The following is a 228,327-nucleotide window of genomic DNA, read 5'->3' as shown; positions in this document are numbered from 1 at the left end:
CTTGATCACCACCCGCTCAAAGAACCAGCCGGCCAGCGCGCCAAATATGGTCGCCGCCGCGATGGCCAGAAGCAGCCCGGCCAGATTGAGCGCGGGATTACCGCCCGTGACCCAGAATCCGAGCCAGGCCAGCACGGTGGCACCGATAAAGGCCCCCGCCGTCACGAAGGCGGAATGGCCGAAATTGAGCACGTCCATCAGCCCGAAGATCAGCGACAGGCCCGAGGCCATCAGAAAAATCATCATGCCCATGGCAAGGCCTGCAATGGTCAGCGTGGCCCAGGTCGAGGGCTGACCGATCAGCACGAATGCAACGAAGGCCAGCACGACGGGCAGCAGCATGACGCCACCAAAACGGTCAATACCGGCGCTCATTCGGGTCCGAAAGGGAATGGAAGTATCGCTCATATCGTCCTCAATGGGCTTCCAGCGAGAGGCTGAGGAAACGGCTTTGCAGGGCCGCGTCCTCCGCCAACTCCATCATGCTGCCGCGGTGCACGATGCGTCCGTCATCGATCACCGCCACGGTTTGGCCGAGCGCCTTGGCAAAATGGAAATTCTGCTCGACCAGCAGGATCGTCGTCTCCGCGGCGATCTCGCGAAAGGCGGTAATCATGTTGCGAATGATCGAGGGCGCCAGCCCCTTGGTGGGCTCATCGATCAGGATCAGGTCACGCTTTTCGACAATGGCGCGGGAAACCGCCAGCATCTGCTTTTGCCCGCCCGAAAGCGCGTGCGCCGGTTTGGTCCAGAACTGCTTGATGGCGGGAAAGATGGCATGGATTTGCTGAAGGCGCTCCGCATCGAAGCTGCCGTCATGGGTGGCAAGGCGCATATTCTCCTCCACCGTCAGTCCGCCGAAGATGCCCATGTTTTCGGGCACAAAAGCAATGCCGAGCCGGGCGATGTCAGGTGTACCGAGCTGCGCGATATCCTGCCCGCGGAACTGGATCGTCCCGAGCCTTGCCTTCCACAGCCCCATGATAGTGCGCAGCGTCGTGGTCTTGCCCGCACCATTGCGGCCCAGAATGACATGCACTCCACCTTCGGGCACATCCAGGCTCACCCCGTGCAGCACCTGATACTGGGCGATGTTGGTGTGAACACCCTCGAGACGAAGAATGGCAGTCATCACGCTACCTCGTCTGTGCCGGTGCCGAGATAGATGTCGCGGACCAGCTCCATATCCATCACCTCGGTCGGGTCACCATCGGCGACCAGTTCGCCATTGTGCAGCACCACGATGCGGTCCGCCAAAGCGCGCACCACATCCATCTTGTGCTCGACCAGCAATATGGTCCGCGAACTGTCCCGCTTGATGCGTGCGATCAGCTCCAGAATGATCGGCGCCTCATCCACCGACATGCCGGCGGTCGGCTCATCGAACATGAAGATGTCCGGCTCCATGGCCAGCAGCATCGCCACCTCAAGCTTGCGCTGATCGCCATGCGGCAAGGCTGCCGCAGGCAGTTCGGCGACCGCAGCAAGATTGGTCTGTTCGAGAAAATCCATCGCCTTCTCAGTCAGGGTCGTGAGCGCCGCCGTCCTGGCCAACAGGCGATGCCCCTGCCGCGCCTTGCCCTGTACGGCCAGGCGCACATTTTCAAAAACCGAGAGCTTGGGAAACAGATTGGTCAACTGGAAGGCCCGCCCGATCCCGGCCCGCGCCCGCTGCGACGGCGAGAGCGTCGTGATGTCGCGCTCTCCGAGAAGAATGCGGCCCTGGGTGGGGCGCAGCTGTCCAGACACCAGATTGAACCAAGTGGTCTTCCCGGCGCCATTGGGCCCCACGATCACCGTCAGCTCGCCGGGATGAAAGGCGCAGGTGACATTGTTGACCGCGGCATGACCGCCGAAATGGATCGACAGATTCTCGGTTCGGATCGAAGGCGATGTGGACACGTCTGTTCCCCGCGCAATTGAAACGTCCGGCGAGGAGGAGGACCCTCGCCGGGCGCATCGTCAAGGTGCGAATGCGCAGCCTATTCCTAGTTGTTGCGGCCGATGGGGATATCCATCTCGTCCGGCTCGATCACCCGCACCAACTCGGGAATGGCCCAGTCGACGCCATCCTCGACCTTGATCTTGAAGTGATACATGGCCTGGAGCGCCTGATGGTCCTCGGGACGGAAGGTCATCGTGCCCTTTGGCGTCTCGAAGCTCATCCCTTCCATGGTTTCTATCAGGGTTTCGGTTTCCCAGTCCGGAGCGGTTTCGAGCGCTTTGACGATCGCCATTGCCGAAGCCATGCCGCCGGCGGTGAAGAAGTCCGGCGGCGTACCGTAACGCGCCATATGCTCCTCAACCAGCCAGTCGTTCACCTCATTGTCCGGCGCTTCGTAGTAATAGTAGATTGCCCCTTCCATGCCCGGCACCTGCTTGTAGGCGGCGAGCGCGGGCAGGATATTGCCACCGGTGGACAGCTCGATCTCGAACCGCCCCGGATCGGCCGACGCCAACGGCGTCATGGCGTCGATCCCGGCGACATAGATCATGATCACCTTGCGGCCTGGCTGGTCCTTGAGTGCATTGAACAGGCGCTCGATGGTGGCGGTAAAATCGGTGGTCTGCTGGGGCACATATTCTTCGGCCACCAGGTTCGCGCCGGTGCCTTCGAGCGCACTCTTGAACGCTGCAACGCCGTCGCGGCCGAAGGCATAATCCTGCGCCAGGGTCGCCACATAAAGGTTTTCGTCCGGCGCCAGCGCCAGCGCCTGGGCCTGCATGTCCATGGACGAATTGCGTGAGGTCTTGAACACATAACGGTTGGAATCAGGCCCGGTGAGACCATCGGCCACTGCCGGCTCGACCAGCAGGATACGCTCATATTCCTCGGCCACCGGCAGCATGGACAGCGCCACGCCAGAGGAAGTATCGCCCACCGCGATCAGCGCATCATCGTCGCCATAGGCTTCTGCCAGCAGCGCCCGGGCAATATCCGGCTTGAACTGGGTGTCCTTGATGATCAGCTCGATGGGCTTGCCCTTGACCTCCATCGTGCCATTGGTGGCGTATTCCAGCCCCATCTCGAAGCCGGTATGGGTCTGCTTGGAATAGGCTTCCAGCGGCGAACCCGAAAGCCCGTGCAGCAGCGCAATGCGCGCCGCATCCTGGGCAAGGGCGGCGCCGCTCAGCGCCGTCGAAATGGCCAATGCGGCCAATAATGTCTTCATCATTCTTCCTCCCTCAACAGGTCCCGCCGGGCACTGCGCGCCCGAGCCAAGCCTATGCGATCTTTATGAGAATCGTGCATCGGGTGTGCCCGGTCACAATTCCCTCCTCCGGTTCCCCCCGGCATGCCGATTTCGGCTTGGACTGGCGCGGAGCGAATTGGTGTCTATTATCCCTGTGCTCTTGAAGCTCGGACAATACCGTAGAAACACACCACATGATCGATCCCCACGACCTCAGCGCCATCGCCTTCCAGAACGCGCCAATCGGTCTGGTTGTGACCGAAAGCCGCGTTATCAAGGGATGCAACCCGGCCTTTGCCGAGATGTTCGGCTATCAGGTGAGCGATCTGCTCGAGCAGTCCTTTGCTATCCTCTATCCTTCGATGGAAGAATTCGAGCGCATTCGCGATGTCGGGGTGGAGCCACTCAAGCGCACCAATCGCTACTCGGACGAGCGCATCATGGCCCGCAAAAATGGCACCCTGTTCTGGTGCCGTGTGCGCGGCCATTCCCTGACCCGGGACGATGATCCGCTGCGCCGAGCGGTTTGGAGCTTTGCCGACCTGTCCGAAACGCGCAATGTGCTCAAATTATCGGGTCGTGAGCGGCAGATCGTCATGCATTTGGGTGAAGGGCGCACCTCCAAGGAAATCGCCCGCACCCTCGATATCTCGCCCCGTACGGTCGAGAGCTACCGGGCCCGGCTGCTCAAGAAATACAATGCGCACAACGTGGCCGAGCTGCTTTCCCATCTCAGTTCGATGCCCGGTTGAGTGGCATGTCACAACACCGCTCACTGCCCAAATCGGTCGCAACTGTCCTCAATGCCTTCGATTCCCTTGGTGACAGCTTCAAAGGCGCCATCACCGTGGATGCCGAAGCCCGGATCACCTGGATCGACGAGCGCTATCGCGAGTTGCTGGGCATTCCCGGCGACGCGGACCTGGTGGGACAGCGGGTGGAAGAAGTCATCCCCCACTCCCTGCTGCGCCGGGTCGTTGAAACCGGCCGGCCTATCCTGATCGACATCATGGCCTTTGACGACAAGCAGTTCGTTGTCTGCCGCCTGCCACTGCGCAATGAGGAGGGCGAAATCCTGGGTGCCGTGGGCTTCGTGTTCTACGAGGAGATCGATTATCTGGCGCCTATTCTCGACAAGTTCGAGACCATGCAGCGCCAGCTCTCCCGCGCCCAGGCCGCGCTCAACCGCGAGCGCCAAACCAAATATTCGCTGTCCAGTTTCGTTGGCGCTTCCGAGGCCGTACGCGACCTCAAAACCGTAGTCCGCCGCTATGCCCTGCGCGATGGCGCAGCGCTCATCCTTGGCGAGACCGGCACTGGCAAGGAACTGCTCGCCCACGCCATTCATCAGCAATCCGACCGGGCCGATGGTCCCTTCGTGGCGGTCAACGTCGCCGCCATCCCCGAGGCGCTCCTGGAGGCAGAGTTCTTCGGCGTCGCCCCCGGCGCATTTACGGGCGCGGATCGCAAGCCGCGCAAGGGTAAGTTCGAACTGGCGCATGGCGGTACGCTGTTTCTCGACGAGATCGGCGACATGCCGGCGGCCCTTCAGGCCAAGCTCCTGCGTGCTTTGCAGGAAGGAGAGTTCGAACCGCTTGGCTCCAACACCGTCAAGAAGGTCGATGTCCGCATCATCGCCGCCACCTCGCAGCCGCTCGAACAGAAGATCGAAGACAAGAGCTTCCGTGCCGACCTCTATTATCGCATCGCCGTATTGGCGATCCACGTGCCGCCCTTGCGCGAGCGGCTCGACGATATCGGCCTCATCGCCGAAGCCCTGCTCGAAACCATACCGCGACCGCGCGACCAGCGCGGCTGGCTGATCACACCCGAAGCCATCGACCAACTCACTCGCTATCGTTGGCCGGGCAATGTGCGCGAACTGCGCAATGTGCTCGAGCGCGCCGCGGCGATGGCCCCCTCCGAGATGATAGATCTAGCTCTGATCGCCAAGGCTTTGCCGCGCGAGGCAGCCCCAACGGGCGCGCCTCCCATTGCCGCGGACTTGTCAGCCAGGCTGGCAGACGCGGAACGCTCGGCCATGCTCGAAGCCCTTGCCGCCGAGGACGGCTCCAAATCCGCCGCCGCCCGGCGCCTGGGCGTGTCGCGCTCGCAATTCTACGAAAAGCTCAGGCGGCACGGCCTGGACTAAGGGGCCATGTGCGGATTTCCGGACAGATCTGTCCGGCGCGTCCGGGAAACCGGACACACCCCCTGCCACACTGAGCCGAACACCCCGGAAAACCGGCACTGGCACGCTTCGTGCAATGTCTTGCCCAACAATCAAGGCCACAAGGCCGTCGACAGGGTGGAGGCAAGGAATCGTGTCAAAGCGCGTAGCGCTGGTGACGGGATCGACGAGCGGTATTGGGCTCGCGATCGCGCATAAGTTTGCCGAGATGAATTATTGTGTGGCGCTCAACAGCTTTGAGCCCGCCGAGGACCATGCGGCTTTGATCGGTGAACTAGACGCCCTGGGCTCCGGCGAGGTTGCCTATTTTCCGGCTGACCTGTCCGACGCGTCCGCCAGCCGGGCGCTGGCCGACGCGGTCATTGCCCGCTTCGGTCACATCGACGTGCTGGTCAACAATGCCGGCATCCAGAAGGTCGCGCCCATCGAGGATTTTCCTGATGAGGACTGGCGGCGCATCGTTTCGGTGAGCCTTGATTCAGCGTTTCACGCCATCCGGGCCAGCCTGCCCGGCATGACCGAGCGGGGTTGGGGCCGCATCATCAATATCGCCTCGGCCCATGGCCTGCGTGCCTCCCCCTTCAAGTCGGCCTATGTCGCCACCAAGCACGCCGTTGTGGGCCTCACCAAGACCGTGGCGCTCGAAGCTGCCGAAAAGGGCGTCACCGTCAACGCCATCTGCCCCGGCTATGTCTGGACCCCTCTGGTGGCCAAGCAGGTTGCCGACCAGGCTCGTGTGCATGGCCTGTCCGAAGAAGACGTCGTGCGGCAGGTCATTCTGGCGCCCCAGCCGACCAAGCAATTCGTGCAGCCCGAGGAGATTGCCGAAATGGCCGCCTATCTCTGCTCGGACTGGGCGCGTTCGATCACCGGCTCGACCATTTCCATTGACGGAGGCTGGACCGCCAAATGAGCGCCCCCGACATCATTCTGTCCGCCCGGCAACTGACCAAGCGGTTCTCCGGCTTTACAGCGGTCAACGGCGTCGATCTCGACGTGGAGCGCGGCACCATCCATGCGCTGATCGGGCCCAATGGGGCAGGCAAGACCACCTGCTTCAACCTGCTGACAAAGTTCCTGCAGCCCAGCGCGGGGACCATCAAATTCAATGGCCGTGACATCACCAGCATGGCCCCGGCCGCCATTGCCCGGCTCGGCGTGGTCCGCTCTTTCCAGATTTCGGCGGTGTTTCCACGCATGAGCGTGCTCGAAAACGTCCGCATCGCCCTGCAGCGCCGCCGTGGCGACAGCTTCGACTTCTGGCGCAACCAGAAGGTGCTCAACGATTATGACGCTGAAGCCCGCGAGCGCATTGAGGAAGTGGGCCTGACCGAATTTATCAGCGAGACCGCCGGCGAGCTGAGCTATGGCCGCAAGCGCGCACTGGAAATCGCCACGACCCTCGCCCTCGAACCGGAAATGCTGCTGCTCGATGAGCCGATGGCCGGCATGGCGCAGGAAGACGTGTCCCGCATCTCCGCCCTCATTCGTCGTATCGCGGCCAAACGCACCATCCTGATGGTCGAACACAACCTTTCCGTCGTCGCCGATCTCTCGGACAGGATCACCGTGCTGGCCCGCGGCGAAGTGCTGGCCGAAGGCCCCTATGAAACCGTCTCCAAGGACCCGCGTGTCGTTGAGGCCTATATCGGAGCTGGTCATGGCTGACGCTGCCCGCAAGATCGATCCCGCACCGGCCGCTCACGCCCTCGCCGTCCGCGACCTCCAGGCCTGGTATGACGAGAGCCACATTCTGCATGGCATCAATTTTGACGTCGCGCCAGGCGAAGTGGTCACCCTGCTCGGCCGCAACGGCGCGGGCAAGACCACGACGCTGCGCGCCATCATGGGGTTGATCGGCAAGCGCACTGGATCGGTGCAGTTTGAAAACCGTGAGCTCATTGCCTTGCCGGCACGCGCCATCGCCAAACTCGGTATCGCGTTCTGTCCCGAAGAGCGCGGCATCTTCTCGGCACTTTCTGTGGACGAGAATCTGATGTTACCCCCGGTGATCAAGCCGGGTGGGCTCAGCCGCGAGGACGTGCTCACCATGTTCCCGAACCTGCGCGAGCGCCTTTCGAGCCAGGGCACCAAGCTTTCGGGCGGCGAACAGCAGATGCTGGCCATCGCCCGCATCCTGCGCACCGGCGCCAAATTCCTGCTTCTGGACGAGCCGACCGAGGGCCTTGCCCCGGTCATCGTGCAGCAGATCGGCCGCACGCTGGCCACGCTCAAGAATCAGGGCTTCACCATCGTCCTGGTCGAGCAGAACTTTCATTTCGCCGCCTCGGTCGCCGACCGCCACTACGTGGTCGAGCAGGGCCGAGTCATCGACATGATCCCCAACACAGAGATCCAGACCAATCTGGGCAAGCTTCACGCCTATCTCGGCGTGTGAGGAAACCGGTCCGGGAGAGGACCCTAGGAGGAGAGAACCAATGAACTTCAAGACAACAACCCTGGCGGGTCTCGCCGCCATGCTGATGACGGGCTCCGCCATGGCGGTGGACGTCAAGCTCGGCGTGCTCAACGACCGATCCGGCATTTATGCCGACCTTTCGGGTGAAGGCTCGGTAGTGGCGGCCCGCATGGCTATCGAAGATTTCGATGCCGCTTCCAAGGGCATCAATGTCGAGGTGATTTCAGCCGACCACCAGAACAAGCCCGACGTGGCCTCCACCATTGCGCGCCAGTGGTATGACGAGGAAGGCGTAGACGCCATCGTCGACGTGCCGACGTCTTCGGCCGCCCTCGCGGTCAGCGAGATCACCCGTGAGAAAGGCAAGATCTTCCTCAACTCTGGTGCCGCTTCAACCGACCTGACCGGCGCACAGTGCGCACCGGGCACCGCACACTGGACCTATGACACCTATGCCCTGGCCAATGGTACCGGCCGCGCCATGGTCGAATCCGGTTACAAGAACTGGTATTTCCTGACCGCCGACTATGCCTTCGGTCATTCGCTCGAAGCCAACACTTCCAAGGTGGTTGAGGAAACCGGTGGCTCGGTCGTCGGCTCCGTCCGTCACCCCTTCCCCGGCACCGATTTCTCCTCGTTCCTGCTGCAGGCCCAGGCCTCGGGCGCAGACGTGATCGGCCTGGCCAACGCCGGTGGCGACACCGTCAACTCGATCAAGCAGGCCGCCGAATTCGGTATCACCCAGGCAGGCCAGGCACTTGCCGGGCTGCTGATCTTCATCACCGACGTGCATGCGCTGGGCCTTGAAACGGCGCAGGGCCTGGTGCTGACCGAAGCCTTCTACTGGGATCTCAACGACGATACCCGCGAGTGGTCGGCACGCTTCTCCGAGGAAATGGGTGGCTCCAAGCCGACCATGGTGCACGCCGGCGTCTATTCGGCCGTGACGCACTACCTCAAGGGCGTGGAAGCCACCGACAGCAAGGAAACCGAGGCGGTGATGGATTGGATGAAGTCCAACCCGTCGCAGGATCAGGTGTTTGGCGAAGGCTCGCTGCGTGAAGACGGCCGCCACCTGCACGACATGTACCTGTTCCAGGTGAAGTCGCCCGCGGAATCCGAGGGCGATTGGGACTATTACAAGCTGCTCTCCACCATTCCGGCTGACGTCGCCTTCATGCCGCTTGAAGACGGCGGCTGCGCACTCGTCGAATAGAACTTCATCCTCCAGGCGTCCCGGCTCCGACCGGGGCGCCGCCCACGTCGCCGGTGCGGTTCGGCAACGACGGATCCGCGAAATTAGGTAAGAGAACATGTTCGAGCTCTTGGGAATTCCCCCGCAGGCCCTGTTCGGCCAGCTCCTTTTGGGGCTGATCAACGGCTCATTTTACGCCCTGCTCAGCCTGGGGCTGGCGGTCATTTTCGGGCTGCTCAACATCATCAATTTCAGCCACGGGGCCCAGTACATGATGGGCGCCTTCGTCGCCTGGATGGGCCTGACCTATCTAGGCATTCCCTATTGGGGGGCGCTGGTCGTGGTCCCTCTGGTCGTGGGGGCGAGCGGCGTCGTGATTGAGCGATTGATGATCTCGCGCCTTTATCATCTCGACCATCTCTATGGCCTGCTGCTGACCTTCGGCCTCGCCCTGATCATCCAGGGACTGTTCCGCAATGGTTTCGGCGTTTCGGGCCTGCCCTACTCCATTCCCTCGCAATTGAGCGGCGGACAAAATCTGGGCTTCATGTTCCTGCCCAATTATCGCGCCTGGGTCGTTGTCGCCTCGCTCCTTGTCTGCTTCGGCACCTGGTTCGCCATCGAGCGCACCCGGCTTGGCGCCTATCTGCGCGCCGCCACGGAAAACCCCACTCTGGTCGGCGCCTTTGGCATCAACGTGCCGCGCATGATCACCCTCACCTACGGCTTCGGCGTGGCGCTGGCCGCCTTTGCCGGCGTGCTGGCCGCGCCGATCTATTCGGTCAATCCCAATATGGGCGCCGACCTTATCATCGTGGTCTTCGCGGTAGTCGTCATCGGCGGCATGGGGTCGATCCTGGGTGCCATTCTCACCGGCTTCGGGCTTGGCATCGTGGAAGGACTGACCAAGGTCTTCTACCCCGAAGCCTCCTCGGTCGCGATCTTTGTCATCATGGCCATCGTCCTGCTGGTCAAACCCGCCGGCCTGTTCGGAAGGACCGCCTGAGATGAGCGTTACGACACAAACCACCTATACCAGTGCGTCCCAGGCCATGCCCATCGGCACGCCGCGCCACCACATCATCATCTTCGCCGTGCTCCTGGGGCTGCTGCTGATCGCGCCCTTCCTGCTCTACCCGGTCTTCATCATGAAGATCTTGTGCTTTGCTCTGTTCGCCTCGGCCCTCAACCTGCTGCTCGGCTTTGGCGGACTGCTTTCATTCGGTCATGCCGCCTTTTTCGGTTCGGCCAGCTACGTCACCGCCCACGCCGCCAAGGTCTGGGGCCTGACGCCCGAGGTTTCGATCCTGCTCGGCACCGGTTCGGCAGCGATCCTGGGCCTGTTGATCGGCGCGCTGGCCATTCGTCGCCAGGGCATCTATTTCGCCATGGTGACGCTTGCCTTTGCACAAATGGTCTTCTTCTTTGCCCTGCAGGCCCCCTTCACCGGCGGCGAAGATGGCATTCAGGCGGTTCCGCGCGGCAACCTGTTCGGCGTGCTCTCGCTGGCCGATGACCGCACCCTTTACTTTGTTGTGCTGGCGATCGTGTTCGGCGGGCTGCTGGCGATCTACCGCATCATCCACTCGCCCTTCGGCCAGGTGCTCAAGGCCATTCGTGACAACGAGCCACGCTCAATTTCGCTGGGCTACAAGGTCAACCGCTACAAGCTGGCCGTATTCGTGATGTCCGCGGCCCTCGCCGGGCTGGCGGGTTCAACCAAGTCCCTGGTGTTCCAGCTTGCCTCGCTGACCGACGTCTACTGGACCATGTCCGGCGAGGTCGTTCTGATGACGCTGTTGGGCGGCATGGGCACCATATTCGGACCGTTTGTCGGAGCTGCCGTCATCGTCACCATGCAGAACTATTTCGCCAGCTTTGGCGCCTGGGTGACCGTCCTCCAGGGGACGATCTTCGTAATCAGCGTGCTGCTGTTCCGCGAGGGTATCGTTGGCGTGCTGTCCAAATGGATCAAGAAACCGCTCTAACCGGCCGCATCCTGGCTGCCGCCAGTGACGTGAACAGCGTCTCGTCAAGACGTTCATCGCGCCAGTGAGCCTGGTGCCATTGTCACTGACCACCGTCGACGATCTGCCGCTTTAGGTATCGAACTCGCACACCACCCGTCGCTCGGAGAGCGAGGTGTCTACGACCAGGGGAGGCATTCCCTGTTCGTAGACTACCGTCAGACCTCGGAACCGCCGACCATCGCGGCCTCGCACCGCCCAACGCATCAAAAAAGCTAACTCATTGAAATGATACGTCTCTGGGCTGGGTATGTGTAGCCAACGCCCGAAGCTACGGGTTTCAAACCACCGCCCATCATCCAGAATCCAATTGACGCCGTATGGCCCGAGGCGTATTGGCGGCCTCAGGACATCTCGCCCTAACGCGAGACAATAGGCCTGGGAGGGCCGCTTGATATGGCTGATACGCCCCAAACCGCACCGGCGGTCAAACCGGCTAATCCAAATTTCTCGTCGGGTCCCTGCTCCAAGCGTCCAGGTTGGACGATTGATGCGCTTGCTGGCGCGCTCACCGGCCGCTCGCACCGGGCCAAGCCCGCCAAGGCGCGCATTCAGCAGGCCATCGACCTGACCCGCGAACTGCTCGAAGTGCCCGCCGACTATCGCATCGGCATTGTTCCCGCCTCCGATACCGGCGCCGTCGAAATGTTCCTCTGGAGCGCCTTGGGCGCCCGCGGCGTCGACATGCTCGCCTGGGAAAGCTTCGGAGCCGGCTGGGTCACCGATGTGCAAAAGCAGCTCAAGCTCGACGATGTCCGTGTGCTCGACGCGCCCTATGGCGAATTGCCCGATCTGACCCAGGTCGATTTCAACCGCGATGTGGTCTTTACCTGGAACGGCACCACCTCGGGCGTCCGCGTCCCCAATGCCGACTGGATCCCCGCCGATCGCGAAGGCCTGACCATTTGCGACGCGACTTCGGCCGCCTTCGCGCAGAACCTCGATTTTGCCAAGCTCGATGTCGTCACCTTCTCCTGGCAGAAAGCGCTGGGCGGCGAGGCGGCCCATGGTGTGCTGATCCTCTCGCCCCGCGCCGTCGAACGGCTCGAAACCTTTAAGCCAGACCGGCCGTTGCCGAAAATCTTCCGCATGACCAAGGGCGGCAAGCTGATCGAAGGCATCTTCAAGGCCGAAACCATCAACACCGTCTCGATGCTCTGCATCGAGGATGCGGTGGATGCCATGCAATGGGGTGTCGAGATCGGCGGTCTCAAGGCCATGCAGGCCCGCGCCGACGCCAATGCCAAGGTGCTTGCCGACTGGGTTGCCAGGACCGATTGGGTCGACTTCCTGGCCAAGAAGGAAAACGAACGCTCCAACACCTCGGTGTGTCTGGTTATCTCCGATCCGGACATCAACGCGCTTGCAGCCGATGCTCAGGCGGCCTTTGCCAAGGCCATCGTCGCCCGCCTCGACAAGGAAGGCGTGGCCTATGACATTGGCGGCTATCGCGATGCGCCTACAGGCCTTCGTATCTGGACCGGCTCCACTGTCGAAACGTCCGATCTCGAAAAGCTGACCCCGTGGCTGGACTGGGCGTTCGCCCAGGAGAAGGCCGCGCTCGAGGCTGCCGCCTAGTTCTGACCACCCTCTCCAACCTCCCCCTTAAAACAGGGGAGGGGCTGATCGAGTTGGACTCGCTATCGTGTCTCACTCGGAGCCATCCCTCCCTCTTCTTCAGGGGAGGTTAGGTGGGGGTCCTTCCAAAACACTCGATATTTCAGGAACGCTCCAATGCCCAAAGTTCTCGTTTCCGACAAGCTGAGCCCCACCGCCGTCCAGATCTTCAAGGACAATGGCGTCGAGGTCGACTACCTGCCCGATCTGGGCAAGGACAAGGACAAGCTGTTCGAAGTCATTGGCCAGTATGATGGTCTGGCCATCCGCTCGGCCACCAAGGTGACCGATAAGATCCTCTCGGCAGCCACCAATCTCAAGGTCATCGGCCGCGCCGGTATCGGTGTCGACAATGTCGATATCCCGGCGGCGACCAAGAAGGGTATCATCGTGATGAACACGCCCTTCGGCAATTCCATCACCACGGCCGAGCATGCCATCGCCATGATGATGGCGCTGGCCCGCCAACTGCCCGAGGCCGACGCATCGACCCGCGCCTCCAAGTGGGAAAAGAACCGCTTCATGGGTGTGGAAGTCACCCACAAGACGCTGGGTCTGATCGGGGCGGGCAATATCGGCTCGATCGTCGCCGACCGCGCCCAGGGCCTGAAGATGAAGGTCATTGCCTATGACCCGTTCCTGACCCCGGAACGCGCTGTGGAACTGGGCGTGGAAAAGGTCGAGCTCAACGATCTGCTCGCCCGCGCCGACTTCATCACCCTCCACACGCCGCTGATCGACGCCACCCGCAATATTCTCAACGCCGAAACCCTCAGCAAGACCAAGAAGGGCGTGCGGATCATCAATTGCGCCCGCGGCGGTCTGATCGATGAAGCAGCGCTCTTTGAAGCGCTCAAGTCCGGCCAGGTCGCCGGTGCGGCCCTCGACGTGTTCCTTGAGGAGCCGGCTCAGAACAATCCGCTGTTCGAACTGCCCAACGTCATCTGCACCCCCCATCTTGGCGCGGCAACGACTGAAGCGCAGGAAAACGTGGCACTGCAGGTTGCCGAACAGATTTCGGCCTACCTGATGACCGGCGAGATCACCAATGCGCTCAACTTCCCGTCCATCTCGGCTGAGGAAGCCCCTATCATCACACCCTGGGTCAAGCTTGCCGAGGCCCTTGGCTCCTTTGCCGGCCAGCTTACCGAGACCGCCATTTCGGGCATCAAGCTCGAATTCGAAGGCACTCCGGCTGAATTGAACACCCGTCCCATGGTCGCCGCCGCCATCAATGGCGTGCTCAAGCCGTCGCTGGGCGACATCAACATGGTTTCGGCCCCCCAGATCGCCAAGGACCGTGGCATTGTGGTGGAAACCACCAATCGCGACCAGCAGGGCGCCTATGAGGGCTATATCCGCCTGACGGTGACCACCGAACGTCAGACCCGCGGTGTTGCCGGCACCCTGTTTGCCAACGGCAAGCCGCGCATCATCCAGGTCAAGGACATCAACATGGAAGCGGAAGTGACCCCGCACATGCTGTACGTCACCAATGAAGACAAGCCGGGCCATATCGGACGCCTCGGCACCATCCTGGGCACGCTGGGCATCAATATCGCCAACTTCAACCTCGGCCGCGCCGAAGTGGGTGGCGATGCCATTGCCCTGGTCTCGATCGACGGCACGCTGGACGACACCCAGCTCGACCAGATCGTAAAGCTCGAAGGCGTCAAGCAGGCCAAAGCACTCAAGTTCTGAGCTTGCTGAAGGATTTGTTTTGAAGGCGGCCCCCGGGCCGCCTTTTATTTTACCCGCCGCGCCGCCCATTCAGCCAGCAGAATGCCGCTGACGATGATGGCTGCAGCGACAAAGTGGTAGGGCTGCAGCGTCTCGCCCAGAATGATCACCGAACCCAATGTTCCGAACACCGGGATGAGGTTATGGCTCGGCGCCGCACGATTGGCGCCGACCATTTCGACGCCGCGGGCATAAGCCACCTGACTGAACATGGACGGGAAGATCGCCACATAGGCGATGACGGCCCAGACGACCGGGGGCGCCGATGTGAGCGTGGCAACTTGGCTCACGCCTCCCTCGGTAAAGGCCAGCATGATCACGGACGTAATCGCGGCGCCCGAAAAGCTGACGGCCATAAAGCTCAATATGTGCATTTTCGGCCGAAAGCGAAGGGCCAGCGTGTAGCTGGTATAGGCCAGGCACGCGAGCATGACGAAGCCGTCGCCGGCATTGATGTCGAGCGTCAGAATGCGCATGAGATCGCCATGAGTCGCCGTCAGAACGACCCCGGTAATGGCCAGCAGCACCCCCAGGATCTGGATGAACTGCGCCCGCACCCGAAAGATGATGAAATTGGCCCCCAGGATCAGCATGGGCAAGGAACCCTGCTCAATCGCCGAATTGACCGCCGTTGTGGTTTGCAGTCCGAGATAGAGAAAACCGTTGAACAGCGCATAGCCCACCGCCCCATAGGCCATCAGCACCGGCCAGCGTCGGCGCACGACATCCCAGTCGCCTTTGAGGTGCGGCCAGGCAAAGGGCAGAATGAAACTGGTGGCCAGAACGCAGCGGCTGGCCAGCAGCAGAAAGGGGTCGATTTGGCCCACCGTCAGCTTGGCAGCCACCACATTGCCGCCCCAGAAAAGCGGCGCCAGTATCAGCAGCAGATAGGGTTGATCCAGGATGCGGGCGAAAAAGCCGCTACTTTGCTGTGGTTGCGGCTTTGTCATCGTCGCCCGGGTGATGTAAGGACAATCGGACTTATCAGTTATTCGGCCGTAATCAAACTGACAACGGCGGCCGGGGGGACGTCACGTCCATTCATCGTGGGGACCGACGCATAAGCTGCGGTCCCGTTTGTGTGCCTTGCTTTGGGGAAGACTGAAATATGGCGAATGTGGTTGTCGTCGGCTCGCAATGGGGCGACGAGGGCAAGGGCAAAATCGTGGACTGGCTTTCGGAGCGCGCCGACGTCGTGGTGCGTTTCCACGGTGGCCACAATGCCGGCCATACGCTGGTCATTGACGGGGTCAGCTACAAGCTGGCGCTGTTGCCCTCGGGCCTGGTGCAGGGCAAGCTCTCAGTCATTGGCAATGGCGTCGTCGTGGATCCGCACCACTTCGTTGAGGAAATGGCCAAGCTGCGCGCCCAGGGGGTGAACATTACCCCAGAAGTGCTGCGCGTCGCCGACAACGCGCCGCTGATTCTCTCGCTGCACCGCGAACTCGACGGCATTCGCGAAGACGCCAATTCGGGCCTGAAGATCGGCACCACCCGTCGCGGTATCGGCCCGGCCTATGAGGACAAGGTGGGCCGCCGCGCCATTCGTCTGATCGACCTGTCCGAGCCCGAAACGCTCATGCCCAAGATTGAGCGTTTGCTGACCCACCACAATGCGCTGCGCCGGGGCATGGGACTGACCGAAATCTCGGCCGAGACCATCCACCACGAGCTGACCAGCATCGCTGCCGACATCCTGCCCTTTATGGACCAGGTCTGGCGCGTGCTCGACCAGAAGCGCCGCGAGGGGGCACGCATCCTGTTCGAAGGCGCGCAGGGAGCCCTGCTCGACAACGACCACGGCACTTACCCCTTCGTCACCTCATCCAATACCGTCGCCGGGCAGGCCGCAGCCGGTTCGGGTCTCGGCCCGACGGCCATCGATTATGTGCTGGGGATCACCAAGGCCTACACCACCCGCGTCGGGGAAGGCCCCTTTCCCTGCGAGCTTGACGACGAAGTTGGCAAGCATCTGGCCGTTGTCGGTCGTGAAGTCGGCGTCAACACCGGGCGGTCGCGCCGCTGTGGCTGGTTCGACGCGGTTCTGGTGCGCCAGACCGTCAAGACCTCGGGAATCACCGGCATTGCCCTGACCAAGCTCGACGTGCTCGACGGCCTGAAAGAGATCAAGGTCTGCGTCGGCTATGAGCTGGATGGATCACGCATTGATTATTTGCCCGCCTCAATGGGGGCACAGGCGCGGGTTAAGCCGATCTACGAGACGCTCGAAGGGTGGTCCGAGACCACTGCGGGTGCGCGGAGCTGGGCCGAATTGCCGGCCCAGGCGGTCAAATATGTCCGCTATATCGAGGAACTGATCGGTGCTCCTGTCGCCCTTTTATCCACCAGTCCGGAACGCGCAGACACCATCTTGGTCGTTGACCCATTCCAAGACTGACATATTTTGCTAAAAGACTGCGCTGTCAGAGTGAGTACCAAGTAGCCAATGGCGGATTACAAGGAGCTGTTGCGTCGGGCCATTTCGGCGCTGCCGGAGAATAACGGAGCTGCGCGTCGCGCGGTCTATGAAAAGGCGCGCTCGGCCCTTGTCGGGCAATTGCGCGCCATTCAGCCCCCTCTTCCGGCGCGCGATATCACCCAGCATCGCCTGCAGCTCGAGGATTGCATCCGCCAGGTCGAACAGGAAGCCAGCGAAGCCGTAATCAGCCTCGGGCGCGATGGCCCTCTGGCCGCGCGCCCGGCTGCCCCCCAGCCGCGCCCCGAACCTGTCGCGCCGCCTGAACCGGTCGAGACAGAGGCAGAGGACGAGCCCGAAGCAGTCTCTGAGCCTGAGCCGGACCCTCTGGCCGCGGTCGAACGCGAGGCCGAACCAGAAGAGACTGACGCACCATCGCCTGAGGACGTCGCCGCCGCTCTGGACGCCGTTGCGCCAGTTGCCGAACCGGCTCCCGAGCCCATCGCTGGTGCTGCTGAGGAACCGCCGGTCGCGACCGAGCCCGCAGAAGAATCTGAGCCTAATCCGGCTTCGGGCAAGTTCCCATCGATCGAAGACATTATCGCCCAGGCCGCTGAAACCGGTGGCGCGACAGTTTCGCGCAACCCGGACACCGTGCGAGACGACACGGGGCCAGCGACTGAAGAGACGGGCCCCCCCGTCGAGCCGGAACGGCCCGGCAAGACCTTTTCCTTCGCGCGCCGCGACGCTGTGACCAGCGAGACTGCCGGCAAGGGCAACACGATCACGCCAGCCTCGCTCGCGCCGCGCATCGAGCCGGTCATGGGCAGCACCGCACTCGCCAGCCAGCCGGCCAACGCCGAACCGGTGCTGATCGACCCGCCTCTGCCCGTCGACCCCGCACTATCCAGCGTGCGCGAAGTCGAGGTGGAACAGGACGATGCCCGCGCCGCCGAAGGCGCTATCGAGCGGGCCATCGAAACTCTGGATCGCGAAGCGCGCGGCGAAGCAACGCCGTCCCAGGCGCACCAGACGGAAACCGGTTCACCCCCCAGTGAGGCTGTCCCGGAAAGTGACACCAGCTTTGCCCCCGTCGATGCGGAGCGGCGCACCGGGACTGGCCTGACCATTTTCCTGATCGTCTTCGCCTTGCTTCTGGCCGGTGTCGGCGGGGCCGGATTTTGGGCCTGGCGCGAGGGCTATGTCGATCTCGACCAGATGTTCGGTCGCAGCCAGACGTCCGTCGTACAGCCAGAGACCATCGAGCAGCCCACTGGCCTGACCATGGACAACACGACCACCGAACCGGTCAGTGCTGAAGAAAGCGCCTCAGGTCCGGGCAATACGGCAACCACCTCCGCCACTGAGCCGACCAGCGCACTTGAAGCCGGGGACGAAGAGCGGCTCGAACCGACACTCGAACCGGTCACCCCGACCGGCACTGAAACCGTCCTGCCATCGCTTGGCAGTGACGAGGTCAAGACCGAGGAACGCCTGTCGGGCGAAGACACCACCATAGCCGCTACGGAAGATCCGGCTGCCAGCGTTGATCCCGTCGACCTGGCGGGCAATCAATCGCTCCTGCTAGAGGCTTCTACCGGCGGTCAGGCCAGCACCGTACCGTTCTCGGGGACAGTAGAATGGAGCCAGGGTACCGACGAGATCGGCCAGCCCACGCTGGTGGCTGAGGCCAGCATCCCGGCACGCAACATGAGCGTCTCTATTCTCATTCGCCGGAATATTGATCCCAGCCTGCCCGCCAGCCATCTGATGGAAATCAGCTTCGACATTCCCGACACCTTTATCGGTGGGTCGATCGCGACATTGGCCGGCGTGTTGCTCAAGAATGAGGAACTGGTGCCCGGCACAGCACTGGCCGGGGCTGCCGCGCGTATTGTGGGCAACACCTTCCTGTTCGCCCTCAGCGCCGCACCGGACGATCTGACTGCCAATACCGACTTGCTAGATACACAGCGCTGGATTGATCTCGCGATTGTCTATGGCACTGGGCGCAACGCCATCCTCACCTTGGAAAAGGATGAAGAGGCACAGGCCCTGTTCGACACCGTACTCGCTGCCTGGGAAGAGTAGAACGCGCTAGACGCGTTCCAGTTTGCCCGCGGTGATCCGGTAATGCGTGGTGGCGAGCGCCGCAATGTCGTCGGCATGATGGCTGACCAGAACGGTGTGCCATTTGTGCCGGCGCGTCAGCTCACCAACCAGCTCCCTGGTGGTCTGGCGCGTTTCATCGTCCAGCGCCGAAAACGGTTCGTCGAGCAGCAGCACAGGTCGATTGCGCAGCAGCGTCCGTGCCAATGCCACGCGCTGCTTTTGCCCGCCAGAAAGATTTGCGGCCTGTTTGGCTTCGAACCGGGTCAGACCGACTTCGGCCAGGGCTTCGGCGACCTGCTGATGGCCGGCTGATCTGGGCGTACCACGCGGGAGGCCCAGAACCACATTTTCCTCGGCGCTAAGATGTTCAAACAGATTGTCTGCCTGCAGCAGCAGGGATACCGGACGCGCTTCGGGTGGGAACGGCAATAGCTCTTGTCCGTCCAGCGTCAGCGAACCGCTCACCGGCGCAATGAAACCCGCCATTAAATCGAGCAAGGTCGACTTGCCAGAGCCGCTCGCGCCGGAAATTGCCGTGACTTCACCCGGCTTGGCCTCCAGGCTGAAACCATAGGGTTTCCCCTGCCCCGGATGGGCAAAGACCAGATCATCGGCGCGGAGCATGGGAAATCCTTTCAATCAGGCGCGGCAGGCCGACAAAGGCGACGATAGTGAAGATCAACAATAAGGCCGCGATCGCCGCCGCATCATTGGATTTGTACGATCCGAGCGCCCGGTACATCATCAGCGGCAAGGTCTGGAAATCCTGGGTGCCGAATAGGGCAATCACCCCCAGATCGCCCAGCGAGAAACAGAAAGCCAGCGCCAGCATCAGCCCGATATCCCGCCCGAGCAACGGATATTCGATGCGCACAAACTGCGTCCAGCCCGACAGGCCCAGAGATCGGATCAGCTTGCCCCGTGTCCGCATGATTGCATCAAGCGGCGGGCCGAGCGTGGCAATTGCAAAGGGCAGGGAAAGCAGGCTGTTGGCGATAACCACGACAATCGGGGCGGCAGTTCCCACCGGAACGCCAATCGTGCGGACCAGCAGGAAAAAACCCAGCGACAGCACTACTGCGGGCACCGCCAGATAGGCAAAGGCCGGAATGCCGAGCAGCGCGCGCGCGCCCTGCCGATGCGCCGCACTGCGGCCAAGTGCCAGCATGAGGGCCAAGGCGAGCGTCAACATTGCCGAACTGGCACCGATGATTATGCTGGTCCCAGTCGCACGCCAGAAACCGGCCTGACCCAACACCCGCAGCAAGCCACCCGCCAGCCCGTCATAGAGCACCGTCAGCAATGGCAGAGCAAAACCGATGGCTCCCAACCCCAGCACAGCCCATTGCAGCACCCGCACCGGTGCACTGTCGCGCCAACTCGGCTGGGCCGAGCGGCTCAAGGCCGAAGGCACCGGAGTAAAAGCCGATGCCAGAAGGATGACGAGTGAACAAACGCCAATCTGCGTCAGCGCCAGACGCACCGCCCCGACCAGATCGAAATCGAGCCGTACGGCGGTAAAGATTGCCACCTCCAGCGTCTGGTTCGCTGGCCCGCCGCCCAGCAGCAAGACAATGGGAAAGCTGGTAAAGGCCAGAAGGAAGATGATAGCGCCTAGCCCTGGCAGGCTGCCCCGCAGCGCCGGCCAGTCGATCAGCGCGAAGCGCTGCCAGGCCGACAGCCCCAGCGATTGCCCCATCTTGAGTCGGCTCTGCGGGATGGCGTCGAGCCGGGCCAGCAGAATGCGCCCGGCAAAGGCCCCATCGAGAATGACATGGGCCAGTAGGATGCCAGAAAGGCCATAGGCCGGGCTTTCGAACCCGACGCCGAACAGGGCCCCGCTCGCTTGGTTGATCCAGCCATTGCGCCCCCAGACCGAGAGCAGGCCAAAGGCCACCACCATGCCCGGTGTGACGATGGCGGCGGCAAACAGCCCCACCACCAGATCGCGCCCGGAAAAGCGCAACCGGTTGAGCGCCCAGGCCAGCGCAGTCCCCACGAGCAGCGAGAGAACCATGGTGAGCCCCGCCTGCAGCGCCGTCATGCGCAGCAGATGCGGGATATCCACGCGTGATCCACCCGAGGCATCCGTGGCGGCGTCCAGAATGGCCCACAGCACGGCCGCGATGAGCGCCGCAATGACGAGGGTTAGTGTTGCCGCAGCGGCAACGCGGAACGGGCGGCGAGGAAGGGTCAGCATAGCCGCTGACCCATCCAAGCGCACAATGCAGCACCTCCCCCTTGACGGGGGAGGTTGGGAGGGGGTTCACAAGCATCCGGATTGTGCCCCCCCCCTCCCCAACCCTTCCCGCGAGGGGGAGGGTGTGCCTCCGTGTCCGTTGCCAGCATGGCGCCTACTGCACCGCCGCCAGCATCTCGTCGATCCAGGCCGCCAAATTGGCGGTGATCTCGGCTTCGTCCAGACTCAGGGTTTTGTCCGGCTGCGGCAGGCCCTGGAACGCGGGATCGATCTCGCCGCCCAGATCCACCACCGGGAACATCCAGTTGGTAGTCGGGATATTAGCCTGCCCCTCGGCCGAAGTCAGGAAGGCCAGGAAGTCACGCGCCAGATCCTGCTGATCGGAGGATTTCAGAATCCCCGCCACTTCGATCTGCGGGAAATGGCCTTCGGAGAACATTGCCGCCTTGATGGTGTGATCGTCCGCATCGAAGATGTGATAGGCTGGCGAGGTGGTGTAAGAGAGCACCATGTCCGCTTCCCCATCCAGGAACAGCGAATAGCTCTCGCTCCAGTCGCGGGTGATGGTCAGGATATGCGGCGCAAGCCCTTCCCAGATTTCCGGCGCCCGATCGCCATAGGCGGCCTTGACCCAGAGCAGCAGACCCAGGCCCGGCGTGGCCGAACGCGGATCCTGAATAGCGATCTTGATATCGTCATCAAGCGCGATCAGCTCTTCGAACGAGGCCGGCGGCGCCTGCATGGTATCGGTGTCCCACATAAAGGCGAAATGCGAATAATCGAAGGGCACGAATTGCGCATCGGTCCACTCGCCCGGCAGGGAGAGATGGCTCATGTCCAGGCCGTGATCGGCGAACAGCCCGGTTGCCCGCGCTTCCCCGGCGATGGCGGTGTCGAGCCCGAGGATCATATCGGCCTCGGTGCTGTCACCCTCAAGCTGCACCTTGCGCAGCGTGCCAATCGAGGAGTCGGCGGCCACCCAGTTGACCGTGCATTCGCAGGTGGCTTCAAAGCCTTCCTTCAAGGGAACGCCGGGCCCCCATTCGGAGGCAAAGCCGTCATAGGTATAGATGGTCAGGACAGGCTTGTCCTGTGCGTGCGTAGCGCCGGACAATCCGGCAAGAAGGACCGCAAGCGCCAGTGAGGAGGATTTGACCATATCGGTCTCCCTTCAGGTGGTGTGCGGCCATGGGTGAAGGGGGTGTCAATGGTAAAGGACGCGCGCAGGCACCCCTTGCCATCTCGAACTTCCTCCGCCAGCATGACCTGGTTCAGGTTCTATGGGTAACTCTCAGCTCCGGCAGCAACCGGAACACCCCAGCGAGACGGTGCGGACCTTATTGAGAGTGAACCCAGAGTGCAATCCCCCATTCAATCTACCGAAAAACCCCTACTGCAGTTTGATCGCCCGCTCGCCATTGTGGGCGGCGGCACCGTGGATGCAGGGCTGTTGCACGACCTTGTGGCGCGCGATATCGCCCTGATCGGCGCCGATGGCGGCGGCAATGCCATTGGTGCGGCCGGCCTGGTCCCCGAGGCCATTCTGGGCGATCTTGATTCGCTCGAGAATCGCGCGACGTGGGAAAAATGCACGCGCGTCATCCACATCCCCGAGCAGATCACCACCGATTTCCAGAAGGCGCTCTATTCTACTGCGGCGCCGGTCACCCTGGCCCTGGGCATGACCGGCAAGCGCCTCGATCACACCCTGGCGGCTCTCGGCGCCCTGCTCGAGGTCGCCCCCCATCGCCATGTGCTGCTGGTTGACGAAACCGATGTGGCCCTGGCCGTTTCAGGGCCGTTTGCGTTCGACGCGGCGGCGAAGGAGCGCGTTTCGGTGCACCCGCTGGTGCCAATTGTCTTCGAGCGAACCCGCGGCCTCTTCTACCCGATGAACGACCTGCTGCTCGATCCCGCCGGCCGGCTCGGCACCTCCAATGAAGGCACCGGCGGGCGCGTCGAGATTGTGCCCAGGGACAACACGCCTTGGCTGTTGATCCTGGGCCGTGAACGCTTGTGGGATCTGGTAGAAGCCTGCGCGAAGGCAGGCTAAACCACCTCACCCAGACGGAACTGCAACTTGGCGAGTTCTGCATAGCGGCCACCCTTGGCCACAAGCTCGTCATGCGTGCCGGAATCGATGATCTTGCCGCCATCAAGCACCAGGATCGTATCCGCATCCCGGATGGTGGCCAGACGATGGGCGATGACCAGCGTCGTGCGCCCTTCCATCAGATGCTCCAGCGCCAATTGCACCAATTGCTCCGAGCGCGCATCCAACGCCGAAGTTGCTTCGTCCAGCAGCAGGATGGGCGCATTCTTGAGAATGGCACGGGCAATGGCGAGGCGCTGCTTCTGTCCGCCAGAGAGCATGACGCCGCGCTCGCCCACCACCGTGTCATAGCCCCCCGGCAGGTCGGACACGAAATCGTCGACCAGAGCCGCCTTGGCCGCCGCCGCCACCTCATCCATGCCGGCATCGGGTTTGCCGAACAGGATGTTCTCGGCAATGGTCCCGGCAAAAATGATCGGCTCCTGCTCGACATAGGCGAAGCGTTGCCGCAGATCGACCAGCCGCACATCGCGAATATCGACCCCATCGACGCTGATCACCCCGCCGGTTACGTCATAAAAGCGCTGCAACAGGGAAAGCATTGTCGACTTGCCCGATCCCGACGCACCGACCAGGGCCACCGTCTGGCCCTTGCCCACGGCAAAGCTGACATCGTCCAGGACCTTGTCGTCTGTCGCGCTATCATAGGAAAAACTCACCCTGTCAAATGCGACCGTGCCAAGAGCCGGATCGGGCAGCGCGACGGGGTGCACCGGATCGGTAATTTCCGCGTTGGTATCGAGGATTTCCACCAGCCGCTCGGTCGAGCCGGCAACCGTCTGCAGCGATCCCAGCACTTCCGAGACATTGGTCAGCGCGCCCGAAGCCATCAGGGCATAGACCAGGAACTGGGCCAATTGCCCCGCCGAAACCGAACCCTCGAACACGGAGCGGGCGCCCCACCACACCAGTCCCACCAACGCTGCCGTGCCCAGAAAGATCACCATGCCCACAAGGAAGGCCCGGGCACTGAGGCGTCGGACTTCGGCTCGATAGCTCGCTTCGCTCCGCTCATCGTAATGCGCGGCCTGCCCGGCCTCCTGGGTAAAGGATTTGACGGTGCGATTGGCGCCCAGCATCTCGGTTGCCATGGCCGAAAGATCAGCCAGCGCATCCTGGGTTATGCGCGACATGCCACGCAGCCGGCGTGAATAGATCATCACCGGGGTGAGGATCAGGGGAAGCGCGACGACCACAGCCAGCGTCAGCACCGGACTGGTCAGGATCATCATGATCAGCGCACCGGTAATGGTCACCAGAGAACGCAGGGCCAGAGACAGGTTCGACCCGACAGCGCTGCGGATCACGCTGACATCGCCATTGAGGCGGCTGGTCAACTCGCCCACCCGATGGGTGTCGAAATAGCGGGATTCGAGTGTGAGCAATCGCGCAAAAACCGCCTGACGCAAATCGGCCACCACGCGTTCGCCAATCAGCGAAATGAAGTAATAGCGTGCGCCGCTGGCCGCAGCCATGATCGCGGCAATCCCGATAATCAGCCAGCCATAGCGCCCCACCATATCCAGGTTCTGGGTGATGAAGCCCTCATCGATCGCGCCGCCCAGCAGAGCCGGGATGGCGAGCGAAGAAATGGCCGAAACCAGAAGGAAAAGTACGGTCAGACCCAGGCGCACCGGGTAACGCAGCAAAAACGGCAGCAGCCGACGCAACGGCTTGAGCTGACGGGGCGATGCTCTCACCTCGGAGACAATCTTTTCGCGGCCTGTCTCGGAGGAAATCGCCTGATCTGTCATGGTTGCAACGCGCCGTTCTTGCAATTGGATCGGCCAGCGCCGAAGACCGCCCCCATATAGGGGCTGGCCCGACGGCCCGCAACTGCGCCAGCCAAAGCCATATTGCCGCGCGGCTTGTATAGAACAACCGATTCTGCGGTCTTGCAGAACCCGCGCTTCTGCGCTAGGAAGCCGCCCAACACCAGTTTGATGCTCTCCGGGCGCTGCGGCGCCCGTTTGATTTGAGGCAAGGCCATGAAGACCGACATCCACCCCGACTACCACACCATCAACGTGGTCATGACCGACGGCACCACCTACCAGACCCGCTCGACCTGGGGCAAGGAAGGCGACACGCTGCAGCTCGACATCGACTCCAAGACCCACCCCGCCTGGACCGGCGGTTCGGGTCAGCTCATGGACCGTGGCGGCCGCGTTTCGCGCTTCAAGGAGCGCTTCAAGGGTCTTGGCATCTAAGCCAAAACTGTCCGATATTCCGCAAAGCCCGGCCATCGCGCCGGGCTTTGTCTTGTCTGGAGCCACGCCATGTTCATCCTGTCGCTGACCTATACAGCCCCCTTGAGCGAAGTGAACGCCCATATCGAGCCGCATTTGGCCTGGGTGGCCGGTGGCTATGACAGCGGCACCTTTCTTGCGTCAGGCCGCAAGGAGCCGCGCACCGGCGGGTCATTCTGGCGGTGGGAGAGCGCAGCCAGCTCAAGACTCTGGTCACGACCGACCCCTTCGTTCTCGCCGGGGTAGCCGAATATGAAATAACCCAGGTGCAGTTGAGCCGGACGGCTCCGGGCCTGGAAGGGTTGAAGCGCTAAGTACTGCGGTTCTTCTTTGAAGTCGGGCGGCTGCTACCTGATCTGGTTGGCCGTGCGTAGGTTCCATGGCGGGATTTGTAGACGTTCGCCCGGATCGCTGAGATCTGCTCGGCGTAAGTCTGGCCCTGGCAGGGGCTTCGGATATCCACTTTGCGTCGCGCGCCTGGACCGGTCAGTCGGCCCGGCCAAAGGCGGCCTTGAGACGGGAAATCTGATCGGCCACCCCGTTGATCAGCCCTGGCGTCTGCTCGGGCAGATCGCCCTTTTCGAGCGCATCGAGCTGCATCACCCGATCGAACAGCCGGTCGCCCTTGTCAATGAAATCGCGCAAGGTCTGGGGTAATTCGTCGTAGCCCGGTCCGCCGCGATCCGACGGCGTTGCGGAAAACTTGACCTTTTCCTTCTCGGAGCGGGCATTCTCGCGGGAAATCTCACCTTCATTAACGGCGCGCTGCAACAACAGCCAGGAGGCGAGCTGCATCAATCGGGTCGTCAGGCGCATGGATTCAGTGGCGTAGAGAAATCCGGCCTCGCGCGGCAGTACACGGCTTTCGATCCGCCCCTCGGCATCGAGATAAGCGGCCACTTCCTCGATCAGCCCCATGCCCTCACGATAAAGCGCGTCGAACCCGCCCGACGCTGCGATGCGCGGACCTATCGCTACTGCCTGCCTGGTTTCACCGCTATCGGCCACGCAAAATCCTCCGTTGGGTCATGCTACCCCCAAGCCTGTTGGGGGTCACCCATGCGGTCGCAGTATTGTTAATTTTGTGGTTGAAGCGTGACGCGTCAAACCAAAGCCTGAAAAAGAAAAAAGAGCCGCAAGTGTGCAGCTCTCGAAGTTAACAGGGAGGCGTCAAACAGAGGGAGAAACCACTCTGAAAAATTCAGAACAATCTGAATAATGAGACGTTACCGCCCAAACCTTAATTTGCGCTTAACAGCGAGCAATTTCTTAACCCTGAGCTTTGACTTCATCGCAACCCTGTTGGCGGGTGGTCAAGCAAGGTCCGCCCGGTCAGCGTGATGATAGGCTGGTTTCCGGCCAACTCGACCCAACCCTTGGCACAGAGTGGCGCCATGTCGCTGCCCCTGGCCACCGGCTCACCGCGGGCCAGCGCACTTAGCGAGGCCAGTTCCCCTGCCTTGACGCCTTCCAAGATCATGTCGTCCTGTCGCACCATTCTTCCAGCTCCTCCGTGGATGACAGCGAAATGTGGCCTAGAGCCTGCCCTTGTCCATTGGCCAAAGGTTGGATCGACGTTGCCGCGCCAACTGCAATTGACTCATGAACACCTGCAGCGGCTCGGCAAGCCAGGCTCGCTCCAAGGCATTTCGTGCCGGCTCCAGAGCCCGCACGGTAATTTTCTGCTCTCTGGCCCGTGCACGTTCGGTCTCCAGAAAATAGAGCCCGCTCAGGGTCAACAGCAGGGCAACGCCCACAATATTCCAGTCCATTTCCGCAAGTCCTTTCGTGGTCCGGATAAACTGCCCGACCCCGAAATATGTTGAAACCATAACCCTTCGTTAAGACTAACAAGGGCTCGGACCAAAACGGCCTTGGACCAAAATGGTGCCATCACAAATTATGCCCGGTTCAGATTTTGAACGCCGCCTCTGCCGCCCGCCGCGAATCGCCCTTGGCCGCAATCGCGGCCTTGATGCGTGCGATTTCCCCCTCCAGCAGAGCGATCCGGTCCTGCAATTCCTCGACGGACAACACGTCAAGGGCCATGCCCACCTCATGGCTGCTGGGCCGCTTCCGATCTTCTTCTTCCATTGCACGGCACTCCCATTACTAAGCCGGAACAAGTTTAGCCCAGACATCTTGCCGGGCAAGCCGGCTTGCGCCAGCATTGGGCCATGACTTTGCCAGAGCACATGACCGCCGTCTGCATTGCCGAACCCGGTGGGCCTGAGGTGCTGACCCCCTGCACCAGTCCTGTCCCCCAGCTAGGCCCGACCGAGGTGCTGATCCAGGTCGCTGCCGCCGGGATCAACGGCCCCGACCTGGCCCAGAGGCGCGGCCTGTACGCCCCGCCCCCCGGCGCGTCCCGCCTGCCGGGACTGGAAGTGGCCGGAGAAATCGTGGCGATGGGCGGCGAGGTGACAGATCTTGCCCTGGGCGACCGCGTGATGGCGCTGACCAATGGCGGCGGCTATGCCGAATATGTTGCCGTGCCTTTCGGTCAGGTTCTGCCCGTGCCGCATGGCTGGCGCTTGGCTGAAGCGGCGGCGTTACCGGAAACCTGGTTTACCGTCACGCAGACCCTGGTGATGCGGGCGGGCCTCCGGCCGGGCATGCATGTGCTCGTCCATGGGGGCGCAGGCGGCATCGGCGGCGCCGCGATCCAGATCTGTTCCATTGTCGGCGCCCACGCCATCGCCGTGGTCTCGGACGGCGACAAGGCCAGCTATTGCAACCGCCTTGGCGCCATCGCCACGATCGACCGTGCGCGGGAAAATATCGTCGACCGGGTCATGGCCCTGACCGATGGACGCGGCGCCGACCGGGTGGTCGACCTCATTGGTGGGGCGCTGACCGCGGTCAACATCGCCGCATCGGCCCGCGGAGGGCATATCGTTCAGGTCTCCACCTTGGAAGGCGCAACGGCCAATGTCCCCTTGCGCACCATAATGGCCAAGGACTTGACACTTTCCGGTTCAACCTTGCGGCCACAGACCGCAGCGACCAAGGCCGCCATTGCCGCTCATATCCGCGACAATTTTCTTTCATCCCTGTCGGCGGCCAACTGGATCAAACCTGCAATCTCCACCTTTCCGCTCGCCGAAGCTGCTCGGGCCCACGCGGAAATGGAGAGTCGACGCCATCGCGGTAAACTGATCCTGCTGACCGCATTCGGCGCCGCAAATCCGGCTAGTTAGCCGTTGCGATCCGGCGGCATTTTCCCTATATTGGCGCGCAGTTCCCCTCAGCATTTGGCCAAGAGGCGGAGCGGCCCGGAGGAAGACCGGCCGCGCCAGCAGGAGAAGTTTAACCATGTCCCAGTCCCTTCTGATGCCCAAGGCGACCGCCGTCTGGCTCGTGGACAACACCGCCCTCTCATTCGAACAGATCGCCGCCTTCTGCACGCTGCATCCGCTTGAGGTCCAGGGCATTGCCGATGGCGACGTGGCCAGCGGCATCATGGGCGTGAACCCGGTGCAGAACGGCCAGTTGACCCGCGAAGAGATCGAAAAGGCCGAGGCCGATCCGAACTATCGCATGAAGGTTTCCGAGCCCAAGGTTCGCGTCGCCGCCGTCAAACGTAAGGGCCCGCGCTATACCCCGATTTCGCGCCGCAACGAGCGTCCCAATGCCATCAAATGGCTGGTGCGCAATCACCCCGAGCTCAAGGACGCACAGATCATGCGCCTGGTCGGCACCACCAAATCGACCATCGAATCGGTGCGTGAAAACACGCACTGGAATGCGGCCAATCTGACCGCCATGGATCCGGTGACGCTGGGCCTGTGCAGCCAGATCGATCTCGACCTCGAGGTCAAGCGCGCCTCCAAGGATGCTCCGGTCCAGTCGGAGCTCAATGAAGGCACCACCCTGATGACCGCCGAGGAAGCCCTGGCCCGCGCCACCGCCCGCCAGCCGAGCGATGGTGAAGGCGCCTTTGAGGGCGACCATTCCGGGCATTCCGCGCCGCAGCACGAGGAAGAACTGGACGCCGATTCAGTTTTCGCCAAACTCAAGTCGATCAAGTCCGATAGCGACGAATAGTTAGAGAAAGGCCAGCAGGGTGGAAGACAATATTCTGCTGGCCATCTTCGCCCTGCTCGCCGCCAGCGCAGCCCTTGTGCCGCTGGCCAAGGCATCCGGGCTGGGAACTGTGCTGGGCTATCTGGCCGCCGGCATTCTCATCGGTCCCTATGGCCTGGGCCTGCTGACCGACATCGACACCATCCGCCACATTTCCGAATTCGGCATCGTGTTGATGCTGTTTCTCATCGGGCTCGACCTGCAGCCGCGTGAGGTCTGGCGCATGCGCAACAAGGTGCTCGGCCTTGGCCTGCCGCAGATGGTCCTGACCGCCATTGTCATCACGCTGATTGTCCAGCTCTTTGGCTTTGCACTCAGTACCGCGATCATCGTGGGCATGGCCTTTGCCATGAGTTCCACCGCCATTGCCATGCAGACCGCCGAACAGCGCGACATCACCCGCACCGATGCCGGACGGGCCAGTCTGGCCGTGCTGCTGGTGCAGGATGTGGCAGTCATTCCCATTCTCGCCATCGTGCCGATCCTGGCCTTCACTGGCTCTGGTCTCAGCCTGGAGGCGGAAATTACCGAAGCGGTTTCCGAGGTCGAAAACCCCATCTTCTGGCAGACTTCTGCCCTGTTGCTGGCGACCTTTGCCGCGGCCATCATTGGTGGCCGCTATGTCGTGCGGCCACTACTCTCCTTTGTCGCCCGCACTGCCGTACGCGAGGCCTTCACTGCGCTGGCCCTGGCCCTGGTCGTTGGCGCCGCGCTTGCCACCCAGGCCCTGGGTCTGTCACCAGCGCTGGGCGCCTTTATCGGGGGTGTGCTGCTGGCCGACAGCGAATATCGCCATGAGCTGGAGAGCGATTTGCAGCCCTTCAAGGGCCTGCTGCTCGGCCTGTTCTTCGTCTCGGTCGGCATGTCGATCGCCTTCGCCGAATTCCTCGAAACCCCTTGGCTGATCGCGGCCCTGGTGCTGATCGTAATCGCGGTCAAATTCGCTATTCTCTATGGGCTCTGCACCCTGTTCCGGATGACGCGGCCCGACCGGCTGCTGGTGGCAATTCTACTGAGCCAGGCCGGCGAATTCGCCTTCGTCGTGCTGCAATTTGCCAGCAATCGCGGTGCGCTGCCCGCAGATGCCTACGGGCTTTTCACCGTCGTGGTTGCTCTGTCCATGGCCACCACGCCGCTCCTGCTGCTCGGCTTTGACAAGCTGATCGCGCCCCGCCTCGATGCGCGCAACAAGCGTGCCGACCGCGACCCCGATACGGTGGAAAAGCATCGCCGCATCGTCGTGCTCGGCTATGGGCGCTTCGGCCAGATCATCACCCGCATGCTGCGCCGCCATGGCTATGATATGACACTGATCGACGACGATGCAGCTCAGATCGAGCTGGTGCGCCGCTTCGGGATCAAAGTCTATTATGGCGATGCCTCACGCTCTGATCTGCTCCATGCGGCCGGTGTCGGCCACGCCGAACTGGTCATAATCGCGGTGGGGGGTGCGGACCGCATCCTGCAGGTGGCCCGCAATGTCCGCCGTCATTTCCCCGATGTCGCTATTGCCGCACGCGCTACCGACCGCGAGCATGCCCACGCCCTGATGGACCTGGACATAACCCTGTTCGAGCGCGAGACTTTCCATTCGGCGCTGCATTTGGGCCGACGCGTTCTGGTCCATCTCGGCCATGACGATGCCAAGGCCGAGCAACTGGCCCGCGAATTCTACGAGCGCGACAAGGAACTGCTTGATCAGGCCTTTGCCCTGCGCGGCGATCGCGAGGCCTATTGGGGAATGGCGCGCCAGTCCATGACTCTTCTCGACCAGGCGATGCAGGCGGACGCCCCCGAGCCGCTCAAGCAAGTCAAGCGGCCGGGCAAGCTTGACAAATCACGCCTGCCAAGGTCGGGTTAGGCCGACTTCCCGCCGGACTAAAATAAATCCATGATCGATCCAGTTTTTGTCACGATCGCCGTGATCGCGGTGCTTGTCGTCGGCCTGTCCAAGGCTGGCCTGCTCGGCGGCCTCGGTGTCGTCGGTGTTCCCCTGCTCACTCTGGTCATGGCCCCGCGCGAGGCCGCGGGCATGATGCTGCCCGTCCTGCTTTGCATGGATGCGGTGGCCATCTGGATGTATCGCAAGGAATGCGACTGGAGCCTGATCAGAATCATGCTGCCCGGCGCCGCTGCCGGCACGCTTGTGGGCTGGGGCCTCTGGGCCGTTGTCAGCGATGCCTTCGTGCTGCTGATGGTGGGCGTGGTCACCCTGCTCTTCGTGATCGACGCCATATTGCCGCTGCGCAAGAAGCTCGAAGGTCTGCCGCCCTCAAAGCCCTGGGGCGTCTTCTGGGGTTCCATCGCCGGTTTCACCAGCTTCATTTCCCATACCGGTGGCCCACCGTTTCAAATCTACACCCTGCCGCGCCGGCTGCCCCCGGCAGTTTATGCCGGCACCACGGCATTCTTCTTTGCCATCGTCAACACCGCCAAGCTGGTGCCTTACTACTACCTTGGCCAGCTCAATGTGCAGAACCTGACCCTGTCGGCCGTTTTGGCCCCGGTCGGTCTGGTGGGGGTGTTTATCGGCGTCTATCTGGTGCGCCGCATCGACGCGAAACTCTTCTACCGCATCGCCTACTGGCTGGTGTTCCTGCTGGCCCTCAAACTGGTCTGGGACGGCGCCACCGGGCTGATGGCAGGGTGAGGCTGAGCGCCCTGACGACAGCACAGCCTTCACAGCCGGACTCCCGCTCGCTAAGGTCCGGCCCGAAACAGTTTTCCGGAGTTTTCCATGTCCGCAGCCGCTCAAAAGGGCCACAACCAGTTCGGCGACCTGCCCGTCTGGGATCTCAACGATCTTTATCCCGGCAAGGACAGTCCGGAATTCAAGACGGCGATGGACCAGGCCAAGTCGCTGGCGGCCGAATTTGAGGCCAAATACAAGGGCAAGCTGGCCGAGCTTACCCAATCCGATCGGTTGATCGAGGCGATCAAGGACAGCGAGACGCTGGGCGATCTGACGGGCCGCATCGGCTCGTTCGCCTTCCTGCAATATGCCCAGAAATCGACCGACCCGGATCGCGCCAAATTCATGGGCGACACCAATGAAGCGCTGACCACTCTCTCGACGCGCGTGCTGTTTTTCGAACTCGAGCTGAACCGCATTGCCGATGCCGATCTGGACGAAGCTCTCGACAAGGACGCCGAACTGGCGCGCTACAAGACATGGTTCGCTGAACTCAGGAAGGCCAAGCCCTACCAACTCGACGACAAGCTCGAAGAGCTGTTCCACGACAAGTCGGTCACCGCCTATTCGGCCTGGAACCGGCTGTTTGACGAAACCTTGTCGAGCCTTGAATTCGAAGTCGACGGTGAAACGCTCAACCTTGAATCCACCCTGCATTTGCTCTCCGAAAAGGACGAGACCAAGCGCGAGGCCGCTTTCAAAGCCCTTGCCTCTACGCTCAAGGCCAATGGCCGGCTGTTTACCCACATCACCAATGTCCTGGCCAAGGACAAGGAAATCTCCGACCGCTGGCGCGGCTACAAGGACATTGCCGACAGCCGCCACATGGCCAATTCGGTGGAGCGCGAAGTGGTCGATGCGCTCCAGGCCGCCGTCGAGGACGCCTATCCGCGTCTCAGCCATCGCTACTACAAGATGAAGGCCAAGTGGTTCGGCAAGGACAAGCTCAATGCCTGGGACCGCAATGCGCCCCTGCCCACCAGCGACGAGCGCATCTGGGACTGGGATACGGCGGTCACCACCGTGCTCGACGCCTATGGCCGCTTCTCTCCTGAGCTGGCCGACGTCGCTAAACCTTTCTTCAATTCAGGCTGGATCGATGCGCCGACCGGCAATGGCAAGCTCTCGGGCGCCTTTGCGCATCCCACCGTGCCCAGCGCCCACCCCTATCTGATGCTGAACTATCTCGGGCGCACCCGCGATATCATGACGCTCGCCCACGAATTGGGCCATGGCGTGCACCAGCGGCTCGCCGCGGCACAGGGACCGATCCTGGCCAATACACCCCTGACCCTGGCCGAAACGGCCTCGGTCTTTGGCGAAATGTTGACCTTCCGCGCCCTGCTCGACAAGACCACCGATCCCCAGCAACGCTTTGCCCTGCTTTCGGGCAAGGTCGAGGACATGCTCAACACTGTTGTTCGGCAGATCGCTTTTTATGCCTTTGAACGCAAAGTGCACACCGCCCGCCGCAATGGCGAATTGCGCACTGAGGAGATCAACGCGCTCTGGCTCGAAGTGCAAGCCGAGTCACTGGGAGACGGCATTATCGCCAATGAAGGCTATGAAACCTTCTGGGCTTACATCCCCCATTTCATTCACTCGCCTTTCTACGTCTATGCCTATGCCTTTGGCGACTGCCTTGTGAACTCGCTTTACGCACAGTATGAGAAGGCCAGTGAAGGCTTTGCGGAGCGCTATTTCGAGCTTCTCAAGGCCGGGGGCAGCAAGCATCATTCCGAACTTCTCGCGCCTTTCGGGCTCGATGCCAAAGATCCCCAATTCTGGTCGCTCGGCCTGTCCATGATCGAGCGGTTGATCGACGAACTGGAAGCCACCGCGCCCTGAGTGGGACTTTCGGCGTAACACGAATAGACGACTATACTTTCGAGGACCCAATGGCCAAAACCCGCCCCGAACACCACCCCGATCCGGTACTGGAATCAGGCATGGATTACGCCGAGCACGAAAAGACCTATAACGGCTTCATTACAGCAGTGAAGTGGTCCGTGTATGGCACGGCGGTTTTGATGATCATCCTCTATTTCGTGATCAATCCCTGATCGCAGAATAACCCGCAGGCACACGAAACGCGCCTGCCCCCGGGCAGGTGGGCAGGAGAGTTTCCCATGAAGATTGCCGTTTTGCGCGAACGGTTCGAAGGTGAAAGCCGCGTCGCGGCAACACCCGAAACCGTCGCCAAATTCATCGCGCTGGGCGCCGAGGTCGCCGTCGAGGAGGGAGCTGGCACCGGCTCGCGCATTTCCGACGATCAGTTCAAGGATGCAGGCGCTGCCATCGGCGCCACAGCCGCCGCCACCCTTAAGGGTGCCGATATCGTGCTCTGCGTGCGCCGTCCGTCCGCCGCCGAACTCAAGGGCGTCAACACCGACGCCCTGTTGATCGGCGCGCTCGACCCCTATGGCAATGAAAAAGACGTCGCCGCACTCGCCAAGGCGGGCGTCGTGGCCATGTCGATGGAATTCATGCCGCGCATCACCCGCGCGCAGGTCATGGATATCCTCTCGTCCCAGGCCAACCTGGCCGGCTATCAGGCAGTCATCGAGGCGGCAGCCGTCTTTGACCGGGCCATGCCCATGATGATGACCGCAGCCGGCACCGTCCGTCCAGCCAAGGCCTTCGTGATGGGTGCGGGCGTGGCGGGTCTGCAGGCCATCGCCACCGCCAAGCGCCTCGGCGCCGTAGTGTCGGCCACCGACGTGCGCGCCGCAGCCGGCGAGCAGGTGGAATCCCTGGGCGGCAAATTCATCATGACCGAGGCTCTCAAGGACGCCTCGGGCACCGGCGGCTATGCCCGCGAGCTGACCAAGGACGAACAGGCGGCACAGGCCGAACTGGTCGCCGGGCATATCTCCAAGCAGGACATCGTCGTCACTACCGCACTGATCCCTGGGCGCCCGGCGCCCAAGCTGGTGACCAAAGCCATGGTTGAATCCATGGCTCCAGGTTCGGTGATTGTCGATCTTGCGGCCGAACGCGGCGGCAATGTCGAGCTGACACAGCCGGGCAAGGTCATCACCCATAATGGCGTGACCATCATCGGCTATACCAATCTGCCCGGGCACATTCCCACCACCGCCAGCCAGCTCTACGCGCGCAATCTCCTGGCCTTCATCACCACGCTGATCGATGCCAAGGAAAAGAAACTCGCCATCAACTGGGAAGACGAACTGGTCAAGGCCACTGTGCTCACCCGGGAGGGCGCCGTCGTGCACCCGAATTTCGCCGCGTCCAAGACTGACCCGGCAAGCGCCGCGGAGGCCAGGCCCGCGCCAGCCAGGAAGCCCGCTGCGAAAAAGCCAGCGACACGCAAGACCTCAGCCAGCAAGGCCGCCGCAAGCAAGGCCGCCGCAGCGCCCAAGGCCGAAGCCGGCCAGCCCCCGGCTGACAAGCCGGCCCCGCGCAAGTCAACGGCCCGCAAGCCAGCAGCCAAAGTCGCTGTTGCAGAAGCCGGCACGCAAACCGATCCAGCGGCCAAAGCGCCCACAGCTAAGAAACCAGCCGCCAGAAAGCCGGCAACCAGAAAGCCGGCAACCAAGCAGCCAGCGGTCGACAAACCTGCCGCCACTGAGGGAGGAGACAAGTAAATGGACGCTACAGCAGAAACTGTCGCCAACGCCGCCGCCGTGGCCCATGGGGCCATTGGTGGCCCCATTGACCCTTTCACCTTCCGCCTCGCCATTTTCGTGCTGGCGATCTTTGTGGGCTATTTCGTGGTCTGGAGCGTCACCCCGGCCCTGCACACCCCACTGATGAGCGTCACCAACGCGATTTCCTCGGTGATCGTGGTGGGCGCCCTGCTCGCGGTGGGCGTGCAACTGGCCACGGACGCCAGTTGGGTCAGCAAGTTTTTCGGTTTCATCGCCCTGGTGTTTGCAAGCGTAAACATCTTTGGCGGGTTTCTGGTGACCCAGCGCATGCTGGCCATGTACAAGAAGAAGGGCTGATCAAATGATCGACGCAAATATCGCCGCCCTTCTCTATCTGGTCTCGGGCGTGCTGTTCATCCTGGCCCTCCGGGGCTTGTCACACCCCTCCTCATCGCGCCAGGGCAATCTCTTTGGCATGATCGGTATGGCCATTGCCGTGGTCACCACGCTCATGGTGGCTGCCCCGAGCGACTTCATGAGCTGGCTACTGATTATCGGGGGTCTCGCGCTTGGCGGTGGCATCGGCGCCTTTATCGCCCGCTCGGTCAAGATGACCGACATGCCCCAGCTCGTGGCAGCCTTCCACTCACTGGTGGGTCTGGCCGCAGTCTTCGTCGCTGCCGCCGCGCTCTATGCCCCCGAGGCCTTCGGCATCGGCACACTGGAACACATCCACGCTCAAGCCTTGGTTGAAATGAGCATCGGCACAGCGATCGGCGCCTTCACCTTCACCGGCTCGGTCATCGCGTTCGCCAAGCTCAATGGCAATATGAGCGGCAAGCCGATCATTCTGCCCATGCGCCATCTCATCCATATCGCGATTGGGCTGGCCATCGTGCTGCTGGTATGGGCCTTCACCGTGACCGGCAATCCTTGGCTGTTCTGGCTGATCACCATTCTCGCCCTGATATTGGGCGGGCTGATGATCATCCCCATCGGCGGCGCCGACATGCCGGTCGTGGTCTCCATGCTCAACTCCTATTCGGGCTGGGCGGCAGCCGGCATCGGTTTCACCCTGGGCAATACGGCGCTCATCATCACCGGTGCCCTGGTCGGCTCCTCGGGTGCGATCCTGAGCTACATCATGTGCAAGGCGATGAATCGCTCGTTCATCTCGGTGATCCTGGGAGGCTTTGGCGGCGATACCTCCGGCGGCGCTGCCGCTGGCGAGGATGACCGCCCGGTCAAGCAGGGCGCCGCTGACGACGCGGCATTCCTGATGAAGAACGCCGGCAAGGTGATCATCGTGCCCGGCTACGGCATGGCCGTCGCCCAGGCCCAGCACGCCTTGCGCGAGATGGCCGACCTGCTCAAGGCCGAAGGCGTCGAGGTCAAATACGCCATCCATCCGGTGGCTGGCCGCATGCCCGGGCACATGAACGTGCTGCTCGCCGAGGCCAACGTGCCCTATGACGAGGTGTTCGAACTCGAAGACATCAACTCCGAGTTCGCCCAGTCCGACGTCGCCTTTGTCATCGGCGCCAACGACGTGACCAACCCTTCGGCCAAGACCGACAAGACCTCGCCCATCTATGGCATGCCGGTCCTCAACGTCGAGGATGCGGGCACAGTGCTGTTCATCAAGCGCGGCATGTCGGCAGGCTACGCCGGGGTGCAGAACGAATTGTTCTTCCGCGACAACACCATGATGCTGTTCGGCGATGCCAAGAAAGTCACCGAGGACATCGTCAAGGCGTTCGGCCACTAGGGCCTTGGTGGTAACAGACAACAATTGGGAAGCGCGGCCATGAGTGCCGCGCTTCTTGCATTTGCGCTGGCAAGCTTGTTGATCGAGCTCACTCCCGGCCCCAACATGGCTTATCTGGCCATCCTGGCTGCCGACCGGGGCCGCGTTGCTGGCTTAGCGGCCGTCGCAGGGGTCGCGCTGGGCCTGGCCGGGCTAGGTTTATTGGCCGTTCTCGGCCTCGGCACGCTGGTGCTCGAGCAACCCTGGCTCTATCAGATTCTGCGGTGGACCGGCGTGGCCTACCTGCTTTACCTCGCCTGGGAAGCCTGGCGCGATTCCCGCAAGCCCATAGATGCCGTCGACCCGAACGAGGGCACGCGACGCTTTTTCCTGCGCGGGCTGATCACCAATCTGCTCAACCCCAAGGCCGCCTTGTTCTACGTCACGGTCATGCCCGGGTTTCTCTCGACGACGACAATCCGGGAGGCTCTGCTGTTCGGCGCAGTTTATGTGGTCGTGGCAACGCTCGTGCACGCCGTCGTGGTGCTTCTGGCCGGCACGGTCCAGCCCCTATTGACCGTGCCCGCGCGGCGCCGGGTCATGGGGGCGGTCTTTGCCATCCTGCTGGTCGGCGTGGCCGGTTGGGTCGGCTATTCGACAGCAATGTAGGGCAGCCGGTTTTCTCCTGGCCCCGCTTGCCTTAGTCTCCTTACTCTGCGGGGGAGGACCATGGCCAGAACAACGCGCCGACGCACTGTTGCGCCCAGGTCGGAGCCGATCAAGCGGCAGGCCATCGTGATCGTTCATGGCCAGGGCGAGCAACGGCCCATGGGCACGATTCGCGACTTCGTCCACGCCCTTTGGCAGGACAACCCGCAACTCGATACGCCAGAGGAGGCTTATCCGCGGCCGCGCCCGATCTGGATCGTGCCCGACGACAAGAGCGGCCTTTACGAGTTACAGCGCATCACCACTCCCGAGCACAATGGGCGGCGCACCGACTTTTTCGAGCTCTACTATGCCGACCTGCTCAATGCCACGCCCATGCGCAATCTATGGCGCTGGATTCGAAGGCTGCTATGGATCGACCCCGCTCAAGTGCCAAAACACATGCGCTGGCCCTGGGTGGTGTTCTGGTTGCTGACGGTTCTGGCTGTCATGAGCACCCTCGCCGCCGTTCTGGCGTTGCCGCAGGTGCTGGACACCCATTGGTATGATCGATTTGTCTCGCCTGACGCGTGGCGTGGCCATGCTATCAGCATCACGGCGTTGGCCCTGATCCTGCTACCCAAATTCTTCAGTCCGCTTTCCTTCATCAAGCGAATACCCCGATTCCTGCTGATGCTCGTCATTACCATCGGCATTCTCGACAGCTTTAGCTGGAATGGTCATGTCGCCAATCTGATGCTTTTGGGCACCTTGGCCTATCTCGCCGCAACCCTGCTATTGCCCTATTTCGGCGATGCCGCGAGCTATCTTTCAGCCCAGACTGAAACCGTGCAGAGTCGGCAGGGTGTCCGCAATCGTGGGCTTGCCTTGCTCAAGGCGCTGCATGAAGACCCTGAATATGACCGCATCGTCGTGGTCGCGCACTCGCTGGGGTCGGTACTGGCCTACGATCTGCTCCATATCCTCTGGCGCGAGGTGGGTCCGACCAAGGACAACCCGCCGGGCCCGGACGCCCTGGCCGCCTTTTCAGCACTGGATGACTTCGTGTCCAACGCCCCCTCACAGGCCTGGAACAGCGGGCGGATAGCCCAATACCAAGCCTTGCAATGGAAGGTTTACGAAGCCCTGCGTCTGCAGAAGGGACCGGCTGGCTCCGAGACGCAATCGGGATGGAAGATTTCCGACCTCGTGACCCTTGGCTCGCCCCTCTCCAGTGCGGAATTCCTGGTAACAGATGGTAGTGCGGACTTTGCCCGCATGAAAACCGAGCGCGTGCTGCCCACGGCGCCCCCACAGGCCTATGACGAAACGCGCGGCACCATCTATCCAGACCCGCAAAAGGGCCCTGTCGCCCACCATGCCGCCGTGTTCTCGGTGGTGCGCTGGACCAATCTTTTCGACCGGATCGATAGCCCGCTGTTTCTGCTGGGCGACGCCATTTCGGGGCCTCTGTCCGGCGCGGATCGGTTCGGGCCCGGCATCAGCGACCGAAAAGTCGAAATCACCTGGGGGCGGCTGGGCTGGCGCCTGTTCACGCACAATTTCTACTGGACGGACACCTCACCGGCCGACGAACCGCCGGCCGATCACATCACCGCGTTTCGCGACGCAGTGGGACTGGAACGGTCCGCGCCCTGATTTTCGGCCCGTACCGCGAATACATGCGAGCGGAAACCATCAATAATGTGGCGGCGGTCGATCCGTCGCCGGGTCGGCGATATAGCTGCCAGAGCGCATTTGCTCTTCGAGCATGGCCAGTTTCTTGGTCAAGAGATCGATGCTTTGCCATTGTGCCGTCAGCGCCGCATTAAGCTCCTCGATAGTCTGGTCCTGATAGGCGACGCGTGTTTCCAACGCGTCGATCCGCTCATTGTGTTCGACGCTGCTCATGGGCCTTCTCCATACCTGGAACGCCCGGAATACGGGGGTTTCCCTCCATCTTCAAGGGGCGTGACCTTCACCGGCGGATTGACGCAAGCGGAACCCTTCATCAGCGCCAGCCATTGATGGAGCACGATCCGCCAACGGGGAGCCACAAAATGGCCACCACAGCAATGCTCGATCAGGCCGCTCACGGCCACCTCGATACCTTGACCCCGTCGCAATCTGCGGCGCGGCTGGTTGTCTGCGTGAGCCTGCCCCTTGGTGCCTTTGGCTTGATCCATCTTGCCGCTGGTGCCTTCGGCATCTTCCCGATCTTTTTTTCTCCCTTTGGCCTGCCTCATTGGGGCGGCGCGGCCCTGCATCTGGCCCAGCTTGCCCTGTTGGGGGCCGCCTTCTGGGCGCTTACAGAGCAGGTGGTCCGCGGAACCGCGCGTCATTGGCTGATCGGCCTGACCATTCTCTACAGTCTGCTGCCTTTCTTCACACCGCTGCTCGATTCCCTGCAACTGGGCCTGGTCTGCACGGCTATGTTTCTGAGTACCCTGGCAGCTATTCAGCGCGTTGGCTCTGCCGCGCCGCTGGCTGGTTGGCTGATGGCGCCGATGCTTGCCGTTACCGGCACCGGCGCGGCTCTGGGTTTGACCATCGCTGCTGCCTATAGCCCGCCCTTTGCTCTCATGCAGTCGGGCCACACCCAGCCTGCTGCCTAGCAGTTACCTCAAAGTTCCCTCTTGCCAGCCGCCGCCCGGACCGCCATCTGGGCGGCAGTTTTTTTGTGCGGAGGCTGCCCATGACCAAGTTGCTTAAGATCGACGTGTTCACCGATGTGGTCTGTCCTTGGTGCCTGGTGGGCTCGGCACGGCTGGATCAGGCGATTTCCCGGCTTCCCGACGATGTCGACTTCGAACTTGAGCACCATCCCTACTTTCTCGGTCCCAACACCCCGCCCGAGGGCGTCAATGTCCACGAAATGCTCCGCGAAAAATACGGCCGCGAACCAGAGGAAATGTACGCCCGTGTTGAAGGCGAAGCGGCCAAGCTTGGCATTTCGCTGGATCTGAGCAAGCAGGATCGCCGCTACAGCACAACCAAGGCGCACACGCTCATCCGCCTTTCCAAACCCAATGGCAATCAGCACGAGCTCGCCAAGGCCATCACAGACGCCCATTTTCTGGCGTACAAGTCCATCAATGACGACAATGTCCTTTCCGACATTGCGGTCGAGCATGGCTGGGACCGTGGCGACGCGCTCGACGCCTTCAACGATGAACACGAACTTGAGGTGACCGCTCAGCTGGCCGCCAGTGCCGCCGAACAGGGCATCCGTGGTGTGCCCTTTTTCGTCTTCGGCCAAAAATACGCCCTCTCGGGCGCGCAACCGGACGAGGTTTTCGCTCAGGCGCTCAACAAGATCATTGCAGAACTCTGACAAGCCTTTACCGCCTGCTATAGTGGGTGCAAATCGCCTTATTCGGGACTGGACACTTGAAACTTTTCCGCCGCCTGCTGCTCGCCCTGCTCGTCCTCATCGTGGCGGGTTATGCCGGTGTGGTCGGCTACATGTATTTCAATCAGCGCGCCCTGCAATACAGCGCCCAGGGCGAGGTCTTCGCTCTCAGCGACACAACGCTGACCGCTGCAAGCGAGGTGCTCATCGCCACTGACGGCGGAGCGGTCAATGGCTGGTATGCGCCGCCGCGCCCCGGCATGCCGGTCATTGTCTACTACAAGGGAAATTCCAAGAGCTTTACCGAAGAAAGCGAGCGCTATGAGCGCTTTGTCGCCGATGGCTACGGCTTTCTCGCCTTCGACTACCGCGGCTTTCCCGCCTCACCTGGCGAAATCTCCGAAGCCAATATCCTGTCCGACGCGCTGGCCGCCTATGACTGGCTGGACGCTGAGACCGACGCCCCTATCCTGATCTGGGGTCGCTCGCTGGGTTCAGGACCCGCCAGCTATGTCGCCAGCCAACGCGAGGCAACCGCGCTGTTGCTGGAGACGCCCTTCCTCTCAGCCGTCAATGTCGCGGCCGAGCGCTACCCCATCTTGCCGGTCGCGCTGGTCATGCAGGACCAGTTCCGCAACGATCTCTGGATCGAGGACGTCAGCGAACCGGTTCTGGTGGCTCATGGCACCGCAGACCGCACCATCGACGTCACCAATGGGGAACGCCTCTATGCCCGCGCACCCAACCCGGATGAACTCTGGATTGTCGATGGCGCCGATCATTCCGACCTCTGGGATGCCGGCATCTGGGATCGCGCCAAACCCTTCTTTGACCGCTCGTTGAACCGGTGAAACCGCCGCGCCCACTGGGCATGTCTCCCAATCGGACCGCCATTATCGGCGGCCTGATGGTGACAACCGGCCCGCTCAGCCTGACCCTCTATGGTCCTGCTCTGCCCTCGATCGTGGCGGATCTGGGCGCCACCGACGCCGGCGGCAAGTTGACCATGACGGTCTATTTCGCAGCCTTCGCCATCTCACAATTGCTATGCGGTCCGCTTTCCGACCGGTTCGGCCGCCTGTGGGTCGGGGCGGCATTTTTCGCCATTTATGTGCTCGGCTCGCTGGTCTGCGTCCTGGCACCGACCCTGGAAATGCTGCTGCTGGGCAGGGTTATGCAGGGCTTTGGCGTGTCCGCGGGCGGCGCCATCTCGCGCGCTATGGTGCGCGACCAGTTCACGGGTATGGAGGCGGTACGCATCCTCACCCTGGTCAATCTCATTCTCACGGTAACGCCTGCCCTCGCCCCCACCCTGGGAAGCCTCATCATGCTGGCAGGGAGCTGGCACTTGATGTTTGCCATCATGGCCGCGTTTGGCGTCGCAATCATCACGCTTTTGGCTTTTGGCGCCCGCGAGACCTTGCCAGAAGCGGCGCGCGCGCCGCTCGCCCCTCGTCAGATCCTCCGCAATTATGCAGACCTGTTGCGGGCGCCCGATTTTCTGTTGCCTGCCCTGATGCTGGCCTTGGCCTTTGGCGGCTTTTATGGATTTGCCGCGCTGCTGCCCTTCGTCCTCATAGGGGATATCGGTCTCACGCCTTTCCAGTTCGCCATGGCCTTGCTGATCCAGACCGGCTCCTTCATTGTCGGCAATCTGGTCGCCGGCCGTCTGTCACATCGGCTGGACGGACCGCAATTGATCATTGTCGGGCTCGTTCTGCTCGGCCTTGGCGGGCTCGGCTTTGCGGTGGCCCCGCGGCTCTTTCCCGAGTCGGTCCTGGCCGTCATGGCGCCAGTGAGCTTTTGGATGCTGGCTCTGCCGGCCATCGGTCCAAGCGCCACGGTCGCAGCCATGGCACGCTATGGCCACATAGCCGGTGCGGCCAGCGCCATGGCCGGCTTCTTCCAGATGGGCGGGGGCTTTGTCGCTTCGCTATTGGCCATCACGCTGTTTGCCGATGCCCGGGCGGCGCTGACAGTCGTTCTGCCATTGCTGGCGGTGCTGACCATAGCCACCGCCACGCTGCACCGCCGCCTCTATCCCGGGCAATAAAAAACGCCGCCCCGAACCGGGACGACGTTTAAATTCGATAATGCTCTGGAACGCTTAGTTGCGGCCAGCGGCGCGGCCGGGGGCCACGATGCCGCCTTCACGCTGCGCACGCTTGCGGGCCAGCTTGCGCGCACGGCGCACAGCCTCGGCCTTCTGGCGAGCCTTCTTCTCGGAAGGCTTCTCATAATAGTTGCGCAGCTTCATCTCGCGGAAGACACCTTCACGCTGCAGCTTCTTCTTCAGTGCGCGCAGCGCCTGGTCAACATTGTTATCGCGAACGACTACTTGCAAAGGTCAACCGCCCTTTCAAAGCTATGCAAACTGTTATGATAATAACGGCATGGCCATACAAACCACCCCGCCGACCAGCCCAGCCGGTCACCGTGGCGGGCTCTATAGCTCAACATTGACAAGCTGTCCACACTCGACACACGGAAAAATGCGGGCACCTTGTAGGTTCTCTTGCCACAGACTAACCCTGAGCCATCAATGTGCTGGAGGCCAAACATGTTTTATCCCCTCGTCATGGTCCCCGGATTGAGATGCGACGGCTTTCTCTACCAGCCGATCATCCCGCGCCTTGGTGGCAGCATCGCGCCTGTCATTGCCGATGTGTCACTCGATGACTCCATTGCCGGCATGGCGGGCCGCATCCTCGCCGCCGCGCCGCCACGTTTCGCTCTGGCTGGCCTGTCGATGGGGGGCTATGTCGTGCTCGAAATCATGCGCCAGGCGCCGGAACGCGTGACCCACCTGGCACTGCTCGACACCAATGCCCGCCCTGACAGCGAGGAACGCAAACAGGCACGCCTGGCGGAGATGGAACTGGTGCGACAGGGCAAGTCGACCCTGGTGTCCCGCATGGCCCTGCCCGGCCTGCTGGCGCCGGCACATCTTGATGGTCCCGTGGCCGATCAGGTCCACGACATGGCCATGCGCGTTGGAACCGACACCTATATGCGCCAGCAGACGGCCATCATGGGGCGCATCGACTCACGGCCTTTTCTCCCGGGCATTGCCGTCCCCACGCTGGTTGGCGTGGGCGCTGAGGATAAACTCATCCCCCTGCGGCTCTCCGAGGAAATGGCTGAGCTCATCCCCGAGGCGGAACTGGTCATCTTTCCCGATGCCGGCCATGTCCCGACACTGGAGAATCCCGCAGCGGTGGCGGAAGCCATGAACAACTGGCTGAAGCGATAAGACCCTAGCCGCGCACGATCTTGTTGATATGCCCCATCTTGCGGCCGGGCCGGGATTCGGCCTTGCCGTAGAGATGCGGCTGGGTATCGCCATCGATCCCGTTGGGCACCTGATCGACTTCATCGCCGATCAGGTTCTGCATCACCACGTCGGCCATGCGCTGTGGATCACCCAGCGGCCAGCCGGCAATGGCGCGGATATGCTGCTCGAACTGGTCAGTGAGGCACACCGCCTCGGTCCAGTGGCCAGAATTGTGCACCCGCGGCGCGATTTCGTTAACGAGCAGGGACGGACGTTCGCCACCCACGACAAAAAACTCAACGCCCAGTACGCCCACATAGTCGAGCGCCACGACAATGACTTTGGCCAGCATCGCCGCATGTTTGGCAACGCCCGGCGCAATGTCGCCCGGCACGGTCGATGTGAAAAGAATGTGATCCCGATGCACGTTCTCGGCGGCATCGAAGGCCCTCACTGTGCCATCCAGCCCGCGCGCCACCACCACGGAGATTTCTTTCTCGAAAGGAACAAAGCCTTCCAGCACCAAAGGATGGGGCTTGAGTTCTGCAAAGGCTGCCTCGGCATCCTCGGGGGCGCGCAAAACGCGCTGGCCCTTGCCGTCATAGCCCAACCGCGTGGACTTGAGCACAGCCGGCAGACCCAACTCGCCAATGGCCGCTTTCAGGTCATCAAGGCCATGCACTGCGCGATAGGGCGCAACCGGAATATTCTTGGACGAAAGAAAGCTCTTTTCGGCCAGCCGGTCCTGCGAAATGGCCAGCGCATTTGCGCCGGGCCGCAGCGGCTTCAGCCCTGCCAGAACTTCGGCAGTGGCCGCCGGCACATTCTCGAACTCATAGGTCACGACGTCGACCTGGGCCGCGAAGGCCTTGAGCGCTTCGACATCGTCATAACCGGCCACGGTCTTGAACGGCGTGACGTCAAAGGCCGGGCTCTGCGTATCGGGGCAGTAGATATGGCTCTTGAGTCCGAGCCGGGCTGCGGACAGGGCCAACATGCGTCCGAGTTGCCCGCCGCCCAGAATGCCAATGGTGGAGCCAGGAGCCAGAATGGTCGGATTGTCAGTCAAGGTACTACTCGAGATCGGACGGAAACTGCGGCACGGCCTGAGTCTGGCGCGCCCGATGGGCATCGAGCCGGTCAGCCAGGTCCTCATCGCTCAGGGCCAGAACGGCTGCTGCCAATAGCGCCGCATTGATGGCACCCGGCTCACCGATGGCCAGCGTGCCCACCGGCACCCCACCAGGCATCTGCACGATGGAATAAAGACTATCCATGCCCGACAAGGCCTTGGACCGAACCGGGACGCCGAACACCGGCAAACTGGTCATCGCCGCGATCATGCCCGGCAGATGGGCTGCGCCCCCGGCGCCTGCGATGATGACCTTGACCCCCTCATCCCGAGCATTGGTGGCAAAATCCACCATGCGTTCGGGCGTGCGATGCGCCGAGACGATCCGCGCCTCATATTCCACTTCGAGATTTTCGAGGGTTTCGGCGGCCAACCGCATGGTGGGCCAGTCCGATTGGCTGCCCATGACGATGGCAACCGGTGGCTTGAGCATGGCGATTCCCCCGTGCCGCTCCGCAAAGCGCGCAATTAGCCCAATTTCTGCCACAACTCAAGGCGTCCGGCTATTCAGGCGATGATATCGGGCAACAGGATATTTTCGAGTTGAACGATCCGATCCTTGAGCGAAAGCTTACGCTTCTTAAGCCGCTGCAACAGCATCCGATCCGCCATTTTCGACTGTACCAAAGTGTGGATCGCTGCATCGAGATCGGCGTGTTCCTGGCGTTTTGTGGCCAGTTCGATCCCCAATTGGGTTTCCTGTTCCTGGGTCAGCGACAGCATGGTGTACCAAACATTTCAGACGCTTTTCTCAGCCTTGGTTAACCGATCACGACAAGTTTTGCATCCCAATTTCGAGACCGTCCCGAACGGCGTCGACAAAGCATGAATTATTTGTGACGATACCCCTGTCCAACACGCTGAAAGGAGTTGTTTATGACGACTGAAGGCCACATCGCAGCGCTTGAACGCCGCCACCAGGAACTGGATCGCAAGATCCAGACCGAAACCCAGAACCGGCTTGCCGACGACCTCACGGTCGCTACACTCAAGCGAAAAAAACTCGAAGTGAAGGACGAACTCCACAAGCTCCAGAGCGCCACGCGGCAATAGGACAGCACAAAAAACTTTCATAAGCTCTGGAGGGTCACGGCTTTACGCCGCGGCCCCTTTTCATTGCCCGTTGCTCAGGCACAAATCGTTAGGATTAACATCCTCTTAAGAAGCAGCGGGCATCGTCATTCCCAAAACGGCACAACTCGATTCGTGCCGTCAGGACTTCTGATCTGGGGTAAATATGACGCGTGTTCTGGTGGTGGACGATGATCCGGTGCAATTGCGATTGACCTCGGAAGTTGCCAACCGCGCCGGCTTCAAGCCGATCACCGCAACCGGCGGCGAACAGGCGCTCTCCATTCTGCGCGAGGATCCCCAGCTTGGAGCCATGATCCTTGATCTCGTCATGCCCGATCTCGATGGCATGGGCGTGATGGAGGCCATGCGCAAGGAGGGGCTCACGACGCCGGTCATCATTCAGACCGCCAATGCCTCCCTTGAAACCGTGATTTCGGCCATGCGTCAGGGGGCGGCGGACTACTTCGTCAAACCGGTGGCGCCCGAGCGGCTGGTCATCTCGCTGCGCAACGCTATGAAGCTCGATGCGCTCGAAGCCGCTATTCGCGCCGAACATGCGCGCAAGACCGGTACGTTCAGCCAGAAGGACATGATTGCCGCTGCGCCCACCATGGCCCGCGTTATCACGCTGTGCGCCAAGGCCGCCAAGAGCAATATCCCGGTGCTGATCGAAGGCGAGAGCGGGGTCGGCAAGGAGTTGGTGGCCCGCATCATCCAGGGCACGGGGGACCGGGTCGGAAAACCTTTCGTCACCGTCAATTGCGGGGCCATTCCGCCCAATCTGGTTGAATCGACCCTGTTCGGCCACAAAAAGGGAGCCTTCACCGGCGCCCATGCCGACCAGCCCGGCAAATTCACCGAGGCCCATGGCGGTACGCTGTTCCTTGATGAGGTAGGTGAGCTGCCGCTCGATACCCAGGTCAAACTGCTCCGGGCGCTGCAGGAAGGCGAAATCGAGCCGGTCGGCGCCAGCAAGCCCGAAAAAGTCAATGTTAGGTTGATTTCAGCCACCAACAGACGCCTGCTCAACCTGGCCAAATCCGGCGAATTCCGCGAGGACCTCTACTACAGGCTCAATGTCTTCCCCATCTATGTGCCGCCCCTGCGCGAGCGGCTTGAAGACATGCCGGCGCTGATCAATCACTTTATCGCCCGCTTCTCGGCCGAGGCTGGCAAGCGTGTGCTCGGGGTCTCCCCTGCAGTCACCGAATTGCTGAGCAAATATGACTGGCCGGGCAATGTGCGCCAGCTCGAGAACGCCATCTATCGCGCCATTGTGCTAAGCGACAGCGCCTTTCTCGAAACCCAGGATTTTCCTCAGGTGTTGGCCCAGGCGGCTGGGCGTGAGGAAGCCATGCGCGCCGTGGAGAAAGTTATCGAGCTCACCGAACCGGTTCATATCGACGCCGCGATTGCCCGTCCGCCCATGGAACAAGTTTCCCCGGCCGTACGCGATCGGTTTCTCTCGGACAGCGGTGACCTGCAACCGCTTTCGGACATCGAGCGCGAGGCCATCGCCTTTGCCGTCCAGCATCACGGTGGGCGGATGTCGCGTGTGGCCCGGGCGCTCGGCATCGGTCGCTCGACCCTTTATCGCAAGCTGCACGAATACGGCATGGCTGAAGGGCTGATCAACGACGCGGCCTGACATCCTACGCAAATTGGTGGGAAAGCCGCCGCGTTAACCCTATCGCTTACCTGGCCGTTAAGAAATTGGCGCGAAATGTCGCCAATCTCCTAACCAGTGAGGCCCTCATGCGACATTCAGCCATTGCCCTTCTTACTCTCATGGTGGCCTCGACTGCGGTGCAGGCGGCCGACCTCAACTGGAACAGCAATGCCACCTCGCCCATCTACGGATCAGCCAGCGCCACCCAATGGACCGGCTTTTACGCTGGCGTAAGTGGCGGCCACGCGTGGGGCACGACCACCAACAGCCCAGCGTTGGCTGGCGGCCAGGCCAACAACAATAGCGCCGGCTGGAGCCTGGGTGGCCAGGCCGGCTACAATATGGACCTGGGCGGCTTCGTGGTCGGTGGCGAAGCCGACCTGCAATGGGCCAGCATCGGCTACAATGAACCCATCGCCGGCGGCTCTTTCGAGGCCAAGACCGATGTCTTCGGCACCGTGCGCGGCCGCGCAGGCGTCCCCGTGGGTCAGGTCATGCCCTATGCAACGGGCGGTCTCGCCTTCGGACGCGGCGTCGCCCAGGAAAGCACTGGCGTCGTGACCTCGCAAACAGCCAACCATTTCGGCTGGACCGCAGGTCTCGGCCTTGAAGCTCAGGCCACCGCCAATATTTCGCTCAAGGCGGAATATCTTTATGTCGACCTTGGTGAGCAGTCCTATGCGGGCCTCCCCACCGGCAATCGGGACATCACCCAGCGCTTTTCGCTGGTGCGCGCCGGCATCAACTACAAGTTTTAGTTCAAAGGCCGACCAGACCCACCGTTGCAGTCCTGCCACAGCGCTGTTTCACGAATCTGCGAGCGATTGCCCCTGTTAAGAATTGCGGGCTAAAGATTTTCCTTGGCAGGCCGGGTGCGTTGAGATTCGCGTCTGTCCTGGGTGAATGATGTCGGGAGCAAGCATGAACAAGGTTCTGGTCAGTCTGGTCGCTTTGGTTGCCGCCATAACCGTGGTTCCGTCGGTCTCGGCCCAGCAGGTCGCCAGCCTTGATACCAGCCGCATTGTCATTGCCCCGCCGCAAAGTGACCTTGCGCGCACCATCAAGACCGGACTTTCCGCCGCCTATTACGGGGCCCGGCCCGACACGCGCGCCCATGAAGAGGCCCAAAGGCTCTATTTTCTGTATGGCGAACGCCATTTCGAGCCGATCTGGCTGACCGAACAGGCAAATGGAGCGGTCGCCTTTTCATCTGCAGCCAACAAGATCATCACCCTGTTCGAGAACGCGGCCAGCGAGGGGCTGAATCCCTCGGACTATCTGACCCCGGAAATCGACGCAGCGCGGCTATCGGGTGACGGCGTCGAACTGGCAACCCTGGAAACCGCCTTTTCGGCGGCCACCATGCGCTATGCCGATCACCTGCATAATGGCCGCATCAATCCCCAGTCGATCAGCACCCTGCTCGATCTCAAGCGCAAGCCGATCAACGAGGCCGCGCTGCTTGAGAAACTGGCTCAGAGCAAGGATCCGGCCAAGATCCTGATGCAGCTTGAACCCCAGCATCGCGAGTTCCAGGCGCTCAAGGCGGCTCTTGCACGTTTTGAACAGTCCAACGCGGCCCGCCCCACCCCGATCGGCGATGGTCCGGTCCTCCGCCCGGGCAATTCCGATGCCCGCCTGCCGGCCATTCGCGCCCGGCTCAAATTAGACGCTTCAACCTCCCAGCTCTATGACGCGCTGACTGTGGATGCCATCAGGTCCTTTCAGGAAGGTCAGGGGCTCGAAGTCGACGGCATTATCGGCCCCGCCACGGTCGCCGCTCTCAATGGGGGCGTGGCCACACGGCGCGAAGACATCATCGCCAATATGGAGCGTTGGCGCTGGATGCCGGCCGATTTGGGCGACTTCACTGTCTTTGTGAACATCCCTGAATTCCGCCTCTCGATCCTGCGTCATGGCAAGGAAGAATACACGACGCGCGTGGTGGTCGGCACGACGAAGAACCAGACGCCGGTGTTTTCGGACAGCATCCGGCATCTGGTGGTGAACCCATACTGGAACGTGCCCTCGTCCATTATTCGTGGCGAAATCGCCCCGGCGGTGCTGCGTAATCCGGGCTATACCGACAGCCACAATATGGATCTGCTGTATAACGGCGCCCCGGTCAGCCCCTGGCAGGTCGACTGGACGCAGGTATCCGCCTCCAATTTCCCCTTCCGCGTGCGCCAGCGCCCTGGCGCTGGCAACGCCCTAGGGCAGATCAAATTCCTCTTCCCCAACAAGCATGACGTCTATCTGCACGACACCCCGTCCAAATCGCTGTTTTCGCGTTCCTACCGCGCCTTCAGCCATGGTTGCGTGCGAGTGCAGAATCCGCTCGAATTTGCCGACGCGCTGATGGCCAATGAGCCAAATATTTCACGCAGCTCGCTCGAATCCATGTTCGGGCCCTCCGAGCGCTGGGTGAACCCGCAAAAGCAGATCCCGGTGCACATAGCCTACTTCACCTTGCGCGTGGACGAAGAGGGTTCCATCCGTTCCTATGGCGATCTTTACGGCCACAACGAAAAGCTGATCGCCGCCATGGGGCTCGATGCGGTTGATCCGCCAGCCATTATCGCCGAGGCGGAAACGGTGCCCCAGGAACTCTCCCCCTGAGGGCAAATGCCCAAGTCGCACCAGGATCGGTTAACGCCTTGGTAACAATTTCGCCTTGGTTGTGCCCGTTTTTGCCCGTAATAACGAAAGCGTGAGGGGATCTAAGGTCAGTTCACAACTGGTTAGCGTTAATCAATTCGAGCGAATTGAGCGCTAACGTCTCACCATTATCTGACGAGAGAGCCGGGCAGAGTTTGGCGTGACGGTCTTGGGGTTGATCAATTGGCGGGGTGCTGCACGGCTTGTTGCCGCTGCGGCGTTGTGCGTGTCCGCCTTACTGCCGGTGGCGCCGGTTCAGGCAGCATCCGAGCGCGCCCTTTACCTCCATTATACCCACACCAAGGAAACCGCCCGCATCGTCTTCAAGCGCAACGGGCAATATGTCCAGTCGGGCCTGAACGAGCTCAATCAGTTTTTGCGGGACTGGCGGCGCGACGAAGCCACCAAGATGGACCCGCGACTGTTCGACCTAATCTGGGAAGTCTACCAGGAGGTGGGCGGCACCCAGCCGGTTAACATCGTGTCGGCCTATCGCTCTCCGGCCACCAACGCGATGCTGGCGTCCAAATCGTCCGGCGTCGCCGACAATTCCCAGCATATGCGCGGCACCGCGATGGATTTCTTCATTCCCGGTGTGCCGCTGGCCAAGCTGCGCGCCGCCGCCATGAAGAAACAGGTTGGTGGCGTGGGCTACTATCCCACTTCGGGCAGCCCTTTTGTCCATCTGGACACCGGTTCTGTGCGCGCCTGGCCCCGCATGACCCGCGCCCAGCTCAAGGAACTGTTTCCTGACGGCAAGACCATGCACCTGCCCACCGATGGCAAGGTGCTGTCCCAACAGGGCTACAATGTTGCCCTGGCCGAATGGAAACGCTGCCACGCCTTCCCCTGCAACGGCTCCAGTTCGGGCACGCGGGTGGCCAGCGCCTCGGAGGGCAGCGGCCGCACCCTGGTGGACCTGCTGTTTGGCGGAAACGAACAGACATCCGCCAGCGCACCGCAGGTGCAGACAGCCTCGCTGGCTCCGCAGCGCTCCACCCCGGTAGCCCCGGCAATGCCCGAACGTCGTCCCGCCGACCTGGGCGGAACAGACCTCGCAGTAGCCTCGGTGTCGGACACCAACCTGCCCTTTTCGACCAGCGGCAGCGCGCCGCTGACCGGCGGCGAGATGACGCTGGCCTCGCAGGTCGCGGTGACCATGCCCGTGGCCATGCCCAGTGACTTGCGGAACAACGACGCTGTCACCGCCCTCGCCGCTCTGACCGAACCCACCATGCCGACGCCACGCGTCATCATGACGGACCCGCCGGCCGATATCCTGACGGCTTATGCTGCCGCCAGCCCGAAAGCAGAACCCGAGGCACAACGCGCGCTGGAAATGATCATCGAAGGCACCACCACTGCCAGCGCCACGGCAACGCCCCCCGCACCAACCGATCGACTGCCGGCTCTGCCGCCCCTGCGGCCGGCGGCAAACATCCAGACCGCCTCACTCAGCGGCAATCTGTCCGACCTGTTCGGCGGCACATTCAGCGCGACCGATGCTGAAGCACCGACGCCCCTGGCCGAGGCACTGGTGAAACATGTCGCCGCCCGTCCCGATCCCGACGCTATGCGCCGCCCCGCTCTGGTAGCCCCCGACCTTGAACATGTCGCGGACATCTTCACCGACCCGGCGGCGATGTCCTCGGGCCGCTATGCCGTGATCTTCAATCACGATGAGGCTGATTTCGACCCGACCCCGGAAATGGGCCGCCATGTGCTGATCAAGGGCGTCGGTGATAGGGCGCCAGCGCCGGTCCATAACCGTTTCACGCGCACCGCGCCTCTGGTCCTCGCCAGCAACTGACCGCGCCGCCCCGCGTCTTCTGCCCCGCAATTGCCTGAATGCTCGCCCACTAGTGGGAGCCATCGCCGCATTGCCCTGGCTGGCATTGCAAAGGCATCACCCTGCGCCTAAACAGGGACAAACCAGATATTTGACGGGGATACGCTTGGCCAACAAGCCCGATACGCCGCTGCTCGACACCGTTCAGACCCCAGCCGATCTGCGTGACATGCCGCGTGAGGATCTGCGTCAGCTTGCTGATGAATTGCGGGCCGAAATGATCGACGCTGTTTCGGTCACCGGCGGCCATCTCGGGGCGGGCCTGGGGGTAGTCGAACTGACCGTTGCGCTGCACGCCGTATTCGACACCCCGCACGACCGCATTATCTGGGATGTTGGCCATCAAGCCTATCCGCACAAAATCCTGACCGGCCGTCGCGACCGCATGCGCACCCTTCGGCAGAAGGGCGGGCTCTCCGGCTTCACCCGCCGCGCCGAAAGCGAATATGATCCCTTCGGCGCCGGGCATTCATCGACATCGATCTCGGCTGGCCTGGGCATGGCTGAGGCCAGCAAGCACATGGAAAAGCCGCGTAATGTCATTGCCGTCATCGGCGACGGTGCCATGTCGGCCGGCATGGCCTATGAGGCGATGAACAACGCCGGCGCCATGGATGCACGCCTCATTGTCATCCTCAACGACAATGACATGTCCATCGCTCCCCCCACCGGCGCCCTGCGAACCTACCTGGCCCGTCTGGTCTCCGGCCCGGTCTATCGCGGCACCCGCGAGGCGGCCAAGGCCATGGTCTCCAAACTCCCCCCCTTCCTGCACGAGCCGGCTCGCCGCACCGAGGAATTTGCGCGCTCCTTCTTCACCGGCGGCACGCTGTTCGAGGAACTGGGCTTCTACTATGTCGGCCCGATCGACGGGCACAATCTGGAAGACCTGCTGGCCATCCTCGACAACGTCAAGGAATTTGGCCAGGGCCCGATCCTGATTCACGCCGTGACCAAAAAGGGCAAGGGCTACGCCCCGGCCGAGAATTCGGCTGACAAATATCATGGCGTTTCCAAGTTCAACGTCATCACCGGCGCCCAGGCCAAGGCGCCCTCCAACGCGCCCTCCTACACCTCGGTGTTTGCCTCTTCACTGATCCAGGAGGCCCAGGCTGATCCGCGCGTGGTGGCCGTCACCGCCGCCATGCCCTCGGGCACGGGCCTCGATAAGTTCGCAGAGGTCTTTCCCAGCCGCATCTACGATGTGGGTATCGCCGAACAGCATGCCGTGACCTTTGCGGCGGGCATGGCCAGCGAGGGTATGAAGCCCTTCTGTGCCATCTATTCGACCTTCCTGCAGCGCGCCTATGACCAGGTGATCCACGACGTCGCCATTCAGGGCCTGCCGGTGCGCTTCGCCATCGACCGGGCCGGCTATGTCGGCGCCGATGGACCGACCCATGCCGGCAATTATGACAATGCCTATCTCGGCGCCATTCCCGGCATGGTGCATATGGCCGCCGCGGATGAGGCCGAATTGCGCCACATGGTAGCAACCGCGACCGCTTTTGACAGTGGCCCGATTAGCTTCCGGTATCCGCGCGGCGAAGGCATGGGCGTGGACATGCCGGAACGCGGTGAGATTCTCTCGATTGGCAAGGGCCGCATTGTGCGCCAGGGCAGCACGATCGCGCTGCTCTCTTATGGCACGCGGCTGGGCGAAGTGCTCGCCGCCGCAGACAAGCTGGCCGCTCTCGGGCTCAACCCCACCGTGGCCGACGCGCGCTTCCTCAAGCCTTTGGATGAAGAGCTCATCGCCTCGCTGGCACAGAGCCACGATGTGTTGATCACGACCGAAGAAGGCGGCCTGGGTGGCTTTGGCAGCCATGTCGCCACATTCCTTGCCAGCAACGGCTTGCTCGATGGCAAACTGCGTTTCCGTCCGCTGATGATCCCCGACACCTTTGTCGAACACGCGTCCCAGGCCGACATGTATGCTGCCGCTGGCCTGGATCGCGCCGGTGTTGTCGCTGCTGCGCTCACCGCGCTCGGATATGACGAGGCGGCTATGAAAGCAGCGATGGCAAGGATCTAGTACGGCCTCAGCGCTGCCGCCGCCTCTCCTCAAGGAGGGACTGCAGAACTGAGATTACGCGTAGTTCGTCGGCAGGCCGGGCGAGGACTTGACCGTTTCCATCGAAATATAGGCTGACATGTCGAACAGCTCGATACGCGAAACGAGCTGCTTGTAGACCACGTCATAGTGTTCAACATCGGGCAGCACGATCTTGAGAATGTAGTCGAAATTGCCGGTCAGGCGGTGCACTTCGACGATCTCGGGGACTGCTGAAACGGCCGCATGGAACTTCTCCAGCCAGTCGGCGGCATGTGAGCCGGTGCGCACGATGACAAATACGGTCGTCGGGAGGCCCATTTTGCGCCGGTCCAATTCCGCCGCGGTGCGCGCTATGAACCCCTCCTCCTTGAGCCGGGCGATCCGGCGGGAACAAGCCGAAGGCGAGAGCGCCACTACCGCCGCAATATCGTTGACGGGCTGCTCGGCATCCGCCTGCAATAAGCTCAAAATCTTTCGGTCGCGCTCGTCCAGCATGAGTTCTGCTCCATTCGCGCACAATATTAGCGCATCTTCTCACTCCCCTGCAAATTTGCCGCGCGCTATCTGCCATAGCAGCCAAACTCTGCGCGCCCTTTGCTCTTCAAACGCCGCATCATTTCAGCGACCTGGAGGACGCAAAAATGAAGACGATTGGTTTGATCGGCGGCATGAGCTGGGAATCGACTGCCGTCTATTATCGCCATATCAATCAGGAAGTTCGGCGCCTGCGCGGCGGCCTGGCATCCGCCGAAATCGCCATGCGCTCTCTCGACTTCACCGAAGTCGTGGCCTTGCAACAGGCCGGGCGCTGGGATCAGGCCGGCGACCTGCTGGGGCGGGCCGGGGCTGGTCTGGCCCGAGCCGGCGCGGACTGCGTCCTGATCTGCACCAATACCATGCATCTGGTCGCCGAACCGGTGGCAGCAATGTCAGGCATTCCGCTGATCGACATCATCACCGAAACGGCGTCTACCTTGCTGGCCCACGGCCACAAGCGCCCGCTGCTGCTTGCCACCCGCTACACGATGGAACACGGCTTTTATACCGAGCGGATGAAAGCCCAGGGCATCGAGGTGATGGTACCCACAGCAGACGATCGCACCATCGTTCACGACATCATTTTCAACGAACTCTGCCAGGGTCAGGTGCGCGCGGCGGCCCGCGCGGCCTATCTCGACATCATTGGGCGCGCCAAGGCCGAGGGGGCCGACTCCGTCATCCTCGGCTGCACCGAAATTGGACTGCTGATCGATCCAAAGACCCTGCCCCTGCCCGGCTTCGACTCGACAACCATCCACGCAGATGCCGCGATCCGCTTTGCTCTTGGCGATGAAGCCGCCAAAGCCGCGTAATCTGGAGGCCGGATGAACCAGTCAGGCTAACTGATTATTGAGAGTCTTGCTGGCCTTTGGATTCTGCAGAAAAAGGACGGCCCATGACCATTTCCAGCATTTCCATTGGTGCCTACGGCATGCAGCGTGCCAGTGGCCAGCTGGAGCAAAGCGCCGCGCGCATCGCTCGCTCGAGCACCGAAGGCACCCGTCGAGCTCTCGAGCGAAATGGTCAACGTGATCGGCGCCGAGGCCAACTTCAAGGCCTCCGCGAAGGTCGTCAGTGTGGCCAGCGACATGTCCAAAGCCCTGCTCGACATACTGGCTTGATCGACAATTACCGCTCGGGCGGTGCTTCAACCATGCCCAGGGCGGACATATAGAGCTCAAGCAGGGCTTCCTGCTCCATGCGCTCATTGGCATCCTGCTTGCGGATGGTCACGATCTTGCGCAGGATCTTGGTATCGAAGCCATTGCCCTTGGCTTCGGCATAGATTTCCTTGATGTCGGCGGCGATGGCCGCCTTTTCTTCTTCCATACGCTCGATGCGCTCGATGAAAGCGCGCAACTGATCCTGCGCGACGCTATCTTCAACGGCCATGCTTCGTCTCTCCTGGCGACCAGTTCCGGCCGGTCAAATGCCGGACGGCTGGCGCGAAATTGCTGCGGAATTGTCCGCGCCCCATCAACCCCAAGCCCGCCCCCCATTCAACCCCCTTTACCCGCAATCCACACCCTGCCCGGGCTTGCCGTTGTTGCTCGGGGTCACTCACGCCGCTTTTATGATCAGCGTGGCATTCATGCCCGCATTTCCGTCAAATCCCCCCTTTAGCCATTGACCTCGTCTCTACCATACGATCAAAGAAGGGCACGTTTTCCGGTGATTTCCAGCGCAATGGTGAACCCTATCCGTCTTGGCTCGACCCTGTTGCTTGCCACCCTTGGTGGCCTGATGGCCATGGCCACGCCCGCACAGGCCGAGCTGCGTATCTGCAATGAAACCGCCAATCTGGTTTCGGTCTCCCTGGGCTATCGCGCCGAGCGGGGCTGGATGAGCGAAGGCTGGTGGCAGACCCCTCCGGGCGACTGCCGCACGATCTTCCAGGGCGACCTCGCCCGTCGCTTCTACTACCTCTACGCAGTGGACGATATCGGCGGCGGGTCCTGGGACGGTCAGGTCTTCATGTGCACCCGTGACGAAACCTTCACAATATTCGGGGTTGAGGATTGCCTCGCCCGGGGCTATGAGCGCACCGGGTTCTTTGAAATCGATACACAGAACCGTACCGACTGGACGCTGCAGCTCACCGAGAGCGCCGGCGCGCCAAGCATTGTCGGCCCGGACCTGGGCGAAGATCTCGAAGATCCGGCTTTCCTGGTCGACCCCGACGAGCCCTTAACGCCAGACAATACGGACACGCAATGAGACGGATCAGACGCGCAAAGATCCTTGCCACCCTCGGGCCCGCGAGCCACGAGGAGACCATGATCGAGGAACTGGCCAAGGCCGGGGCCGACGTCTTCCGCATCAATATGAGCCATGCCAGCCACGAGGTGCTGCACCAGACCGTCAAGCGCATCCGCGCGGTCGAAGCGCGTCTCAAGCACCCCATTGGCATCCTGGCCGATCTGCAGGGCCCCAAGCTGCGCGTTTGGAAATTCGCCGAAGGCTCGGTCAATCTGGTCGCAGGGCAGAGCTTTACCCTCGATAGCGAGCAGAACGATCAGGGCAACGCCCAGCGCGTTTTCCTGCCGCACCCGGAGATCATTGAGAGCGTCTCTGTGGGTGACCGCCTGCTGCTCGATGACGGCAAGCTGCAATTGAAGGCGACCAAGGTCGGCAATGGCGCCATCGAGACCGAGGTCATCTATGGCGGCAAGCTCTCCGACAAGAAGGGCGTCTCCCTGCCCGATACGCTGCTGCCCACCGGCGCGCTGACCGAAAAGGACCATGCGGACCTGCTCGAAGCGCTCAAGGCCGAGGTCGACTGGGTTGCGCTCAGCTTCGTGCAGCGCCCAGAAGACATCATCGATGTGCGCAAGATCGTCCAGGGTCGCGCCGGCGTCATGGCCAAGATCGAAAAGCCGCAGGCCATCGAGCGGCTCGAGGAGATCGTTAAGCTCTCCGACGCCATCATGGTCGCCCGTGGCGATCTGGGTGTCGAACTGCCGCTTGAGCAGGTCCCCGGGCTGCAAAAGCGCATGATCCGCATGTGCCGCCGCTTCGGCAAGCCGGTTATCGTCGCCACCCAGATGCTCGAATCCATGATCACCGCGCCGGTGCCGACCCGCGCCGAGGTCTCGGACGTGTCGATCGCCGTGTTTGAAGGCGCCGACGCGGTCATGCTCTCGGCGGAAAGCGCCTCGGGCGACTATCCGGTCGAAGCCGTCTCCACCATGGCCAAGGTTGCCGTGGCGGTGGAAAGCGACGCCAACTACAACAATATCATTCGCGCAGCGCAGACCGAACCGGAGGCGACCGCCGCCGACGCCATCTCGGCCGCGACGCGCCAGGTTGCCGAAACCCTCGATCTGGCTGCCATCGTCACCTACACCGCCTCGGGTTCGACCGGCATCCGCGCCGCGCGCGAGCGGCCTAACAAGCCCATCATTGCGCTCTCACCCAATCTGCGCACCATTCGTCGCCTGTCGGTGGTCTGGGGCATTCACTGCGTCCAGACCGAGGATGCGGTGAGCCTGGAAGACATGGTCGATCGTGCCTGCGTCATCGCCTATGAGGAAGGCTTTGCCCGCCCCGGCGACCGCATCGCAATTACCGCCGGCGTGCCCCTGGGCACCCCCGGCGCGACCAATATGCTGCGTATCGCCTTTGTCCGTCAGGACGGCGCCGGCTCGAGCTAGGGTGTTACCCAGCTGCATCAATGACCAAGGCCCCGACGCTGTCGGGGCCTTGTTTGTTTGTGCTTTGCTTGCAGCCATGCCCGGCAAGGATCAAGATCGCACCAGTCGAGCAAGGGAGCAGGGTGATGCGTACAGGTGATGGACAAACATCGAGCGGAACGCCGATGGGCCGCAGGGGCTTTCTGCTCGGCTCCGCCGCGGCGCTGGGCACGCTGGCGCTTTCCGGCTGCACCACGATCAAGGCACTGAGCATGGCCGAGGCCGAACAGGCCTATGGCCCACTGCCCGATGAGCGCTTCCCCATCGAGGCGGTCAATCTCAACAAGGTCGCTCCAAAATATTGGCGCCGCACCGTGCGCTATGACAGTGCCGAGGCGCCCGGCACCATCATCGTTGATCCGCGCAATTACTATGTCTATCGCATCGAGGGTGACAATGTCGCCACGCGCTATGGCGTCAATGTCGGGCGGGCCGGCTTTCTCTGGAGCGGGGACGCCTATATTGGCCGCAAGGCCGAGTGGCCGGTCTGGACCCCGCCCCGGGAAATGATTGAACGGCAGCCCGAAGTGGCTAAATATGCCGGCGGCATGCCCCCTGGCCTCGACAACCCGCTGGGCGCCCGCACGCTCTACCTCTACCAGGATGGGCGCTATACGCTGTACACGCTCTACAGCACCCGTCAGCCAGAAACGATCGGCAAGGGCATTTCGAGCGGCTGTATCGGTCTGCTCACCCAGGACATGATGCACCTCTACGAGCGCACCCCGGTCAACACCAAGGTCATCGTGCTCAAGGCCTGATCCGGCTGGGTCATCGAACCGCATAACGTCTCCTCCTGGCGCGCTTGACTTGGCCGTCCGGCAGTCTTGCCTCGCGGTTACGAGAATGGAGCGATATCACGAAGTTCAGGATGAGCCCCGGCCTGCGCCAGGGTGACAGCCTGTGGGTTGCTCTGGCCCGTGCAGCAAGTCCGTCGTCATGGCAGAAATCGCCCCCGTTGTGGTCGACAAGACTGTCCAGCCAATTGCCTGAAATTTTCCGCAGCGACATCCCTGATCCACCGACTGTCACCCCGAGGGAAGCCGGGGCCGCCCCTCCCAATATCTACCCACCGGCTCCGACAGGGGTCTGCACGCGCGGCGCCGTCTCAGGATGGGCCCCGGGTGAGGTGGACAGAACAAGGCAAAACCGATGGTCAGCTTGACCCATCTTGGTCATTTCGCTTCTCGCTGTCGCTGTCCAAAACCTGCAGTACGTTCGGCGACGTAATTAACAAATCGGAGCAGCACCGGGTTTGTCTCCTTACTCCGCCAACAGATTCCAATAGGCCATTTCGCTCCCTCACCGGACAGGGGCCGTTGCAGTGTGCGGTTCCCTAGGGCTTCAACGCCCTGCAGCGGTAGAAACGCGCAGCCAAGTCCAGCCGCGACCACTGCGTGGATAGTCAAGATGTCATCGGCGTGCTGGACAACCCTTGGAGCAAATTGGGCTCCGATACACCATTTCCGGATCTGCTCGTTAAGCCCGGGCCCGCGCGACGGCGTTAGCGCGACAAACCCAAGGCTGTTCAACGATGCCGATTGGTCTACGTCAGGGAGTGCCATGTCACGAGGCATTACGAGAGCCAACTGCTCCTCTGCAATCTCTAGGAATGACAGCTCACCCAGTTCTACTGGCGCACGACAAAATCCGATATCGAGACGCCCATCCAGCAATCTTTGATGCTGGTCCCTGGAGGGCATGTCATTGAGTGTAATCTGGCAATCGGTGACCATAGCTCGGAATTCGGCAATGAATTGGGGTGCCGTAATGAGCGTGGAAATACCAAATCCAATGTCGAGATTGCCCGTAAGACCTGCAGTTGCTCGTTGCATTTTGACGTCGATGTCATCGCTCAAGCGCAAAAGGATCAAGGCCTCTTGGTGAAGCAATTTACCCAATTGCGATAGCCTGGCGCCATGTCGCCCACGCTCAAACAGGGGGCCGCCAACTGTCATCTCCAACGCCTGCATCTGCTTGGATAACGTCGACTGTGTGACAAAAAGCTTTTCGGCTGCCTTGCCATAATGCCCGGTGTCGCTGAGCTGAACGAAGGAGCGCAGCAGCTTAAGATCCATTCTCTTACCGACTTTTTTGTGTCAAATATCTCATTTTACGAAACGATAGCAGCATGATTTTCTCGCTCCAAGTCTCAGGAGTAAGAGTCATGACATTGAAAGTTTCTTCAGTTCAATTCCAGCACCGTGCCAACGATAAGGAATACAATCTGGGGCGAATCGCGGCCTTCACGGCTCAGGCGGCCTCGGAGGGCAGTCAGCTCGCAGCCTTTCCGGAAATGTGTATTGGCGGCTACTGGCACGTTCCAAAACTGGATGCAGCAGCGTTGCGGGCGCTGGCTGAGCCGTTGACCGGGCCTTCGATCTCCTATGTTTCTCGTCTGGCGCGGGAGCATGGCATAGCTATCGGCGCTGGCTTTTTGGAACTCTCGGACAATGGAGAGCTCTACAATTCCTACGCCGTGTCCATGCCGAATGGTCATGTTCATTGTCACCGCAAGCTCCATGCCTGGGAACATCCCCTTATCCAGAGCGGCAATAGCTTCACCGTGTTCGATACGCCGTGGGGCGTCCGAGCAGGTATCCTGATCTGCTGGGACAATAACTTGATCGAAAATGCGAGAGCCAACGCGTTGCTAGGAGCAGAAATGCTGATTGCACCGCATCAGGCTGGCGGGGGGCAATCTGTCAGTCCACACGGTATGAAGCGGATACCGGTCGAGAAGTGGCAGCGCAGACAAGAAAATCCCGCAGCAATTGAAGCTGAAATCAGGGGCCCCAATGGTCGCGAATGGCTCCTGCGGTGGTTGCCGTCGCGGGCTCACGACAATGGTATGTTCTTGATTTTCAGCAACGGCATTGGCCAGGACGAGGATGAAGTTCGTACCGGAAACGCGATGGTTCTCGATCCTTACGGCCGAATTCTGGTCGAAACCTGGCAAGCGGCGGACGCAATAGTCACCACAGAAGTCGACCTCGCTTTACTGGACAAGTGCACGGGCCAACGTTGGATTCGCGGACGTCGTCCGGAGCTTTACGGCATACTCACCCGGCCAAATCCAAAAGGCCTTTCGCCGATGGAGGCGCGCTACTCCCAAACCTCGACACGTTCGGTCTAGGAGCGCGCGTTTTAGGCTGTTCGGCGCGCTACGCTACTGGCCCCACGTGAGGGATCTAGCGTCAGCTTATCTTGCTTGATTAATAAAGCCGCCAGTCCGCTTCCCACCCCATACCCGCCGAAAATGCACAGAGCCCTCGGCTCAAGGCCGAGGGTGAGGCAATGTCAGTGCTTCGGCATTGAACGTCTTCGTGGCGAGAGTTCCGCCCTTCAGACCATCCGCCCCACCCATCAACGCAACAAGGCCCGCACTTTCGTGCAGGCCTTGTCGAAGTCAAATCGGTGAGCGCGAAGCGCTTAGCCCTGGCGGGCCTTGAAGCGCTTGTCCACCTTGTTGATGATGTAAACGCGGCCGCGGCGGCGGACGAGCTTGTTCGCGCGGTGGCGAGTCATCAACGCCTTCAGCGAGTTGCGGATCTTCATCTTAGTAATCCTCGGTCAAACAAAAGGGGCGCCAAGGCGCCCGAAAACTGGCCTCTACATAAGGAAACGGAGCCCACCTGTCAACGCGCAATCGCGTCGCTTTCCCCCGTTGCAAAGCCGTTAACGCGCCAGTTATCGACGTGGCTTATTCTAGTCCTGAACACAGTTCAGAATCGACCCCGATGCCCAGCGAACAGATTACCAAATCCGGCATTTTGATCATTGACCCGCAGGCCAACATGGCCGCCCTGGTGGCCGGCATGCTGCGTGGCCTCGGCCGCCGGGATATCCGCGAAGTCAATGATGCATCACAGGCGCAACAGGAGCTGCGCCGCAGGCCTTTTGAACTGGTCATCATCGATGATGGTCTGGTCAAACCCGATGCCGTGGAGATTGTTCGGCGGTTGCGCGTCGATGCGGAGAGCATGAATCGACTGGCCCCGGTGATCATGATGTCGGCTGCGCCCGACGCCGCCCGTATTGCGGCGGCGCGCGACGCAGGTGTGACCGAATTTCTGCGCAAGCCCTTTGCCGCCAACCACCTCAAGTCCCGGCTGGACAGCATCGCCGCCAACCCGCGCCCTTTTGTCGAGGGGGGCGGCTATTCCGGCCCCGACCGACGGCGACAGGAAAGGGACGTTGGCACCGCTGACCGGCGCAGCCCCAACGACCCGGACAAGGCTTGATCCAAACGCACCAGTCTGACCCCAAACGCAATCCCCGGGTCCAGGCCAAGGTACCAATCGGTCCCGCTCTATAGGGCCTCAGGCGGCAGCCGCCGCCTCCCTGCGTAGGCGACGACGCACTTCACGGCGTTTCATTTCTTCCTTGGGATCGGGGACCGGCACCGAAGCAATCAACTTCTTAGTGTAGTCATGGCTGGGCGCCATCACCACCTGCTCGCTCTCGCCGATTTCCACCACCTCGCCGAAATAAAGTACCATGATGCGCTGCGCGATGTGGCGCACCACGGCGATGTCATGCGCGATGAACAGCAGGGAAACGCCGAATTCCTTTTGCAGATCCATGAGCAGATTGATGACCTGGGCCTGCACGGAAACATCGAGCGCCGAAACCGCTTCGTCGCACACGATCAGCTTGGGCCGGGTGATCAACGCCCGTGCGATGCCGATACGCTGGCACTGGCCGCCGGAAAATTCGTGCGGATATTTGTTGATCATGTTCGGCGTCAAACCGACCTTTTCCATCATCTCGGCCACGCGCTTGGTCCGCTCGGCCTTGGTGACTTCGGGATTATGGATCTGCAGCGGCTCAGCGATGATTGATCCAGCGGTCATGCGCGGATTGAGCGAGGCCAGCGGATCCTGAAAGATCATCTGGATATCCTTGCGCAGCCCCACCAACTCGCTGGAGTTCATCTTGAGGATGTCCTTGCCCATCCACACCGATTCTCCGCCTGAAGCCTCGATCAGGCGGATAATGGCGCGCGACAGTGTCGACTTGCCACAGCCGCTCTCCCCTACAATGCCCAGCGTCTCCCCGGCATGCAGGTCAAAGGAGACATTCTTGACCGCCTTGAGCACCTTGTGCCCGCCAAACAGCCCGCCCGCCGGCACGTTGAAATGGACCGACAGATTACGGACCTGGAGAATGACGTCCTGCTCGCTCATGCTTTGCGTGCTCCGGCCATGAATTCATAGGAAACGGTGGAAAGGCGCTCGACCTTTTGGTCGAGCCGCGGCACCGCTGAAAGCAGTCCCTTGGTGTAGGCGTGCTCGGGATTGGCAAACAGCTCTTCGGTCTTGCGATATTCCATCACCTCGCCGTTGAACATCACCAGTGTGTCCTCGCAGGTGCCCGCCACAATCCCCAGATCATGGGTGATCAGGATGATCGAGGCGTGGAAATCTTCCTGCAGGTCCACCAGCAGATCGATTATCTCGGCCTGCACCGTCACGTCGAGCGCCGTGGTTGGCTCGTCGGCGATCAGCAATTCGGGCCCGCACAACAGCGCCATGGCGATCATCACGCGCTGCCGCATGCCGCCCGAGAACTCGTGCGGATACATATGCACCCGATTCTTGGCGTCGGGGATGCGCACTGCATCGAGGAAACGCACGCTTTCGGCCAGCGCTTCGCTGCGGCTCATGCCCTTGTGGTGCTCGAGCACCTCGGTCATCTGCCGCGAGATACGCATATAGGGGTTGAGCGAGGTCATCGGGTCCTGGAAGATGATCCCGATCCTTTCGGCGCGATAGCGGTTGAGCTCACGCAGCGGCAGGTTGAGGATCTCCTTGCCATCGAAGCGGATCGAGCCCGTCGCCCGCCCGTTTTTCGGTAACAGACCCATCAGGGCGAAGGCGCCCTGAGTCTTGCCCGAGCCGCTCTCCCCCACAATCGCCAGGGTCTTGCCCTTTTCCAGCGTGTAGCTGAGGTCCCGCACGGCGTGGACCACGCCGTCCTGGGTGTCGAAATCGACCTTGAGGTTCTTAACTTCTAGCAGAGCCATGTCGTCCTACCGGTCCTTGGGGTCGAGAGCGTCACGCAGGCCGTCGCCGACGAAATAGAAGCTGAACAGCGTGACGATGAAAAAGCCCAGCGGGAACAGCAACTGCCAGAGCGTGCCATACATCACATTGCTCGCACCCTGGGCGATCAGCGCCCCCCATGAGGTCAGGGGTTCCTGCACGCCCAGGCCCAGGAATGAGATAAAGCTCTCGGTCAGGATCATCTGCGGCACCAGCAGCGTGGCATAGACCGCCACAATGCCCAGCAGGTTCGGCACGATATGCCGGAAGATAATGGTGAAATGCCCGGCGCCCGATGCGCGCGCAGCCTCGATGAATTCCTTCTGCTTGAGCGACAGCGTCTGGCCCCGCACGATACGGGACATGTCCAGCCACGAGATCAGTCCGATACCGATGAACAGCATGGAGATCGAACGGCCAAACACCACCAGCAGCAGGATCAGCACGAACATGTAGGGGATCGAAAGCAGGATATCGACGAGGCGCATCATCACCGAGTCCAGGCGCCCGCCAAAATATCCCGCGACAGCGCCATACACGGTACCGACTATGACCGCGATGCCCGCTCCGACAATGCCGACCATCAGCGAAATCTGGCTACCCTGGACGACCCGCGCAAAAAGGTCGCGGCCCAGATCGTCGGTTCCGAAGTAATGGCCGCTTTCCAGCGACGGGGCGCCCAGTTCGGGCACCCGTCCCAGCACCGACCAGTCCACTTCCGAATTGGTCCAGACGGCAAAGAAATTGCCGGTAAAGGCGAATAGCGCCACCAGCACCAGCAGAACCAGGCTCACCACCGAAGGGATGTGCCGGAAGAAACGACGGGCCGCGTCGGCCCAGAGCGAGCGGCTCTTGGTGGCGGTCAGGTAGGACTGGTCGTCCACATTGGTCGGGTCAGCCTGGGCTTCCACACGAATTGGTCTGAGAACCATTGGCCCGCTCCTAGTAGCGAATGCGGGGGTCGACCCACGCGTAAAGAATGTCGACAACCAGATTGAAGGTGATCGTCAGGGCACCAAGGAGAATGGTGATCCCCATGATCACCGAGTAATCGCGGTTGAAGGCGGAATTGGTGAACAATTGCCCGATGCCGCCGGTCGAGAAGAATACGTCGATCACCACCGAACCGGTCACCATGCCCACAAAGGCCGGACCCAGATAGCTCAGCAGCGGCATGAGCGCCGGCTTGAGCGCATGCCGGATAATGATCTGGCTCGAGGGCAGCCCCTTGGCCCGGGCGGTCCGGATGAAATTCGAGCTGAGCACTTCGAGCATCGAGGAGCGGGTAATGCGGGCAATGGACGCCATATAGCTGGTACCCAGCGCGATCACCGGCATGATGACATAGGGCAGTTGCCCGCCGCGCCAGCCCCCACCGGGCAGCCAGTGCAGCCAGAGCGTGAAAACAATCACCAGCAGCGGCGCCATGACGAAGTTCGGCAGTACCTGGGCACCGATCGAGGTTCCCACGGCGAAATAGTCGATCCAGCTATTGTGACGCACGGCCGCGGCAATGCCGAGCAGGCAGCCCACGGTCACGGCCAGCACGAAGGACCAGGTCCCGTAGGTAAGGGTGACCGGAAAACCCTGCGCGATGATGTCGTTCACAGTGCGATCGGTATAGGCAAAGGAGGGCCCGAAATCGAAGCGCGTCACGATGCCGACCACATATTCCCAGAGCTGGATATGCCAGGGTTGGTCGAGCCCGTATTTGGCTTCGATATTGGCCAGCACCTGGGCCGGCAAGGGACGTTCGGAATTGAACGGACCGCCAGGGGCAACCCGCATCAGGATGAACGAAAAGATAATGAGAATCAAAAGCGTGGGTATGGCTACCGCCAGGCGCTTGAGAATGTACTTCAGCATTTTGTTGATCCGTGCGTCGGCGACGCGAAGCTAGGCCCGGCTTACTGGCAGACCGGCGCTTCGCAGAGGACTAAATCCTCCAGTCCAGGGTCGCTGCGCCAGATGCTGGATTGCCCAGATGGGCGTATCCCGCACCCCCGAGAAGGGGCGCGGGATAGCGGTTATCGTCGCGATGTTACTCGGCGACGCGATACAGGTCCTTCGAGTACCAGTTCTGCTCGACATTGTTGACCGGCCATTCCTGGATCTGCGGGTTCAACATGTAGACGCCGGCATAGTGATAGATCGGCAGCACGGGCATTTCCTCGGCCACGATCTCTTCGACGCGCGTGTAGTTGGCGCTTGGATCGGTGAGGGTCTTGGCTTCAGAAAGCAGGCTGTCGACCTCCTCATTCGAGTAGGCCGAGTCGTTATAGCCGGACTCGGTCTGCATCAGGTCAAGGAAGGTCGAGGCTTCATTGTAGTCGCCGCACCAGCCGGCACGGGCGACTTCATAATCGCCATTACCACGCGCTTCCAGGAAGGTGTTCCATTCCATGTTGTTGAGCGTGGTGGTGACGCCGAGCTTCTGCTCCCACATCTGCGCGATCACGGTCGCAACTTCGCGGTGTGCTTCACTGGTGTTGTACAGGATCGACAGCTCCAGCGGATTGTCGCTGCCATAGCCTGCTTCTTCCATCAGCGACTTGGCCGCTTCGTCACGCTCTGCTTGGGTCATTTCGGCAAACGGCACCGAGGGAACCTCGAAATTGGCAGTTGCGCCAGGCGTAAACGTGTAGGCCGGGGTCTGCCCGCCCTGCAGGATCTGGTCGGTGATCACGTTGCGATCGATCGCATAGGCCAGAGCCTGACGGACCTTGACGTCCTTAAGGGCTTCCGGGCCGTTCTCGCGCAGGTTGACGTTGTAGTAGTAGGTGCAGAGGCGCGGGAACGAGATCGCCGCATCCGGATGCTCTTCCTTGAGACGCGGATACTGGCCGGTCGGCACTTCAGTGCGGTCCAGTTCACCGGCGAGGAAGCGGGTCAGGGCCTGGTTTTCATCGTTGATGACCAGAGCGGTGACAGTTTCGAGGACAGTGTTCTCCGCATCCCAGTAGGTGTCGGACTTTACACGCACCGAACGCTCCTGCGGAACGTGTTCGGTCAGCACATAAGCACCATTGGTGACAATGTTCTCCGGACGGGTCCAGGCATCGCCATGCTCTTCAATCACCCACTGCGGCGAGGGGAAGGTCGAGGCGTGCGTGGTCATGGCCGGGAAGTAGGGGAGCGGGGCCGACAGGTTGACCACAAGCGTGTGCTCGTCTGGTGCTTCCACGCCCAACTCGGACGGTTCCATGTCGCCGGCGATGATTTCAGCGGCATTTTCGATCGACATCAGTTCGCCGAACCAGGCGTAAGGCGAAGCCAGTTCCGGGTTCACCAGACGCTTCCAGGCGTAGACGAAGTCACCCGCGGTCACCGCGGTGCCATCGGACCACTTGGCGTCTTCGCGCAGCTTGAAGGTCCACTGGGTGTTGTCTTCGTTGGCGCTCCATTCAGTGGCGACGCCCGGCACCAGCTCACCATCTGCGTTCTGGTTCAGCAGGCCCTCGAACAGGTCGCGCACCAGTTCCGAACCGGTCACATCTTCCACGATCTGCGGGTCGACAGAGCTGTGCTCATCCAGCACGCGATAGGTGAAGGTCTGCTCGTCAGCAAGCGTCACGCCTTCGGGCACATTGGCCGCGAAAGTCGGCACGGCCAGTGCGGTAGTCCCCAGCAGGGCAGCGGTGGCTACAGCCACGAATTTCTGAGTTGCGGATTTCATTCTCGTCCCATCTCCTTGTGGAATTCTTGCGTTTCTCTGACTGGCCGCCTTTTCCGTGGGCAGCTCATTCTTCTTTGTCACCAGACAGGAGCCTGGCGATCAAGATGGTGGACGGTATTACGCAAATCCGTCCACTGACAAGCAAAAGATTGACCTAAACGTCACCAGCGGGTCAATTGTGAATATCTCATATCCATATTGTTGGGAGGCATGAATTTTTGCCCAGCACGACAATAATGGATTCAGATACTACGGCACGGAGGTCGGCACTCGGCTCGCGCAAGCGGGTGCTAATATACCCCCGCCGCACCAGTCAGGTCGGCTGGCTCCCGCCCTGCACAAAAAACACCACCATTGCGACGACAAGCAGCGCAGCGAAGGGCACCCACCCCGGCAAAGGGCCACGCGGCTTCTTCACAGGCGGCTCGGATTTCTTCTCGGGCCGCCGGAATTTGATGACATTGTCGCTCATTGAGCGCTTTCTACCAGAGCCGCTACGCCCATGCCACCTGCCGTGCACACGGAAATCAGCGCTTTCTTGTTGACCTCAGTCGAGAGCAATTTGGCTGTCACCCCCAGAATGCGCGCGCCGGTCGCCGCGAAAGGATGCCCATAGGCCAGGCTGGACCCCTTGATATTGATCTTGGCCGGATCAATCTCGCCCAGCACCTCGTCGCGCCCCAGCACGTCCTTGCAATAGGCTGGGTCCTTCCAGGCTTTGAGCGTGCACAGCACCTGCGCGGCGAAGGCTTCATGCAACTCGAAATAATCGATGTCGCCAAAGCCAAGACCGGCCCTTTCGAGCATTTCCGAGACCGCGATGGTCGGGGCCATCAGCAGACCCTCGCCATGGGCAAAGTCATTGCCGGCCACCCGCCCGGTGGTCAGGTAAGCCAGGATTGGCAACCCCCGGGCCTTGGCCCACTCTTCGCTGGCTAGCAGAACGCCAGCCGCGCCATCAGTCAAAGGCGTAGAATTGCCAGCGGTGAGCGTGCCATGGCCGCTCGACTTGTCAAAGGCCGGCTTGAGCGTGCTCATCTTGTCCAGGTTGGCGTCCGGACGGACATTGTTATCCTTGACCAGCCCGGCACATGACACCAGGAGATCGTCGTGGAAGCCCTCGTCATAGGCCGCCGCCGCATTGCGATGGCTGGCCACGGCCAAGGCATCCTGATCCTTGCGACTGATGCCCCATTCACGCGCCATCAATTCGCAATGCTGCCCCATAGACATGCCCGTGCGCGGCTCGTTGACCGAAGGGGCCACCGGGGTCAGTTCGCCAAAGGAAAAGCCCTTGAAGGCACCCAACTTTTGGCCGGTCGACTTGGCGGAATTGGCGTTGAGCAGACGGTGCTGGAATTTTGGCCCAAAGACGATGGGGCTGTCGCTCACCGTGTCCGAGCCGGCGGCAATGCCACTCTCGATCTGACCCGAAGCAATCTTGCCGGCCAGCACCAGCGCCGCCTGCAGGCTTGTGCCACACGCAATCTGCATGGTGGTGCCGGGGGTACGGGGGCTCAGGCCCGCATCGAGCAGCGCTTCGCGCGCAAGATTGAAGTCGCGCGAATGATTGATGACCGCGCCCGCGATTACCTCATCCACTTTTTCGCCCTTGAGGCCGAACTTGTCGGCCACCGCCCCAAGCACCGTACCAAGCATGGACAGATTGGTTTCATCTGCATAGGCGGTGCCACCGCGGGCAAAGGGAATGCGGGCCGAGCCGATGATGGCAACGCGCTTGAGTTCAGTCATTTGTGTTCTCCTCTTACGCGCGGCCATCGGCTCTGGCCTTCATCGGTCCGCCCAGGAAAGGGGCAAATCCGGTTCCCATGATGACGCCGATATCGGCCTGCTCGGGCGAGGCGACGACACCTTCCGACACGACCACCTCGGTCATGTCGACCAGCGGCTTGACCAATTCCTTGCCCAGACCCGCCAGATCGGGATGCGAAGGTGTTTCGGCTTTTTGGGCCTTGCCCTTTTCCCATTTGTAGAAACCCTCGCCGGTCTTGCGGCCGAGCTTGCCTTCGGCGATCAACCTGGCGAATTTGCTGTCGGCCGGGACATCATGACCAAGTTCGGTCGCGACCGACTTGCCAACGTCCAGACCCACCGTATCCATCAACTCGATCGGCCCCATGGGCATGCCGAAAGCAACGGCGGCAGCGTCGAGCAACTCCTTGCTCTCGCCCTTTTCCACCCGCTCAACGGCGCCCAGCATGTAAGGCATGAGCACACGGTTGACCAGGAAGCCGGGCGCGGACTTGACCACGACTGGCGACTTGCCAATGGCTAGGGCAAAGCTGGCACCCTTACCGATTTCCTCATCGGAATTGAAGCTTGAGCGGATCACCTCGACCAGCGGCAATTGCGCCACCGGATTGAAGAAATGCAGCCCGATCAGCCGCGCTGGGTCTTGCAAGGCCTCGGCAATACGTTCCAGTTCAATCGAAGAGGTATTGGTGGCCAGGATGGCGCCGGGCTTGAGCTGTTCTTCGATGCCGGAGAATATCTTCTGCTTGACCTCAAGCTTTTCCACCACCGCCTCGATAATGACATCGGCGCGGGCCACGCCGGTGCCCTTGGGGTCGGCAGTCAGGCGCAGCATGGCGGCGTCAACTTCGCGCTTCTTCTTGTAGCGTTTCTGGAACAGCTTTTTGGCCCGGTCGAGCGCCGGCTTGATCCGCTCCATATCAAGATCCTGCAGCGTCACTTCCATGCCGCGATAGGCGCACCAGGCGGCGATGTCGCCACCCATCACCCCGGCGCCGATGACATGCACGCGGGAGAATTTTGCACCTTTCAGGCCCTGTTTCTTGAGGCCCTCGGAGAGAAAGAACACACGCCGCAAATTCGTGGCGGTGGACGAACCCATCAGCGGCACGAAGGCGTCGACCTCGCCGCGGATCATCGCGCGCCAGTCATTGCCATGCTTTTCGAACAGGTCGATCAGCGCATAAGGGGCGGGATAGTGCTCCTTGCGGGCCTTTTTGCCGGCCTGCTTGCGCATCTGGTTAGCGATAGCCTCGCGCACCAGCGGCAGGGCGGCCGCCTTCTTGACCGCCGGCGCCTCGCTCGATTTCTTCCGCGTCAGCACGGCCTTGCGGCCCTCCCAGCGCAACTGGTCGCGATGCCGCACCAGCTTGTCTACCAGGTTGAGCCCGCGTGCCGCGCCTGCCCGCAGCATCTTGCCGGTGAGCATGATGCCCATGGCATCGACCGGCCCCGCCTGACGGATCGAACGGCCGGTGCCGCCGAAACCGGGGAAGATGCCCAGATTCACCTCGGGAAAGCCGATGCGGGTCTTCTCGTCATTGACCGCAATACGATAATGGCAGGCCAGCGCCAGTTCGAGCCCACCGCCCAGGCAGAAGCCGTGAATGCCCGCTACCACTGGCACGGGCAGCGATTCGATGCGGGCGAACAGCGCATGGGTGCGCCGCAGCGCTTCGGGCAGCACCGAAAAATCGCTCATCGCGTCGAACTCGCTGACATCGGCGCCGGCGATAAACCCGCTGTCTTTCCCCGACAGGATCACCACGCCCGCCAACTCATCGGAACTGGCCAGGTCCTCAAACCGCGCCACCAGCGTTTCCAGCTCCATGATGGCTTCGCGGCTCAGCGTATTTACCGAGGCCCCGGGGGTATCAATGGTCAGCCAGCCTATCTTTTCGAGATCGGTGTGAAAGCGCCAATGTCTGGTCTCGGTTGCCTGTGGGGCGATCATGGTTTTCCCTCGATGTCTCGGTCGCATCTCCCCTCCCCTTAAAGGGAGGTAGGCGCAGGCTCTGGCCTGCAAATGTTACTCCGCCGCCTGCCGAGGCGCGGTTTCCTTGAGTACGTCCATCTCGAAATCGTCAACATGCACGGCTCGATTGGTCGCTTCGTCTGCGGCCCGCATGATACCGGCCTCATTGTCGCTCAGCACACCCGCCTCAATGGCATCGGCAATCGCATCACGATCCAGCCGCCGTTCGATAACGCCGCGCCGAGCCGCCTTGATGAATCTGGCCTCGATCTCCTCAGCCTCGGTGACCTTGATGAATGCATCTTCCAGAACGCCCGTCACGTCATTTGGGTCCATGGAGATATAAACGCCGGTGGTCAGCCGGTCGCGAAACGCGCCGGGACGCAGTACCGAACGAACAAAGCGGTAATTGACGGTGTCGGCTGCCGGCTTGGCATGGCGGCCGAGCGGGAAACACAGAATGCGCATGGCCCAGGCAAAGACCGGGTTGGGGAAGTTGTTGAAGACTTCGGCGAACCGCGCTTCGAGCATGGCGATACGATCCTGCATGATCGCCTCGACCAGTTCCTTGTCTTCTTCCCGGGCGCCCTCTTCCTCGTAGCGCTTGAGCGTTGCCGACATCAGGTAGAGTTCGCCCAGAATATCGGCCATGCGTCCCGAAATCTTCTGCTTGCTCTTGAGCGCACCGCCCAGCACCACAGTGGTCCAGTCGGCCACCAGGGCAAAATCCTGCGCATAGCGGTGCAGCCGGCGATACCAGATGGCCATCGGCCCACTATGGGGTGAGGAGGCGAAATTGCCATTTGTCACCCCGTGCAGGAAGCTGGCAACGATGTTGCGCAGCATGAACGAGGTGTGGCCGCCAAAGGCGCCGTCAAATGCGTCCAGTCCCGCCCGGCGATCCTTGTTCTGCGCCGCCTGAACTTCCTTGAGTAGATAGGGATGAGCGCGCAGCACACCCTGGGCAAAAGTCATCAGCGTGCGAGTGAGAATATTCGCACCCTCCACCGTGATGGCCACCGGCAAGGCCTGATAGGCGCCGAACAGGTAATTGCCCGGCCCGTCCTGAATGGCACGTCCGCCATGAATGTCGAACGCATCATCCATGTTATCGCGCATGGCTTCGGTGGTGGTGTATTTGAGCAGGCCCGCAATCACCGCCGGGCGCTGGCCTTCATCCACCATCGAGGCGGTCAGGCGGCGCGTTGACTCATACATATAGGCGCGCTTGACCATTTCGCCGAGCGGCTCGGCCACACCTTCCATGACGCCCACGGGAATGCCGAACTGTCGGCGCACCCGCGCATAGGCCGAGGTGGCGCGCAGGGTCTGCTTGATCGAAGTGGTGCCGATCGCCGGCAACGAAATGGCGCGGCCGGTGGACAGGCACTCCATCAGCATGCGCCAGCCCTGCCCGGCATAATCTGTGCCGCCGATCAGGAAATCCATGGGTACGAACATGTCGGTACCGCGCACCGGTCCGTTCATGAACGCCTGGCGCGCCGGATAATGGCGACGACCGATATCAAGCCCCGGATGATCATGCGGGATCAGGGCCAGGGTAATGCCGATATCGGGACCCCTCTCAAGCAGATTATCTGGATCCTTGAGGATGAAGGCCAGGCCCACCAGAGTGGCGATTGGCGCCAGGGTGATGTAGCGCTTGTCAAAGCTGAGGCGCACGCCCAGAACTTCTTCGCCATTGTGCATGCCCTTGGTGACGACGCCGATATCGCGCATGCCACCGGCGTCGGAACCCGAGTGCACGCCGGTCAGTGCAAAACAGGGCACTTCGCGGCCATCGGCGAGGCGATGAAGGTACTTATCCTTCTGCACCGGCGTGCCGTATTTTTCCAGCAGTTCGCCGGGCCCAAGCGAATTGGGCACCATGACGGTGATGCCGGCGGCGACCGAACGGCTTGCGATTTTCGAGACGATCATCGACTGGGCCTGGGCCGAAAAACCCAACCCACCGTGCTCCTTGGCAATCAGCATGCCCAGAAACCCCTTGGACTTGAGAAAGTCCCAGAGCTCGGGGCTGAGGTCGGCGCGATTGTGACGAATATCCCAGTCGTCGATCATCTTGCAGGCGGTTTCGGTAGGCCCATCGAGAAAAGCCTGCTCCTCATCGGTCAGGGTCAGTGGCCGAATGCCGGTCAGCTTTTTCCAGTCCGGACGGCCGGAAAACAGTTCGGCATCCCAGCCCACCGTGCCTGCATCAAGCGCTTCCTGCTCGGTGCGGCTGACCTTGGGGAGAATGGATTTGACCGCCCCGTAGATTGGCTTGGTGAGAACGACCATACGAATGGGCTTGACCGACAGCACCAGCAGCAGCGCGCCGAAAACGATCAGCACCCAGGAAAACCAGCCCAAGCCATAGACGGCGCCGGACTGGGTAAAGTCGAGCCCCGATACCACGCCGATCACGGCGAAAGCGGCACCCCACTGCCAGAGCGGGCTTTCCCGCATCGCCAGAGCACCAAAGGCCGCCAGACTGATCGCAACCAACAACAGGGTCATCGCCCACATCCTCCTCATGCAGCGATCGCCCATGTCAGGGCGAAGCACCGTCGTCAATCAAATGCCGGACCGCCCCGAGGGTTCGACCCGTTCCCTCTCCGCCCGCAACTTTGCGCCACGACGAAGACTTGTTGAAGGCAGTTTACTCAGATTGACGCATACGTCAACTAGATGCCGATAAGAGACCTTCCTGGCAGGCGCCTATGAAAGTCTTGGGCAGATAATTGACGCTAACGTAAACAAGTGGAATAGTTTGCGTGAGATGACAGGACAGGTGCCAACAGAGCATCGGAGGCTAGACGCCCACTGCATCCAATATTTGGGAACGCCCATTTGTCTGTTTCAGGCACTGGGAGGAGATATCGATGGACACGCCAGCTACCAGCAATGACAGCCTTCGCCCCTGGATCGAAAGCTATCCCGAGGGCATCGTCTGGGACGATCAAATCGACACATCCCCTGTGCATGAACAGGTTCTGGCGGCCTGCGCCAAAAATCCAGGCGCCATGGCCCTGGATTTTCTCGGGGGCACAACCAGCTTTGGCGAGCTGGCCGAAAAGATCGTCGCCTTTGCCGGAGCGCTGCAAAGCCAGTTCGGCGTCACCAAGGGCACACGCGTCGCCCTGATGCTGCCCAATACGCCCTTTTACCCCATTGCCTATTACGGCGTGCTGCGTGCTGGCGGCACGGTGGTCAATTGCAATCCGCTCTATACGGTATCCGAGCTGGGGCACATCACAGCCAATGCCGGCGCCGACATCATGGTGACGCTGGACCTGCAGCAGATCTTTGAAAAAGCCGAGGCCCTGCTGGCCGCTGGTCATGTCAAGAAACTGGTCGTTGCCCATTTCCCCAACGCCTTGCCGCTGGTCAAGAAGATCCTGTTTTCAGTCGCCAAACGCAAGGATCTGGCACACCCCAACCGCTCCGCCCATGCCAGCGTCATCTCCAGCTTTGAGGACCTGCTGGCCCGCCGGGATTCGCCGTCGCCGGTCACCATCGATGCGCAGACCGATATTGCGGTGCAGCAATATACCGGGGGGACCACCGGTATTCCCAAGGGAGCGCTGCTGACCCACGCCAATATCGCGGCCAATATGAGCCAGATCGACAAATGGGGCTGTGGCCTGTTTTATCCGCCTTCCAAGGTGATCGCGGTACTGCCCTTCTTTCACATCTTCGCCATGACCGTCTGCATGAACGTGCCGCTCGGCAATGGAACGCCGGTAATCATGCTGCCACGCTTCGAATTGAAAGCCCTGTTGGGTATCTTCAATCGGACTGGCGCCAATGTGCTGCCCGCCGTGCCCACCCTGCTCAGTGCATTGGCGAGGACCGACGCCGTCACTCGGGCGCAGATTGAGACCCTGGAGGTTGCCATATCCGGTGGTGCCGCCCTGCCCGACGAAGTGCGCCACGCCTTCTCCAAAAAGTCCAAGGCCCTGCTGGCCGAAGGCTATGGCCTGACCGAAGCCTCGCCCGTTGTCTGCTGCGCCGCGCTCCGGGTGCCCTCCAAGCCCATGTCCATCGGCCTGCCTCTCCCCGGCACCGATATCCGCTTTGTCGATGTGGACAGCGGCAAGGTAGTCGGCATCGGCGAAGATGGCGAATTGCAGGTAAAAGGCCCGCAGGTCATGGCCGGCTATTATGAGAATCCGGAAGCCAGCAAGGACGCCTTCATGGACGGCTGGCTGCGCACCGGCGATGTCGGCCATATGGATGAAGATGGCTACGTGTTCCTGGTGGATCGCATCAAGGACCTTATCATCTGCTCGGGGTTCAATGTTTACCCGCGCACCATCGAAGAGGCCGCCATGACCCATGAGGCCGTCGATGAGGTCAACGTAATCGGCGTGCCGGACCAGTATCGCGGCGAGGCGCCGGTGGCCTTCGTCAAGCTCAAGGATGGCCACACGATCAGCGAGGCGGATCTGAAATCCTTCCTCGCCGAAAAGCTCAACAAGATTGAAATGCCCCGCCAGATCATTTTCAAGGAGGCCCTGCCCAAGACCCTGATCGGCAAACTGTCCAAGAAAGAGCTGCGGGAGGAATACGCCCAGATGAAAGCCGGAAAATCGTGACTAGCACGCCACCCGAAAGCCAGGACCTCTTCGCCATTGCCGAACTCGCCCGCGAGTTCGGCATTTCGACCCGGGCCATCCGGTTTTACGAATCCAAGGGCCTGCTCTCGCCCGAACGCGTCGGCGCGACTCGCATCTTTCGCAAACGCGACCGGGCCCGGCTGATCCTGATCCTGCGCGGCAAGCGCCTTGGCTTTACGCTGCGCGACATTTCCGACTATCTCAGCCTGTACGACGCGGACCGCGCCCAGCAGGTAAACCTGTTGGCCGACAAGGTCGATGAGCGCCTTGCGCTGCTCGAACGCCAGCGCGACGACCTCGAAACCACCATCCGCGAACTGCGCGAGATCAAGCAACTCGCCCAGGAACGACTGCAAAAAGCCGGCTAGCGCTCCCCGCGCCCCTTGTGATTGCTGGTCATCGGGCCGGGCTTTTTCGGCCTCGTCCAGCCCTTGGGCGGCTGTCGCACTGGGGCATTCGATCCCAAGCCGATCTGTCCGGGCGGCGCCTGCCCGACAATGTCGTCGCTTTCGCCCTTGAGCCGCGCAATCTCGTCGCGCAGCGCCGCCGCCTTCTCGAAATCAAAGGCAGCGGCAGCCGCCTCCATCTGCTTTTCCAGCGCCACCAGTCGGGCGTGGTTGCTGCGCGATGACATGCCAGGTTTCCTCTTCAGTAATTCCCCATGGATTGGGGGCTCCTCGACAATAAGGAAGGAGCCAACGTTCCTACCCCACAAACGCATCCATGTCCTCGATCCGCGCCGCTTCGCTCGCCGGCTTGTCCCAGCGTATCCGATTGATTCGCGGAAAGCGCAGCGCCACGCCCGACTTGTGCCGGGCACTGCGCTGGGCGCTGTCGAACGCCACCTCGAACACCAGTTCCTTGTTCACTTCACGCACTGGCCCGAACGAACCGATCGTATTGGCCCGGATCCAGCGGTCGAGCTGTTTGAGTTCCTCATCGGTGAAGCCGAAATAGGCCTTCCCGATGGGCACGATCTCATTGCCCTTCCAGACCCCGAACGTATAATCCGAATAGAACGAGCTGCGCTTGCCATGCCCACGCTGGGCATACATCAGCACCGCATCGACCACATTGGGGTCCCGCTTCCATTTGAACCAGAACCCCTTGGGCCGTCCCGGCACGTAGGGGGCGGTCCTGAGCTTGATCATCACCCCTTCATGGCCGTGCTCGTCGGCGCCTTGTCGGCGCAGCGCCGCCAGGTCCGCCCATTGGTCGAAGCGCAAGATTTCTGAAACATCCATCCGGGTCTGCGGATTGGCCGCGAACCAGGCCTCGAGCCGCTGCCGCCGCGCTTCCCAGGCCAGCGCCCGGATATCCTCGTCCTCATCGAACAGCATGTCATAAACCCGCACGAAGCCAGGCAGTTCGGCCATCTGCTTTGGTGCGGCAACCTTGCGGTTCAGCCGCTGCTGCAGATCGTTGAAACTGCCCGGCTCGAAGTCATGCCCGACCAGCAATTCTCCATCCAGCACGGCCCGCCCCATGGCGGCCTCGACCACGTCGGGGAAACTCGCCGCAATATCGTCGCCGGTGCGCGAGAACAGCGATGCGCCGCTCCGCCCAAGCACCAGTTGCACCCGGATACCATCCCACTTCCATTCCGCCGAGAAGTCGCGCGGATCAAGCTTGGCAAAATCGCTCTCCTCGATCGGTGTGGACAGCATCAGCGGATGGAAGCGCGACCCATGGTCGATCTCGGGACGTCCGCTCCGTCCCTCCAGCCAGTCGAATAGTTCGCCATAGGGCGGCTTGACCCCATGCCAGACTTCCTCGATCGCCTGCAGGTCTACCCCACTCATTTGACTGAGCGCGGTCTTGGCCAGCCGCGCCGACACCCCAATCCGCAGCGCGCCCGTGGCCATCTTGATCAACGCCCAGCGTTCATGGATCGCTGCCTGCGTCAGCAACCCGCCGATGACCTTGGGCAGTTCGGCCTTGCTGGTCGTATTGAGCAATTCCACCAGGGTGCTGAGCCGCGGCAAGTCCTTGGCCCCGTGATGGGGCCAGATCAGCGCAATGGTCTCCCCCAGATCCCCCACATAGTCATAGCTGAGTGCAAACAGCGTCTCGTCCACTTCGGCCAGCACCGTCTGCTTGAGCAGCGCCGGCTTGACGTTGCGCATCTTGAGCTCCCCGGTCAGAACCGCCAGCGCCAGCCCGCGGTCCGGGTCCGGCACCTCGGCGAAATACTGCGCCAGCGCCGCAATCTTGCGGCTGCGCGAAGGGGTCAACGCCAACAGCTCAAGCAGGTCCGCAAACCGCTTCATGCGCCCCCCTCCCCGCCATCGTCATCGAGCCCCGGCAACGCCAGCGGGTCAGCCTCCAGCCCCTGCTGCCGACACCAATAGACCAGCGCATCCTCTCGACCATGAGTCACCCACACGGTCCCTGCGCCGCTTTCGAGGATGGATTGATTGAGCTCGCCCCAATCGCAATGATCCGAAATCACCAGCGGCAGCTCGACCAATGCCTGCCGGGCCCGCTGCTTGATGCTCATCCACCCCGAGGCCTGGCAGACCACCGGATCGGGGAAGCGCCGGCTCCAGCGATCGCGAATGGCCGAAGGCGGCGCGATCACGATCTGTCCGGCCATGGCGGCTTTGGGCATGCCGGTGGCCGGGAACAGCTCTCCCAAGCCCACCCCCAGTTCCTCATAGAGGGCACACAGCGCAATCATGGCGCCATGCAGGTAGATCGGCCGCTCCCAGCCGGCGTCGCGCAGCAGCGCGATCACCCGCTGCGCCTTGCCCAAGGCGTAACATCCCACCAGATGACAGCGCTCGGGCTGGTCAGCCACCGACTTGAGAAGCCGCCCGATTTCATCTTGCGGCAATGGGTGCTGAAACACCGGCAACCCGAAGGTCGCCTCGGTCACCATCAGGTCGCAGGCCACCGCTTCATACGGCTCCGCCGTGCGATCCGGCAGCCGCTTGTAGTCCCCGGTCACCAGCGCCCGCTGCCCCTCGGCCTCCACCAGCACCTGCGCCGACCCCAGAATGTGACCGGCCGGGTGCAGGCTCACCTTGGCTCCATCCACGCTCAGCACCTCGCCGAAGCGCAGCGGATCGAACCGCCCCGCACAGTCCACGCCATAGCGCACCTTCATGATGGCGATGGTTTCCGGCGTTGCCAGCACTGCCCCATGCCCCGAGCGGGCGTGATCGGCATGGCCATGGGTAATGATGGCGCGCGGCTTCGGCCCGTCCGGATCAATCCAGGCATCGAGGGCTGGCACATAGAGATTACGGTCGAGAATAAAGCTCATGGTCCTGTCAGAACGCGGCGAAACGGGAGCCGGTTCACGCTTTCACCACCGCTTGTGCAGCATGCCAGCGCCAGTCCGTGGCAGCAGGGTGCTCGATAGTGATCCACGCTTGCCTTCTTGTCCGCATTGTTCCAGACCGAAGGAAAACGAGGAGCCAGAGATGCGCAAGACAACCCACGCCCCCGGCACCATCCAACGCCTGAGCATTGAGAGCAAGGCGCTGGCCAACAACCGGCTCGGCGATGACACCACGCGCATTGTCGATGTTTATGTGCCTGCTGGACATGACGGCAAGGACCTGCCGCTGCTAGTCGATCTTGTCGGCTATACGTCCGGCGGCCCTGCGCATACCGCCTGGAGGGCCTTCACCGAGAATGTGCCCGAGCGCCTCGACCGCCTGATCGGCGAGGGAAAGATGGCGCCGGTGGTGGTCGCTTTTCCCGACTGTTTCTCACGCCTAGGCGGCAATCAATATGTGAACAGCCCGGTCATGGGGAACTATGAGGACTTCCTGATCGAGGAAATGTTGCCAGCCGTCGAGAAAAAATTCTCCTGCGGTGGCACGGGGCGCCGCGGCGTGTTCGGAAAATCATCGGGGGGCTTTGGGAGCCTGGTGCACGCCATGCGCCATCCGGACGTCTGGGCCGCAGCCGCCAGCCACTCCGGCGATGCCGGCTTTGAGCATCTCTACCTGGCCGGTTTTCCCAATGTGTTGATGGCGCTCGCCAAGCAGGACAATTCCATTGAGACATGGATGAAGGCGTTCGAGGCCAAGCCCAAGCTCGATGGCAAGGACACCCTGACCTTGATGTTCCTTTGCCAAGCCGCAAGTTTTGACCCCGATCCAGACGCTTATCTGGGCCTGAGGTTGCCAGTGACCCTGGACACCTGCGAGGTCATTCCCGAACGGTGGGAGAATTGGCTCGCCTGGGACCCGGCGCTGATGGTCAAGTCTCACGCCGATGCCATCGGCAAGCTGAAAGGCTTCTTCCTCGATTGTGGCACCGAGGACCAATACGCCATCCTTTACGGCACAAGGCGTATCCACAAGGCGCTCGAACAGCGCGGCATCGCCCATCGCTACGAGGAATTCCCCGACAACCATTCCGGCATCGACTACCGCTTGGATGTCAGCCTGCCATATCTGGCCGAAGTGCTGTCAAACTAAGCCCGCCTGTCCCAGCCGTCCCCTCTCCTTGCACTGGAGAGGGCGCGGCCTGATTTGTCCAGACTCCCCACGAGCGCCGTGGGAGTAGATGCCCATGGCCCGATGAGGCCCTCACACCACTTTGCTAACCTCGAGCAATCCGGGCTTCTTTTCATTGGCCAGGTTGATGGCGGCCTCGCCGCCCAGAACCACGACATGGCCCTTTTCGGCGACCAGATCGACAGCATCGGCCAGCGCCAGGAAGTCGGCCCGACTGGTGCCGAGAATCTCGTCGCGCCGCTGCTGGCGCAATTTATCGGTAGTGCCATTGAGCAGGCGCCACATGGCTGAATAACCCTTGGCATCTGGGAATTCGGGCCGATCGAGATCACCGATCACGCCGATCACCGAGCGCACCAGATTGGTCTCCCCGATTTCGGCCCGCAAGGCCTTGGCCGCCCCGTCATAGACCTCGAGCGTCTTGAGCAGATTGGGGTCCCGATAGGAGAGGAAGGCGAAATTGCCCGAGGAGAGATCGAACCGGCTCGACCCGCCATAGGCGCCACCCTGCACGCGCACCTTGTCCCAGAGATAGGTGGTGTTGAGAAAGCGCAACGCCACTGAGGCGGCCGCCGACAGCTCGATCCCCAGCGCTTTCAGGTTTGCGCCCTTGCCGACATAATTGACCTGGGCCGGGATCACCAGACCCTCGTTCTTCGGCGCGAAGGCATGACCCCAATCCGCATCGGCCAATTCTGCGTTGGGTAGGCCGCCGACAAAACCTTCCAGCACGCTCTTGGCGCCGTCCCAGAGTTCGCCATCGGCTGTCAGATTGACGATCATGCGACCGCGATTGAACAGCTTGTCACGAATGGAGAAGAGCTTGGCCGCGACGCTGTCCCAATCGCTGTCTATGCGCTTGACCAGGCCCTTGAGAAACTCGAGATAGCTGACCCCGCTCATTTGCTCGGCAATCCATCCTGCCTCGGTCAGCCCGGCTTTGATGCGGGCGTCGACAATGGCATTGCCGCTGGGCACCAGCCGGGCCTCAAAGCCGGCTTTTTCCTCCAACGCCATCTGCTTGAAGCGTGCCTTGTTGCCAAGATCGGCATCGAGCAGCACATCGCCCATAATACCGAGCATGCCCTCGAACTTGTCCGCCACCGCCTTGCCCGAAAGGAAGAACCAGGCCGACGTACCCGAGCCATCCTGCATGCTGGCAAGGCCGCGATGTTGCGCGATGCCGCCCGTGGTCCGGCCGATCCGCTGGGTTAGCGAGACAAAATCTTCCTTGCTGGTGCCGGTTTGCAGCAGCGCGCGGCCAAACAGCGGCAGATAAGGAAGTTCGGCCTTGTCGAGCACATGCAGGTCAAAGCCGAGATCGAGATACAAGATCCCCAGCGTCGGCAGGTCGTGGTAAAGTGTGCGTACGCCGGATATAGCGCTTTCCGCAGTCGGGACTGTGCGGGTTTCGCGGTCCAGATCATCCAGCGTCAGCGTCGGAATCCTGGCGAGATCCTCAGGCTTGTCGACGCTTTCCTGCAGCGCCCGCAGGCGCTCGGTGCGCTCCATGACCGCAGCCAACTCGCTTTCGCTCAGCCCTGCGCGGACAGCCGCTAGCCGATCTGCTTCGGCCTTGGCTTCGCGCGCACCCTGCTCAGGATCGGCCTCGATCCGCGAGGTAACGCGATGCGGATTGTCGAGGAACAGCCGCCGGATTTCCTTTTCGAAATGGCCGCTCGCCGCCTTGTCCTTGAGCGCTGTCAGCGCGTCCTCATAGACCAGTGGCGAGAGCGGATCGCCACCATGCAGCCAGCCGCCCAATGCAGTGAACATATAGGTCATGCCGCGCGGATAAGAGCCGGTATTCTGCTCGCGCAGATTGAACTCGAAAGTGTTGATCGCCGCTTCCCGCTGCTCCTCGGAAAAGCCGGTCTTGGCCAATTCTTCCAGCGTCTCTAGCACCAGCTTTTCGACCTTTTCCGCGTCGGCCGGATCGATGCCCTTAAGACCGAACCCGCCCATGGGCTGGCGCAGATAGGAGGAAATACCACCCCCGATCATCCCCTCGCCCAATCCGCTTTCATTGAGTTTCTTGCGCAGTGGAGCCGCCGAATTGCCCGCCAGCAGATAGCTCAGCATGCCGTGGCTCAGCGTTTCTTCCCGGCTTTCGGGCGGATCCAGCATCCAGTTGACCGAAACCATGCCATCGCGGCGCTTGTCCGGATCGATGGAGCCGGCATAGGTGCCCGACACCTGTCTCGGGGCATTCCAGCGCGGTTGCAGCTTGACCTCGGCATCCACGTCGAGCTTGTCGAACTGGCTGAAATAGTCATCGAGAATCTCGAGCCGCTTCTCGGGGGCATCGTCGCCCGAGAACACCACCCGCGCATTGGACGGGTGGTAATAGGTTTGGTGGAAGCGCTTGAATTGTTCATAGCTCAATTCGGGGATAGCCCGGGGATCGCCGCCCGAGCTCTTGCCATACGTGGTGTCAGGGTAAAGCGCGGTCTGGGTCTGGGTGTGCATCACCGAGTCCGGTGAGGAATAGACGCCCTTCATCTCGTTGAAGACCACCCCCTTATAGACCAGCGGCGCATCGAGATCGTCGAGCTCGTAGTGCCAGCCCTCCTGCTCGAACGTGTCCTGGGAAATCAGCGGAAACAGCACGGCGTCGAGATAGACATCGACGAGGTTGTAGAAATCCTTGAGGTTCTGGCTGGCCACCGGATAGGCAGTCTTGTCCGGGAACGTCATGGCATTGAGGAAGGTGTGCATCGACCCCTTGAGCAGCTCCACGAACGGCTTTTTGACCGGATATTTGCGCGACCCGCACAGCACCGAGTGCTCCAGGATATGCGCAATGCCGGTTGAATCCTCCGGTGGCGTCTTGAAGGTGATGCCGAACACCTTGTTCTCGTCTTCGTTGAGAAGACTGAGCACTTCCGCCCCGGTTTTCTTGTGCCGGTAGAGTTTTGCCTGGGATTTGATCTCGGCAATGGTCTCGTCGCGGACAAGCTCGAAGGCGGGGTGGGACATGGATACTCTCGGCAAATGCTTCTGGTTGATGGGGTCAACCTAGGCACGCCAGAGGGCCAACGCTAGGGGTGCTTGAAACAATCACCCCGGCTCACGCTTCAACGATTGGCAATTTTCAGTGAAACCGCTTGCGCTCTCTCTCACGCGCCAGAATGCCCGGGGCGTTCAACGTCGCGATCGGCTGACCCGCATCCGCCGGTATATCACCAGAAAGCTGCAGATCGAGATAGCGAGCGCAGCACACTCTGAGAAACGAGGTGAAATTGCCCAGATCGTGCCCGGCATCGATTGATTCATGGTGCAGCCGGGTAATCAGCTGCACCACATTCATCGCATCGCGCCGCGCGATCTCCTCGAGCTTGGCCCAGAAGAAGTTCTCCAGCCTGATGCTGGTCACCATGCCGTCGATGCGCAAAGAGCGCGTCGTGGACTCCCAGAGCCGGGCATCTGCCTTGATGAAGAGTTCACACATCGCTGCCTCCTGCGTCTGACGCCGATCAGGCCGCCTGATTCACGCCTTCGGACTGCGCGGCCAGCACAGCCATGAACTGTTTGAGCCAGGCCGGATGAGCTGGCCAGGCGGGCGCCGTTACCAGATTGCCATCGGTGACCGCGCCGTCAATCGCTATGTCGGCATAATGTCCGCCTGCCAGCTCGACTTCGGGGCGGCAGGCCGGATAGGCCGAGCATTGACGGTCCTTGAGGACGCCGGCCGCTGCCAGCAATTGCGCCCCATGACAGATCGCGGCAACCGGCTTGTTGGCGTCAAAGAAATGCCGCACCAAGTCCAGCACTTTGCCGTCAAGCCGGAGATATTCCGGCGCGCGCCCGCCAGGAATGACTAGCGCGTCATAGGCAGCAGGCTCGATATCCTCAAAGCTGGCGTTCAGCGTGAAATTGTGACCGCGCTTTTCCGAATAGGTCTGGGCGCCTTCAAAGTCGTGGATCGAGGTAGCAACCTGCTCGCCGGCTTTCTTGCCAGGGCAGACCGCATGCACCTCATGCCCGCAGGCGAGCAGCGTCTGGAACGGCACCATGGTCTCGTAATCCTCGGTGTAGTCACCGGTGACCATCAGGATCTTTGCGCTCATCTTGTTCTCCTCCCAAGTTCGCGGAAGCAGGATAGATCAGCTCTGCCAGCCAGTGGTATTAAGCCGCTACTACGCCGCCCAATTACACCTCGCCCCGAATTTCCGGCTTCACATCGCTTTCATACCACTCCCGGAGCTGCTTGAGCAGCGCGGGGAACAGGCTCTTGCGTTCCGAAGCGGCCACATTGTCCGCAATCTGCTCGGGCTTGGACACACCGGCGATCACCGTCGAAACCTCGGGATGATCAAGGATCCAGCGAAGAGCGAACTGGCTCATTGGCAGACCATCCGGTGCATAACCCTTGAGCGCCTGCACGAGTTCGACGCCCCGCTCGAACGGAATGCCGGCAAAAGTTTCGCCCACCGAGAACGCCGCGCCATCGCGATTGTAGTGACGATGATCGCTGGCATCGAACTGGGTGTTCTTGTCGAACTTGCCGCTCAGCAATCCGCTGGCCAAAGGCAGGCGCACAATGATGCCGACATCTTTCTCCGCCGCGCGCGGGAGCAATTCCTTGGCGGCATCCTGGCGGAACAGGTTGAAAATGATCTGCAGCGTGGCACAGCCAGGCTGATCCAGACAGATCATTCCCTCTTCGATGGTCTCGACGCTCGCGCCCCAGTGGCGCACCAGCCCCTCAGCCTGCAGCTCGTCCATCCAGCCAAAGATCGCGCCATCGCGCAGCACCTCGGTCGGCACGCAATGGAGTTGTGCCAGATCGAGCGTGTCCGCGCCCAGCCTCTTGGCCGAGCCCACCAGGCTGTCGCGAATGGCCTGCTTGGAATAGCCATCGGGATAAAGACCGGCGCCGCGGCCCAGCTTGGTGGCGACGGTCACATTGGGGCCCTTGGCATGAGCACCGATGCGGCTTTCGCTCAGTCCCCCGCCATAAACATCGGCGGTGTCCCAGAAGCTGATCCCGGCATTAAGCGCATGGCCAAGAATAGCGTCTGCGGTCTCGTCGCCGACCGGCCCGAAATCGCCGCCAAGCTGCCAGCACCCAAGGCCAATCTCGCTGACCTCATAACCCGTCCTGCCCAACCGCCGCGTTTTCATGCGCTTGTCTCCCGATTCAACCTGCTGGGCAACCTATTGACCCACCCGGCCAAGAACAAGGGCGCCGCAGCGCCCCGGTTCCAACAATCCTGCACGCGGGCCTATTCGAAATAGTCCGGAAAGTCCTCGATGGTCTGGCTGAGCAGCACCTCTGCCCGTGCCAGGTGCGCCCGCATTGCCGCCTCTGCGGCCACCACGTCGCCCTGGCTGACCGCCTTTACGATCTGCTTGTGTTCGGCAATGGCGCGCTGGCTCGATGACACCCCCAGGGTCAGATAACGCACCCGGTCAAGCTGCATCTTGTGATCGTCGATCAACTGCCACGCATATTCCACGCCCGCCAGCCGGGCCAGGGTGCGGTGAAATAATTCATCGAGCTTGTGGAAGCGGCGGCTGTCATTGGCCGATGACGCCGCCTCCTGATCGGCGATCAAATCGTCCAGGATCTGGCCGATCTCGGGGCCGGGCTCGGTTGCCACCCGGCGGATGATTTCCACCTCGATGCTCTCACGAATGAACCGGCTCTGCCGCACCCCATCGGGCGAAATTTTCTTGACCACGGTGGCGCGCTTGGGGCGGATCAGCAGCAGCCCCTGCTGGGCCAGGCGAATGAAGGCTTCGCGCACCGGCTGCCGCGACACGCCATAGCGGGCAGCGATATCGCTCTCCGAGATCACGTCGCCGGGCTTGAGCACCATGCTGACGATATCGTCGCGCAGGGCGCCGACGACGCGAAATGCGATGGTTCCTTCGAGCGCTTCGCCCACCTTGCCTCCAGCCCGGGCTGATTCCATTTCTGGACCATGGGACGGATAGGCCGCTAGCGGCTTGCCTCGTTTGCTGTCTTCCACAGAATTCTGGTCCTTTTTCGTCACATGCGGCCCCAACACGACGCCGTGTCGCACAAGTGTAGAAAGAAACAGTACATTTCCGCAATCTTGTATGGTAGATGCTTTTTCGCCCGGCTCCGAGGTGGAGTCGCGCACGGGTTTTATCGAGACTGGAGAGAGACGAATGGCCAAGACCTACGCGCTGGTGGGGACCGGAGGTCGCGCACGGATGTTCTACGAGGCCATTCTGGGGCCGCATCGCGAACAGTCCCGGCTGTTGGCCCTGTGCGACACCAATCAGGTCCGCATGGATTTTACCAACAGGGTGATGGTCGAGGAGCTTTCCGGCCAGGCCGTCCCGACCTACAAGGCCACCGATTTTGACAAGATGATCGCCGAGCAAAAGCCCGACACCATCATCGTCACCTCGATCGACCGCACCCATCACAACTATATCATCGCTGCGCTGGAAGCTGGTTGTGACGTCATCACCGAAAAGCCGATGACCACCGACCCGGAAAAGTGTCAGGCCATCCTCGACGCTGTCGAGCGCACCGGCAAAAATGTCCGTGTCACCTTCAACTACCGCTATGCCCCGCACAATTCGGCTCTGCGCGAACTGATCGCCGAAGGCGCCATCGGCAAGGTCACCTCGGTGCATTTCGAGTGGCTGCTCGACACCCGCCACGGCGCCGACTATTTCCGCCGCTGGCACCGCGACAAAGCCAATTCGGGCGGGCTGATGGTGCACAAATCAACCCACCATTTCGACCTGGTCAATTTCTGGCTCGGCACCGAGCCGGACACCGTCTTCGGCATGGGTGATCTCAAGTTCTACGGTCGTGCCAATGCCGAGGAACGCGGCGTCTTCACACCCTATACCCGCACCACCGGGGTGGAAGCGGCAAAGGATGATCCCTTTGCCATCGACCTGACCAGCAACCCGGTCCAGAAGGGACTCTACTGGGACGGCGAGAAGGAAGACGGCTACCAGCGCGACCAGAACGTGTTCGGCGACGGCATTTCCATCGAGGACACCATGAATGTCCTGGTGCGGTATCGCAACAAGGCGGTGATGACCTATTCGCTCTACGCCTACGCCCCCTGGGAAGGCTTCAACGTGGCCATCAATGGCACCGGCGGACGCCTCGAGCTTACCGTGCACGAAAACTCCTACATCAATGCCGGCGCTGGCTCTGAAACGGAGGGTGCCGCCAAGGGCGTCAAGCTCTACCATTTCCCCTTGCATGGTGAACCGCGCGTCGTTCCGGTCAAGCATGGCGAGGGCGGTCATGGCGGCGGTGACAAGATCATGCTCGAGGAAATCTTCGGCAATGCCACCCCGCGCCCCGGCTATGGCGCCAACCACCGCGACGGCGCGCTCTCGATCCTCACCGGCATCGCCGCCAACAAGAGCTTCGACACCGGCCTGCCGGTTGACGTGAAGACACTCGTGAAACTCTGAAGCCTATGGCGCGCCGGGCACCGTCCGGTGCTGCGGCGCGCCATCGCAAATTTCGTAGTAGTCGCCTTTGTCTTCGACGAATATGTGCTCGGACACTTTGACCCCGGTCGGTCCATCAAAAGCGCCAAGCATCAGGCCGATCAAGTCAGCCTTCAGGAACTCGAAAAACATCGGAGACCCGCAGGTCGAACAGAAGCCCCGACGGGCATGTTCGGACGAGTGGAACCATGCAATATCAGCGTCTCCACTAATCTTCACAGCGGACTTTTTCACGTCCACACCAGCCTCGTAATTGCCGGTGCTCTTTCGGCACATGCTGCAGTGACATGCCGTTGCCTTGGGCAAACTCCCGCTTACCTCGAAGGAGACCGCGCCACAAAGACAGGATCCTTTGTGCATGGCGCCCTCCCAAATGCCCTACCGGTCGAATGGCACTGATGCAGTCAGCACGTCGCCGGAATTGTTGAACTCGACCTCGAAATCCACGGTGATGCGGTCATCGACCAACAGGATGCGCGCGCCGATCCGCACATCGCCCCCGGCCCGGTCCTTTTGCTGCTCGCGCAGATCGAAACTGATCCGGCCGCCCGACTGCCGCCCGATAGCAAGCCCGGTATAGCCGGCATTGGAGCTCATGGCCGCTTCGTAGCGCCCCGCATCGTCGTTGTAGGCGATGGTACCGCTGATCGATAGCGTTGCATTTACCAGGCTGCAGCGGCCCGTATAATTGATCTTGAGCAGGTTGCCCTGCGCCACACTCAGCCGGCAGCGGAAAGGTTCGGGCTGGTCGCCCCCCACCAGGGCCCCTTCGCCGCGCCAGTCGCCGATATAAGAGGAGAGCAGGTCCAGTTCCCGTACACCGGCCTGCGCCAGGCCTGCGCTCAGCGTTGTTGCCGCCAGCACAAAAGCCAGAAAAACTATTCGCAGCCAATAAGTCACATCCTACCCCCTCAGGTCCGTCTGCGGTTCATGTCTGCCAGCACTTTAGGGCAAGAACCAGTAAAAAAAGTCCCGCGATTGACCGCATTGTTACGAATCACCCAACCACTATTGGATAATGAGGCCAACAGAATGAAAATATGCCAGCTTGGCCATTGAGGGGAATATTGCGGGTATGAACGCTGGATCGATCATCAACGCGCGCGACGTCGACTACACGCTGGACGTCGCCGGACGCCCGCTGCATATCCTGCGCAGAGTATCACTTTCCGTTGCTCCAGCAGAAGTGGTGGCCATTGTCGGCCCCTCGGGCAGCGGCAAAACCTCCCTGCTTATGCTGCTGGCAGGCCTAGAAAAGGCCACCGCAGGTCAGGTGGTGGTCAATGGCCGCGACCTCTCGGACATGAGCGAGGACGACCTGGCGCGCTTTCGCCGCCATACCCTGGGCATCGTGTTCCAGAGCTTTCACCTCATCCCTTCGCTCAGCGCGCTGGACAATGTGGGCCTGGCGTTGGAAATCGCCGAGCCCCAGCTATCCATGGTCCAGGTCCGCGAAAAGGCGGCCGCGGCGCTGGCCGCCGTCGGTCTTGAAGGCCGGCTGGATCACCGCCCTTCCGCCCTTTCGGGCGGGGAGCAGCAGCGCGTTGGCCTGGCCCGTGCCAGCGTCGCCAACCCGCCATTGCTGCTGGCCGACGAGCCGACCGGCAATCTCGACCAGAAGACCGGCGCCATCGTCGTCGACCTGATGTTCGACCTGGCCCGCAAGAACAATACCGCCGTGGTGCTGATCACCCATGACCCGGCGCTGGCAGACAAGGCCGATCGGGTGTTCACCATGACCCAGGGCCAACTGACCGAAACGACGGCCCCCAAACCGGCCGTTGGCAGTGGGCACGCCGCGCGAAAGGCCCCCGCCCGCAAACCACCAACCAGCAAGGCGGTCGTTAAGTGATGCGCGGCTTCTGGGCGGCCACCCGCATCGGCCTACTCGACATGCGCGGTGACCTCAGGCGCTTCCTGCTACTGGTGATCTGCCTGGCTGTCGGCACTGCGCTGATTGCCGGCGTCAACTCGGTAGGCGCCAGCATCACCCGCGCCATCGAAACCGGCGCCGCCGAGATCATGGGCGGGGATATCGAACTGTCCCGCGCGGACCGCCTGGCCACCCCCGAAGAACACACCGCCATGCGGGACTTGGGCCAGGTGGCCCAGGTGATCGACACCAATCTGCGCGCAGAGACCTTTTATGAAGAGGCCTTTGCCGATGTCAGCGCCGTGGGCGAAACCTATCCCCTGCTCGGCCAGGTGCGCAGTCCGCAGTTGGGCGCGGGCGAAGATCTTGCCGCCTTGCTGGTGGAAGTCGATGGAGCCCATGGCGCACTGATCGATGGCATCATGCTCGACCAACTCGGCCTCACTATCGGTGACAGCTTCGGATTGGGCGGCACCGAATTTCAGGTCCGCGGTACGCTGATCGGCCTACCCGACGGCCCGGTGCGCGGTTTCCGCCTGGGCATGCCGACACTGATTTCGAGCGACGGGTTTGCCGGCGTCAGCGACCGCACCTCCCCCTTGCCGGGCCTGGGCACCTGGTACCGCTACAAGATCCACCTTGCCGACCGTGACATCGATGCCGGGCTCGCCAGCGCCATCGAGCAATTCGGCAATGCCGGCTGGACGGTGCGCTCAGCCCGCGACGGCCTGGGGCAGATGGTGCGCTATTATGATCTGTTCATGCGCTTCCTGCTTATTGTTGGGCTGGGCTCGCTGTTGATTGGCGGCGTCAGCGTCTGGACCGGTATGCGTGCCTATATCGCCGAGCGCTCCGGCGTCATCGCCGTGCTGCGTTCCATCGGCGCCGACCGGGCGCGCGTGTTTGTGCATTTCCTGGCCCAGGTGGCAGCCCTGGCCCTGGTCGGGGTCGGCATCGGGCTGATCATCGGCGCCAGCACGGCCTGGTTCATCCTGCCCACGATTGGCGCCGCTGTGGGCATCGCCCTGACGCCGGCGGTACACCTCCAGCCCCTGGCCATTGCGGCCGGCACGGGTATGGTCACCGCCTTTGCCTTTGCCTATCTGCCGCTGGTGCAATCCCAGGCCATCCGGCCAGTGCTGCTGTTCCGTTCCAAGGGTCTCGACGCCCCGCCCGTCGACTGGCGCGCGCTGTTGCTATCCTGGCAAGTGCTGCCCCTCGCTTTCGCCATTCTGGCCTTCTTCGTCCTCGCCTGGCTGATGACCGGTGACATCGCCCTGGTGCTCGGCTTCTGTCTTGCCAGCGCACTCGGCGCCATTCTGTTCCAGGGCTTCATCCGTCTGGCGCAGCTTGGCCTGAAGCGCCTGCCTGAAACCGGTCCGCGCGTCCTGCGTCACACCTTCCGCAATATCTCCGCTGCCGGACAGAACGCCGCGGCCGTGGCGGTTTCTGCCGGTATGGCGCTGACCATGCTGATCATCGTTCTGGTGATGCAGACCAATCTGCAGCAGGAATTCCTCGGCGCCTCTGCCTTCGACGCCCCCACGCTGGTTGGCTCGGACCTGTTCCCCGACGAAGTGGAGGACCTCGAGACCCTGACGCTGCAAGGCAATGGCATTACCCGCTTTGTCTCGACCCCCATGTTGCGGGGCGCCCTGGTCGATGTGGCCGGTACCCAAGCGGATCAACTGGTGACACGCGGTCCGGAGGCCACCTTCCTGCTCGCCGGTGAAGTACCGCTGACCTATCGCACCCATCTGCCCGCGTCATCTCGGGTGACGGCCGGTGAATGGTGGTCCGCCGAATATACTGGCCCTGCCCTGGTCAGCCTGCACCAGAGCCTGCGGCACGGCCTCGGCGTCGATCTGGGCGACACGCTGACCTTCTCGATCTTTGGCGAAGAGGTAAGCGTCACCATTGCCAGCTTCCGCGATTATTCCTGGCAGGGCGGCATCGACTTCCTCGCCACCTTCTCCCCCGGTGTGATCGAGAACTACCCCACCACACTGTTTGCCGCTGTCACCGCCGCGCCCGGGGTTGAGGAAGACGTCACACGCCTGCTTGCTGCCGAATTGCCCGATATCCGCTTTATTTCCGTGGGCGATACGCTCAAACAGGTCACCGATGCGCTGGGCCAGCTCTCCTTTGCAGCCAGCCTCATCGGGGGCCTGGCCGTCGGCAATGGCCTGCTCGTTCTGATCGGCTCGCTCTCGACCGGGCGCCGCCAGCGCGAGGCCGATACCATCATCACCAAGGTGCTGGGCGCCACCCGGTCCGAACTGATCGGCTCGGCCTTCCTGCAATATCTGGTGCTGGCAGTGCTGGCCGCAATTCCCGCCCTGGTGCTGGGCATCGGCATGGGCCGTTTTGTCAGCGGCCTGCTGCTGGCGGTCGAATTCACGCTCAAGCTCGACATCATCGTCGTGGTCTTGGCCGTCGCCATCGCCATCACCGCCATTCTGGGCGCCATGACGATCCTGCGCGCAGCTTCGGCGCGCCCGGCGCGATTGTTGCGCGACCTCTAGCCGATCACGAAAAATGCTCAACCAGCATGTCGAACACCAGCCGGATCCGCCGGCTGGTATGCAACTCCCGGTGAGTCACCAGCCAGACCGGCACCGCGATAGGGTCGATTGCGGGCACGGCGATCTCGACCTCCGGAGTTTGCCGGGCGACCGCTTCGACCATCGGCCCGAGGCATATGCCCCGGCACACCCATTCCCAGCCGGTCATCCCGCTCTGCGTCAATAGCGGGAAATTGGCCCTGCTCAGGGGCACCCCGCGCTGCCGCATCTCGGCGATGAAGGGCTCGATTCCGTCTATCGCACCACTCATTTCGCAACGAGCCAGTTCAACGCCATTGCTCGGTCGCCCCAGCCGGTCGAGCAAGTCCGGCGTTCCATAGACATAAGCCGCCGTGTCCCGGCACCGCCTCGCGATCAGGCCATCCTGGTCGGGCCGGACATGGCGGATGGCAATGTCGGCTTCACGCCGCAGCAGGTCACTGATCGACCCCGTCGCCAGCACCTCCAGGGTGATGCCCGGCGCGGCCTTGCGCACCTCGGCCAGAAGGGGCGGCAGAACATGCCCTGCATAGATGTCAGCGGCGGTGATCCTTACGACGCCCTCCACCGATTGCGACTGTGCCGCAGCCGACATCGCCACGCGGTCTGCTGCCGCGCCCATCTCGCGCAGATCGGCCACCAGCCGCTGCCCCGCCTCTGTCAAAATCAGGCGCCGCCCCACCCGCTCGAATACGGCAATGCCCAGGCCTTCCTCGAGCGCCGCCACCTGTCGCCCGAGCGTCGGCTGCGTCAGGCCGAGCCGTCGCGCCGCCGCCGATAGCGAGCCGGCCTCCACCGTCGCCAACAGCGCGCGCATCTGGTTCCAGTCAATGGGCCCGGGCATTTCCTTCATGCATCTACGTATAGTTCTTGTGCCAAATTCTGCAATTTTGTTTTCTTGAGCCCCCGGTTATCCTGCTGCCAGTATTCTTGGGGACGAGGAGTTAGACCATGGCCGAGCCAAGCGCCTTCTGGGACCGGATGGCGGATCGCTATGCCGCCCAGCCCATCAGCGACGAGCAGGCCTACCGCACCAAGCTGGCCAGAACCCAGTCCCACTTCACCCCGGACATGGACGTCTTCGAGTTCGGCTGTGGCACCGGCGGCACCGCCATCATCCATGCCCCACACGTCCGCAGCGTCCGGGCGGTGGATTTTTCCGAGCGTATGCTGGAAAAGGCCCGCATCCGCGCCGCCCAGGCCGGGGTCGATAATGTCACCTTCGAAAAGGGCGACATCACCACCATGCCGATCGCCCCGGCCAGCTACGACGTCGTGCTGGCCATGTCCGTCCTGCACCTGCTCCAGAACCGGCAGGCCGTCATTCAGCGCGTCTTCGACATTCTCAAGCCAGGGGGCATTTTTGTCTCCAGCACCGTCTGCATTGCCGAGACCGCCAGGTGGTTGGGCTATATCGCCCCGCTTGGCCGTGCTCTTGGCCTGCTTCCGGTACTCACCGTCATGGACCGGGACCAGTTGCGCCAGGACATCACCCGCCCAGGCTTTACCATCGAGCATGACTGGCGCCCCAAGCCCCGGGCAGCCGTCTTTATCATCGCGCGCAAGCCGAACTGATTGCCCTGTGGAACCGGGCTTTTCCCGATTGGGCGAATCGGTGAGGCTATGTGCTATCACTCGCAAATAGTTAGTTAGCCGTGCGTCTGCCTTCCCGCTGGAGATGAGGCGCATCCAGCCGGAGAGATGATGCAGGTCGCCATCGACATGGGAGAGAGCCGGGGATCCGGCCCAGCCCACATGGATCTTGAAGAATTGCTCGCCACGCGCCTTCTGGTGCAGGGCAATTCGGGGTCCGGCAAGTCACATCTGCTACGCCGCCTGCTCGAGCAGTCCGCGCAGTGGGTGCAGCAGTGCATCATCGACCCCGAGGGCGATTTCGTCACCCTGTCCGATAAATACGGGCATCTCGTAGTCGATGCCACGCGCACCGAAAACGAACTGACCCGCATTGCCAATCGGGTACGCCAGCACCGTGTCTCAGTGGTGCTCAATCTCGAGGGGCTCGACGCCGAACAGCAGATGCGCGCGGCGGCCGCTTTTCTCGGCGGCATGTTCGATGCAGACCGCGATTTCTGGTATCCGGTTCTGGTCGTGGTCGACGAGGCCCAGTTATTTGCCCCGGCAGCGGGCGGTGAGGTCTCGGACGAAGCGCGCAAGTTGTCGCTCGGCGCCATGACCAATCTGATGTGTCGTGGCCGCAAGCGCGGTCTGGCCGGTGTCATCGCCACCCAGCGCCTTGCCAAGCTGGCCAAGAATGTGGCGGCCGAGGCCTCCAACTTCCTCATGGGCCGCACCTTCCTCGATATCGACATGGCACGCGCCGCCGACCTTCTGGGCATGGACCGTCGCCAGGCCGAACAATTCCGCGATCTGGCGCGGGGCCATTTCGTTGCCCTGGGGCCCGCCATCTCCCGCCGTCCCTTGCCCATCATCATCGGTAGCGTGGAAACCGCGGCGCGCTCGACCAGCCCCAAGCTGACCCCGTTGCCCGAAGCGCCAGCCGATGCGGCCGATCTGATTTTCACGCAGGACCCCGAGGAACTGGCCCGGCCAGTGGTGCGCCGTCCGGCGCCGCCCCCGCCGCCATCGACCAATGAATTGTTGGCACAGGTCGCCGAAGCCCGTGCCAAGGCCCGCGCCGAAGCACCGGAAGAACCCGCTTCACTATTTCCGGAGATCGATGAAGCCGAGCGCGAAGCCATGATCCAGGCGGTGATGGTCGAGCTGATGAGCGACCCCGACGCGGGTTTTCGCAACACAGCGCAGCTTTATCAGGATTTTTTGGTCCGCTGCCGCATCCGCCGCATTCCGGGTGATCCACCGGCCCTGCCCGCCTTCAAGCGCCTGCTCGCCGTGGCTCGGGTGGCGCCCGATGAACAGACCGCCGCCTCTGACGGCTGGCAGCAGGCCCTAAGCCTCTCCGAAACGCTGACCGATGATGTGCAGGGCGTGTTCCTGGTTATTGCCCAGGCCGCGTTGACCGGTGCCCCCTGCCCCTCCGACGCCACGCTGGCCCGGCTTTATGGCACCCATTCATCGAGCCGTGCCCGGCGCCTGCTGACCTGGTTCGAAGAACGCGGACTGATTGTTCTGCGCACCGATTTCCGTGGAGCACGCATCGCCGCCTTCCCCGATCTCGGCGCCGAGACCGCGCCGGGCGATCCCAATGGTCCGGACGAATTGGTCGAGGAACGCGGCGCGGCCGAATAGCGCTTAACCGCGGAGTTCCGCCCGAAAGCCATACCGTTCCGTTGCGCCCGCACCCAGCAATTCCGTAAAGGGCCGCTCGCTCAATTCTTCCGATCCGCCCACCGCGGCCGCGGTCCCGTGCCAGGGCTCAAGGCAGATGAAACCGGCGCCCGGCTTGGTCCAGAGCGCAAAATTGGGCAGGTTCTCCCAGGTGAAATGCACATTAGGCCCCTCGGCAGGGCCATAGACCAACCCGGCGCCCGCCCCTTCGGGGAACAGCATGGCGTCATTTGCAAACAGGCTGTGCTCGAGCGTCAGCCGCCCTGCCTCAAAGGGCGAGGGCAGCGCTTTCGGCTCCACCAGCCCGCCCGACAAACGACGCAATGCCGGGGCGCCGCCGTCATCCAGCTCAATACTATGCGGCTTGTCTTCGGCGCCCGGTAGCGGCCAGGCAAATGCAGGATGAAAGCCGATGCCGAAGGGCATGATCTTGTGGTCACAATTGGTGACTGTGGCGCTGACCACCACGGCGTGCCCCTCCACCCGATGCTCGACATCGAGCTGAAAATCGAAGGGATACATCGCCCGGCTCGCCTCAGACGCAGTCAGCCGATAAACGCAGCGATCGGTTTCCTCGACCAACAGCGAAAAATTGCTGCGCCGGGCAAAGCCATGCTGGCTCATCTGGAACGGAACACCGTCCACTGTCACCGTGTCATTGGGCGCCTTGCCGACAATGGGAAACAGGAGGGGCGAGCGGCCGGTCCAATAGGCAGCGTCGCCATGCCAGAGCCACTGCCGGCCATCGCGTGTCTGGATCAACTGCATCTCAGCGCCAAGCGCCGCGACATCGACGGTGATCTGGTCATTGGCGATACGTGTCAGTTGCATGCGCCACTCCGGGCAATCGCTGGAACAGCATGCACCCTAACCTGCTCGGGCGCAGAGGAGAACCGGCAAGTACGCTTGCGATGAATTAGCCGCTGGTTTGGCGCCGGTCGTGACGACCCTTGCGTGCAGGCCGCTGCAAAGGCTATCGGCTCTTTATGCCCATAGCAATGCCGCCACTACCCATCGACGCCGCCCTGCCCGCCCTGGCCGAGGCCCTGACGGACGGCGTTTCCGCCGTGCTGGTCGCCCAGCCGGGCGCTGGCAAGACAACGCGCGTGCCGCTGGCCCTGCTCGATGCCCCTTGGCGTGGCGAGGGCCGCATCATCATGCTCGAACCACGCCGGCTGGCCGCCCGGGCCGCAGCACGGCAAATGGTCCGGCTACTAGGCGAGGAGATCGGACAGACTGTGGGCTATCGCGTGCGCATGGAAACCAAGGTGTCCGCCCGCACGCGCATCGAGGTGGTCACCGAGGGTGTCTTCACCCGTATGCTGCTGGGCGACCCGGAGCTGAGTGGCGTCGCGGCCGTCATCTTCGACGAATTTCACGAACGTAGCCTCGATGGCGATCTGGGACTCGCCTTGGCGCTCGATGCCCGCGCGCTACGGCCGGACCTCCGGTTGCTGGTCATGTCTGCCACCATTGATGGCGCGAGCGTCGCCAAGCTGCTTGATGACGCTCCGGTCATTGACAGCCCCGGCCGTACTTTTCCCGTCGAAACCTTTCATCTTGAACCCGACCCGCTGCAGCGCCTCGAGGACCAGGTGGCCAGTGCCACGCTCGCCGCCCTGCGCGAGCACGAAGGATCAGTGCTGGTGTTCCTGCCCGGGCAGGGCGAGATTACCCGCACCGCCGAACGGCTCGCCACGCGCCTGCCCGCCAACACAGATCTGGCGCCGCTCTATGGTCAGCTTTCGCCCGGCGAGCAGGATCGGGCCATCCAGCCGGCACCCGAGGGGCGTCGCAAGATTGTGCTGGCGACCTCAATTGCCGAAACCTCGCTGACCATCGAAGGGGTGCGCATCGTCATCGATTCAGGTTTTCGCCGGGTGCCGGTCTATGAACCGGCCACCGGCATGACCAGTCTCGCCACCCGCCGCGTATCCCGCGCCGGTGCCGACCAGCGCCGCGGCCGCGCGGGCCGTACCAGCCCCGGCGTCTGCATCCGGCTCTGGCACCAGGGCCAAAGTGCTGCGCTCGAACCGTTCGAGACCCCGGAAATCCTCGCCGCCGATCTCTCGGGGCTGCTGCTCGACCTCGCCAGTTGGGGCGTTAGCGATCCGCAGGCCCTGGCCTTCCTCGATCCGCCGCCAGCTCCGGCCTGGGCCGAGGCCAAGGCGCTCCTCCAGCGTCTCGACGCCATAGATGAAACAGGGCGCCTGACCGCCGCCGGCAAAGCCCTGGCCAAATTGCCATTGCATCCGCGCCTCGCTCACATGGTCGTCGCCGGAGCCGAAGACGGCGATGCACAGACCGCCGCCGAACTGGCCGTGCTGATTGGCGAGCGCGGGCTGGGGGGAGACGATACTGATCTCGGTCGCCGCCTCGAGCGCTTCCGCACGGATCGATCCCGCCGCGCCGAAGAAGCCCGCAGCCTGGCCCGCCGCTGGGCAAAGCAGGCTGGAGGGTCATCCGGCGAGGACCAGTCCCCCGGCCATCACCTGGCCCGGGCGTTTCCAGATCGGGTCGCCCAATCAGCCGGTGCCCGTGGCCGTTTCCGCCTCGCCAATGGACGGCAGGCCCAGCTCGACGAAACCCATGCCCTGGCCGGCGCGCCCTTCATTGTTGTCGCCGATGTAACCGGCAGCGCCACACAGGGGCGTATCCGTTCGTCCGCGGCGCTGGATACGGGCGAACTCGAGGCCCTGTTCGCCAGCCATATCCGCACCGAAACCACCCTGACCTTCGATCCTGCCAGCGGCGCCGTGCGCGCCCGCCGTCAGCGGCGGCTCGACGCTTTGCGGCTGGCCGACGAAACCGCCCCGGTGACCGATTTCGACACCGCCGCCAAGCTCCTTGCCGAAGCCGCCATCAAGCGGGTGGAGGCGCTGCCCTGGAGCAAGGAGCAGAAAGCTCAGCGCGCCCGCGCCAGTTTTCTTCATCAGAGCCTGGGGGTGGATTGGCCCGACCTGACCGACGCCGCCCTTGCCGCCGACCCCGCCTGGCTGATCCCGCACATCCTGGGTGAAACGCGGCTTTCCGCGATCACCGCCGAGCATCTCGGATCAGCGCTGGAAACCCTGCTGCCCTGGGCGAAAAAACAGGAAATGGAAAAGCTGCTCCCCAGCCATTTTCGCGCGCCTTCGGGAAGCCACCTACCCATTGACTATGGTGCCGAAAATGGCCCGGCGCTGGAAATCCGGGTGCAGGAACTGTTCGGACTCGACCGGCATCCCAGCATTGCCGATGGCCGGATACCGCTTTTGCTGGTGCTGCTTTCACCGGCTCATAGGCCGATCCAGACCACGCGGGATCTGCCCGGCTTCTGGCGCGGGAGCTGGAAGGACGTGGCCCGCGACCTCAAAGGCCGCTATCCGCGCCACCCCTGGCCCGACGATCCAATCGCCGCCCCGGCCACCAGCCGGGCCAAGCCGCGCGGCACCTGAGTTTCAGGCGCGCTCGCGCCAGCCGAGCCCCATGCTGGTCATGGCGGCCGGCAGATATTCCGCCCCCACCCAACCCTGGTAGCCGCTCGACCGAATGGCCGCGAAAACGGCTGGGAAATCGATTCCGCCGCTGCCCGGCTCATGCCGACCCGGCCTGTCGGCAATCTGGATATGGTCGATGAGCGGCAGCAGGCGCATGAACTGGGTCACCACATCCTCGCCCATCATCGCCATGTGATAGACGTCATATTGCAGGCGCAGATTGTCGTGCCTCACCGCCGCCAGCACACGCTCGGCCTGGTCGAGACGGGATAGCCCATAGCCGGGCATGTCGATTGGATTGATCGGCTCGATCAGCCCGACCACGCCCGCGCCTGCCAGCCGTTCGGCGGCCCAGCCCAAATTGTCGATGAACACGGCCTCTGCCTCGGCAGGGGTGACGCCCTCGGGCACGAGGCCGGCCATGATGTGAAGGCGCGGACAGCCCAGCGCCCTGGCATAGTCGATTGCCCGGTCGATCTCGGCGCGAAACCGGGCCTGCTGCCCCGGCTGGCAGGCGCAGCCCCGTTCGCCCGCCGTCCAGTCACCAGCCGGCGAATTGAACAGCACCACCACAAGCCCCGAGGCCCGGGCCGCCTCGGCGACAACCTGCGGCGGGTCATCATAGGGGGACACAAATTCAACGCCGCCAAAGCCATCAGCGGCTGCGGCGGCGAAGCGATCAAGAAAGTCATGCTCGGTATAGAGCATGCTCAGATTGGCCGAAAACTTCATGCCTCGGGCGTAAAATTGAGCGCCACGCCATTGATGCAATAGCGCAGGCCGGTCGGCGGCGGCCCATCAGGGAAAACATGCCCCAGATGACTTCCGCAGGTGGCACAATGCACTTCGGTGCGCACCATGCCATGGCTGCGGTCGGTGGTAGTTTCAACTGACCCGGGGATCGGGTCGTTGAAGCTGGGCCAACCTGTCCCACTTTCAAATTTCAGCGTCGCAGCGAAGAGCGGTGTGTCGCAACCGGCGCAGGAAAAGGTGCCGGGGCGCTTTTCATGTAGCAATGCGCAGGAGCCAGGCCGCTCGGTGCCGTGCTGGCGCATGATATAATATTGCTCTTCGCTCAGCCGCTCGCGCCATTCGGCATCGGTGCGGGTCACGGGGAAATTTTGCGCATCCATGGCCACTCTCCTGATCTCGACCTGTCTTTCGATTGTCATATAGGCTGGGTTACACGCCAATCCCAGCCCGCGATCGTTCACGACGCGGTTCACAGGCACTGTTTCATGACCAAAATCACCAGCCTCGACCAGCTGGAGGCGCTCTATCAACCTGCCCCTGCGCCCGCTTCCACCGTCAAGGTGACATCCACCATGACGCCCCACTACCGGCGCCTGATCGCGGTCAGTCCCTTTGCCGCGCTGGCCACGATCGGTCCCGAAGGCATTGATTGCTCACCGCGCGGCGACAAGCCGGGCTTTGTGCGCGTCCATGATGACACGACATTGATGCTGCCGGATCGACGCGGCAATAACCGCATCGATAGCCTGCGCAACATCATACGCGACCCGCGCTGCGCCTTGCTCTTCCTCATACCCGGCTCGGGCACCACCCTGCGTGTCAACGGCCGGGCGCATCTGTCCATCGATCCGGCTCTGCTCGAAAGCTTTGCGATTGAGGGCAAGGCACCGCGCTCGGTGATCGTTCTCGAAATCGACGAAGTCTATTTCCAATGCGCTCGCGCAATCATCCGGTCCGAACTCTGGAACCCTGAACGCCATGTCGATCCGGCCAGCCTGCCCACCCCCGGCCAGATCCTGGCAGCGATGACGGCCGAAGAAGTGGGCGGCGACAGCTATGACAAGGCTTGGCCGGAACGGGCGAAACAGACCATGTGGTAGTCGAAGGGGGTGGCAGGCGACCGGAGAAGCCGCCCCTGACAGCAGGATTGGCCCGCGTTATCCAGGCAAAAAAAGTGCACCGGAAGGGTTCTTCCGGCGCACCTGTGCTCTGCATCAGACGTCAAGCGACCTCAATCGTCATCGTCATCATCGTCATCGTCCTTATCATCCTTGTCATCCTTGTCATCCTTGTCATCCTTGTCAGCCTTGTCAGCCTTGTCAGCCTTGTCAGCCTCCTTGGCAGCTTTCTCCGCGTCCTTCGCCGCATCGCTTGAGGAAGTGCCGCTGCCGCTGCTACCGCTGGCGCCTGTCGTCGTCCTGTTGGCGTCGCTTGCACCCGTCGCCCCTGACGTAGTCGTCGAGGGCCGGGGAGGCGGAGTGACGGCACCGGAGACCGGCGTCACTTTCGCAGCGCTCACGACCTGTGTCGGCGTTGCGGACACCTCCTGGCCGGCACCGAGACTGACGGGCTGTGATGACCGGCTGTCGCTGACTTCAACAGTGCCTCTGAAGACTGCAACGGTGGACGCGGCTCCATCGGACCTTACCGAAAACGCCGTGCCCTTGACGACCGCGGCCAGAATACTGGTCTGAACCGCCAGGTGCTTGACGTTACGCGCCTCCGCGTCCACCCCCACCGTGCCGGCGTGGTTGTAAATCGTCGTGAAGCCGTCGATGTCGGCGATCTGTGCAGTCGTGTTGGGACTGAGTTCAATTGTTTCCTGGCTGCGAACGAAAGTCGCCCGCCCGTCTGGAGCGCTTTTTATGACGCGGTCATCCGAAACCACACTGCCGCGGAAAAGTTGTACCCACTGCCCATTGTCGAGTGCGAACACCCCGCCGCGGATACGAGTCACTTCCCAATCGTCAGCCCAGGCAGAAACTGCGCTCGTCACCACGACGAGGGCAGCGATCATCACGCGTGCTAGCATCTATGCCTCCCACAAATTCTGGCAGACAGCTTGCTCAGACAATCGCTACCGACTTCTAAACTCCCAGATCACAATTTCTGCGTCAGAAGCGAAAGACCATGCCCGACATGACCGACGTGCGGCCTGGATCGCCGCTCAGATCGATGTCATGCTGCACCTGAAAGCGGGCAGAGGCGCCGTTGGATACCTCGAACTGAACGCCGGGCGCCACCCGCACATATGTCCCCTCGGTGCTGTGCAGCCCCAAGGCGACGAGGCCACCGACCTCTACCGCCTGGTCCAGCAGCAGGCCGGCTCGAACACCGAAATCAATACTGCCTGTCTCGTCGAAATTGCCCTGCACTGTCCCTTCAACCGCAAGGAAAGTGTCGTCTCCGGCCCAACTATATCCAGCCAGCGCAGACACGCCGCCTCGTAACGGCCCCATGGTCGCACCGCCGAGCAGACCGAGATAGGGGCCGCCGACCGACCCGGTCGAGACATAGTCCGTCGGCAGCGGCGGCAAGTCTGGGAGCGCAGGCATCTCGCCCGCATAAGCCACCGACGGCACGAGAAAGAGTGCTGTGACAATGATACTGCGATACATGGCGGACCTCGACTGAATGTGCAGCCGCCAGAACATCATTTCTTGGTTAGCAAAGTGCTAATGCGCCGCCGCAGACCGGGCGCGAGTCGATCACTTCTTGCAGCAAAGAGCTGTGGAGGGGACATTGTGAAAAATGGTGGGAGTAACAAGGATTGAACTTGTGACCCTTCGCGTGTGAAGCGAATGCTCTCCCGCTGAGCTATACTCCCACATCGCCTTCTCCCCTAAGGGAAACAAAGCGAACCGGAAAGAGATGGTGGGCGTAACAAGGATTGAACTTGTGACCCCCTCGATGTCAACGAGGTGCTCTCCCGCTGAGCTATACGCCCATCTCTCCGGGACCGGATTGGCTGCGCCGTTCCGGTGGCGCGGATAGACCATAAAATCCCCGTTGGGGTCAAGAGCCAATCAGCAAGCTGTGAATTCTTGCGCGATAAACCCCGCACATCCGGACGTTTCCGCAATTTTTGCTAGTGCCCATCAAGCCGCCAGCAGGCGCTCGACCTCGTTGACCAGATCCTTGAGATGGAAGGGTTTGGAGAGCACCGAAGCATCCTTTGGCGCATCGCTGTCGGGATTGAGTGCCACCGCGGCAAAGCCGGTGATGAACATCACCTTGAGATCGGGGTCGAGTTCGGTGGCGCGGCGCGCCAGTTCGATCCCGTCCATCTCCGGCATCACGATATCGCTCAGCAACAGCGAGAACGGTTCTTCGCGCAACCGCTCATAGGCCGACAGCCCGTTGTCGAAGGACACAACCTCATAGCCGGCATTCTTGAGCGCCCGCATCAGGAACTGGCGCATATCGTTGTCGTCTTCGGCGAGCAGGATTCGCTTCATCAAGGGTCCTCTTGGGGCAGAGCCAGCGGCTGAGTCGGTATTTGCGTCGATGTTTATGCCACCGTGCCGCTTTCGCAACCTCTCACTGCATCCGGTGTGCCCTTTTCCGCGTTGTTCGCACAAATGCAACAATTCTGGACAATCGCGCCGCCGCGCGCGAAACTTACATCCAGCAAATCACTTTCGGGCGGACGATGCCGCCACATGGGGGAGACGGCGTGCGGTCCGACTATTGGGATCAACCGGCATTTGAGACGATCCGTCCACGACGGCTGGTCGCGCCTGTCGTGTTCAACTCGCCGCATTCCGGCAGGGTCTATCCCGAGCGGTTCCTCGCCATGGCGCGGCTCGACCATCTCTCGATCCGCCAATCCGAGGACGCCTATGTCGACGAGTTGTTCGGCCGGGCACCCCATCTTGGCGCGCCACTTTTGCGGGCGCACTTCCCCAGGGCCTATCTCGACGTCAATCGCGAGCCCTGGGAACTGGACCCCACAATGTTCGTCGAACCATTGTCGGACCGGTTCAACACCAGTTCGCCCCGTGTCGCGGCAGGGCTGGGCACGCTGGCTCGTGTGGTCGCCGAGAACAAGCCGATCTATCGCGAGCGCCTGACGTTGGAAGACGCACGCATGCGTATCGAGGGCATCTACCACCCCTATCACGCGGCGCTGCAAAAACTGCTGTCCGAAAGCGTGGCCAAATTCGGCCTCGGCGTCTTGATCGATTGCCATTCCATGCCACGGCTGGGCCGCCATGGAGAGCGGGCTACGCCCGATATCGTGCTAGGCGATCGCTATGGCACCACCTGCGCTGGCCCGCTGGTCGACCTGGTCGAAACCATATTTGCCTCGGCGGGCCTGCGGGTGGCCCGCAACCGCCCCTATGCCGGGGGCTTCTGCACCCGCGCCTATGGCCGCCCGCAACATGGGGTGCATGCCCTGCAGATCGAGATCAGCCGTCACCTCTATATGAACGAGGTGACCCTCGAGAAGAATGCCGATTTTGATGCCATCAAGTCGCTGGTCGAGCGGCTGATTATCACTCTGGCAGGGATCGACCTGGTGGCCCTGGCCGGCATCTCCACCTTGCCCGAACAGGCCGCGGCAGAATAAACCGGACAAACAAAAGGGGCCGCCCCCAAAGACGGCCCCAGTCAAGGGAGGAACGATGTTCACCGAACGTGGCACCCAGATGCCGGGCCGTTCGGCAACGCACCATGCCCCTTGTCGATGAACCCATTTATGCCGTGGGACAAGTCTTCCCGCCTCTGTCCACAGCCGTTCCTGCCAGCCTTGTTGCAAAAATGAATCAGAAACGTCACAGAAGAACAGGATGAAAACCCCGCACAAATCCCGCTCAACCAGAAGTGTTCTCAAGTAAATCCTTGTAACACTAGCCCTTTTGCCCGACGCTAAGTCCGAAAGCTCCACTATGCTCGCCAGTTCGATCGATTTTGCCCGGATTGAAGCCGTCCTGCACGAGGCCAGCACGGCGGCCGCACAGCACACCCTGCCCCTGTTTCGCACCCCGCTCGCCATCGACAACAAACTCGCCGCCGGCTTCGACCCTGTCACCGAGGCAGACAAGGGCGCCGAAACCGTCATCCGCGACATCATCGCCCAGGCCTTTCCCGATCATCAGATCATCGGCGAGGAATGGGGCACCACCGGCGAGGGTCCTCATAGCTGGATCATCGACCCCGTCGATGGCACGAGGGCCTTCATTTCAGGCGCACCGGTCTGGGGCACGCTGATCGGCTTTGCCATTGATGGGGTGGCGGTGGCCGGGCTGATGAGCCAGCCTTTCATCGGCGAGGAGTTTATCGCCGTGCCGGGCCGGTCGACCTATCGGCGCGGTGACCTGATGCGCACCAACCAGACCAGCGGCCAGACCGATCTGGCCGCCGCCCGGGTGTTCACCACCACGCCGAACCTGTTTTCTGGTGAACACTGGAGCAAATGGCAGGCGGTGGAACAGGCCACGCGCCTGCAGCGCTTCGGCATGGATTGCTATGGCTATGCGCTGTTGGCCGCCGGGCAGGCGGACCTCGTGATCGAGCCCTATCTCAACACCTATGACATCGCCGCTTTGGTGCCGATCATCCGCGAAGCGGGCGGCGCCATCACCTGTTGGGATGGCACCGAGCCCAGCGGCGGCGGCAATGTGGTGGCGGCCGCGACCCCCAAACTGCTCGACAAGGCGCTGGAGCTGATCAACCGGGCCTAGCGGCTCTGCTCGGTAATGAAGGCATCGAAAGCGGCAAGCACCTGGCCGCGTACCGGGTCGGCTTCCATGAACATCTCGTGGCGCGAACTGGCGATCACCATATGCCGCCCGGTGCGCAGGCGCAGGCCCAGTTGCTCTATGGCCGGGGTCGAAACGATCCGCTCCCGGGCGGCTGCCAGGATCAATAAGGGAATGCGGATTTCGCCGGGGAACCGGTCCTGCCTGGTCTCCAGCATGGCCCGAATGGCAGCGCCCAGCCAGCGGAAGCTGGGCGAGCCGACATAAAGCCCGTCATCGGCCCGAATGGTTTCCACCATGCGCTTGTAGCGCAGCATATCCGAGGTCAGGGGATTGTCCGGATACATGCTCTCGTCCGGTCGCCGGTCGCCCTTGCGCTTGAGCGGCAGATGCCCGAGCCCCATAAAGCTGATCGTTTCGGCCACGGCCGCCCAGCGGTGCAGGCTGTGATCCAGGCCGTGCAACCCCACCATGGGGGCGCTGAGAAATACCCGGTCGAACATCATCCGGTCGCGCGTTGTCGCGATCAGGCTGGCCAGACCGCCCATGGAATGGCCCACCAGATAGAATGGCGGCGGGCAGTCTGGCAGCAGGATCTCGGCATGAAAACAGCGCAGATCGGTCCAGTAATCCTCGAAGCGATCGACATAACCCACATGCGGATTGCCGATCAGCCGGTCCGAACCGCCCTGGCCGCGCCAATCGAAAGTCGCTACCGCAAAGCCACGCTTGCGGAAGTCGGCGATAGTCTCGAAATACTTTTCGATATATTCGGTCCGCCCCTGCACCAGGCACACGGTGCCGCGCTGGGGCCCCTCGGTCTTTGGCCAAAGCGCATAGCGCAACCGCACCTTGTCCGAGGTGGTAAAATAGCCCACCCGCGCGCCCTCTGGGACCGGGTTGGTCGGGATGGACACCAGCCTGGGTCCGTTCGGTTCGACTTGCGCTGACAATTCCTGCCCTCGTTTCCGCTTCGGCGGCGACCTTAATCGGGCATTGCTAAAAAAGAAAAGCCAACAACCGGTTTTGGCTGCTGGCTTCTCTTGTCTGCGCGGTCCCATGCGGGGGGCGGGTTGACGGGACCGTCAGGGGTGCGAACGTTTCAGCCGGAGCTGTCCGGTCACATTCGCATGCCCTCTTCTAGGCCGTTGCGCCTGAACCGGAGCGGAGCGGCTCATTCATCTTCGGTTCATCTCGCCGGGCTCTTGAACCGGCTTTGACCACACCTACATCAATGCTGTCCGCCGGGCATACCGGGGACACCGGCCCTGTCCAAACGGTCTCGCCTATTGAGGGAGCACCGCCGCAGGCACCGGTCGACACTCAACCACGTTGCTCAATCAGGAGAATGTGACAAATGCAGACCATCGATTTTTCCCCCTTCTACCGCTCCACTGTCGGCTTTGACCGGCTGTTCAACCGTCTCGATACCCTGGGCGCCCAGGAAGCCAAGACCTACCCGCCCTATAATATCGAGCGCACCGGCAGCGACACCTACCGCATCTCCATCGCTGTCGCCGGATTCTCCAATGGCGACATCGCCGTGGAGACCAAGGAAAACAGCCTCGTGGTCAAGGGCGCCAAGCCCTCCGAGAGCGGAGAAGACAAGCGCGAATTCCTCCATCGCGGCATCGCCGAGCGGGCCTTCGAGCTCCGCTTCCAGCTTGCCGATTATGTCGAGGTGCAGGGCGCAACCCTCGAAAACGGCTTGCTGCATCTGGAGCTGAAGCGCGAACTGCCTGAAGGCAAGAAGGCACGCACCATCCAGATCAATGGCGGCACGGCCTCCATCGAGGATAAGTCCGTAAACTAATCCTTCCGAGTCCATCGGAATGACGAAGGCGCGGTCCGCAAGGGCCGCGCCTTTCTTCATGCGCCGGGATCTGGGGCACAGCACGCCGCGGCTGCATTGTTGACGCCGGCCACCATGGCCGGGTGCCCCTGACAGCAATCGCGCATCAGGAAGTCCACCAGCCCCGAAAGGCCGGCGAAATTGGCCGAATAAAGGATGGAGCGCGCTTCGCGGCGCGATGATATCAGCCCGGAACGCTCCAGGTGTGCCAGGTGAAACGATGTGCGCGAGGACGACGCCCTGACCGCCTCGCTGATGGCCCCTGCGGCCATCCCCGCTTCGCCCGCCATGACCAATGCCCGCACGATGCGCAACCGTGTGTCCTGTGAGAGCGCGCCAAACGCATCAAGGGCTTGCTTTTCGTTCATTCTCATTTCAATATCTCTTGAAACATTGAGATAATGGTAAAGCCAATGAACGCGCCTGTCACCACCATGATGCAGCCCGATTGCACACTGAATCAGCTGCGCGCCCGCCTGGAACCGCACGCCGCCCTGTCCCTGGTCCTCGATTATGCTGGACGAACCATTCAGCCCGGCTACCATGTGACCGAAATCAAGGCAGCGCACTTCGCCGCTCTCGACTGCGGCGGCAACCCGGACCAGTGGAGCGAAACGATCCTGCAGGTGGAGGACCTGCCGGCCCTGGAAAGCAACAATTATATGAGCGTGGGCAAGTTCCTTGCCATTCTCAGCCGCGTCGACAAAGCGCTGACTATGCCCCCCTCCTCCCGGGTCACCATCGAGATCAGCCGTCCTGGCGAGGCCATGCAAATCTTCGACATCGCTCGCGTTGAATCAGCACCGGATCGCGTGACGCTTACGCTGGCGATGCGCCCGGCCATCTGCAAGCCGCGCCATCGCGGCGGCCAGCCGGAAACAGCCTGTTGCGGGCCACAGGCCCAATCATCAGCCTGCTGCGCCTGACCAACACGCCAGGCGAGCCCATCAAACATGTCCAGTTCCGTTCCCGCGTCCGCCATATGGGCTCTGGGCATCACACAGATCGTGGGCTATGGCTCACTCTATTATTCCTTCAGCGTGCTGGCCCCGGCCGTCGGGAACAGTTTTGGCCTGCCGATCGAATGGATATTCGGCGCCTTGACCATCGCGCTGCTGATCGGCGGACTGACGGCACCCTGGACCGGACGCATGCTGGACCGGTTTGGCGCCGCGCGCAGCATGAGCATGGGCTCGATCCTGGTCAGTATCTTCCTGCTCCTGATCGCCATGGCACCGAACGGGATGTTCTTTGCATTTGCCTTGGCCGGCATGCAAGTCGCCTCCACCCTGGTGCTCTACCCCGCCGCCTTCGCCGTGCTGGTGCAAATGGGCGGCCGGCAGGCACAGTCCAACATCACCCATCTGACGCTGATCGCCGGCTTTGCCTCCACCCTGTTCTGGCCCTTAACAGCCTTGCTTGAAGACCAGATCGGATGGCGCGGGAGCTATCTGGTCTTCGCCGGCATGAACATGGTGGTTTGCCTGCCGCTGCATCTCTGGCTGAGCCGATTGTCGCGCCGGGCGATGCCCGCTCCAGCGAACTTGGCCACATTCCAGCAGCCGGTAAGGGTTTCGGCCCATGGCCCCCAAACCAAGCTGCTCTTTCCACTGGTGCTGATGGGCTTCGCGTTGCAAGGCCTGGTATTGGCTGCAATCACCCTGCAAATGCTACCGCTGCTCCAGGCGCTCGATCTGGGCAGCCATGCCCTGTTGATCTCGAGTATTTTTGGACCGGCGCAGGTGCTGGCACGGCTGGTCAATATGGTGTTCGGCGGCCGTCTGCGCCCCACGGCCCTGGCCATCATCGCCGCTGCCACCCTGCCGCTCGCCCTGCTGCTGCTTACCGCTTCGGCACCCATTCTGGCTGGCGCCATGGCCTTTGCCCTGATCTTCGGCCTGGGATCGGGGCTCACCAGTATTGTCTCCGGATCCCTGCCACTGCTGTTGTTCGGCCAGTGCAATTACGGGGCCCGGCAGGGGCTGATCTCAGCTGCCCGCCAGATGGCGGCGGCTATGGCCCCCTTTGCCATGGCCCTGGCTATCGGTCAGGCCGGCGCTTCCGCAACGCTCTGGTTATGGACGGCCATGGCGCTTCTGCCGCTGGCCTGCTTCATCCTGATCCTACCGCTGATGCACCGCGCCGCGCCCGCCGCCCCGGAGACAGGGCCGGCACCGGCCGAATAGCCGGCTCCATCGACATGGGAACGACTCCGCATGTTGCGCAGTTGATTGAACAAGGCTCCGTGCCGCCTCAATGAACTCCAGCGTCAGGATAAAAACTCAATGAAAACCCCATCCATCGACCTCAAGGCCAACGCCAAGTCTGCGGTGATTGACGTGCTCAATGCCCGCCTTGCTGACAGCATCGATCTGGCCCTGGCCACCAAGCAGGCCCATTGGAATTTGAAGGGTCCCAATTTCATCGCCGTCCATGAAATGCTCGACCCCATGCGCGCGGCCATTGATGGTCACATCGATGTCATGGCCGAACGCATAGCTCAGCTCGACGGCACGCCGGACGGCACCAGCCAGACGGTCGCCAAGACCACCAGCCTTGACGCCTACCCCACCGACATCAAGAAGGTGCCTGATCATCTCGCTGCCCTGGCTGATCGTTATGGCAAGCTGGCCAACCAGGTCCGCAAGGATATCGACGCGACCGACGAGGCCGGCGATGCCGATACCGCCGACATTCTGACCGCCTATTCTCGCGATCTCGACAAGAATTTGTGGTTCATCAAATCGCATCTCGAATAGGACTTTCACCCCCCTTTTCAGCTTGTCGGGCGCTCCCTCGGGGGCGCCCTTTCTGTGTTGGCGCCAGATCAGGCAAAATCTCCTACAGTTTCCTACAACTTTTCCGACCAAGTCCTATTTTTTGTGTCGACTTGGCGGCAAAATAGCTTGCTCCTAGTTTGGAATTATGCAAATGTGCCGGCGTTAGGGCAGCACCTCTGTCCTATCTCACGCGTCGCCCCGCTCTCCGCGGCCAGCGCGCACGCTGGTCCGGCTGGACCGCTAGTCGATAGCGGAAACGGACAGGCGGGGCTAAGATAGAGCCCGAATATGAGCGGCCATTTGGATGCAGTGCCGCTCCCCATACAGGAACGCAATTTGCTCATTCGAGCCGTACTCGTGTAGTACGACCCGGCTGAACACTGCGCCCCAGAGGAAACCATGCATCCGCCCGGCCGGCCTTGTCGGCAATAGCAGGATGCGCAAGACGAAACATTGGCCCCAGTTCAGGGCCCGAACAGAACGAGGTTGAGCCATGGCAAACGAACGGAACGGCATCACCGCCCAGACCGAAACCGCCAATCGCAAAACCCTGATTCTGGATGGCAAGCGCGTCGACGGACGTCCTCAGGCCCAAGGTCTTTATGATCCGGCCCAGGAGCATGATGCCTGCGGTATCGGCATGATTGCCAATATCAAGAACAAGCCCAGCCACGAAGTGGTGCAGAAGGGTCTCGAAATTCTCGAGAACCTGGAGCATCGCGGTGCCGTGGGCGCCGACCCGCTGATGGGCGACGGCGCCGGCATTCTGGTGCAGACCCCGCACGCCTTTTTCGCCAAGGTACTGCCCTTCGCCCTGCCCGAAAAGCAGCACTACGCCGTGGCGATGGTGTTTTACCCCAATGACGTCGCCCTGCGGGACAAGTGCGCTGCCGTGGTCCGCCGGTGCCTTGAGACCGAGGGCCTCGAACTGCTCGGCGAACGCACCGTACCCACCGACAATTCACGGCTTTCCGAAGGCGTCATTGCCACTCAGCCGATCATCGAGCAGATGGTCATTGCGCGCCCCGAAGGCCTGACGATCGATGAGTTCGAGCGCAAGCTGCTGATCGTACGCAAGGTCATCTCCAACTCCGTCTATAAGGAAGTCCCCGAGAGCGACAGCGATAACGGCTTCTATGTCGTCTCCATGTCGGCGCGCACCATTGTCTATAAGGGCATGTTCCTGGCCGACCAGCTGGGCGCCTTCTACACGGACCTGCACGACGAAGCCTTTGAAAGCGCCATCGCGCTCGTCCACCAGCGCTTCTCGACCAACACCTTCCCTTCCTGGAAGCTGGCCCATCCCTATCGCATGACCACCCACAATGGTGAGATCAACACCATTCGCGGCAACGTCAACTGGATGGCGGCCCGCCAGGCCTCGGTCTCCTCGCCCAGGTTCGGCGATGACATCACCAAGATCTGGCCGATCTCCTATGAGGGTCAGTCCGACACCGCCTGCTTCGACAACGCGCTCGAATTCCTCGTGCGCGGCGGCTATTCGCTGCCCCACGCAGCCATGATGCTGATCCCCGAGGCCTGGGCCGGCAACTCGCTGATGGATGAAGAGCGTCGCGCCTTTTACGAATATCATGCCGCCCTTATGGAGCCCTGGGACGGCCCTGCAGCCATGTCCCTTTCGGACGGCCGCTATGTTGTTGCCACGCTCGACCGTAACGGGCTGCGCCCCGCGCGCTACCTCGTAACCAAGGAAGGCCATGTCGTCCTGGCTTCGGAGTCCGGTGTGCTCGATATCCCCGAAGAGGATGTCGTCGAGCGCTGGCGCCTGCAGCCCGGCCGCATGCTGCTGATCGACCTCGAAGAGGGCCGCATCGTCTCGGACGAAGAGGTCAAGAAGCACCTGGCCACCAAGAACCCCTACGCCGAATGGCTCGCCCGCAGCCAGATCGTGCTCGAGGACCTGCCCGCCACCGAGCCGCAGGCCCCCAAAAGCTCGGAAAGCCTGCTCGACCGCCTGCAGGCCTTTGGCTACACCCAGGAAGACTTCAAGCTGTTGATGGCCCCCATGGCCACCACCGGCCAGGAAGCCGTGGGCTCGATGGGCACCGACACGCCCATTTCAGCGCTCTCTAACAAGTCCAAGCTGCTCTACACCTATTTCAAGCAGAACTTCGCGCAGGTCACCAACCCGCCCATCGACCCGATCCGCGAGGAATCGGTGATGTCGCTGGTGAGCTTCATCGGCCCGCGTCCGAACATTCTCGATCTGGAAGGCTCGTCGCGCGAAAAGCGCCTCGAAGTGCGCCAGCCCATTTTGACCAATGAGGATCTCGAAAAGATCCGCGCCATTGGCGACATGCGCGACAACCAGTTCAAGACCAAGACCATCGACATCACCTACATGGCCGACAAGGGCGCCGCTGGCATGGAAGCGGCCCTTGCCGACATCTGCGCCATTGCCGAAGAGGCGGTGCGGGGTGAATACAACATCATCATCCTCTCCGATCGTCTGGTCGCGGCCGACCGCATTGCCATTCCGGCACTGCTGGCGACCGCTGCCGTGCATCACCATCTGATCCGCAAGGGTCTGCGCACCTCCTCGGGCCTGGTGGTGGAAACCGGCGAAGCCCGCGAGATGCACCATTTCGCCATGCTGGCCGGCTATGGCGCCGAGGCGATCAACCCGTACCTGGCCTTCGAGGCCCTGGCCGCGCTGCATGCCGAAGGCGAGTATCCGCCCGAGGTTTCGGCGGACGAAGTGGTCTATCGCTACATCAAGAGCGTCGGTAAGGGCCTGCTCAAGGTCATGTCCAAGATGGGCATTTCCACCTACCAGTCCTATTGCGGCGCCCAGATCTTCGATGCCATCGGTCTCAATTCCGAATTTGTGAAGAAGTATTTCTTCGGCACCGCGACCTCCATCGAGGGCGTGGGCCTCGCCGAAGTCTCCGAAGAAACCGTGCGCCGCCATAGTTCCGCCTTTGGCGACGATGCGGTGCTGCGCAAGGCCCTGGATATCGGCGGCGAATATGGCTACCGCATCCGCGGCGAAAAGCATGCCTGGTCGCCTGACATTGTCGCCGATCTGCAGCACGCCGTGCGCACCGCCAGCGACAGCCCGGAAACCGCCCAGGAACGCTATGACAGCTTTGCCGCCCATGTGAATTCTGGCGACAATGGCTACCTGGCAATCCGCAACCTGTTCGACATCAAGCCGCTCGGTCCTGCCGTCGAACTCGATGAAGTCGAACCGGCCGCCAATATCGTTCGCCGTTTCGTGACCGGTGCGATGTCCTTCGGCTCGATCAGCCGCGAGGCGCATACCACCCTGGCCATGGCGATGAACAAGATCGGCGGCAAGTCCAACACCGGCGAGGGTGGCGAAGAGCCCGATCGCTACAAGCCCCTCCCCGACGGCTCGCGCAATCCACTGCGCTCGGCCATCAAGCAGGTTGCTTCGGGCCGCTTTGGCGTCACCACCGAATATCTGGTCAATTCCGACCAGATCCAGATCAAGGTCGCCCAGGGTGCCAAGCCCGGCGAAGGCGGCCAGTTGCCCGGTCACAAGGTCGACTGGATCGTTGCCAAGACCCGTCACTCGACCCCGGGCGTGGGCCTGATTTCGCCCCCGCCGCACCACGACATCTATTCGATCGAAGATTTGGCTCAGCTCATCTACGATCTCAAGAACGTCAACGAGCAGGCCGATATTTCGGTCAAGCTGGTCAGTGAAGTGGGCGTCGGCACGGTGGCTGCAGGTGTGGCCAAGGCGCGTGCCGACCACATCACCATCTCCGGCTATGACGGTGGCACCGGTGCCTCCCCGCTGACCTCATTGAAGCATGCCGGTGGCCCTTGGGAAATCGGCCTGGCCGAAACCCATCAGACGCTGGTGCTCAACCGTCTGCGCTCCCGCGTTCGGCTGCAGGTCGATGGCGGTCTCAAAACCGGCCGCGACGTGCTGATCGGCGCCATTCTGGGTGCGGACGAATTTGGCTTCTCCACGGCGCCACTGATCGCGGCCGGCTGCATCATGATGCGCAAGTGCCACCTCAACACCTGTCCGGTTGGCGTTGCCACCCAGGATCCGGTGCTGCGCAAGCGTTTCAAGGGCACGCCCGAGCACGTCATCAACTACTTCTTCTTCGTGGCCGAAGAGCTGCGCGGCCTGATGGCCTCGCTCGGTGCCAGGACACTCGACGAGTTGATCGGCCGCTCCGACCTGCTCGACCAGCGCCGGGCCACCGATCACTGGAAGAGCGAAGGCATTGACCTCTCCAAGGTGTTCTACAAGCCCGAGCCGCTGGGCGGCGACAGCCTCTATCACACCGAGACGCAGAACCATCACCTCGAAGCCGTGCTCGATCGCAAGCTGATCGAACTGGCCGCTCCGGCGCTGGACAACGGCACCCCGGTGCAGATCGAGCTGCCCATCAAGAGCCGCGACCGCTCTGCCGGCGCCATGCTTTCGGGTGCGGTGGCCAAGAAATATGGTCATGCGGGCCTGCCCGAGGACACCATCTCGATCACCCTCAAGGGCACCGCCGGCCAGGCCTTTGGCGCTTTCCTGTCCAAGGGCATCTCGATCGACATGATCGGTGACGCCAATGACTATGTCGGCAAGGGCCTCTCGGGTGGTCGCATCGTGGTGCGCCCGTCGGACAAGGTCGGCATCGTGCCGGAAAATTCGATCATCGTCGGCAATACCGTGCTCTATGGCGCGATTTCCGGTGAGTGCTATTTCCGCGGCGTCGCCGGCGAACGCTTCGCCGTGCGCAATTCGGGCGCCATCGCGGTTGTCGAAGGCACCGGCGATCACGGTTGCGAATATATGACTGGCGGCCTCGTTGTGGTCATTGGCAAGACCGGACGCAACTTTGCTGCGGGCATGAGCGGCGGTGTCGCCTATGTGCTGGACGAGGACGAAACCTTCCGCTCGCGCTGCAACCTGGCCATGGTCGATCTTGAGCCGGTGCAGGAGGAGGAAGACCTCATGCGCAAGCTGCACCATCATGGTGGCGACCTCGAATGGCATGGCCGCGTCGACATTTCGGGCGACATGACCAAGCATGACGATGAGCGCCTGCACCAGCTCATCTCCAATCATCTGCACTACACGGGCTCGACCCGCGCCAAGCAGATCCTGGAAAACTGGGTCGAAATGCGTCCCAAGTTCGTCAAGGTCATGCCGGTCGAGTATCGCCGCGCCATCCTGGAGATGGAAAAAAAGCGCGCTTCGGGCGCTCAGGCGGCGGCCGAGTAGCGGCCCTTTCTTCACCTCCCCCGATAAGGGGGAGGCCGAGAGGGAGTGGAGCCGGGCTCCGCTCTTTCAGTTGAGTTCAATTCCGCGCACAGCGCGACCTAAGGGGAGACAAGCATGGGCAAGGTTACCGGCTTTCTCGAAATCGAACGTGAAGAGCCGCGCTACGAGCCGGCCTCCGACCGCATTCGCCATTTTGGTGAGTTCACCATTCCGCTCACCGAAGGCCGGGTGGTCGATCAGGCTGCCCGCTGCATGGATTGCGGCATTCCCTTCTGTCATGGCGATACCGGCTGCCCGGTGCACAACCAGATCCCGGACTGGAATGACCTGATCTATAATGGTGATTGGGAAGAGGCTTCGCGCAATCTCCACTCGACCAATAATTTCCCCGAATTCACCGGTCGCATCTGCCCCGCCCCCTGCGAGGAAGCCTGCACCCTCAACCTTGAGGACGTGCCCGTCGCCATCAAGACGGTGGAACAGGCCATTGCCGACAAGGCGATCAAGGCCGGTTGGGTCAAGCCGCGCCCACCCAAGACCAAGACCGGCAAAAAGGTCGCCGTCGTTGGTTCGGGCCCGGCCGGTATGGCCGCCGCCCAGCAGCTCGCTCGTGCCGGGCACGATGTGCATGTCTATGAGCGCGAACCCAAGGCCGGCGGCCTGATGCGATATGGCATTCCCGACTTCAAGATGGAGAAGGGCCATATCGACTTCCGCGTAAGCCAGATGGAAGCCGAAGGCGTCACCTTCCACTATGGCGTCAATGTCGGTGTCACCACCCCGCTCTCGGATCTGCAGCGCGACCACGACGCAGTGCTGCTCTCTGGCGGCGCCGAGCGCCCGCGCCCGGTCGATGTCGAAGGCAACCAGTTCGCCGGCGTGCATTTCGCCATGCCGTTCCTGGTGCAGCAGAACCGCCGCGTGGGTGGGGAAGATGTCAGCAATGAATTCCAGCTTACCGCTGCCGGCAAGCATGTCGTGGTAGTGGGCGGTGGCGATACCGCGTCGGACTGCGTTGGCACCAGCTTCCGCCAGGGCGCTATTGCCGTCACCCAGCTCGACGTCCGCCCGATGCCGCCCGAGCTGGAGAACAAGTTGACCAACTGGCCCAATTGGGCGGTCAAGATGCGCACCTCGTCCTCCCAGGCCGAAGGCGCGATCCGCGAATTCTCCGCCGGCACCATGAAGATCATTGCCGACGCCAATGGTCACGTCACCGGCGTCGAGTGCGCCCGCGTTGACCGCAAGCGCCAGCCCATTCCAGGCACCGAGTTCGTCATCAAGGCCGATCTGGTCCTTCTCGCCATCGGCTTTGCCGGTCCGGTTGCCGAAGGCATGCTGACCGAACTGGGCGCCGACCTCGACAAGCGCGGCAACCTGTTTGCCGACACCATGAGCTACAAGACCTCGGTGCCCGGCGTCTATGCCGCCGGCGACATGCGCCGCGGCCAGTCGCTTGTCGTCTGGGCCATCCGCGAAGGCCGCCAGGCCGCCCGCTCCATCGACTTCGACCTGATGGGCAAGACGGACCTGCCTCGCTAAACAGCCGCACCAACGGGTAAATCGCGCCACTGGCGCGATTTCAGGCGAGCAGACCACGAGCACTGTGCTCGAATGGCCGTGTATGGGCAGCCCGAACGGATTTAGCCCCACACCGGCCGGTCCCTCCCCCTATCAGGGGGACTTCGGAACGGCCGAAGGCAAAATCACGCCAGTGACGTGATTTTAGATTCGAAGGCCGGAAGGGCTACGCCCGCACGGCAGGTCAGAGTATGGTCCCGCAAACGCGATTCCACGGACGCCCCATGCCCCAAGCCCCCTACACCGTCGACCAGCTCATCTCCGCCAAGGCCATTGCTGCCCGCGTTGAAGCACTGGCTGCCGAAATCACCGAGAATTTCCGCGACACCGACAAGCTCGTCGTCGTGGGCCTCTTGCGCGGCTCCTTCATCTTCATCGCCGATCTGGTGCGCGAGATTGATCTGCCGGTCGAGGTCGACTTCCTCGAAGCGTCCTCCTATGGCGACGCCATGGAATCGAGCCGCGAGGTGCGCATCCTCAAGGATCTGCGGGGCGAAATTCACGATCGCGACGTGCTGGTGGTGGAAGACATCATCGACACCGGCCACACGCTCAAGCACGTCCTGGAAATCCTCGAGACCCGCCACCCGCGTCGCATGGAAGTGTGCGCCCTGCTCAACAAGCCATCGCGCCGCGAAACCGACGTCCCGGCCCGCTGGATCGGCTTCGACATCCCCGATGAATTCGTCGTCGGCTATGGCATCGACTACGCCCAGCGCAACCGGAACCTGCCCCATATCGGCAAGGTACGTTTCCTCGAGGAATGACGGACAGCGCTGCTACGCTTCGCTCTGTCGCTTGCGGAAGGTGCTGAACTGGAATTTCTGCACGCTTCCCCATGGCGTGACATGCTCGTGTCGGACTTGGCCGACAAGCACGAACCGGTCGCCGAGCAGTGCCGATAGGCTTTCCCCGTCATGCCGCACCACCGGCAAGCCGCTGCATTTTTCCGGGCCGTCTGGCGCGAACGTGCCGATGACGGCAACGCCCCCGGCGACCAGCGCCCGGTCGATGGCCTCGGCATAGCGCGCCTGGTCATCCGCTGTCGCAAGGAAATGCAGCGCCGCCCGGTCATGCCAGAAATCATAGCCGCGATCAGGCTCCCATTGGGTGACGTCGCCGGCGATCCAGCCGACATTGCTGACCTCCGGCAGGCGGGCCCGCGCGATATCGAGTGCAGCCTGTGACAGGTCCAGCACGCTTACCCAGGCCTGGCCACGGGCAATCAGCGCATCGACCAGCCGCGAGGCACCACCCCCGATATCGACAAGGGCGTGCTCCTGACGAAGGCCGGCGGCATCGAGAAGCCCAAGCGAAAAGGCCGGGCTCTCCTCGAACCAGGACACCTCGTCCTCGCCCTTGGTGGAATAAACGCCCTGCCAGTGGTCTTCTCGTTCGCTCACATCACCGCCCCGACCTGCCAGGGCACGAACTCATTGTCGCCATAGCCCAGCGTCTCGGACTTGGTCCGCTCGCCCGAGGCGACCTTGAGGATGTGCTCAAAGATTTGCTGACCCTTGGCCTCGATGGAAACACCCTCGACGATGTCGCCGCAATTGATGTCCATATCTTCGCTCATGCGGGCATACATGTCCGAATTGGTCGCCAGCTTTATCGACGGCACCGGCTTGCAGCCATAGGCCGAGCCACGCCCGGTGGTGAAAGTCAGCACATTGGCGCCGCCTGCCACTTGGCCGGTGGCCGAAACCGGGTCAAAGCCCGGCGTGTCCATGAACACAAAACCCTTCTCGGTGACCTTCTCGGCATATTCATAAACCGCCGTCAGCGGCGTCGAACCGCCCTTTGCCGTCGCGCCGAGGGACTTTTCCAGAATCGTGGTCAGCCCGCCCAGCTTGTTGCCGGGCGACGGATTGTTGTTCATTTCCCCGCCATTGCGACGCGTGTAATCCTCCCACCATTTGATGCGCTCGATCAGCTTTTCGCCCACTTCGCGCGTCACCGCGCGGCGGGTCAGCATATGTTCGGCGCCATAGACTTCAGGCGTCTCCGAAAGGATCGCCGTGCCACCATGCTTGACCAGCGTATCGACCGCAACGCCCAGCGCCGGATTGGCGGTAATGCCGGAATAGCCGTCCGAGCCGCCGCATTGCAGCGCCAGGGAGAGATGACTGGCATCCACCGTTTCGCGCCGCGCCTTGGCCGCCACCGGCAGCATCTCCTTGATGCGCTCGACCCCCCAGTCAATCATCTTGCGCGTGCCGCCGATCTCCTGGATCGTCATGGTCTGGAAAGTGTCGGTTTCAGATAGGTTATAGGCTTCCTTCATCCGGTCGATCTGGAACGCTTCACACCCTAGGCCCACCAGCAATGCTGCGCCCAGATTGGGGTTGGAGGTATAGCCCCACTGCGTGCGCCGGAAAATCTGATAGCCCTCGCCGCTCAGATCCATGGCACAGCCCGTGCCATGCACGAACGGGATAACCCCATCGATCTCCGGGTAGTCGTCCAAAACGCCCGAGCGGTTGATTGCTTCGGCCATGAATTTGGCGACAGTTGCCGAGCAGTTCACCGAGGTCAGGATACCAACATAATTGCGCGTCCCCACCGAGCCATTGGCGCGCTTGAAGCCTTGAAAGGTCGCCCGCTGGCTGGCTTCCAGCATCTCGACCGGCACCGCGCCTTCGGCAAAGGCATAGTCGTGTGCCAGCGACCCATCGGGACCGCCCATGCCGCAATTGTGCTCATGCACCCAATCGCCCGGCGCAATCCCTTCCTTGGCAAAGCCGATGATCTGACCGAATTTTACCACAGCCTCGCCTGCCGCAATCGGGCGTGTGGCGAACTTGTGCCCGCGCGGCACCCGCCGGATGATGGCAACACCCTCGGGCGTGCCGGTGCCCACCTCGAGATTGGCCAGCGCCACCGCAATATTGTCGGCGGCATTCAGCACCAGGGTCTTGCCTTGCGGCTGCGTCACTTGCTCATTCATCAACAGGGGCCTTTGGCAGTCGGTTCTCAACGCTTTACGCCAGAAGATATTCTCGTCAGATTGCGCACGCGCTTCGAGAGGTCCGGCATTGTCATTCAAGACGTCACTAACTAACATGTTAGCATGAAAACGGAAGCCAGTCCTTACCAATTTCTCGGTTCAGCAGGCGATTTCTCGCGCGGCACGGTCACGGTGGAGGTCACCAACGCCCTGCGCCAGGCCATAGTCTCCCTGGCCCTGCCACCGGGCACCATGCTGGACAAAACCGCCATCTGCACCCAGCTGGGCGTGTCGCGCTTCCCCGTCAGTGAAGCGCTGGCCAGGCTGGCCGACGAGGGTCTGGTCGACATTGCACCGCAGCGCGGCTCCACCGTCTCTCTGGTCAAAATTGCTGATGTCCGCGAGTATATGCTCATCCGGAAGGGGCTCGAGAGCGAGGCTTTGCGCGTTCTCATCGGCAAGCACGACACGGAGGTCATCGCGGCGCTGCACGCCAATATGGCATCCCAGCGCGATGCCGCCTCGCGCGACGATGCCGAGACCTTCCACCAGATCGATGTGGACTTTCACGACATCATCTTCCGCTCCATGCGGCTGACCAAGGTCAAATCGATCATCGACAAGGCCCGCGCCAACCTTGATCGCGCCCGCCGTCTCATCATCACGCCGCGCCGGCTCAACCTCACCATTGCCGAACATCAGGCGATCTTCGACGGCATTCTGGCTGCTGACGCGCCCCAGGCCATTGCCGCCATTCGCGCCCATATCGACGCGGTCATGGTGGAACTGTTCGCCTTCGCCCAGGAACAACCCGCGCTGTTTGCCGACGGCGCCGAATTCACCACCGAAGACAACGACTTCCCCTTTGGCTAACCGCGAGACCTCTTTCACCAATGCTCAAGAATATCCCGCCCCTGCTTGGTCCCGAATTGCTCTCCACCCTGCGTGCAATGGGCCACGGCGACGAGATTGCCATCGTCGATGCCAACTTCCCTGCCGAGTTCCTCGGTCCATCCGTGATCCGGGCCGACGGCATTGCCGCCACTGACATTTTGGATGCGGTGCTGACGGTGATGCCGCTTGATGATTTTGTCGACGATGCCGCCATCGGCATGGCCGTTGTCGGCGATGCGTCCGCCGTCCCGGCGATCTTTGGGGAGTTCGAGGCGCTCATTGCCCGCCACGAGCCAACCCGGCGCTTCTCCACCATTGAGCGCTTTGCCTTTTACGATCGCGCCAGCAAGGCCGCCGCTCTCGTGCAGACTGGAGAAGCGCGTCTCTATGGCAACATCATACTCAAGAAGGGTGTGATCCGCCCCGAATCCTGACCGGCCGAACGGCTTTGTCCCTAGCCGCCCTCGACAGACTAACATGTTAGCTCTATGACGCCGACAAACCCATTTGGAGGATCCTCACCATGAAACTGCTTCGTGTCGGTGCCAAGGGCGCTGAAAAGCCCGCCATTCTTGCCCAGGACGGCTCGATCCGCGATCTCACCGGCGTCGTGGCAGACATTGGCGGGGCGACCCTGCTGCCCGAGGGGCTGGAGATCATCGCCGGGACCGACATTGCCTCGCTGCCCACGCTGTCCGCCGACGAGCGCATCGGTCCCTGCGTGGCCAATGTCGGCAAGTTCATTTGCATCGGCCTGAACTATGCCGACCACGCCGCCGAAACCGGCGCGCCGATCCCCGAAGAGCCCATCATCTTCATGAAGGCCACCAGTGCCATTGTCGGTCCCAATGACGATGTCATCATCCCCAAAAACGCCATCAAGCCCGATTGGGAAGTCGAGCTGGCGATCGTCATCGGCAAGGAAGCCCGCTACGTAGAAGAAGCCGACGCCATGGACCATGTGGCCGGCTATTGCGTCTGCAACGACGTATCCGAACGGCACTTCCAGACTGAGCGCGGCGGCACCTGGGACAAGGGCAAGGGCGCCGACACCTTCGGCCCCATCGGCCCATGGCTGGTGACCAAGGACGAGGTCGCCGATCCGCAGAACCTCAAGATGTGGCTCGAGGTCGATGGCAAGCGCTATCAGGACGGCTCCACCAAGACCATGATCTTTGGCGTTGCCAAGGTCGTCTCCTATGTCTCCCAGTTCATGAGCCTACAGCCGGGTGACATCATCACCACTGGCACCCCGCCGGGCGTAGGCATGGGCATCAAACCCGAGCCGGTCTGGCTTCAGCCGGGCAATGTCATGCGCCTCGGCATCGAAGGCCTCGGCGAGCAGACCCAGAACGTCAAGGCCTATAGCGCCTAATTTCTGCTGTGTGCCCTTCCCTTTGGCGGGAGGGACAACACACACAGGGGCAAAATCTGCGGGCCCGTCAGGCGGGTCCGCACCTTGCTCACCCTGACGCCCCCCGCAAGGCGCCCGGCGCCTCGAAAAGTGCCTCCTGCTGGCCCCACCTGCCTTTCTGCCACTAGGCGGCGATAGAAGACTGGCAGAGTTTTTTCGCACCTGCGTACGACCGGGGCCAAGGCTTACCTTGTGGCCGGACCGCAGGACGGCTATGGGCCTCATTCGGGAACTGGGGGAGACCATGACCATTTTCGACAACACGCTCGATGCCGATGGCGCCCTCATCGTCGGTGCCGGCCTTGCCGGTCTGTTCACCGCACTCAAGCTGGCGCCGCGTCCGGTCACCGTGCTTTCCCCCAAACCGCTGGGCATGGGTGCGTCCTCGGCCTGGGCCCAGGGTGGCGTTGCTGCGGCGATGGGAGAAGGTGACAGCCCCCGCGCTCATGCCCAGGACACCGAAATGGCCGGCGCCGGCATTGTCGATCATGGCACCGCCGAAGGGGTCACCGCGGAAGCCGTGGCCCGTATCGAGGATCTGGCCCGCTGGGGCACACCATTCGACCGCGATGATTTCGGCAATTTCGAGCTCGGACGCGAAGCCGCTCACTCAGCCAACCGCATCGTCAAGGTCGAAGGCGACCGCGCCGGCTGGGCCATCATGCAGGCCATCATCGCCGAGGTCAGGCGCACCCCGTCTATTCGCGTCGTGGAGGGCATTACGGCCCTCAGCCTCGCACGCGACAATGGCCGCATCATTGGCGTTTATTGTCGGCGCCTGGGTGATCGCTATTCCGAACCCATTTACATCCGCGCCCGCGCCACCATCCTCGCCGCCGGCGGTCTGGGCGGGCTATACGCCGTCACCACCAATCCCCCCGGCGTGCGTGGCCACGCCATGGGCATGGCGGCCCGCGCCGGCGCCATCATCGCCGATCCCGAATTCGTCCAGTTCCACCCCACCGCAATTGCCACCGGCGCCGATCCGGCGCCACTCGCCACCGAAGCGCTGCGTGGCGAGGGTGCCATTCTGGTCAATGATCTGGGCGAGCGCTTCATGCCCGCCATCCATCCCGATGCCGAATTGGCCCCGCGCGACATTGTCGCCCGCGCCAATTTCCGCCAGATCCAGTCAGGCCGCCGGGTCTTCCTGGATACCCGGGAAGCCCTCGGCGCAGACATCCTCACGCGCTTCCCCACCGTCTCGAAATATTGCCACGACGCCGGCATCGACCCCGTCAATGGCATGATCCCGGTCACCCCGGCCGCCCATTTTCATATGGGTGGCGTGAAGGTGGATGAGCGCGGCCGCTCTTCCCTGCCCGGCCTCTGGGTCTGCGGCGAAGCCAGTTGCACCGGCCTGCACGGCGCCAATCGCCTCGCATCAAATTCCCTGCTCGAGGCTGTGGTCTTTGGCGCCCGCATCGCCGAAGACATTGGTGGCCTGGAGCCGACACGCAAGTTGACGCCGTTTGAAGGTATCGAATGGGACGAGGCCGAGGGCAACAAGGCCGAAGAGGTGCTGCGTAACACCGTGGCGGTGCAGGAATTGCGCCGCATCATGGGCGATCTGGTGGGCGTGGAACGTGACGAAGCGGGGCTCAAGGCAGCCCTCCGGCAGATCGCCCACCTCGAGGCGACGGCCGAACAGGTCACCAGCGCCTTTCTCAACATGACGACTTCGGCCACGCTCGTCGCCGCCGCCGCCCTGCTGCGCAGCGAAAGCCGCGGCGGACATTTCCGCCTCGACTTTCCCGAACCCAGTCAGGACTGGGAACACCACACCGAAATGACCCTGAGCCAGGCTCTCGCCATCCGCGCCGGGGCCTGATCACTCCGCCAGCAGATAGGTCGCCAACGCCGTCAGGTCTTCGTCGGTCCAGTGCGAGGTCGAGTCGGTAATGACCTCGCCCATCGGGCCGCCCAACACATCAAAGCCTGGTGTGAATCCGTCCTTGAGCGTCTGGACCAGGGTTGGAACAACATAACCTTCCGCTATCAGCGCATCGGCAGTGATGTCCGGCGCCCGGCCACCGGTGCCGCCCGGCGACCCGGTCAGCGCCTGATCCCATTCCAGCGCGCCCAAGGCATTGCGTGGCGTATGACAGGCCACGCAATGGGCCGGACCAAAGGCAAGGTATTTGCCACGATTATATGTTTCGGACTGCCCCTCTTCGGGCTCAAAGCGCCTTGGCGAAAAGAACAGGTTCTGCCATCCGGCCATGGCCAGCCTGATATTGAACGGAAAGGGTATCTCGCTCTCTGGCGCCGGTTCGCTGACAGGCTCGGTAGCCATCAGCGCCGCATAGAGATCGACGATCTCCTGGTCGCTCATCAGCGTGTAGTTTTCGTAAGGAAAGGCCGGGTAGAGATGACCCTCGGGGCCCATGCCATTGCTCATGGCGTCGGCGAACTCGGCCACGGTCCAGGCGCCGATCCCGGCAACCGGGTCCGAGGTAATATTGGGCGGAACGAACGTACCGAATGGCGTCTCCAGACCCGCTCCACCAGAGAGCATGGCGCGCCCATTTTCAGCATCGGTATGGCAGGCAACGCAGCCGCCGAGCCGGATGAGATAATCGCCGCGCGTCACATCGCCGGCCAGATCCAGCTCCCGCGCCGGTCCGGCGACCGGCTTGAGCAGATACACTCCCGTGCCGACCCCGATCACCGCCACAGCGATTGCTGCCCACCAACGCTTTCTCATGCCTGCCCCCGCTGCCGCTCGTTGGCCAGATCAGACCAGAACCGGCAACAGGGTGCAATCATCTGCCGATCAAGAGCTGGCGAGATCGAGAAGTGCTGCAATCCGCTCCTTGCGCGTTTCGGCCACCAGTCGCCCCAGTTCACTGGTGCCCTGCATCAGCACCAGCGTCGAGCGCCGCGGAATGGCCATGCTCCGCGCCAGTTCGCTATTGCCGTATTTGTCCCAGTCGACCCGCAGAATAGGGATGGCCGCATAGGCGGCGCTTTCACCCTGCAAGGCGTCCAGCACGCGCTGCTGGGCCGCACAGGTCGGGCACCAGCTTGCATGGAAATTGATGAGATAGGGCGTGCCGCTATCGGCAAGCCCCTCGAGTTCGGTTCCGGTGTAGTCGATGAACTCCAGCGCTCCGGCGGCTCCCGCCACTAGGCCTAGAACGCTGATGCCTGCCAGGCCGGCCAATAGGTGTCGACGTGTAATCATGCACTTGTCTCCTCAGATACTTACGGATAGGTCAACCAGCCAGACCGGCAATACGCCCAGCGCCCAGGCTTCCAGAAGGCGGTCGATACGGAAAATGATGGCCAGACCCACCAGCGCCAGCCCCACACCCAGCGCGGTCTTGGCATGGGGCGCGAACTGCATCAGCAGGGCCCGGCGTCCGGACAATGCCGCCCGCGTGCCATAGGCCAGCGCCAGCACGATACTGGCCGCGCCCAGCGCGAAACACGCCATGATCAGGCCGGCATAAAGCAAGTTCTCGCCTTGCGCCGCCAGCCCGATGGCGCCACCCAGCGTCGGGCCGATACAGGGCGACCAGGCCAGACCCAGCAAAGCACCGGCCGCCGCCTCACCCCACAGCCCGCGTCCCTCGAACTGACCGAGTAGACGCGTACTACCACTGGCCGTGGCGCCGGCTAGGCGCGAGAATTGGGTTTGCAATGGTGGGGTCAGCAAAACGAGGCCAAAACCCAGCATGGCCCAGCCCGCCCCCAGGGCAATGACGTCCTGCGGCAGTCCAAGGGCCCGGGTCAGGGCAAAGGCGCCCAGTCCGGCCAGGGTAAAGCTCAGGGCCATGCCACCGGCCATCGCCAATGGGGCCAGCCGGTGCCGCGCCAGCGCACTGGCGCCGATCAGCGGCAACAAGGGCAGAACACAGGGGTTGATCAGCGTCAGCAAACCCGCCGCGAAGGCCAAAACCAGATCAAGCAATCCCGCGCTCCCATTTCAGTCTGTTCGAGAGACTATACGAGAGCGGAGCACACTAGGTTACGATCCGGCGTTGACGTAGCCGTGATCAGGCCGAAAGCACCTTATCCACTTCCGCCCGGCTGGGCGGCTGGCAGCCGATCCGGCCGCAATTAATGCCGGCGACCACAGCGCCGAACCGCAGCATCGATTCCAGCTGTGCGGCATCGAGTGCGGCCAGTCCACCCGGCTTAAGTGTCTTCGCCTCCCCCAGCCAGGTCAGGATGCCTGCCATCAGGCTATCTCCGGCACCAACCGTATCGCCGAACACTTCGGGCTTATGGATTGGTGCCGATGCGCTGGCCTTGCGGGAAAAGGCGCGCGAGCCGTCTTCGCCCATGGTCACCACCACCAATTCGCAATTGGGCCGTGCCAGCAATTGTGCCGCATGGTCTTCAACGCTTTTGCCCGGTTCGAGCCAGGCGTGATCCTCGTCCGACAGCTTGACCAGATGCGCCTTGTCGAGAAATCGGCCCAGCCGCGCCCGGAAGCCGGGCTCGTCCTCTATCAGCTTGTCGCGCACATTGATGTCGATGGAAATCGTTGCGCCACGCTCTGCTGCAGCATCGACCACATCGGTCCACACCACCGCGTCCTCTTCCAGGATCGGAGAGAACCCGCCGATCTGGTAGAGCTCCACCTGTCCGGGCAGGCCCGCCAGGAGGCCATTTCGGGTAAAGGCCCGATCGGCGCCGCGTTCGAACACGTAGCTTGCCTGCATCTTTGCATTGAAGCTGACGATGGCTTTGGTGGTCGGCGCCGCGACGCGTTCTTCGAGCAGCACCGAGACCCCTGCCTCGGCCAGCGGCGCCAGCAGCACATCGCCAAACTCATCCTGGCTGATCGGGCACAGAAACCCGGTCTGATTGCCCAGCTTGGACAGGGCAATGGCACAGTTGAACGGCGACCCGCCCGCATGCGCCACCCGCTCGGCGCCCGGCTCGGCCGAGACCGGCACCAGATCGATCAGGCTTTCGCCACCGACAACGAACATGCATTCCTCCCAGGCACAGGCTTCGAGCGGCTGCATACCACTTTGGTATCAGATGTCACCAGCCAGATGCGGCAAACTCCCGCAATTCCGCCACAATCACATTGACCCACCGAACGGATAATGCTCAATCGGTTCCGGAATAGGCGCGGAATAGCGCCGTTGTGACTTCGGGGAACTGGGAGGCGCACACCAATGCAAGCGCTCGCCGTGCTGGTCCGGTTGATCAGCGCCATCAACTGGCTCGTGGGGCAGGTGTTGTCCTGGCTGGCCCTGGCCTGCGTGCTGGTGTGCTTCACCGTGGTTGTGCAGCGCTATGTGTTCAGCACCTCGACCCTGTGGATGCAGGACCTCTATGTCTGGCTCGGTGGCGCCATGTTCACCGGCGTGGCCGGCTTTGCCCTGCTGCGCAACGACCATGTCCGGGTCGACGTGTTCTACCGCCCCGCTTCGGTCCGCCGCAAAGCCATTGCCGACCTGATCGGCGTACTGATCTTCCTCCTGCCCTATGTCTACGTGGTCTGGACCTACACATTTACCGCCGTCGCCCGCTCCTGGGGCTTTATGGAAGGCTCGGCCAATATTGGCGGCATGCCCGGTCTGTTCATTCTCAAGAGCTTCATTCTGCTCTTTGCCGTTCTGGTCGGCCTGCAGGGCCTGGCCATGGCCGCCCGCGCCATTCTGGTGCTGGCCGGCAAGGAAGATCTCCTGCCACCCCATCTGCGTTACGAAAACCCCGACGACAGCGACCACCCCGCCGGAGAGATTGCCTGATGGATCCCGTACTGCTTGGCGAGATTCTCTCGGCCGTCATGTTCTTCGGCGTTATCGGCGTGCTCATGCTCGGCTTTCCGGTGGCCTTTTCGCTGGCCGGCACCGCGCTGATCTTCGGTCTCATCGGCTGGTGGCTGGGCGTTTACGACCCCTCCAACTACGGCTCGCTGGCGGGCCGCTATATCGGGTTGATGACCAATGAAGTGCTGGTCGCCGTGCCGCTCTTTATTTTCATGGGCGTCGTGCTCGAGCGCTCCGGCATCGCCGAGCAATTGTTGCTCACCATGGGCAAGCTCTTCGGCAATCTGCGTGGCGGTCTCGGCCTGTCGGTGATCGTGGTCGGCGCACTCCTGGCCGCCTCCACCGGCGTCGTCGGCGCCACCGTCGTCACCATGGGCCTGATTTCCCTGCCGGCCATGCTGCGCGCAGGCTATGATCCGAAACTGGCCACAGGCGTCATCTGCGCTTCAGGCACTTTGGGGCAGATCATTCCGCCCTCGACCGTCCTGATCTTCATGGGCGACATGCTCGCCGGCATCAATTCCCAGGTCCAGATGGAAAAGGGCAATTTCGCCCCCGAGCCGGTCTCGGTCGGGGCGCTGTTTGCCGGTGCCATCCTGCCTGGTCTGCTGCTGGTCGGCCTCTACGCCAGCTATATGATTTTCAAGGCCATCACCGACCCCAAATCCTGCCCCGCCACCCCGGTCCCGGAAGACGAAAAGGCCGGGCTGATGCGCGAAGTCTTCGTGGCCCTGGTGCCGCCGCTGCTGCTGATCGTGGCCGTTCTCGGTTCCATCCTGGGCGGCATCGCCACCCCAACCGAAGCGGCTTCGGTCGGCTCGGTCGGCGCCATGCTGCTGGCTGTGCTGCGCCGCCGCATCGATTTTTCCATCCTGCGCCAGGCCGTCATTTCCACCGCCACCATCACCTCAATGGTCTTCATCATCCTGTTCGGTGCCGCGGTGTTCTCCATCGTCTTCCGCATGATGGGCGGCGACAATCTGGTGCACGAATTCCTCTCCTCCATGCCGGGCGGCGCCATCGGCGCGATGATCATCGTTATGTTCATCATGTTCCTGCTGGGCTTCATCCTCGACACCTTCGAGATCATCTTCATCGTCATCCCGATCACCGCCCCGGTGCTGCTGGCGCTCGATGTCGATCCGATCTGGCTCGGCGTCATGGTCGGGGTGAACTTGCAAACCAGCTTCCTCACCCCGCCATTTGGCTTTGCGCTGTTCTACCTGCGCGGCGTGGCTTCCAATGCAGTATCGACCGGCGCGATCTATCGCGGCGCCGTGCCCTTCGTAATACTGCAACTAATCGGCATCGCCCTGCTCTTCACCTTCCCCCAGCTCATCACCTGGCTGCCGGACGTGCTGTACTAGAGGACCATCTGTACTGAAGTCGTGATAGGGGCTGGAAGGCCATTCGGCCCTCCTCCCCCATGCCGACAGGCAAATGAACTGCCCACCCTCGGCTTGCGTAGTGCAGGCAAGGAGGCGCAGTCATGACTGACTTGAAGTCTTTTCCGGTGGGTGGCCTTGCCGCGGTGAATGGTGCCAACGGCGGCATTGGCAGGGCTCTTGTCGAGGCCCTGTCAGGCGTCAATCAATTTGGTGCTGTGTTGGGCTTTTCGCGCCGCGCCGATGGCCTTGACCTGACCGACGAGGCCTCGATCGCCAAGGTTGCTCACTGCGTTCATCAACACAACATTCCGGTCCGGCTCGTCATCGTCGCCACCGGACTCTTGCATGATGGCGACCTGCAGCCGGAAAAATCCTGGCGCCAACTCGATGCAGCCCGGTTGGCCCGCAGCTTCGCGGTCAACGCCACCGGCCCGGCCCTTGTTGCCAAGCATTTCCTGCCGCTATTTCCGCGGGAAGGAAAAGCCGTATTTGCCGCGCTCTCGGCCAAGGTCGGTAGTATCGGCGACAATCGCCTGGGCGGCTGGTACGGCTACCGCGCCGCCAAGTCAGCCCTCAATCAATTGCTGCACACCGCCGCTATCGAATTGCAGCGAACGCGTCCGGACGCCTTCTGCGTGACCCTGCATCCGGGCACAGTCGCCACACCACTTTCGGCGCCTTTCACATCGTCTGGTCATGCACCTGTGGGCGCCCAATTCGCGGCCACCCGCCTGCTCGGGGTCATCGATAGTCTGCGCGCCGCAGACAATGGCTGCATGCTCGACCACACCGGCCAGCCCCTGCCCTGGTAGAATCTTGGCCTAGCCGCGCAGCCCCGGAGCCTCCTGCCCGGTCGCCTGGACATATTCGCTATAGCCTCCACCATAAGCATGGACGCCCTCCGGCGTCAGCTCCAGCACGCGATTGGACAGCGCCGCCAGAAAATGCCGGTCGTGGCTGACGAACAGCATGGTGCCTTCAAAGTTTGACAGCGCCTCGATCAACATCTGCTTGGTCTGGATATCGAGATGGTTGGTCGGCTCGTCCAGCACCAGGAAGTTGGGCGGATCGAACAGGATCAACGCCATGGCCAGCCGCGCTTTCTCGCCGCCCGAGAGCACCCGGCATTTCTTTTCAATGTCGTCGCCGGAAAACCCGAAACACCCGGCCAGCGCGCGCAAGGGCGCCTGCCCTGCCTGCGGAAAGGCGGTTTCCAGCGTCTGAAAGATCGTCATGTCACCGTCGATGCCATCCATGGCGTGCTGGGCGAAATATCCCAGCTTCACACTTGGACCACGCGACACCGATCCCGCATCGGGTTCGGACGCTCCGGTCACAAGCTTGAGCAGCGTCGACTTGCCCGCCCCATTGACCCCCAGAATGCACCAGCGCTCGCGCCGCCGCACATGGAAATCCAGTCCGTCATAGATCGAACGGCTGCCATAGGCTTTCTTGACCTTCTCGATGCGGACGATGTCCTCGCCCGAACGGGGCGCCGGACGAAATTCGAAAGCCACGGTCTGCCGCCGTTTGGGCGGCTCGACCCGGTCGATCTTGTCAAGTTTCTTCACCCGGCTCTGCACCTGCGCGGCGTGGCTGGCCCGCGCCTTGAACCGCTCGATAAAGGCGATTTCCTTGGCCAGCATGGCCTGCTGCCGCTCGAACTGGGCCTGCTGGTTGCGATCGGCGATCTCGCGCTGACCCTGGTAGAAATCATAGTCTCCTGTGTAGCTGGTCAGCACGCCGGCATCGATCTCGATGACCTTGTTGACGATCCGGTTCATGAAGGCCCGGTCGTGCGAGGTCATCAAAAGCGCGCCACTATAATTGTTGAGGAAGCTCTCCAGCCAGATCAGGCTTTCCAGGTCGAGATGGTTGCTCGGCTCGTCGAGCAGCAGCACATCGGGCTTCATCAGAAGGATCCGCGCTAGCGCCACCCGCATTTTCCAGCCACCGGACAGGGCGCCGACATCGCCATCCATCATCTCGGCCGAAAAGCCCAGCCCCGCCAGCACTTCACGTGCCCGCCCGTCCAGCGAATAGCCATCAAGCTCCTGGAACCGCCCCTGCACCTCGCCATAGCGCTCGATGATGGCGTCCATCGCTTCGGCCTTGTCCGGATCGGCCATATCAGCTTCCAATACGGCCATCTCAGCCATCAACTCGCTGACCGGTCCGGCCCCGTCCATCACGGCGCTGACCACTGATTGCCCGCTCATCTCGCCCACATCCTGGCTGAAATAACCAATGGACGTGCCCCGATCGACCGAGACCTGCCCCTCATCGGGCGGCTCCTCTCCGGTGATCATCCGGAACAGTGTGGTCTTGCCTGCACCATTGGGCCCGACCAGCCCGATCTTCTCCCCCTTCTGCAGCGCGGCAGAGGCTTCAATGAAGATGATCTGCTTGCCGTTCTGCTTGGAGATATTGTCGAGTTTGATCATGGGAGAGGCCTGGAGTGCGCGGCGCACTGACGCCGCAGAAAACAAAGCGCTCCTAAAGCATCCCCAACCGCTCCGGGCAAGGCGCGTAGACGGCCACCAGCCATGTCCAAACGTAAAAGACCCCGCAACCTGGGCTGCGGGGTCTCGATCTGATCGCCGAAGGGCCCTGCTTTTAGTCGTACTTGATGTACTTTTCGCGGGCGACGAGGAACGGCATGTCGGTGCCCTCGGTGCGCTGGCGCAGCAGCTTGAACGCGGAGATGAAGCTCTCGGCGGTTTCCTTGGTCAGCTCATCGCCGCTTTCGCGGATTTCCGAGATCAGTTCCATCGAAGCATTGGCGCCGGCCTCGATGATTTCCTCGGGGAACTGGCGGACCTGAACATCATGCTCATCAACCAGCGCCTGCAGCGCACGTGGATCATTGGCATACATGTCCGAGGACACATCGTCATAGGAAGCCTGCGCCGCGATACGTACGATTTCCTGCAGGTCTTCAGGCAGTTCCTGGAACTTGGCCTTGTCGACCACCAGCTCGGTAGCCAGGCCCGGCTCGACGAAGCTGGGGAAGTAGTAGTTCTTGGCGACCTGGTGGAAGCCCAGTGCCAGATCGTTATAGGGGCCAACGAATTCGGCCGCGTCCAGCGTGCCGGACTGCAGCGCGGCAAAGATCTCGCCAGCGGCAAGGTTGGTCACCGAAGCGCCCAGCTTGCTCCACACCTGACCGCCCAGACCCGGGGTCCGGAAGCGCAGACCCTGAATGTCGGACACGCCGGTCAGCTCGTTCTTGAACCAGCCGCCTGCCTGGGTACCGGTATCACCCGAAAGAAAGCCCTGTACGCCAAACTGGTCGTAAATCTTGTCCCACTTCTCCTGACCGCCGAGATAGCGCACCCAGGCGCCCAGCTCGCGATTGGTCATGCCGAACGGCACGCCGGTGAAGAACGACAGGCCCTGGCTCTTGTTCTGCCAGTAATAGGCAGCGCCATGGCTCATCTCGGCCGATCCATCGATCACCGCGTCCAGCGCCTGCAGGCCCGGCACCATTTCGCCGGCAGCGAAAACCTGCACGGTCAGGCGACCGCCGGAAGCCTTGGTGATGCGATCGGCCAGCTTCTGCGCGCCAACGCCCAGACCCGGAAAATTCTTGGGCCAGGTGGTGACCATGCGCCAGGTGATATTGCCCTGGGCGATCGCCGGCGTGGCCAGCGTGGTTGCCGCTGCCGCAGCGCCGATGGTGGCGACCGAAGCCTGCTTGAAGAATTCGCGTCTTTTCATAGGTGTCCTCCCGATAGACTGATGAAAATTGTTGTTTCACCGTACGATCTGGAACCAGCCGCCCGGTGCTTGGGCGCTAACAAATCAATCCGCGCTCATTCTGTCCAGCAGCTTGTTGCGGGATATAGTGAATTCTCGGCGGTGTTCCGGTTGCCAAAGAAATCTTCCTCAGGCCGGGATTAAATACCGCATGCCGGTGTGTGTCCTGATAGCGGGCCCGCAACCGCGGTCCGTCAACAGGAGGGAAAATCCCATGCAATTCCGTTCGCTTCTCGCTGGCGCCGCCGCGCTGGCTTTGTTTTCCACCCCAATTCTGGCCGCCGAATATCTCGACGGCGCGGTCATGTCGACCGACATTGAAGGCCAGATGGTCCTGACCGACGCCAACGGCATGACCCTGTATATTTTCGACAAGGATGAGCCAGGCGTCTCCAATTGCTATGACACCTGTGCAGAAAAATGGCCGCCGCTCTTTGCTGATGACGCTGCCACGGCCGAAGGCGACTTCTCCATCGTCGAGCGCACCGATGGCACCAGGATGTGGGCCTATAAGGACATGCCGCTCTACTATTGGGTCGAGGACATGAACCCGGGCGACACCACGGGTGACGGCGTCGGCGGCGTCTGGCATCTTGCCATTGAATAGATAGAGCGGTTCCGCTCGGGATAACTTTGGCGTGGTCGATTTTCTCGATGAACTCGAAGCCTGCGTACCGGCCCTGCGCCGCTATGCCCGCGCGCTCACGCGCAATATCGACCACGCCGATGACCTCGTCCAGGACTGCCTAGAGCGCGCCATCTCCCGCCGGGGCCTGTTTCGCCCCAGCGGTCCCATGCGGCCCTGGCTTTTCACCATCCTCGTCAATCTGCATCGCAATGCGCGCCGCACCGAGCAACGCCGCGGCACGCATCTGGACGCCGACAGCCTGCCCGATCTGGGCACGCCGGCGCCGCAACACAGTCATCTGGCATTGGCCGAACTCTCCCGCGCCATCGATGACCTGCCGCTCGAACAGAAGGAAACGCTGCTACTGGTTACCCTCGAAGGCATGGCCTATGCCGAGGCCGCAAGCATTCTCGATATTCCCCTGGGCACGCTGATGAGCCGGCTGGGCCGCGCGCGCGCCAGTCTGCGTCAATCCACCGGTGAGGTCCAGGAACCGCACTTGAGGTCGGTCAAATGATGGACGTCACCCGCGACACGCTGATGGCCTATCTCGATGGCCAACTCGATGGTGACGCCCGCGCCGCCGTCGACGCCTGGCTGGCCGACAATCCCGATGCCGCCATCGAGCTGGCGCAATTGCAGCGCCAAACCGAGGCCATCAACACCCTGTTTGGCCCGGTCGCGACCGAGCCGGTCCCGCCCCGCCTCAATGCCCACCGTCTCGCCCTGAGCCAATCCCGGCGGCGTTGGCAGAGTGTGGCGCGGGCCGCCATGATTGTGGGCATATTGGGCATCGGCATCGCCGCCGGCTGGCTGCTGCGCCCGACCGCCGAGAACCCTGCGCTCTACAATCGCCTGATTGCCGACGCGGTCAGCGCCCACACCGTCTATGTTGTCGAAAACCGCCACGCCGTCGAAGTGGCCGGCACCGAGGCCGACCACCTGGCAAGCTGGCTCTCCAATCGTCTGGACACCGGACTGGCCATGCCCGATCTGGCAGCCGCCGGTTTCACCTTCATGGGCGGGCGCCTGCTGCCAGCTCCCGCCATCCCCGGCGGCCGGGCGGCGCAATTGATGTATGAGGATAGTGCCGGCGAGCGGGTGACGCTCTACATCACCCCCAGGAGCGGCATCGATGGCCCCAATCTTGAACTGGTACGCCTGGGCGGCGACAACGCGCTGTACTGGGCCAATGCGACCATCACCTGCACCATTGTCGGCCCGCAATCCGCCGAGACCCTGCAAGACCTCGCCGACAGCGTCTTCGCGCAATTGACACCGTCGCCGGCCTCAAGCGCCGGCTATCGCCCCATTTAGCCGCGCTTTGGCGCGTTACGCGGCGGAATGTCGTTCGAATAGATATTGTGCAGCCCGACATTGAGAATGTCGCGCTCGCCGCACAGCGCCATGGTGGTATCGAGTTCCTTGCGGATGATTTCGAGCACCCGGGTCACCCCGGCCTCGCCGCCCGCACCAAGCCCGTAAAGCATCGGCCGTCCGATAAAGGTCGATTTCGCCCCATAGGCCAGCGCCTTGACCACGTCCTGCCCGCTGCGAATACCGCTATCGAGATAGACCTCGGTCTTGTTGCCGACCCGCTCGACGATTTCGGGCAGCACGCGAATGGTCGAAGGCGCCCCATCGAGCTGGCGCCCGCCATGATTGGAGACCACGATGGCATCGGCGCCATTGTCCACCGCCGCCTGTGCATCATCGGCGTCAAGCACGCCCTTGACGATCACCGGACCGCCGAAGCGCTCCTTGATCCATTTGACGTCGCCCCAATTGAGCGTCAGGTCGAACTGGCTGGCCGTCCAGGCCGAGAGCGATGCCAGGTCGTGATCACCGCCGACATGACCCACGATGTTGCGGAAAGTGTGCCGTTTGGTGCCCAGCATGCGCAGGCACCAGAGCGGATGCTGCATCATCTGCCAGACCGAATAGGGCGTGAATTTGGGCGGCGTCGCCAGCCCGTTCTTGATGTCCCGGTGCCGCTGCCCAAGGATTTGCAGATCCATGGTCAGCACCAGCGCCGAGCACTTGGCGGCCTTGGCCCGATCAATAAGGCGATTGATGAAGTCGCGGTCGCGCATCACATAGAGCTGAAACCAGAACGGCGCCGAAGTGTTTTCGGCAATATCCTCTATCGAGCACACGCTCATGGTGGAGAGCGAAAAGGGGATGCCAAACTTTTCCGCTGCCCTGGCCGCCTTGATCTCGCCATCGGCCGTCTGCATGCCGCCCGTTGCCGCCGGCGCGATCGCCACCGGCATGGCGATCTCCTGGCCCAGCATTTTTACCTTGAGATTACGGCCCTCAAGGTTCACCGCCACCTTCTGGTTAAGCTTGATCTTTTCGAAATCGCTCTCGTTCTCGCGATAAGTGCCCTCAGTGTAAGACCCGCTATCGGCATATTCGAAGAACATCTTTGGCACACGCCGATGCGCCAGCCGCTTCATTTCATCAACGGTAAGGACCTTGTCCATGGCGGTCATAAGCGGCGCTCCGGTGTGATTTCCGGATTGCTCTAGCAACTAACATGTTAGTCTTCAAGCCGCGCGTAGGCCAAATTGCTCCGGCGCAGAGATTTGGGACGAGACGACCATGAGAACCAGGCTCGACCGAGGTAAGACCACGAACCCACCTAACGGCTTCGCCGCTCCTCCGTCCCTCGCCCCACCACCAGCGTCGCAAAAATCGTCACAAACCCGAACAGCACCATTGCGCCGGCCAGCACATGCGCCTTGTCCCATTCGAGTCGCTCGACAAAGTCGTAAATGGCAATGGAGAGCACCTTGGTCTGGCCCGGAATATTGCCCCCGATCATCAGCACCACGCCAAACTCGCCCATGGTATGGGCAAAGGTCATGATGGCGCCCACCAGATAGCCGGGCCGCGCCAGTGGCAAAGCGATACGGAAAAACCGCTGCGAGCGGGAAGCGCCCAGCGTGTCGGCCACTTCCAGCACTTCGGTTTCGATGGCGGCAAATCCATTGCGCAGCGGCTGCACCATGAAGGGCAGCGAGGCAATCACCGAGCCGATCACGAGCCCCACAAAGGAAAAGGCCAGCGTGCGCGCGCCCCAGAAACCCGCCAGCCATCCCCCTGGCCCGCTCGGTCCCAGCGCCAGCAACAGATAAAATCCCAGCACCGTGGGTGGCAGCACCAGCGGCAGTGTCACCAGCGCGCCTACCGCTTCGCGCCCCGGACCTCGCCCATGCGCCAGCCACCAGGCAATCGGTGTGGCAACGACGACCAGGATCACCGTGACGCAAAGAGCCAGCGCAAGGGTCAGCAGAACGGGCGAAAGGAGTGGGCCAAAATCCATCAGGGGACAGAATAACCCGCCATTTCGATCACTGCCACGGCTTCATTGCTCCCCAAGAATTCTAGAAAGGCCAACGCTGCCGGATTGTCAGCCCCCTCATTGAGCAGCACGGCTCCCTGTGCAATAGGGCTGTGATAAATCTCGGGCACCAGCCAGTATCCGTCTTTGCCCTGCACCTGGCTTGCCGCCACAAATCCCAATTCGGCATTGCCGCTTTCGACAAATTGCAGCGTCTGGGTGATGTTCGCGCCGGTGACCAGCCGTGCTGCTATGGCATCATAGAGCCCCAGCGCGGTCAGCGTCTCCACCGCCGCCCGCCCATAGGGTGCCGCGTCAGGGTCCGCTATGGCGATCCTGGAGAAGTTCCTGGACGAAAGCGTCGCCTCCGCATCAAGACCGGGTGCATAAAGCGCCAGCCGCCCTTCGGCATAGACAAGAAAACTCCCCTCGACCGCCAACCTGTCCGCTACTGCGCGTTCGGGACGCGCCGTGTCGGCCGCCAGCAACACATCGAACGGCGCCGCCTGGCTGATCTGCGCAAAAAGCTGGCCGGTCGCGCCATAGCTGAGCACCACCTCGTGATCGGTATCGGCCTCGAACAGCGACGCCAATTGTTCCGCCACCGCGGTGAAGTTGGCAGCCACCGCGACATGGGCGGTCTCGGCCCCGACGGGGACCACACCACCCGATAGCGTGAGAAAAGCAAGAAATACGATACTAGGGACGTTTGTCTTGGTGCTCCGCGCCACCGCTACCACCGGCTCAGCACCCTCCCCCTTGCGGGGAGGGTTGGGGAGGGGGGCTTGCGCGGTGATTGCCGGTGCGTCGTTCCAATACGGCAACGATCGCGTCATAAACGCCCTCACGGTTTGTCAGCACATCATTGTTCGAAAATCGAAGAACCTGAAACCCACGATCCGCTAGATATTGATCTCGCGTCGCATCATTGAGTTGCACGACCGGTTGCCCGTGCGTTTCGCCGTCGATCTCAACGACTAGCCCGGCATGGAGGCACGCAAAGTCAACAAAATAGGGACCAATCTCAACCTGCTTCCGGAAGTGCCAACCATTGGTCCGGAGCGCATAGATGGCCCGCCAGAAGACGCGCTCGGCCATTGTTGGGTTTGCCCGCAGTTTTCGGCGAAGCTGCTTGCTCAACAGACCCCCTCCCCAACCCTCCCCGCAAGTGGGAGGGTGTCGCACCGTGCCGGCCACAATATCGCGGCTAGTACCGAGTTAGCACCTGTCGTTTGACGGTGGAAGTTGGAAGGGGGGCCACAAGCACACTCGGACTCGGAAAATCCAACCGATGCCGACCGCAGCTCAACCTACCCCTTGAGCGCACTCGCTTCCCTGGCCAGCGCCTCGATCCGCGCAAAATCGCCGCTCGCCAGCGCGTCAGCCGGCATGATCCAGGACCCCCCCACACAGATCACATTGGGCAGCGCCAGATAAGTCTTGGCCTTGACCGGGTCGATACCGCCCGTCGGGCAGAAGGTAATATCGGGCAAGGGCGAGGCGAACGCCTTGAGTACGGGTGCACCGCCCAGCGCTTCAGCCGGGAAGAATTTGAGGAAGCTGTAGCCCCGTTCGGCCGCGGCCATCGCCTCGGTCGGCGTGCCGATACCGGGCAGCAAGGGAATGGCCACATCCTCGGCCGCATCGAGCAGGCGCGGCGAGGCACCGGGCGACACCATGAAACGGCATCCTGCATCCACCGAACTCTTCATATGCGCCGCGTTGCGTACCGTGCCCGAGCCGACGATCGCCCCGCTCACCTTGGCCATTTCCTCCATCACCCTGAGCGCATTGGGGGTGCGCAGGGTCACCTCCAGCACCGGCAGCCCGCCGGCGACCAGCGCTTCGGCCAGCGGCCGTGCCTGCGCCACATCATCGAGAATGATGACCGGAACCACCGGAGCAAGCGAAAGAATGGAGCGAATGGCGTTGGCGTCCTGCGGCATGGCTTTGATCTCCCGGTACTAAAGCTGGTCTGAGGGTTAGGCGGATGGCGAATTTCTCGCAAGACGATTCATTGAAATGAAAGTCAAAAATACCTAGGTTCCGCCACGCGCTGCGAGGCGCGCACATTTATCGGGCCTTCGAGCAGCAAAAGTGACGCCCACTTTTCCTGAAAGCCGGAAGATGCGACGGGAGGCCCATCATGGTGCAGACGATCAATGCGGTGACACCGCTCACCGAGGCCCGCGCCATTCTGGCCGACAGCTTTGACCTCAAATATTCCAAGGCGGTCGAGCGCGCCACCGACAAGATCTTTGAGCGGGTCAAGGACAAGATCCCCGAGATCGAATGGCCCTTCTATGCGCCGCTGATCTTTCAGATCAACCGGCTCAAAAAAGAAAAAGACGCGGTCATCCTGGCCCACAATTACCAGACGCCACAGATCTATCATGGCGTGGCGGATGTCGTAGGCGACAGCCTGCAACTGGCCGTGGAGGCCACCAAGGTCACCCAATCGGTCATCGTGCAATGCGGCGTGCACTTCATGGCCGAGACCTCAAAACTGCTCAATCCCGACAAGACCGTGCTGATCCCCGACAGCCGGGCCGGCTGCTCGCTCTCGGAAAGCATCACTGCCGAGGATGTGGTGGCCATGCGCGAACAATATCCCGGCGCCCCGGTCGTCACCTATGTGAACACCTCGGCCGCCGTCAAAGCCGTCACCGACGTGTGCTGCACCTCCTCCAACGCCCTCGACATCGTCAATCGCGTCGAGGGCGACACGGTCATCATGATCCCGGATCAATATCTGGCCGCCAACACCGCCAAGAAGACGAAAAAGAAGATCATCACCTGGGCCGGCGCCTGCGAGGTGCACGAAACCTTCACCGCCGAAGACATTTCCGAGCTCCGCCACGCCTATCCCACGGCCAAGATCATCGCCCATCCCGAGTGCCCGCCCGAGGTGATCGACGCGGTCGATTTTGCCGGGTCCACCGCCGCCATGATCGACTGGGTCAAGACCACCAAGCCGCCTCGCGTGGTCATGGTCACCGAATGCTCCATGTCCGACAATGTCGCCAGCGAAACCACCGGCGTCGACTTCCTGCGCGGCTGCAATATCTGCCCGCACATGAAGCGCATCAACCTTGAAAACGTGCTCTGGTCGCTGCACACCGGCACCGAAGAAGTCACCATCCCAGAGGAGATCATCGCCCCCGCCCGGCTAGCCGTCGAACGGATGATCGAGCTGAGCCGTAAGGGCGACTAGGGCCGCTTTGCGATCAGATCGATCTCTACCAGCGCCCCCACGGCAAGCGCGGTGACCCCGATGGTCGTCCGCGCCGGCAGTTTTCCGGGTTCAAAGAATGTCGGCCACAGCGCATTGAGCGCCGCATAATCCCTCTCGAACTGGGTGAGATAGATCCGGGCCATGGTCACGTGCTCGAGCCCCAGCCCGATCCCGTCAAGCACGATCGTGAGATTATCCATCACCCGCGCCGTCTGCGCCTCGATGCCCTCTGGCAGGGGCGCATCAGGCGCCGCCGGGTCGGTTGGCATCTGCCCGGTGACAAAGACAAAGCCATCGGTCTCGACCGCATGGCTGAATGGCGCGACGGGGCGGGGACCGGCGGGAATCATGTGATAAAGCAGTTCACTCATGGGCAGCGTAACCTTCTGCGGATCAGACCCGCAGACGAGCCTGTGCCATGGCGTCCTGTCAACCACCCGTGATGCGGCTTGCCCCGGCCCGTTGAACCGGTCAGACTTGTTCTTGCCATGAGCATTCACCGACTGGTCATTGCTGCACTGCTGCTGGCCCCGGCGCCAATCACCCCGGGCCTGGCTCAACCCTATGGCCAAAGCCAAGCCCAATCAGCCCAACTGGATAGTCTGTTCTCCCAGCTCTCGGCCTCGACCGACGCACAAGCCGCCCACAGCATCGCCAACGATATCTGGCAGATTTGGATTCATCCCGATGATCCGGTGCTCGGCGCGCGGGTGGCCGAAATCATGACGGCGGGGGGCTTTGCCGGCCCGGCCAGCCAGTTACCCCTGATTGATGCGCTGGTTGCCGATTATCCCGACTATGCCGAGGGCTGGAACCTGCGCGCGACAGCACACTTTCTCAACGGCGCCTATGAGAAATCGCTGTCCGATATTGTCGAGACGCTCAAGCGCGAACCGCGCCATTTTGGCGCCCTCTCCGGCCGGGCGCTGATCTACCACGCGCAGGGAAAGCGTGACCTGGCTCTTGAAGCGATCACCGAAGCGCTCGATATTCATCCCTTCCTCGCTGAACGCGCCTTGTTTCCCGAACTGGGTCCACCCCCCATTCGCAGCTGAACCCGAACAGGACAGACGACACCATGAGTGATGGCGACCACACCATTCATCACGAGCAGGGCCCGACGCGGGGCCGCTACTTCATCCGCCTCGCCCCCGGCGCCGAAGCGGAAATGACCTATAGCAAGACCGGCGACGGACCGATGATCATCGATCACACCGGCGTGCCACCCGAATTCGAAGGACGCGGCATCGCGCTCAAACTGGTCAAGGCCTCGATCGCTGATGCCAGGGAACAGGGCTTCAAGATCACCCCGGTCTGCCCCTATGTCGTCGTGCAGTTCCGCCGCCACCCCGAATGGCGGGATTTGCTGGCTTAGTAGCCGAAGCGGTATCGGTCGGCCGTATCCGCGAGGATGGGCGCAAGGGCTTCCCAACTCACCCGGGCGGTTGGAGCACCATATGCATAGGCCGAGATTTCATAGGGCTGAAACTGCACCACCAGACCATAGGGGTCGGACAGCAGCCACCGATCCGGATCGGTGACCACCTCGACCAGGTCATCAGGGCTGTCGAGCCAGAGCGCATCACCATGCTCGGCCTTGGCGGCCGTGAGGACCATGTCCAGCAGCTTTTTCTGCCACCCCTTGCCGGCGAAGACATCCCTGGCCTCCAGCCAGCGCACCTCGTCTTTCACAAAGTGCCGGTAGGTGATGGTATAATTGCCATGTGCGGCGCCATGCCCGTACCAATAGGTATTCACCTCCAGCGTCAGGCGATTGCCAGACACATCCTTGAGCGTGATGGTATTGGTTGAATCGCTGGAGCTGTCGTTCTCGACGCTTTCTGGACCGCCCTCTTCGCCAAATCCGCCGGAGATGGCCTGCCCTTCCGCCGTCACCAGCGCGTTGAATTCTCTTGCGAACCCCGCCTCATCATCGATCTGCACCACGGCCAGTTCGTGTTGCGCCACTGGCCAGTTGGAATCAGGATTTTCCGCCTCATAGGGGTCGGGCAACGCCGTGTAGCGGGCGTCAGGATAAACCCGCATTCCGTCGATCATCCGGCTCGTTTCCAGCACGCGGCTGCGGCTGTTGAACAGATCGTTGAGACAGTAAAGCCCGCGTTCGTCATATGCACCGCTGGTCAGCGGTTCGGCATTGCGCGTACAGGCGCGCCGCGCATAATCGAGCCAATCCCGCTGGCTGGCGCGCAATTCGCTCAGCGCCTGCTCGGACAAGCCGCCGCTGGCGGTGGCATAGGTCTTGGCCAGTCGCTCATCGGCCAGCGACAGGTCCGGATCGGCGCAGATCGCCTCTTCGAATGGGGTGGCGGCCTTGGCGCAATCAAAGCTGGCGGCACTTGCCGCGCCCGGCCCGGCAATCAGCCCCAACGCGACGGCGAGAAGCGGAGAAAAGATGCGGTTCATAGCTGCTCCTGGGATGCGGCAGGCTGACGATATCGTCAGACTTGCCGCACGTCACCCCTTGGCGCTGCGCGGTGCTTCCATCAAGGACTCATCGAACACAACGACCATATTGCGGCCCCGGGCCTTGGCCATATAGAGCGCCGTATCGGCCATATCGGTGGCCACTTCCAACGCATCGCCCATCTCCGCCAGACAAGCGCCCGCGCTGACTGAAATCGCGATGTCCCGTGCCTCCTCGATGCGCACGGGATTTTCATCGATGGCCAGCATCACCGCGTGAGCCATGCCGCGCAGGCGTTCGGTATCACATTCGGGCAAGAGAACGATGAACTCGTCTCCCCCCCATCGCGCGCAACTATCCTTTGGCCCGAGCGCGCCGGCAATGCGGCGCGCCACTTCGAGCACCACCATGTCGCCAGCCGCATGGCCAAAATTGTCATTGGTGGCCTTGAACCGATCGATATCGACCAGCAATAGGCCATAGGGGCCCAGCGCGCTGGCGTCGGCGTGTGCGGCCTGAAAGCCGCGCCGGTTTAGAATACCGGTTTGCCCGTCCCGGAACGCCAGGCGTTCAAGCTCGCGCGTGCGCTCGCGCACGCGGGTTTCAAGCAGCCGGGTGTGATCGTCGACCGCTGCCGCCATTTCGGTAAAGCTTGCGGCCAACCGCCCGATTTCATCCTGACGGCCCGTGCCCATCGACAGTGCCGGGCCGTAATTGCCGCCTCGGGCGCTGCGCACCACGCCTTCGAGCGCCTTGACCCGGTCCAGCACCGCCCGCTTGAAGACGAACATGGCCAGCCCCGCCAGCAGCACCATGACAGCCACCAGCAACAGCCCGATCGGCAGGAACAATCGCCGGTCGATGATGGCATCGAGATCCATCAGCGTCACATTGTACCAGCCGAGCCTGTCGAGATACCCCACGCCGACCAGCGTCCGCTTTCCATTGATAGTGACAAAGGCCGACTGCGCCAGCGTCTCCCCACCAGTGACGCTGTCAAACAATTGCCGCAAGGTGTCCCGGTCGGCTTCACTCTCGACCAGGGAATAGACCGTGCGCTTGTCGCTCATTTCCGAGGACAGACTTGCAAGACTCACCAGGTTTTCATCGCGATGGGCCTGCACCTGACCGCGCCGGTCGACGAACATCGAGATCACCCCGCGCTGGGGCACATTGACCACTTCCTGGATGAAGTTGGTCAGGTCGATCCCAGTGCCGAGCACGCCGAGCACTTGTTGCCCCTCGCGGATGACACAGTTCATCCAGACCTTGGTGACGCGCAGATTGGCGTCATTATCAACATTGAGATGACAGCCTTCACCCAATGCCTTGGCGGAGAAATACCAAGCATCTCGCGGGTTTTCGGGGTCGACTGCGTAACGCAGCTGATCCCCGGCATAGGCATTGGCCGCATCGTTGAAATAGTAGTGCCCAGAGGCATCAATGGTGAAAAAATAGGAGTGGTCGGCAAAATTCTGGCGGAAATGTTCCAGTTCGGCGATGCCGCGCCGCGCCAGAACCGGATTGTCCTCATCCCGCGCCCAGTCGCGAATGGCCTGGCTGCCCGCCAGCGTTTCGGCCAGCGAAACCTCGCGCACCAGCGCCCCAAGACCGCGGTGCCGGTCATAAAGCACCTGCTTTTCCGCAAATAGCGTGCCGAGCTGGATGACCGTCGAATTGATCACCCAGTTGAAGGCAAAATAAGCCGGCACGGCCACTGCGCCAAAGCCCAGCAGCACGAAAATCAGCACCCTCAAAGAGAGCGTATCGGCTATGCGACGTCCCAAACTGGAGATGGCCATCCTCGACCGGCTAATGACACCCACTGGCGCCAAACTGCCCGCAAACGCCTCAAGAAGCTGTTAACGTTTTGGCAAGCCGGAGACGAATTCAAAGGAAAGCCTGGATTGCCGTCAGCTCATCCTGCCGCAGTTCATGCCCGCCCTCGTGCCAGGCCAGATTGGTCTGGGCGCCATTGGCCGTGAAGTAGTCGGCCAGTACCTGGGTCGCGCTGGCCGGAGCGATGGGATCGCGCCGCCCCGCTGTAATCAGCACCTTCCGGCCCGAATAATCCTGCGCCGGCGGGGCAAAGGGGATCAGCGGATGCATCAGCACCGCCTGGTCGAACAGATCCGGGTTTGCAAACTGCATCGAGGCCAGAATATTGGCGCCATTCGAATAGCCCAGCCCGATGACGCGTGATGCTGTACCGGCCTGTTCCCGCACGAACGCCGTCATGGCCTTGGTGCGCAGGGCCAGATCGTCCATGTCATAGACGCCTTCCCCGGTACGCCTGAAATAGCGCAGCGCCCCCTGCTCACTGACATCACCACGCGGCGCCACACGCCGAACGCCGGGCAGCAACTGCCGCGCCAGTTCGAAAAACTGGTTCTCGTCGCCACCCGTCCCATGAAACATGAAGATCACCGGGCCCGTTTCATCGGCGGCAGGATCGGCACGAAACTGATAGCTGGACATGGCAGAACTCCTTTGCGCTTCCGATATTGAGGCTTTCGGCTTCAAGGGCAATGCGCCGGCTAAACCACGCACTGTTGATCAATCCGAAACAATCGCTCTGTCGGCCCAATTGCGCGCCGCCTTGATCGGGCTATGATGGGTCATGTTTCTATCAGTCTTCGACGTCTTCAAAATCGGCATCGGCCCCTCCAGTTCCCACACCATGGGACCGATGACCGCCGCGCGCCGCTTCCTTGACGATCTTGCCGCGGGCGACTGGCCACGCGCCGCCCGTGCCCGGCCGGCGGCCATCACCGCGAGCCTGCATGGTTCCCTGGCCTTTACCGGCATCGGCCATGGCAGCGATCGCGCCGTCATTCTCGGACTGGCCGGGGAGGACCCCCGCACCGTCGACCCTGACGCCATGGACTCCATCATTGCCGAAATCCGCGAAACCGGCCGCGTCACCCCACCGGGCCATCCCGGCTATCGCTTTCGCCCGGCGGTTGATCTGGTGTTCGACAAGCAGACGCCATTGCCGGGCCATCCCAACGGCCTGCAGTTCAACGCTTTTGACAGCGATGGTCAGCGCCTCTTGCGTCGGATCTATTACTCCATCGGTGGCGGTTTCGTGGTGACGGCCGAGGAACTGGACGCCGTGCGCAGCGCCTCGCCCGCCGAGGCGGATGTGCCCTGGCCCTTCGCCGATGCGCGCGAAATGCTCGACATGGCCAAACGGTCGGGCCTGTCCATCGCCGCCATGAAACGCGCCAATGAGGAAGCCCGCCTCTCCCGTTCCCGCCTCGACCGCCAGCTCGATGAAATCTGGCAGACCATGTCGGGCTGTATCGACCGGGGGCTCGACCAGCGCGGCGAATTGCCAGGCGGGCTCAAGGTCAAGCGCCGCGCCGCCGCCATATACGACACCCTGCAGGGAAAATGGCAGCGTAACGAGATCGACCCGCTGGCCGCCAATGATTGGCTCAGCGTCTTTGCCATGGCGGTCAATGAAGAAAACGCCGCCGGTGGCCGGGTCGTCACCGCGCCAACCAATGGCGCGGCCGGGGTCATTCCGGCAGTCATGCGCTATGCCATCCAGTTCAATGCCGGCACCGGCGACATCGCCATTCGCGACTTCCTGCTCACCGCCGCCGCCATTGGCGGCATCATCAAGCATCGCGCCTCGATCTCAGGCGCCGAGGTCGGCTGTCAGGGAGAAGTCGGCTCCGCTTCGGCCATGGCCGCCGCGGGCCTCTGCGCCATTCTGGGCGGCACGCCCGAGCAGGTGGAAAACGCCGCCGAAATCGCTCTTGAACACCATCTGGGCATGACCTGCGATCCGGTCGGGGGGCTGGTGCAGATCCCCTGCATCGAGCGCAACGCCTTTGGCGCCGTCAAGGCCGTCACAGCCGCCTCGCTGGCGTTAAAGGGCGACGGCACCCATGCCGTGCCGCTCGACGCTTGCGTCGAAACCATGCGTCAGACGGGTCAGGACATGAACGAGAAGTACAAGGAAACCAGCCTTGGCGGTCTGGCCGTCAATGTCGTGGCGTGCTGAGGCCTAGTTTCGATACCCCACATCGATCACCGCATGGCCCTCGGTCAGCCGCGACACGCAAGCGCACATCTTGTGTCCCTCCGCTTTTTCCTCGGCGCTGAAGAACACGTCGCGATGGTCGATCTCGACACCGTCCCCCATCACCTGCACGGCACACAGTCCGCATTCGCCGCGCCGACAATCATGGATCATCTCGACCCCGGCCCCGATCAGCGCATCGAGCAGCGACTGGTCCGAACGCACCGCCACCCTTGTACCGCGATTGAGCACTTCCACACTGAACGGCTTTTCGGCAAACAACCCGCTATCGCCGAACACCTCATAGCGTAGCCGGCTGACCGGACGCCCCGATGCGGTCCAGGCCGCCTTGGCCGCCTCGAGCATGCCAATGGGGCCACAGAGATAACATTCCGCATCGCCCGGCAGCGCCGCAAATTCGGCATCCAGGTCAATATGCTGGCCTTGTGAGTTGTCGCGCAGGATCAGCCGGTCGCCCAGCAGCGCCTCCAACTCATTGGCGAAAGCCATCAGGCCGCGCGACCGTGCCGCATAGACCACTCGCACCGAAGCGCCCCGTGCCACCAGCGCCTTGGCCATACCGTAGATCGGGGTTATGCCGATGCCGCCGGCCAGCAGCAGATAATGCTTGGCGCGCCAGCTCAACTCGAACCGGTTTTCCGGCAGAGTCAGGCGCACCTCTTGCCCCTCGTGGAGGCTCCACATGTAGCGTGAGCCGCCTCGGCTCTGTGGATGCAGCTTGACCGCCACCGCGATCTGGCCCGGTGGCGCGGGGATAACCGTATAGGTTCGATTGGCCGCCGCCCCGTCGATCTCGACCGCGATATTGCTGTGGGAGCCGGGATCGAAGCGCGGCACCGGCCCATCGACCGCAAAGCCGATATAGCGCACATCCTCGGCAACCTGCCGGATCTCGGCGACCTTCCCGTTCCGCCATTCCACTTTGTTGCGCATGATTTACCCCACTACCAATGACAGTGCCGGCACGCGGCGGATGAGGCTGCGATCCTGATCGAGCACGAATTCCAGGTTCTGCCGGGCCAGCCGCGCATGCTCGCGCGCCAGCGCCTCGGCGCGGCTGCCTTCGCGCAGCGAAATGGCCTCCACCATTGCCCGGTGTTGGGTCTGCGCACCGTAAAGCGAGCGCCGGAACGCTTCAACATTGGCCTGCTTGTCCAGAAACGCGCTGGGTGAGGCAAAAGGCAGGCTGGTCACCCGCTCAATCTCTCGGCGGATGGTTTGGCTGGCCAGCGCCCACAGCTTTTCGTGAAACGCGGCATTGAGATCGACATAGCCGTCAAAGTCCATGTCGGCGACATCACCCTTGAGCGCCTCGTCAATGCTTTCAAGCAACCGCGTCAACTCGCCCATTCGCGCCGGAGGTACGCCGCGCTCGGCCGCCAGGCGCAGCGCCAGCCCCTCAAGCGTTCCACGCAATTCGATGGCGTCGATCACTTCATCGCGCGAAAAGCTGCGCACCGCATAGCCGCCCGAGGGAATGGCCTCCACCAGCCCTTCCTGACCCAGTTGCGCCAAAGCCGCCCGCAATGGGGTGCGCGAAATGCCCAACCGCTCGACCAGCGTCAGCTCGGACAATCGCGTGCCGGCGCGCAATTCTCCCGAGACGATCAGATCGCGCACCCCCATCAGGGCGCGTTGTGACTGGGCTGCCCGGCCCGACATGCCGCTCATTCCGCCGCCGCCTGAACGGCGTTTTCTTGCTCGACCATGCGGTCGATCAACCGACGGGCCCACATCGAGCCGGCATCGATATTGAGGTTGTAAATGACATGATCGGGGTTTTCGTCGATCGCCTTCTGCTGGGCTTCGAGAATCCGCTCGTCTTCGCGGAAAATCGAGGCGACGCCCTCGCGCAAATCATGGGTGCGCGCCTGTTCGTCGAGCTTGTAATTGCGCGCAAAGGCCCAGAAATAATGGCAGGTCTTGTCGGTTTCCGGCGTCATGGTGTTGAGCACGAAACCATTGACGCCCTGGCTACGGTCGCCCTCCGGCGCGCCGGTGCCGGTGAGTGCCACGCCCACATCGATGGCGATGGTCGAGGGCGCCTGGAAATTGATGATCTGCCACCGATCGACATTGCCCCGCTTACCCAGCTGCCCGCGCCAGAACGGCGGTGCGTCGATATCCTTCATCCAGCGGGTAATCGTGGCGGTGCGGTCGGTATGCGTGGCCTCGAAAGGCGCTTCCGCCACCGCGCGATTGCCGATGGACGAGCCATGCACATAGGTCTCGTGCGTCAGGTCCATCAGGTTGTCGACCACCAGGCGATAATCGCACTTGGCGTGGATATATTTGCCGTCTGAGGCCCAGTTCGGATCCTGGTTCCAGTGCAGATCCGGCACCAGGTCGGGATCGGCCAGTGCCGGATCGCCCATCCAGAGCCAGATGAATCGGTGCCGCTCGACCAGCGGATAGGATTTGACGCAGGCTGAGGGATTTATGGTGTCCTGCGACGGCATGTATACACACCGACCGGTATCGTCGAATTCCAGGCCGTGATAGCCACAAATGACATTGTCGCCATAGAGCTCGCCCATCGAGAGCGGTAACAGCCGGTGCCAGCAGGCATCAGCCAGCGCAACCGCCGTCCCATCCTGCTTTCTATAGAGAACTACGGGCTTGTTGCAGATGGTGCGCGCCAGCAAATCGCGCTTCACCTCGACATCCCAGGCAATCGCATACCACGTATTGAGCGGGAAAGTGGGGCCAGCCATGATTCAGAGTCCTCCTCTTGTTCGCGCCAAAGAATACCAGTTGTATACAGAAATCAAGAGGGCCATTGCCAAACCGGATCCGAGCGGCCATCACTGCTGGCAAAATCAAGAACCCCCGAGAGGAGCTCCCATGGCCGTTGCCAAGCCGCCCTACCACGCCGATGTCGTCGGCTCGTTCCTGCGCCCCGACAGCATCAAGCAGGCCCGCAAGGCCCACTTCGAGGACAGGTCGATCAGCGCCGAGGAACTCGCCGCCATCGAGGATCAGGCGATCATTGATGTCATCAGGATGCAGGAAGATGCCGGCCTCAAGGCGGTGACCGATGGTGAATTCCGCCGCGCCTGGTGGCATTTCGACTTCATGGGCATGCTCAACGGCCTCGACGTGATCCAGCGCGAAGGCGGCGGCATCCAGTTTCACGGCGTCCACACCAGGCAGGACGTGCCCGTGATCAGCGACAAGCTCAGCTTCCCCGCCGATCACCCGATGCTCGAGCACTACAAATTCGTCGCTGCCAACACCAAGGTGACGCCGAAAATCTCCATTCCCGGCCCCAGCGCCATTCACTTCCGCATTGCCGACGACGATATCGCCGTCAGTGAATACAAGCACGATGCCGAAGCCTATTTCGAGGCCATCACCGCCACCTATAAGGATGCGGTCAAGGCTTTCTACGATGCCGGCTGCCGCTATCTGCAGATGGACGACATCTTCTTTGCCTATCTCTGTGACCCGAAAATCCGCGCCGAGCGCAAGGCCAATGGCGAAGACCCCGATTGGCTGATCGGGCGCTACGCCAAGATGATGCATGACGCCATTGTTGACCGCCCGGACGACATGTTGATCGGCATGCATATGTGCCGGGGCAATTTCAAATCCACCTGGGTGGCCGAAGGCGCCTATGACCCCGCCGCCGACGCCATTTTCAACCAGACCGATGTCGATATCTATTTCATGGAATACGACACCGATCGCGCCGGCGGTCTCGAGCCGCTGCGCCTGCTGCCCAAGGGCACCAAGCGCGTGCTGCCCGGTTTCATCACCACCAAGACACCCGAGCTCGAGAACATCGACGATCTCAAACGCAAGTTCGACGAAGCAGGCAAATATGCCGATCTCGACCAGCTCGGCATCGCCCCGCAATGCGGCTTTGCCTCGACCGAGGAAGGCAATGACCTGACCCTGGACGACCAGCGCCGCAAGCTCGACCTCCTGGTCAAGACCGCCGAAGCCATATGGGGCGAGGTGTAAGTAGTGCTGTAGCTACGCTGCAAAAACGAAAATCCCAGCAACTGAGTTACTGGGATTCTCTTTGTGCGAACGCGCGCAGCAATCGTGGCCCTGCATTCTCTGTAGCATCTGCTTCGGAAACCGTTCCAGATGGGCTGGACGTCTCGCTGCTGGCATCTGACGTCCTCTGCGCGCAGAACGCATTGCGCCTATTTGATCTGCTTTTTGTCTTCCGGGGAGATGAAGTAGATGTGCAGGTCGTAGTGAGGAATCTCGTACCCCTCGTGCCCTTCGGCTTCGAACGTCAGATCGACATGATTGATCGAGGGGAGATCTGTCAGCCCGGAGAGATCCGTCCATGATGTCCCGTTCATGAAGTCCTCTTGCGACATCATGTACTCGATGCAGACAACTTTGCCCTCATGCACGCAGTAAATTGGCCCGAGCGGCAGATTTGCAGGGTTGGCCCAGTGCTCTCCCATCATGGGAACGACATCGCTGACCTTCACGACATCTGAGGGCAAGACGCTTTGATCCGGCAATCCGCCGTGATCGTCTGCATAGGCGCTGGATGACAAAAGTGCTCCAGCCAACACCAAACCGGCAATGCTCTTGGTAACCATCTCTAATTCCCTCCCTTGGAATGACTTGTTGTCGTTGGGTGTAGAGAATGCACTACGCAGGCCAGATTTCTCCCAGCAGAGGTGAATGTCTGCTGCTGAGAGCAAGCTTAGCCAGACACCACGCCAGAAGTGTATTACGCAACCCAACTACTATCAATGACCGCTTTTCAGCGCGGAACCTGGCTCCAAGTCGCCAACAGACGGCCAGTTTTCGACACCCGGGCCGAAACGGCGCGCACCGCAAAACCACAAAAGGAAAACCCCAGCAACTCGACTGAGTTACTGGGGTTCTTTGGTTGCGGGAGCAGGATTTGAACCTGCGACCTTCAGGTTATGAGCCTGACGAGCTACCGGGCTGCTCCATCCCGCGTCAAACATCCGAGCCTTGCGGCGCGGTGTGAGGGCTATATAGGGGGTGAACCGGTAGACCTCAACCCCCTCCAGCGCTTTCCGTGACGCTTTTTTGACGCTACCGACAAAAGCGCCCGATCGCCGGGCTCAGCCCTGTGGAAAAGCTGGTTCATCGGTAAATGCCGCTGAACATCTTCCATACCAGAGCCTGCTGGTTTAGGGTCCGCCGCGATTCACGCCAAGGGCTTAGGGAATACCGCATATGAACTTGAAAAAGCTCGGCCGCACAGACGTTTCGGTCACCGATATCTGCCTCGGCACCATGACCTGGGGGAGCCAGAACACCGAGGCCGAGGGCCATGCCCAGATCGCCATGGTGCGCGATGCCGGCATCAACTTCATGGATACCGCCGAAGTTTACGCCGTCCCCGGCAGCCCGGAAACCAGTGGCCGCACCGAAGAGATCATCGGTAATTGGTTTGCCGCCAATGGCGACCGCGACAAATGGGTGCTGGCCACCAAGATCGTTGGGGGCGGTAATGCCCATATCCGCAATGGCCGCCGCCCGGACGCCGCCTCGGTGCGCGAGGCGATCGAGGGGAGCCTCAAGCGCCTCAAGACCGACTATGTCGATCTCTACCAGATCCACTGGCCCAGCCGCGGCCATTATAATTTCGACAGTTACTGGCGCTATGCCCCCGAAAAGCAGGACACGGCCGACGCCCTGGCCAACATGGAAGACGTGCTCGGCGCCATGGGCGATCTGGTCCGTGAGGGCAAGATCCGCCATTTCGGCCTTTCCAACGAAACCACCTGGGGCCTAGCCCAATGGGTGCGCCTGGCCGAGGCAAAGGGCCTGCCCCGCGCCGTGTCCGTGCAGAATGAATATAGCCTGATCCGCCGCATCTTCGATCACGACATGGCTGAACTGAGCCATCACGAAGACGTGGGCCTGCTGGCCTATTCGCCGCTGGCCGGCGGCATGCTCTCGGGCAAATATTTCGACGGCGCTACCCCCAAGGGCAGCCGCAAGGATTATCAGAACGGGTTTTGGCGCCTCAACGAACAGTCCGACGCCGCCACCCATGCCTATCACGAGGTCGCCGCGCGCCATGGCCTCGACCCGGTACAAATGGCCATTGCCTTCTGCCGCACCCGGCCCTTCATCACCTCGACCATTATCGGGGCCACCAGCACCGAGCAGCTCACCCAGGTGCTCGGCGCCGTTGACGTAACGTTGTCGCCAGAAGTGCTGGCCGATATCGACGCCACCCACCGGCGCTTTCCGCGCCCGCTCTGATGAACACCGAATGGGCCGGTTCGTCCGGCCCATTTTCTGTTTCCGGTCTGGTGCAGGCGGGTGGTGGCGCTATAGTCGGGCCCGATCAGCCCAGCGCCGGAGCCAGCCCTTGACGACCCTCTTCACCTCGGTTTTTCCGCTACTGGCCTATCTGGCGTACAATATCATCGTGCCGCTGATCGAGCGGGCGCGCCCCTCGCTTTCCGTCATCATGAACATGCAGCGCCGCCGCTGGGTCGCCAATGCCACCCGGCGCGAAAGCCCCTTCGACGCCATCCTGTCAGGCAACATCATGGGCTCGGTGAGCTTTCTGGCCTCCACCTCGGTGCTGCTGGTGCTGGCGGTGTTTGCCGTCTTCGGTCAGCTTCCTACCCTGATGCAGGCCCTCGATTCCCTCTCGCTTGAACGCACCTATTCGGTGCTCGACGTGCAGATCCATCTCGGCGTCATGCTCGCCATGTTCGTCATGGCCTTTTTCGCCTTCACCCTGTCGCTGCGCCAGTTCAACCATTTCTGCATCATGCTCGGCGCCCTCGAACATGATCGCGACGCCACCGAAGAGGAAATCGACGCCATCGCCCAGATGAACGGGCTGGGCGCGCGCAATTTCAATTCCGGCATCCGCGCCTATTATTTCTCCGTCGCCACCGTTGCCTGGTTCGTCTCTGAATGGCTGGCCATCGCCGTATGCCTGGTCACCGTGCTGATCCTGGCGCATCGCGAGTTCTTTTCTTCGGCGCACCGCACGGCCGCCTCCGCCGCGCTCATTGCCGCGCGGTTGCGGCGCGATGCTCCCCCGCGCTCGGATCGCCCGGCCCCATCCCGGGATCTGTGACGTCAGCCAGAAAGGCGCGGCAATCTTTCAAAACCGGCGCCATCCAGCGCAAGGGCAGGCTCAGGCACAAGAGGGTTCCCGCGTGGCCGAGGCGCGGATAAAGCCGCAGACTGCTGTGCACACCGGCCCGCTCCAACGCAGCACTCAGATTGACGCTGTTGCGCGGCAGCACCAGATCATCCCGTCCTCCGGTAATCAGCAGTTTGGGTGCGACATCGGGCCCGACATGATGGATCGGCTGCGTCTGGCGCGGATTGTCTGCCTGGCCGAACACGCGCTGCGAAATCGGTCCGTCAAAGGGATAAAAGTCGTAGGGTCCGGACAGCCCGATCACGCCAACGACCGCCGCGCGCTTCGCCGGTGCCAGCCAGCGCGGATCGAGCGCCAGGCAAGCGGCATTGTAAGCCCCGGCTGAATGCCCGGCCAGCACCAGGCGCTCCGGATCGCCACCATAACTGGCAGCATTGTCGCTGACCCAGCCCACCGCGGCCGCGCAATCTTCAAGAAATGCGGGATACTCGATTTCCGGCACCAGCCGATAGTCCGGCACCACGACGAGATATCCCAATGCCGCCAGCGCCCTTGCGGCGAAGCCGTAGTGCGTGCGACTGCCCGAATTCCAGGCGCCACCATAAAAGAACACCACCACTGGTAGGGGCCCCTCGCCATGACGGCGCGGCCGGTAAAGATCGAGTTTCCGGCGCGGCCCTGCTCCATAGGACAGGCCTTGTGCAACGCGCCGCGAGGAACCGTCCTTGGGGACCAGTGCGCTGATGATATCTGCGAGTTGGATCGGTCTGCTCCTGAGAACGAGGTCCATTAATTACGTGTCAGCGCCCAATGAGTTTCGTTCCTCGCTCTGTCCGCTGCCGTGCGGGCAAAGTTGAGCCGCGCGGCAATTTATGACGTTGACATTCAGGAATGAGCGGCGTTTATTCCCGCCCGTTGAGAACCTGATATAGCCCCGCCATGCTTGTCTGCCAGTGCAACATGATTACCAGCAAGGAGATCGAGGACATTGTGCTCGACCTCCTCAAGGCCGATCCGTGGCAGCTTGTCGTGCCCGCAAAGGTCTATGCAGAGCTCAACCGTCGTGCGAAATGCTCCGGCTGTGTCCCGAATGTGGTGGACATTATCGTCCGCGTCACCGAAAATTATCACGCACAGCAAGCCCATCAGCCTGCCGAACTGGTCGAACTCCAGTCGGGGCTGGAAAAGCTCAAAAAGCAACGGAACGGAGTACGTCGTGAAAGGCGAAGCACAAGTCATCGAGCGGCTTAACGAGGCCCTTTTCCTCGAGCTCGGCGCAGTCAACCAGTATTGGGTGCATTACCGCCTGCTGGACGATTGGGGCTATAAGCGCCTGGCGTCCAAGGAACGCGCCGAATCTATCGAAGAGATGCACCACGCCGACAAGCTGATCGAACGCATCATCTTCCTCGAAGGCCACCCCAACCTGCAGCGCGTTGCGCCCCTGCGCATCGGCCAAACCATCAAGGAAGTGCTCGAGGCCGATCTCGCCGGCGAATATGATGCCCGCACAGCCTATAAGGCCAGCCGCGAACTTTGCGAACAACTGGGCGATTACGTTTCCAAGAACCTGTTCGAGGAACTGCTGGCCGACGAGGAAGGCCATATCGACTTCCTCGAAACCCAGCTTGAACTGCTCGACAAGATCGGCCCGGAAAAATACGGCCAGCTCAATTCCGCCCCGGCCGACGACGCCGAATAGGCCTTGCCCGATTTTCCTGCCAGACAATGATAAACCGCTCGGGCATGATCCGGGCGGTTTTCATTTGTGCAGCCCGAAAGGTCTTTTCCCATGCAGTTTCACACCGGCCGCCTGATCGACCATGTCCATTTGCGGGCCCGCAATGTCGCCGCCGCCCGCCTTTTCTATGAGAAAGCCCTGGCGGTTCTGGGCATCCCCCTCACCGCGCGCGGCGAGGGCTGGTTCCAGATTGACGAACTCTTCGTCGACGGGCTCAATGCCCGCGCCACCCCCAGCCATATTCACCTGGCCTTCCAGGCCAGGGATCGAGCCACTGTCGATGCCTTCTACAAGGCCGCCCTGGCCGCTGGCGGCCGGGACAACGGCCCGCCCGGCGAGCGCCATTACCATCCCGGCTACTACGCCTGCTTCGTCCTCGACCCCGACGGCAACAATATCGAGGCGGTCTTTCACGGCCCCAACACCCGCTCTGCGCCTTCCGTGGTCGTCGAACCAACCGTCTGAAAACCAGCGCAACCAGGAGGCCTTCATCATGCCGATCGTCAGACTCGAAATCGCCAACGGGATTGCCTCGACCGAACAGAAAAAAGCTGTCATCCGCCGTATGACTGACGTGCTGGTCGAGGAATTGGGCCGAAACCCCGAATACATCTTCGTGGTCATTGACGAGGTGGAAACGGACAATTGGGGCCGCAAGGGCCAGTCGCTGACCGAGCTTTGGCAGGAACGAGAGGCAAGGACGGGGAAAGAAGAGCCCTAGTCCGGCATCCTACTCCTCGGGCCAGGGCACAATAGTCAATTCCGGCCAGATCGCCTTGGCCCGCTCGGCCTTGCGCTCATGCGTTTCCCGGTTCGGCAGGACCGCATTGGGTGTTACACGAAATGAAAACAGATCATCGAGCCCAAATGGCGCATGGATCGAAATCTCGCCATCCGGCTCTAGCCGCGCCGCCACGGCATGCGTCTTCGTCGCAAAATACCTCATCATCTCGGCGCTTGAGCGCAATTGCGGGTAGGCCATACCGAACCGTTCGGTAAACCAAAGATGCACCCGCGCCTGGTTGCGCACCTGAACCGGGAGCGGCATGGCACGGAAGTAATGCTCCACGCGCCGGATCACCCGGTCCTCTGCCTCATAGCTGAGGTCACTACCGTCGAAATAGGCCACATCGGCATCATTGATGCCCGTTAGCGCTGGTCGCCCGGTCAGCACATTCCAGACGCTGTTGTAGATCGCCCCCGAGCCCAACAGCGGATCAGGTAGGCCAAGGGCCTGCATGCCCTCCAGGATGGCCATGAGATGCCGCTGGGTGCGCAAAATCTCGATCAGCGCCCGCTTCTGCGCGTCCCGACCGGCCCCGGCAAGACAAAGATAATCCACCATGCCCCGAGCCTATTCCGATTCGCGGCCATTGGGACCGGCGCCGGAACAGCGGCAGTGCGCGCCTACTTCCTTGCGTCTGAAGCCGGGGCCAATGCCCCTGCAATGGTTGGGACCAGTTCTGCGACCGTGGGGTGGATGTGCATGGTGTTGGTGAGCGCATCCACTTTCGCCCCCATTTCGATCATGTCCAGGATGGAGTGGATCGCTTCATCGCCCCCGGTCCCGAATATTGCGCCACCAAGGATCGCGCGGGTGTCGGCGTCCACGACAATTTTCATCAAGCCCTGCGTTTCGCCCTTTTCCTTGGCGCGGCCCACCCGGGTCATCGGGCGCTTGCCGATCAGGACCGTGTGGCCCTTCGCAAGCGCCTCGGTTTCCGACAGTCCGGTCCGGCCCAGCGGAGGATCGATATACAGAGCGTAACTCATGACGCGGTCCGAGACCTTGCGGTCGCCGCCATCAAGCAGGTTGGACGCAACAATTTCATAGTCATTATATGAGGTGTGGGTGAACGCGCCTTCCCCGTTGCAGTCCCCCAGGGCCCAGATGCCGGGAATGTTGGTTTCCAGGCGATCATTGACCCGAACAAAGCCACGCTCGTCGATCTCCACCCCGGTCTGGTCGAGGCTCAGATCGTCAGTATTTGGTTGGCGGCCGACCGCGAGCAGAATGTGTGAGCACGAGATTTCGGGCTCGCCGGAGGTGCAGTCCACCCCCACGACGGGCCCGGCATCCGAGCGCGAAAAACGGATGCAATCGGCGTTGGAGCGCACCGCAATGCCTTCTGTTTCCAGCACGTCGCGGATCGCCTCGGAGATCTCCGGATCCTCCTTGGCGGCCAGATGCGGGCCGCGCTCGACAACGGTCACCCGAGATCCAAAGCGCCGGAACATTTGCGCGAACTCAAGTCCGATATAGCTACCGCCGACAATCACCAGATGCTGGGGACGTTCCTCAAGCCAGAACAGGTCCGAATTGGTCAGCACATCGACCTGATCGAGACCGGGTATATCGGGAATGGCAGCACGCGCGCCGACATTGAGAAAGATCTGTTCGGCCTCATAGCTGTCCCCGCCCACGCTGATGCGCTTCGGTCCGGTAAAGCGCGCATGACCGCGCACCAGGGTCAACCCGTCCATGCCATCTAGCCAGGATTCGAGACTGTTGCGGGAATTCGCGCTCATGGCCAGGGCGCGGCGCAAGACTGCGTCGAAGTCGACTTTCGCCGTCCCGCCGATGCTGATCCCGTATTCCTGCGCATGGGCAACTGAGTGGGCGACTTTCGCGCTGGCCACCATGGCCTTGGTCGGGGTGCAGCCTGTGTTGACACAAGTGCCGCCGACCTGCTCGCGCTCGATCAGCGCCACGGTCTGGCCGGCCGCCGTCAGTTTCGCGGCCAAGGGCGGGCCGGCCTGGCCAGCTCCGATGATGATCGCATCAAAGGTTTTCGTCATGGCAGCTGGTCCCCTTCTCCGGCCCTTCTTGCAGGGCCGCGATACATTGTCGTTGCAGGCACAATCACTGGGGCGCGGGCATGGTTGCACGTTCGATTGTGTCGAGAACCGCCATTCCGGCGGCCGAGCGCCCCGCAGATCTGAGCCAGCAAAGCCAGTATTGCATGTCGAATGCCGAAGGCAGTGGTATACTGTGCAGCGCGGGGCGGATGGCGGCGACCGACGCCAGCGGCAGGACGGATGCGAAGCCGTAATGCAGCACCAGGTTCAGAATGACCGGGATGGAGTCGATCTCCAGCAGGCTCAGCTGGTCTCTTTCGGTGTCATTGAAGGTCATGTCCAAAACCGTGTCGATGCGTAGCCGCAGCCCGCTGCGTGGACTGGGCAGTGCAATGGGCTGGTTGCGCAACGCCACCGCGATATCACTGCCTTTCGCGCCCACAACCGCCAGGCCCGACGCCGCTATGGGCGCACCCTCAAGATCCTCGGGCAATTTCTCGGTATCGAGCAGCACCACGTCGAAGGTGCCGTTTGTGAGCCCTCGCAACAGCTCCTCGGCCGTGTTGGAACTGATAAACAGCGGTTGTTTGGGACGGGAGACAGCCCAGTTCGCCGTCAGCTTTGCCAATTGCCGAGCGATCTCGCTTTCATATCCAAGCGGCATGATCGAGCCCAGCCTGACGGTGGCCTGGGCGCGACGAAACCGGTCCTCGGAGGTTCTCGATATCTGTCCCCAGAGCTGCAGCAACCTGCCGCAATCTTCCCGGAGCCGTAGGCCCGTTTCCGTCAACACCGTGCCGCCGGTGCCCCGCTTGAGCAGCGTGTGCCCAAGCGCCGTTTCGAGATGAGCCAACTGCCTGGACAATCGCGGCTGCCCCAGCATCAGGGCACGCGCCGCCTGCCGGATACTGCCCCGCTCCGCCACCTCGACAAATCGCCCCAGTGCTTGCAGTCTGACGGTGGATGCGAAAGGATTGGCTTCAGCGGCATAGAGGCCGCATGCCAACCGGGCCGCCTCTGCGATTAATGGTGCGAGACGATTGGCTTCGAGGGTAAAGGCCAGATCCAAGCCGGCCCGCTGGCAGAAACTGGTCGACAGCGCGCTTTCGCAGCGAGCTAAAGCTGCAGAATACGGGGCCGAAAAGCCGCGCCGCACCGCGCAGACTACGTTGGTTCAAAACAATATCGACCAGGATCAAGGTCGAAGTGTCCATCTCGATGCCCTTGTGTTGAGCACCCAAATGGCGTGCTCATTGATAGAACATAGCCTGTTCAGCTTTTGGGATATCCCATGGTTCTAAAATTTCCAATAGCGTCGCCCCTGCAAGGAGACCCCGACGACGTGAACGCGCAATTCGCCTTACCGACAGACACGATCCGGCTTGAGGGCAAACCGCTCAGCTTTGCTGATTTTGTGCGAATTGGTTCTCGCAGAGCATTGATCGTGCCGGAAGCATCGGCGCTTGAGCGCGTGCACAAGGCACGCGAGGTCATGGAAGACGCTATCGGTTCAGGGCGGCCGGTTTATGGTGCCACGACCGGGGTGGGGGCCATGAAGGATATTTCCTGGTCCGAGGACGATCTGGACGCCTTCAGCACGGGTCTTGTGCGCGCCCACCACTTCGGCACGGGCAGCGCCTTTCCGCTTGAGGTCGTTCGCAACGCCTTGGCGATCCGGATCAATATGGCGCTGACCGGGCGCGTCGGGTGTACGCCGGATTTGGTCTCAGCCTTTCAAAGGCTGCTTGTGGCGGATGTGATTCCGGTCGTGCGCCGTACCGGCTCGATTGGCTGCGCCGATATTGGATTGATGGGGCAGATCGGTGCCGTATTGACCGGGGTCGGGGAAGCCTATCATTCCGGCGAGCGTCTGCCGGCCGCCGAGGCCATGGCGCGCGCCGGCCTCAAGCCTTTCAAGCTGGCGCCGCGCGACAGCCTCGCTTCAGTCTCGACCAATGCCGTCGGCTATGCCGCGGCCATACGCGCCATCCGCCAGGCCACCACCACGGTTCGCGTATTGCTGGCAACCGGCCTCACCACGGCCGGGGCGCTGGGTGCCTCCCGCGATCCTTGGAAAGCGGTTGCCCATGTCGGCACCGAGCGCGAGGCCGGTATCGGTGCCTGGCTCTATTTCAACGCCATGGGCTGGGACTGGCCCACCGGGACACATGTGCAGGACCCGCTCTCGATCCGCATGATGAGCCAGGTTTTCGCCACCGCCTTTGAAAGCCTGACGGTTGCCGGTCGCACGGTTCTGGCCGCCACCGGCCGGACCGACGACAATCCGGTGGTTGCCGGCGGCCAGGTGCTCACCTCCGGCGGATCGCTGCCGCTCGATGTCACGGTGTTCCTGCAAACCGCCCAACTGGCGCTGGCCCATGTCGCTCGCAATTCCTTCAATCGCTGCGTGCTGCTAGGCAATGGTGGGCGCCGCGATCTGCCGGTCAACCTGGTGGCGCCGGGCGCAATCGCAACCGGGTTTGGACCGATCATCAAGCTGGCGGGTGAATTGTTCGTGCGCTGCCTGTCGCTCTCCAATTCGATCTCCGCGCAGTCTCTCGTGGTCGCCAATGGACTTGAGGACGAAGCGGCCTTCCTGCCGTTGGTCGTAGAGCGGTTCGAGCGGCAGGCTGGCGCATTGCGACGCCTTGCTGCCCTGGAGGGTCTGCTTGCCGCCCAGGCGATGGACATTTCCGGGGACACTCCGGGCAATGTGCCCGGCATGGTTTATCAACTGGTTCGCCAGCACGCGGCTTTCTATCGTGAAGACCGTCCGCTCTCGTCCGAAGTCGAGGCGGTGGAAGCGGCGCTGGCTTCCGATGACTTTGTCGGCGAACTGATCTCACATTCTGGCATTATGGAGTTGGACGAGTTTTTTGCGCTCGGCCCGCAATCCGGGAACGGAACGACCACTGTCACGAAGTGACAGTGCTTAAAGGGTAGGGACAGCCGGACCATTCCGGCTCACAAAGGAGAGAGTCATGCGCCTAACGAAAACACTCGTCAGCGCCGCCGCCGCGCTTGCGATGACCATGTCCGCCGCACAGGCGCAAGTGGTCGTTTCCTCCAAGATCGACACAGAGGGCGGTGTCCTTGGCAACATCATCAAGCAGATGCTCGAAGCCAACGACATCCCGGTCGAAGACCGGATCCAGCTCGGTGGCACGCCGATTGTCCGCGAAGCCATCACCGCGGGCGAAATCGACATCTATCCCGAATATACCGGTAATGCGGCCTTCTTCTTTGAACGGGCCGATGATCCGCTCTGGAACAATGCCCAGTCGGCCTACGAGGAAGCCAAGAAGCTCGATTACGACGCCAACCAGATCGTCTGGCTGACCCCGTCGCCCGCCAACAACACCTGGGCGGTAGCCATCCGTCAGGACGTGGCCGAGGCCAATGGCCTGGATACCTTCACCCAGTTCGGCGAATATGTTGCCGGCGGTGGCGAAGTGGTGCTTGCGGCCTCCGCCGAGTTCGTGAACTCGCCGGCCGCCTTGCCCAAGTTCCAGGAAGTCTATGGCTTCACCCTCTCCCCCGACCAGTTGATTACTCTCTCGGGTGGCGACACCGCGGCCACCATCGCCGCCGCCGCACAGGGCACCAATGGCGCCAATGCGGCCATGGTCTATGGCACGGACGGTGGCATTGCACCCTCTGGCCTCAGGGTTCTGGAGGACGATCAGGGTGTGCAGCCGGTCTATCAGCCTGCCCCGATCATTCGTGAGGAAGTGCTCAACCAATATCCCCAGATCGAGGAATTGCTGGCCCCGGTCTTCGAGGCGCTGACGCTCGAAACTCTGCAGGAGCTCAATGGCCGGGTGCAGGTTGGCGGCGAGGCAGCGTCCAGCGTGGCCACCGACTTCCTGACGACCAACGGCTTTCTGAGCTGAGCCCTCGGCCTTCGCCGCTGGCGGAGGCTTTGCCGGCTGGGGTGGCGGCGTCAGATGCGCGCCACCCCGCTGGCTGCGGGCGGTCTCGATATGCCGGGACAGTCTCGACAGCGTCCTGATGACGCCATGCCTGCCAGGAGGCGCGAGGGGGCCTTATGACGACCGCTGATACCACGAGCCAAAGCCGTGCGGCTTGGCCGGCCTTCGACAAGCTCGGCGTGTTGATCGCCCTGATCGCTGCCGCCGGCGTCTTTCTGCCCTTTGCCGTCTTCCGCGCCAATCGCATTGTTCTGGGCGAGGGGCTGCTGATCCCATCCGCCCTCGGCTCTCCCTCGGTGGTCCTGCTCGGTCTTGTCCTGCTGATCGGCGTCGGGACCATGCTGCTGCGCGTCAATCCTCTCGCCAAGCTCGGTGTCGGCTTCCTGGTGCTGGCCACGCTCTTCTTCCTGATCGGCCAGTCGGCGACGTTTCTGACGCCCCCTGACAACACCTTTGCCCGGGTGTCACCTGGCGCCGGGTTCTGGCTATTGACCTTTGCCTTCGCACTGCTGGTCACCGACGCCCTCACGCGGCTTAAATTCGGTCCATGGCAGCGCATCGGTATCCTCGCCGTGGTCGGGATGGCGATGGCAGCGCTGCTCTGGAGTGGCGCTTGGAACGATCTGTCGATCCTCAAGGAGTTCGCCAATCGCGCGCCGGCTTTCTGGGCCGAGGCCCGCACCCATCTGCTTCTGGCCTTCGGGTCGGTCGCCATCGCCATCCTTGCCGGTGTGCCGCTGGGCATCCTGCTCTATCGCGTCAAACCGCTGCGCGCTGCTGTGCTCAATACCCTCAATATCGTCCAGACCATCCCCTCCATCGCGCTGTTCGGGCTACTCATTGCTCCTTTGGCCTGGGTCGCGGCCAATGTGCCGGGCGCATCGGCCATCGGCATCTCGGGCATCGGCATCGCCCCGGCGATGGTGGCGCTCTTTGCCTATTCGCTGCTGCCCATCGTTTCCAACACCGTGGTGGGCCTGGTCAATGTGCCCGAGGTCGCCAATGACGCGGCAAGGGGCATGGGCATGACCAATCGGCAGCGCCTGTTTTCAGTGGAACTGCCGCTGGCCTTTCCCGTGATCCTCACCGGCATTCGCATCGTGCTGGTCCAGAATATCGGTCTTGCCACCATTGCCGCGCTGATCGGCGGCGGCGGCTTTGGCGTCTTCGTGTTCCAGGGCATTGGCCAGACCGCCATGGATTTGGTCCTGCTCGGCGCCGTCCCCACCGTCGCCCTGGCCTTTGCCGCCGCCGTAGTCCTCGATGCCTTTGTCGAAATGGTCAGCACCAGGGAGCGTGCCCAATGATCGAAATCCAGGAGCTGACCAAGGTCTATGGCCAGACGACGGTGGTCGACAGGGTCTCCCTGACCATCGGCGCGGGTGAACTCTGCGCCATTGTGGGCACCTCCGGTTCGGGCAAGACCACGCTGATGCGCATGGTCAACCGGCTGGTCGAGCCGACCTCTGGCAAGGTGCTGATTGACGGACAGGATACGCGCGAGGTTCCCGCCTATGAACTGCGCCGCCGCATTGGTTACGCCATCCAGGGCCACGGTCTGTTTCCCCACCGCACCGTGGGGCAGAATATCGGCACGGTCCCGCATCTGCTTGGTTGGGACAAGGCCCGCATCGCCAATCGGGTCGACGAACTGCTTTCGCTGTTCCAGCTCGACCCGGCTCAATTTCGTGACCGCATGCCCAATGAACTCTCGGGCGGTCAACAGCAGCGCGTCGGCGTGGCGCGCGCATTGGCGGCCGAACCCAATATCCTCCTGATGGACGAACCCTTTGGCGCCCTCGACCCGGTCATCCGTGCCAAGGCCCAGGACGACCTGCTTGCCATCCAGAGACGGTTCAACACTACGGTGGTGCTGGTCACCCATGACATGGAAGAGGCCATTCACCTGGGCAGCCGCATCGCTGTCATGGACGGCGGCGAATTGCTGCAATATGCGACCCCCGAGGAGATCATCGCCAATCCGGCCACTGATTTCGTCGCTGAGCTCATCGGCGGCGACCGTCCCTTCCGGCTGCTCTCGCTGGCAAAGGTGAGCTCTTTGGTCGAACCCGGCGAAGCTGCGGGCCAACCGATTGCCGCCACTGCCAGCCTGCGCGAGGCCTATGCCGAATGCCTCTGGTCGGGGCGCGAAGCCTTGCCTGTCATGGACAATGGCACACTGGTCGGCCGTATCAACCGCGCCGATCTGGCCAGGTGCGCTGTGAGGCCGTCATGAGCATTGGCCTTGTCATCCGCCTCCTCGTCCTGGCCCTGCTGGTGGCATTTCTGGTCAGCCCGGAAAGCTTCGCCTTTCTCTTCGAACCCCTGACCAAGAACAATCAGCCGATCATCTACAACCAGGGCAGCCTGCTCGACCTTACACTCAACCACCTGTTGATCGTGGCGGTTGCCACAGCTCTGGCCACCACCGTCGCGGTCGGCCTCGCTATCCTGGTGACGCGTCCCTTTGGCGCCGAATTCCTGCCGCTGTCGCGGAGCCTTGCCAATGTCGGCCAGACCTTTCCGCCTGTTGCGGTGCTGGCCCTTGCCGTGCCCATGCTCGGCTTTGGCACGGCACCGACGCTGGTGGCCCTGTTTCTCTATGGCCTCCTGCCAATCTTTGAAAACACCCTGACCGGCCTCACCGGGCTTCCGCCCACGGTGACCGAAGCGGCACGCGGCATGGGCATGACCGGCAGGCAACGTCTTGTCCGCGTTGAGCTACCCTTGGCCCTGCCGATCATCCTCGCCGGAGTGCGCCTCTCAACGGTAATTTCCCTGGCCACCGCCACCATCGGCTCCACCGTTGCGGCGCGCACGCTCGGTGAAGTCATCATCGCCGGGCTTCTGTCCAGCAACACCGCCTTCGTGCTGCAAGGCGGGCTTATTGTGGGCGCACTCGCTGTGCTGATTTACGACGGCCTCTCGGCCATCGAACGGGCACTGACCCGCCGCACCGGCCAGGGCGCGCGCGCCAACGCCTGAGAACGGAAAGACTTGACCATGTCCGACTTCGACCTCAGCCTCACCGGCACCATCGTCCTTCCGGACCGCGTCATCGAGCGCGGCCATGTTGCCGTGCGCGATGGCAAGATCGCTTTGGTCGGCGAGGGCGCTGGCCCCGAAGCTTTGGACCGCCACGATCTCGGCACTGCCATGATCCTGCCCGGCGCCATCGACGCCCAGACCCATTCGCTCAGCCAGAAAAATCAGGAAGATTTCATCTGGTCCACCCGCTCGGCGGCGGCCGGCGGCGTCACAACCATCGTGGACATGCCTTATGACGAGGGCAATCTGGTCTGCTCGGCCGATGCGGTCCGTATCAAGGTCGAGCATGCCGGCCCGCAGGCCCTTGTCGATTTCGCTCTCTACGGCACCATCAATCCCGAAGAGGGTGCCACGCGCATCGCCGAACAGGCCGCAGCCGGCGTTGCCGCCTTCAAATTCTCCACCTTCGGCACCGACCCAATCCGCTTTCCGCGCATCCCCCCTGCTTTGCTTGAAGAGTGTTTTGCTGCCGTCGCCAGGACCGGCCTCACAGCAGGTGTTCACAACGAGGACGATGAAATGGTCCGCGCCGCCATGGCCAAGGTCAAGGCCGCAGGGATCACCGACTATCGCGCCCATGCCCTCAGCCGTCCGCCGCTCACCGAACTCCTGGCATCGCTGCAGATTTACGAAACGGGCGCCCAAACTGGCTGTCCCGCCCATGTCGTGCATTGCTCGCTGGGGCGCGGCTACGAGATCGCCCGCACCTATCGCGACCAGGGTTATGCCGCCACCATCGAGTGCTGCATTCACTATCTGACGCTGGACGAGGAAAATGACGTCGCCCGCCTCGGCGGCAAGGCCAAGATCAACCCGCCGATCCGCCCGCGCGTCGAAGTCGAAAACCTCTGGCAGCATGTAGCAGCCGGCAATGTCACCCTGATTTCGACCGATCACGTGAGCTGGTCCGAGGATCGCAAGACCAATCCTGACATGCTCGCCAATGCTTCGGGCGTCCCCGGCCTCGAAGTGATGGTGCCGCTGTTCATCAAGGGGGCTCTGGACCATGGCGTGCCCTTGACCTGGGCCGCCAAACTGATGGCCGAAAACCCCGCCCGCCACTTCCGCCTCGACCACATCAAGGGCGCGCTGAAGCCCGGCAAGGACGCCGACATCACCGTTCTCGTCAATCGCCCGCAGGTCTATGACGCGGCCCGCAGCGGCCATAACGTCGTCGGCTGGAGCCCCTATAACGGCATCGAACTGCCCTGGTCTGTCGCCGGAACATGGCTGCGTGGCCAACAAGTCTTTGATGGTAAGGAAGTTCTATCTGAGCCAGGCACAGGTCGCTTTGTGCGTCCCGAGGCGAGCGCATGACCCGCAACCTGCCCACCAGCGCCGCGCGGATCGATGAAGACATCTCGGCTCTGGCCGATATCACCGAGCCCGACCGTCCCTATACCCGCCGCGCATTCACGCCCATGTTCCTCAAGGGCCGCGAATGGGTGGCGCAACGCTTTGAGGCCGCCGGCCTCACCACGCACATCGACGCTGCCGGAAACCTCATCGGCTCGCGAAAGGGCCGGAAACCGGGCCTCGGAACGATCATGCTCGGCTCTCATTCCGACACCGTGCCCGAGGGCGGCCGCTATGACGGCATCGCCGGAGTATCGGCCGCCCTCGAAGTGGCCCGCGCCCTTGCGGACAACGGCATGGAACTCGACCATGATCTGGAAATCATCGACTTCCTTGCCGAAGAAGTCTCGATTTTCGGCGTCTCCTGTGTCGGCAGCCGCGGCATCACCGGAACCCGCCCCGAAGCCTGGCTCGACCGACAGAGCGAGGGCGTCACCCTTGCCAATGCCATAGCCGAAATTGGCGGCAACACGGCGGCCCAGATAACGCGCAACGACATTGCCGCCTTCCTTGAACTCCATATCGAACAGGGGCCGGTGCTCGAAAGCGAAAATCTCGATATTGGTGTGGTGACCGCCATTGCGGGCATCACCCGCATCGAGATTGTGGTCGAGGGCCGAGCCGACCATGCCGGAACCACCCCCATGGGCAGTCGCAAGGATGCGCTTTCAACCGCCGCCTGGATCGCCCTGGCTGTCGAGCGTTTCGCGACCGATCTGGCGGCGGGCGAATTCCACTTCGCGGCCACGGTCGGCGAGTTCCGCATGGAACCCAATGCCGCCAATGTGGTGCCAGCGCGGGTTACCATGCTGATCGATGCCCGGGCCGAACGCCGCACCGACATGGAGCATTTCCTCGCCCAATTGCATGACGGGGTGGCCGGCATCGCTGCCCAAACCGGCGTCACCGTGCCGGAGCCGCGCGTCCTTTCGGACAATATGCCGACGCCCTGCGACGCCGGTGTCCTCGCCTCGCTGGACGTTGCTTGCGACGCCACCGGCGCCCGTCATCGCCGCATGGCCTCCGGAGCCGGACATGACACGGCATGGATGGCGCGCATCACCAAGGCCGCCATGATCTTCGTGCCTTGTGTCGAGGGCCGAAGCCATACCCCCGAAGAATCCGCAAATGCAGAGGACATTGCGCTTGGCGCGGCCGTGCTGCTCGACGCGGTGCGGCGGCTCGATAAAGACCTCCAGGAGACAGCATAATGGGACGCATCCTTTCCGAAAAAGACGTGGAAGCGGCCGTCAAGGGCGGTTCGGTCTATGCAGCGGGCGGCGGCGGCTGGGCCGATCACGGGCGCATGCTGGGCTATGCGGCGGTCTCGATCGGCAAGCCCGAACTGGTCTCGGTAGAGGAACTGGCCGATCGTGACTGGATCGCGACGGCAGCCGCCATCGGCGCCCCGGCCTCAACCACGGCCTGGGAAATGCGTGGCGTTGATTACATCAAGGCGGTGCAATTGCTCCAGGACGCGCTGGGCGAGAAGCTGGCAGGCTTGATGGTTGGTCAGAATGGCAAGTCCTCGACGCTCAATGGCTGGCTGCCATCGGCCGCGCTTGGGCTGAAGGTGGTTGACGCCGTGGGCGACATCCGCGCGCATCCCACAGGTGACATGGGCTCGATCGGCTTGGCCGGCTCGCCCGAACCGATGATCCAGACCGCCGTGGGCGGCAATCGCGAGGAAAACCGCTATATCGAGCTGGTCACCCGCGGCTCCACCGCCAAGGTATCCCCGATCCTGCGCACCGCCTCGGACATGTCCGGGGGGTTTATTGCCTCCTGCCGCAACCCGGTGCGCGCCAGCTATGTCCGCGACCATGCAGCCCTGGGTGGCATTTCGCTGGCGCTGAAGCTCGGCGAGGCGATCATCGCGGCCGAAGGCAAGGGCGGCAGCGCCATTATCGATGCCATCGTCAAGACCACGGGCGGGGCGATCCTGGTTGACGGCAAAATCGCCAAAAAGGCAGTGACCTATACCAGCGAGGCCTTCGACGTCGGGACGGTCACGCTAGAAAATGGCGCTGTGCTGCACGTCATGAACGAATACATGGCCGTCGAAGACCGCGACGGCGCCCGTCAGGCGACCTTCCCCGATGTCATCACCACACTTTCGAGGGATGGCGAACCCCTTAGCGTCGGCCAGCTTGAGGAGGGCATGCAGATCTTTGTGCTGCATGTCCCCAAATCCATCATTCCACTGTCTTCGAGCGTGCTCGATCCCTCGGTCTATCCGCATGTCGAAAGGACCATGGGGATTGAGCTGGCCCGCTATGCCTTGGCCAAGGAGGACTGAGAGATGCCGACCCACAATCCCCGTCACCCACGCTTTCCCATTCCCGGCGGCAATGAAATCCGCGCCCGCGGCCGGCGCCAGGAAGCCCTGCTGCGGCTGCTGGAAAATGTGCTCAGCGTCGGTGAAGACCCGGACAATCTCGTTGTCTATGCGGCGCTCGGCAAGGCGGCGCGAAACTGGGCCAGCCACGACGCGATTGTTCATGCGCTCAAGACCATGGACGAGGACCAAACGCTGATCATCCAGTCCGGCAAGCCGATTGGCCTGGTCAAAACCCACGCCAAGGCGCCACTGGTGATCATGGCCAATTGCAACATCGTCGGGCAGTGGGCCAAGGCCGAGGTGTTCTACGAATTGGAGCGCAAGGGCCTGATCTGCTGGGGTGGGCTGACCGCTGGCGCCTGGCAATATATTGGCAGTCAGGGTGTCATCCAGGGCACCTATGAAATCTTCATGCGCATTGCCGAAAACCGTTTCAACGGCGATCTGGCGGGACGCTTTATCCTGACGGCGGGCCTGGGCGGCATGGGCGGTGCGCAGCCGCTGGCCGGTCGCATGGCCGGCGCGGCGATCCTTTGCGTCGATATCGACCCTGAGCGCGCGTCAAAACGCAAGGAGATCGGCTACCTTGAGGAGATCGCACCCGATCTCGACGCGGCGCTCGACATGATCGCAGATGCGGTCCGCGACAAACGCGCGACCTCCATCGGCCTGGTCGGCAATGCCGCCCACATTTATCCCGAGATTGCGCGACGCGGCATCACGCCCGACATTGTCACCGACCAGACCTCGGCCCATGACCTGGTTTATGGCTATGTGCCAAAGGACTATTCGCTCGAACAGGTGCGCGAGTTGCGCAAGTCCAATCCTGCCGCACTGATGGCCGCCAGCCGAGCCTCCATTGTCGACCACGTTACCGCCATGCTCGCTTTCCAGGCGCGCGGCGCCGAGGTGTTTGATAACGGCAATCTGATCCGAACCCACGCCAAGGATGGCGGCGTCGAGAACGCCTTCGATATCCGCATTTTCACCGAGGCTTATCTGCGCCCGCTCTTTGCTCGTGCCATCGGCCCTTTTCGTTGGATGGCGCAATCGGGTGATCCCGAAGACATCCGCAAGATCGATGACCGCCTGCTGCAAATGTTTCCGGACAACCGCATTGTCACCAACTGGATTCAATTGGCCCGCCGCCACGTTCCCTTCGAGGGCCTGCCATCGCGCATTGCCTGGCTCGGCCATGGCGAGCGCACCGAACTGGCGCTGGCGGTCAACGATATGGTGCGAAAAGGCGAACTTGCCGGTCCGGTCACCTTCAGCCGCGATCATCTCGACGCCGGGGCCATGGCGCATCCCAACATCATGACCGAACGCATGCAGGACGGCTCGGACGCCATCGCCGACTGGCCAATTCTCGATGCCATGCTGCTCTGCTCTTCGATGGCCGATCTGGTCGTGGTCCATTCAGGCGGCGGCGGCTATGCCGGCTACATGACCTCGGCCGGCGTCACCGTTGTGGCTGACGGCACGGACGCGGGTGCCGAACGGCTGTCCTACGCACTGACCAATGACACAGCACTCGGCGTCATGCGCTATGCCGATGCCGGCTACGAGGAAAGCCGGGACGAAATTGCCCGGAAGGGAATTGGGTATATCAACTTGGCCTGACCCCTCGCGGCTTCGCTTCTCAAAGGACGGTTGGGACAAACCTCCGCGCGGGCGGTTTCACCCCGCCTGTTCGTCTTACTGAATAGGGCCTGCATTTGTAGCCGTCATGCCGCTGCTGCGCACGGCATGTGTGAGTTGGCGATGTGCTCTAATAATTCGCCCCGCCAGCGATTTCACGCAACTCCAGCACAAGATCGGTGACACGAGAACAACGGACAGACTTCTCGACTTTCGACATCTACCGAACCGTACGGTACGGTACGGAAATTTCTTGAAGCGCGATGCCAATGGGTCTAAACAGGACATCAGAGAACAAACCGGCCCCACCGGTAGTCCAGACCGAGGAATTCCGCCATGCCCGCCTATCGTTCCCGCACCACCACCCATGGCCGCAACATGGCCGGCGCGCGCGGCCTCTGGCGCGCCACCGGCATGAAGGACGGCGATTTCGGCAAGCCTATCATTGCTGTGGTCAATTCCTTCACCCAGTTCGTGCCCGGCCATGTGCATCTGAAGGATTTAGGCCAGCTCGTTGCCCGCGAAATCGAGGCGGCCGGCGGCGTCGCCAAGGAATTCAACACTATCGCGGTCGATGACGGCATCGCCATGGGCCATGACGGCATGCTCTATTCCCTGCCCAGCCGCGATATCATCGCGGACTCGGTGGAATATATGGTCAATGCGCACTGCGCCGACGCCATGGTCTGCATTTCCAATTGCGACAAGATCACCCCCGGCATGTTGAACGCCGCCATGCGGCTCAACATCCCGGTGGTCTTCGTGTCCGGCGGCCCGATGGAAGCGGGCAAGGCCATGGTCAAGGGCAAGCTCCAGGCACTCGACCTGGTCGACGCCATGGTGATGGCCGCCGACGATCACTATACCGACGAGGAAGTGCAGGCGGTCGAGGAAGCCGCCTGCCCCACTTGCGGCTCATGTTCAGGCATGTTTACCGCCAATTCGATGAACTGCCTGACCGAAGCGCTGGGCCTGTCGCTGCCGGGCAATGGCTCCACCCTTGCCACCCATTCGGACCGCAAGCGCCTGTTCCAGGAAGCCGGCCATTTGATCGTTGATCTGGCCCGCCGCTATTACGAGCAGGAAGACGAAAATGTCCTGCCGCGCAAGATTGCCACCAAGGCCGCCTTTGAAAACGCCATGAGCCTCGACATCGCCATGGGCGGTTCGACCAACACCGTGCTGCATATCCTGGCCGCTGCCCATGAAGGCGGCATCGACTTCACCATGGACGATATCGACGCCCTGTCTCGCCGCGTCCCGGTGCTGTCTAAAGTCGCCCCGGCCAAGAACGACGTTCATATGGAAGACGTGCACCGGGCCGGCGGCATCTTCGCCATTCTCGGCCAGCTCGATCGCGCCGGTCTGATCAATCGCACCGAACCCACTGTCCATGCGGCCACCATGGGCGATGCCATCGACAAATGGGATATCTCGCGCACCAATTCCGAGAGCGTGCGCCAGTTCTATATGGCCGCCCCCGGCGGCGTGCGCACCACCCAGGCCTTCTCCCAGTCTAATCGCTGGAAGGAACTGGACACCGACCGCACTAATGGTGCCATTCGCTCGCCCGACAATCCCTTCTCCAAGGATGGCGGCCTGGCCGTGCTCAAGGGCAATATCGCGCTCGATGGCTGCATCGTGAAAACGGCGGGCGTGGATGAATCGATCCTCAAGTTCACCGGCCCGGCCCGCGTCTTCGAGAGCCAGGACATGACCGTCAAGGCGATCCTGTCCAATGAGATCAAGGAAGGAGACGTCGTCGTCATCCGCTATGAAGGCCCCAAGGGCGGCCCCGGCATGCAGGAAATGCTCTATCCCACCAGCTACCTGAAATCCAAGGGGCTGGGCAAAGCCTGCGCGCTGCTCACCGACGGACGCTTCTCGGGCGGCACCTCGGGCCTTTCCATCGGCCACGCCTCGCCTGAAGCCGCTGAAGGCGGCGCCATAGGTCTGGTGCGCGAAGGCGACATCATCGAGATCGACATCCCCAACCGCACCGTCAATGTGCTGGTCTCCGATGCCGATCTGGCGGCCCGCCGCGCCGAACAGGATAAGCTCGGCTGGAAGCCCGCCCAGCCGCGCAAGCGCAAGATCACCACCGCGCTCAAGGCGTATGCGGCCTTTGTCACCTCCGCCGCCACTGGCGCGGTGCGCGACACCAAGGCCATCGACAAGCTCTGGCACTGAGGCAATTTCATTGCACCGCCCCTCGGAAAAGACGGGGCGGTGCAATTCGCTGTCTGGCCGCATGACTTTTTGATGACAAGCCTGCCGCCCGGTGCTAACACGCGCTTAGCCAACCAGCGGCCTGCCAAGGCTTGCTGGCCTGGTCAGGCTCGATAGCGGGGATTCCACCCTCCCTATCGGGCCGACCCAATCCCCGAAAAAGTCAGAGAATGCCCAATTCGGCGCGCAGCTTCCGGGTCAGCCCTTCAGCGACCAGGGCGTGCGAACGGGTGACATAGGCCAGCAGATCATCCTCGCTTAGTTCCGAGCCAGCCTCCGCACTGGCCCATTTGCGCTTGGCAAAGTAACGGGCCTGCGCGACGCCACTCAGATTGGTCAGAATATCAAAGCTCTCTTCGCTGCACTTGAAGACAACGCAGCGGGGTTCATAGTCGGTCAGCACGCAGAACACCTTGCCGCCGACCTTGGCGACGCGCGCATCCCATTGATCGACGAAGGTGACACCCGGCAATTGTGAGAGCGCAGCGTCGAACCCGTCGCGGACAAACAGGCTCAATTGTCCTCTCCCACATCGGGCAAGGGCAGAAAATCGACGCCGTCCTCAATCAGCTCGGCCACCTCATCCCGCGTCGCCTCGCCATAAATGCCGCGCGCCTCGGCCTCCTCGAAATGAATCTTGCGCGCCTCCTCGGCAAACCGGTCACCGACATTTTCGGCTTCGGCCAGCACCTTTTGGCGGTAGGCACGCAGCATGTCTCGGATTTTGGCGGCCTCGGGGTGATGCGCAGATACCGGCATGCGATCCTGATCGGTCCGCGCGACATTAGGAGCCATCGGCGCCTTCTCGATCATGCCGTCGCCACACTCGGCACAGCTTACCAGGCCACGGCCACGCTGTTCCTCATAGGCGGCTGCATTTTTGAACCAGACATCGAAGCGATGCCCGTTCGAACATTGAAGCGAATACTGAATCACTGGACTTGTCGTTTCATTGCGGCGCTATGCGCCTATTTCTCGACCATATAGGGCCTTGGCTTAGTCGTGCAAATCGGGCGCGGCAAAGTCCCGCGCATTGGCCAGGGCCGGCACGCGTTGCCGCGCCTCGGTGACGGCTGCCGGATCGATCTCCGCGACCAGCACGCCTGGCCGGTCATGGTCGAGTTCGGCAATGACTTTGCCCCATGGGTCGACGATCAGCGAATGCCCATAGGTCGACCGTCCATTGGCATGGCTGCCGCCCTGCGCCGCGGCGATGACATATGACCCCGTCTCAATGGCGCGGGCCCGCAACAGCACATGCCAATGCGCCTGGCCCGTGGGCACGGTGAAAGCCGCCGGCACCGCCATCAGGCTCGCACCGGCATTGGCCAGCACATTGTATAGCCGGGGATAGCGCATGTCATAGCAGATCGAAAAACCGAGGGTAAAATCCCCCAGCGGCGCGATCACGGCCTTTTCGCCACCCTTATAGGTGGCGCTCTCCCGATAGGCGTTGAGCCCGGCGATATCGGCATCAAACAGATGGATCTTGTCGTAGGTCGCACGCTGCGCCCCATCCGGCCCGAACAGCACCGAGCGATTGGCAAAGCGCCCATCTGCCAGCGGGATCGGCAGCGAACCGATATGAATATGCATGTCGTGCTGCCTGGCCAGATCACCCACCGCCGCCAGTTGCGGATGCCCTTCGAAGGGCGCCGCCACCGATTTGAGCTGATCCCGGTTCTCGGGAAAGATCATGGTGACTTCCGGGGTCAGCGCATAGGACGCACCCTGCGCCGCAGCTTCGGCCAGCAAGGGCTCGAGCGCGGCAAGATTGACGGCCGGGTCAAGCCCCGAGCACATCTGAATGGCGGCGATTTTCATGGCGTACTACTGCGCCAGCAGGGGGTCCAGCCCGCCGCGCCGGTCAAGCGCTGCCATGTCGTCATAACCGCCCACATGCGTCTCGCCGACAAAGATCTGCGGAACGGTGCGGCGGCCATGGGCGCGCTGGGTCATCTTCTCGCGCAGGGCGGGATCGAGCACGGTAATCTCGGAATAGTCCACGCCCTTTTCGTTGAGCAGCGCCTTGGCGGCGTGGCAATAGGGACAGGTGGGGGTGGTGTAGATTTCGACCTTGGCCATATCGCTTAAGGCTCCTGAATATCCTGAACTTGCCCCCTTATATGGGGAGATCCTCGCCAATGACAACGCGAGCGAAGGTCAACACGTTCACCTGTGCGGCACCGGCCCGCTTGAGCACGCGTGTCGCCGCCTTGACCGTGGCCCCGGTGGTATAGACATCGTCGATCAGCACCACCGGTCGCCCTGCCAGGCGTTCGAGCGCATGCGGATGGGCTGAAAAAGCCCCTCGCACATTGCGCAACCGGCTGTCGCCGGACAGCCCCACCTGTTGCCGGGTCTTTCTATGCCGCCCGATCAGATGCGGATCGACATCCAGACCCGTCAGTCGGCCCAACTCGCGCGCCAGCAGCATGGACTGGTTGTAGCGCCGGAACCGCAACCGGCTGGCATGCAGCGGCACTGGCACGATGATTGGCCCGGCGGCCCAATAGTCGTGCCCGGCCAGGGCCATCAATTGCGCGCAATACCCCGCCACTTCCGGCCGGTCGCCATATTTGAGCCGGCTGATCAGCGTCCCCGCCACCGCGCTATAGACCACCGCCGCCCGCGCCCGCGCAAAAGGGGGCGGATCGGCCAGGGCCTCGGCCGAGCGCATGTCCGGCCCCAGATCGGTTTCGAAAGGAATGCCCAGCACCGGGCAGAGCGGCGCACTGATCTGCCGCAAACCGGCAAAACAGGACGGACACAGCGCCTGGGCCCCGATCAGCGGCGCGTTGCAGGCAGCGCATCCCGGCGGATAGACCAGATCCAGCAAGGCACGTCGCAGCCCGGCGAAACGCTGCCGCATTCGCGCCCCGCGCCCGATCTCTTTGACTTCCCCGGCCCCCATCTCCATAACAGCCATAATGCTCCCGACCCGGCCCCGGCGAAAGCCTCTTTGATGACCACCCCTCCGCGCCTGTTCGATACCACCCAGATCACCCGCAATCTCCAACGCCGCCCGCAGGGCGCCAATTTCGTGCGCGATCTGGTGCTCGAAGACCTGGCCGATCGGTTGAGCGCCTATAAGCGCGACTTCAGTCGCGCTGTGCTGATCGGGCCCGATGCCTCTTCCTTGCCCCAGACGCTGTTTACCGCCAATGGGCCGGTGCAGGCGCAGCGCGTCGAGGCCTTTTCCGGCGACGAGTTTCCCCTTCTGCCAGAGGGCGACCTCGACCTGATCGTCTCGCTGCTGCATCTGCAAGCGATCAATGATGTGCCCGGCCATCTGGCGCGGCTGCGGCGCCTGCTCAAGCCTGACGGATTGCTGATGGCGGCCTTTGTTGGCGGCGAGAGCCTGACCGAGTTGCGCGAGGCCTTTCTGGCCGCCGATCTGCAGGTTTCGGGCGGCGCTTCGGCCCGGGTCGCGCCCATGGCACAGGTGCGCGATGCCGGCGCCCTGTTGCAGCGGGCCGGCTTTGCCCTGCCGGTGGCCGACGTGGAAACCCATCGCGTCCGCTACGCCACCCCCTTTGCCCTGATGGCCGAACTCAAGGCTCTGGGCGCCGCCAATCCCCTGGCCGACCGTCCCCGGCGCTTTGCCACCCGCACTCTGCTCGCAACCGCCGCCCAGACCTATGCCGAGCGCGACGCAGACGCCGATGGCCGGGTGCGCGCGACCCTTGAAATCATCTGGCTCGCCGGATGGGTGCCGCATGAAAGCCAGCAAAAACCCCTGCGGCCCGGTAGCGCCACGGTCAGCATGAAGGATGTGTTGAAAAATCCCTGATGGACCTCCCCGCCGGCCATATCCTGATCCTCTCCGGCCATCCGGGCTCGGGCAAGACCACCTGCGCCGAGGCGTTGGCGCATCTGCCCGGCGGGCCCAAGGTGCATCTGCACTCCGACGATTTCTGGGGCTATATCAAGACCGGCAAGATCGACCCCTGGCTGCCTGAATCGCACACCCAGAACCAGATGATCATGCAGATCGCCGCAAGCGTGGCTGGGGCCTATGCCGCCAATGGTTATTTCGTCGCCCTGGATGGAGTGATCCGCCCCTGGGCCCTGCCCGCTTTCGCCGAACCGGGCCTGCCGCTGCACTATGTCGTCTTGCGCACCAGCGCCGAGGAGGCCGTCGCCCGCTGCCAGGCCCGCGGTGGCGACAGCCTGACTGACCCCGCTGTGGTGGCTGCCCTCCATGCCGAATTCGCCGATCTCGGGGCACATGAGGACCATGCCCTCAATGTGGACGGCCTCAACCGGGCGGATACCATGGCCGCCTTGCAGGCCGCTCTGGCGTCTGGCCGTTATCGACTCAATGCACCGTCGACTTCGACAGCAGGTTGAGGATCAGCACCCCAGCAATGATCAGCCCGATCCCCAGCATGGCCCATAGGTCGAGCTTCTGGCCGTAGAGCATCCAGCCCAGCAGGGACACCAGCACGATGCCGGCGCCCGACCACACGGCATAGGCAATACCGACCGGCAGGGTGCGCAGGGTCATCGATAGGCAATAGAACGCCACCCCATAGCCCACCACCACCAGAATGGAAGGCAACAGGTTAGAAAAACCCTCCGAAGCCTTGAGCGCGCTGGTACCAATCACTTCGGCAACAATGGCAATGGCAAGAAAGGCATAATTGGGCATGGCATCACCGAGAATTTCGTATCTCCCGGCTTTGACCAGATCGGCGCGGCCAAGTCACGCCGAGGGGAGGACTTGTGTGCCCTCAGGACACAAAAAAGGCCGGTGTCTACACCGGCCTTTTTCAATCAATCTGCAGAAAACCTAAGCGGCAGCTTCCTCATCGCTTTCGGCTTCAGCCGCATCGGCCTTGGTGCGACGCGGGCTCTTGGCGAGTTGCTTTTCGATAAGCTGCACCGCTTCGGTGAGGGTGAGCTTGCGCACGGCGCCGATCTCACGGCTCATGCGATCCATGGCCTGCTCGAACAGCTGGCGTTCCGAATAGGACTGCTCGGGCTGCTCTTCGGACCGGTAAAGATCACGGACCACTTCGGAAATCGCGATCAGATCGCCCGAATTGATCTTGGCTTCATATTCCTGGGCGCGACGCGACCACATGGTGCGCTTGACGCGAGCCCGGCCAGTGACGGTATCGAGCGCGCGCTTGACCTCTTCGTCTTCGGCCAGCTTGCGCATGCCGACAGACTTGACCTTGGCCACAGGAACGCGCAGGGTCAGCTTGTCCTGCTCGAAGCTGATCACAAACAGCTCGAGGGTCAGCCCAGCGACTTCCTGCTCTTCAATGGCGACGACAACGCCGACGCCGTGGGCCGGATAGACGACGAACTCGCCTGTCTTGAACCCAAGCCGCTGCTGCTGCTTCTTGGCTACCATATGCTTCGAACTCCTTGTTGACGCCCCAATGGCTGGTTCCTTGCGGCAAGGTCAGCCATCCTACTTGTTTGGCGCCCGTCAATCCGGACGCATATGCGCAGTCAAACCCCACGTCGCTCCGGATCCGCTTGCCGGAACGGCATGGTTCAGCTTTGTGTGGTGTCAAAAAAATCGTGCCTTCGCGGCACGGCTGGGTGATGGGCTTAACTGCATATGGTCACACCATAGCACAATTTTTCAGCAGAATCAAAAGGAACGAATCACCGGCGCGCATCAGCACCCGCCGGGGATTGACCGGATGTGACGAAACCATGACAAACCTTTGCCACGCCTCAAAGATTTGATGCTTGCAATGAGCCTGCGAACCGCCTAGTCGCCTTCGCCCGGCTCTTCCGAGAAGTACTTGGTGAGCTTGCCGTCCTCACCATCACGTTCTTTTGCCTCGGGCAATGGTTCGCGCCGCTCGGTCAGGTTCGGCCAGCTATTGGAGAACTTGCGATTAAGCTCCAGCCACTCGTCGAGCCCGCTCTCGGTATCCGGCTTGATCGCTTCTGCGGGACACTCGGGTTCACACACGCCGCAGTCGATGCATTCGTCCGGATGGATCACCAGCATGTTCTCGCCTTCATAAAAGCAGTCCACCGGACACACTTCCACGCAGTCGGTATATTTGCAGGCAATGCAATTGTCGGTGACGATATAAGTCATCTAGGAGGCGATCCCATCTCGTTGCGGCCCGACCCTTGGGGCAGGTCAGCCCGCCTGTCTCAACGGGTTTGGTGCTAAACCGTTTTCTTGCGCATCGCAAGGCCGTCCGGAGGGACGGTTTGGCGCATGGGGCAGGCTAAGGGGAAGACTTGCCTAATCGACATCGCCACCGCGCAACCGATCCGTCTCGCGCCGCTCTTTCTTGGTCGGACGTCCCGCTCCAGCCGGTCTTTCTGCGATCGCCGCGTCATATGGCGACAGCTCTGCCCTGGGCACCGGCGGCGGGGAAATATCCTCGTAAAGCCCCTGCGCTTCGCTGGCCGGCCCCCGCCGTGTGCCGCAATCGAGAATGCGCCATATCACGATGCGGTTGTGCAGCGACATGGTCAGCACATCACCCGCCCCGACCTTGAGATCGGTACGCTCGGTCTTTTCCGAATTGACGCGAATAGCGCCGCTTTCAATGATCTTCTGCGCCAGGGTGCGCGATTTGACGGCGCGCGAAAAGAACAGGAAGCGGTCGAGCCGCTCCTTGCGGAGCGGTACCTGCTCCAGCCCTGCCAATTGCTACTCCGACTTGTCGCGTAGGGCCGCCAGCGCCGCGAACGGGCTGTCCGGATCGAACACCGGCTTGCGATCCTCACGGGGCGGACGGCGATCCTTGCGCTCGCCCCGTTCCGCCTTGTCGGGACGGCCCTTGCCATTGGGGCGCGCCTGCTGGCCTGCGCCCTCGGGGCGGCGCGGCCCCTTGCCATGGCGGGGACGATTGTTCTGCCGCGGCCCGTCCTCGCCTTCGCGGCGATTGCGGCTTTCGTGGCGGCGATTGTCATTATGGCGGCGTCCACCGGGGAACCAGACCTCGTCAAACTCCGGTTCAGCCGGAGCGGTCGGCTCTGCAGCGGCCTCAGCCGGAGCTGCATCCGGCACGGCGCCTTCGCCCGGTTCTGCCACGACGACAGGCGCTTCAGCGTTTTCTGGAGCAGCGTCCTCGTTGCCCGCCTCGGCGCTGGCTGCATTGTCCTCCAGCACCTGTTCAAGCGCCGGGGTTTCGGCCGAGGCCTCTGCCGGCGCCGGCGTCTCGACGGCCGCCTTGGGGGTGCGACGGACGCGATAGCCTAGCGAGGTCAGGATGGAGGAGAAATCATCGCCCGAGCAGCCCAATAGGCTCGTCATTTCCACCGTGACTCGGAAACCATTGCCCTCGGCAGCACCGGCGGGCAATTCGCCCTGATAGGGCCGGCCGGCATCCAGTGCCACCAGCGGCCGGATGATGTCGGCCAGGCGCTCGAGAATGTCGACACGCACCGCCCGGCTGCCTGCCACCTTGAAACCGGCGATTTCGTAAAGCCGCGTATCGACCTCGGGGTCGACCACAAAGGAGGTGCGGCCCGACAGCACAATATGGGGAATATCGGAGACACCCGGCTGGCGCACACCACCATTTTTCAGCGCAAACAGGATCAGCGCCAGCTCGCGCGGCGCGGGCTTCAATGAAAGCGGCAGATAGATGTGGTAGGCACCGAACTTGATGCCGAGCTTGCGCAGCTTGCCGCGCACATCCTGATCCAGCCCCTTGACCTCATCGGCCACCATGGCACGCGGCAACAGGCCAATATGCTCGAAGAGCTGATAGGCCAGCCCCCGCGCGCTGCCCTCCAGATCAGCCGGCGCTTCGAGCGCCATGACCTGTTCAAGCACAGTATTGATATGGTGACGCAGCCAGAGCGAAAGGCGGTCCTGAACCTTTTCCAGATCCGGTCCTGTCAGCGTCTCATCGGCCAGCAGCAGGATGCGGGGACGATAAAGGCTGTCGCCTTCGGCCAGCTCTGCCACCACTTCGCCGCGCCAGCGCAGGCGCCCGTCGGTGGCCAACACGAATTCTTCATTTGGCGAACCGGCCAATCTCTCGGCACGATTGTGTATCTCGGGGGCGACCACCGAATCGGCTGCGCCGCGCAATCCCTTGGCGTCAGTATCGCCATCATTGCGGGCCAGGGTGAAACGGAAGCCTTCGAGCGTGCCGATGAGGTGGCCTTCCAGCCGCACTTCGCCGCGCTCATTGATTTCGGGAGATACCATACGTTTGTCTTTCAGATGGCGGAGCAACACGCTGGTGCGCCGGTCCACGAAGCGCTGGGTGAGCCGCTCGTGCAGAGCGTCACTCAGGCGGTCCTCAATGTCTCGCGTCTTTTCGCGCCAATAGGTAGGGTCTTCAAGCCAGTTTTTACGATTGGCGACAAAGGTCCAGGTCCGGATCTGCTTGATCCGATTACTGAGTGTATCAATGTCGCCCTCCGCATTGTCGCAAAACCGGACCTGCTCGGCAATCCAATCTGCGCGAACCGATCCAATTCGTCTCAAATCCGAATAAATGCGGGTAACGATCTCACCATGCGCGGCTGGCGAGATCCCCTGATAATCCGGAGTTTGGCAACATTCCCAAAGCAGTTTGACCGCATCGTGGCCGCGCGCCAGGGCCCCGGCTTCATTGCGCATGAGAAATTCGAGCGCATGCTGATCGGTTGCAATCGGCACGCGGGTCAGTGTCCGGTCCTGCGGCACCACTTCAAGCGAATTGCGCAGCGCCTCGACCGAGCTGAAGTTGAGGTCTGAATTGCGCCACTGCACTTGGCGGATTGGCTGGAAATCATGGGTTTCCAATGCCACCACCAGCTCTTCGTCAAACCCTTCGGTGCCCCCGGTAACGCCAAAGCTTCCGTTGTGCTTGTGACGCCCGGCGCGACCGGCAATCTGCCCCAGTTCGGACGGCGTCAGCGGCCGGCTCTGGTGCCCGTCGAACTTGCTGTCATCAGCAAAGGCAACATGGTGGATGTCGAGGTTGAGCCCCATGCCGATGGCATCTGTAGCGACCAGAAAGTCCACATCGCCATTCTGATATAGCTCGACCTGGGCATTGCGCGTCCGGGGACTGAGCGCGCCCATTACAACCGCCGCACCCCCGCGTTCGCGCCGAATCAGCTCGGCGATGGCATAGACCTGCCGCGCCGAGAACGCGACGATCGCCGAGCGCGCCGGCTGACGCGACAGTTTCTTCGACCCTGCATAGGTAAGCTGGGAAAAGCGGGGCCGGTCGATGATCTCGGCATGCGGGATCAGTTTCTTGACCACCCCCGCCATGGTCGCCGACCCCAGCAGCAGCGTTTCATGCAGACCGCGCGCCTTGAGGATCCGGTCGGTGAACACATGACCGCGGTCGAAATCGATGGCGGTCTGAATCTCATCCACCGCCACGCAGTCGACATGGATGTCCATCGGCATGGCTTCCACCGTCGCCACCCAATAGCGCGGCTTGGCCGGCACGATGCGCTCTTCACCGGTGATCAGCGCAACAGCCTGCTCGCCCACCCGCTCGACGATCCGCTGATAGACCTCGCGCGCGAGCAGCCGCAAGGGCAGGCCGATCATCCCCGTGGGATGGGCCAGCATGCGCTCAATGGCGAAATAGGTCTTGCCGGTATTGGTCGGGCCAAGGATCGCCTTGACCGAATGGGAAGGGGAAAAGCTCATCGTCACCTATGTAGGCGGTCCCTGCTCGGCTTGCGAGAGGCATGGCGCACTTGTCCCAGCAAAGGACAGATTTGTCATGAATTTGTCACGCCTCTTCACCGATAGAACGGAGGCGGAACGAAACAGAACCGAATCGGCGCGACTCAGTGAGTCTGGCTTTGTTCACGGCTAGATATGGTGGCATCCATACACGATTCCACACTAAAGCTGGAGCGCTTGGCGTTTCGGATCGCGACCAAGGCCAATCCGGCCCGAAATCCGTTCAACTTGCTTAGCCAAGGGTTAACTGGCGACAAAATCGGCCATTCCTGAACGAAGCGTAAACGCTTGTTCTTCCGCTATTTTTTCCATCTTCACGACGACACGCCCATAAGTCCTGTGCTTTTGGGCACAAGCTTGAGGAAAATCCGAGTTGACGTATCGGGATGGGACAACGGCCACTGACACAGCCTGTCACGACGCAGGCGCATACAAGCTCATATCAACCACCTTGGAGATCTGCCGGATGTCCGCATTTGATCCCGCAACGCTTCCCGATCCGCTCTCGCAATATTTCGAGCGCACTGACCCTCTCCACGCGGCGGCCCTGTTCGCGCCAAATGCTTCGGTTCACGACGAAGGCGAGTGGCACCGCGGGCAAGCGGCCATCGCGCTCTGGCTGCGCAGCGTCGAGGAGCGCTTATCGCCCGCGCTATCAATTGCAGCGGGTCGAAGCGGACAAGGACCGCACGATCGTCACCTTCGAAGTCTCAGGCACCTTCCCGGGGAGCCCTGCCGTGCTGCGTCAGGCCTTCACCTTCGATTCCCACCAGCGCATAGCGACCCTGGAAACACTCTGACTGTGCCATGACGGCACAAAGCCGCTCGGTGCATCCGGCCCGCCTTAAGGTCTGGTCCAAACGGGGAACGAACAGGGACAGAATCGGGCCGGAATCACCGCTATCACTTTGTTCTCCACCATATCTGGTGGGCTGCAGAGACAGGCCCTACAAGCCAGGCTAACTTACTACAAGATAAGCCCAAATCCCGTTCATGTGCGTGAACATCGGGTTAATTCCGCTCGCCTCCGGCCATTTCCTGACAGTCCCTTAGTGTGCTGGTCGAAGGGACACGGTGGGCCGTTAACCGGTGAGACGCGCACTGGCGGGCCGGTATCGTCGCAAAATTGTCAAAAAAGCTTTTGACCGTCCCAAACTGGGACAGGCAACTCAGCTCTCGGCGCGGGTCAGCACCATGGAGAGATCGCCCATCGAGGTGCCGATAATCACGCGATAGGGAATAAAGTAGCCGGTCTGCCCCAGCGGCGCGTACCACAGGATCATACGGCTGGTCTGGGCCAGGTAATTAGTCATCTCAGAGCTTTCGAAATGCCCCGAGATCGGCCGATAGTCGAGCGAGCAGGCGACCAGGGGCCCCTGATAGCCGGTGCGCGGCGAGGTTGCCTCGTCATTGTCCAGAAAGCCAAGCGCAATATCGAAGCGCTCGACCCCGGTGAAGATCTTGAGCGTGCGCTCGCACAGGCTCCGGTCCAACCCGTTGCCCTTGAGCACAAACGCCGAGAGAAAATCGCCGACATTCCTGAGATGCCCGCGTTCCAGCGGCACGCGATCATAGGAGTCGGTCACCGGTGGCTGCACCTGGAACGCGCTGACATTGCGCCCCTCATAGCCGACATTGGCAGTGAATACCTCGCCATTGGCCCGCGTCTCCAGCGCAAAGCTCTGCGATTGCAGAGACGGGCCCGCCGAAGACCCCGACACCGAGGCGCTGGCTGTGCCACTGGCCACGACGCTCCCCAGCCCCGCCACCCGCGCCGACAAATCTAGCCCGTAGCGCGCGCCATCATCATTGAGGTCGATATCAACCATGGCCACATTGATCCCGCCCACCGTCACCACATAGCTGGCGCGTGCCTCGACCGGTGCGGCCAGGGTCGGTGAAAGTGTGAGCGGTGCGAGGGCGGCAACAAGAGCAAAGGCAGTGCGGATCACGTGTGGTCTTCTCGGCTGCAAATGCCCGCGCGAGACGCTGGCCGGGCGAAACGAATCACTGTTTATCTCCAAACTGCCGTCCATACCGGGCACAAGCAAGGCGCTCGCGCCGCTTTGTCCGGCCTCTTTGCTTGACGGATGCCCCCCAATTCTCTAAAGACCCGCGAGATTTCATCACAATCGAGGCCCGTAGCGGGACGTCCCCGCCACGCAGGACCTTTACACAAACAGGATCAAGACCAATGGCACGTCGCTGCGAACTGACCGGCAAGGGTGTTATGGTGGGCAATAATGTTTCGCACGCCCTTAACCGTACCCGCCGCCGCTTCCTCCCCAATCTGGTGAACGTCACCCTGCTCTCGGACGCGCTCAATCGTCCGGTCAAGCTGCGTGTCGCCACTTCCGCACTGCGCACCGTCGAGCATCGCGGTGGTCTGGACGCCTTCCTGCTCAAGCAGGACGACGCCGACCTGTCCCCGCTGGCTCTGGGCCTGAAGAAGGAAATCCGCGCCACCCTCGCTGGCTAGGATTTCTGCATTCGAGTTTCTGGCCGCGTGGTGGGCAACTGCCACGCGGTCTTGTTTTTTTGGAAGCTTGGCTTCCATGCGTCCTGCCCAATTGAGGCAGGCACAAGACCCGGTGTCGCCGCAAATCCGGCGTCACATCAGCTCCCCGCCCCGGTCTGTTGCCGGTCGGCGGATCACATGAAGGTAGTCCAATGCTGTCTCGTTTCCTGGTGGCCATTGCCGCCATGGTGGCCGTCATCGCCGCCTCCAACTTTCTGGTCCAGTTCCCCGTCGACGCCATGATCGGTGGCGTCAACCTCGGTGACATCCTCACCTGGGGCGCGTTCACCTATCCTGTCGCCTTCCTGGTCACCGACCTTTCCAACCGCGCCTTCGGCCCACAACGCGCCCGGCTCGTCGTCGTGGCTGGTTTTGCCGTGGCGGTGATCCTCTCGATCTGGTTGGCAACCCCGCGCATCGCAATTGCCTCAGGCTCGGCATTCCTGGTCGCTCAATTGCTCGACATCTCGATCTTCCACCGACTGCGCAACAGCGCCTGGTGGCATGCGCCCATGTTCTCCTCGCTGGTCTCCTCCGCGCTCGACACGGCGCTGTTCTTCAGCCTCGCCATGGCCCCGGCTTTCGCTGGCATCGATGCGCTGTTCGGCATGGATGACTCTTCACTCGCCTTCCCCGCCCCGCTGCTCGGCATCGGCCCGGAAGTCGAACTCTGGCAGTCCCTCGCGCTGGGCGACTTCTTGGTCAAACTGGTAATGGCAGTGCTGATGCTGGCGCCCTACAAGACCGTCCGCGACCTGGTACTGCGCAAGATGCCGGTGGCGGCCTGAAAGCCGGCCGAATAGGCCTGGCTATTCCTGTGGCAGCGCGAACTCAAGGACAAGATTGCGCTGCCAATCGTTGAAATTATTGTCCGAGCCGATGAGGATGCGCGTCTCGCCGCCGGGCGTTTCGTGCACCAGCAGGCTTTCCATATTGTCGATCTCGCCGCCTTGCGCCGAGACCAGCAACTCGCCGCGCATCAGATTGCCCGGCCGCACCTGATCGGCCGGCACCAGCCGCAAATTCATCACGAAGGCAAACAGCGACACCCCCCGCTCGAGCACCAGCAGATCGCCATTGGGCAGGAATTTGCAGTCCGTCGGGTTGACGATTGGGCTGTTGGCATAGCCAATCGGTCCCTTGTCATTGACGCCCAGCAACTCACCGCGATGATTGCCATCGCTGTCGAGCGCTTCTTCGGTCAGCAGCAGGGTGGAACCGGCAATGGGCGATGCTTCCGGGGCAATGCAGACCGATTCCAGGCTTTCATTGGTCCTCAGATCGGTCAGCCACTGCGGAATGTTGACTTCCCGCGCCGCGCCATCCGGCCGGCCATCCGTTATCTCAAAGTCCGCCACCCGGGTCAGATGCTCGAACCCCACGCGCACCGCATAGGCCGCGCCATCGCGCCAGACCGTGTCCATGCCTTCGGCATCGCGGGCATACTGGCGCGGCAACACAGTACCGCCCGAATTCTGCATCGGCTCGATTGTAACACCGATCAAGCCGATCAGTCGGTCTGCCTCATCATAGGCTAATTGTCCGGAAATGAAGTTGCCCCGGTCGGAGACAAAAGCAATGCGTTGGTCTGGGCCGGTCTGGGTAACGCCGGAGAGGCCGCCAAAAGTGTCAACCGGGCTTTGCAGCGTCAGCCCGCCGCGAAAGATCAGCCGTTCGACCGGCTGGTCCAGTTCTGCGCCCTTGAACCGGGTGACGGGAGCGGCACTGACCATCAACTCCATCGCCCCGGCCGGCAAGGCCAGAACCAACAGTGCCACGGCAGTTGCGGCCCGCAGCATCATCCCCTGGCCCGCCGCCGCGTCTGGGCCGGCAGTTCCTCGTCGAACAGCGCCGCCAATTCATCGGTCAGCGCCCCGGCCAGTTCCTCGGCATCGAGCAGGGTCACGGCGCGCCGGTAATAGCGGGTCACATCGTGGCCGATGCCCACCGCCACCAACTGGATCGGCGAGCGGGTTTCGATATCCTCGATCACCTGGCGCAGATGGGCTTCGAGATAGTTGCCGGCATTGACTGACTGGGTCGAGTCATCCACCGGAGCGCCATCGGAAATCACCATCATGATGCGCCGCTGCTCGGGCCGCGCCATCAGGCGCTTGCGCGCCCATTCGAGCGCCTCGCCATCGATGTTCTCCTTGAGCAGCCCCTCGCGCATCATCAGCCCGAGATTGCGCCGGGCATGGCGCCAGGGCTCGTCTGCTGCCTTGTAGATGATGTGGCGAATATCGTTGACCCGGCCCGGATTGGTGGGGCGATTGGCTTCCAGCCACGCCTCCCGACTCTTGCCGCCTTTCCAGGCGCGGGTGGTAAAGCCCAGGATCTCGACCTTTACCCCGCATCGCTCGAGCGTGCGCGCGAGAATGTCGCCGCAGATCGCCGCAATGGTGATCGGCCGGCCGCGCATCGAACCCGAATTGTCGATCAGCAGCGTCACCACGGTATCGCGGAATTCGGTGTCGTTTTCGACCTTGAAGCTCAAGGCCTGCAGCGGGTCAGTAACCACGCGGGTGAGGCGCGCCGTATCGAGCAGCCCTTCCTCGAGATCGAACTGCCAGCTCCGGTTCTGCTTGGCCATCAGCCGGCGCTGCAGCTTGTTGGCCAGCCGCGCTACGGCACCCGCCAGGTTCTCCAGTTGCTTGTCGAGCAGGGCCCGCAACTGGTCGAGCTCATCGGGTGGACACAGCTCCGCCGCCTTGACGATCTCGTCATATTTCTGCGTGAACACCTTGTAGTTGAACTGGTTCGAGAGCCGCTCGCCGCCATCCTTGGCGGGTGGGGGCATCGGCGCATCCTCGCCCGCTTCGGCCTCGGCGTTCTCGTCGCTGTCGGCCATGTCAGCGTCCATGCCTTCGACATCGCCGGATTCTTCACTTTCGCCAGCCTGCTGGTCGTCCTCGCTCTCGGACTGTTCGTTCTCGCCTTCGCCCTGCTCCTGGTCCTGATCCGATCCCTGGGCCTGTTCGGGCTGGCTGTCCTCGGCCGCTTCCTCATCGCTGTCGGAGGGGTCTTCCATGTCGCTTTCGGCGATCAGGTTGAGGTCGCGCAACACCGCGCGCGCGGCCCGCGAAAAGTCCTCCTGGCTTTCATAGGCCTCGAGCAGCTTTTCGATCGAGGGACCGGCCTTGCTCTCGATCTCCTTGCGCCAGAGATCAACCAGCGCATGGCCCGAAGGCGGCACGTCCACCCCGGCCAGCTTTTCGCGCAGCATCAATCCCAGCGCCTCGGCCAGCGGCGCATCGCCCTTGTCGTCGACTTCAGCGAAATTGGCGCGAAACAGCCGGTCTTCCAGCATTTCGTGAATATTGCCCACCATGCCCGGCATGCGGATGCAGCCCAGCGATTCCACCCGCGCCTGTTCGAGCGCATCGAAGGCCGCTCGGGCCTGCGGGTCCATAGGCGCCCGCTTGCGGTGGGATTCCGGATCGTGGCTGGCCAGTCGCATGGCCATGGCGTCGCCCTGCCCACGGGCAATGGCAATATCGCGCTTGGTCGGCAGGCGCGGCAGATTGGCCAGCCGCGCCTTGTCCGAGGTCAGCAAAGGCCGGTCGGCGGTAAAGCTCACCTCAAGGTCTGGCTTGGCCCCGATTGCGCGCACCGTCGCACCCATGGCGCTCTTGAACGCCTGGGTCTGGTCCGGCTTATTGGCTTTGCTGCGCGGAGGTTGTGCCATGTATCAGTTGCCTTGGTGGCCGCGACCTCGTGGTTCGACAAGCTCACCATGAGGTCTACGAGACGACGCAGAATTCACAGTAGACCTCACCCTGAGCCTGTCGAAGGGCGAGGCCGTACGCGCTGGACTAAGCCATCACCGCCAGATTGGCGGAGCTTTCCGGCAGGTCTTCGCCGAACACGCGCTGATAGAACTCGGCCACCACCGGGCGTTCGAGCTCGTCGCATTTGTTCAGGAAGGTCAACCGGAAGGCAAAGCCGACATCGCCGCCGAAAATGACGGCGTTCTCGGCCCAGGTGATGACGCCGCGCGGGCTCATCACGGTCGAGATATCGCCATTGATGAAGGCCGAGCGCGTCAAATCTGCCAGGCGCACCATATTGGCGATCTGCTTCTGGCCCTTGTCGGTCTCGCCATAGGCCTTGTTCTTGGCCAGGACGATGCCGACTTCCTTGTCATGCGGCAGATAGTTGAGCGTCGTCACGATGCTCCAGCGGTCCATCTGACCCTGATTGATCTGCTGCGTGCCGTGATAAAGTCCCGAAGTATCGCCCAGGCCAATCGTATTGGTGGTCGAGAACAGGCGGAAGGAGGGGTGCGGGACGATGACACGGTTCTGGTCGAGCAGGGTCAGCCGGCCCGACTGTTCAAGCACGCGCTGGATCACGAACATCACGTCCGGACGCCCCGCATCATATTCGTCGAACACCAGCGCGATATTGTTCTGCACCGCCCACGGCAGGATGCCGTCGCGGAACTCGGTGATCTGCTTGCCGTCCTTGAGGACAATCGCGTCCTTGCCCACCAGATCGATCCGGCTCACATGGCTGTCCAGGTTCACGCGCACCAATGGCCAGTTCAGCCGTGCAGCGACCTGTTCGATATGGGTGGATTTGCCCGTGCCGTGATAGCCCTGCACCATGACGCGGCGGTTATAGGCAAAACCCGCCAGGATCGCGAGCGTGGTATTGCGGTCGAACAGATAGTCCGGATCGATCGGCGGCACATGGTCGCTGCGTTCTTTGTAACCCTTGACCACCATGTCCGTATCAATCCCGAACAGATCCCGCGCCTGGTATTCGGTATCGGGCAAATTTGCGAATTCAGTCATGGTCGGACTCTTGGAAATGCAAGGAAAAATTCTGCGAAGGCGGTGGCTCTATAGCAGCAATGTGACGACGCGGGTAGCCTCGGGATGGTGAGGCCGGGGTGACGATCGGGCAGCCGCTGGGAGGTCCGGCAAACAATACGTACGCTCTGGCGCCCGCAAGGGCCGGTGCTAGCGCACCACGAACCCCTGTTTCTTCAAATGGGTATAGGCCGCGATCACCGAACGTAGACGTTCCTCGGAAGAGGCGTCGCCGCCATTGACGTCCGGATGGTGCTTCTTGACCAGGTCCTTATAGGCCCGCTTGATCTCGTCGGACTTGGCGTGGGCGGTAAAGCCCAGCACTTCAAGCGCCCGCCGGTCCGGTTCGTTGAGCGGCTTGACCCGCTCGGTCGCCGGCCGCTTGGACTGCTGATAGCGATAGCGCGCGAAAACCCCGAACGGGTCACCATATTTGTCGCCGGGCTTGGCCGCATTGCGCCCCGCGGCACGCGCCGCAGTGGGGTTGCCCGTGGCAAAGGTCGAGCGCGATTCGGCCTTGGGCGGGGTGTGCAGCGCTTCGTCCAGCTCTTCGGGGCTCATGCCGGCAAAATAGTTGAACGCCTTGTTGTAGTGCCGCACATGCTCGAGGCAAAAATTGTGATACTGGCCCTCCGAGCCCGCGCCCTTGGGGGCCCTGAACTCGCCGGCCGCTTCGCAGCCTTCCCAGTCGCACTGCACCTCGATCGGTTCGGGCTTTTCCTCCCGCCGCGGCCGAATGCGAATGTTATCGAAGAGCTTGGATTGCTGTTTCATTGTGCCTAGTTGTGTCTTCAGTCAGATATTGGAGCCGACACCATGTCCATGACGGACACGATCCACGCCAAGCTCGCCGAAAAATTCGCTCCCCTCCATCTGGAGGTGATCGATGAATCCCAGTCTCACCATGGTCACGCCGGTTGGCGGGAGGGTGGTGAAACCCATTTTCGTGTCAGAATCGCGACCCGCAATTTTGACGGGCTAAGCCGCGTAGCGCAACACCGCGCGGTGATGGACGCACTTGACGATGAATTGAAGTCCAGCGTGCATGCCCTCGCCATCGAGGTGCTGCCGACCTCGACCATATAGTCAATCCGCTGGCGCCTCGCCACCCTCCGTTCGGGGGGTGATGCGCACTTTCGACACCCGCTGCCGGTCCCGCTCCAACACCAGGAACGAAAAGCCATGCGCTTCGACCTGGTGTCCAGGCTCCGGAATGAGCTTGGCCGCATTGATGACAATGCCGGCCACCGTATTGGCGTGCGCATCGGGCAGATCCCAGTCGAGCAGGCGGTTGATGTCGCGAATGGCGATGCTGGCATCGACGATGAAGCTGCCGTCCTCCTGCTTGTCGATGCCGAACACGGCTTCATCGTCCGGCTCGTCATGCTCGTCGGAAATGTCGCCGACGATTTCCTCGATAATGTCTTCGAGCGTCACCAGCCCTTCAAGCACGCCATATTCATCGAGCACCAGCGCCATATGCGAGTGGCGCTTGAGGAATGCCGAAAGCTGCACCTGCACCGCTGTGGATTGGGGAATGAACCAGGGCTTGGACATGATCTGCCGAATATCGACGCGTGAAGCATCGCCATCCACCGCCATCAGCGCCCGCAGCACGTCCTTGGCGTGGATAATGCCGACAATGTCGTCGGTTTCCCCCTGATAGAGTGGAATACGGGTGTAGGCGCTTTCCAGTACCGCCTTGACCAGCTCATCCGCGCTCATGGTGACATCGAGCGCCAGCATCTGGGTGCGGTGCACCATTACATCGCTGACCACCAGGTCACGCAGATCCAGTAGGCCGCCGAGCATGTCGCGGTCGTCCTTGACCACTTCACCCTCCGAATGCAGCAGGTCCAGCGTGCCGCGAATTTCGTCATGACCCGAAATGGCGCTGACATTGCTCGCATCAAGCCCAAACAGCCTGAGGATCGCGTTGACAATGGCCTGAACCGCCAAGGTCACCGGCGCAAACACGATCACCACCACCCGGATCACTGGCGAAACCCCCAGCGCAAAACCATCTGGCCGCATCAACGCCAGCGTCTTGGGCAGCACCTCGGAAAATACCACCACGGCCGCCGTCATGGCGATCGTGGCATAGGCAATGCCCGCCTCACCGAACAGGGCAATCAGCACGCTGGCGGCCAGGGTCGAGGCAAGGATATTGACGATGTTGTTGCCCAGAAGGATCGCCCCGATCAGCCGCTCCTTCTGGCTGGACAATTGCTCGACCAGCGCTGCCCGCTTGTCGCCAGCGCGCGAAAGCTGGTGCATGCGCGCCCGCGAAGCCGCCGTCAGCGCGGTTTCCGAGCCGGAAAAGAAAAAACTCATCGCCAGCAGCAAGAGGATGCCGCCAGAAGTCAGCCAAAGGGTGAGACTCATTTTGCGCGCATCTCCTCCAGAAAGGCCCGAACGGCCTGCGGATCGACTTGTCTCTCGATAAAGGCCTGGCCGATGCCCCGGGTCAGGATAAAGGTCAGCGCGCCGCGCGACACCTTCTTGTCCTGCGCGATTGCCGCCATCAACTCATCTGTTGAGCCAAGCTCGCCCGGAATATCGGCCAAACGCGTCGGCAGACCTGCGGCCTGCAAGTGCGCCGCCACCCGGCCGCTATCCTGCCCCGGCGCCAGCCCGAGCCGGTTGGAAAAACCATGCGCCAGCACCATGCCGATGGCAACGCCTTCACCATGCAACAGGCGGCTCGAATAGCCGGTGTCCTTTTCCAGCGCATGGCCAAAAGTGTGCCCCAGATTGAGCAGGGCGCGGACCCCGGTTTCCTTCTCGTCTGCGATCACCACCCGCGCCTTGTGGGCACAACAGCGGGCAATCGCCTCACCGCGCGCCGGCCCGCCCGAAAAGATCTCGACACGATTGGCTTCGAGCCACTCGAAGAATTCCGGGTCGTCGATCAGCCCATATTTGACCACCTCGGCATAGCCGGCAGCAAATTGACGCGGATCAAGCGTATCGAGTGCTGAAAGATCGGCCAGCACCAGCTTGGGTTGATGGAACGCCCCCACCAGGTTCTTGCCATGCGGCGAATTGATGCCCGTCTTGCCGCCCACCGAGGAATCCACCTGCGCCAGCAGCGAGGTCGGCACCTGCACGAAATCCATGCCACGCCGCGTCACCGCCGCGGCAAACCCGGCCAGATCGCCAACAACGCCGCCGCCCAGTGCGATCACCAGATCGCCGCGCTCCAGCTTGGCGGACAACAGCCCCTCGACCACCTTTTCGAGCATGCCATAGCTCTTGGTGCTCTCCCCGGCCGGCAACACTATGGTGTCATAAGAAAGCCCGGCCGCATCGAGGCCCGCGGTCAGTCGCGGCAATTGCGCGCCGGCAACCATCTCGTCAGTGACGATGCCATAGCGCCGACCCGGGAATTTTTCCGCCAGGATCGCCCCGGCCTCCTCGATCAGTTTCGGGCCGATCAAAATATCATAGGCGCGTTCACCCAGGGCAACATGAACTGTGTGGTCGATCTGGGCCATGAGACTAAGCTTGCTCTTTCTTGAAATGGTTGAGCAGGGCAACAATGACGTCCCCCGCAACATTGTCCTGTGGCACATCGCGGCTGACCACGGTCAGATCGGCCTCGGCATAGATCGGATAGCGATCTTCAATCAGTTTTTCGAGCGTCCCCCTGGGGTCCGCCGTCTTGAGCAAAGGCCGGTTGGCGCGGCGCGAAACCCGCTCGAACAGCAGATCGAGATCGGCCTTGAGCCAGACTGAAACGGCACCGGATTTCACCAGCGCTCTGGTGTCGGGATTGACGAACGCCCCGCCGCCCGTGGCCAGCACGATATCCTTTTCCCTGAGCAGCCGGGCAATCACCCGCATTTCCCCGGCGCGAAACTCGTCCTCGCCACGCTGCTCGAAGATTTCGGGAATGCTCATTTGCGCGGCGCGTTCGATTTCCTCGTCGCTATCGATGAACTGGCGGCCCAGGCGATTGGCAATGCGCCGGCCCACAGTGGTCTTGCCAGCCCCCATCATACCCACCAGCACCAGCGGGCGGCCGTTCAGCCGGCTGGCCAATGCCCGGGCCCGGCTCTGCCGTCCACTGCCATCCGTTCTGCTCAACTGCCGCGCCCTCCGATCACCGCCGCTATCAATCGGTCCCTGCCCGACCTGTCAAGCATACCGGGCCCCTGTTGATCACCAGGCCCTGTTCGGCGAAACTGGAAAAACAAGACAACCGCAACCTTTTGCTCATAGTCTTTTACGCTGTTCCGGCACGTAAGGACCCTCATGCCTTCCCTGATCCGCCTTCTCATCACTCTGATCTTCCTGGGCGGCCTGGCCTTTGCAGGCATGTTCGCCCTGGTGGCCTTTGTCGAACCCACGCCCAAGGAAGTCAGTCAGCGCATTCCGACCCGTGAATTGCTGGGCGAAAGCGAGACCAACCGCCCCGGCGGCAATCTGCCCCAGCCCAATGTAACCTCTGAACCCAGCACCGGCCAATGAGCGGCGGACACCTGATCGGCAGTTTCCTTGAGATGATGAGCGCCGAGCGCGGCGCGGCAGCCAACACCATCGAAGCCTATCGGCGTGACCTCACCCATTACGCCGCTTTCGTTTCAGCGCAGAACCAGACCCTGCTGAGCGCCACGCGCGACACCGTCGCTGCCTGGCTCGATGATCTGAAAACCGAAGGGCTTTCGGCCTCTTCCAGCGCCCGCCGCCTCTCCGCAATACGCCAATTCCACAGGTTTCTTTGTGCCGACGGAATCCGCAGCGACGATCCCACCCGCATCGTCGCCAGCCCAAAATCGCGCCGCGCCTTGCCCAAGGTGCTGTCCCTGGCCGAGGTCGACCGGCTGCTGACCCTGGCCGAAGCCGAAGCCAACACCCCCGCCAGCCCGCAAAAACAGATTGCGGCTCAGCGCCTCTACGTGCTGCTCGAAATGCTCTATGCCACGGGCCTGCGCGTCTCCGAACTCGTCAGCCTGAAGCGCGCCGCCGTGATGCGTGACGCCGCCTTCATCACCGTCACCGGCAAGGGCAACAAGGACCGCGTGGTGCCCATGAACGACCGCGCCCGAGATGCCGTACGCCACTGGATCGGCACGCTTGAGCCCGGCCCCTTTCTTTTTCCTGCCAAGGGCGAGAACGGCCATCTTACCCGCCAGGTCTTTGCCCGTGACCTCAAGGGCCTGGCCGCCCGCGCCGGCATTTCCACCGCCCGAGTGGCTCCACATGTGCTGCGCCACGCCTTTGCCAGTCATTTGCTGGCCGGCGGCGCCGATCTGCGTGTGGTGCAAATGCTGCTCGGCCATGCCGATATTTCCACAACCCAGATCTACACTCATGTGCTGGACGAGAAACTGCGCAATCTCGTGGAAAGCCACCATCCGCTGGCCCGTGGCTGATTTCTGCTCACCAAATCCCAACCATTTCGCGCCCAGAGCTTGACTCGGCATTGCTCCGTCGCCACTTTCCGGCCACTTTAAAGCGCAAGAGCAGCGGGCCATGATGCATGGGTCGCAAACGAGCCTCGTGCCAGAACAATGACCCTTTTGGGCGGTGGGATGCAGTCTTATCTCGATTTTGAAAAACCGGTCGCCGATCTCGAAGCCAAGATCGCCGAATTGAAGTCGATGGCCCAGAGCGATCAGGCCGTATCGATCGACGAAGAAGTGAACCGGCTTTCCGCCCGCGCTGACGAGGCGCTGGTCGAGATCTATCGCAAGTTGACCCCTTGGCAGAAGACCCAGGTGGCGCGTCACCCGCAGCGCCCGCATTTTTCCGACTATGTGCGCTCGCTGATCACCGAATGGACACCGCTGGCCGGTGACCGCAAATTTGGCGAGGACGCTGCGCTGCAGGCCGGCTTCGGTCGCTTCAACGGCACGCCGGTGGCCATTCTTGGCCAGGAAAAGGGCAATTCCACCGAAACCCGTCTCAAGCACAATTTCGGCATGGCCAATCCCGAAGGCTACCGCAAGGCTGTCCGCATCATGGACATGGCGGACCGCTTCTCGGTTCCGGTGATTTCCTTTGTCGATACCTCCGGCGCCTATCCCGGCATCGGTGCCGAGGAACGCGGTCAGGCCGAGGCCATTGCCCGCTCCACCGAAAAAAGTCTCGAACTGGGCGTGCCCAATATCGCCATTGTCATTGGCGAAGGCGGCTCGGGCGGGGCGATCGCCATTGCCACCGCCAATCGCGTGCTGATGCTGGAAAACGCCATCTATTCGGTGATCTCGCCCGAGGCCGGCGCCTCGATCCTGTTCCGCGACGCCGCCAAGGCGCAGGACATGGCCACCGCCCAGAAGATTACCGCCCAGGACCTGCTCGGCTTTGGCGTCATCGATTCCATCATCCCCGAGCCGGCCGGCGGCGCCCATCGCCACCACGGCGCCATCATGGATTCGACCCGCGCCGCCCTGGCCGCCTTCCTCAAGGATTTCGTCGGCAAATCGCGCCTGGAAACCCGCGAACACCGCCGCGAAAAATTCCTCGCCATCGGGACCAACCTGTAATCTGCAGAGGCTTTGGCGCCCAGGCAACGGACTGCTTGAGCGATCCGGCGACGAGCTGCAGACCTCGCACCATGGTCGCGGTTATGCACAAATTCGCGTGATCGCGTCCTGCTTCCGCACTCCACCCGCCCATGATAAAGGCTTCGTTCACCGCAACAGGTCATAGTGCACTAACCATTGGCCCGGTTGCGGGCTGTTCTTGTGACGGGCTGGATCTCCTTGACTGCCACCTTCTTTCACCGCCTCGGCGCTATCATCATTCTGTTGTGGCTGGGCCTGGGCCTCGCCGCATGCTCCAATTTCGTTAAGGGCGGTGACAACCGGCACAACGTGCCGCTGCCCGGCAGTGTGGTGCAGGGTCTGCGCAATATGGGCTCCACCCCCAACGAGGGCATGGTGGTGCGCATGTTCAAGGAAGAATCCGTGCTCGAGGTCTGGAAGAAGACCAGCTCGGGCACCTACAATCTCTTCAAGACCTATGAGATCTGCGCCTATTCGGGCGATCTCGGCCCCAAATTCAAGGAAGGCGACCGCCAGAGCCCGGAAGGCTTCTATACCATCACCCCCGGCCTGATGAATCCGCGCTCAAGCTATTATCTCGCCTTCAACACGGGCTTTCCCAACAAGTTTGATCGCGCCCATGGCCGCACCGGCTCGGACTTGATGGTGCATGGCGATTGCTCATCGCGCGGTTGCTACGCCATGACCGATGCGGGTATTGCCGAGATTTACGCGCTGGCCCGCGAAACCTTCAAGGGCGGCAATTCCAGCTTCCAGCTCCAGATCTTTCCCTTCCGCATGACCACGGCAAACATGGCCAAGCACGCCACCAGCCCGCATATGGACTTCTGGAAGGACATCAAGGAAGGCCATGATTATTTCGAGCTGACCAAAACCCCACCAGTCTGGGACGTCTGCGAGAAGCAATATATCTTCAATCCGACCGCGACCGGCCCGCTCGATGCCGCCGGCCCCTGCCCCCCTTCGGTGCAGACTCCTGCCCTCACCGCCAAGCTCAAGGCCGACGAGGCCGATCTGGCCGCCAAGGCGGAAGCGGCCCGGCTCGCGGCCGAACGAAAGGCAGCCGAAGAAGCAGCGCTCAAGGCCAGGGGTGAGGCCGTGAATGGTTTCTTCTCCGGCATTGGCGAAAATATCGGCGGACTGTTCGGCGCCCCCGACGCTCAAGCCGGCGCCCAAGCAACCACCGGCATGCCGACCGCGACCACCCAGCGCCCTTGATTGGCGGGACCTGTCCGGTCAGGATCATCAGGCGGTCAAAGTTCTGCCCCAGTTGAGGCCGACTGCGGGCCGGCAATGCATGGAAGACCCTGATGGATCAGCCGGACAACGCCAAAGCTGGCAGTGCCCCCCAGGCCGTGGCCATCGATGAAGTGCGCCCCGTCGCGCGGGAAAGATCGTCCACCCGGCACAAGCGCGTCCGGGAGCCCGCCGCGCGCGGCCATGCCCCGCGCCTGCCGGGCCTGCTGGCTTTTGGCGCCGTGCTGTTCGGCATTGCCGCCTTTGCCTTTTCCGGCTGGATTTACACCCAGAGCCGGCAGGACATCCTGCGCCTCTCCACCCAAATAGCCGAACTGCGCGTGAGCCTTGATCTCTACACGCGCAACGGCGCAGAAAACGGCAGCCTCGCATCACTGCAAGACCGGCTAACCGAGCTTGAAGACAGCTTGGCCAGCGCCAGCGTGCCGGTACCCACCACGGCCTCCGCCACCCCGGCAGCGAACCCCACCAGCAGCAATCAGGAAGATTGCCTGCCGGTCGGCATGCGCCTTCTGGTGGCCTCAGGCGACGCCTATGCCGTCTGCGATCAACCCGGAACGATCGATGTCAGCGTTGTCGACAATGGTTATATCACCCTGGCCGATGGCACCTCGGTTCCCTCGGGCGGTTCCATGCCCCTGCCCGGCAGCCCCTGCATGATTGCCGTCACCTCGGGCGGCGATGAGGGCGTCACCGGCTACGCTGAAATCCGCGTGAGCTGCTGAAGCGCCTCAACCGACCGGTGATGCTGACCGGCCATGTTCTGCTAGTGGCTCAAAAGTTCCCTGCCCAAGCCAAGTCGCGGGGAGGAAAAGCGAAAAGGGCGGCCCGAAGACCGCCCTTTGTTGCATCCGTTGCATTCCCCTCAGGCGAAGGCGCCGTGGCAATGCTTGAACTTCTTGCCCGAACCACAGGGGCAAGGCGCATTGCGCGACACGCCCACCAGCAGCTTGGGATCGACCGGCGGCAAGTCGTTGCGACTTGCAGCAGCTTCCCCGCCCGCATCGTTCTCGCCGGTCAGCGGATCGATATGGGTCTGGGTCAGCTTGGCCGGATCGGGCGCCTGCGGCGTTTCCGGCTGGCGGATCTGCAATTCGACATGGCTGATCTGGGTGGTCACCAGTTCGCGCAGATTACCCAGCAGGGCCTGGAACAGCTCATAGGCTTCCTGCTTGTATTCGTTGAGCGGATCGCGCTGGGCGATGCCGCGCCAACCCACCACCTTGGACAGGTGGTCGAGCATCACCAGATGCTCGCGCCAGAGCCCGTCAACCGACTGCAGCAGGATCGACTTTTCCACCTGCCGCATGACCGAGGGCGAATATTTTTCGGTCTTGGCAGCGATATGCGCATCGGCCGCTTCGCGAATGCGCTGTTCCATGACCTCGGCATCGATGCCTTCCTCGGCTGCCCATTCGGCTGCGGGAATTTCGATATTGAGATAGGTCTTTGCGGCGGCGGCGAGCTGCTCGGTGTTCCACTGTTCGGGATAGGAGCGCGGCGGCATCGCCTTGGCTGAGATGTTCTCCACCACATCGTGGCGCATCTCGGTGATGGTCTCGCTGACGTCCTCGGCATCCATGAATTCGAGACGCTGTTCAAAGATCACCTTGCGCTGATCGTTCATCACGTCGTCGTATTTCAGGATGTTCTTGCGGATGTCGAAATTGCGCGCCTCGACCTTGCCCTGAGCCCGTTCGATGGCCTTGGTGACCCAGGGGTGAGTGATGCTCTCGCCCTGTTCGAGCCCCAGCTTGCCCAGCATGGAATCCATCGAATCCACCGGGAAGATCCGCATCAGATCGTCCTGCAGGCTGAGGAAGAATTTCGAGTGCCCCGGATCGCCCTGGCGGCCCGAACGGCCACGCAGCTGGTTGTCGATGCGGCGGCTTTCATGCCGCTCGGTTCCGATCACCATCAACCCGCCGGCGGCCAGTGCCTTGGCCTTGTCCTCGGCGATCTTGGCTTTGATCTGCTCGATCTTTTTCTCGCGCGCTTCGCCTTCGAGTTCACTCGCCTCACGCTGGATGCGCATTTCGAGATTGCCGCCAAGCTGAATGTCGGTTCCGCGACCAGCCATATTGGTGGCAATGGTGATGGCGCCCGGCAGGCCCGCATCGGCGACGATATAGGCCTCCTGCTCGTGATGACGGGCATTGAGCACGTTCATCTGCCCCACATTCTTCTTGCGCAGGATTTCCGCCAGCATCTCGCTCTTTTCGATCGAGGTGGTGCCCACCAGCACGGGCTGGCCACGGTCCTGGCATTCCTTGATCAGTTCGGCGATAGCCTCGAATTTTTCTTCAGCCGTGCGATAGATCGCGTCGTCCTCATCGATCCGCTGGATCGGCACATTGGTCGGCACCGTGGTGACGCCCAGGCTGTAGATATCGGCAAATTCTTCGGCCTCGGTCGCCGCCGTACCGGTCATGCCGGCCAGCTTCTTATAGAGGCGGAAATAGTTCTGGAAGGTGATGGAGGCCAGTGTCTGGTTCTCAGCCTGGATCTTGACCTGTTCCTTGGCCTCGAGCGCCTGGTGCAGGCCTTCCGAATAGCGGCGGCCCGGCATCATGCGGCCGGAAAACTCGTCAATGATCACCACTTCGCCGCCTTCCGGCGTCTGGCGGACGATATAGTCCTTGTCCTTGCGGAACAGCTTGTGGGCGCGCAGGGCCGAATTGGCATGGTGCACCAGGGCCACGTTCTCCACATCATACATGGATTCGCCGCGCAGCAGCTCTGCCTCGCGCAGCGCCGCCTCGAGCTTTTCCACGCCCTGATCGGTAAAGGTCGCGGCGCGATGCTTCTCGTCCAGTTCATAATCGCCCTCGCCGATCACCTCGATCAGCTTGTCGATCTTCACGTACAATTCGGAACGATCTTCGGACGGGCCCGAAATGATCAGCGGCGTGCGCGCCTCATCGACTAGGATCGAATCCACTTCGTCGACAATGGCGAACTCATGGCCGCGCTGCACCATCTGGGCGCGCGTATACTTCATATTGTCGCGCAGATAGTCGAAGCCGAGCTCGTTATTGGTGCCATAGGTGATGTCGGCGGCATAGGCAGCCTTGCGCTCGGCATCGGTCAGCCCATGCACGATCACGCCATAGGACAGACCGAGGAAATTGTAGATCTGGCCCATCCACTGCGCGTCGCGCCGCACCAGATAGTCATTGACCGTCACCAGATGCGCGCCCTTGCCGGTCAGCGCATTGAGATACATCGGCAGCGTCGCCACCAGCGTCTTGCCTTCACCGGTGCGCATTTCGGCGATGGAGCGGTCATTCATCACCATGCCGCCGATCAGCTGCACATCGAAATGCCGCATGCCCAGCACGCGCTTGCTGGCCTCGCGCACCGTGGCAAAGGCGGGCACGATCAAATCGTCGAGCTTGACGCCCTGTTCGAGCTGTGCCTTGAACTCGGCTGTACGCGCCTTGAGCTCATCGTCGCTGAGCTTGGCCAACTCCGGTTCCAGCGCGTTGATCGCCGCGACCTTCCCCTGGTACCGCTTGACCTGCCTGTCTGAGGTCGTCCCGAAGAATTTCCGGGCAAGCGCAGCAAGTGCCATTGTTTTAAGGTCCTTTGTTTGTGAGCGGCGGGGCTGGTGGAGCGGGCGGCCTGCAATAAATGCGGGCGCTAGCGGGCCCCGTTTCGCCTCGTCACAACTTGGGGAACCCTTCTCGGTTCCCTCTTGCGGATTAAGCGCATGGTCCCAGCCTCGCTTTTCGGGCGCTTGTGGCGGTCCCATGCTCAATGAAAAGCGGCTGAGATGTAAGAGTGGGGGTCAGGCTTGTCAACGTATCGGAAATGGGCCACACCTTCGGCACCCGTGCGGCCAGGCGGCGACAAGCGCGCCCGATGACACTTGGGTGATCGCGGCCCCGTCCGGCACATTTTGGCCCCCTTGCCATGCGAGCGGGAAGCCGAAAATTCTGACCATGCTGGCCATGCCCCTTGCAGGCCCGCCAAGGAGACACGAGATTCCCATGTCCTTTACCCCCCAGCGCCTGCTGCGTGCCGCCAGCCTCGCCGTCCTTCTGACTGCCGCCCCGGCCCTTTGCGCCCTGGCGCAGGACGCCGCTGCACCCGTCGATCCCACCGCCGTTGTCGCCACCGTTGGCGATGAGACCATCACCGAGGGCGATCTGGGCTTTGCCGCCGAGGATATGGCCCAGGAACTCTCGCAAATGCCGCCCGAAGAGCGCCGCGCTTTCCTTGTGCGCGTTCTGATCGACATGAAAGTGATGTCCGCCGCCGCCCGCGATGCCGGCATGGACCAGACCGAGATCTTCGCTCAGCGCCGTGACTATCTTGAGGAACGCGCCCTCCGCCGGGCCTATTTCGCCGAGGCCATTGCCGCTTCCGTGACCGACGAGGCGATCCAGGCCGAATATGACGCCTTCGTCGAACAGTTCGAGCCGGTCGATGAGGTCCGCGCCAGCCACATCCTGGTCGAGAGCGAAGAGGAGGCCAACAGCCTCAAGACCGAACTCGACGGCGGCGCCGATTTTGCCGCCCTGGCCCGCGAGCACTCAATCGATCCCGGCGCGGCCAATGGCGGCGATCTGGGCTTTTTCGGTCGCGGCATGATGGTGCAGCCTTTCGAGGAGGCTGCCTTTGCGCTCGAAGAAGGTGCCGTTTCCGCGCCCGTACAGTCCCAGTTCGGCTGGCACATCATCCGGCTTGACGAAAAGCGTCAGTCGGCCCCGCCGGCTTTCGAGCAGGTGGCTCCGCAGATCCAGAACCAGCTCCTGATGCGCACCTTCTCCGAACAGGTTGAGGAACTGATGGCTGGCGTCGAAGTCACCATCGAGGATGCCGATCTCAAGGCCAAGTTCGACGCCCAGGAAGCGGAAGAGAACGCTGCCGCGAGCCAATAACTTCGGCCATTCACAACACGGAAAAGCCCGGCCAACGTGCCGGGCTTTTTGTTGTGCCTGCGGCAAGGACGCGGCCCGGCTCCGGCCTACCCCCGATAGCCCGGCACGCCCTTCAAAATCATATTGACCACCTGCGGCACCCGGTTCATGGCTTCATCCAATTGCCCTAGCAGCAGATGATGCCAGGCGAAGGACACCACCAGGTCGATCATCAGTTCGGCGTCGGTTTCTTCGGGCACTTCGCCCCGCGCCTTTGCCCGCTCGACAATGCGCGCTGAATGGAGCTTTCTCTCGGCCTGATAGGCCTGCAGCAGCTCGGCGGCGTCCTTGTCAGTCTGGGCTTCGGCCACCACGGCCCGATAGACCGTGCCGCACAGGCTCCCCTGCCAGAAGCCCAGCAGGTGGTTTTCGAGAAAGCTGACAAGATCCCCGCGCAGCGTTCCGGTATCGGGAAAGCTCTTGGCATTCTTGAACCGCTTGTAGACATCCAGCATCAGCGCCGTGCGATGCGGCCACCAGCGATAAATGGTCGGCTTGCCGGCCCGCGCGCGCCGCGCCACCGCCTCGATGGAAAAGCCGGCAATGCCGTTTTCGCGCAGCAGCGCCTCGGCCGCGTCCAGGATTGCTTCCTGGCTGGCCGGATTGCGCCGCGCGCCGATCGACCGCCTGGCGGTCTCCTCATGGTCCACGTTGATGTCCAGTTCATTGTTCATGGCTTTCTCTATGGCGCAAAACAGGCAATGAGAAAAGACTTGAACGAAACGGCTCGTTTCGATATATAACGAAACGTAGCGTTTCGATTGGAGCTCCCATGTCCCTCCCTGCCCGTCTCCGCCTCACCCTGTTGATGACCCTGGCCGTTTATCCAGTGGTGACCCTCTATCTCTACGTGCTGATGCCCCTCACCAATGGCTGGGACATCTGGCAGCGCAGCCTCGTCCTGGTCCCAATGATGTCGGCCACCATCGTCTTGCTTGTCGTGCCCTTTATCAACAAGCGCTTTTCCACCTTCATTGCAGGACGCAAGGCAGCAACGGCCTGACCCCCACAGCTCTGGCGACGGCGGCCTGGCATCTCTGCCGCCCACGCCTTGGAACTTATTGAGCTTTTGTGATTTACTCCTCCTTAAGGGTCAAAGGGGGGCGCCATGTTCAAGAGCTTTGTCATCAATCCGCCGGTCTTTTTCGGCTCGGTACTCATCATCGCTGTGTTCCTGGCCGTTGGCGTGATCTTTCCCGCCAGCGCCGGTTCGTTCTTCAGCGCTCTGCAATCATGGATCCTCACCAGCTTCGGCTGGCTCTATCTGCTTTCGGTCGGCATTTTCCTGGTGGCTGTCCTCCTGTTCAGCCTGGGCCGCTATGGGCGTCTCAAGCTTGGCCCGGACGATTCCACCCCCGATTTCAAGTTCACCTCATGGATCGCCATGCTCTTTGCCGCGGGCATGGGCATCGGCCTGATGTTCTATGCGGTGGGCGAACCCATGACCCATTTCATGGCCCCGCCAACCGCCGAGCCGCGCACCATCGAGGCGATGCGCGAAGCCATGAGTGTCACCTTCTTCCACTGGGGCATTCATGCCTGGGGCATCTATGCCGTAGTCGGCCTGTCGCTGGCCTATTTCGGCTATCGCTACAATCTGCCGCTGACCATCCGCTCCGGCCTTTATCCGCTGCTCAAGGAGCGCATCAACGGCCCCATCGGCCATGCCGTCGACATTTTCGCCATTGTCGGCACCATGTTCGGCATCGCCACTTCGCTGGGCCTTGGCGTCAGCCAGATCAATGCAGGGCTCAATTATCTGCTCGGCGTCCCGATCGGCCCCATGGTGCAATTGCCGCTGATCGCCGTGATCACCGCGCTCGCTACCGTTTCGGTCGTAACCGGGCTGGACAAGGGCGTGCGCATTCTCTCCGAGACCAATCTGGTCGTCGCGATCTTGCTGATGTTCTTCGTGCTCTTTGTCGGTCCGACCGCCGATCTGTTCCGCGATTTCGTGCAGAATTTGGGCCTCTATCTCGATACCCTGGTGCTGCGCACCTTCAATATCTACGCTTATGAACCCACCCCATGGGTTGATGGCTGGACCCTGTTTTACTGGGCCTGGTGGATTTCCTGGTCGCCCTTTGTCGGCATGTTCATTGCCCGCATCTCGCGTGGCCGCACCGTGCGCGAATTCGTCACCGCTGTGCTGTTCATCCCGGCCGGCTTCACCTTCTTCTGGATGACCGTGTTCGGCAATACCGGCATCTTCATCGATACCGGTATAGCCGCCGGTGAACTGGGCAACGCCATAGCCAATGACGTGTCGGTGGGCCTGTTCCAGTTCTTCACCTATCTGCCCTTCCCGGCGATCACCTCGACCCTGGCCATTCTCCTGGTGGCGATCTTCTTCATCACCTCCTCGGACTCCGGATCCCTGGTGGTCGATTCCATCGCGGCAGGCGGCGAAACCGCCACCACCACCGGCCAGCGCGTCTTCTGGTGCGTCATGGAGGGTGTGGTCGCCGCCAGCCTCTTGCTGGCCGGGGGGTTGGGGGCCCTGCAATCGGCAACCATTGCCAGTGCCCTGCCCTTCACCTTTGTCATGCTGGCCCTGGTCTGGGCCCTGTTCGTCGGCATGCGCGCCGACCTCGCCCAGCAGGACGCCCACGCGGTGACCGCCTTCGCACCGGCCCAGCCCGCCTCCGGGGTCACCTGGCAACGACGTCTGGGCTTGATGCTGCGGGCGCCGGGCCAGCGCGAAGTCGAGCAGTTCCTCGAAAAGGAAGTGCGTCCAGCCCTCACCCAGGTTGCCAGTGAACTGACCCAAGGGGGGCGCCCCGCCGAAGTTGTGGACGAAGACGGCGGCGCTATTGCCCTGCGCGCGCCAGCAGAAGGCATGCGCGACTTCGTCTATGGCGTGAGCCTGGCCAGTCAGCCCATGCCGATCCTCGCCCCCCTCAGTGGCGGCAAGCCCGATCTGCGCTACGAGGCCCGCACCTATTTCTCCAGCGGTGGGAAGGGCTACGACATCATGGGCATGCATCGCGACCAGATCATCGCCGACGTTCTGGTGCAGTTCGAACGCTATCTGCACCTGACCCACTCGACGGAGTCGCAAATCCTGCATGCGGCGCCGGAGCACCCCAGCGGGACGTGACCGAGGCCCTCAGACCTCTGCGGCGGGCGTCTTGCGCCCGTCGCAGCTTTGGGGCACACCCTTGTCAGCTTATTGCCCCGCTTAAGGTTTCTGCCCATGGCTGCCCATCCGGTTTCCCCGCTCGCCCCCAAATCCTATCCGGACCTGCCCGCAATCGAGGGCGTGCGCTTCGCCACCGCTGAAGCCGGCATCAAATACAAGAACCGCACCGATGTGCTGCTGATGGCCTTTGACGAAGGCACTGTCGCGGCCGGCGTTCTCACCCGCTCCAAATGCTCTTCGGCCGCCGTAGATTGGTGCCGCGCCAACCTGCCGGGCGGCAGGGCGCGTGGCCTGGTGGTCAATTCGGGCAATGCCAACGCCTTTACCGGGATCAAAGGCAAGGATTCCGTGCAGCAGACCGCCCAGATTGCCGCCGAGGCCCTCGGCTGTTCGACCGACCAGATTTTTCTCGCCTCCACCGGTGTGATCGGCGAACCGCTCGACGCCTCCAAATTTGCCGGCGTACTGGATGAAACCGCCACCCGCATGGCCGCCACGCCGTGGATCGACCCGGCCAAAGCCATCATGACCACCGACACCTATCCCAAGCTGTCGGGCGCTGTACTCGAGATCGACGGCGTTGAGGTCAAAATCAACGGCATCGCCAAGGGCTCGGGCATGATCGCGCCGGACATGGCCACCATGCTCAGCTTCGTGGTCACCGACATGCCCATCGCGGCCGATGTGTTGCAGGCCCTGCTCGTCAAGCACAACCAGACCAGCTTCAATGCCATCACCGTCGATAGCGACACCTCGACCTCCGACACCCTGCTCGCCTTTGCCACCGGCAAGGCCCAGGTCGAGCCCATATTGAGCCTTGACGATCCCCGCGCCGAAATTTTCGGCCAGGCCCTGTCCGACGTCCTGTTCGAACTCGCCATCCATGTGGTCCGCGACGGCGAAGGCGCCACCAAGCAGGTCTCTGTGCATGTCGAAGGGGCGGTTTCCGACCAGAGCGCCTTCCGCGTTGCCAAGGCCATTGCCGACTCGCCGCTGGTCAAAACCGCCATTGCCGGCGAAGACGCCAATTGGGGCCGCGTGGTCATGGCCGTGGGCAAGGCGGGCGAACCGGCCGACCGCGACAAGCTCACCATCCGCTTCGGCGATCTGGTCGTTGCCCGCAATGGCGAGCGCGCCACCGGCTATGACGAGGCCGCCACCAGCGCCTATATGAAGGGCGAAGAGCTCGAACTCACCGTCTCCCTCGGTCTCGGCGACGGCGCAGCCACGGTCTATACCTGCGACCTCACCCACGGCTACATCACCATCAATGGCGACTACCGGAGCTGATGTGAGCCTGCCCGCGGTCGAAACCTTCGAGCGCGCCGGGCTGCTCGCCTGGCCGGGCATCGAGGTCGACTGGGACGGCGCCTGGGTGCGCCGTGCCGCCAATGGCTACACCAAGCGCGCCAATTCCATTCAATGCTTCGACCCCGCTGACCAAGGCGAGGCCGAGGTCCGTCTGGCACAGGCAGTGGATTGGTTGACAGAGCGCAACCTGCCACCGGTCGTGCGCACCACCCCGCTCGAAAGCCCGGCGCTGACCGCGGCTCTTGATGCTGCCAACTGGCGCCGCATCGACCTCAGCCACCTCTACGCTATGCCGCTCACCCCCCAACAACCCGATCCAGGCGGCACCATTCTCGATCTGGCTGACCCGCTGTTTCTTTCAGCCCAACGCGATCTGCAGCATTACCAGCCCGACCAGATGCACAAGCTTCAGTCCCTTCTGGCCAGCATGACCGTCCCGGCCTGTGGCATTGTCGTCGAGCGGGAGGGCAATGTCGTCGCCTCGGGCCTCATGGCCATCGCCGATGGCATCGTCATTACCGGCAATGTCATCACCGATCCGGCGCGCCGCCGGCAGGGCCTGGCCGCCGCCATGATGCGCACGGGTCTTTCCTGGGCGAATGCTAAGGGCGCCCGTTTTGCCGCCCTCAACGTGCAGGCCGACAACGCCGCCGCCAAGGCGCTCTACGCGTCCCTCGGCTATACCCACCAATATGACTACTCATACCGCATCCCCGGAGGCCCCGCGTGACCGACAAACCCCTGCTGCTCGTGGTCGCCTGTGCCCTGGTGGATGCTGACCGCCGGGTGCTGATCGCCCAGCGCCCCGAGGGAAAATCCATGGCCGGTCTGTGGGAATTTCCCGGCGGCAAGGTCGAGCCGGGTGAAACTCCCGAAGCCGCCCTGATACGCGAATTGCGCGAAGAACTGGAAATCGAGACGAAAGAGGCGTGCCTGGCGCCACTTTCCTTTGCCAGCCACTCCTACGAGAAGATGCACCTGCTGATGCCGCTCTATGTCTGCCGCAAATGGCAGGGCACACCGCATACCGCCGAGCACAAGGCGCTCAAATGGGTCCGTCCGCAAGCCTTGCGCGACTATCCCATGCCGCCAGCCGACGAACCCCTGATCGCCGCCCTCTGCGACCTCCTCTAGCCGCTCGCGGCCCCTAGGGCCGCGCCACCACCTTGTAGCGCTGTCCCGGCACCAGCGGATCGCCGGGATAGAGATCGTTGATGATGTAGAACAACTCGCGCGCATTGCCGATATTGGCCATCTGTCCGGCCAGCCGGTCGGCCGTGTCGCCCGCCCGCGCGGTAACCAGCTTGATAGCCAGCCGCCGGATCTGGCTGAGATCGGAGGCATTGGTGCGCCGGAAGCTCTCCAGCGTTGCCTGGGCCCCTTGCGCAAAGCGCAGGCTATCGCTCTTGGCGGCAAAGATGAAACGGTAGACTTCGCCATCGAGCCGCATCACCGCGACCCGGAAGAACCATTGATCGGTTTGGGCCAGGCCCGACGCCATTTCGATGCCGTTGTGCACACTGGCCGTTACCGTGTCGGCCTTGAGCCCGGCTATCCAGCCCGACTTCAGATAATCGGTCAGCGACATGCTCGACTGCACCTGCGCGCTGTCGAAGCGTACCGCCTCGCCATCACCGGCCACCCCGACCACGGCACTCTGCGAGGTCTGCAGGCTATAGCCCTGCGGCACGGTGAAGGTGAACTTGCTGGCCGGATGAATGAAGCGCTGCCCTACAATCGACCCCTGCGCCGGGCTGTCACCGAAGCTGAGCCCGGAAATGGCCGACAGATAGCCTTCGCGATCGGACTCGCCGACCCCGGTCGGGCCGAACATCGAGCGCGCGGTGTTCATCGCCGTCTCGATCCGCGCCGGGGTCGAGGGATGCGAGGACAGGAAGCCATCGCTGCCACTGACCGCACCGGCCGAGAACGCCGCAAATCGGCTCATTACCCCCAGGAAGCGCGCCGCCGCCTGCGGGTCGTACCCGGCCTTGCCGGCAAATTTGATACCTTCCCGGTCGGCGTCCAGCTCCTGGCTCCGGCTGAATGCCGCAAGCTCTTCGCGGGTCCGATTGGCGCTGGCATCAGTCGAGGTATCGCCGCCAAAAATGCCGGTAATCACCCGGTCGACAATCTGGGTCTGACGCGTCCGGTCGGTCCGTGCCCGCGCATGGCGCAGGGTCACATGGGCGATTTCATGCGCCAGCACCGCCGCCAGTTCGCTGGTGTCCGACGCCAGGGCGAGAATGCCGCGTGTGACATAGATATAGCCGCCAGGCAGCGCGAAGGCATTGACCTCGGACGTATCGAGAATGGTCACTTGATATTTCGCGTCGGGCTGATTGGCGGCGGCCAATAGCCGACCGACAATGCGGGCCACCATGATTTCGGCCGGCCGGTCTTCATAGACACCGCCATAGGCCGAAACGATACGCGGATGCTCGCGCAGGCCGAGCACGGAATCGTCCGGGTCAGTTCCTTCCGGCACCACAATCGGGGCCGGGTTGTCGCCCGTGCGCGCCACATTGACGCCGGAACCGACCAGCGTCGAACACGCCGTCAGCGCCACAAGGCTTATGGCCAGCGCCCCCATACGCACAAACTTGCTATCCATTCGCGCGGACATCACCTCGCCAGAACCTCGATCTGCTCGGGATGGGTGACCTCGATGCGTGGACCATCCCGGTTGTCCACCCATCCGCGCACGCGAATCAGCGCCCCATCCAGGCTCAGCGGGTCCAGACCGTCGCGATCGAACAGCCTGAGTGCCGGTGCCTCGATGACTATCGTAAAGTCTTCCTTCCAGATCCGGCCAAAATTGAGATAGACCCGGGAGCCGCTGCGGTCCGCCAGCAAGACCCGGCCTTCCACCAATTCATAATTGCCCGCAAGTTTTGCCAGTTCGGCCGGACGATCTGCCGTCCGCACGCTGTAATAGGGATCGGTCCAGATGCCAAGCCGCTCCGCACGGGCCTGAGCCTCGCCCGCAAAGAGTTGATCGAGGCATTGTCGGTTGTCCGGGAAGGAATAAACCCGCGCCAGCCCGGTTCTGACCATATGCAACTGGGCCCAGACCGGTTCTTCAGCCACATCATGCACAAACAAATGCGCCAGCGCCCGCTCGTAACGGTCCACCTCCTCGCCCCCATAGCCCAGCTGCACAGGCTGGTTCAGCACCAGCCTTTCCAGAGCGCTTTTGGCCTCGGGCGCCAGCGGCCAGGTCGGAAACCCTTCGCGCCCCAATGGCAGTTTGGGCGCCTGGGTGCCGATCAAGCGGACGACCAGCCCCGAATCAAGCACCACCGTATCCCCGTCGGTAACCTCGGTCACGACCCCGCCATTGACCAGGCGCAAGGCCTCGCAGGCCTGCGCCGAGGTTGGTCCCAGGCCGGCCAGCATAGCGGCAGTCACGGATACAATAGCAGTGTGGCGCAAGCAGACGGCCCCTTGAAACTTCACATTCACCATGCACCCAAATGCGGCAAAAAAAGATTAGCCTGTCCCGACATGCTTCGACCAGTGCTCAATCTGCTGGTCCCCATTGCCATTCTGTGCGCCCAGCGCCAATCTGGCCGCAAAGGGAGGCCCCCATGAGCGCGACTGGTACTATTCGCACAGGCACCGCAGGCTGGGTTTATGCGCCGTGGCGCGGCACCTTCTACCCCAAGGGACTGGTGCAGAAAAAGGAGCTGGCCCACGCCGCCGATCGCCTCACCAGCATCGAGATCAATGCCACCTTCCGCGCCAATCAGAAGCCGGCCAGCTTTGCCCGCTGGGCCGGTAAAACGCCGGAAGGCTTCCGGTTTTCTCTCAAGGGTCCGCAATTGGTGACCCATATCAGGCGTCTGAAGAACAGCGCCGAACCGCTCGCCAATTTCTTTGCCTCCGGTCCGCTGGCCCTGGGCAGCCGGCTGGGCCCGTTTATCTGGCAATTACCGCCCAACCTGACCTATGATCCGGACAGCTTTGCTGCGTTTCTGCAGATGCTGCCAAAAGACATCGAAAACTATCTCGCCCTCGCGCAAAAGGCTGATCCGGCCCGGGTTGAACCCTTTCTCGACGCCAGTGGGGTGGGCCCCATTCGCCACGCCATCGAGCCACGGCACCAGAGCTTTGATGCACCCGAGGTCAACGCCCTGTTGTCCCGGCACAATATCGCCCGCGTCATCGCCGACACCACGGAAAGTCCCGCGCGCGAACTGACCGCCGATTTCGCCTATTGCCGCCTGCAGGGCCCGGCGCGCGCCGATGCCACCGGTTACACGGATGCGGACATCGCCGAATGGGCAGCCACCATGGGGCAATGGCGCGACGCCGGTCGGGACGTCTACGCCTATTTCGTGCACGAGGACAAACTGCACGCCCCCGCCAATGCCATCGCTCTGCGTCAGGCACTGGGCATTTCCCGGCCCGGCGATTGATCACGAGCCCGTTTGGCTCTGGCCAAGGCCACGATCGCCCATTAATGGCCTAGTCAACACAGCGTCATACCGAGTTTTTTGCCATGACATCTTCGCGTCCTCTCGACAAGATCGCCGCCGGCCTGGCCTTTGTGCTGGGACTGGTCACCATTTTGGCAGCACTGGGGTCGCAATTCATCGGCGGCCTGCAACCCTGCGAACTCTGCCTTGAACAGCGCCTGCCCTATTACTGGGGCCTGCCGCTCCTGGCCCTGGTTCTCATCCTCTGGAACCGGCTACCGCTCACCGTATGGTATGTCGCCATGGCCATCGTTGCCGCTCTGTTTGCCTGGGGCGCCTATTTGGGCGGTTTTCATTCGGGCGTGGAATGGGGCTTCTGGCCCGGCCCGACCGCTTGCGCCGGCGTCGGTAGCGAGTTCTCCATGGACATGCTCAACGACCTGCAACCCGTGATCAGCTGTGATGTCGTGCAGTTCCGCTTCCTGGGCCTTTCGCTGGCCGGCTACAACGCGCTGATCTCGGCGGCAATCGTCGGGTTGCTGGGGTTATCGATCCTGTTTCAGGCCCGGCACAAATCCTAGATACGTCCGGCCAGGATTGAGCAGGGGCCGCACGGTCAGGTGACCCCTCGCCTCGCCCTTAGGGCACCAGTTCGATATCCCAGTAGAGATAATCCAGCCAGCTCTGATGCAGATGATTGGGCGGGAAGGCCCGGCCATTATTGTGCAGATCGTGCACCGTCGGGGCGTAGGGCGTCTGATGCGGGAACATCTTGATCTCTTTGGGCAGTCGATTGGCCTTGCGCAGATTGCACGGCGCACAGGCCGCCACGACGTTTTCCCACGTTGTCAGCCCGCCCTTGGAGCGCGGAATGACATGATCAAACGTCAGGTCATGCGTGCTGCCGCAATATTGGCACTGGAAGCGGTCACGCAGAAATACATTGAAACGCGTGAACGCAGGGTGCCGTGCCGGCTTGATATAATCGCGCAGCGACACAACGCTGGGCAGCCGCATTTCGAAGCTGGGAGAATGAATGACCGTGTCATAGTGGGAGACAATATTTACGCGATCCAGGCACACCGCCTTGATTGCATCCTGCCAGGACCACAGAGACAGTGGATAGTAGCTGAGCGGCCGGAAGTCGGCGTTCAGTACAAGGGCGGGACAAGCCTCAGGCGACACATGGATAGTCACTTGAGTCTCCCGAAGCGGGAATCGCGTAAGTCCATAGCCCTCTTATACTAAGCCCTTTGTGTCGGGCGTGTGAAGCGGGAACGCAAAGCTTATTTTTTACTGACCCGCGCAATGAAATCGGTCGCAAAACTCAGCCCGTCCGGGGCAATACCGTGCCCCGCGCCCCGGCTGACATGATAGCTGACATTATAACCAGCCTCACTAAGCACACTATTGGCCTCGGCGCTGAGATTGGGATCGACCACTTCATCCACATCGCCATGCACCAGGCACACCGGCGGCCGAGCCAATGAGCCAGCACCAAATCCGTCCGGCGGCAGATAGGCGCCGGAAAACCCGATGATCCCCATCAATCGCTGGTCGGCAGGCAAGGCTGTGCCCACGTGCAACGCCATCATCGCGCCCTGGCTGAACCCGCCCAAAAGGGTCCGCTCCGGCGCGATCCCGGTCTGGTTCCAGAGATCGGTGAGGAACTCCTCCACCACCGGCCGGGCTGCAAGCACCCCGGTCTGCCGGCTGGCGACCCGGTCGCCGGTCCAGTCGATTGGAAACCACTGAAACCCGCCCATTTCGGTGCCGATCGGCGCATGTGGCGCCACAAACATCGCCCCCGGCAACACGCTTTGCCAATGCGGCGCCAGCCCGATCAGGTCATTGCCATCACTGCCATAGCCATGCAGCAGCACCACGGCACTATCGGGAGCCCCGCCATTGGCGGGTGCGAGCATGGGGCCGGAAAGCTTGATCATAAAAGGCTCGAATCCCTGTTCTTGAGCGCAGCAAAATAGCGCCAGAACAACAGTGCCGCCGCCGAACGGTGCGGCGACCAGTCCTGCGCCAGCCCGATCATCTCCTTGATGGTTGGGCGAGCGTCAAGCCCAAGACCGTGATGCGCCGCCTTGAGCAGGGCCAGATCGCCAGCCGGGAAGATATCGGGATGCGCCGCGCAGAACAGCAGATAGACCTCTGCCGTCCAGGGCCCGATCCCCTTGAGCGCCACCAGACGCGCGCTCGCCTCCTCGGCCGGCAGCGTGTCGATATGCGCCAGGTCCAGTTCACCGCTGGCAATGGCTTCTGCCACCGCCCGCAGCGCCAGGAACTTCCCGCGCGAAAAACCTGTCGCCCGCACCGCCTCTTCGCTGAGGTCCAGATAGCTCTCCGGCGCCAGCGCACCGGGCAGGTTTTCATATCGCCCCCAGATTGCCGCCGCACTTGCCACCGACAATTGCTGCCCGCAAATCACCTTGGCCATGCCGGCAAACCCCTTGGGATTAACCCGTGGCAACACCACTCCGACCGATTGGCGCATCGGCTGCAGCGCCGGCACTCGCGCCGTCAGGGCATCGAGATGCCAGGCAACGCCTTCTGCTGTGTCAATTGTCGGGGTCACCAATGTCCTGCCTTTTCCGTTGGACGTTCGCAAATGGGCTCGGCAGAAATGCCTATTGCGCTTCAGCAGGCAACCCGGTTTTCCCGCGCCCTGGCCGAAACCGACCTTCTAACCGTTGAGCTTGCGCAGCAGCTTCTCCATGCGCTCGCGCTTGGCGCGCTGCGTGATTTTGTTCAGACGCTGGCGAATGGTCTCAATCAGTCCAGGCTTTTCGGCCTGTGTCACCACGCTGGCGGTTTGCTCGGCATAGGTCGGAAACTGGTTGGGCGCGGCTGTTTTCAGCCGTTCGACCAGGATCGGCACCGCCTTTTCGGCATAGCCCGACCGCGCCAGCTTCGTCAGCAGCGATGTGCAGCGATCCTTGGCAATCACCGAGCCCCGATCCGCCGCCGCGATGATGTTTGGCAACTCCGCCGCAATCTCGTCGGCGCGGAGTTCGGCCACACTGTCCAGCGCCTGCATGGCGCCCCAGACCTGCCGGTTGGTGCGACTGCCCAGCGCCTCGAGAAACACCGGGCAGTGCCCGCCGATCAGCGCCGGGTCCCGCGCCCCGATCTCGTAGAGCACCTTCATCGCATCATTGCGCTGCCGCGTCGTGCCCGAGCGCACCAGTTCCACCAGCTCGGCCACCGCCGCCTTGTCCTTGCGCGCGGCGATCTCCTCGGCCAGGGCAATATTGGGCGCCTCGTCGCGGCGCTCCATCGCCCCGGACAGGCGTTCGGCAATGGTGCGCCGATGAACCATCAGGCCTCCACCGCTACGTCGAGCGCCAATTCGACCATGTCCTTGAGCGAGGTCTGGCGCGCTTCGGCGTCGATCTCCTCATGGGTGATCAGGCAATCGGTCATGGTACAGATGGTCAGCGCCTTGACGCCAAACCGCGCCGCCAGCGTATAGAGCGCCGCCGCTTCCATCTCGACCCCGATAACGCCATGCTCGGGCAGCTTGTCATAACCGGCAAAGCCATCGGCGTGATAGAAGATGTCCGAGGACAGCATATTGCCCGCATGGTAGCGCAACCCCTTGGCATCAGCCTTGTCGGCCGCCGAGCGCAACAGGCCGAAATCGGCAATCGGCGCGAAGTTGAACGCCCCGAATCGGCCCTTGACGATTGAAGAGTCCGTCGACGCGCCCTGCGCCAGGATCACGTCGCGCACCTTCACGGATGCGTTCAGGCCCCCGCAGGTACCCACCCGGATCAGGGATTTGACGCCATAGAGATTGATCAGCTCGTGCACATAGATCGCCAGCGACGGCTGGCCCATGCCGCTGGCCTGCACCGAAACCGGCTTGCCCTTCCAGGTGCCGGTATAGCCGAGGCAATTGCGCACCGCATTGACCTGCTTTGGCGTGTCGAAAAACGTCTCGGCGATCCATTTGGCGCGCAGGGGATCGCCCGGCAGCAGCACCGCTTCGGCATAGTCGCCCGGCTTGGCATGGTTGTGCGGTGTGGTCATGGCGCTCTTCCCCTGTTGTCCGTTTGGTCAAATCATTGCCACTCGCCCCGTCTAAAGACAATCCCGCCCCTTGCACCCACCCCGCGAGACGGACGCAATGGGCTTGACGGAGGGGGCCCACGGCCCCATTACCACCGTTCAAAACTGGAGGCATGACCATGGTCGCAAAGATCTTCATCGATGGCGAAGCCGGCACCACCGGCCTGCAGATCCGCGAGCGCCTGGCGAGCCGGCGCGACCTCGAGGTCATCTCCATCGCCCATGACAAGCGCAAGGACATCGAGGAGCGCAAGCGCCTGCTCAACGCCGCGGACGTCGCCATCCTCTGCCTGCCCGACGATGCGGCCAGGGAAAGCGTCCGGTTGATCGAAAACGACACCACCCGCGTCATCGACGCCTCCACTGCCCATCGCGTGGCCGAAGGCTGGGCCTATGGCTTTGCCGAAATGGCACCCGACCAGGCCGACGAAATAGCCAAGGCACGCTACGTTGCCAATCCCGGCTGCTGGCCGCAGGGGTTGATTGCCGCAGCCCGCCCGCTGATCGAGGCGCGGCTGCTGCCGACCGATTTCCCGCTCTCCTATCACGGCGTGTCCGGTTATTCCGGCGGCGGCCGGCAGATGATCGAGGACTATGAGGCCCAGGGCGACAAGGCCAGCCGATACATGCCCTATGCCTTGACCTTTCAGCACAAGCACCTGCCCGAAATGGCGCATTACGCCAAGCTCGGCCGCGCGCCTCTGTTCGAGCCGGTGGTCGGCAATTTTGCGCAGGGCATGTCGACATCGCTGCCCATCCATACCGACATGTCCGCCGATATCCCCACCGGCAAGGATCTGCATGCGGCCCTGAGCGACTATTACGCCGCCATTCCCGACAGCTTTGTCCAGGTGGCGCCCTATGAGCCGGGGCTGGGCAAGACGGCCGCGCTCGACCCGCAGGCCCATAACGGCACCAACACGCTCACCCTGCACGTCTTTGCCAATGATGAGCTCAATCAGGCCGTGATCTCTGCGGTTTATGACAATCTGGGCAAAGGCGCCTCTGGCGCTGCCGTGCAGAACCTCAACATCATGCTCGGCGTCGGCGCGCGGGAAAGCCTGGCCGCCTGATCCGAGGAGCAGCCCGACCGGACATCCGATCCGGTCGCTGCCCCCAATCCAGGCACCGAGCGTTCACGATGGCAACTTTGGTTTCGCCAATGCAACTGCTAGGCTTTGCCCCGGGTTGAAGCCCATGCATGCAATTTCGAGGAGAGCACGATGAAGCGCACGGCCACCGCCAACTGGACGAAGTCACTGACCGAGGGGTCGGGCACTCTGGATACCCTGAGCGGCGCGCTCCAGGCGCTGCCCTATACCCATAAGGGCCGCTTCGTTGATGAGACCGGCCAGTCGGGCACCAACCCGGAAGAATTGATCGCGGCCGCCCATTCAGGCTGCTTTGCCATGCAACTGGCCCATTTTCTCGCCGAAAACGGCACCCCCGCCACCAATCTCAAGGTCGAGGCGGCAGTCACCCTGGTCCCCGGCACCGGCATCACCGGCAGCGCGCTGACCCTGGTCGGCACCGTGCCGGACATTGACGAGGCCAAATTCCAGGAACTGGCCGAAAAGGCCAAGGTCAATTGCCCGGTCTCCAAAGCCCTGGGCGCCATCGACATCACCCTCGAGGCGAAACTGGGCTAAGGGCGCAGGACACACCTGCCGGGCCGCAAAAACCATTAGCATCGCCGCCTCAGCGTCTGTCTTGGCGGGGCTGCGAACGCCTGCTCGCTGGCGGTATCGCAATGACGACGTTATGCCCTTTCACCGGCACCGCCCCACCCACCAGCCGTCACCCTCGGCCTTGAGCCGAGGGCTCTGCACTTCATTGGCGGGTATGGGGTGGATTGCGGTCATTCCGGTATGGAGGCTGTAATGGCCGTTTCGCGCCACAAGCTGACGTGTAAAAGCCTTCCTGGCGATGCGTCAGGCGTTCCTCACCGACCAGGTACCCCGATGCGTCTCTCCAGGGGACAGGACAAGTAGATCGTGTCCGATGACGAAAGCTCCGGGCGGGCAGGTTTACGGGTCGAGCGCAAAGCCAGGTCGGGCGGGATCGGATCGAGCAAGATTGCCAGTGTAGACCTGGAAAACGGAAAGCCTGGTCGATGCCGATGACTCCAAGAGACCTGCGCGAGGGATGAAAGCCGTACGGCTGAGACAAAGCGTAGCGTGGCTCAGTTCACGCCGGCCCTGTGGGACGCGCCCAAAACTTATGGTAACTACAGGTGGACGCTCGACATCTCGAGAAGAACTCGAGACAATTAGTGGGATAATGGGGGAGCAATATTTTGTATGCCGAACATGATTTTCAGCTGCTAGAGGCTCGCACCGCGGACGTCCCGGTAGACATGCCCTGGCGGCGAGATCGGCCGATCATCAATCCACATGCAGTTTTCAGTCAGCAGCAGGCCTCCTTCGGCCAGCAGCGCGAACACATCACCGCGATCATAGGAAAGAACGGGACAGGTAAGTCCCATCTGCTTGGCGCGATTGTGCGAACATTTATCGCTCTCGAGGAACTTCAGTCTGGCAAGCGGTCGACCCTGAAAGATCTGCCCCTTGAGCATCTGGAGTACGTGAGCGATGGCGTACAATGCGCACTAACGCAGGACAGGCGACATCGCATAAGCGTGACGATCGATGGCGCAGACGCAACACTGCGCGACTTGCCGCTTCCACAGCGCGTCGTGGCTCTAACCATCAGCCCGTTCGACAAGTTTCCGGTGCCAAGAACGCTGGCCCGATCAATCGTGCCGGTCGAAAGGTCCATGTATCAGTACCTTGGGCTGCGTGATCGCTTCGGCAAGGCGTCTATCGAGACCCTACTCTATCGATCTTTGAATAGCCTTTTTGATACGACCGAAAACGAGGCTCTCCGTCGCACGAACATCGGCGCGGTGTTCGACTTTCTTGGCTACAAGCCAACGCTAAATATCATTTACCGACTGCGCGAAACCTCGCGCTTGAGGGACGCGGTCAATCGGCGCGTGCACCTTGGCGATGCGGTCTTAAACCCCACCCAGCTTCGTGGCGTCGAAGAGGCCCAAAGGGCCGGAATCGATGAGCTTGAACTGAGACATCTGCTGGAAATTGCGTTCGAGCGATCTGTGAAGGGCCGCATCGAAATGCGAGCAGACTTCGAGGCCGGCGGCATTCTCGACGACACTTTTCGGAGGCTCCAGCCAATCAGGCGAGCGGGATTTCTGAATCTGCGAGGCGTCGAGGTTACGCACAAGTCGGGCGTTTCGTCTGATCTGCGCGGCGCTAGCTCCGGGACATTGAGCATGGCGTCCGCCCTGATCGCCCTGGCCTCCGTGATCCGCAACGGAAGTCTCATCCTAATCGATGAGCCAGAGCTGAGTCTGCATCCCGAGTGGCAAATTAAGTACGTCGATCTGCTGGTGAAAACATTCGCGCGATACCAGGGTTGCCACTTCGTTGTCGCAACGCACTCTCCGTTGGTGATCTCGGAATTGCCGGCGCATGCGGATGTGATTTCCCTCGACAGAGAGAGCTTACCACCGTCGAGCGAACTGAAGGGGCAGTCGGCCGACTTCTTGCTGGCGGAGGCTTTCGGCCTGCCGACGAACGGCAACCTTCATGTCAAAGATCGCATCGTGGAAGCGCTCCGTTTAGTCGCGAACGGCAAAGCGAGGTCCCGAGAATTCAAAGCTACGCTTGAGGACCTTCTCAAGTTTGCGGAGGGGCTCGACGAGGAAGATCCATCGAAGGAGATCATACGCAATCTCCAAGACGTTGCGGATCATGCCGGAAAGGCGGCCGCGGAGTGACCCCTGTCGAATATACGCCTGAAAACAAGGTGCTGGTTGACGCCTTTGAGGCGCTTTTGCCGGAGCAGCAGCTAAAAGATTACTGGGGCCACGACGACGTCGAGCCGGTTCGCGCGCAGATCAAGGACCACTACATCGCAGAGCAGCAATACGTTTGTGTCTACTGCAACCGCCAGATCGTCACCGCGAACAAGGCACTCTGGGATGCGGAGCACATCATTTCCAGGGCTAAGGCTGCCCGCTTCATGTTTACTCCTGAGAACCTTGCGATCTCTTGTCGCGATTGCAACATCGCTAAGGGAGAGCAAGATGTGCGTACAAGTCAGCCTCAGAAGTTCCCCGATACCTCGGCCCACTACCGGATCGCGCACCCGCATTTCGATAAGTATGCGGACCATATCCGTTGGTTCGGTGACATCTGTGCGCCGATATCTGAAAAGGGCGCGCAAACTCTCATTGTTTGCAACCTGACGAGGTTCACCGCAAAGCTTTTAGGCGTCGAAGGAAAGCTCGTCGACCCGGGATTTGACAAGCAAGTGGGGGAGCTCATCAAAGCCAAAACGAAACTTGAGGCGAAAGCGGCGCTCGCTGCGGTGACGGTCTATGTCGAGGACATCCCGCAGGTGTAGATCGGCATGAACAAAATCAAGCAAGAATGCATCATTCTCGAGTCGGCCTAGGAGATGTGGGTGAAATTTGAGCGCCCTGACCCCAGTAATCTCACCAAACCAGTTCAACATCCTCCTTGCGACTTTCTCTAGCAGCTGAACGGCTTTAAAGGGCAGCCGAGCATCGGCAAACGATGCATCGGCTGTCCGTCCACGGACAGTGATCAGGCTTCGTAGTCATCATCCTAGACAATGTTCGAAGGTCCGCTTTGGTCCAAAAGCGGTCATCGACAGAATGACGTGCCAATGACGGGAATGGGGTCGGCAACTGACCTTCCGCTTTTGCCCCGTTAAGCCCACCCGACCGGCTGTCACCCCGGGCTTGACCCGGGGCCCATCCTGAGATGGAGACGCGCGTGCAAAATGCCTTCCGGAGCCGGTGGCTAAACTTCGGGTTGGGCCCCGGCATCCGCCGGGATGACCGCCGGTAGGTCAGGGACGCCGCTGCGGTTTTGGGCCACTTGGCCGGACAGTCTTGTCGACCACCGCAGCGCCGGCGTTGACCCTGAACAAAATTATCCCCGGCCCGAATTCCTCTCGTATCCTCCTTCCATCCCCGTCACACACGCGGCCCCGACGCAGGGCCGGATGGGGAGGCCGGGAAGAGGGGCGCCTCTTTACGCGGGTAGAAGCTCGGCAGCCGGACCTGCAATAACGGTACCGCCTGAATCCGGACCCGTGGAAAATCCGTGTTTCCGTGGCGAACGGCCAGTGGCTCGTTCTACCTAGTTTCGGAAGGGCCTCTGGCCGTTCGCTACCGTGCGACCGATAGCCGAGAGGCGAGGCGGCGCTTTTGCATGCCGCCGCGCCGGGGCGGTTTCGCGCCAGCCATGCTCGGCAGGCAAAGACCTATTCTTCAATCGGCTGGAACATCGCGTTGAGCTCGCTGACGATCTGGTCGATCGGCGCGATGGCCTCGGGCAGCATTTCGGGCGCCTCAGGTGCCACTGCCAGATAGGGCACGCCACTGGGGAAAGCGCCAAAGCGCTGGAAAAAGCCCACCATGTCGTCCAGCACCGGCATGCGCCAGCGCCATAGCGCGCCCATGGCCAGCACCGGCTCCATATGCCCGAAGCCGTCATAATATTGTGTGGTCACCCAGACGCCCTGCGCCCGCAGCCGCTCGGCAAAGCGTTCCGTGTTCTGAACCCGCACAATCGGGTCGGTCGTGCCGGTGGCCAGATACATCGCCGGCGCCTCGGCGGTGATCAGATTGATCGGCTGGGTGCCCTGCGGATTGGGCGCCTCACCAAACACATCGCGCACTTCGCCATATTCGAATGGGTAGAAATCATAAGGTCCCGACAGCGCCGCCACCGCCAGGATCGGCATGGTGACGCCATATTCGGCGCGAAACGAGGGGTCGAGCGCCTGCATCACCGCATTATAGGCGCCGGCCGAATGTCCGGCCAGAAACAGCCGGTTCGGATCGCCACCGTAATTGGCGATATTGTCCTGCACCCAGCGCAGGGCGCGCGCGCCATCCTCGAGAAAATCAGGGTAGCGCACCTCGGGATAGAGCCGGTAATCGGCAATCACGGTGACAAAGCCGCGCGAGGCCAATGCGCGGCCGACGAACTCATACTCGCCCCGTTCGCCCCGGCTCCAGCCGCCGCCATAGATGAAGAACACCACCGGCGCCGGCTCGCCCCGCTGTTCGGGCGCATAGACATCGAGCTTGGCCCGAGCGCCATCCGCATAGGCGATCCCATCGCCCACCTTGGCGGTGCCTCCATCCATGGCCAGCGGGACATTGAACGGGTCCATGACGGAAACCGCCTGGGCGGCATGAGGCAGCAGCAGGACGGCCAGGGTCAGGGCGGCAAGCAGGGAGCGAAGCAAGGGCATTCGAAAATCAATCAGGTCTGTTGGGAAGCCAAAGCGGGTGTGTGCGCCAGAAAACCGGAGATATTGTGGCGCAAAACTGGGCGAGGACAGGCGCGCCGGTCGTTCGGTCGCTGGCCTGCCCTCTACTTAAGCGGGAAAACTTTGCGCCCAGTTCGTTAACAGAGTGTTAACGGCATTCTCAACGTTTCAGCCGCTCCAGCAGCAGCCCTGAAACATGGCCATCGGCCGGCAAACCGCGCGCCTGCTGATAGGCAATCACCCCGGCGCGGGTCTTGGGGCCGACCACCCCATCGGCCGTGCCAACATCAAATCCGGCTCGCCCGAGCAACGATTGCACTTCGGCCCGCTGCGCCTTGCTCAGCGCATAATCACCCGAAGGCCAAGGCGTCACGAAGCTGCCGCCGCCCAGAATGCGGTCGGCCAGATGGCCCACCGCCAGGGCATAGCTGTCCGAATTGTTGTAGCGCTTGATCACATCGAAATTGGGCAGCAGCAAAAAGGCCGGGCCGCTGGCGCCCGCCGGCATATAGAGACGGGCCATGTCATTGGGGCGCGGAAAGGCGCTGCCCGAAGCGCGGCTGATGCCCATGGCCTGCCATTGGCTCAAGGGCGCCTTGCCCATCTCCCGCGCTGCTGCAAAATTGAATCCCTGTGGCAGCTTGACCTCATAGCCCCAGGTCTCGCCCGGCCGCCAGTTGAAGCTCTTGAGGTAATTGGCGGTCGAGCCAAGCGCATCGGGCACCGAATTCCAGATATCCTTGCGCCCGTCGCCATTATAATCGACCGCATAGCGCATGAAGCTCGAAGGCATGAACTGGGTATGCCCCATCGCCCCCGCCCAGGATCCGACCATGGCATTGGGCGAAATATGCCCGTCCGAAACGATGCGCAGTGCGGTCACCAGTTCGGAGCGGAAGAAACTGGCGCGATAGCCCTTCTCGGTCAGCGTGGCGAGCGCATGAATGGTGTTGTTGCCCCCCATGAAGCCGCCAAAATTGGTTTCCATGCCCCAGATGGCCAGGACGATTTCGGGCTGCACCCCATAGCGCTGCTCCGCACCGGCCAGCGTCTGCGCCCACTCCCCGCGCATGGCTTGACCCTTGGCAGCTTGAGCCGCCGTGACGCGCTTGTCGACATATTGCTGCACGGTCTGGGTGAATTCGGGCTGCTTTTTCGTCAACTCGATCACCTGCGGGATCGGGTTGTAACTGGCAAAGGCAGCCTCGAATGCCTGCCGGCTCACCCCGGCCCGCTCCGCCTCGGGCCAGAGATTGCGTACAAAGCTGGCGCTATTGGCCTGGGCCGGCCCCATCAGCGCCATGCCGGCGAGGACAGCCCCCATCAGCAGACGAAGAAAATTGAAAGAACCACCGGATCGGATCATCTCGGGCCTCGAGCATACGCGGTAACAGGAAAACGCGAACGCACCGGCCTTGCCGGGCGCGTGTATCAAAGCATTAACGCACCCGATTAAGATGACCTTAAGGCAGAACCGCTCCGCCGATCACATCGCCGTCAATCCGCGCTGTCTTCGCTCTGGTCCTCGACACGGCCAGCCGGCGGTGGCGATTTGGACGCCCCCCCGCCCGCCGCGGGGACATAAGTGACATGCGGATAGGGGATCTCGATCCCGCGTTCATCAAAGACCTCTTTGATGATCTGGTTATACCGTCGTCCAGTGCCCCATTGTGTGCCGGGCAAGGTCTTGATCCGCGCGCGCACCATGATGGCCGAGTCGCCGAACCCGGTAACGCCATGCATTTCAAGGTCGTCGAGAATCTCGTCCTTGTGCTCGGTCTGCATCAGGCGATCGAACGCCTCATGCATGGCGCTCTTTACCTCTTCGATGTCGCTGTCATAGGACACGCCAATCTCAGCCAAGTGATAGGAGAAACCCCGCATCATATTGCTGACCTGGTCGACCGACGAGAAGGGAACCAGATGCACCGTCCCGGCGAGATCACGGATGGTCACCGACCGGATCGTTAGCTTCTCCACCACGCCAGACCAACTGCCCACGGTCACGACGTCGCCCTCATTCATGATGTTCTCAAACTGAATGAAGATGCCGGTGATGATGTCCTGCACGAGCTTTTGGGCACCAAAACCGATGGCGAGACCCACCACACCGGCACCGGCGAGCAACGGGGCGATATTGACCCCGATCTGGGCTAGGGCGAGCATGGCGCCAAACACCACGAGCGCTACAGTAAAGGCATTCTTGAACAGGTTGAGCAGGGTCTTCTCGCGCGAGGTCGGCACCTTGCCAAAATTGACATTGAGCCGGTACTCCACCCACGAGGCGACCACGACATAGAGCACAATGGCGGCCAGCAGAATCAGCGCCGCCGACACCACCGAACCGGCGACCGCCAAGCCTTCCTCGCTGCCAATCCAGCTTGCGAAGTCGAACAGCGCCCACGCCTGACCGATGGCAATCACTACGGCCGCGATGACGATCCAACGCACCACCCGCATCACCGCCGGCACAAAGGATTTCAGCCGAGACTCAAGGAGCGGCAGGCGCTGGCGTACGTCGTCGGGCAGGCTGAGTCCGGTGGAAACAAAGCGGCTGATAAAGCCGACCACCAGCGAGCCGATCAGCACCGCGAACACCGACTGCATGGTGGCGGCGATCATGAAGGGCAACGCCGTATCAGGATTGGCGAACCACACCACCAGCAGCGCGACAAGATAGGCAATCACCACAAGATGCCAGAACCGGCCGATAGCCGCGAGCAATTGGCCAAAGCCGTCATTGCCTCGTCGTTCGCTGATCTGACCCAGCCACTGTCGCACATCATCCTTGTTCTGCAGGGTGATAATGATGCCGATCGTCACGGCCGTAGCCATGGCCAGCACTTCCACAGCGCCACCGACCGGGCGGGATACCAGCCCGCTCAGCATCGGCGCGACGAACATGAAGGCATAGCCGAGCAATGAAATCACCCGAGCGCTCCAGAAGGACCAATATGCCGCATTCCCGTCCGTGACCGGCAGGAAACGGAGCGCCGGGAACCGTGGCTCGAGCACGATGCGTACGGCCAGCTTGATCAACTCGACCACCAGAAAGGCGTTGAGCAGAAGGGACTGATTGATGCCCATAAAGCCGCGCGAGGTGGTGCCGAAATTCAGCGCCAGAACATAACCCAGCCCCCAGGCAAGCAGAATACTGGCGACATCGATCACTGCCAGCCCGAGCAAGCCAGTAATTCGGGCAGCCACGCCCCGGGCACTCACCCGCGCGGCAATCATGCGGCCCAAGGCGTTGGCGATCAACCGGAGCAAGAAGAAGCTGCCGAACAGTGCCGCGATAAGCAGCCCGATATTGATCGCAAACTGCCGCAGCGCCTCGCCATCCGCGTTCAGGGTGCCATCGAACAGCGCCTGCAAATTACCAAGCGCCGAGCCGATCGAGCGCACCGAGTTCGACGCCCCCTCGGCTATGCCCTGCGTATACTCGGCCAGTTGCCGGGCAATACTCAGATCTCCCGCTTCGGCCTCGGCCTCCTCAGCGGCACCGTTCTCTGGCGCTGCCTGCTTCAGCCGCTCGATCAGAGCCGCTCGCGCCGCGTCATCCTCGAGAATGCGCACCAGGTCATCGACTGCGGCGGCACTTTCCTCGCTGCCTTCAGCAACGCGGCTCTCCTCGGTTTGCGCACTGCTTGGAAGTAGACCCTGCGCCCCCGCTGGAAACACCAGGAGAAGAGACAGAAACAGAATACGGATCAGCAAGATGGAGCTCATTTGGCTGGCGGTACAATTGCCGGCCAGCATGGCGTTTGGCACACGCAGGTCAACCCCCGATTCTGCCCTGCCTGATCCGCGGAAGATTTAAGGCGGCGAATTCGCCAGGATGTTGGCCAGACTGCGCAGAAAGGCCCTCCCCTCAGTGAGCACTTCCTGCCCCGTATCCGTGGGTTCGTTGGCACTGCAATCGGCTTCCGCGCTAACGCGCGCTAGCAATGCCATTCTGTGCTGGTGCGTTTCGGCCGGGATTTCGAGGCTGGCAGCGGTATCAAGAGCCTGCCGCATTTCCTGCAGCTTGAGCAATTGCGAGAAACGCGCATACAGTTTTCGGGCGATCGCGGCATCGCGCTGCCAGTTTTCTGCAGCAAAGGCGGCACTGGCCCGAGGCCCTGCCCCCAAACAGTCAAACGCATCGCAGCCGCCATAGCCCAGATCGTCGAGCCGCTCATGAATACGGCAGCGAAAATCCTGCTGCAGATATTGGCAAGGTTGGCCGGCCATCTTGTCGTGGCCGAACTGCGCCGACCGCTCGAACGATAGCGCGGTGCAGCAAAGGCCGAAGCAGCGGCTGCAATCGGCGCTATAGATGTCCTGATCCACGCTATTCCTCGGGCATGTTCGGTTTTAGAACGCAAAACGCCCCCGCTGATTTGCGGGGGCGTTTTTGAGTTGGTTTTTGTGAAGAGAGTGTGTGTTTTTGGCAGACCTTGCAGTGACCTACTCTCCCAAGTCTTGAGACTTAGTACCATTGGCGCGGAGGGATTTGACGGTCGAGTTCGGGATGGGATCGGGTCCTGGGCCCCTCGCAAGAACCACAAGGTCAGCGAAAAACACACATGTGAAGATTGGTTTTGTTTTGATCTGAGATGCAAACGTTTTTCGTTTGCGGGCATAGATTAATGAGAACGATCAAGCCGATCGAGCTATTAGTACCGGTAAGCTTCACACATTGCTGCGCTTCCACACCCGGCCTA

Annotated in this window: 221 protein-coding genes, 3 tRNA genes, 1 rRNA gene, 2 pseudogenes and 1 riboswitch (1 of these 228 only partly in view); of the genes and pseudogenes, 117 read left to right on the top strand and 110 right to left on the bottom strand. The window is 62.1% G+C overall.

Going from position 1 to position 228,327, the window contains the following annotated elements; translation table 11 throughout:
• The 4 genes from GGR20_RS11730 to GGR20_RS11715 form a co-directional block, all read right to left on the bottom strand.
• Positions 1-408 carry the 5' portion of a branched-chain amino acid ABC transporter permease gene (locus GGR20_RS11730; protein WP_183311480.1) on the bottom strand. It extends 612 nt beyond the left edge of the window, so 408 of the gene's 1,020 nt are visible here — the first part of the coding sequence; its start codon is at positions 406-408; its stop codon lies beyond the left edge, outside the window.
• A gap of 7 nt (positions 409-415) precedes the next feature.
• A complete protein-coding gene (locus GGR20_RS11725; protein WP_183311478.1) occupies positions 416-1,132 on the bottom strand; it encodes an ABC transporter ATP-binding protein in 717 nt (238 codons plus the stop codon).
• Positions 1,132-1,902 (bottom strand): ATP-binding cassette domain-containing protein, encoded by a 771-nt coding sequence (locus tag GGR20_RS11720; RefSeq protein WP_183311476.1) that lies wholly within the window; start codon positions 1,900-1,902, stop codon positions 1,132-1,134. The genes GGR20_RS11725 and GGR20_RS11720 overlap by 1 nt, the downstream gene beginning before the upstream one ends.
• A gap of 86 nt (positions 1,903-1,988) precedes the next feature.
• Positions 1,989-3,173 carry a substrate-binding domain-containing protein gene (locus GGR20_RS11715; RefSeq protein ID WP_183311680.1) on the bottom strand — a complete coding sequence of 395 codons (1,185 nt, stop codon included), beginning with the start codon at positions 3,171-3,173 and terminating at the stop codon, positions 1,989-1,991.
• A 215-nt stretch (positions 3,174-3,388) separates the two neighbouring features.
• Here GGR20_RS11715 and GGR20_RS18515 point away from each other — a divergent pair, with 215 nt between their 5' ends.
• The 10 genes from GGR20_RS18515 (at position 3,389) to serA (ending at position 14,344) form a co-directional block, all read left to right on the top strand.
• Complete coding sequence (locus GGR20_RS18515) at positions 3,389-3,946, top strand: PAS and helix-turn-helix domain-containing protein (RefSeq protein WP_183311474.1); 558 nt, start codon at positions 3,389-3,391, stop codon at positions 3,944-3,946.
• 5 nt (positions 3,947-3,951) lie between these two features.
• Positions 3,952-5,346, top strand: coding sequence for a sigma-54 interaction domain-containing protein (locus GGR20_RS11705; protein WP_183311472.1), 1,395 nt, complete (start codon positions 3,952-3,954; stop codon positions 5,344-5,346).
• 172 nt (positions 5,347-5,518) lie between these two features.
• Positions 5,519-6,298, top strand: coding sequence for a 3-hydroxybutyrate dehydrogenase (locus tag GGR20_RS11700; protein WP_253560185.1), 780 nt, complete (start codon positions 5,519-5,521; stop codon positions 6,296-6,298).
• Positions 6,295-7,053 (top strand): ABC transporter ATP-binding protein, encoded by a 759-nt coding sequence (locus tag GGR20_RS11695; protein WP_183311469.1) that lies wholly within the window; start codon positions 6,295-6,297, stop codon positions 7,051-7,053. The genes GGR20_RS11700 and GGR20_RS11695 overlap by 4 nt, the downstream gene beginning before the upstream one ends.
• Positions 7,046-7,783: an ABC transporter ATP-binding protein gene (locus GGR20_RS11690; RefSeq protein WP_183311467.1), complete on the top strand. Its 738-nt coding sequence runs from the start codon at positions 7,046-7,048 to the stop codon at positions 7,781-7,783. Before GGR20_RS11695 ends, GGR20_RS11690 begins: the two co-directional genes overlap by 8 nt.
• Positions 7,784-7,823: 40 nt before the next feature.
• A complete protein-coding gene (locus tag GGR20_RS11685) occupies positions 7,824-9,020 on the top strand; it encodes an ABC transporter substrate-binding protein (RefSeq protein ID WP_210283162.1) in 1,197 nt (398 codons plus the stop codon).
• A gap of 97 nt (positions 9,021-9,117) precedes the next feature.
• Complete coding sequence (locus GGR20_RS11680) at positions 9,118-10,005, top strand: branched-chain amino acid ABC transporter permease (RefSeq protein WP_183311466.1); 888 nt, start codon at positions 9,118-9,120, stop codon at positions 10,003-10,005.
• A 1-nt stretch (position 10,006) separates the two neighbouring features.
• Complete coding sequence (locus GGR20_RS11675; protein ID WP_183311463.1) at positions 10,007-10,987, top strand: branched-chain amino acid ABC transporter permease; 981 nt, start codon at positions 10,007-10,009, stop codon at positions 10,985-10,987.
• Positions 10,988-11,422: 435 nt separating this feature from the next.
• The gene (locus tag GGR20_RS11670) at positions 11,423-12,604 is read left to right on the top strand and encodes a phosphoserine transaminase (RefSeq protein WP_183311462.1); all 1,182 of its coding nucleotides are present in this window, start codon (positions 11,423-11,425) and stop codon (positions 12,602-12,604) included.
• Between the two features lie 156 nt (positions 12,605-12,760).
• Positions 12,761-14,344 (top strand): phosphoglycerate dehydrogenase, encoded by a 1,584-nt coding sequence (serA, locus tag GGR20_RS11665; RefSeq protein ID WP_183311461.1) that lies wholly within the window; start codon positions 12,761-12,763, stop codon positions 14,342-14,344.
• A gap of 44 nt (positions 14,345-14,388) precedes the next feature.
• Here the strand turns inward: serA and GGR20_RS11660 are convergent, their stop codons facing one another.
• Positions 14,389-15,333 (bottom strand): DMT family transporter, encoded by a 945-nt coding sequence (locus tag GGR20_RS11660; protein ID WP_183311459.1) that lies wholly within the window; start codon positions 15,331-15,333, stop codon positions 14,389-14,391.
• A gap of 158 nt (positions 15,334-15,491) precedes the next feature.
• Here GGR20_RS11660 and GGR20_RS11655 point away from each other — a divergent pair, with 158 nt between their 5' ends.
• On the top strand, positions 15,492-16,781 hold the full coding sequence (locus GGR20_RS11655) for an adenylosuccinate synthase (RefSeq protein WP_183311457.1): 1,290 nt from the start codon (positions 15,492-15,494) through the stop codon (positions 16,779-16,781).
• Positions 16,782-16,829: 48 nt separating this feature from the next.
• Positions 16,830-18,890 carry a hypothetical protein gene (locus tag GGR20_RS11650; protein WP_183311455.1) on the top strand — a complete coding sequence of 687 codons (2,061 nt, stop codon included), beginning with the start codon at positions 16,830-16,832 and terminating at the stop codon, positions 18,888-18,890.
• Positions 18,891-18,896: 6 nt separating this feature from the next.
• Here the strand turns inward: GGR20_RS11650 and GGR20_RS11645 are convergent, their stop codons facing one another.
• The 3 genes from GGR20_RS11645 to thiB all read right to left on the bottom strand — a co-directional run bounded on the left by GGR20_RS11645 (position 18,897) and on the right by thiB (position 22,270).
• On the bottom strand, positions 18,897-19,535 hold the full coding sequence (locus tag GGR20_RS11645) for an ATP-binding cassette domain-containing protein (protein ID WP_183311453.1): 639 nt from the start codon (positions 19,533-19,535) through the stop codon (positions 18,897-18,899).
• Positions 19,519-21,111 (bottom strand): ABC transporter permease family protein, encoded by a 1,593-nt coding sequence (locus tag GGR20_RS11640; protein ID WP_183311451.1) that lies wholly within the window; start codon positions 21,109-21,111, stop codon positions 19,519-19,521. The genes GGR20_RS11645 and GGR20_RS11640 overlap by 17 nt, the downstream gene beginning before the upstream one ends.
• A 154-nt stretch (positions 21,112-21,265) precedes the next feature.
• On the bottom strand, positions 21,266-22,270 hold the full coding sequence (thiB, locus tag GGR20_RS11635) for a thiamine ABC transporter substrate binding subunit (RefSeq protein WP_183311449.1): 1,005 nt from the start codon (positions 22,268-22,270) through the stop codon (positions 21,266-21,268).
• A 72-nt stretch (positions 22,271-22,342) separates the two neighbouring features.
• Positions 22,343-22,441, bottom strand: a riboswitch (TPP riboswitch).
• 27 nt (positions 22,442-22,468) lie between these two features.
• Between thiB and GGR20_RS11630 the strand changes: the two genes are divergently transcribed.
• Positions 22,469-23,164, top strand: a complete 696-nt coding sequence (locus GGR20_RS11630) for a thiamine diphosphokinase (protein WP_183311447.1) — start codon at positions 22,469-22,471, stop codon at positions 23,162-23,164.
• On the opposite strand, the gene GGR20_RS11625 is transcribed toward GGR20_RS11630, so the two are convergent.
• Entirely contained in the window at positions 23,161-24,978 is a 1,818-nt protein-coding gene (locus tag GGR20_RS11625) for an ABC transporter ATP-binding protein (protein ID WP_183311445.1), read from the bottom strand. The genes GGR20_RS11630 and GGR20_RS11625 overlap by 4 nt on opposite strands.
• Positions 24,979-25,212: 234 nt before the next feature.
• Here GGR20_RS11625 and rpmE point away from each other — a divergent pair, with 234 nt between their 5' ends.
• Together rpmE and GGR20_RS11615 are read left to right on the top strand one after the other, a co-directional pair.
• Entirely contained in the window at positions 25,213-25,434 is a 222-nt protein-coding gene (rpmE, locus tag GGR20_RS11620) for a 50S ribosomal protein L31 (protein WP_183311443.1), read from the top strand.
• 69 nt (positions 25,435-25,503) lie between these two features.
• Positions 25,504-25,787: pseudogene (locus GGR20_RS11615) on the top strand (YciI family protein).
• Positions 25,788-25,959: 172 nt separating this feature from the next.
• On the opposite strand, the gene rcdA reads toward GGR20_RS11615, so the two are convergent.
• The 4 genes from rcdA to GGR20_RS11595 form a co-directional block, all read right to left on the bottom strand.
• Positions 25,960-26,481, bottom strand: a complete 522-nt coding sequence (gene rcdA, locus GGR20_RS11610) for a protease adaptor protein RcdA (protein WP_253560183.1) — start codon at positions 26,479-26,481, stop codon at positions 25,960-25,962.
• Between the two features lie 280 nt (positions 26,482-26,761).
• Complete coding sequence (locus tag GGR20_RS11605) at positions 26,762-26,971, bottom strand: hypothetical protein (RefSeq protein WP_183311441.1); 210 nt, start codon at positions 26,969-26,971, stop codon at positions 26,762-26,764.
• Between the two features lie 37 nt (positions 26,972-27,008).
• Entirely contained in the window at positions 27,009-27,245 is a 237-nt protein-coding gene (locus GGR20_RS11600) for a hypothetical protein (protein ID WP_210283161.1), read from the bottom strand.
• Between the two features lie 139 nt (positions 27,246-27,384).
• Entirely contained in the window at positions 27,385-27,567 is a 183-nt protein-coding gene (locus GGR20_RS11595) for a DUF1192 domain-containing protein (protein ID WP_183311437.1), read from the bottom strand.
• An 83-nt stretch (positions 27,568-27,650) separates the two neighbouring features.
• Between GGR20_RS11595 and GGR20_RS11590 the strand changes: the two genes are divergently transcribed.
• From GGR20_RS11590 to GGR20_RS11540, 11 genes are all read left to right on the top strand, one after another.
• Positions 27,651-28,673, top strand: coding sequence for an NAD(P)H-quinone oxidoreductase (locus GGR20_RS11590; RefSeq protein ID WP_183311436.1), 1,023 nt, complete (start codon positions 27,651-27,653; stop codon positions 28,671-28,673).
• A gap of 115 nt (positions 28,674-28,788) precedes the next feature.
• A complete protein-coding gene (locus GGR20_RS11585; RefSeq protein ID WP_183311434.1) occupies positions 28,789-29,520 on the top strand; it encodes a DUF1013 domain-containing protein in 732 nt (243 codons plus the stop codon).
• Between the two features lie 19 nt (positions 29,521-29,539).
• Entirely contained in the window at positions 29,540-31,420 is a 1,881-nt protein-coding gene (locus GGR20_RS11580; protein ID WP_183311432.1) for a monovalent cation:proton antiporter-2 (CPA2) family protein, read from the top strand.
• 30 nt (positions 31,421-31,450) lie between these two features.
• The gene (locus GGR20_RS11575) at positions 31,451-32,209 is read left to right on the top strand and encodes a sulfite exporter TauE/SafE family protein (RefSeq protein WP_183311430.1); all 759 of its coding nucleotides are present in this window, start codon (positions 31,451-31,453) and stop codon (positions 32,207-32,209) included.
• A gap of 87 nt (positions 32,210-32,296) precedes the next feature.
• Positions 32,297-34,099 carry a M3 family oligoendopeptidase gene (locus GGR20_RS11570; RefSeq protein WP_183311428.1) on the top strand — a complete coding sequence of 601 codons (1,803 nt, stop codon included), beginning with the start codon at positions 32,297-32,299 and terminating at the stop codon, positions 34,097-34,099.
• A 50-nt stretch (positions 34,100-34,149) separates the two neighbouring features.
• Positions 34,150-34,314: an aa3-type cytochrome c oxidase subunit IV gene (locus GGR20_RS11565; protein ID WP_183311426.1), complete on the top strand. Its 165-nt coding sequence runs from the start codon at positions 34,150-34,152 to the stop codon at positions 34,312-34,314.
• Between the two features lie 66 nt (positions 34,315-34,380).
• Positions 34,381-35,859 carry a Re/Si-specific NAD(P)(+) transhydrogenase subunit alpha gene (locus GGR20_RS11560; RefSeq protein ID WP_183311424.1) on the top strand — a complete coding sequence of 493 codons (1,479 nt, stop codon included), beginning with the start codon at positions 34,381-34,383 and terminating at the stop codon, positions 35,857-35,859.
• Entirely contained in the window at positions 35,860-36,219 is a 360-nt protein-coding gene (locus GGR20_RS11555; RefSeq protein ID WP_183311422.1) for a proton-translocating transhydrogenase family protein, read from the top strand.
• A gap of 7 nt (positions 36,220-36,226) precedes the next feature.
• Positions 36,227-37,630, top strand: coding sequence for an NAD(P)(+) transhydrogenase (Re/Si-specific) subunit beta (locus tag GGR20_RS11550; RefSeq protein WP_183311677.1), 1,404 nt, complete (start codon positions 36,227-36,229; stop codon positions 37,628-37,630).
• Between the two features lie 39 nt (positions 37,631-37,669).
• Entirely contained in the window at positions 37,670-38,278 is a 609-nt protein-coding gene (locus GGR20_RS11545) for a LysE family translocator (RefSeq protein WP_183311420.1), read from the top strand.
• A gap of 60 nt (positions 38,279-38,338) precedes the next feature.
• Positions 38,339-39,916: a hypothetical protein gene (locus GGR20_RS11540; protein WP_183311418.1), complete on the top strand. Its 1,578-nt coding sequence runs from the start codon at positions 38,339-38,341 to the stop codon at positions 39,914-39,916.
• A gap of 39 nt (positions 39,917-39,955) precedes the next feature.
• On the opposite strand, the gene GGR20_RS11535 is transcribed toward GGR20_RS11540, so the two are convergent.
• A complete protein-coding gene (locus GGR20_RS11535; RefSeq protein WP_183311416.1) occupies positions 39,956-40,168 on the bottom strand; it encodes a SlyX family protein in 213 nt (70 codons plus the stop codon).
• A 149-nt stretch (positions 40,169-40,317) separates the two neighbouring features.
• Between GGR20_RS11535 and GGR20_RS11530 the strand changes: the two genes are divergently transcribed.
• The 4 genes from GGR20_RS11530 to GGR20_RS11515 all read left to right on the top strand — a co-directional run bounded on the left by GGR20_RS11530 (position 40,318) and on the right by GGR20_RS11515 (position 43,662).
• Positions 40,318-40,872: a hypothetical protein gene (locus tag GGR20_RS11530; RefSeq protein WP_183311415.1), complete on the top strand. Its 555-nt coding sequence runs from the start codon at positions 40,318-40,320 to the stop codon at positions 40,870-40,872.
• Between the two features lie 80 nt (positions 40,873-40,952).
• Positions 40,953-41,591, top strand: coding sequence for a DsbA family oxidoreductase (locus tag GGR20_RS11525; RefSeq protein ID WP_183311413.1), 639 nt, complete (start codon positions 40,953-40,955; stop codon positions 41,589-41,591).
• Between the two features lie 56 nt (positions 41,592-41,647).
• Positions 41,648-42,460 carry an alpha/beta hydrolase gene (locus GGR20_RS11520; RefSeq protein WP_183311411.1) on the top strand — a complete coding sequence of 271 codons (813 nt, stop codon included), beginning with the start codon at positions 41,648-41,650 and terminating at the stop codon, positions 42,458-42,460.
• Between the two features lie 20 nt (positions 42,461-42,480).
• Entirely contained in the window at positions 42,481-43,662 is a 1,182-nt protein-coding gene (locus GGR20_RS11515; protein WP_183311410.1) for a multidrug effflux MFS transporter, read from the top strand.
• 54 nt (positions 43,663-43,716) lie between these two features.
• Here the strand turns inward: GGR20_RS11515 and rpsU are convergent, their stop codons facing one another.
• Positions 43,717-43,953 (bottom strand): 30S ribosomal protein S21, encoded by a 237-nt coding sequence (gene rpsU / locus GGR20_RS11510; RefSeq protein ID WP_183311407.1) that lies wholly within the window; start codon positions 43,951-43,953, stop codon positions 43,717-43,719.
• A 216-nt stretch (positions 43,954-44,169) separates the two neighbouring features.
• On the opposite strand from rpsU, the gene GGR20_RS11505 reads away from it, so the two are divergent.
• Positions 44,170-44,862, top strand: a complete 693-nt coding sequence (locus tag GGR20_RS11505; protein WP_183311406.1) for an alpha/beta fold hydrolase — start codon at positions 44,170-44,172, stop codon at positions 44,860-44,862.
• 4 nt (positions 44,863-44,866) lie between these two features.
• On the opposite strand, the gene GGR20_RS11500 is transcribed toward GGR20_RS11505, so the two are convergent.
• The 3 genes from GGR20_RS11500 to GGR20_RS11490 all read right to left on the bottom strand — a co-directional run bounded on the left by GGR20_RS11500 (position 44,867) and on the right by GGR20_RS11490 (position 46,729).
• On the bottom strand, positions 44,867-45,952 hold the full coding sequence (locus tag GGR20_RS11500) for a 5-(carboxyamino)imidazole ribonucleotide synthase (protein ID WP_276511921.1): 1,086 nt from the start codon (positions 45,950-45,952) through the stop codon (positions 44,867-44,869).
• A gap of 4 nt (positions 45,953-45,956) precedes the next feature.
• Positions 45,957-46,448 carry a 5-(carboxyamino)imidazole ribonucleotide mutase gene (gene purE / locus GGR20_RS11495; protein ID WP_183311405.1) on the bottom strand — a complete coding sequence of 164 codons (492 nt, stop codon included), beginning with the start codon at positions 46,446-46,448 and terminating at the stop codon, positions 45,957-45,959.
• Positions 46,449-46,522: 74 nt separating this feature from the next.
• The gene (locus GGR20_RS11490; RefSeq protein WP_183311675.1) at positions 46,523-46,729 is read right to left on the bottom strand and encodes a YdcH family protein; all 207 of its coding nucleotides are present in this window, start codon (positions 46,727-46,729) and stop codon (positions 46,523-46,525) included.
• 162 nt (positions 46,730-46,891) lie between these two features.
• Between GGR20_RS11490 and GGR20_RS11485 the strand changes: the two genes are divergently transcribed.
• From GGR20_RS11485 to dxs, 6 genes are all read left to right on the top strand, one after another.
• Positions 46,892-47,068 carry a YdcH family protein gene (locus GGR20_RS11485; protein WP_183311404.1) on the top strand — a complete coding sequence of 59 codons (177 nt, stop codon included), beginning with the start codon at positions 46,892-46,894 and terminating at the stop codon, positions 47,066-47,068.
• A 184-nt stretch (positions 47,069-47,252) separates the two neighbouring features.
• On the top strand, positions 47,253-48,737 hold the full coding sequence (locus GGR20_RS11480) for a sigma-54-dependent transcriptional regulator (protein ID WP_183311403.1): 1,485 nt from the start codon (positions 47,253-47,255) through the stop codon (positions 48,735-48,737).
• A gap of 107 nt (positions 48,738-48,844) precedes the next feature.
• Positions 48,845-49,516: an outer membrane protein gene (locus GGR20_RS11475; protein ID WP_183311402.1), complete on the top strand. Its 672-nt coding sequence runs from the start codon at positions 48,845-48,847 to the stop codon at positions 49,514-49,516.
• Positions 49,517-49,679: 163 nt separating this feature from the next.
• Positions 49,680-51,377 (top strand): L,D-transpeptidase family protein, encoded by a 1,698-nt coding sequence (locus GGR20_RS11470; protein ID WP_183311401.1) that lies wholly within the window; start codon positions 49,680-49,682, stop codon positions 51,375-51,377.
• 199 nt (positions 51,378-51,576) lie between these two features.
• Entirely contained in the window at positions 51,577-53,226 is a 1,650-nt protein-coding gene (gene mepK, locus GGR20_RS11465) for a peptidoglycan L,D-endopeptidase MepK (RefSeq protein ID WP_476699200.1), read from the top strand.
• Positions 53,227-53,371: 145 nt separating this feature from the next.
• Entirely contained in the window at positions 53,372-55,300 is a 1,929-nt protein-coding gene (dxs, locus tag GGR20_RS11460; protein ID WP_183311400.1) for a 1-deoxy-D-xylulose-5-phosphate synthase, read from the top strand.
• Positions 55,301-55,354: 54 nt separating this feature from the next.
• Here the strand turns inward: dxs and GGR20_RS11455 are convergent, their stop codons facing one another.
• Positions 55,355-55,816: an Lrp/AsnC family transcriptional regulator gene (locus GGR20_RS11455; RefSeq protein WP_183311399.1), complete on the bottom strand. Its 462-nt coding sequence runs from the start codon at positions 55,814-55,816 to the stop codon at positions 55,355-55,357.
• Positions 55,817-55,962: 146 nt separating this feature from the next.
• On the opposite strand from GGR20_RS11455, the gene GGR20_RS11450 reads away from it, so the two are divergent.
• Both GGR20_RS11450 and GGR20_RS18980 read left to right on the top strand, forming a co-directional pair.
• A complete protein-coding gene (locus tag GGR20_RS11450) occupies positions 55,963-56,673 on the top strand; it encodes an aspartate/glutamate racemase family protein (RefSeq protein WP_183311398.1) in 711 nt (236 codons plus the stop codon).
• Positions 56,674-56,805: 132 nt separating this feature from the next.
• Positions 56,806-56,982 (top strand): flagellar basal body rod C-terminal domain-containing protein, encoded by a 177-nt coding sequence (locus tag GGR20_RS18980; RefSeq protein ID WP_183311397.1) that lies wholly within the window; start codon positions 56,806-56,808, stop codon positions 56,980-56,982.
• A gap of 7 nt (positions 56,983-56,989) precedes the next feature.
• On the opposite strand, the gene GGR20_RS11440 is transcribed toward GGR20_RS18980, so the two are convergent.
• Positions 56,990-57,253, bottom strand: a complete 264-nt coding sequence (locus GGR20_RS11440; protein ID WP_061907597.1) for a DUF2312 domain-containing protein — start codon at positions 57,251-57,253, stop codon at positions 56,990-56,992.
• Positions 57,254-57,547: 294 nt separating this feature from the next.
• Between GGR20_RS11440 and GGR20_RS11435 the strand changes: the two genes are divergently transcribed.
• The 3 genes from GGR20_RS11435 to GGR20_RS11425 all read left to right on the top strand — a co-directional run bounded on the left by GGR20_RS11435 (position 57,548) and on the right by GGR20_RS11425 (position 60,314).
• On the top strand, positions 57,548-58,078 hold the full coding sequence (locus GGR20_RS11435; protein ID WP_183311396.1) for a DUF1036 domain-containing protein: 531 nt from the start codon (positions 57,548-57,550) through the stop codon (positions 58,076-58,078).
• The gene (gene pyk / locus GGR20_RS11430; protein ID WP_183311395.1) at positions 58,075-59,514 is read left to right on the top strand and encodes a pyruvate kinase; all 1,440 of its coding nucleotides are present in this window, start codon (positions 58,075-58,077) and stop codon (positions 59,512-59,514) included. Before GGR20_RS11435 ends, pyk begins: the two co-directional genes overlap by 4 nt.
• Positions 59,515-59,639: 125 nt before the next feature.
• Positions 59,640-60,314, top strand: a complete 675-nt coding sequence (locus tag GGR20_RS11425; RefSeq protein ID WP_183311394.1) for a L,D-transpeptidase — start codon at positions 59,640-59,642, stop codon at positions 60,312-60,314.
• Positions 60,315-60,728: 414 nt separating this feature from the next.
• On the opposite strand, the gene GGR20_RS11420 is transcribed toward GGR20_RS11425, so the two are convergent.
• Positions 60,729-61,631, bottom strand: a complete 903-nt coding sequence (locus GGR20_RS11420) for a LysR family transcriptional regulator (protein WP_183311393.1) — start codon at positions 61,629-61,631, stop codon at positions 60,729-60,731.
• 89 nt (positions 61,632-61,720) lie between these two features.
• Here GGR20_RS11420 and GGR20_RS11415 point away from each other — a divergent pair, with 89 nt between their 5' ends.
• Positions 61,721-62,689, top strand: a complete 969-nt coding sequence (locus tag GGR20_RS11415; protein ID WP_183311392.1) for a nitrilase family protein — start codon at positions 61,721-61,723, stop codon at positions 62,687-62,689.
• Between the two features lie 296 nt (positions 62,690-62,985).
• Here the strand turns inward: GGR20_RS11415 and ykgO are convergent, their stop codons facing one another.
• Positions 62,986-63,111 carry a type B 50S ribosomal protein L36 gene (gene ykgO / locus GGR20_RS11410; protein WP_046105532.1) on the bottom strand — a complete coding sequence of 42 codons (126 nt, stop codon included), beginning with the start codon at positions 63,109-63,111 and terminating at the stop codon, positions 62,986-62,988.
• Between the two features lie 182 nt (positions 63,112-63,293).
• Between ykgO and GGR20_RS11405 the strand changes: the two genes are divergently transcribed.
• Positions 63,294-63,797 (top strand): response regulator, encoded by a 504-nt coding sequence (locus tag GGR20_RS11405; RefSeq protein ID WP_183311391.1) that lies wholly within the window; start codon positions 63,294-63,296, stop codon positions 63,795-63,797.
• 78 nt (positions 63,798-63,875) lie between these two features.
• Here the strand turns inward: GGR20_RS11405 and GGR20_RS11400 are convergent, their stop codons facing one another.
• From GGR20_RS11400 to GGR20_RS11360, 9 genes are all read right to left on the bottom strand, one after another.
• Positions 63,876-64,742: an ABC transporter ATP-binding protein gene (locus tag GGR20_RS11400; protein ID WP_183311390.1), complete on the bottom strand. Its 867-nt coding sequence runs from the start codon at positions 64,740-64,742 to the stop codon at positions 63,876-63,878.
• Positions 64,739-65,581, bottom strand: coding sequence for an ATP-binding cassette domain-containing protein (locus GGR20_RS11395; protein ID WP_183311389.1), 843 nt, complete (start codon positions 65,579-65,581; stop codon positions 64,739-64,741). Before GGR20_RS11395 ends, GGR20_RS11400 begins: the two co-directional genes overlap by 4 nt.
• 6 nt (positions 65,582-65,587) lie before the next feature.
• Complete coding sequence (locus tag GGR20_RS11390; protein WP_183311388.1) at positions 65,588-66,532, bottom strand: ABC transporter permease subunit; 945 nt, start codon at positions 66,530-66,532, stop codon at positions 65,588-65,590.
• Positions 66,533-66,542: 10 nt separating this feature from the next.
• Positions 66,543-67,466 (bottom strand): oligopeptide ABC transporter permease OppB, encoded by a 924-nt coding sequence (oppB, locus tag GGR20_RS11385; RefSeq protein WP_183311387.1) that lies wholly within the window; start codon positions 67,464-67,466, stop codon positions 66,543-66,545.
• Positions 67,467-67,641: 175 nt separating this feature from the next.
• A complete protein-coding gene (locus tag GGR20_RS11380; protein ID WP_183311386.1) occupies positions 67,642-69,276 on the bottom strand; it encodes a peptide ABC transporter substrate-binding protein in 1,635 nt (544 codons plus the stop codon).
• A 313-nt stretch (positions 69,277-69,589) separates the two neighbouring features.
• Positions 69,590-69,748, bottom strand: a complete 159-nt coding sequence (locus tag GGR20_RS11375; protein ID WP_183311385.1) for a hypothetical protein — start codon at positions 69,746-69,748, stop codon at positions 69,590-69,592.
• Positions 69,745-71,028, bottom strand: a complete 1,284-nt coding sequence (locus GGR20_RS11370; RefSeq protein ID WP_183311384.1) for an acetyl-CoA C-acetyltransferase — start codon at positions 71,026-71,028, stop codon at positions 69,745-69,747. Before GGR20_RS11370 ends, GGR20_RS11375 begins: the two co-directional genes overlap by 4 nt.
• A gap of 13 nt (positions 71,029-71,041) precedes the next feature.
• Positions 71,042-73,003, bottom strand: coding sequence for a 3-hydroxyacyl-CoA dehydrogenase NAD-binding domain-containing protein (locus GGR20_RS11365; RefSeq protein WP_183311383.1), 1,962 nt, complete (start codon positions 73,001-73,003; stop codon positions 71,042-71,044).
• A gap of 75 nt (positions 73,004-73,078) precedes the next feature.
• The gene (locus tag GGR20_RS11360; RefSeq protein ID WP_183311382.1) at positions 73,079-75,544 is read right to left on the bottom strand and encodes an acyl-CoA dehydrogenase; all 2,466 of its coding nucleotides are present in this window, start codon (positions 75,542-75,544) and stop codon (positions 73,079-73,081) included.
• Between the two features lie 365 nt (positions 75,545-75,909).
• On the opposite strand from GGR20_RS11360, the gene GGR20_RS11355 reads away from it, so the two are divergent.
• Entirely contained in the window at positions 75,910-77,625 is a 1,716-nt protein-coding gene (locus GGR20_RS11355; protein WP_183311381.1) for a long-chain-fatty-acid--CoA ligase, read from the top strand.
• Positions 77,622-78,014 (top strand): MerR family transcriptional regulator, encoded by a 393-nt coding sequence (locus GGR20_RS18975; RefSeq protein WP_183311380.1) that lies wholly within the window; start codon positions 77,622-77,624, stop codon positions 78,012-78,014. Before GGR20_RS11355 ends, GGR20_RS18975 begins: the two co-directional genes overlap by 4 nt.
• Positions 78,015-78,160: 146 nt before the next feature.
• On the opposite strand, the pseudogene GGR20_RS19245 reads toward GGR20_RS18975, so the two are convergent.
• The 3 genes and pseudogenes from GGR20_RS19245 to GGR20_RS11335 all read right to left on the bottom strand — a co-directional run.
• Positions 78,161-78,259: pseudogene (locus GGR20_RS19245) on the bottom strand (UvrB/UvrC motif-containing protein); the annotation flags it as partial.
• Positions 78,260-78,350: 91 nt separating this feature from the next.
• The gene (locus GGR20_RS11340; protein ID WP_183311378.1) at positions 78,351-79,916 is read right to left on the bottom strand and encodes a cisplatin damage response ATP-dependent DNA ligase; all 1,566 of its coding nucleotides are present in this window, start codon (positions 79,914-79,916) and stop codon (positions 78,351-78,353) included.
• On the bottom strand, positions 79,913-80,914 hold the full coding sequence (locus GGR20_RS11335) for a ligase-associated DNA damage response exonuclease (RefSeq protein WP_183311377.1): 1,002 nt from the start codon (positions 80,912-80,914) through the stop codon (positions 79,913-79,915). Before GGR20_RS11335 ends, GGR20_RS11340 begins: the two co-directional genes overlap by 4 nt.
• Before the next feature lie 160 nt (positions 80,915-81,074).
• Between GGR20_RS11335 and GGR20_RS11330 the strand changes: the two genes are divergently transcribed.
• The gene (locus tag GGR20_RS11330; protein ID WP_183311376.1) at positions 81,075-82,082 is read left to right on the top strand and encodes an alpha/beta hydrolase; all 1,008 of its coding nucleotides are present in this window, start codon (positions 81,075-81,077) and stop codon (positions 82,080-82,082) included.
• A gap of 111 nt (positions 82,083-82,193) precedes the next feature.
• Here the strand turns inward: GGR20_RS11330 and GGR20_RS11325 are convergent, their stop codons facing one another.
• From GGR20_RS11325 to GGR20_RS11305, 5 genes are all read right to left on the bottom strand, one after another.
• Positions 82,194-85,100, bottom strand: coding sequence for an insulinase family protein (locus GGR20_RS11325; RefSeq protein ID WP_183311375.1), 2,907 nt, complete (start codon positions 85,098-85,100; stop codon positions 82,194-82,196).
• 115 nt (positions 85,101-85,215) lie between these two features.
• A complete protein-coding gene (locus GGR20_RS11320) occupies positions 85,216-85,572 on the bottom strand; it encodes a ribbon-helix-helix domain-containing protein (protein ID WP_183311374.1) in 357 nt (118 codons plus the stop codon).
• 25 nt (positions 85,573-85,597) lie between these two features.
• On the bottom strand, positions 85,598-86,191 hold the full coding sequence (locus tag GGR20_RS11315; RefSeq protein ID WP_183311373.1) for a DJ-1/PfpI family protein: 594 nt from the start codon (positions 86,189-86,191) through the stop codon (positions 85,598-85,600).
• A gap of 82 nt (positions 86,192-86,273) precedes the next feature.
• Positions 86,274-87,248: an aldo/keto reductase gene (locus GGR20_RS11310; RefSeq protein ID WP_183311372.1), complete on the bottom strand. Its 975-nt coding sequence runs from the start codon at positions 87,246-87,248 to the stop codon at positions 86,274-86,276.
• Positions 87,249-87,349: 101 nt separating this feature from the next.
• Positions 87,350-88,123 carry an FCD domain-containing protein gene (locus tag GGR20_RS11305; RefSeq protein ID WP_183311371.1) on the bottom strand — a complete coding sequence of 258 codons (774 nt, stop codon included), beginning with the start codon at positions 88,121-88,123 and terminating at the stop codon, positions 87,350-87,352.
• Between the two features lie 139 nt (positions 88,124-88,262).
• On the opposite strand from GGR20_RS11305, the gene GGR20_RS11300 reads away from it, so the two are divergent.
• Positions 88,263-89,543: a Gfo/Idh/MocA family protein gene (locus tag GGR20_RS11300; RefSeq protein ID WP_183311370.1), complete on the top strand. Its 1,281-nt coding sequence runs from the start codon at positions 88,263-88,265 to the stop codon at positions 89,541-89,543.
• 3 nt (positions 89,544-89,546) lie between these two features.
• Here GGR20_RS11300 and GGR20_RS11295 read toward each other — a convergent pair whose 3' ends face one another.
• Both GGR20_RS11295 and GGR20_RS11290 read right to left on the bottom strand, forming a co-directional pair.
• A complete protein-coding gene (locus GGR20_RS11295) occupies positions 89,547-89,942 on the bottom strand; it encodes a GFA family protein (RefSeq protein WP_183311369.1) in 396 nt (131 codons plus the stop codon).
• A gap of 18 nt (positions 89,943-89,960) precedes the next feature.
• The gene (locus tag GGR20_RS11290) at positions 89,961-90,482 is read right to left on the bottom strand and encodes a heme-binding beta-barrel domain-containing protein (RefSeq protein WP_183311368.1); all 522 of its coding nucleotides are present in this window, start codon (positions 90,480-90,482) and stop codon (positions 89,961-89,963) included.
• A gap of 175 nt (positions 90,483-90,657) precedes the next feature.
• On the opposite strand from GGR20_RS11290, the gene GGR20_RS11285 reads away from it, so the two are divergent.
• Positions 90,658-91,434: an ABC transporter ATP-binding protein gene (locus tag GGR20_RS11285; protein ID WP_183311367.1), complete on the top strand. Its 777-nt coding sequence runs from the start codon at positions 90,658-90,660 to the stop codon at positions 91,432-91,434.
• Positions 91,434-93,980, top strand: coding sequence for an ABC transporter permease (locus tag GGR20_RS11280; RefSeq protein WP_183311366.1), 2,547 nt, complete (start codon positions 91,434-91,436; stop codon positions 93,978-93,980). The genes GGR20_RS11285 and GGR20_RS11280 overlap by 1 nt, the downstream gene beginning before the upstream one ends.
• 4 nt (positions 93,981-93,984) lie before the next feature.
• Here GGR20_RS11280 and GGR20_RS11275 read toward each other — a convergent pair whose 3' ends face one another.
• Positions 93,985-94,863, bottom strand: a complete 879-nt coding sequence (locus tag GGR20_RS11275) for a LysR family transcriptional regulator (RefSeq protein ID WP_183311365.1) — start codon at positions 94,861-94,863, stop codon at positions 93,985-93,987.
• 107 nt (positions 94,864-94,970) lie between these two features.
• On the opposite strand from GGR20_RS11275, the gene GGR20_RS11270 reads away from it, so the two are divergent.
• Together GGR20_RS11270 and GGR20_RS11265 are read left to right on the top strand one after the other, a co-directional pair.
• The gene (locus tag GGR20_RS11270; RefSeq protein WP_183311364.1) at positions 94,971-95,594 is read left to right on the top strand and encodes a class I SAM-dependent methyltransferase; all 624 of its coding nucleotides are present in this window, start codon (positions 94,971-94,973) and stop codon (positions 95,592-95,594) included.
• 129 nt (positions 95,595-95,723) lie between these two features.
• Complete coding sequence (locus GGR20_RS11265; protein WP_183311673.1) at positions 95,724-97,247, top strand: helicase HerA domain-containing protein; 1,524 nt, start codon at positions 95,724-95,726, stop codon at positions 97,245-97,247.
• A gap of 3 nt (positions 97,248-97,250) precedes the next feature.
• Here the strand turns inward: GGR20_RS11265 and GGR20_RS11260 are convergent, their stop codons facing one another.
• Positions 97,251-98,117 carry an aldose 1-epimerase family protein gene (locus tag GGR20_RS11260; protein WP_183311363.1) on the bottom strand — a complete coding sequence of 289 codons (867 nt, stop codon included), beginning with the start codon at positions 98,115-98,117 and terminating at the stop codon, positions 97,251-97,253.
• A 155-nt stretch (positions 98,118-98,272) separates the two neighbouring features.
• Here GGR20_RS11260 and hrpB point away from each other — a divergent pair, with 155 nt between their 5' ends.
• A complete protein-coding gene (hrpB, locus tag GGR20_RS11255; protein ID WP_183311362.1) occupies positions 98,273-100,723 on the top strand; it encodes an ATP-dependent helicase HrpB in 2,451 nt (816 codons plus the stop codon).
• Between the two features lie 3 nt (positions 100,724-100,726).
• On the opposite strand, the gene GGR20_RS11250 is transcribed toward hrpB, so the two are convergent.
• Both GGR20_RS11250 and msrB read right to left on the bottom strand, forming a co-directional pair.
• Complete coding sequence (locus GGR20_RS11250; protein ID WP_183311361.1) at positions 100,727-101,497, bottom strand: hydroxypyruvate isomerase family protein; 771 nt, start codon at positions 101,495-101,497, stop codon at positions 100,727-100,729.
• Positions 101,494-101,898 (bottom strand): peptide-methionine (R)-S-oxide reductase MsrB, encoded by a 405-nt coding sequence (gene msrB, locus GGR20_RS11245; protein WP_183311360.1) that lies wholly within the window; start codon positions 101,896-101,898, stop codon positions 101,494-101,496. The genes GGR20_RS11250 and msrB overlap by 4 nt, the downstream gene beginning before the upstream one ends.
• A 105-nt stretch (positions 101,899-102,003) precedes the next feature.
• Here msrB and GGR20_RS11240 point away from each other — a divergent pair, with 105 nt between their 5' ends.
• Positions 102,004-102,618: a pyridoxamine 5'-phosphate oxidase family protein gene (locus GGR20_RS11240; protein ID WP_183311359.1), complete on the top strand. Its 615-nt coding sequence runs from the start codon at positions 102,004-102,006 to the stop codon at positions 102,616-102,618.
• 131 nt (positions 102,619-102,749) lie between these two features.
• Here GGR20_RS11240 and GGR20_RS11235 read toward each other — a convergent pair whose 3' ends face one another.
• The 5 genes from GGR20_RS11235 to cpdR form a co-directional block, all read right to left on the bottom strand.
• Positions 102,750-103,550 carry a FecR domain-containing protein gene (locus GGR20_RS11235; RefSeq protein WP_183311358.1) on the bottom strand — a complete coding sequence of 267 codons (801 nt, stop codon included), beginning with the start codon at positions 103,548-103,550 and terminating at the stop codon, positions 102,750-102,752.
• Between the two features lie 82 nt (positions 103,551-103,632).
• Entirely contained in the window at positions 103,633-104,136 is a 504-nt protein-coding gene (locus tag GGR20_RS11230) for a hypothetical protein (protein ID WP_183311357.1), read from the bottom strand.
• A gap of 134 nt (positions 104,137-104,270) precedes the next feature.
• Positions 104,271-104,345, bottom strand: a tRNA-Val gene (locus GGR20_RS11225).
• A gap of 45 nt (positions 104,346-104,390) precedes the next feature.
• Positions 104,391-104,465, bottom strand: a tRNA-Val gene (locus tag GGR20_RS11220).
• Positions 104,466-104,616: 151 nt separating this feature from the next.
• Positions 104,617-104,976 carry a cell cycle two-component system response regulator CpdR gene (gene cpdR, locus GGR20_RS11215; protein WP_183311356.1) on the bottom strand — a complete coding sequence of 120 codons (360 nt, stop codon included), beginning with the start codon at positions 104,974-104,976 and terminating at the stop codon, positions 104,617-104,619.
• Between the two features lie 218 nt (positions 104,977-105,194).
• On the opposite strand from cpdR, the gene GGR20_RS11210 reads away from it, so the two are divergent.
• Both GGR20_RS11210 and hisN read left to right on the top strand, forming a co-directional pair.
• Positions 105,195-106,091 (top strand): N-formylglutamate amidohydrolase, encoded by an 897-nt coding sequence (locus GGR20_RS11210; RefSeq protein WP_253560177.1) that lies wholly within the window; start codon positions 105,195-105,197, stop codon positions 106,089-106,091.
• 319 nt (positions 106,092-106,410) lie between these two features.
• A complete protein-coding gene (hisN, locus tag GGR20_RS11205; protein ID WP_183311354.1) occupies positions 106,411-107,205 on the top strand; it encodes a histidinol-phosphatase in 795 nt (264 codons plus the stop codon).
• Here the strand turns inward: hisN and GGR20_RS11200 are convergent.
• Positions 107,202-108,140, bottom strand: a complete 939-nt coding sequence (locus GGR20_RS11200; RefSeq protein WP_183311353.1) for an alpha/beta fold hydrolase — start codon at positions 108,138-108,140, stop codon at positions 107,202-107,204. The genes hisN and GGR20_RS11200 overlap by 4 nt on opposite strands.
• Positions 108,141-108,580: 440 nt before the next feature.
• Between GGR20_RS11200 and GGR20_RS11195 the strand changes: the two genes are divergently transcribed.
• Positions 108,581-109,036, top strand: coding sequence for an Hsp20 family protein (locus GGR20_RS11195; RefSeq protein ID WP_183311352.1), 456 nt, complete (start codon positions 108,581-108,583; stop codon positions 109,034-109,036).
• 56 nt (positions 109,037-109,092) lie between these two features.
• Here the strand turns inward: GGR20_RS11195 and GGR20_RS11190 are convergent, their stop codons facing one another.
• Positions 109,093-109,443, bottom strand: coding sequence for an ArsR/SmtB family transcription factor (locus GGR20_RS11190; protein WP_183311351.1), 351 nt, complete (start codon positions 109,441-109,443; stop codon positions 109,093-109,095).
• A 45-nt stretch (positions 109,444-109,488) separates the two neighbouring features.
• Here GGR20_RS11190 and GGR20_RS11185 point away from each other — a divergent pair, with 45 nt between their 5' ends.
• From GGR20_RS11185 to hpt, 6 genes are all read left to right on the top strand, one after another.
• On the top strand, positions 109,489-110,001 hold the full coding sequence (locus GGR20_RS11185) for a DUF6428 family protein (RefSeq protein WP_183311350.1): 513 nt from the start codon (positions 109,489-109,491) through the stop codon (positions 109,999-110,001).
• Between the two features lie 27 nt (positions 110,002-110,028).
• Positions 110,029-111,261 carry an arsenite efflux MFS transporter ArsK gene (gene arsK, locus GGR20_RS11180; RefSeq protein WP_183311349.1) on the top strand — a complete coding sequence of 411 codons (1,233 nt, stop codon included), beginning with the start codon at positions 110,029-110,031 and terminating at the stop codon, positions 111,259-111,261.
• Between the two features lie 45 nt (positions 111,262-111,306).
• On the top strand, positions 111,307-111,834 hold the full coding sequence (gene dps, locus GGR20_RS11175) for a DNA starvation/stationary phase protection protein Dps (protein WP_276511919.1): 528 nt from the start codon (positions 111,307-111,309) through the stop codon (positions 111,832-111,834).
• Positions 111,835-112,348: 514 nt separating this feature from the next.
• A complete protein-coding gene (gene gltB, locus GGR20_RS11170; RefSeq protein WP_183311347.1) occupies positions 112,349-117,079 on the top strand; it encodes a glutamate synthase large subunit in 4,731 nt (1,576 codons plus the stop codon).
• 114 nt (positions 117,080-117,193) lie between these two features.
• Positions 117,194-118,621: a glutamate synthase subunit beta gene (locus tag GGR20_RS11165; protein ID WP_183311346.1), complete on the top strand. Its 1,428-nt coding sequence runs from the start codon at positions 117,194-117,196 to the stop codon at positions 118,619-118,621.
• Between the two features lie 263 nt (positions 118,622-118,884).
• Entirely contained in the window at positions 118,885-119,427 is a 543-nt protein-coding gene (hpt, locus tag GGR20_RS11160; protein WP_183311345.1) for a hypoxanthine phosphoribosyltransferase, read from the top strand.
• A 12-nt stretch (positions 119,428-119,439) separates the two neighbouring features.
• On the opposite strand, the gene GGR20_RS11155 is transcribed toward hpt, so the two are convergent.
• Positions 119,440-120,063: a methyltransferase domain-containing protein gene (locus tag GGR20_RS11155; protein WP_183311344.1), complete on the bottom strand. Its 624-nt coding sequence runs from the start codon at positions 120,061-120,063 to the stop codon at positions 119,440-119,442.
• The gene (locus GGR20_RS11150; protein ID WP_183311343.1) at positions 120,060-121,610 is read right to left on the bottom strand and encodes a D-arabinonate dehydratase; all 1,551 of its coding nucleotides are present in this window, start codon (positions 121,608-121,610) and stop codon (positions 120,060-120,062) included. The genes GGR20_RS11155 and GGR20_RS11150 overlap by 4 nt, the downstream gene beginning before the upstream one ends.
• Positions 121,611-121,733: 123 nt before the next feature.
• Here GGR20_RS11150 and GGR20_RS11145 point away from each other — a divergent pair, with 123 nt between their 5' ends.
• From GGR20_RS11145 to GGR20_RS11130, 4 genes are all read left to right on the top strand, one after another.
• Entirely contained in the window at positions 121,734-122,483 is a 750-nt protein-coding gene (locus tag GGR20_RS11145; protein ID WP_183311342.1) for a GntR family transcriptional regulator, read from the top strand.
• A gap of 20 nt (positions 122,484-122,503) precedes the next feature.
• The gene (locus GGR20_RS11140; protein WP_183311341.1) at positions 122,504-122,938 is read left to right on the top strand and encodes an RbsD/FucU family protein; all 435 of its coding nucleotides are present in this window, start codon (positions 122,504-122,506) and stop codon (positions 122,936-122,938) included.
• An 89-nt stretch (positions 122,939-123,027) separates the two neighbouring features.
• Positions 123,028-123,879, top strand: coding sequence for a fumarylacetoacetate hydrolase family protein (locus tag GGR20_RS11135; protein WP_183311340.1), 852 nt, complete (start codon positions 123,028-123,030; stop codon positions 123,877-123,879).
• A 253-nt stretch (positions 123,880-124,132) separates the two neighbouring features.
• Positions 124,133-125,749, top strand: a complete 1,617-nt coding sequence (locus tag GGR20_RS11130; protein WP_338084929.1) for an L-aspartate oxidase — start codon at positions 124,133-124,135, stop codon at positions 125,747-125,749.
• Here GGR20_RS11130 and GGR20_RS11125 read toward each other — a convergent pair whose 3' ends face one another.
• The 4 genes from GGR20_RS11125 to GGR20_RS11110 all read right to left on the bottom strand — a co-directional run bounded on the left by GGR20_RS11125 (position 125,750) and on the right by GGR20_RS11110 (position 128,864).
• Positions 125,750-126,625 (bottom strand): c-type cytochrome, encoded by an 876-nt coding sequence (locus GGR20_RS11125; RefSeq protein WP_183311338.1) that lies wholly within the window; start codon positions 126,623-126,625, stop codon positions 125,750-125,752.
• Between the two features lie 69 nt (positions 126,626-126,694).
• Complete coding sequence (locus GGR20_RS11120; protein WP_183311337.1) at positions 126,695-127,105, bottom strand: thioredoxin family protein; 411 nt, start codon at positions 127,103-127,105, stop codon at positions 126,695-126,697.
• A gap of 12 nt (positions 127,106-127,117) precedes the next feature.
• Positions 127,118-127,834 (bottom strand): cytochrome c biogenesis CcdA family protein, encoded by a 717-nt coding sequence (locus tag GGR20_RS11115; protein WP_183311336.1) that lies wholly within the window; start codon positions 127,832-127,834, stop codon positions 127,118-127,120.
• Positions 127,835-127,919: 85 nt separating this feature from the next.
• Positions 127,920-128,864, bottom strand: coding sequence for a carbohydrate kinase family protein (locus GGR20_RS11110; RefSeq protein WP_183311335.1), 945 nt, complete (start codon positions 128,862-128,864; stop codon positions 127,920-127,922).
• Positions 128,865-129,056: 192 nt separating this feature from the next.
• On the opposite strand from GGR20_RS11110, the gene GGR20_RS11105 reads away from it, so the two are divergent.
• From GGR20_RS11105 to GGR20_RS11095, 3 genes are all read left to right on the top strand, one after another.
• Positions 129,057-129,635: a TRAP transporter small permease subunit gene (locus tag GGR20_RS11105; RefSeq protein WP_183311334.1), complete on the top strand. Its 579-nt coding sequence runs from the start codon at positions 129,057-129,059 to the stop codon at positions 129,633-129,635.
• Complete coding sequence (locus tag GGR20_RS11100) at positions 129,635-131,023, top strand: TRAP transporter large permease (protein ID WP_183311333.1); 1,389 nt, start codon at positions 129,635-129,637, stop codon at positions 131,021-131,023. Before GGR20_RS11105 ends, GGR20_RS11100 begins: the two co-directional genes overlap by 1 nt.
• A 122-nt stretch (positions 131,024-131,145) precedes the next feature.
• Positions 131,146-131,856 (top strand): SDR family NAD(P)-dependent oxidoreductase, encoded by a 711-nt coding sequence (locus tag GGR20_RS11095; RefSeq protein WP_183311332.1) that lies wholly within the window; start codon positions 131,146-131,148, stop codon positions 131,854-131,856.
• A gap of 9 nt (positions 131,857-131,865) precedes the next feature.
• On the opposite strand, the gene GGR20_RS11090 is transcribed toward GGR20_RS11095, so the two are convergent.
• Both GGR20_RS11090 and GGR20_RS11085 read right to left on the bottom strand, forming a co-directional pair.
• Positions 131,866-133,488 (bottom strand): ABC-F family ATP-binding cassette domain-containing protein, encoded by a 1,623-nt coding sequence (locus tag GGR20_RS11090; RefSeq protein WP_183311331.1) that lies wholly within the window; start codon positions 133,486-133,488, stop codon positions 131,866-131,868.
• Positions 133,489-133,660: 172 nt separating this feature from the next.
• Positions 133,661-134,764, bottom strand: coding sequence for a TRAP transporter substrate-binding protein (locus tag GGR20_RS11085; protein WP_183311330.1), 1,104 nt, complete (start codon positions 134,762-134,764; stop codon positions 133,661-133,663).
• 253 nt (positions 134,765-135,017) lie between these two features.
• Between GGR20_RS11085 and GGR20_RS11080 the strand changes: the two genes are divergently transcribed.
• From GGR20_RS11080 to GGR20_RS11070, 3 genes are read left to right on the top strand one after another with little or no spacing between them, the layout of a single operon-like run.
• Entirely contained in the window at positions 135,018-135,410 is a 393-nt protein-coding gene (locus tag GGR20_RS11080; RefSeq protein ID WP_183311329.1) for a COG4315 family predicted lipoprotein, read from the top strand.
• Between the two features lie 31 nt (positions 135,411-135,441).
• On the top strand, positions 135,442-135,948 hold the full coding sequence (locus GGR20_RS11075) for a sigma-70 family RNA polymerase sigma factor (protein ID WP_183311328.1): 507 nt from the start codon (positions 135,442-135,444) through the stop codon (positions 135,946-135,948).
• Positions 135,945-136,748 (top strand): anti-sigma factor family protein, encoded by an 804-nt coding sequence (locus GGR20_RS11070; RefSeq protein ID WP_183311327.1) that lies wholly within the window; start codon positions 135,945-135,947, stop codon positions 136,746-136,748. Before GGR20_RS11075 ends, GGR20_RS11070 begins: the two co-directional genes overlap by 4 nt.
• Here the strand turns inward: GGR20_RS11070 and GGR20_RS11065 are convergent.
• From GGR20_RS11065 to eda, 5 genes are all read right to left on the bottom strand, one after another.
• Positions 136,745-137,917 carry an alpha-hydroxy acid oxidase gene (locus GGR20_RS11065; RefSeq protein WP_183311672.1) on the bottom strand — a complete coding sequence of 391 codons (1,173 nt, stop codon included), beginning with the start codon at positions 137,915-137,917 and terminating at the stop codon, positions 136,745-136,747. The two genes, GGR20_RS11070 and GGR20_RS11065, sit on opposite strands and share 4 nt — an antisense overlap.
• 158 nt (positions 137,918-138,075) lie before the next feature.
• Positions 138,076-138,759, bottom strand: coding sequence for a molybdate ABC transporter permease subunit (modB, locus tag GGR20_RS11060; RefSeq protein WP_183311326.1), 684 nt, complete (start codon positions 138,757-138,759; stop codon positions 138,076-138,078).
• Positions 138,759-139,508: a molybdate ABC transporter substrate-binding protein gene (gene modA / locus GGR20_RS11055; RefSeq protein WP_253560175.1), complete on the bottom strand. Its 750-nt coding sequence runs from the start codon at positions 139,506-139,508 to the stop codon at positions 138,759-138,761. Before modA ends, modB begins: the two co-directional genes overlap by 1 nt.
• Positions 139,509-139,521: 13 nt before the next feature.
• Complete coding sequence (locus tag GGR20_RS11050) at positions 139,522-139,917, bottom strand: endonuclease domain-containing protein (RefSeq protein WP_246349560.1); 396 nt, start codon at positions 139,915-139,917, stop codon at positions 139,522-139,524.
• Positions 139,918-140,087: 170 nt separating this feature from the next.
• Positions 140,088-140,723 (bottom strand): bifunctional 4-hydroxy-2-oxoglutarate aldolase/2-dehydro-3-deoxy-phosphogluconate aldolase, encoded by a 636-nt coding sequence (gene eda / locus GGR20_RS11045; RefSeq protein WP_183311324.1) that lies wholly within the window; start codon positions 140,721-140,723, stop codon positions 140,088-140,090.
• Positions 140,724-140,923: 200 nt separating this feature from the next.
• On the opposite strand from eda, the gene nadA reads away from it, so the two are divergent.
• A complete protein-coding gene (gene nadA / locus GGR20_RS11040; protein ID WP_183311323.1) occupies positions 140,924-141,991 on the top strand; it encodes a quinolinate synthase NadA in 1,068 nt (355 codons plus the stop codon).
• Here nadA and GGR20_RS11035 read toward each other — a convergent pair.
• Positions 141,988-142,374, bottom strand: coding sequence for a RidA family protein (locus tag GGR20_RS11035; protein ID WP_210283166.1), 387 nt, complete (start codon positions 142,372-142,374; stop codon positions 141,988-141,990). The genes nadA and GGR20_RS11035 overlap by 4 nt on opposite strands.
• A 126-nt stretch (positions 142,375-142,500) precedes the next feature.
• On the opposite strand from GGR20_RS11035, the gene GGR20_RS11030 reads away from it, so the two are divergent.
• Complete coding sequence (locus GGR20_RS11030; RefSeq protein ID WP_183311321.1) at positions 142,501-143,067, top strand: tetratricopeptide repeat protein; 567 nt, start codon at positions 142,501-142,503, stop codon at positions 143,065-143,067.
• Positions 143,068-143,090: 23 nt separating this feature from the next.
• Positions 143,091-143,387 (top strand): GNAT family N-acetyltransferase, encoded by a 297-nt coding sequence (locus tag GGR20_RS11025; RefSeq protein WP_183311320.1) that lies wholly within the window; start codon positions 143,091-143,093, stop codon positions 143,385-143,387.
• On the opposite strand, the gene GGR20_RS11020 is transcribed toward GGR20_RS11025, so the two are convergent.
• The 3 genes from GGR20_RS11020 to GGR20_RS11010 form a co-directional block, all read right to left on the bottom strand.
• Positions 143,384-144,436 carry a DUF3298 domain-containing protein gene (locus tag GGR20_RS11020; protein ID WP_183311319.1) on the bottom strand — a complete coding sequence of 351 codons (1,053 nt, stop codon included), beginning with the start codon at positions 144,434-144,436 and terminating at the stop codon, positions 143,384-143,386. The genes GGR20_RS11025 and GGR20_RS11020 overlap by 4 nt on opposite strands.
• 51 nt (positions 144,437-144,487) lie before the next feature.
• Positions 144,488-146,224: a sensor domain-containing diguanylate cyclase gene (locus GGR20_RS11015; RefSeq protein ID WP_246349559.1), complete on the bottom strand. Its 1,737-nt coding sequence runs from the start codon at positions 146,222-146,224 to the stop codon at positions 144,488-144,490.
• Positions 146,225-146,327: 103 nt separating this feature from the next.
• Positions 146,328-146,915 (bottom strand): alpha/beta hydrolase, encoded by a 588-nt coding sequence (locus tag GGR20_RS11010; protein ID WP_183311317.1) that lies wholly within the window; start codon positions 146,913-146,915, stop codon positions 146,328-146,330.
• Positions 146,916-147,057: 142 nt separating this feature from the next.
• Here GGR20_RS11010 and GGR20_RS11005 point away from each other — a divergent pair, with 142 nt between their 5' ends.
• Positions 147,058-148,452: an L-serine ammonia-lyase gene (locus GGR20_RS11005; RefSeq protein ID WP_183311316.1), complete on the top strand. Its 1,395-nt coding sequence runs from the start codon at positions 147,058-147,060 to the stop codon at positions 148,450-148,452.
• A gap of 3 nt (positions 148,453-148,455) precedes the next feature.
• Here the strand turns inward: GGR20_RS11005 and GGR20_RS11000 are convergent, their stop codons facing one another.
• The 3 genes from GGR20_RS11000 to GGR20_RS10990 are packed head-to-tail and all read right to left on the bottom strand — an operon-like array spanning position 148,456 to position 151,205.
• Positions 148,456-149,424 (bottom strand): PDR/VanB family oxidoreductase, encoded by a 969-nt coding sequence (locus tag GGR20_RS11000; RefSeq protein WP_183311315.1) that lies wholly within the window; start codon positions 149,422-149,424, stop codon positions 148,456-148,458.
• A gap of 3 nt (positions 149,425-149,427) precedes the next feature.
• Positions 149,428-150,162, bottom strand: a complete 735-nt coding sequence (locus tag GGR20_RS10995) for a GntR family transcriptional regulator (RefSeq protein WP_183311314.1) — start codon at positions 150,160-150,162, stop codon at positions 149,428-149,430.
• Positions 150,159-151,205, bottom strand: a complete 1,047-nt coding sequence (locus tag GGR20_RS10990; protein ID WP_183311313.1) for an aromatic ring-hydroxylating dioxygenase subunit alpha — start codon at positions 151,203-151,205, stop codon at positions 150,159-150,161. Before GGR20_RS10990 ends, GGR20_RS10995 begins: the two co-directional genes overlap by 4 nt.
• A 130-nt stretch (positions 151,206-151,335) precedes the next feature.
• On the opposite strand from GGR20_RS10990, the gene GGR20_RS10985 reads away from it, so the two are divergent.
• The gene (locus tag GGR20_RS10985) at positions 151,336-152,457 is read left to right on the top strand and encodes a 5-methyltetrahydropteroyltriglutamate--homocysteine S-methyltransferase (RefSeq protein ID WP_183311312.1); all 1,122 of its coding nucleotides are present in this window, start codon (positions 151,336-151,338) and stop codon (positions 152,455-152,457) included.
• 188 nt (positions 152,458-152,645) lie between these two features.
• Here GGR20_RS10985 and GGR20_RS10980 read toward each other — a convergent pair whose 3' ends face one another.
• Both GGR20_RS10980 and GGR20_RS10975 read right to left on the bottom strand, forming a co-directional pair.
• Positions 152,646-153,059 (bottom strand): hypothetical protein, encoded by a 414-nt coding sequence (locus GGR20_RS10980; RefSeq protein ID WP_183311311.1) that lies wholly within the window; start codon positions 153,057-153,059, stop codon positions 152,646-152,648.
• A 293-nt stretch (positions 153,060-153,352) separates the two neighbouring features.
• A tRNA-Met gene (locus GGR20_RS10975) sits at positions 153,353-153,429 on the bottom strand.
• A gap of 243 nt (positions 153,430-153,672) precedes the next feature.
• Between GGR20_RS10975 and GGR20_RS10970 the strand changes: the two genes are divergently transcribed.
• Positions 153,673-154,710 carry an aldo/keto reductase gene (locus GGR20_RS10970; RefSeq protein ID WP_183311310.1) on the top strand — a complete coding sequence of 346 codons (1,038 nt, stop codon included), beginning with the start codon at positions 153,673-153,675 and terminating at the stop codon, positions 154,708-154,710.
• Positions 154,711-154,819: 109 nt separating this feature from the next.
• A complete protein-coding gene (locus GGR20_RS10965; protein ID WP_246349558.1) occupies positions 154,820-155,545 on the top strand; it encodes a DUF599 domain-containing protein in 726 nt (241 codons plus the stop codon).
• Here the strand turns inward: GGR20_RS10965 and GGR20_RS10960 are convergent.
• Positions 155,475-156,365, bottom strand: coding sequence for an alpha/beta hydrolase (locus GGR20_RS10960; RefSeq protein ID WP_183311308.1), 891 nt, complete (start codon positions 156,363-156,365; stop codon positions 155,475-155,477). The genes GGR20_RS10965 and GGR20_RS10960 overlap by 71 nt on opposite strands.
• A gap of 149 nt (positions 156,366-156,514) precedes the next feature.
• On the opposite strand from GGR20_RS10960, the gene GGR20_RS18705 reads away from it, so the two are divergent.
• The 4 genes from GGR20_RS18705 to GGR20_RS10940 all read left to right on the top strand — a co-directional run bounded on the left by GGR20_RS18705 (position 156,515) and on the right by GGR20_RS10940 (position 158,037).
• Positions 156,515-156,826: a (2Fe-2S)-binding protein gene (locus GGR20_RS18705; RefSeq protein WP_183311307.1), complete on the top strand. Its 312-nt coding sequence runs from the start codon at positions 156,515-156,517 to the stop codon at positions 156,824-156,826.
• Positions 156,792-157,277 (top strand): bacterioferritin, encoded by a 486-nt coding sequence (gene bfr / locus GGR20_RS10950; protein WP_183311306.1) that lies wholly within the window; start codon positions 156,792-156,794, stop codon positions 157,275-157,277. Before GGR20_RS18705 ends, bfr begins: the two co-directional genes overlap by 35 nt.
• Positions 157,278-157,367: 90 nt before the next feature.
• The gene (locus GGR20_RS10945) at positions 157,368-157,781 is read left to right on the top strand and encodes a VOC family protein (RefSeq protein WP_183311305.1); all 414 of its coding nucleotides are present in this window, start codon (positions 157,368-157,370) and stop codon (positions 157,779-157,781) included.
• Between the two features lie 28 nt (positions 157,782-157,809).
• A complete protein-coding gene (locus GGR20_RS10940; RefSeq protein ID WP_183311304.1) occupies positions 157,810-158,037 on the top strand; it encodes a tautomerase family protein in 228 nt (75 codons plus the stop codon).
• Between the two features lie 9 nt (positions 158,038-158,046).
• On the opposite strand, the gene GGR20_RS10935 is transcribed toward GGR20_RS10940, so the two are convergent.
• The 3 genes from GGR20_RS10935 to GGR20_RS10925 form a co-directional block, all read right to left on the bottom strand.
• The gene (locus tag GGR20_RS10935) at positions 158,047-158,661 is read right to left on the bottom strand and encodes a nucleotidyltransferase family protein (RefSeq protein WP_183311303.1); all 615 of its coding nucleotides are present in this window, start codon (positions 158,659-158,661) and stop codon (positions 158,047-158,049) included.
• 62 nt (positions 158,662-158,723) lie between these two features.
• Positions 158,724-160,115: an FAD-containing oxidoreductase gene (locus tag GGR20_RS10930; RefSeq protein ID WP_183311302.1), complete on the bottom strand. Its 1,392-nt coding sequence runs from the start codon at positions 160,113-160,115 to the stop codon at positions 158,724-158,726.
• 64 nt (positions 160,116-160,179) lie between these two features.
• Positions 160,180-161,184, bottom strand: coding sequence for a LysR family transcriptional regulator (locus tag GGR20_RS10925; protein WP_183311301.1), 1,005 nt, complete (start codon positions 161,182-161,184; stop codon positions 160,180-160,182).
• A gap of 273 nt (positions 161,185-161,457) precedes the next feature.
• On the opposite strand from GGR20_RS10925, the gene GGR20_RS10920 reads away from it, so the two are divergent.
• The 10 genes from GGR20_RS10920 (at position 161,458) to ilvD (ending at position 174,623) form a co-directional block, all read left to right on the top strand.
• A complete protein-coding gene (locus GGR20_RS10920) occupies positions 161,458-163,041 on the top strand; it encodes an aromatic amino acid lyase (RefSeq protein ID WP_253560173.1) in 1,584 nt (527 codons plus the stop codon).
• 55 nt (positions 163,042-163,096) lie between these two features.
• A complete protein-coding gene (gene osmF, locus GGR20_RS10915; protein ID WP_183311299.1) occupies positions 163,097-164,008 on the top strand; it encodes a glycine betaine ABC transporter substrate-binding protein OsmF in 912 nt (303 codons plus the stop codon).
• 155 nt (positions 164,009-164,163) lie between these two features.
• The gene (locus GGR20_RS10910) at positions 164,164-165,354 is read left to right on the top strand and encodes an ABC transporter permease (RefSeq protein ID WP_183311298.1); all 1,191 of its coding nucleotides are present in this window, start codon (positions 164,164-164,166) and stop codon (positions 165,352-165,354) included.
• Complete coding sequence (locus GGR20_RS10905; protein WP_183311297.1) at positions 165,351-166,283, top strand: ABC transporter ATP-binding protein; 933 nt, start codon at positions 165,351-165,353, stop codon at positions 166,281-166,283. Before GGR20_RS10910 ends, GGR20_RS10905 begins: the two co-directional genes overlap by 4 nt.
• Positions 166,280-167,032 (top strand): ABC transporter permease, encoded by a 753-nt coding sequence (locus GGR20_RS10900; protein WP_183311296.1) that lies wholly within the window; start codon positions 166,280-166,282, stop codon positions 167,030-167,032. Before GGR20_RS10905 ends, GGR20_RS10900 begins: the two co-directional genes overlap by 4 nt.
• Positions 167,033-167,050: 18 nt before the next feature.
• Positions 167,051-168,412: a hydantoin-5-propionate amidohydrolase gene (locus GGR20_RS10895; protein WP_183311295.1), complete on the top strand. Its 1,362-nt coding sequence runs from the start codon at positions 167,051-167,053 to the stop codon at positions 168,410-168,412.
• A complete protein-coding gene (locus GGR20_RS10890; protein WP_183311294.1) occupies positions 168,409-169,662 on the top strand; it encodes a Zn-dependent hydrolase in 1,254 nt (417 codons plus the stop codon). Before GGR20_RS10895 ends, GGR20_RS10890 begins: the two co-directional genes overlap by 4 nt.
• The gene (locus GGR20_RS10885) at positions 169,662-170,750 is read left to right on the top strand and encodes a thiohydantoin desulfurase (RefSeq protein WP_183311293.1); all 1,089 of its coding nucleotides are present in this window, start codon (positions 169,662-169,664) and stop codon (positions 170,748-170,750) included. Before GGR20_RS10890 ends, GGR20_RS10885 begins: the two co-directional genes overlap by 1 nt.
• A 3-nt stretch (positions 170,751-170,753) precedes the next feature.
• Positions 170,754-172,415, top strand: coding sequence for a thiourocanate hydratase (locus tag GGR20_RS10880; RefSeq protein WP_183311292.1), 1,662 nt, complete (start codon positions 170,754-170,756; stop codon positions 172,413-172,415).
• A 354-nt stretch (positions 172,416-172,769) separates the two neighbouring features.
• A complete protein-coding gene (gene ilvD, locus GGR20_RS10875; protein ID WP_183311291.1) occupies positions 172,770-174,623 on the top strand; it encodes a dihydroxy-acid dehydratase in 1,854 nt (617 codons plus the stop codon).
• A 202-nt stretch (positions 174,624-174,825) separates the two neighbouring features.
• Here the strand turns inward: ilvD and GGR20_RS10870 are convergent, their stop codons facing one another.
• The 5 genes from GGR20_RS10870 to GGR20_RS10850 are packed head-to-tail and all read right to left on the bottom strand — an operon-like array spanning position 174,826 to position 177,534.
• On the bottom strand, positions 174,826-175,179 hold the full coding sequence (locus GGR20_RS10870) for an MmcQ/YjbR family DNA-binding protein (RefSeq protein WP_183311290.1): 354 nt from the start codon (positions 175,177-175,179) through the stop codon (positions 174,826-174,828).
• Positions 175,176-175,598, bottom strand: coding sequence for a DUF1178 family protein (locus tag GGR20_RS10865; protein ID WP_183311289.1), 423 nt, complete (start codon positions 175,596-175,598; stop codon positions 175,176-175,178). Before GGR20_RS10865 ends, GGR20_RS10870 begins: the two co-directional genes overlap by 4 nt.
• 60 nt (positions 175,599-175,658) lie before the next feature.
• Positions 175,659-176,486, bottom strand: a complete 828-nt coding sequence (locus GGR20_RS10860; RefSeq protein ID WP_183311288.1) for a carbon-nitrogen hydrolase family protein — start codon at positions 176,484-176,486, stop codon at positions 175,659-175,661.
• Between the two features lie 6 nt (positions 176,487-176,492).
• Positions 176,493-176,747: a glutaredoxin 3 gene (gene grxC / locus GGR20_RS10855; protein ID WP_183311287.1), complete on the bottom strand. Its 255-nt coding sequence runs from the start codon at positions 176,745-176,747 to the stop codon at positions 176,493-176,495.
• Between the two features lie 37 nt (positions 176,748-176,784).
• A complete protein-coding gene (locus GGR20_RS10850; RefSeq protein WP_183311286.1) occupies positions 176,785-177,534 on the bottom strand; it encodes a ComF family protein in 750 nt (249 codons plus the stop codon).
• Between the two features lie 93 nt (positions 177,535-177,627).
• Here GGR20_RS10850 and GGR20_RS10845 point away from each other — a divergent pair, with 93 nt between their 5' ends.
• A complete protein-coding gene (locus GGR20_RS10845) occupies positions 177,628-178,455 on the top strand; it encodes a methyltransferase domain-containing protein (RefSeq protein WP_183311285.1) in 828 nt (275 codons plus the stop codon).
• Positions 178,455-179,015, top strand: a complete 561-nt coding sequence (locus GGR20_RS10840) for an AAA family ATPase (RefSeq protein WP_183311284.1) — start codon at positions 178,455-178,457, stop codon at positions 179,013-179,015. The genes GGR20_RS10845 and GGR20_RS10840 overlap by 1 nt, the downstream gene beginning before the upstream one ends.
• On the opposite strand, the gene GGR20_RS10835 is transcribed toward GGR20_RS10840, so the two are convergent.
• From GGR20_RS10835 to GGR20_RS10810, 5 genes are all read right to left on the bottom strand, one after another.
• On the bottom strand, positions 178,984-179,316 hold the full coding sequence (locus tag GGR20_RS10835; protein WP_183311283.1) for a DMT family transporter: 333 nt from the start codon (positions 179,314-179,316) through the stop codon (positions 178,984-178,986). The genes GGR20_RS10840 and GGR20_RS10835 overlap by 32 nt on opposite strands.
• Positions 179,317-179,457: 141 nt before the next feature.
• Positions 179,458-180,027, bottom strand: coding sequence for a CarD family transcriptional regulator (locus tag GGR20_RS10830; RefSeq protein ID WP_183311282.1), 570 nt, complete (start codon positions 180,025-180,027; stop codon positions 179,458-179,460).
• Positions 180,028-180,396: 369 nt separating this feature from the next.
• Positions 180,397-180,735, bottom strand: coding sequence for a ferredoxin FdxA (fdxA, locus tag GGR20_RS10820; RefSeq protein ID WP_183311280.1), 339 nt, complete (start codon positions 180,733-180,735; stop codon positions 180,397-180,399).
• Positions 180,736-180,888: 153 nt separating this feature from the next.
• Entirely contained in the window at positions 180,889-181,299 is a 411-nt protein-coding gene (locus GGR20_RS10815; RefSeq protein ID WP_246349557.1) for an RNA-binding S4 domain-containing protein, read from the bottom strand.
• 3 nt (positions 181,300-181,302) lie between these two features.
• Complete coding sequence (locus GGR20_RS10810; protein WP_183311279.1) at positions 181,303-184,263, bottom strand: helicase-related protein; 2,961 nt, start codon at positions 184,261-184,263, stop codon at positions 181,303-181,305.
• A 698-nt stretch (positions 184,264-184,961) separates the two neighbouring features.
• On the opposite strand from GGR20_RS10810, the gene GGR20_RS10805 reads away from it, so the two are divergent.
• Complete coding sequence (locus tag GGR20_RS10805; RefSeq protein WP_183311278.1) at positions 184,962-185,102, top strand: hypothetical protein; 141 nt, start codon at positions 184,962-184,964, stop codon at positions 185,100-185,102.
• 369 nt (positions 185,103-185,471) lie between these two features.
• Here the strand turns inward: GGR20_RS10805 and GGR20_RS10800 are convergent, their stop codons facing one another.
• Positions 185,472-186,254 (bottom strand): DUF3108 domain-containing protein, encoded by a 783-nt coding sequence (locus tag GGR20_RS10800; protein ID WP_183311277.1) that lies wholly within the window; start codon positions 186,252-186,254, stop codon positions 185,472-185,474.
• A gap of 242 nt (positions 186,255-186,496) precedes the next feature.
• Between GGR20_RS10800 and rpmB the strand changes: the two genes are divergently transcribed.
• Both rpmB and GGR20_RS10790 read left to right on the top strand, forming a co-directional pair.
• The gene (gene rpmB / locus GGR20_RS10795; protein ID WP_183311276.1) at positions 186,497-186,781 is read left to right on the top strand and encodes a 50S ribosomal protein L28; all 285 of its coding nucleotides are present in this window, start codon (positions 186,497-186,499) and stop codon (positions 186,779-186,781) included.
• A gap of 191 nt (positions 186,782-186,972) precedes the next feature.
• Positions 186,973-187,608 (top strand): VUT family protein, encoded by a 636-nt coding sequence (locus GGR20_RS10790; RefSeq protein ID WP_183311275.1) that lies wholly within the window; start codon positions 186,973-186,975, stop codon positions 187,606-187,608.
• Between the two features lie 21 nt (positions 187,609-187,629).
• Here the strand turns inward: GGR20_RS10790 and GGR20_RS10785 are convergent, their stop codons facing one another.
• The 4 genes from GGR20_RS10785 to GGR20_RS10770 form a co-directional block, all read right to left on the bottom strand.
• Positions 187,630-188,598, bottom strand: coding sequence for an esterase-like activity of phytase family protein (locus GGR20_RS10785; RefSeq protein ID WP_210283158.1), 969 nt, complete (start codon positions 188,596-188,598; stop codon positions 187,630-187,632).
• 20 nt (positions 188,599-188,618) lie between these two features.
• Positions 188,619-190,508 carry a cobaltochelatase subunit CobT gene (gene cobT / locus GGR20_RS10780; protein WP_183311273.1) on the bottom strand — a complete coding sequence of 630 codons (1,890 nt, stop codon included), beginning with the start codon at positions 190,506-190,508 and terminating at the stop codon, positions 188,619-188,621.
• Between the two features lie 127 nt (positions 190,509-190,635).
• Positions 190,636-191,619 (bottom strand): cobaltochelatase subunit CobS, encoded by a 984-nt coding sequence (cobS, locus tag GGR20_RS10775; RefSeq protein WP_183311272.1) that lies wholly within the window; start codon positions 191,617-191,619, stop codon positions 190,636-190,638.
• A gap of 168 nt (positions 191,620-191,787) precedes the next feature.
• Positions 191,788-192,411: a J domain-containing protein gene (locus GGR20_RS10770; RefSeq protein WP_183311271.1), complete on the bottom strand. Its 624-nt coding sequence runs from the start codon at positions 192,409-192,411 to the stop codon at positions 191,788-191,790.
• A gap of 42 nt (positions 192,412-192,453) precedes the next feature.
• Here GGR20_RS10770 and GGR20_RS10765 point away from each other — a divergent pair, with 42 nt between their 5' ends.
• The gene (locus GGR20_RS10765; protein ID WP_183311270.1) at positions 192,454-192,723 is read left to right on the top strand and encodes a BolA family protein; all 270 of its coding nucleotides are present in this window, start codon (positions 192,454-192,456) and stop codon (positions 192,721-192,723) included.
• On the opposite strand, the gene GGR20_RS10760 is transcribed toward GGR20_RS10765, so the two are convergent.
• Genes GGR20_RS10760 through GGR20_RS10750 form a run of 3 tightly spaced genes read right to left on the bottom strand, consistent with a single transcriptional unit; the run spans position 192,724 to position 195,726 of the window.
• Entirely contained in the window at positions 192,724-194,022 is a 1,299-nt protein-coding gene (locus GGR20_RS10760) for an HlyC/CorC family transporter (protein WP_183311269.1), read from the bottom strand.
• Positions 194,019-195,134, bottom strand: a complete 1,116-nt coding sequence (gene aroB / locus GGR20_RS10755) for a 3-dehydroquinate synthase (RefSeq protein ID WP_183311268.1) — start codon at positions 195,132-195,134, stop codon at positions 194,019-194,021. The genes GGR20_RS10760 and aroB overlap by 4 nt, the downstream gene beginning before the upstream one ends.
• A gap of 4 nt (positions 195,135-195,138) precedes the next feature.
• Positions 195,139-195,726: a shikimate kinase gene (locus GGR20_RS10750; protein ID WP_183311267.1), complete on the bottom strand. Its 588-nt coding sequence runs from the start codon at positions 195,724-195,726 to the stop codon at positions 195,139-195,141.
• A 168-nt stretch (positions 195,727-195,894) separates the two neighbouring features.
• Between GGR20_RS10750 and GGR20_RS19100 the strand changes: the two genes are divergently transcribed.
• The 5 genes from GGR20_RS19100 (at position 195,895) to GGR20_RS10725 (ending at position 200,131) form a co-directional block, all read left to right on the top strand.
• Positions 195,895-196,110: a histidine kinase gene (locus GGR20_RS19100; protein WP_338084723.1), complete on the top strand. Its 216-nt coding sequence runs from the start codon at positions 195,895-195,897 to the stop codon at positions 196,108-196,110.
• Positions 196,107-197,015, top strand: a complete 909-nt coding sequence (locus GGR20_RS10740) for a site-specific tyrosine recombinase XerD (protein ID WP_183311266.1) — start codon at positions 196,107-196,109, stop codon at positions 197,013-197,015. The genes GGR20_RS19100 and GGR20_RS10740 overlap by 4 nt, the downstream gene beginning before the upstream one ends.
• Positions 197,016-197,174: 159 nt before the next feature.
• A complete protein-coding gene (locus tag GGR20_RS10735) occupies positions 197,175-198,128 on the top strand; it encodes an acetyl-CoA carboxylase carboxyltransferase subunit alpha (RefSeq protein WP_183311265.1) in 954 nt (317 codons plus the stop codon).
• A 219-nt stretch (positions 198,129-198,347) separates the two neighbouring features.
• Positions 198,348-199,367 carry a L,D-transpeptidase family protein gene (locus tag GGR20_RS19240; RefSeq protein ID WP_183311264.1) on the top strand — a complete coding sequence of 340 codons (1,020 nt, stop codon included), beginning with the start codon at positions 198,348-198,350 and terminating at the stop codon, positions 199,365-199,367.
• A 92-nt stretch (positions 199,368-199,459) separates the two neighbouring features.
• Complete coding sequence (locus GGR20_RS10725; RefSeq protein ID WP_183311263.1) at positions 199,460-200,131, top strand: hypothetical protein; 672 nt, start codon at positions 199,460-199,462, stop codon at positions 200,129-200,131.
• A 140-nt stretch (positions 200,132-200,271) separates the two neighbouring features.
• Here the strand turns inward: GGR20_RS10725 and secA are convergent, their stop codons facing one another.
• Positions 200,272-202,980, bottom strand: a complete 2,709-nt coding sequence (gene secA, locus GGR20_RS10720) for a preprotein translocase subunit SecA (RefSeq protein WP_183311262.1) — start codon at positions 202,978-202,980, stop codon at positions 200,272-200,274.
• A 418-nt stretch (positions 202,981-203,398) separates the two neighbouring features.
• Between secA and GGR20_RS10715 the strand changes: the two genes are divergently transcribed.
• Positions 203,399-204,292 carry a peptidylprolyl isomerase gene (locus GGR20_RS10715; RefSeq protein WP_183311261.1) on the top strand — a complete coding sequence of 298 codons (894 nt, stop codon included), beginning with the start codon at positions 203,399-203,401 and terminating at the stop codon, positions 204,290-204,292.
• Between the two features lie 86 nt (positions 204,293-204,378).
• On the opposite strand, the gene GGR20_RS10710 is transcribed toward GGR20_RS10715, so the two are convergent.
• Positions 204,379-205,005, bottom strand: coding sequence for a TetR/AcrR family transcriptional regulator (locus GGR20_RS10710; protein ID WP_183311260.1), 627 nt, complete (start codon positions 205,003-205,005; stop codon positions 204,379-204,381).
• Between the two features lie 98 nt (positions 205,006-205,103).
• On the opposite strand from GGR20_RS10710, the gene GGR20_RS10705 reads away from it, so the two are divergent.
• The 5 genes from GGR20_RS10705 to mutT all read left to right on the top strand — a co-directional run bounded on the left by GGR20_RS10705 (position 205,104) and on the right by mutT (position 209,918).
• Positions 205,104-205,334, top strand: a complete 231-nt coding sequence (locus GGR20_RS10705; protein WP_183311259.1) for a putative antibiotic biosynthesis monooxygenase — start codon at positions 205,104-205,106, stop codon at positions 205,332-205,334.
• Positions 205,335-205,439: 105 nt separating this feature from the next.
• Positions 205,440-207,431: a BCCT family transporter gene (locus tag GGR20_RS10700; protein WP_183311258.1), complete on the top strand. Its 1,992-nt coding sequence runs from the start codon at positions 205,440-205,442 to the stop codon at positions 207,429-207,431.
• A gap of 96 nt (positions 207,432-207,527) precedes the next feature.
• A complete protein-coding gene (gene argJ, locus GGR20_RS10695; RefSeq protein ID WP_183311257.1) occupies positions 207,528-208,763 on the top strand; it encodes a bifunctional glutamate N-acetyltransferase/amino-acid acetyltransferase ArgJ in 1,236 nt (411 codons plus the stop codon).
• A gap of 1 nt (position 208,764) precedes the next feature.
• Positions 208,765-209,514: a GNAT family N-acetyltransferase gene (locus GGR20_RS10690; protein ID WP_183311256.1), complete on the top strand. Its 750-nt coding sequence runs from the start codon at positions 208,765-208,767 to the stop codon at positions 209,512-209,514.
• Positions 209,511-209,918 (top strand): 8-oxo-dGTP diphosphatase MutT, encoded by a 408-nt coding sequence (gene mutT, locus GGR20_RS10685; RefSeq protein ID WP_183311255.1) that lies wholly within the window; start codon positions 209,511-209,513, stop codon positions 209,916-209,918. The genes GGR20_RS10690 and mutT overlap by 4 nt, the downstream gene beginning before the upstream one ends.
• Before the next feature lie 13 nt (positions 209,919-209,931).
• Here mutT and GGR20_RS10680 read toward each other — a convergent pair whose 3' ends face one another.
• On the bottom strand, positions 209,932-211,398 hold the full coding sequence (locus tag GGR20_RS10680) for a M48 family metalloprotease (protein ID WP_183311254.1): 1,467 nt from the start codon (positions 211,396-211,398) through the stop codon (positions 209,932-209,934).
• 11 nt (positions 211,399-211,409) lie between these two features.
• On the bottom strand, positions 211,410-212,219 hold the full coding sequence (locus GGR20_RS10675; RefSeq protein WP_246349555.1) for a thermonuclease family protein: 810 nt from the start codon (positions 212,217-212,219) through the stop codon (positions 211,410-211,412).
• A 155-nt stretch (positions 212,220-212,374) separates the two neighbouring features.
• Between GGR20_RS10675 and GGR20_RS10670 the strand changes: the two genes are divergently transcribed.
• Both GGR20_RS10670 and GGR20_RS10665 read left to right on the top strand, forming a co-directional pair.
• Positions 212,375-213,205, top strand: coding sequence for a DUF72 domain-containing protein (locus tag GGR20_RS10670; RefSeq protein ID WP_183311253.1), 831 nt, complete (start codon positions 212,375-212,377; stop codon positions 213,203-213,205).
• Positions 213,206-213,288: 83 nt separating this feature from the next.
• On the top strand, positions 213,289-213,786 hold the full coding sequence (locus tag GGR20_RS10665; RefSeq protein ID WP_183311252.1) for a disulfide bond formation protein B: 498 nt from the start codon (positions 213,289-213,291) through the stop codon (positions 213,784-213,786).
• Between the two features lie 58 nt (positions 213,787-213,844).
• On the opposite strand, the gene GGR20_RS10660 is transcribed toward GGR20_RS10665, so the two are convergent.
• The 5 genes from GGR20_RS10660 to deoD all read right to left on the bottom strand — a co-directional run bounded on the left by GGR20_RS10660 (position 213,845) and on the right by deoD (position 217,249).
• Positions 213,845-214,402 carry an HNH endonuclease gene (locus tag GGR20_RS10660; protein ID WP_183311251.1) on the bottom strand — a complete coding sequence of 186 codons (558 nt, stop codon included), beginning with the start codon at positions 214,400-214,402 and terminating at the stop codon, positions 213,845-213,847.
• 89 nt (positions 214,403-214,491) lie between these two features.
• Complete coding sequence (locus GGR20_RS10655; RefSeq protein ID WP_183311250.1) at positions 214,492-215,151, bottom strand: alpha/beta hydrolase; 660 nt, start codon at positions 215,149-215,151, stop codon at positions 214,492-214,494.
• On the bottom strand, positions 215,148-215,792 hold the full coding sequence (locus tag GGR20_RS10650) for a DNA glycosylase family protein (protein WP_253560164.1): 645 nt from the start codon (positions 215,790-215,792) through the stop codon (positions 215,148-215,150). The genes GGR20_RS10655 and GGR20_RS10650 overlap by 4 nt, the downstream gene beginning before the upstream one ends.
• A gap of 108 nt (positions 215,793-215,900) precedes the next feature.
• A complete protein-coding gene (locus GGR20_RS10645; protein WP_183311249.1) occupies positions 215,901-216,536 on the bottom strand; it encodes a hypothetical protein in 636 nt (211 codons plus the stop codon).
• Entirely contained in the window at positions 216,536-217,249 is a 714-nt protein-coding gene (deoD, locus tag GGR20_RS10640; protein WP_183311248.1) for a purine-nucleoside phosphorylase, read from the bottom strand. Before deoD ends, GGR20_RS10645 begins: the two co-directional genes overlap by 1 nt.
• Before the next feature lie 158 nt (positions 217,250-217,407).
• On the opposite strand from deoD, the gene argC reads away from it, so the two are divergent.
• From argC to GGR20_RS10620, 4 genes are all read left to right on the top strand, one after another.
• Positions 217,408-218,361 (top strand): N-acetyl-gamma-glutamyl-phosphate reductase, encoded by a 954-nt coding sequence (gene argC / locus GGR20_RS10635; protein WP_183311247.1) that lies wholly within the window; start codon positions 217,408-217,410, stop codon positions 218,359-218,361.
• A 150-nt stretch (positions 218,362-218,511) separates the two neighbouring features.
• Positions 218,512-218,937 (top strand): OsmC family protein, encoded by a 426-nt coding sequence (locus GGR20_RS10630; protein WP_157291139.1) that lies wholly within the window; start codon positions 218,512-218,514, stop codon positions 218,935-218,937.
• 647 nt (positions 218,938-219,584) lie between these two features.
• On the top strand, positions 219,585-221,087 hold the full coding sequence (locus GGR20_RS10625) for an ATP-binding protein (RefSeq protein ID WP_183311246.1): 1,503 nt from the start codon (positions 219,585-219,587) through the stop codon (positions 221,085-221,087).
• Positions 221,084-221,716, top strand: coding sequence for an HNH endonuclease (locus tag GGR20_RS10620; RefSeq protein ID WP_183311245.1), 633 nt, complete (start codon positions 221,084-221,086; stop codon positions 221,714-221,716). The genes GGR20_RS10625 and GGR20_RS10620 overlap by 4 nt, the downstream gene beginning before the upstream one ends.
• Positions 221,717-222,604: 888 nt before the next feature.
• Here GGR20_RS10620 and GGR20_RS10615 read toward each other — a convergent pair.
• The 5 genes from GGR20_RS10615 to rrf form a co-directional block, all read right to left on the bottom strand.
• Positions 222,605-223,603 carry an alpha/beta hydrolase gene (locus tag GGR20_RS10615; protein WP_246349554.1) on the bottom strand — a complete coding sequence of 333 codons (999 nt, stop codon included), beginning with the start codon at positions 223,601-223,603 and terminating at the stop codon, positions 222,605-222,607.
• A gap of 178 nt (positions 223,604-223,781) precedes the next feature.
• Entirely contained in the window at positions 223,782-224,987 is a 1,206-nt protein-coding gene (locus GGR20_RS10610) for a lytic murein transglycosylase (RefSeq protein ID WP_183311244.1), read from the bottom strand.
• A gap of 131 nt (positions 224,988-225,118) precedes the next feature.
• Complete coding sequence (locus GGR20_RS10605; RefSeq protein ID WP_183311243.1) at positions 225,119-227,338, bottom strand: mechanosensitive ion channel domain-containing protein; 2,220 nt, start codon at positions 227,336-227,338, stop codon at positions 225,119-225,121.
• A 99-nt stretch (positions 227,339-227,437) separates the two neighbouring features.
• Positions 227,438-227,953 (bottom strand): hypothetical protein, encoded by a 516-nt coding sequence (locus GGR20_RS10600; RefSeq protein ID WP_183311242.1) that lies wholly within the window; start codon positions 227,951-227,953, stop codon positions 227,438-227,440.
• Between the two features lie 104 nt (positions 227,954-228,057).
• Positions 228,058-228,173: ribosomal RNA gene (gene rrf, locus GGR20_RS10595) — 5S ribosomal RNA — on the bottom strand.
• Positions 228,174-228,327 lie beyond the last annotated feature (154 nt).

The organism is Devosia subaequoris (assembly GCF_014197055.1).
Lineage (GTDB): Bacteria > Pseudomonadota > Alphaproteobacteria > Rhizobiales > Devosiaceae > Devosia > Devosia subaequoris.
Note: the sequence above shows the minus strand (reverse complement) of the source record. Positions and strands in the feature narration are given on the sequence as shown.

Bases quoted from the DNA above. Each gene is read 5' to 3' on its own strand.
- GGR20_RS11545 (WP_183311420.1), top strand. From the start codon at position 37,670: ATGAGTGCCGCGCTTCTTGCATTTGCGCTGGCAAGCTTGTTGATCGAG.
- GGR20_RS11485 (WP_183311404.1), top strand. From the start codon at position 46,892: ATGACGACTGAAGGCCACATCGCAGCGCTTGAACGCCGCCACCAGGAA.
- GGR20_RS10700 (WP_183311258.1), top strand. From the start codon at position 205,440: ATGTTCAAGAGCTTTGTCATCAATCCGCCGGTCTTTTTCGGCTCGGTA.
- GGR20_RS10610 (WP_183311244.1), bottom strand. From the start codon at position 224,987: ATGATCCGATCCGGTGGTTCTTTCAATTTTCTTCGTCTGCTGATGGGG.
- GGR20_RS11505 (WP_183311406.1), top strand. From the start codon at position 44,170: ATGTTTTATCCCCTCGTCATGGTCCCCGGATTGAGATGCGACGGCTTT.
- GGR20_RS10850 (WP_183311286.1), bottom strand. From the start codon at position 177,534: ATGCGGCAGCGTTTCGCCGGGCTGCGACGTGCCTTGCTGGATCTGGTC.
- GGR20_RS11655 (WP_183311457.1), top strand. From the start codon at position 15,492: ATGGCGAATGTGGTTGTCGTCGGCTCGCAATGGGGCGACGAGGGCAAG.
- argC (WP_183311247.1), top strand. From the start codon at position 217,408: ATGGTCGCAAAGATCTTCATCGATGGCGAAGCCGGCACCACCGGCCTG.
- hpt (WP_183311345.1), top strand. From the start codon at position 118,885: ATGCCCCAAGCCCCCTACACCGTCGACCAGCTCATCTCCGCCAAGGCC.
- GGR20_RS10740 (WP_183311266.1), top strand. From the start codon at position 196,107: ATGAGCGGCGGACACCTGATCGGCAGTTTCCTTGAGATGATGAGCGCC.
- GGR20_RS10885 (WP_183311293.1), top strand. From the start codon at position 169,662: ATGGGACGCATCCTTTCCGAAAAAGACGTGGAAGCGGCCGTCAAGGGC.
- GGR20_RS11085 (WP_183311330.1), bottom strand. From the start codon at position 134,764: ATGAAAAGACGCGAATTCTTCAAGCAGGCTTCGGTCGCCACCATCGGC.
- eda (WP_183311324.1), bottom strand. From the start codon at position 140,723: ATGCCGCAGGACGCCAACGCCATTCGCTCCATTCTTTCGCTTGCTCCG.
- GGR20_RS11105 (WP_183311334.1), top strand. From the start codon at position 129,057: ATGCAAGCGCTCGCCGTGCTGGTCCGGTTGATCAGCGCCATCAACTGG.
- fdxA (WP_183311280.1), bottom strand. From the start codon at position 180,735: ATGACTTATATCGTCACCGACAATTGCATTGCCTGCAAATATACCGAC.
- GGR20_RS11540 (WP_183311418.1), top strand. From the start codon at position 38,339: ATGGCCAGAACAACGCGCCGACGCACTGTTGCGCCCAGGTCGGAGCCG.
- GGR20_RS10705 (WP_183311259.1), top strand. From the start codon at position 205,104: ATGTCCCTCCCTGCCCGTCTCCGCCTCACCCTGTTGATGACCCTGGCC.
- oppB (WP_183311387.1), bottom strand. From the start codon at position 67,466: ATGCTGAAGTACATTCTCAAGCGCCTGGCGGTAGCCATACCCACGCTT.
- GGR20_RS11080 (WP_183311329.1), top strand. From the start codon at position 135,018: ATGCAATTCCGTTCGCTTCTCGCTGGCGCCGCCGCGCTGGCTTTGTTT.
- GGR20_RS11405 (WP_183311391.1), top strand. From the start codon at position 63,294: ATGCCCAGCGAACAGATTACCAAATCCGGCATTTTGATCATTGACCCG.
- GGR20_RS11680 (WP_183311466.1), top strand. From the start codon at position 9,118: ATGTTCGAGCTCTTGGGAATTCCCCCGCAGGCCCTGTTCGGCCAGCTC.
- GGR20_RS10645 (WP_183311249.1), bottom strand. From the start codon at position 216,536: ATGGTTCATCGGCGCACCATTGCCGAACGCCTGTCCGGGGCGATGGAG.
- GGR20_RS11275 (WP_183311365.1), bottom strand. From the start codon at position 94,863: ATGCCCGGGCCCATTGACTGGAACCAGATGCGCGCGCTGTTGGCGACG.
- GGR20_RS10910 (WP_183311298.1), top strand. From the start codon at position 164,164: ATGACGACCGCTGATACCACGAGCCAAAGCCGTGCGGCTTGGCCGGCC.
- GGR20_RS11535 (WP_183311416.1), bottom strand. From the start codon at position 40,168: ATGAGCAGCGTCGAACACAATGAGCGGATCGACGCGTTGGAAACACGC.
- GGR20_RS11020 (WP_183311319.1), bottom strand. From the start codon at position 144,436: ATGAACCGCATCTTTTCTCCGCTTCTCGCCGTCGCGTTGGGGCTGATT.
- cobS (WP_183311272.1), bottom strand. From the start codon at position 191,619: ATGACTGAATTCGCAAATTTGCCCGATACCGAATACCAGGCGCGGGAT.
- GGR20_RS11145 (WP_183311342.1), top strand. From the start codon at position 121,734: ATGAAAACGGAAGCCAGTCCTTACCAATTTCTCGGTTCAGCAGGCGAT.
- GGR20_RS11295 (WP_183311369.1), bottom strand. From the start codon at position 89,942: ATGCACAAAGGATCCTGTCTTTGTGGCGCGGTCTCCTTCGAGGTAAGC.
- GGR20_RS11435 (WP_183311396.1), top strand. From the start codon at position 57,548: ATGGTGAACCCTATCCGTCTTGGCTCGACCCTGTTGCTTGCCACCCTT.
- GGR20_RS11355 (WP_183311381.1), top strand. From the start codon at position 75,910: ATGGACACGCCAGCTACCAGCAATGACAGCCTTCGCCCCTGGATCGAA.
- GGR20_RS11380 (WP_183311386.1), bottom strand. From the start codon at position 69,276: ATGAAATCCGCAACTCAGAAATTCGTGGCTGTAGCCACCGCTGCCCTG.
- pyk (WP_183311395.1), top strand. From the start codon at position 58,075: ATGAGACGGATCAGACGCGCAAAGATCCTTGCCACCCTCGGGCCCGCG.
- GGR20_RS10905 (WP_183311297.1), top strand. From the start codon at position 165,351: ATGATCGAAATCCAGGAGCTGACCAAGGTCTATGGCCAGACGACGGTG.
- ykgO (WP_046105532.1), bottom strand. From the start codon at position 63,111: ATGAAGATCCGCAACTCGCTGAAGGCGTTGATGACTCGCCACCGCGCG.
- GGR20_RS10710 (WP_183311260.1), bottom strand. From the start codon at position 205,005: ATGAACAATGAACTGGACATCAACGTGGACCATGAGGAGACCGCCAGG.
- GGR20_RS10900 (WP_183311296.1), top strand. From the start codon at position 166,280: ATGAGCATTGGCCTTGTCATCCGCCTCCTCGTCCTGGCCCTGCTGGTG.
- GGR20_RS10935 (WP_183311303.1), bottom strand. From the start codon at position 158,661: ATGGTGGATTATCTTTGTCTTGCCGGGGCCGGTCGGGACGCGCAGAAG.
- GGR20_RS11230 (WP_183311357.1), bottom strand. From the start codon at position 104,136: ATGTATCGCAGTATCATTGTCACAGCACTCTTTCTCGTGCCGTCGGTG.
- GGR20_RS11100 (WP_183311333.1), top strand. From the start codon at position 129,635: ATGGATCCCGTACTGCTTGGCGAGATTCTCTCGGCCGTCATGTTCTTC.
- GGR20_RS11640 (WP_183311451.1), bottom strand. From the start codon at position 21,111: ATGCTGACCCTTCCTCGCCGCCCGTTCCGCGTTGCCGCTGCGGCAACA.
- GGR20_RS10930 (WP_183311302.1), bottom strand. From the start codon at position 160,115: ATGACGAAAACCTTTGATGCGATCATCATCGGAGCTGGCCAGGCCGGC.
- GGR20_RS11670 (WP_183311462.1), top strand. From the start codon at position 11,423: ATGGCTGATACGCCCCAAACCGCACCGGCGGTCAAACCGGCTAATCCA.
- GGR20_RS11090 (WP_183311331.1), bottom strand. From the start codon at position 133,488: ATGATCAAACTCGACAATATCTCCAAGCAGAACGGCAAGCAGATCATC.
- osmF (WP_183311299.1), top strand. From the start codon at position 163,097: ATGCGCCTAACGAAAACACTCGTCAGCGCCGCCGCCGCGCTTGCGATG.
- GGR20_RS11395 (WP_183311389.1), bottom strand. From the start codon at position 65,581: ATGGCTCTGCTAGAAGTTAAGAACCTCAAGGTCGATTTCGACACCCAG.
- deoD (WP_183311248.1), bottom strand. From the start codon at position 217,249: ATGACCACACCGCACAACCATGCCAAGCCGGGCGACTATGCCGAAGCG.
- aroB (WP_183311268.1), bottom strand. From the start codon at position 195,134: ATGGCCCAGATCGACCACACAGTTCATGTTGCCCTGGGTGAACGCGCC.
- GGR20_RS10760 (WP_183311269.1), bottom strand. From the start codon at position 194,022: ATGAGTCTCACCCTTTGGCTGACTTCTGGCGGCATCCTCTTGCTGCTG.
- GGR20_RS11010 (WP_183311317.1), bottom strand. From the start codon at position 146,915: ATGTCCAGCTATCAGTTTCGTGCCGATCCTGCCGCCGATGAAACGGGC.
- GGR20_RS11515 (WP_183311410.1), top strand. From the start codon at position 42,481: ATGTCTCCCAATCGGACCGCCATTATCGGCGGCCTGATGGTGACAACC.
- GGR20_RS10995 (WP_183311314.1), bottom strand. From the start codon at position 150,162: ATGAGCGGCATGTCGGGCCGGGCAGCCCAGTCACAACGCGCCCTGATG.
- GGR20_RS10655 (WP_183311250.1), bottom strand. From the start codon at position 215,151: ATGATCAAGCTTTCCGGCCCCATGCTCGCACCCGCCAATGGCGGGGCT.
- GGR20_RS11335 (WP_183311377.1), bottom strand. From the start codon at position 80,914: ATGAGCTTTATTCTCGACCGTAATCTCTATGTGCCAGCCCTCGATGCC.
- GGR20_RS11310 (WP_183311372.1), bottom strand. From the start codon at position 87,248: ATGAAAACGCGGCGGTTGGGCAGGACGGGTTATGAGGTCAGCGAGATT.
- GGR20_RS10980 (WP_183311311.1), bottom strand. From the start codon at position 153,059: ATGGTTACCAAGAGCATTGCCGGTTTGGTGTTGGCTGGAGCACTTTTG.
- rpmE (WP_183311443.1), top strand. From the start codon at position 25,213: ATGAAGACCGACATCCACCCCGACTACCACACCATCAACGTGGTCATG.
- GGR20_RS11320 (WP_183311374.1), bottom strand. From the start codon at position 85,572: ATGTGTGAACTCTTCATCAAGGCAGATGCCCGGCTCTGGGAGTCCACG.
- GGR20_RS10845 (WP_183311285.1), top strand. From the start codon at position 177,628: ATGACCACCCCTCCGCGCCTGTTCGATACCACCCAGATCACCCGCAAT.
- GGR20_RS11475 (WP_183311402.1), top strand. From the start codon at position 48,845: ATGCGACATTCAGCCATTGCCCTTCTTACTCTCATGGTGGCCTCGACT.
- GGR20_RS11120 (WP_183311337.1), bottom strand. From the start codon at position 127,105: ATGATTACACGTCGACACCTATTGGCCGGCCTGGCAGGCATCAGCGTT.
- GGR20_RS11195 (WP_183311352.1), top strand. From the start codon at position 108,581: ATGCAGACCATCGATTTTTCCCCCTTCTACCGCTCCACTGTCGGCTTT.
- GGR20_RS11280 (WP_183311366.1), top strand. From the start codon at position 91,434: ATGCGCGGCTTCTGGGCGGCCACCCGCATCGGCCTACTCGACATGCGC.
- GGR20_RS10670 (WP_183311253.1), top strand. From the start codon at position 212,375: ATGAGCGCGACTGGTACTATTCGCACAGGCACCGCAGGCTGGGTTTAT.
- GGR20_RS11370 (WP_183311384.1), bottom strand. From the start codon at position 71,028: ATGACTGAACTCAAGCGCGTTGCCATCATCGGCTCGGCCCGCATTCCC.
- argJ (WP_183311257.1), top strand. From the start codon at position 207,528: ATGGCTGCCCATCCGGTTTCCCCGCTCGCCCCCAAATCCTATCCGGAC.
- GGR20_RS11190 (WP_183311351.1), bottom strand. From the start codon at position 109,443: ATGAACGAAAAGCAAGCCCTTGATGCGTTTGGCGCGCTCTCACAGGAC.
- GGR20_RS11605 (WP_183311441.1), bottom strand. From the start codon at position 26,971: ATGGTGCGACAGGACGACATGATCTTGGAAGGCGTCAAGGCAGGGGAA.
- nadA (WP_183311323.1), top strand. From the start codon at position 140,924: ATGGTGCAGACGATCAATGCGGTGACACCGCTCACCGAGGCCCGCGCC.
- GGR20_RS11450 (WP_183311398.1), top strand. From the start codon at position 55,963: ATGAAGACGATTGGTTTGATCGGCGGCATGAGCTGGGAATCGACTGCC.
- GGR20_RS11555 (WP_183311422.1), top strand. From the start codon at position 35,860: ATGGACGCTACAGCAGAAACTGTCGCCAACGCCGCCGCCGTGGCCCAT.
- GGR20_RS10860 (WP_183311288.1), bottom strand. From the start codon at position 176,486: ATGAAAATCGCCGCCATTCAGATGTGCTCGGGGCTTGACCCGGCCGTC.
- GGR20_RS11030 (WP_183311321.1), top strand. From the start codon at position 142,501: ATGAGCATTCACCGACTGGTCATTGCTGCACTGCTGCTGGCCCCGGCG.
- GGR20_RS10715 (WP_183311261.1), top strand. From the start codon at position 203,399: ATGTCCTTTACCCCCCAGCGCCTGCTGCGTGCCGCCAGCCTCGCCGTC.
- serA (WP_183311461.1), top strand. From the start codon at position 12,761: ATGCCCAAAGTTCTCGTTTCCGACAAGCTGAGCCCCACCGCCGTCCAG.
- GGR20_RS11590 (WP_183311436.1), top strand. From the start codon at position 27,651: ATGACTTTGCCAGAGCACATGACCGCCGTCTGCATTGCCGAACCCGGT.
- GGR20_RS11470 (WP_183311401.1), top strand. From the start codon at position 49,680: ATGAACAAGGTTCTGGTCAGTCTGGTCGCTTTGGTTGCCGCCATAACC.
- GGR20_RS10665 (WP_183311252.1), top strand. From the start codon at position 213,289: ATGACATCTTCGCGTCCTCTCGACAAGATCGCCGCCGGCCTGGCCTTT.
- hisN (WP_183311354.1), top strand. From the start codon at position 106,411: ATGCTCGCCAGTTCGATCGATTTTGCCCGGATTGAAGCCGTCCTGCAC.
- GGR20_RS10840 (WP_183311284.1), top strand. From the start codon at position 178,455: ATGGACCTCCCCGCCGGCCATATCCTGATCCTCTCCGGCCATCCGGGC.
- GGR20_RS11330 (WP_183311376.1), top strand. From the start codon at position 81,075: ATGCGCAAGACAACCCACGCCCCCGGCACCATCCAACGCCTGAGCATT.
- GGR20_RS10895 (WP_183311295.1), top strand. From the start codon at position 167,051: ATGTCCGACTTCGACCTCAGCCTCACCGGCACCATCGTCCTTCCGGAC.
- GGR20_RS11315 (WP_183311373.1), bottom strand. From the start codon at position 86,191: ATGAGCGCAAAGATCCTGATGGTCACCGGTGACTACACCGAGGATTAC.
- GGR20_RS10945 (WP_183311305.1), top strand. From the start codon at position 157,368: ATGCAGTTTCACACCGGCCGCCTGATCGACCATGTCCATTTGCGGGCC.
- GGR20_RS11595 (WP_183311437.1), bottom strand. From the start codon at position 27,567: ATGGAAGAAGAAGATCGGAAGCGGCCCAGCAGCCATGAGGTGGGCATG.
- GGR20_RS11110 (WP_183311335.1), bottom strand. From the start codon at position 128,864: ATGTTCGTTGTCGGTGGCGAAAGCCTGATCGATCTGGTGCCGGTCTCG.
- GGR20_RS10960 (WP_183311308.1), bottom strand. From the start codon at position 156,365: ATGGACCTCGTTCTCAGGAGCAGACCGATCCAACTCGCAGATATCATC.
- GGR20_RS11415 (WP_183311392.1), top strand. From the start codon at position 61,721: ATGACATTGAAAGTTTCTTCAGTTCAATTCCAGCACCGTGCCAACGAT.
- GGR20_RS11140 (WP_183311341.1), top strand. From the start codon at position 122,504: ATGCTCAAGAATATCCCGCCCCTGCTTGGTCCCGAATTGCTCTCCACC.
- GGR20_RS11675 (WP_183311463.1), top strand. From the start codon at position 10,007: ATGAGCGTTACGACACAAACCACCTATACCAGTGCGTCCCAGGCCATG.
- GGR20_RS10790 (WP_183311275.1), top strand. From the start codon at position 186,973: ATGCTGTCTCGTTTCCTGGTGGCCATTGCCGCCATGGTGGCCGTCATC.
- hrpB (WP_183311362.1), top strand. From the start codon at position 98,273: ATGCCCATAGCAATGCCGCCACTACCCATCGACGCCGCCCTGCCCGCC.
- secA (WP_183311262.1), bottom strand. From the start codon at position 202,980: ATGGCACTTGCTGCGCTTGCCCGGAAATTCTTCGGGACGACCTCAGAC.
- arsK (WP_183311349.1), top strand. From the start codon at position 110,029: ATGTCCAGTTCCGTTCCCGCGTCCGCCATATGGGCTCTGGGCATCACA.
- GGR20_RS10990 (WP_183311313.1), bottom strand. From the start codon at position 151,205: ATGGCTGGCCCCACTTTCCCGCTCAATACGTGGTATGCGATTGCCTGG.
- GGR20_RS10810 (WP_183311279.1), bottom strand. From the start codon at position 184,263: ATGAGCTTTTCCCCTTCCCATTCGGTCAAGGCGATCCTTGGCCCGACC.
- GGR20_RS11715 (WP_183311680.1), bottom strand. From the start codon at position 3,173: ATGAAGACATTATTGGCCGCATTGGCCATTTCGACGGCGCTGAGCGGC.
- GGR20_RS11645 (WP_183311453.1), bottom strand. From the start codon at position 19,535: ATGCTCCGCGCCGATGATCTGGTCTTTGCCCATCCGGGGCAGGGGAAA.
- GGR20_RS11425 (WP_183311394.1), top strand. From the start codon at position 59,640: ATGCGTACAGGTGATGGACAAACATCGAGCGGAACGCCGATGGGCCGC.
- GGR20_RS10940 (WP_183311304.1), top strand. From the start codon at position 157,810: ATGCCGATCGTCAGACTCGAAATCGCCAACGGGATTGCCTCGACCGAA.
- GGR20_RS18705 (WP_183311307.1), top strand. From the start codon at position 156,515: ATGCTTGTCTGCCAGTGCAACATGATTACCAGCAAGGAGATCGAGGAC.
- GGR20_RS11185 (WP_183311350.1), top strand. From the start codon at position 109,489: ATGAACGCGCCTGTCACCACCATGATGCAGCCCGATTGCACACTGAAT.
- cpdR (WP_183311356.1), bottom strand. From the start codon at position 104,976: ATGAAGCGAATCCTGCTCGCCGAAGACGACAACGATATGCGCCAGTTC.
- GGR20_RS10890 (WP_183311294.1), top strand. From the start codon at position 168,409: ATGACCCGCAACCTGCCCACCAGCGCCGCGCGGATCGATGAAGACATC.
- GGR20_RS10725 (WP_183311263.1), top strand. From the start codon at position 199,460: ATGGATCAGCCGGACAACGCCAAAGCTGGCAGTGCCCCCCAGGCCGTG.
- GGR20_RS11340 (WP_183311378.1), bottom strand. From the start codon at position 79,916: ATGAAGCGGTTTGCGGACCTGCTTGAGCTGTTGGCGTTGACCCCTTCG.
- GGR20_RS11065 (WP_183311672.1), bottom strand. From the start codon at position 137,917: ATGGACAAGGTCCTTACCGTTGATGAAATGAAGCGGCTGGCGCATCGG.
- GGR20_RS11585 (WP_183311434.1), top strand. From the start codon at position 28,789: ATGTCCCAGTCCCTTCTGATGCCCAAGGCGACCGCCGTCTGGCTCGTG.
- gltB (WP_183311347.1), top strand. From the start codon at position 112,349: ATGGCAAACGAACGGAACGGCATCACCGCCCAGACCGAAACCGCCAAT.
- GGR20_RS10985 (WP_183311312.1), top strand. From the start codon at position 151,336: ATGGCCGTTGCCAAGCCGCCCTACCACGCCGATGTCGTCGGCTCGTTC.
- GGR20_RS11650 (WP_183311455.1), top strand. From the start codon at position 16,830: ATGGCGGATTACAAGGAGCTGTTGCGTCGGGCCATTTCGGCGCTGCCG.
- GGR20_RS11165 (WP_183311346.1), top strand. From the start codon at position 117,194: ATGGGCAAGGTTACCGGCTTTCTCGAAATCGAACGTGAAGAGCCGCGC.
- GGR20_RS11660 (WP_183311459.1), bottom strand. From the start codon at position 15,333: ATGACAAAGCCGCAACCACAGCAAAGTAGCGGCTTTTTCGCCCGCATC.
- GGR20_RS11390 (WP_183311388.1), bottom strand. From the start codon at position 66,532: ATGGTTCTCAGACCAATTCGTGTGGAAGCCCAGGCTGACCCGACCAAT.
- modB (WP_183311326.1), bottom strand. From the start codon at position 138,759: ATGGATTTTGGCCCACTCCTTTCGCCCGTTCTGCTGACCCTTGCGCTG.
- GGR20_RS10835 (WP_183311283.1), bottom strand. From the start codon at position 179,316: ATGCCCAATTATGCCTTTCTTGCCATTGCCATTGTTGCCGAAGTGATT.
- GGR20_RS11685 (WP_210283162.1), top strand. From the start codon at position 7,824: ATGAACTTCAAGACAACAACCCTGGCGGGTCTCGCCGCCATGCTGATG.
- GGR20_RS10880 (WP_183311292.1), top strand. From the start codon at position 170,754: ATGCCGACCCACAATCCCCGTCACCCACGCTTTCCCATTCCCGGCGGC.
- GGR20_RS11560 (WP_183311424.1), top strand. From the start codon at position 34,381: ATGAAGATTGCCGTTTTGCGCGAACGGTTCGAAGGTGAAAGCCGCGTC.
- GGR20_RS11025 (WP_183311320.1), top strand. From the start codon at position 143,091: ATGAGTGATGGCGACCACACCATTCATCACGAGCAGGGCCCGACGCGG.
- GGR20_RS11365 (WP_183311383.1), bottom strand. From the start codon at position 73,003: ATGATCGCCCCACAGGCAACCGAGACCAGACATTGGCGCTTTCACACC.
- GGR20_RS11695 (WP_183311469.1), top strand. From the start codon at position 6,295: ATGAGCGCCCCCGACATCATTCTGTCCGCCCGGCAACTGACCAAGCGG.
- grxC (WP_183311287.1), bottom strand. From the start codon at position 176,747: ATGGCCAAGGTCGAAATCTACACCACCCCCACCTGTCCCTATTGCCAC.
- GGR20_RS11565 (WP_183311426.1), top strand. From the start codon at position 34,150: ATGGCCAAAACCCGCCCCGAACACCACCCCGATCCGGTACTGGAATCA.
- ilvD (WP_183311291.1), top strand. From the start codon at position 172,770: ATGCCCGCCTATCGTTCCCGCACCACCACCCATGGCCGCAACATGGCC.
- GGR20_RS11530 (WP_183311415.1), top strand. From the start codon at position 40,318: ATGGCCACCACAGCAATGCTCGATCAGGCCGCTCACGGCCACCTCGAT.
- GGR20_RS10830 (WP_183311282.1), bottom strand. From the start codon at position 180,027: ATGGTAGCCAAGAAGCAGCAGCAGCGGCTTGGGTTCAAGACAGGCGAG.
- GGR20_RS19100 (WP_338084723.1), top strand. From the start codon at position 195,895: ATGCCTTCCCTGATCCGCCTTCTCATCACTCTGATCTTCCTGGGCGGC.
- GGR20_RS11095 (WP_183311332.1), top strand. From the start codon at position 131,146: ATGACTGACTTGAAGTCTTTTCCGGTGGGTGGCCTTGCCGCGGTGAAT.
- GGR20_RS11270 (WP_183311364.1), top strand. From the start codon at position 94,971: ATGGCCGAGCCAAGCGCCTTCTGGGACCGGATGGCGGATCGCTATGCC.
- cobT (WP_183311273.1), bottom strand. From the start codon at position 190,508: ATGGCACAACCTCCGCGCAGCAAAGCCAATAAGCCGGACCAGACCCAG.
- GGR20_RS11525 (WP_183311413.1), top strand. From the start codon at position 40,953: ATGACCAAGTTGCTTAAGATCGACGTGTTCACCGATGTGGTCTGTCCT.
- GGR20_RS11575 (WP_183311430.1), top strand. From the start codon at position 31,451: ATGATCGATCCAGTTTTTGTCACGATCGCCGTGATCGCGGTGCTTGTC.
- rpmB (WP_183311276.1), top strand. From the start codon at position 186,497: ATGGCACGTCGCTGCGAACTGACCGGCAAGGGTGTTATGGTGGGCAAT.
- GGR20_RS11455 (WP_183311399.1), bottom strand. From the start codon at position 55,816: ATGCTGGACGAGCGCGACCGAAAGATTTTGAGCTTATTGCAGGCGGAT.
- GGR20_RS18515 (WP_183311474.1), top strand. From the start codon at position 3,389: ATGATCGATCCCCACGACCTCAGCGCCATCGCCTTCCAGAACGCGCCA.
- msrB (WP_183311360.1), bottom strand. From the start codon at position 101,898: ATGGATGCGCAAAATTTCCCCGTGACCCGCACCGATGCCGAATGGCGC.
- GGR20_RS11265 (WP_183311673.1), top strand. From the start codon at position 95,724: ATGCAGGTCGCCATCGACATGGGAGAGAGCCGGGGATCCGGCCCAGCC.
- GGR20_RS11480 (WP_183311403.1), top strand. From the start codon at position 47,253: ATGACGCGTGTTCTGGTGGTGGACGATGATCCGGTGCAATTGCGATTG.
- GGR20_RS11600 (WP_210283161.1), bottom strand. From the start codon at position 27,245: ATGGACTGGAATATTGTGGGCGTTGCCCTGCTGTTGACCCTGAGCGGG.
- GGR20_RS11250 (WP_183311361.1), bottom strand. From the start codon at position 101,497: ATGAAGTTTTCGGCCAATCTGAGCATGCTCTATACCGAGCATGACTTT.
- GGR20_RS11130 (WP_338084929.1), top strand. From the start codon at position 124,133: ATGGGCCTCATTCGGGAACTGGGGGAGACCATGACCATTTTCGACAAC.
- thiB (WP_183311449.1), bottom strand. From the start codon at position 22,270: ATGGTCAAATCCTCCTCACTGGCGCTTGCGGTCCTTCTTGCCGGATTG.
- GGR20_RS11420 (WP_183311393.1), bottom strand. From the start codon at position 61,631: ATGGATCTTAAGCTGCTGCGCTCCTTCGTTCAGCTCAGCGACACCGGG.
- GGR20_RS11570 (WP_183311428.1), top strand. From the start codon at position 32,297: ATGTCCGCAGCCGCTCAAAAGGGCCACAACCAGTTCGGCGACCTGCCC.
- GGR20_RS10615 (WP_246349554.1), bottom strand. From the start codon at position 223,603: ATGCCCTTGCTTCGCTCCCTGCTTGCCGCCCTGACCCTGGCCGTCCTG.
- GGR20_RS11705 (WP_183311472.1), top strand. From the start codon at position 3,952: ATGTCACAACACCGCTCACTGCCCAAATCGGTCGCAACTGTCCTCAAT.
- GGR20_RS11235 (WP_183311358.1), bottom strand. From the start codon at position 103,550: ATGCTAGCACGCGTGATGATCGCTGCCCTCGTCGTGGTGACGAGCGCA.
- GGR20_RS11440 (WP_061907597.1), bottom strand. From the start codon at position 57,253: ATGGCCGTTGAAGATAGCGTCGCGCAGGATCAGTTGCGCGCTTTCATC.
- GGR20_RS11300 (WP_183311370.1), top strand. From the start codon at position 88,263: ATGGCCAAGACCTACGCGCTGGTGGGGACCGGAGGTCGCGCACGGATG.
- GGR20_RS11240 (WP_183311359.1), top strand. From the start codon at position 102,004: ATGACCAAAATCACCAGCCTCGACCAGCTGGAGGCGCTCTATCAACCT.
- GGR20_RS11285 (WP_183311367.1), top strand. From the start codon at position 90,658: ATGAACGCTGGATCGATCATCAACGCGCGCGACGTCGACTACACGCTG.
- GGR20_RS10765 (WP_183311270.1), top strand. From the start codon at position 192,454: ATGTCCATGACGGACACGATCCACGCCAAGCTCGCCGAAAAATTCGCT.
- GGR20_RS11260 (WP_183311363.1), bottom strand. From the start codon at position 98,117: ATGCAACTGACACGTATCGCCAATGACCAGATCACCGTCGATGTCGCG.
- GGR20_RS11000 (WP_183311315.1), bottom strand. From the start codon at position 149,424: ATGCGCAACAAAGTGGAATGGCGGAACGGGAAGGTCGCCGAGATCCGG.
- GGR20_RS10630 (WP_157291139.1), top strand. From the start codon at position 218,512: ATGAAGCGCACGGCCACCGCCAACTGGACGAAGTCACTGACCGAGGGG.
- GGR20_RS10970 (WP_183311310.1), top strand. From the start codon at position 153,673: ATGAACTTGAAAAAGCTCGGCCGCACAGACGTTTCGGTCACCGATATC.
- GGR20_RS11005 (WP_183311316.1), top strand. From the start codon at position 147,058: ATGTTTCTATCAGTCTTCGACGTCTTCAAAATCGGCATCGGCCCCTCC.
- GGR20_RS11125 (WP_183311338.1), bottom strand. From the start codon at position 126,625: ATGAGAAAGCGTTGGTGGGCAGCAATCGCTGTGGCGGTGATCGGGGTC.
- GGR20_RS11135 (WP_183311340.1), top strand. From the start codon at position 123,028: ATGAAACTGCTTCGTGTCGGTGCCAAGGGCGCTGAAAAGCCCGCCATT.
- GGR20_RS10770 (WP_183311271.1), bottom strand. From the start codon at position 192,411: ATGAAACAGCAATCCAAGCTCTTCGATAACATTCGCATTCGGCCGCGG.
- GGR20_RS11625 (WP_183311445.1), bottom strand. From the start codon at position 24,978: ATGACAGATCAGGCGATTTCCTCCGAGACAGGCCGCGAAAAGATTGTC.
- GGR20_RS11690 (WP_183311467.1), top strand. From the start codon at position 7,046: ATGGCTGACGCTGCCCGCAAGATCGATCCCGCACCGGCCGCTCACGCC.
- GGR20_RS11375 (WP_183311385.1), bottom strand. From the start codon at position 69,748: ATGAGCGACAATGTCATCAAATTCCGGCGGCCCGAGAAGAAATCCGAG.
- GGR20_RS10680 (WP_183311254.1), bottom strand. From the start codon at position 211,398: ATGGATAGCAAGTTTGTGCGTATGGGGGCGCTGGCCATAAGCCTTGTG.
- GGR20_RS10735 (WP_183311265.1), top strand. From the start codon at position 197,175: ATGCAGTCTTATCTCGATTTTGAAAAACCGGTCGCCGATCTCGAAGCC.
- GGR20_RS11725 (WP_183311478.1), bottom strand. From the start codon at position 1,132: ATGACTGCCATTCTTCGTCTCGAGGGTGTTCACACCAACATCGCCCAG.
- GGR20_RS11150 (WP_183311343.1), bottom strand. From the start codon at position 121,610: ATGAATGAGCAAGTGACGCAGCCGCAAGGCAAGACCCTGGTGCTGAAT.
- GGR20_RS11325 (WP_183311375.1), bottom strand. From the start codon at position 85,100: ATGTCCCACCCCGCCTTCGAGCTTGTCCGCGACGAGACCATTGCCGAG.
- GGR20_RS11070 (WP_183311327.1), top strand. From the start codon at position 135,945: ATGATGGACGTCACCCGCGACACGCTGATGGCCTATCTCGATGGCCAA.
- GGR20_RS11360 (WP_183311382.1), bottom strand. From the start codon at position 75,544: ATGACCCTGTTGTTGGTTGCGATCAGTCTGGCGGCCTTTGGTGCTCTG.
- purE (WP_183311405.1), bottom strand. From the start codon at position 46,448: ATGCTCAAGCCACCGGTTGCCATCGTCATGGGCAGCCAATCGGACTGG.
- GGR20_RS11400 (WP_183311390.1), bottom strand. From the start codon at position 64,742: ATGAGCGAGCAGGACGTCATTCTCCAGGTCCGTAATCTGTCGGTCCAT.